The sequence below is a fragment of the Cronobacter sp. HA18003 genome (assembly GCF_011605905.1).
In the GTDB taxonomy this organism is placed as follows: Bacteria; Pseudomonadota; Gammaproteobacteria; order Enterobacterales; family Enterobacteriaceae; genus Cronobacter; species Cronobacter sakazakii.
In genome coordinates this window covers 346,029-529,020 of sequence record NZ_JAANQO010000023.1, presented here as the reverse complement: position 1 = coordinate 529,020, position 182,992 = coordinate 346,029, and the positions used below count along the sequence as shown (strand labels likewise).

Genomic DNA, 182,992 nt, shown 5'->3' with positions numbered 1-182,992 from the left:
GAATTTGCCTGGCGGCTGTAGCGCGGTGGTCCCACCTGACCCCATGCCGAACTCAGAAGTGAAACGCCGTAGCGCCGATGGTAGTGTGGGGCCTCCCCATGCGAGAGTAGGGAACTGCCAGGCATCAAATTTAGTGTGCTGATATGGCTCAGTTGGTAGAGCGCACCCTTGGTAAGGGTGAGGTCCCCAGTTCGACTCTGGGTATCAGCACCAGTTTTTCGGTTAATGTTCGGCATTTAAAAAGAATTTGTCTGGCGGCTGTAGCGCGGTGGTCCCACCTGACCCCATGCCGAACTCAGAAGTGAAACGCCGTAGCGCCGATGGTAGTGTGGGGCCTCCCCATGCGAGAGTAGGGAACTGCCAGACATCAAATAAAGCAAAAGGCCCAGTCGACAGACTGGGCCTTTTGCTTTTGCGTTGCTTGTCGGTGAATCGCCAGCTTAAGAAGAATAAATCCACTACACCTGGATTTTAACGTTTCGAGCAACGCTCCCGAAGATAGCGAACAGAGCACAGGCTCCAGCATCTCGACATTCACAGAAAATCTCTCAGCCCAATTATGCAGGGTTTTACTTTTGAGCGCTTCACTGCTTCATTGTAAAAGCCGATCAACTTCCCGCCTTATCCCTGTTCTTACACCTGAATACCAGGACACGTTCTCCTGGCACTAATGCGAAACGGCAAAAAAACGGCGCGCTCCAGCCACATCGTCACGATAAAAGAAAAAAGAGAGTGCGCCCCACCAGAACGGCAGGGCGAAAGACCGATTAATGAATAACCTGAGAGAGAAAAGCGCGGGTACGTTCTGATTGCGGATTTGAGAAAAATGCCTGTGGCGGTGCCTGTTCGACAATTTCTCCGCGATCCATAAAGATCACCCGGTCTGCCACCGTGCGCGCAAAACCCATTTCATGCGTGACGCATAACATCGTCATACCTGACTCTGCGAGACCAATCATCGTGTCGAGTACCTCTTTGACCATTTCGGGATCGAGCGCTGATGTCGGCTCATCAAACAACATAATTTTCGGCTTCATACACAGCGAGCGAGCTATCGCCACGCGTTGCTGCTGTCCACCGGAGATCTGCCCCGGAAATTTATGCGCATGTTCTGCGATGCGTACTCTTTCCAGATAATGCATCGCCAGCGCTTCCGCCTCTTTTTTAGGGAGTTTACGCACCCAAATCGGTGCCAGCGTACAGTTCTGCAATACGGTCAGGTGCGGGAACAGATTAAAATGCTGAAACACCATCCCCACTTCGGTGCGCACCTTTTCGATGTTGCGCAGATCGTCGTTCAGCTCAATGCCGTCCACGACAATGCGCCCCTGCTGATGTTCTTCCAGATGATTGATACAGCGGATCGTGGTCGATTTACCGGAGCCGGATGGCCCGCACAGTACGATGCGCTCCCCCTGTTTCACCTTCAGGTTAATATCTTTCAGCACGTGAAACTGACCGTACCATTTATTCACGTTTTCCAGCGTAATCATCGCGTCGGCAGGCTGCAGTGTAATTTGACTCATGGTTATCCTCAGTGCGGCGTACGCCCGGTGTGAAAGCGCTTTTCCAGATGCTGGCTGTAGCGCGACATGCTAAAGCAGAAGATCCAGTAGATCAGCGCGGCAAAAACATAGCCCTCCGTCGACATCCCGAGCCAGGCGGGATCGACGGTTGCTTGCTGGACGCTGCTGAACAGATCGAAAAGCCCGATAATAATGACCAGACTGGTGTCTTTAAAAAGGGCGATGATGGTATTGACCAGGCCCGGTATCACGAGTTTCAGCGCCTGTGGCAGGATCACCAGCCCCTGCGTTTTCCAGTACCCCAGCGCCAGTGATTCCGCGGCCTCGTACTGGCCTTTGGGAAGCGCCTGCAGGCCGCCGCGAACTACTTCGGCCACATAGGCGGACTGGAACAGAATCACCCCGACCAGCGCGCGGATAAGCTTATCGATGCTTGTCCCTTCCGCCATAAAGAGCGGCAGCATGACAGATGACATAAACAGCACCGTAATCAGCGGTACGCCACGCCAGAACTCAATAAAAATCACTGAGAGCACTCGCACGACTGGCATTCGGGAGCGACGCCCCAGCGCCAGCAGGATCCCCAGCGGCAGCGCGCCGGCTATCCCCACCGAGGCGATAATCAGCGTCAGCGTAAGCCCGCCCCACTGACGGGTTTCAACCCGCTCAAGGCCCAGAAAACCGCCATACATCAGCCACCACACCACAAGGGGATACGCGATGGCCCAGCACGTGATGTAACGACCACGCTGCGGCAGGCCTTTCCAGAACATCGGCACAATCGACACCAGACCGACAATCAGCGCCAGATTAATGCGCCAGCGTTCGTCATGCGGATAAAGCCCATACATAAACTGGCCGAAGCGAGCGTGAATAAATACCCAGCAGGCACCTTCTTTGGTGCAGTCGGCGCGGGTGCTGCCCACCCAGTTGGCCTGCAAAAACGCCCAGTTCAGCAGCGGCGGGATCAGCTCCCACATCATCCAGAGACAGAACAGGGTCAGCAGGCTATTAATCCAGCTAGAGAACAGATTTTTGCGCATCCAGACCAACGCGCCACGGTTAACCGGACGCGCAGGAGCAGGCGATATCGCATTCGTCGTCATGATTAACGCTCCACCAGGGCTATACGCTGGTTATAAAGGTTCATCAGCAGCGAAATCGACAGACTGATAATGAGATACACCGACATCGTGATAGCGATCGTTTCAATCGCCTGTCCGGTCTGGTTCAGCACCGTACCGGCAAACAGCGACACCATATCGGGGTAACCGATAGCGGCCGCCAGCGACGAGTTTTTCACAATGTTCAGATACTGGCTGGTTAACGGTGGAATAATGACGCGCATCGCCTGCGGGATAATAACCTGGCGCAGCGTGACCGGGTTTGGGAGACCTAACGAGCGGGCCGCCTCATGCTGGCCGTGCGGTACAGATAAAATCCCGGCGCGGATAATCTCAGCAATAAAGGCAGAGGTATAAACCGAAAGCGCCAGCGTCAGCGCCGCCAGTTCCGGTATAAGCGCCAGCCCGCCGCGGAAGTTAAACCCACGCAGCACAGGCACATCCCAGCGTAACGCCGGTCCGAATATCAGATGCGCCAGCAGCGGTAGCACGACAATCAGCAGTAAAAGCGAAGGCCAGGTACGCCGCAACTGGCCGGTTTTCATCTGATGTTTCTTATTGAAGCGATACAGCCCGGCGGACAACGCGAGCGCGATGACCAGCGCCGCCACAAAAGCCAGCGCGCCTTCCCCCGCCTCGGGCGAGGGCAGGTAAAGCCCGCGGTTGCTTAAAAACGCCAGATCGAACGCGCTGACTGCCTGCCGCGGGCCTGGCAAGTTGCGCAGCACTGCGAAGTACCAGAAGAAGATCTGTAACAGCGGCGGAATATTGCGGAACGTCTCAATATAAATCGTAGAGAGTTTACGCAGCAGCCAGTTATCAGAGAGCCGCGCAAGGCCGATAAAAAAGCCGAGAAACGAGGCGAAAACGATACAGAGCGTGGAAACCAGCAGCGTATTCATCAGACCGACCAGGAAAACACGGCCATACGTATCGCCTTCCTGGTAATCAATCAGATGCTGAACAATGCCAAACCCGGCGCTGCGATCGAGAAACGCGAATCCTGAGGTAATGCCCCGATTATTCAGGTTAGTAATGGTGTTATGAATTAAATACGCGGCGATGCCAAGCACGACAGCAATCGCCACAATCTGGTACAGCCATGCGCGAACCGCAGGGCTGGAAAGGGAAAGAGGGCCTTTCACGCCAGGGCGTCGATGGAACATAGGTAAACCTCAGGCAACCATAACTCTGGGCTGGGCGCCGCAACCGCGACGCCCGTAACGGCATACTGCTTAACGTACCGGCGGCGCGTACTGAATCCCGCCTTTATTCCAGAGGTTGTTCTGGCCACGTTTGATCTTCAGCGGGCTTTCCTGGCCCACGTTACGCTCGAAGATCTCGCCATAGTTACCGACCTGCTTGATGATGTTATACGCCCACTTATTGTCGAGCTTCAGATCCTTGCCGTAGTCGCCTTCTTTGCCTAACAGGTGCGCCATATCCGGTGTGGAAGGGTTAGCCGCTTTAGCATCGACATTTTTAGAGTCGATGCCCATCTCTTCGGCGTTCAGCATGGCAAACAGCGTCCAGCGCACAATGGAGAACCACTCGTCATCGCCGCGGCGAACGACCGGGCCCAGCGGCTCTTTGGAGATAACTTCCGGCAGAACAATCCATTCGGCCGGGTTGCTGAGCTTAATGCGCAGCGCGTAAAGCTGAGACTGGTCAGACGCCAGCGTATCGCAGCGCCCGGATTCCAGCGCCTTGGCTGACTCATCGGAGCGATCGAAAGTCACCGGCGTATATTTCATATTGTTGGCTTTGAAATAATCCGCCACGTTCAGCTCGGTGTCGGTACCGGCCTGAATACAGACGGTCGCGCCATCCAGCTCTTTTGCGCTTTTAAGGCCGGCTTTGTTGTGGGTCAGAAAGCCGATGCCGTCGTAATAGGTCACGCCCGTGAACGACATGCCCATGCCTGCATCACGGGATGATGTCCAGGTCGTGTTACGGGACAGCACATCCACTTCGCCGGATTGCAGCGCGGTGAAACGCTCTTTCGCGGTCAGCGGGGTATATTTCACTTTTGACGCGTCGCCAAAGACAGCAGCAGCCACGCCGCGGCAGACATCAACGTCAATACCGGTAAACTTGCCGCCGGCATCCGCATAGGAAAAGCCCGGCAAACCGTCACTGATGCCGCACTGTACAAAACCTTTCTTTTTCACACTGTCCAGCGTGGCGCCCGCATGGGCCTGGTTAGCAACGGCGAACAGCGCGCCCGCGGCGGCCAGAGTGGCGATCATCATCTTCTTCATAATGCATCCTGTGTGGCGAGAATTATCGTTATAGATATAAGGCGACCGGGAGGCGCCAGTTTGCTGTCTGTGGCATAAGCCGCAGGGGATAAAGCAAAGGGAATGCCAGGTTTACATCAGGCATAAAAAGCCGCGCGCTGATGTAATAAGCGAAGTGTAGACAGAAAAGAAAAAAATAAGCGCACTGAAAAAGTGCAAAAAGACAATGCGCGCCACATTTTGGAGCAAAATAAGCGGCGTTTTATCGGTGCGGGAATAAAGATGATTTCCTGCGTTAATATTGCGGGGTCAATTACAGAAGAAACCTGTGAGATAACTCACGCAGGGAATTAAATTAACAATACATTCAGTCTTAAAAACGCGTCTGATAATGATGGCATTTTTATTATGCGCCAAAGCAATGCCAAAATTTTACTTTATAAAAATCCTCTGCACCGTTTTAAAGCAGAGAGGCGGGCGCTCTGGCCCGCCGATATCCGTTTATTTACTCAGCGCGATGATACCCATCGTCAACCCGGCGAGCGCGGCAGCACCGCCCGCGACGGCACCTGCGGTTTCCCAGTTATCCTGAGTCGTGCCTTTCATACAGGTATTGGTATGCACCAGACGGCCCTGATCGTCATAAACCGGCACGCAAGGGGAATCATGGGCGCAGCCAGCCAGTAACGTACACAGCAATGCGGCGGGAATTACTTTTTTCATCATGCACCTCTACAGAATAAATCGCCGTCCCGAAACGATTCGAATTAATAAATCGTGCAGCAGCATCGGCCAATAAAAGAAGGTTATCACGCGTTCTGCTGTGCGTTGAGCAGACAATAATTGCAATTCATGTGAAATGTAAAAATGATGGATGAACAGGGCGTGAAACGGGGTTAATGTGAAGAAAATATGAAGAATGGCGCTTTACGTTATCACGCACCGTTACGATGCCGGGAATAATAAGCTAATGGCAATAAGGAGTTATGGTGTTGGCAATGATAAAACAAAATACAAAATCAGATAAGCGGAATAAAAAAAGGCGCCATGCTGGCGCCCTGTAATTCGCATTCAGGCATTGCCGTTCGGTTTTATAAAACGTCGGCGGATCACCACAAAAAAGACCGGCACGAAGAAAATCGCCAGCAGCGTGGCGCTCAGCATGCCGCCCATGACGCCAGTGCCGACCGCGTTTTGCGCGCCGCTGCCCGCGCCGCTATTCAGCACCAGCGGCAGTACGCCGAGAATAAACGCCAGCGATGTCATCAGAATCGGACGCAGACGTAAGCGCACCGCCTCAAGCGTCGCTTCCATCAGGCTGTGGCCCTCTTTTTCCATCAGATCTTTGGCGAACTCCACAATCAGAATGGCGTTTTTCGCGGAGAGTCCAATGGTCGTCAACAGGCCGACCTGGAAATAGACGTCGTTATTAAGACCGCGCAGCGATGCCGCGAGCAGCGCGCCGATAATCCCCAGCGGCACGACCAGCATCACCGAGAACGGAATCGACCAGCTTTCATAAAGCGCTGCCAGACACAGGAATACCACAATCAGTGAAATGGCATACAGCGCCGGCGCCTGATTGCCGGAGAGCCGCTCCTGATAAGAGAGCCCGGTCCAGTCATAGCCGATGCCTGTAGGCAGCTTAGCGGCGAGGCTTTCCATCAACGCCATCGCTTCGCCGGTACTTCTGCCAGGCGCCGCCTCGCCGAGGATTTCCATCGACGGCATCCCGTTATAACGCTCCAGGCGTGGCGAACCGTAGATCCAGTGCGCGGTGGTAAACGCCGAGAGCGGCACCATGTCGCCGTTACTGCCGCGCACGTACAGTGTGTTGATATCTGATGGCAGCATGCGGAATGGCGCATCGGCCTGTACGTAGACTTTTTTCACGCGGCCACGGTCGATAAAGTCGTTCACGTAGGTGCCGCCCAGCGCTGTCATGATGGTCTGGTTGATATCCGGAATCGACACGCCCAGCGCCTGCGCTTTCTCCTGATCGACATCCAGTTTGAACTGCGGCGTATCCTCAAGCCCGTTCGGGCGCACGCGCGTCAGCAGATCCGGATGTTCGCGTACCATACCGAGTAGCTGGTTACGCGCCTGAGTGAGCGCGTTATGCCCAAGGTTAGCCTGATCCTTCAGCTCGAAGTCAAAGCCGGTCGCGGTGCCCAGCTCAAGAATAGCCGGAAGGTTAAACGGGAAAACCAGCCCGTCCTGAATCTTGCCGAATGCCCGCCCCGCGCGGGCGACAATGGCTTCGACGCTGTTTTCATGGCCGGGGCGTTCTTCCCACGGTTTCAGGCTGATAAACGCAATCCCGGCGTTCTGGCCCTGGCCGCTGAAGCTAAAGCCGCTGACGGTAAACACCGATTCCACATTCGCTTTCTCATCGTTGAGATAGTAATGGGTTACCTGGTCGAGAACCTGCTGGGTACGCGCCTGCGTCGCGCCTGACGGCAACTGCACCATCGTCATGAAGACGCCCTGATCTTCCTCCGGCAGAAAGGAAGTCGGCAGGCGCACAAACAGCACCGTCATACCGGCGACAATGAGCAGATAAAGCACGAGATAGCGCCCGGTTTTATGCAGAATGCCGCCCACACTCTGCGTGTAGTGATTAACGCTTAAATCAAAACGCGCATTGAACCAGACGAAAAATTTCGCTTTCTTCGCGTGATGATCGTCACTTACCGGTTTGAGCAGCGTGGCGCACAGCGCGGGGGTGAGGATCAGCGCTACCAGCACGGAAAGCGCCATGGATGAGACGATGGTGACAGAAAACTGCCGGTAGATAGCGCCGGTAGAACCGCCAAAGAACGCCATCGGCACGAAAACGGCGGAGAGCACCATCGCGATACCCACCAGCGCGCCCTGAATCTGGGACATCGACAGCTGTGTCGCCTCTTTGGGCGGCAGCTTTTCTTCCACCATCACGCGCTCGACGTTCTCGACCACCACAATGGCATCATCAACCAGCAGCCCTATCGCCAGCACCATGCCGAACATGGTCAGGGTATTAATGGAATAGCCGAACGCCGACAGCACGGCGAACGTACCGAGCAGTACGACGGGCACGGCAATGGTAGGGATGAGCGTCGCCCGCAGGTTTTGCAGGAACAGATACATCACCAGGAAAACCAGGATAATGGCTTCAAACAGGGTTTTCACCACTTCGTGAATAGAGATTTTCACAAACGGTGTGGTGTCGTAGGGGTAAACCACTTTCATGCCCTGCGGGAAATAGCGCTGCAGGTCGGCAAGCGTGGTTTTAATCGCTTTGCGGTATCCAGCGCGTTGGCGCCGGTAGCGAGTTTGATCCCAAGCCCGGTGGCGGGCTGACCATTAATTTTGGTCAGCATATTGTAGTTTTCACCGCCAAGCTCAATGCGTGCCACGTCCCGCAACCGCACCTGCGAGCCATCCGGGTTAACCTTCAGCATTACCCGGCCAAACTCCTGCGGATCTTTAAGACGCGTCTGGGCGATGATCGAGGCGTTAAGCTGTTGTCCCGGTACGGCAGGCGTGCCGCCAAGCTGGCCTGCGGCTATCTGGTTATTCTGCGCTTTCAACTGGTTGATAATATCCAGCGGCGTCAGCTGATAATTATTCATCGCATGCGTATCGAGCCAGATGCGCATGGCGTACTGCGCGCCGAACAGCTGTACGTCGCCGACGCCGTTGGTGCGGCTGATGGTGTCTTTCACATCGGAAGAGACGTAGTCGGCGATATCTTCCTGCGTCAGCAACGGGTTGTCGCTGATAAAACCGGCGACCAGCAGAAAGCTGCTACTGGATTTCTCGACGCTCACGCCCTGTTGCTGAACCTCCTGCGGCAGCAGCGGCATGGCGAGCTGCAGCTTGTTCTGTACCTGCACCTGGGCGATATCCGGGTCGGTCCCGGAGGTAAAGGTGAGCGTAACCGTCACGCCGCCCGCGGAGTCGCTGGTGGAAGACATATACATCAGGTTATCGATGCCGTTCATATTCTGTTCGATAACCTGCGTCACGGTGTCCTGTACCGTCTGCGCGTCTGCGCCCGGATAGGTGGCTGAGACGGCGATGGCGGGCGGGGCGATGGTCGGGTACTGGGCGATGGGCAGTTGCAGAATCGCCAGCGCGCCCGCCATCATCATGATGATCGCCAGAACCCAGGCGAAAATGGGGCGTTGAATAAAAAAGTTAGCCATGACGTCACCTTACTTCGCAGGCGCAGAAACAGGCGTGACAACAGCGCCTGGATGCGCTTTTTGCAGCCCGCTGACAATCACTTTTTCGCCCGTTTTAAGGCCACTTGTGACAAGCCAGGTATCGTTAATCGCCTGGCTTGTGGTCACGCTGCGGTTTTCCACCTGGTTTTTTTCATTAACCACCATCACCATCGCCTCGCCGCGTGGCGTACGCGTCACGCCCTGCTGCGGTACCAGAATGGCGTCAGGCTGAACGCCTTCGTGAATGCGGGCGCGTACAAACATGCCGGGCAGCAGAAGATGCTGCGGATTCGGGAAAATGGCGCGCAGCGTAATCGAGCCGGTGCTCTCATCCACCGTCACATCAGAGAACTGCAACTGGCCTTTCAGCGGGTAGGTGTCGCCGTTTTCCATCACCAGTTCGACGTTGCCGTCATTGGCTTCTTTTTCAACGTTCCCCTGCGCCATCGCGTTTTTCAGGCGCAGGAAATCGGTGCTGGACTGAGTGACGTCCACATAAATCGGATCGAGCTGCTGAACGGTCGCCAGTTCGCTCGCCTGGCTACTGGTGACAAGCGCTCCTTCGGTGACGTTCGATTTGCCGATGCGACCACTGATTGGGGAGGTCACTTTCGTCCAGGCAAGATTGATTCTGGCGCTCTCCAGCGCCGCTTTGGCCGCCGTCACGCTCGCCTCGGCCTGATGCGCGTTCGCCACCGCCTCGTCATATTCCTGTTTGCTGATGTACTGCGTGCCCGTCAGCGCCGCGTAGCGTTTTACGGTCAGACGGGCCATCTCGGCGGCTGCCTGCGCTTTCGCGAGACTGCCTTTGGCGTTTTGCCACGCGGCCTGGTACACCGCTGGATCTATCTGGTACAGCGAGTCACCAGCGTTCACATCCGCGCCTTCAGTAAAGTTACGGCTGAGGATAATGCCGCTCACCTGTGGGCGAACCTGGGCTATGCGAAAAGCGCGGGTGCGTCCCGGCAATTCGGTCACGACCGCGACGGGAGAGGGTTTTACGATATGCACGGTCACTTGCGGTGCAGCAGCGGCAGGTGCTTCATTCGTTTGGTTATCACAACCTGTCATCCCTGACACACAGAGGTACAGGCCAAGGGGCATAAGCAGAAGCCTGGCATAATTGGTCATTGCTGTTCCTTGATTAGCATAAATACAAAATCCACCGTCGGGCCGGTAGCAGGAATACGGGTGAGATAAAATTAACAGGGCGCTATCGTACAAATAATTTTGCGTCTGTGTCAGTATTCCTTATTTATTCGGACGGGGAAAAGCACCAGAAAGCAAAGGAAGCGCTTCATTTATTTTTGTTTTTATGATTTCCGAAAAGCTTTTGTTACCAGCTGCGAATAAGTCTTTCTGGGTTGAAATGTATTTATTGTTTTTATTTTATTATCTCAAATATCATCAAAATCTATATATAAAAATCACACGCTTCAACATTAAAGCTGTGATAAAAAACGACGGCAATTATTTGATTCGTCCCCCGCCAGGAAAAGGCAAGGTGATTTATGGCCCGGAGAACCAAACAAGAGGCGCTTAAGACGCGTCAGCAGCTCATCGATGCCGCCATCTTTACGTTCGCTGAGCGCGGTGTCGCGCATACCACGCTTACGGACATCGCGCAGGCCGCGCAGGTGACGCGCGGCGCGGTGTACTGGCATTTCGCCAGCAAAGCGGAGCTGTTTAATGAAATCTGGCAGCAGCAATTACCCGTCAGGGAGATTATTCGCCCAAACATTCCGGAAGAGGCATGGCGGGATCCATTACGATTATTACGCGAAACGTTTATTGCCGTGCTGCAATATATCGCCAGCAGTCCTCGACAGCGCGCGTTGTTGCAAATTCTTTATCGTAAATGTGAATTTGATGAAGAGATGATGCCGGAGAGTGAAATCCGCGAGCGAATTGGTTTCAGTCGGCATTATATTGGGGGATTATTACGGCGGGGCATTGCGGATAAACAGATAGCCGGTTCTCTGGATGTCGATATTATGTTAACGATTTTACACGGCTGCCTGAGTGGTATTCTTAAAAACTGGTTATTTCAGCCCGACGCGTGCGATCTTTTCAGACAAGCTCCCGCGCTGGTGGACAACATTTTGCGCATGCTGCCGCGACCGGAAAATAACGGCTCTCAATCGGGTAAATGAAAAATAACCGTCACGCCAGCTTTGACGTCGCCGCTGACGTGACGGTTAGCGTTATCCGTTTTCTTCGGTGGCCGTGGCTGACTGCGGATGCTCAAGATTGTCGCCTTCGCGGGTGATTACTTCCGGTGCCAGCGGTTTACCGAGCAGATAGCCCTGTAAGGTATTGCAGCCAAGTTCAGTAAGGAACTGCTGCTGCTCAACGGTTTCCACGCCTTCCGCGACCACCCGCAAATTCAGGGTTTTCGCCAGCGCCACGATGGCGGAAACAATAGTCGCGTCTTCGCCCTCGGCACGCAGCTCATTAACAAACGCGCGGTCGATTTTCAGCTCGCTGGCGGGCAGCCGCTTCAGATAGAGCAGGCTCGAATAGCCCGTGCCGAAATCATCAATCGACGCTTTAACGCCAAGCTCGGTAAGCCGGGTCAGCAGGCGCACGCTTTCATCTGGATTGCTCATCGCCGTGGTTTCGGTCACTTCCAGAATCAGTTTCTCCGGCGCTATCTGATGACGCTCAAGACAGCTCATCACCATCTCCACCAGACCGGGCTGTTCAAACTGCATGGTCGAGAGATTAACCGCGACCGACCAGGCGTGGTGGCCCGCCTGATGCCATTCATTCAACTGACGGCAGGCTTCGTCCAGCACCCATTCGCCAATGCTGATAATCATCCCGGTTTTTTCGGCGAGCGGGAGAAATGCGTCAGGTGACAGTAATCCGTATTGCGGATGCTGCCAGCGCAGCAGCGCCTCAAAGCCCACGACCGGTCCGGACGGTGCCTGGAATTTTGGCTGATAAACAAGGCGCAGCTCTTTACGCTCGCGCGCAAGCCAAAGATCGTTCATCAGCTGCAGCTGGGTCTGCGCCTGGGTATTCATCGACGGCTGGAAAAAGCTATAACCGTTACGGCCGGTATGTTTGGTGTGATACATCGCGGCGTCAGCATTAAACAGCAGTTCGCGGCCATTTTTGCCATCGTGCGGGTAGAAGGCGATGCCGATGCTGATAGTTACTACCAGTTCATAGGGCTCAACGGCAAAAGGACCGTCAATCGCGTGCACCAGCGCGTTGGCGAGCGCCGCCGCGTCGTTGGGCTGATCGGTTTCCGCAAGCAGGACAAACTCATCGCCGCCGATGCGCGCAAGCGTAAACTGCCCTTTGAGTTGCTCCTTGAGACGTTCGGTCACGGCAATCAGCAACTGGTCGCCTGTGTTATGGCCGTAGGCGTCATTGACGGCCTTAAAACCGTCGAGATCCATAAACATCAATGCAAAGCGGCTTCCTTCACGATCGGCTTTGCGAATCGCCTGATCGAGACGATCTTCCAGCAGAATACGGTTCGGCAGTCGCGTGAGCGTATCGTGCAGCGCGAGCTGGGCGAGCTCTTTATTGGCTTCTGCAAGTGAAGAAGCGAGCAGCGAGGTGCGCGCTTGTAAACGCGCATCGAACATTGAGACGAGCAGTGAAATCGCGAGGATGGCGAGCGTCACCAGCGTCACGACCAGCGCCAGCCAGCGGGTGTTGACGCCCATATGTGTGGCGTGCGTATGGCCGGGGAAATTGGCCGCCATCATGCCGGTATAGTGCATACCCGCGATGGCAATTCCCATAATAATGGCGGCGCCTGCGCGCATCAGCGCGACGTTGCCGACATCCTGACGCAGCCGAAATGTCAGCCACAGCGCGGCGACGGAGGCGAGCAGAGCAATGACTATCGACAATGCCACCCATCCCCAGGCCCAGACAATGCCAGGCTCCACCAGCAACGCTGCCATACCGGTATAGTGCATCGCCGCAATCCCGCATCCCAGCACCAGCGAGCCCGGTATCAGTCGCGACACTTTCAGTTCAGCACCGCACACGAGCCACAGCGCAAACAGCGCAGAGCCGATGGCGATAAGCAACGATGCCGCGGTAATCAGAGGGTCATAGCTCAGCGTGACGGGCAGGCTCATCGCCAGCATGCCGATAAAATGCATCGCCCAGATGCCTATGCCCATTGCGACGCTGCCGCCGACCAGCCAGATGCGTGCGGCGCTGCCGCTGCTGGTGGTGACGCGACCGGCCATATTCAGCGCGGTGCTTGACGCCAGAATGGCGACAACAAACGAGGTGACAACAAGAATATGGTCGTAATGACTAACCAGCATGGCGTCTCATCCAAAATAGGGTCGTGCATCCTCAGGCCTTGCCTGGCGGGCCTGCGGGGTAGAGAGGAGCGCTGAACATTATCACTGCCGAAAATCCGGCGAAAGCGATTTAAGACCCCTTAATGACAATGGATTTGACAGGTATAACCGTGTTCAGCAATGTCGCTACGGCGCCGATATTTCTGGCACGATACTGTCATTAGTGTAGCGCGGAGCGGGTATTTGTCAGGCCAGGCGGGAGAGCGGCGGCGGGAGAGTGGAAAACAAAAAAGGCGCTTCCCCATGCCGGTTCGCGCCTTTTTAATCAGCTTAACTAAGCGAACTTAGTTCATGCCGTATTTTTTCAGTTTCTTACGCAGCGTACCGCGGTTGATACCCATCATCAGCGCAGCGCGGGTCTGGTTGCCGCGGGTGTATTGCATCACCATGTCCAACAGGGGCTGTTCTACTTCAGCCAGTACCAGCTCATACAGGTCATTCACATCCTGACCATTCAGTTGAGCAAAATAGTTCTTCAGTGCCTGTTTTACCGAGTCACGCAGGGGCTTTTGAGTCACCTGATCCTGAGAGTTAACGGTAGAAACGGTCAGTACGTCAGAATTTACGCGTTGTTCGAACATAGTTCTGTCAGCTCTTTATTTCTGTTTACGCAAAATTTTCGAAGTATGCCTCCAACGCCTCCAGCTGTTCGCTGGCATCCTCTATGGCGTTGAATGTGCGCCGAAACTGGTCATCTGGAGCATGTTCCTGGAGATACCAGGCCACATGTTTACGCGCGATTCGGTACCCCTTTGCCTGGCCGTAAAAGTCATGCAATTCCCGAACGTGCGCGCAAAGCAAACGCTTAACCTCTGCCAGAGGCAGAGGGGGCAGCAACTCCCCAGTGTCCAGATAGTGCTGGATTTCCCGGAAGATCCAGGGTCTTCCCTGAGCCGCGCGACCTATCATCAGAGCATCAGCCCCTGTATAGTCGAGCACAGCCCTGGCTTTATGCGGGGAAGTAATGTCGCCATTCGCAATAACCGGAATGGAAACCTTCTGCTTAACTGTCCGAATGCTGTCGTATTCTGCGTTGCCCTGAAACAAGCAGGCGCGCGTGCGGCCATGAATCGTCAGCGCCTGAATACCACATTCTTCAGCCAATTGGGCAATTTCTACACAGTTACGGTTAGCCGGATCCCAGCCGGTGCGAATTTTCAGCGTAACGGGAACGTCCACTGCGTTGACTACCGCGGTCAGGATAGACTTCACCAGATCGGGGTATTGCAGAAGGGCTGAACCAGCCAGCTTGCGATTCACTTTCTTAGCCGGGCAACCCATATTGATATCAATAATCTGGGCGCCGTTATCCACATTAATACGTGCGGCTTCCGCCATCTCTTCGGGTACGCTGCCAGCGATTTGCACGGTGCGAATACCCGGTTCATCCACATGTACCATCCGCAACCGGGATTTATCGCTCGCCCAGACTTCCGGGTTAGAGGACATCATCTCAGAAACGGTTAATCCTGCTCCCATCTCGTAGCACAGCGTCCGAAACGGTCTGTCTGTAATGCCAGCCATCGGGGCTGCGATCAGGCGATTTCTGAGCTGGTAGTGTCCGATACGCATGAGTGAAGAAATGACCATACTGTGCCTGCAAGGCGGCGTATATTACGCATTTTTTGCACGAGATGAAAGGCCAAACTTTGAACAATCCGATGCGACAGATCAATGAATCGGCATCTGTACCGATTCCCCTAATAAATTAAACTTAACAATCATAAAGTTAACAATAATCGCCGAAAAAACGTGCGCAAAAAAAATCCCTGAAATCGTGCTTTTTTTAACGAAACGGCAGGCGCGCAAGCGGGATAAACGGCGATAAATTGCGCAAATCAGGCGATAAAATGCGATCCGCGTCTCGTTGTTGGCATGGTGAATCGTTCTGTGAAGGGCATCGGCGCTGGGGAAAAGGGATGTGAAGGTTTTCACCCGTAGTGAATTATTCTGCTTCCTGTGTGGGTTGAAGTAATGCTCTCCATTGCATATTGATGTGGTGAATCATTACCCGTTTGACGGCGCGCGGCTCCCTGTGAACAACACTGCGTGCCGATAAACTATCAGCATGTCAGACCGTGAGAGAAATAAAAAAGCGCGGACAGGCCGCGCTTTTCAGCTCATCACGCTTTCAGAAGGCGTGGCAACCTTAGCGCTTCACGCCGGTAATACGGCACCACTCTTCTTTTTCTACGACCGGATCGAGCGTAAACAGCGGCTCATACGCCTCGCATACGCTCTGTGCCTGGCTTGCCAGGATACCGGAAAGCCCGAGTAAGCCGCCCTGTACCGGCAGCACGCTAATCAGCGGCGCCAGTTCGCGCAGCGGGCCTGCGAGAATATTGGCGACCACGACGTCGGCCCGCATATCGGCAGGCTGGTTTTCCGGCAGATACAGTTCCAGACGCTCCGAGACGCCGTTGCGCTCGGCGTTATCGCGGCTCGCCTGAATCGCCTGTGGATCGATATCCACACCGATCGCTTTCGCCGCGCCAAGCTTCAGCGCGGCGATAGCCAGAATGCCGGAGCCGCAGCCGAAATCGATAACGGTTTTACCAGCCAGATCCAGCCCGTCGAGCCATTGCAGGCAGAGGGAAGTGGTGGGGTGTGTGCCGGTGCCAAACGCCAGGCCCGGATCGAGCATCACGTTAACGGCGTTTTCATCCGGTACGTCGCGCCAGCTCGGGCAGATCCACAGACGCTCGCCGAAGCGCATCGGGTGGAAATTGTCCATCCACTCGCGCTCCCAGTCTTTATCTTCCAGCTGCTCGATTTTATGGGCGAAGCCCGCACCGAGAAGCGGGGCGTTTTCCAGCATAGCGACCACGTCCTGCATGTCCGTTTCCGCGTCAAAAAGGCCGATCACGTCCGTATCGCCCCACAGGCGCGTTTCACCCGGCAGCGGCTCGAACACCGGCGTGTCGTGGGTGTCCTGGAAGGTCACGGAGACCGCGCCGCTTTCCATCAGCGCATCGCTAATCTCTTCGGCATTAGCGCCAGTGGTGTTTATTTTCAGTTGGATCCAGGGCATGGCATTACTCATTCATTAACAGAGGAAACAGGCGCGGCCTGCGGAACCGGGCGACCAAAAAGGTTGCCCACCACAAAAGCCAGCAGACTTAGCAGCAGGGACGGCACAATCGGATGAAAGCCGAACAGCTGTATTTTAAACGTGGCGAGCAGTGCGTAAAGCACGCCGCCGACAATCATGGCCGAAAGCGCGCCTGCCGCATTGGCACGCTCCCAGTAGAGGCCCAGCACCAGCGGCCAGAGGAACACGGCTTCCAGACCGCCAAAGGCCAGCAGATTGAGCCAGATAATCATTTCAGGCGGACGCCAGGCGGCCAGCAACAGCAGGACGCTCAGGATTATCGTAATCAGCGACGACATCCGCTTGAGGCGTTTCTCGTTGTGGATCTCCGACGGACGCAGGTTCAGCCACAGATCTTTGACGATCGTCGCGGAAGACTGCAACAGCTGCGCGTTGATCGTCGACATGATCGCGGCCATCGGCGCGGCGAGGAAGATCCCGGCGGCGAAGGGCGGCAGCACGGTCACCATGAGTGTTGGGATAACCAGATCCGGAACGTGCAGGTCAGGCAGTACCGCGCGGCCCAGCGCGCCGGCGAGATGCATCCCCAGCATCAGTATCGCCACGACAATCGTGCCGAGAATAATGCCGCGATGCACTGCTTTGCTGTCTTTATACGAGATACAGCGCACCGCCGTGTGCGGCAGGCCAATCACCCCAAAGCAAACCAGCACCCAGAATGAAGTCATAAACGTTGGCGACAGAATATCGTCCGCGCCCTGCGGCGATACCAGCTTCGGATCGATATGCTGAAGTTTATCGACCGCGTCGTGCAGGCCGCCCGCCGCATGGACTACGCCCACCAGCAGGACGATAGTGCCGATAAGCATCACCAGCCCCTGAAGCGTGTCATTAAGGACACTGGCGCGAAAGCCGCCGAACGCGGTGTAGAGCGCAATACTGATGCCGAAAATCAGCAGGCCGGTTTCGTAAGGGATCCCCGCCGCCGTTTCCAGCAGACGTGCGCCGCCGATGAACTGCACCGTCATAGCACCAATGAAAGCGACCAGCAGACTCAGGCTCGCCAGCCACACCAGCAGGCGGCTCTGAAACCGCGCGTAGAGCATATCGTTGAGCGTCACGGCGTTATAGCGCCGCGCGAGGATAGCGAATTTTTTACCGAGAATGCCGAGCGACAGCCAGACGGCGGGCAACTGGATCATGGCCAGCAGCACCCAGCCGAGCCCATATTTATAAGCCGCACCCGGCCCGCCGATAAACGAGCTGGCGCTGATATAGGTCGCGGTCAGCGTCATCGCCAGCACCACACCGCCCATCGAACGGCTACCGAGGAAATATTCGTTCAGGAAATTGCCGCTGCTGCGGCGCTTCATCGCATACAGCGACAGGCCAAATACCACCAGCAAATAGGCGACAAGCGGCACTATGACGTCATGCTGCATCGTTATCCTCCAGAGGAATGTCGCGGAAAATCACGCGCACCATCAGCCAGCAAAGCAGAATAAACAATAGCGGCACCAGCAGGCAGGCCATCTCAAACCAGTGCGGCAGGCCGGTGAAGCCCTGTTGCGAATCAGGTAAGTAAGCGGCCACCAACCAGGCGGCGAGATAGAGGAGGGTCAGCCACAGCGCCCAGCGCGCTTCTTTGTGGGCCTGAACAAAACGTTTGTCCATTGTCATACCCTGTCAGTGAAGAAAGCGGCGATTGTACCCTGGCACTTTCGGGGAGGCACAAAAAATAAAGGCCAGCAGAGCTGGCCTTGTGCAGGGAAACGGGGCTTATTTCTCTTGCAGGCCCAGTTTCTTCTCCAGATAGTGGATGTTCGTGCCACCGTGCTGGAAGTTTTCATCGTTCATGATGCGGGTTTGCAGATCAACGTTGGTCTTGATGCCATCGATGATCAGCTCCTGCAGGGCGTTACGCATACGGGCCAGCGCCACGTCGCGGTTTTCGCCATAGCAGATGAGCTTGCCGATCATGGAATCGTAATACGGCGGTACGGTATAACCGGCGTAGATATGCGATTCCCAACGAACGCCAAAGCCGCCCGGCGCATGGAAGCGCGTGATTTTACCCGGGCTTGGCAGGAACGTGTTCGGGTCTTCGGCGTTGATACGGCACTCGACCGCATGGCCTTTGACCACCACTTCTTCCTGTTTGATAGAGAGCGGCTGACCGGCAGCGATACGCAGCTGCTCTTTGATCAGGTCAACGCCTGTGATCATCTCGGTTACCGGATGCTCTACCTGAATACGGGTGTTCATCTCAATGAAGTAGAACTCGCCGTTTTCAAACAGGAACTCGAACGTACCCGCGCCGCGGTAGCCGATATCCACACACGCTTTCGCGCAGCGCTCGCCGATGTAGCGGCGCAGTTCCGGGGTAATGCCCGGTGCCGGCGCTTCTTCGACGACTTTCTGGTGACGACGCTGCATGGAGCAGTCGCGTTCCGCCAGATAGATAGCGTTGCCCTGACCGTCCGCCAGCACCTGAATTTCGATGTGACGTGGGTTTTCCAGGTACTTCTCCATGTAGACCATATCGTTGTTGAAAGCGGCTTTCGCTTCCGCTTTGGTCATGGAGATAGACTGCGCCAGTTCAGCATCGCTGCGCACAACGCGCATACCGCGACCGCCGCCGCCGCCAGACGCTTTGATAATGACCGGGTAGCCGATGCGTTTCGCATGGGCGCGGTTCTTATCCATATCATCGCCCAGCGGGCCGTCGGAGCCCGGTACGGTCGGTACGCCCGCTTTCTTCATGGCGGTGATCGCAGACACTTTGTCGCCCATCAGGCGAATCGTGTCGGCTTTCGGGCCAATGAAGATAAAGCCGGACTGCTCAACCTGCTCGGCGAAGTTGGCGTTCTCAGAGAGGAAGCCATAGCCCGGGTGAATCGCCACGGCGCCGGTAATTTCAGCGGCAGCGATGATGGCCGGGATGTTCAGGTAACTTTTGACTGACGGCGCCGGACCGATACACACGGTCTCGTCAGCCAGCAGTACGTGTTTCAGGTCGCGATCCGCGGTGGAATGCACAGCGACGGTCTTGATGCCCAGTTCTTTACAGGCACGAAGAATACGCAGTGCGATTTCGCCGCGGTTAGCGATGACAATTTTATCCAGCATGTTCGCCTCGTTATTCGATGACAACCAGCGGCTCGTCAAATTCTACTGGCTGACCGCTTTCCACCAGGATCGCTTTCACGACGCCCGCTTTGTCGGATTCGATCTGGTTCATCATTTTCATCGCTTCAACGATGCACAGGGTGTCGCCTACGTTGACTTTCTGGCCTACTTCCACAAACGCTTTCGCATCCGGGCTCGGGGTACGATAGAAGGTACCAACCATCGGGGAACGTACGATGTGACCACTGACTTCTGCGGCAGCCGGCGCTTCTGCTGCCGGAGCGGCGGCAGGAGCAACAGCGTTGGACAGGGCTTGCGGCTGCTGCTGCATCATCGGCGCGGCATACGCCTGCTGCATCACCGGGAAGCCTGTATTGGCCGGGGAGCGGCTGATACGTACAGACTCTTCGCCTTCAGAAATTTCCAGTTCAGCGATGCCTGATTCTTCAACCAGCTCGATCAGTTTTTTAATCTTACGAATATCCATGAGTGGGTTCCGTACTCTTGTTTAGTGTGATTGTGACAGGCGTTTGACCGCCGTCTGTAACGCATAGGTATAGCCATCGGCACCTAATCCGCAGATGACGCCGGCGGCAATATCCGAAAGGTATGAATGATGCCGGAAAGGCTCTCGGGCGTGCACATTGCTCAGGTGGATCTCGATAAACGGGATATTCACCGACAGCAGCGCGTCGCGCAGCGCCACGCTGGTATGCGTAAACGCGGCCGGATTGATCAGGATATAGTCAATCTTGTCTTTAGCCTGATGAATTCGGTCAATAAGCGCATATTCAGCGTTGGATTGCAGGTGATCGAACGAGACATTCAACTGCTTTGCAACAGCGGCGAGCTCGTTAACAATTTGTTCAAGCGTCTGCGTGCCGTACTTCTCCGGCTCACGCGTGCCCAGCATGTTAAGGTTCGGGCCGTTTAAAAGCAAAATGTGAAATTTCTCGGTCATCCTGGCGCTATCTCCTGCCATCTTCCGGTAAATGTCAAAATATACCTTCATCGTCTGGTTGTCACCCGTCGGCGTGTAAAAAGCCGTGGGTGAAAAACCAAAGTCGCACATTATAACGATTTCGTAGCATTTGGCAGCTAAATACTGGTCTTATCAGGGAAGATTATCAACCACCCTCAGGAAAACGTTATCGGGTAATAACAGAAGTGCGGGAAAACGCACATAAACGCGTCACGTTCGCCACCATTGGCGCAGCTTTTTATAGCGCCATGCCAGCAGAACGATCGCGCCCAGTGCGTAAAGGACAGGTTGCGGCGACAGAATCTTCACTGACCACAGGTAGTGAATCGGGGCGAGGATCGCAACCAGATAGATGAAGTTATGCAATGTTTGCCACCGGCGACCCAGTTTTCGCTGCGCCGCCTGGAAAGAAGTGAGCGCCAGCGCCAGCAGAATAAGCCAGCTGACAATACCCAGCGTCAGGTAAGGGCGCGAAACCAGTTCGCTGCCAAGCAGGGAGAGATTGCTAAGCCCCAGCTCCAGCAGCGAATAGCTCACCAGATGCAGCGTCGCCCACGCAAAACACCATAAGCCCAGCAGACGCCGGGTGCGGATAAGCAGCGGCTGCTTAAGAAGGCGCGTAAGCGGCGTCACGAGAAGCGTGGCGAGCAGCAGTTTTAGCGCCATTCTGCCGGTAAAATGCTGAATATCTTTCGCCGGATCGGCCCTGAACAAGCCCTGGCTTGCGGCATAAAAAAGCCACACCAGCGGTAAAAATGCGGCGAGATGCAGCGCCACTTTCAGCCAGGTAATCTGTTTTGCCGTTAAACGCACTCAGAAGTTCTCCCGGAGATCGAGGCCTTTATAAAGCGACGCCACCTCATCGGCGTAGCCGTTAAAAAGTAGCGTCGGCTGGCGCTTCACATCGAGCACGCCGCCTGAGCCTATCACGCGTTCGCTGGCTTGCGACCAGCGCGGATGATCGACATGCGGATTCACGTTGGCGTAAAAACCATATTCATCCGGCGCGGCCATATTCCACGTGGTTGGCGGGCGCTCGCGGGTCAGCGTAATGCTGACGATCGATTTAATGCCTTTAAAGCCATATTTCCACGGTACGGTGAGACGTACCGGCGCGCCGTTTTGCGGCGGCAGGGCTTTACCGTAGACACCGGTCGTCAGCATCGTCAGCGGGTGCATCGCTTCATCAAGGCGCAGCGCCTCGACGTACGGATACTCCAGCCCGCCGCCGATGAAGCGGTCTTTCTGGCCCGGCATAATATCGGGCGCGTAGAGCGTTTTAAACGCGACATATTTCGCATTGCTGGTGGGCTCCACCAGCGCGAGGAGTTTATGCAGCGGGAAACCTATCCACGGCACCACCATCGACCAGGCTTCGACGCAGCGCATCCGGTAGATGCGCTCTTCAAGCGGAAACTTTTTAGTGAGGTCGTCGTGATCCAGCGTCAGCGGTTTCGCCACTTCTCCGCCTATTTTCAGCGTCCACGGGTTGGTTTTCAGACTGCCAGCGTTCGCGGCCGGGTCGGCTTTATCCAGCCCAAATTCGTAGAAGTTGTTATAGCCGGTGACTTTATCTTCCGGTGTCAGGTCAAGCTTCGCCTGGTATTGCGCAGGGCGCGTGAAATCAAGCGGCGCGCCGGCGGGCGCTTTAGGCCGGTCGTTTCCTTTAAACCAGGAGAGCACATCCGCGTGTGCGGCGGTGGGCAGCGAGAGCGCTGCGGTAGTGATACCCAGGGCTTTCAGCACCTGACGGCGCTGCATAAAGAAAGCCGACTCGGCGGTGACATCGGCTTCGGTTAAACGGCTGACTTTTTTCATGACCGGCTCCGCAAAAACGATACGTAACGCTACCGCTTAATCATGACAGGGCTCAAGTCAGCCTGCGAGTGAAGAGGTTAATTATCTGTAAATAAATTTTAGCTTAGCGAATTTTTACCAGCGTCCGGCCCTGCGCGCGGTTGCTGATAATGGCTTCAGCGAAGTCAGCCGCCTGATCGAGCGTGATTTCGGTCGCGCTCTGCTGATAAAACGAGGCCGGTAGATCGCGCACCAGGCGCTGCCATGCTTCAAGACGGCGCGGCGCAGGCGTCATTACGGAATCCACGCCCTGGAGGCGCACATTGCGCAGGATAAAAGGCATCACCGTGGTGGGCAGCGCAAAACCGCCCGCCAGACCACAGGCTGCCACACAGCCGCCGTAATTCGTCTGCGCCAGCACTTTCGCCAGAACTTTATCGCCGACGGTGTCTACCGCGCCTGCCCATAGCTGTTTCTCCAGCGGGCGGCTTTCTGTGAATTCGTCACGGCCCACAATCCGGCTGGCGCCGAGGCTTTTCAGGTAATCATGTGTGCTTTCACGCCCGGAAACCGCCACAACCTGATACCCGAGGTTATGCAACAGCGCCACCGCCGTACTGCCTACGCCGCCGCTTGCGCCGGTGACAAGCACCTCGCCGCTTTCCGGTTGCACACCCGCGTCTTCCAGCGCCATCACGCACAGCATCGCGGTAAAGCCCGCTGTGCCGATAATCATCGCCTGACGGCCATCCAGCCCCTGCGGCAGCGGCACCAGCCAGTCGGCTTTTACTCGCGCCGTTTCGGCAAGGCCGCCCCAGTGGTTTTCGCCCACGCCCCAGCCGGTCAGCAGCACCTGCTGGCCTGGCGTAAAGCGCGCGTCCGCGCTGTCGCGCACGACGCCCGCGAAATCGATACCCGGCACCATCGGAAATTCACGAATGATTTTGCCTTTGCCGGTAATCGCCAGGGCGTCTTTATAGTTAAGGCTTGACCAGTCGATATCGACCGTCACTTCTGCCTGCGGCAGCATCGCTTCTTCTACTGGTTTCACGCAGGCCAGCGTTTTGCCATCCTGCTGTTCGAGAAGTAACGCCTTCATGTTAACGCTCCTTAAAAACGACTTAAGTGGGAAAATCATTCCTGAGGACTATACTCGCATATTGAAACGTTATGCCGATTTGCCGCAAGAAAACTGCATAGCCGCGCCACCATTTCTGGTAGTATGCGCGGTTCGATATTCAAAGTTAGCACTCACTTTCAACCTGTCCATTAGCGTGAAGAACCGAAAGGCGGTTCCCCCGCGTGACACCCAACCACGGAGTTAACACAAGGATGCGCTTAACGACGAAATTCTCCGCTTTTGTCACGCTGCTGGTCGGTATGGCGATGCTGGTGACGCTGCTTGGCTGCTCACTCAGCTTTTTTAACGCCATTCAGCATAAAGTGACGCAGCGCGTCGCGTCGGTGGCTTCCATTGTGGATAACGAGCTGGTTTCCCAGTCTCCGCAGATGATGCAGTCACGGCTTGATGAAATTATGGTGCCGCTGGATATCGTGCGAATCGAGTTCGCGCTGGGCGATAAAATTGTGTTCAGCCATACGAGACCCGAAAGCTATCGGGAATCGCCCTTTCAGACCCGTGCCCGCCAGCTTTCTGTTCCTTTGATTAAACACCCCGGCATGACGCTGCGTTTAACCTGGCAGGATCCGCTGGCCAACTATTATCGTTCTCTGTTGACTACCGCGCCGCTGACGCTGGCTTTTGCCCTGATGGTCATCATCATTTATATCTCCGTACGCTGGATCAAACGCCAGCTTGCAGGCCAGGAACTGCTGGAAGGCCGCGCGGTGCGCATCCTCAATGGCGAACGTGGCGCGAATGCGCGCGGCAATATTCATGAATGGCCCACCCACGCCAGCAGCGCGCTGGATGTCTTGCTGACCGAATTACAGCGTGCCGGAGAACAGCGCAGCCGCATGGATACGCTGATCCGTGCCTTCGCAGCCCAGGATGCCAAAACCGGGCTGAGCAACCGCATCTTCTTTGATAATCAACTGGCGACCCTGCTAGAAGAGCAGGATAACGCCGTGACGCACGGCGTGGTGATGATGATCCGCCTGCCAGATTTCGACATGCTGCGTGATAGCTGGGGAAAAACCGCCGTTGAAGAGTATCTCTTCACGCTTATCAACATGCTTTCTACTTTTATTATGCGCTACCCCGGCGCGCTGCTGGCGCGGTATTTCCGCAGCGATTTTGCCGTACTGTTGCCGCACCGCACGCTCAAAGAAGCCGACAGCATCGCCAGTCAGTTACTGAAAGCGGTGGGGGCGCTGCCGCCGACCCGGATGCTGGACAGCAGCGATATGCTGCATATCGGCATCTGCGCCTGGCGCAGCGGACAGACGACAGAACAGGTCATGGAACACGCGGAAGTGGCGACCCGCAACGCGGTATTGCAGGGCGGCAACGGCTGGGCGGTCTATGACAGTACGCTGCCGGACAAAGGGCGCGGTAACGTGCGCTGGCGCACTTTAATTGAAAACGCACTGCAGCGCGGCGGCCCGCGTTTTTATCAAAAACCGGCCGTATTGCGCGACGGCTATGTGCATCATCGCGAATTAATGTGCCGTATTTTTGACGGTGAAGAAGAGGTGCTGGCGGCAGAGTATATGCCGATGGTGCAGCAGTTTGGTCTGGCAGAACAGTATGATCGCCAGCTGATTACCCGCGTTCTGCCTTTCCTGCGCTTCTGGCCGGACGAAACGCTGGCGCTGCCGGTCACGGTCGAGTCGCTTATCCGTCCGCCGTTCCAGCGCTGGCTGCGCGATACGCTGATGCAGTGCGAAAAATCGCATCGAAAACGCATTCTTTTTGAACTTGCCGAGGCAGATGTTTGTCAACATCTCAGCCGTTTACAACCGGTTGTGCGTTTAATCAGGGCGCTTGGGCTTCGCATCGCGGTGGTCCAGGCGGGATTAACGGTGGTCGGCACGGCCTGGATAAAAGCGCTGGATGTGGAAATCATCAAGCTGCATCCGGGGCTGGTGCGGGATATCAACAAGCGCACCGAAAACCAGCTTTTTGTACAGAGTCTGGTGGAGGCGTGCAACGGAACGCAGACGCGGGTTTTTGCCGCCGGCGTCAGAACCAAAAGTGAATGGCAGACGCTGGTCGAGCGTGGCGTGACGGGAGGTCAGGGCGATTTTTTTGCCGCCTCGCAACCTCTCGATACTAATGTGAAAAAATATTCGCAAAGATACTCGGTTTGACCTGCCGTTTAACTTGTTTTCACGTAGAATAACGCGCGCTGCATCTTAAGGGGGCGTACGCCTGCCGGCCAGAGTGTCGCAGCATATTAACGCAGGCTTTCATTCTTCACGTATAAGACGTCGTCGGGCCAGCAACGCTCACGAAATCGTCAGCCGGAAAGGCCGGGGCGACGACGGTTTAACAGAAGAAAAGCCGCACTATTTTTCACCGATGCAGAACATTTTTTGCGCCTTGTCGCTGCTTCGTGTGGTTGGTAAAGTAAGCGGATTTTGTTTTCCGCCCCAGCTTTCAGGATTATCCCTTAGTATGTTTAAAAAATTTCGTGGCATGTTTTCCAATGACCTGTCCATTGACCTGGGTACCGCGAATACCCTTATCTATGTAAAAGGGCAAGGCATCGTACTGAATGAGCCTTCCGTGGTCGCCATTCGCCAGGATCGTGCCGGCTCGCCGAAGAGCGTCGCGGCCGTTGGTCATGAAGCGAAGCAGATGCTTGGCCGTACGCCGGGCAATATCGCCGCTATCCGCCCGATGAAAGATGGCGTGATCGCCGATTTCTTTGTCACGGAAAAAATGCTTCAGCACTTCATTAAGCAAGTGCACAGCAACAGCTTTATGCGCCCGAGCCCGCGCGTGCTGGTATGTGTGCCGGTCGGCGCGACTCAGGTTGAACGCCGTGCTATCCGCGAATCCGCACAGGGCGCAGGCGCGCGTGAAGTGTTCCTGATTGAAGAGCCGATGGCGGCCGCGATTGGCGCGGGCCTGCCGGTGTCTGAAGCGACCGGTTCTATGGTGGTGGATATCGGTGGTGGTACGACCGAAGTGGCGGTTATCTCCCTGAACGGCGTGGTGTACTCCTCCTCCGTGCGTATCGGCGGCGACCGCTTTGACGAAGCCATCATTAATTATGTGCGCCGTAACTACGGCTCGCTTATCGGTGAAGCCACCGCTGAGCGTATCAAACATGAAATCGGCTCCGCCTACCCGGGCGACGAAGTCCGCGAAATCGAAGTTCGCGGCCGTAACCTGGCAGAAGGCGTTCCGCGCGGTTTCACCCTGAACTCTAACGAAATTCTCGAAGCGCTGCAGGAACCGCTGACTGGTATCGTCAGCGCCGTTATGGTCGCGCTGGAACAGTGCCCGCCAGAACTGGCTTCCGACATCTCCGAGCGCGGCATGGTACTGACCGGCGGCGGCGCGCTGCTGCGTAACCTTGACCGTTTGCTGATGGAAGAGACCGGCATTCCGGTCGTGGTGGCGGAAGATCCGCTCACTTGCGTGGCCCGAGGCGGCGGCAAGGCGCTGGAAATGATCGACATGCATGGCGGCGACCTGTTCAGCGAAGAGTAACAGCCGCAGGAAAGGGCAACTCAGGTTGCCCTTCTTGTTGGTTTGGGAATACGCATAGCCTATGAAGCCAATTTTTAGCCGTGGCCCGTCGCTACAGATTCGCCTTATTCTGGCGGTGCTGGTGGCGCTTGGTGTCATCATCGCCGACAGCCGCCTCGGTACGTTCAGTCAGATTCGGACGTACATGGATACCGCCGTCAGTCCTTTCTACTTTATCTCCAACGGTCCACGTGAATTACTCGACAGCGTCTCGCAAACGCTGGCGTCCCGCGATCAGCTTGAGCTGGAAAACCGGGCGCTGCGTCAGGAGTTGCTGCTGAAGAACAGCGAAATTCTGATGCTTGGCCAGTACAAGCAGGAAAACGCGCGCCTGCGCGAACTGCTCGGCTCGCCGCTGCGTCAGGATGAACAGAAAATGGTGACGCAGGTGATCTCGACCGTCAACGATCCTTACAGCGATCAGGTCGTGATCGATAAAGGCAGCGTCAATGGCGTTTATGAAGGCCAGCCGGTCATCAGCGATAAAGGCGTGGTGGGTCAGGTGGTCGCCGTGGCGAAACTTACCAGCCGTGTGCTGCTTATCTGCGACGCCACCCACGCGCTGCCTGTTCAGGTGCTGCGTAATGACATCCGCGTGATCGCGGCCGGTAGCGGCTGCACCGACGATTTACAGCTGGAGCATCTGCCTGCCAATACCGATATTCGCGTCGGCGATGTGCTGGTGACGTCCGGTCTCGGCGGCCGTTTCCCGGAAGGGTATCCGGTTGGCGTGGTCTCATCCGTGAAGCTCGACACCCAGCGCGCGTATACCGTCATTCAGGCGCGTCCGACCGCCGGTCTGCAACGTTTGCGCTATCTGCTGCTGCTGTGGGGAGCCGATCGCGAAGGTAAAAATCCGATGACGCCGGAGGAAGTACATCGCGTGGCGAACGAACGCCTGATGCAGATGATGCCGCAGGTACTGCCATCGCCGGATGCGATGGGGCCGCCTGCGCCTGCTGCGCCAAACGCGGGATCACCCACCGCGACGCCGTCTGGCGGCGCGTCTCCCGCACAGGGAGGACAGTAGTGGCGAGCTACCGTAGTCAGGGGCGCTGGGTTATCTGGCTCTCCTTTTTAATCGCGCTGCTGTTGCAGATTATGCCCTGGCCGGATGCGATTATCGTTTTCCGGCCTAACTGGGTGCTGCTGATTCTGCTCTACTGGATCCTCGCGCTGCCGCATCGCGTAAATGTTGGCACGGGTTTTGTGATGGGTGCCATACTGGATCTTATCAGCGGCTCTACGCTGGGGGTTCGCGCCCTTTCACTAAGTATCATCGCCTATCTGGTCGCGCTGAAATTTCAGCTTTTCCGCAACCTGGCGCTCTGGCAACAGGCGCTGGTCGTGATGCTGTTGTCGCTGGCGGCGGATATTATCGTCTTCTGGGCGGAATTCCTGGTTATCGATGTGGCTTTCCGGCCTGAAGTCTTCTGGAGCAGCGTTGTGAATGGCGTGCTCTGGCCGTGGATATTCCTGCTGATGCGCAAAGTACGCCAACAGTTTGCTGTACAATAAAGGACAGATATGACAGATCTTTATCTCGCCTCGGGCTCACCGCGTCGTCAGGAGCTGCTGGGAATGCTGGGCGTTACGTTTGAACGTCTGGTGCCGGGAGTTGAGGAACAGCGCGGCGCGCAGGAAGCGCCGCAGGATTATGTCACCCGTCTGGCCCGCGACAAAGCCCGCGCTGGCGTCGCGCTGGCCGCGCGCGATCTCCCTGTGCTTGGCGCCGATACGATCGTCGTGCTGGATGGCGACGTGCTGGAAAAACCGCGCGACGCCGCCCATGCGGCAGAGATGCTGCGCAGGCTCTCCGGGCAAACGCATGAAGTGATGACCGCCGTCGCGCTTGCTGATAAACAGCGCGCGTGTGAGCGTCTGGTCATTACCCGCGTGACGTTCCGGGCGCTGACGGTGCAGGATATCGCGGCGTATGTCGAAAGCGGCGAGCCGATGGACAAAGCGGGCGCATACGGGATTCAGGGGCTGGGCGGCTGTTTTGTCAGACGTATAGAAGGAAGCTACCACGCGGTGGTAGGGCTTCCGCTGGTAGAAACCTGGGAATTGCTGAGCGAATTCAACTCACTGCGTGAGGGATAAACAAGATGACGGCTGAATTGTTGGTTAACGTTACCCCGTCGGAAACCCGGGTGGCGTACATTGATGGCGGTATTTTGCAGGAAATTCACATTGAGCGTGAAGCGCGCCGCGGGATAGTAGGCAATATCTACAAAGGTCGGGTCAGTCGCGTTCTTCCGGGAATGCAGGCGGCATTTGTAGATATTGGCCTCGATAAAGCCGCGTTTCTTCACGCCTCCGACATCATGCCGCACACCGAATGCGTGGCGGGCGACGAGCAGAAAAACTTCACCGTTCGCGATATCTCAGAGCTGGTGCGCCAGGGGCAGGATCTCATGGTGCAGGTGGTGAAAGATCCGCTCGGCACCAAAGGCGCGCGTCTCACCACCGACATCACGCTGCCGTCGCGCTATCTGGTTTTTATGCCGGGCGCATCGCACGTCGGCGTCTCTCAGCGTATTGAAAGCGAAACCGAGCGCGAGCGCCTGAAACGCATCGTGGCGGATTACTGCGACGAGCAGGGCGGCTTTATTATTCGTACCGCCGCCGAAGGTGTGTGCGAAGAAGATTTGGCGTCTGATGCCGCCTATCTGAAACGCGTCTGGACCAAAGTGATGGAGCGTAAAAAGCGCCATCAGACGCGCTATCAGCTTTACGGCGAACTGGCGCTGGCCCAGCGCGTGCTGCGCGATTTCGCGGTCGCCCAGCTTGACCGCATCCGCGTCGATTCCCGTCTGACCTATGAAATGCTGCTGGAATTTACGGCGGAGTATATGCCGGAGATGACCAGCAAGCTTGAGCACTACAGCGGCCGTCAGCCGATTTTCGATCTCTATGACGTCGAGAATGAAATCCAGCGCGCGCTGGAGCGTAAAGTGGAGCTCAAATCCGGCGGCTATTTGATCATCGATCAGACCGAAGCGATGACGACGATTGATATCAACACCGGCGCTTTTGTCGGCCATCGCAATCTCGACGACACCATTTTCAACACCAATATCGAAGCGACGCAGGCGATTGCCCGCCAGCTGCGTCTGCGCAATCTCGGCGGCATTATCATCATCGATTTCATCGATATGAGTAATGAAGATCACCGCCGCCGCGTGCTCCACTCGCTTGAGCAGGCGCTGAGCAAGGATCGCGTGAAAACCAGCATCAACGGCTTCTCGCAGCTCGGCCTGGTGGAGATGACCCGCAAACGCACCCGCGAAAGTATTGAACATGTGCTGTGTAATGACTGTCCAACCTGTCATGGTCGTGGCACCGTGAAAACGGTAGAAACCGTCTGCTACGAAATCATGCGCGAAATCGTGCGCGTGCATCACGCTTACGACTCTGACCGCTTCCTGGTCTACGCGTCGCCTGCCGTGGCGGAGGCGCTGAAAAGCGATGAATCCCATGCGCTGGCCGAAGTGGAGATTTTTGTCGGTAAACAGGTTAAGGTGCAAATCGAACCGCTCTATAACCAGGAGCAGTTCGACGTGGTCATGATGTAGCGCACAGCGGTCGACTGTGTGAGTGAAGGTACCGCCGCGGCGGCTGACAAGGAGAGAAGGGTGAGGCGACTGCCGGGCATTTTGCTACTCACAGGCGCAACGCTGATTGTTATCGTCGCACTGATGGTGAGTGGACTGCGCCTCGCGCTGCCACATCTCAACACCTGGCGGCCCGTGCTGCTGGAGAAAATCTCCAGCGCGACCGGCGTTCCCGTACAGGCGAGCCATGTTGACGCCGCCTGGCAGACATTCGGCCCGACGCTCGACGTGCGTGATATCCGCGCGCAGCTCAGCGACGGCGGCAGCGTGTCCGTCAGGCGCGTCACGGTCGCGCTGGATGTCTGGCAAAGCCTGCTGCATCTGCGCTGGCAGTTTCGCGATCTCACCTTTTACCAGCTCCAGGTGCGTACCAACACGCCAATCAAACAGCGCGAAGGCGGCAACCCGCTGGAAGGCAACAAACTCAGCGATCTCTTCTTCCGTCAGTTCGATCACTTCGATCTGCGCGACAGCACGCTCAGCTTCATTACGATTTCCGGCCAGCGCGCCGAACTCGCCGTTCCCCAGCTAACCTGGCTTAACGGGAAAAACCGCCACCGCGCCGAAGGCCAGGTGAGTCTCTCCAGCCTTACCGGCCAGCATGGCGTGATGCAGGTGCGTATGGATCTGCGCGATGACAACGGCCTGCTGAATCGCGGTACGGTCTGGATGCAGGCGGATGATGTGGATGTTAAGCCCTGGCTTGGCCAGTGGATGAAAGATAACGTCGATCTGACCAGCGCGCAGTTCAGCCTCGAAGCGTGGATGACGCTGCGTGACGGCGAAGTGGCGGGCGGCGATATCTGGCTTAAGCAGGGCGGCACGACATGGCGTGGCGAGGATCGCAATCATCGTCTTTCGGTGGATAATCTGACCGCGCACATCAGCCGTGCCGATGACGCCTGGCAGGTCGCCATCCCGCAGACGCGCGTGACCGTGGACGATAAGCCCTGGCCCGCAGGTTCGCTGAATCTGGCCTGGCTTGCCGATCAACCGGTCGACGGCGACAAAGTCCGGCGCAGCGACGAACTGCGCGTACGCGCCAGCCATCTTGAACTGAGCGGGCTTGAAGGGTTTTTACCGCTTGCAACAAGGCTTGCGCCCTCGCTTGGCGAAGTGTGGGGCAGCACGCGCCCGAAAGGGAAAATCGACGCGCTGGCGCTCGATATCCCACTTCAGGCGACCGACAAAACGCGTTTTCTGGCCCGCTGGAGCGATCTCTCCTGGCAGCAGTGGAAACTTCTGCCTGGCGCGGAGCATTTTTCCGGCTCGGTTTCCGGCACGCTGGAGCATGGTCAGGCGATGGTCAATATGACTGACGCCCGGATGCCGTACCAGACGGTGTTCCGCGCGCCGCTGGAGATTGCGCGCGGCGAGGCGACGCTGGACTGGCGCAACGATGCGCAAGGCTTCACGCTTGCCGGTAAACATCTTGATGTGCAGGCGCATTCCCTGTGGGCGCGTGGTGATTTCCGCTATCAGCAGCCGAAGGACGGCCAGCCCTGGCTGGAAATACTGGCAGGCATTAAGACCTCCGATGCCGCGCAGGCCTGGCGCTACTTCCCGGAAAACCTGATGGGTAAAGATCTCGTCGATTACCTGAGCGGCGCGATTCAGGGCGGACAGGTGGAGAACGCCACGCTGGTCTATGTCGGTAACCCGCAGCACTTCCCGTATAAACAAAACGACGGTCAGTTTGAAGTCTATGTGCCGCTGCACAACGCCACCTACGCGTTCCAGCCGGACTGGCCTGCGCTGAAAGATTTCGCTATTAATCTCGATTTTCGCAATGACGGGCTGTGGATGGCGGCGCCGCAGGTCATGCTTGGCGGCGTCACGGGTAAAAACCTGACGGCCGTTATCCCGGACTACTCGCAGGAAAAACTATTTATCGATGCCGATATCGCCGGGCCGGGTAAAGCGGTCGGGCCTTACTTTAAAGAGACGCCGCTTGCAGATTCTCTGGGCACGACGCTGGACGAGCTCCAGCTCGACGGCGATGTGAATGCTCGCTTACATCTCGACATTCCGCTGGATGGCACTATGACGACCGCGAAGGGCGACGTCTGGCTGCGCAATAACGCGCTGTTTGTGAAGCCGCTGAACAGTACGCTACATAACCTGAACGGTAAATTCAGCTTCGTGAACGGCAATCTGCAGAGCGAACCGTTAACGGCCACCTGGTTTAATCAGCCGTTGAATATCGACTTCTCGACCCGTGAAGAGCCGAAAGCTTATCAGGTGGAAGTGAACATGAACGGCGACTGGCAGCCCACGCGCACCGGCCTTCTGCCGAAGCCGATGAACGACGCGCTTAGCGGCAGCATTCCCTGGAACGGCAAAGTGGCGATTTCGCTGCCTTATCATGCGGGTGTGAATTATCAGGTCGACATTAGCGGCGATCTGAAGAATGTAAGCAGTCACTTACCTGAGCCGGTCGAGAAACCCGCAGGTAAAGCGCTGCCGTTTAAAGTGCGCGCGAAAGGCGACCTGAAAAGCTTTGATGTGACCGGCAACGCCGGGGCGGAAAACCATTTCAACAGCCGCTGGCTGCTCGGCCGCAAGCTGACGCTGGACAGGGCTATCTGGGCCTCTGACAGCCGCACCACGCCGCCGCTGCCGGAAAACCGCGGCGTTGAGCTGAATCTGCCTGCGATGGATGGCGCGCAGTGGCTGGCGCTCTTTAACCAGGGCGCGGCCGAGAAGGTCAGCAGCACGACGCTGTTCCCGGAAGCGATAACGCTGCGCACCCCGGCGCTGACCTTTGGCGGACAGCGCTGGAATAACCTCAGCATCATGACGAAGCCGCAGACAGGCGGTACGGAAGTTTCCGCTCAGGGCCGTGAAATTAACGGTCGCCTGCTGATGCGCGACGGCGCGTCGTGGCTTGCGAATATCGACTATCTCTATTACAACCCGAGCCACGCGGATGAAGCGACCACGGTGTTGACCACGTCCTCCGGGCAAAAAACGCAGGCCGTGGATTTCAGCCACTGGCCAAATCTGGCGCTGCGCTGCGCCGAGTGCTGGCTGTGGGGACAGAAATATGGCCGCATCGACGGCGATTTCACCATTAACGGCGATACGCTGTCGCTCGCGAACGGTCTGCTGGATACCGGCTTCGCGCGCCTGACGATGGAAGGCGAATGGGTTAACCGCCAGGATGCCATGCGCACTTCAGTCAAAGGCGTGCTGAAGGGGAAACAACTGGATGCGGCGACCAGTTTCTTCGGCGTGAAAACGCCGCTTCAGGGATCGTCGTTTAATGTCGATTACGATCTCCACTGGCGCGACGCGCCGTGGAAACCGGATGAAGCTTCACTGAATGGCGTGCTGCATACTCGCCTCGGCAAAGGACAGATCGCCGATCTGGGCACCGGCCACGCGGGGCAACTGCTGCGCCTGCTGAGCTTCGATGCGCTGCTGCGCAAGCTGCGCTTTGACTTCAGCGATACCTTCGGCGAAGGTTTTTATTACGACTCGATTCGCAGCACGGTCTGGATCAAAGACGGCATCATGCACACTGAAGATACGCTGGTGGATGGCCTGGAAGCGGATATCGCCATGAAAGGCTCCGTTAACCTGCCCGCCCGGACGCTGGATATGGAAGCGGTTGTGGCACCGGAGATTTCCGCAACGGTCGGCGTGGCGGCGGCGTTCGCCGTGAACCCGATTGTCGGCGCGGCGGTGTTTGCCGCCAGCAAAGTGCTTGGCCCGCTGTGGAATAAAATCTCCGTACTGCGCTATCACATCACCGGGCCAATCGATAAGCCGCAAATCAATGAAGTGATGCGCCAGCCGCGTGCGCAAGCGGCGCAATGATTTGACGCCGCGGCGGAATTACCGCAAGCTCGCCTGATAACCTTTTTCATTGCCCGTGCGGGCAGGACCAAGAGAGTAGCAAATAATGAGTCTGAACCTGGTAAGTGAGCAGCTACTGTCTGCCAATGGCCTGAGCCATCAGGATCTCTTCTCCATCCTGGGCCAGCTTTATGAGCGCCGCCTGGATTACGGCGATCTTTACTTTCAGTCCAGTTATCACGAATCCTGGGTTTTAGAAGACCGTATCATCAAAGACGGCTCTTACAATATCGACCAGGGCGTTGGCGTACGCGCCATCAGCGGCGAGAAAACCGGCTTCGCTTACGCCGATCAGATTAGCCTGCTGGCGCTGGAGCAGAGCGCGCAGGCCGCGCGCAGCATCGTGCGCGAGCAAGGCGAAGGGCGCATTAAGACCCTGAGCGCTGTAGATTATTCGCCGCTCTATACCACGCTCGATCCGCTGCAAAGCATGAGCCGTGAAGAGAAGCTCGATATTTTACGCCGCGTCGATAACGCTGCGCGCGCCGCCGACAAGCGCGTCCAGGAAGTAAGCGCGAGCCTGACCGGCGTCTATGAACTGATTCTGGTGGCGGCGACGGACGGTACGCTGGCGGCTGACGTGCGCCCGCTGGTGCGCCTTTCCGTGAGCGTACAGGTGGAAGAAGACGGCAAGCGTGAGCGCGGCTCCAGCGGCGGCGGCGGCCGTTTCGGCTACCAGTGGTTTATGGAGAATACCGATGGCGAAATACGTGCTGAAGCCTGGGCGAGAGAAGCGGTGCGTATGGCGCTGGTGAACCTCAGCGCAGTGGCGGCACCTGCCGGCACGCTGCCGGTTGTGCTGGGCGCGGGCTGGCCGGGCGTGCTGCTCCATGAAGCCGTCGGTCACGGTCTGGAAGGCGACTTCAACCGTCGCGGCACATCGGTTTTCAGCGGTCAAATGGGCCAACTGGTGGCGTCTGAGCTCTGTACGGTGGTGGATGATGGCACGCTTGCCAATCGCCGAGGTTCTCTCGCGATTGATGACGAAGGCGTGCCGGGCCAGTACAACGTGCTCATCGAAAACGGCATCCTGAAAGGTTATATGCAGGATAAGCTCAACGCGCGCCTGATGGGCGTCGCGCCGACCGGTAACGGCCGTCGCGAATCTTACGCGCACCTGCCGATGCCGCGCATGACCAATACTTACATGCTGGCCGGGAAATCCACGCCGCAGGAGATTATTGAATCCGTGGATTACGGGATCTTCGCGCCGAACTTCGGCGGCGGCCAGGTGGATATCACCTCCGGTAAGTTCGTCTTCTCGACGTCGGAAGCGTATCTCATCGAAAACGGTAAAGTGACGAAGCCGGTGAAAGGCGCGACGCTTATCGGCTCCGGCATCGAGGCGATGCAGCAGATTTCGATGGTCGGTAACGACGTGAAGCTTGATAACGGCGTGGGCGTCTGCGGTAAAGAAGGCCAGAGCCTGCCGGTGGGCGTCGGTCAGCCGACGCTGAAGGTCGATAACCTCACGGTCGGCGGCACGGCGTAAACGTGTAATATCGCCCCTCCGCTCGCGAGGGGCGATACCGTCAGGCACGGCTCTCTTTTCCCTTCACGTTTCTTCCCCGCATCTCCTGATAGACCTGCGCCACTTTCACGAAATAGTCATTAAGCGCGTTGATGCACACCTGCACCTTAAGCGGCAGTTTGTCCTTTTCGGTATAGAGCGCGTAGACCGGACGCGGGTCGGACTGGTAGCGCGGAAACAGGATCTCCAGTTCTCCGCTGTTGATCTCATCGATCACCCACATCAGCGGCACATACGCAATGCCTGCGCCAGCCTTCAGCCAGCGGGAGAGGGTCATCGGATCGTTAGTGACAAAACGCCCCTGCGGCAGCAGACGGGTGGAAATGCCTTCCGGCGCGATAAGCTCGAATTCATTGTCCGGGCGTACGCTATATTCAAGCCATGAATGATTGGCGAGATCGGCGGGTTTTTCCGGCGTGCCCGCCTGGGCGAGATAGCTTTTGGCCGCGCAGACAACCATCGGCATCGAGCCGAGGCGCTTCGAAAACAGGCTGGAATCCTGCAGCGCGCCGACGCGGATCACCACGTCCAGCCCGTCGGCGATGAGATCGGGTGCCGGAATACCGGTCACCAGGTTGACTGACAGCCCCGGATAGTCGCGCAGCATTTCGGCGGTCAGAGACGCCAGCACATTTTGCGCCATGGTTGAAGAACAGCCGATCCGCAGCGTGCCGATAGGGCTATTATTAAAAGCGTATAACTGTTCATGCACTTCCTGTACTTCATGCAGCATACGACGGCAGCCCTGATAGTAGATCCGGCCTGCCTCGGTTAAGCCAATGCTGCGGGTGCTGCGGTTTAACAGCTTGACCTGCAACTCATCTTCCAGTTTCGATACCGTCTGACTGATAGAGGAGACGCTCATCTCAAGCTGCCTGGCGGCGCTGGTAAACGAGCCCAGCTCCACCACTTTGGCGAACACCGACATTCTTTTTAGTCGTTCCATTATTCACTCTGGCTTAAAAGTGATTTAGATCACATATCATAGATAACTTACTATCAGTTACGCTAATATATTATTTCCAACATAACTACACCGCACTCTCGCCCGGCCATTCCTGGTCACTCGTTGCGGAATATAGTTTAAAAATCAATCGCCTGCACGCAAATCAAGGTCAACATGAGTCTTTTTCCGGTCATTGTGATATTCGGTCTTTCCTTTCCGCCGATCTTTTTTGAGCTTCTGCTGTCGCTGGCGATTTTCTGGCTGGTGCGCCGCGCGCTGATCCCGACCGGGATTTACGATTTCGTCTGGCATCCGGCGTTATTTAATACGGCGCTCTACTGCTGTCTGTTTTATCTGCTGTCGCGCTTGTTTGTCTGAGGTTGATGTGAAACTACTAACAACAAAAATCACCCGCACAGCCATCACCGTGGTGCTGGTCGTGCTCGCCTTCATCGCCATTTTTCGCGCCTGGAGTTTTTATACCGAATCGCCCTGGACGCGTGATGCGCGCTTTAGCGCCGATGTGGTCGCCATCGCGCCCGACGTCGCCGGGCTTATCACATCGGTGGACGTGCATGACAACCAACTGGTGAAAAAAGATCAGGTGCTCTTCACTATAGACCAGCCGCGCTACCAGAAGGCGCTGGAAGAAGCCGAAGCCGATGTCGCGTATTACCAGGCGCTGGCCAATGAAAAACGCCGCGAGGCGGGCCGCCGTAACCAGCTCGGCGTGCAGGCGATGTCGCGTGAAGAGATAGACCAGGCAAACAACGTGCTGCAAACCGTGCTGCATCAGCTGGCGAAAGCCGAAGCGACGCGCGATCTGGCGAAGCTTGACCTGCAACGCACCGTGATCCGTGCACCGGCGGATGGCTGGGTCACCAACCTTAACGTTTACACCGGCGAATTTATTACGCGCGGCTCCACGGCGGTGGCGCTGGTTAAGCAGAACAGCTTCTACGTTCAGGCTTATATGGAAGAGACCAAGCTTGAAGGCGTGCGTCCTGGCTTTCGCGTAGAGATTACGCCGCTTGGCAGCAATAACGTGCTGCACGGCACCGTCGACAGCGTCTCGGCAGGCGTGACAAACGCGAGTAGCACCCGTGATGCCAAAGGCATGGCGACCGTCGATTCCAACCTTGAATGGGTGCGTCTGGCGCAGCGCGTACCGGTACGCATTCGCCTCGATAAACAGCCCGGCAACCTCTACCCGGCTGGCACGACGGCGACCGTCGTGGTGACGGGAGAGCGGGATCGTGACCGCAGCCAGGAATCGGCTTTTAACAAGCTGATGCACCGTCTGCGCGAATTCGGCTAATGATGATGGGCTTTTTATCAATCGATCCCCGGCATCTGCGCTTTGCGATAAAGCTTGCGACCGCCATTGTGCTGGCGCTGTTCGTCGGGTTTCACTTTCAGCTTGAGACGCCGCGCTGGGCTGTGCTGACCGCGGCGATTGTAGCAGCGGGTCCGGCGTTTGCCGCAGGCGGCGAGCCGTGGTCCGGCGCTATCCGCTATCGCGGGATGCTCCGCATCATCGGGACATTCATCGGCTGTATCGCCGCGCTGGTGATGATCATTGGCACCATTCGCGCGCCGGTCGTGATGCTGACGCTTTGCTGCATCTGGGCCGGTTTCTGCACCTGGGTCTCGTCGCTGGTGAAAGTCGAGAACTCGTACGCCTGGGGGCTTGCGGGTTATACGGCGCTGATTATCGTCATCACGATCCAGACTGAACCGCTGCTCGCGCCGCAGTTCGCGCTGGAGCGCTGCAGTGAAATCGTGCTCGGGATCTTCTGCGCGATTATCGCCGATCTGCTGTTCTCACCACGCTCCATTAAAAAAGAGATCGACCGTGAACTGGACGCGCTGCTGGTGGAGCAGTTTCGCCTGATGCAGCTCTGCATGGCCCACGGCGACAGCGAAGCCGTGGACAAAGCCTGGGGCGCACTGGTGCGCCGCACCGCCGCGCTCGACGGCATGCGGGTGAACCTGAATATGGAGTCGTCGCGCTGGGTGCGTGCGAACCGCCGCCTTAAGGCGCTCAATACGCTCTCGCTGACGCTCATTACCCAGGCCTGCGAGACGTATCTCATCCAGAACACGCGCCCGGAGTCGATAGCGCCGGAATACCGCGAGCTGTTTGTCGAGCCGGTGGAGACCGCCGCGGACGTCCATCGCCGCCTGAAATTCATCCGCCGCGTGCTCTCCTGGACCGGCGAGCACGACACGCCGGTGACGATTTACACCTGGGTGGGCGCGGCCACGCGTTATCTGCTGCTCAAGCGCGGCGTGATCACCAATGCGAAAATCAGCGCGGTGGAAGAGGACGTATTGACCGACGAAGTGGTGGTTAAAGCGCCGTCGGCGGAGCGCCACCACGCCATGATCAACTTCTGGCGCACGACGGTGTCGTGCCTGCTGGGCACGCTCTTCTGGCTGTGGACCGGCTGGACCTCCGGCAGCGGCGCGATGATCATGATTGCGGTTGTGACGGCGCTGGCGATGCGCCTGCCGAACCCGCGTATGGTATCGCTCGATTTTCTCTACGGGATGCTCGTCGCGCTGCCGCTCGGGGCGTTCTATTTTCTGGTCGTGCTCCCTTCGACTCAGCAGAGCATGTTGCTGCTGTGTATCAGCCTGGCGCTGCTCGGCTTTTTTATCGGCATCGAAGTGCAAAAGCGGCGGCTCGGTTCCATGGGCGCGCTGGCGGGCACCATTAATATTCTGGTGCTGGATAACCCGATGACTTTCCATTTCAGCCAGTTCCTCGACAGCGCGCTCGGGCAACTGGTGGGCTGTGTGCTGGCGATGATGGTAATTCTGGTGATCCGCGATAATTCGCAGGCGCAGACGGGCCGCATGTTGCTGAACCAGTTTGTCTCGGCGGCGGTTTCTTCGCTCACCACTAACAAAGCGCGGCGCAAAGAAAACCATCTGCCTGCGCTGTATCAGCAGCTCTTTTTACTGCTGAGCAAATTCCCGGATGACGTGGCGAAGTTTCGCCTTGCATTGAATCTCATCATCGCGCACCAGCGCCTGCGCGAAGCGCCGGTGCCGGTAAACGACGATCTCTCAGCGTTTCACCGTCAGTTGAGACGCACGGCGGACCGGGTCATTTCCGCCTCCAGCGATGAAAAACGACGCGCGACGTTCCGCCAGTTGCTGGATGAGCTGGCCGTCTACCAGGAGAAGCTGCATGTCTGGGCGGCGCCGCAGTCGGTGATTGATTCTGTGAAGCGGCTGACCGATATGCTTCATAAATATCAGCAGGCGTTTACCAACACGTAATGCCAAAACCGACGCCCAAAGCGTCGGTTTTTTTCTGTCTATACTTACCTCCATCCACGGAATTTCACGTGCAGGAGGGGACAATGACCGCACAAGCATTTGCAGAATATGCGTTTTTCAAAACCGGCTATTTTGTCGACGGGAAATGGCACAGCGCGCAGGAGACCTTCGATGTGCTGAACCCGGCGACGGGCGACGTCATCGCGCAGGTTGCGAAAGCGGGAAAAAAAGAGACCGAGGCCGCTATCGCCGCCGCCAGCCGCGCGTTCCCTGCCTGGCGCGCCAAAACCGCGAAAGAACGTTCTGAAATTCTCTATCGCTGGTATCAACTCATCATTGAAAACAAGCGCGCGCTTGGCGAGCTGATGACGAGTGAGCAGGGCAAGCCGCTGAAAGAAGCCGAAGGCGAAGTGGAATACGCCGCGAGCTTTATTCAGTGGTTCGCCGAGCAGGCCAAACGCGCCAACGGCGAAATCATTCCACCCGTGAAGCCTGGCTCGCGTATCCTGGCGACCCGCGAGCCGGTCGGCGTGGTGGCGGCGATCACGCCCTGGAACTTCCCGATGGCGATGCTGACCCGCAAGCTTGGCCCGGCGCTCGCCGCGGGCTGTACCGGCGTGATTAAACCCGCTAACAATACGCCGCTCAGCGCCTTCGCGCTGGTGGCGCTGGCGCAACAGGCAGGTGTGCCGGACGGCGTGCTGAACGCGGTGGCGGGCAGTACATCGGAAATCAGCGACGCCATTATGGCAAGCCCGGACGTCCGCAAAATCTCCTTCACTGGCTCGACCGCTGTTGGCAAAACGCTGATGCGCAACGCTGCCGAAACGATGAAAAAAGTCTCGATGGAGCTTGGCGGCAACGCGCCGTACATCGTGTTTGACGATGCCGACATCGACGCGGCGGTCAAAGGCGCGGTCGCCAATAAATTCCGTAACGCAGGCCAGGTGTGCGTCAGCGTTAACCGTTTTTACATCCAGGAAGGCGTTTATGACCGTTTCGTTAATCAACTGGCGGAGGCGGTAAAAGCGCTGAAAGTGGGCAACGGCATGGAAGACGGCGTGATCGTCGGGCCGCTTATCGAGCAATCGGCGGTCGATAAAGTGCGTGAGCATGTGGAAGACGCGGTCGCGAAGGGCGCGAAAGTGCTGACCGGCGGCAAACCGCATGCGCTCGGCGGTAATTTCTGGCAGCCGACGGTGCTGATTGATGCGAACGACGATATGAAACTGGCGCAGGAAGAGACGTTCGGCCCGCTGGCGGCTTGCTTTAGCTTTAAAACCGAAGAGGAAGTTATCGCGCGGGCCAACAATACGCCTTATGGCCTCGCCGCTTACTTTTACACTCAGAATCTGCAGCGCGTGTTCCGCGTCTCACAGCAGCTGGAAAGCGGCATGATTGGCGTTAACGAATGTGCCGTTTCGACCGAAGTGGCACCGTTCGGCGGCGTGAAGGAGTCAGGGCTTGGGCGCGAAGGCTCTGTGCTGGGCCTCGATGAGTTTATGGAAGTGAAAACGCTGCATCTTGGCGGGTTATAAGCGTGGGGGCGGCATCACAGCCGCCCGCTAAACGTGGTGGCGACAATGAAAAGCTACAGTTTTGATTTCAGTACGATTGCCAGTCAGCAGGATTTCTATCGGGCATTTGCCGACACGTTTGGCATCGGGGCCGCGCGCGTAACGGATCTGGATAGTCTGTGGAAGGTGGTGATGGAAGAGGGGCTGCCGTTACCGCTGGAGATTGTCTTCCTGCATGTGACGGCGGAAGTGAAACGCCGCTTTGGCGCGCTGATTCTGCTGTTTGATGAAGCAGAAGAGGAGCTGGAAGGTCAGCTCCTCTTCAATATCCGGCAATAGCCATACTCCAAACCCTCAAAAAGGCCCCCGCGAAGCAGGGGCAAAAGTCGTCGGAGAAGACGACGAGGGTTTATTTGTACAGTTCTGCCGTGGCGTGCCAGTGATCGCCCTGAGTCAGCTCAGTGATGCGATAGCTGCTTGCGCCTTCTTTTTCTGCTTTAGCGGCCAGTTGCTGGCGAACATCCATCGGCGAGCCGCTCAGCTGCGTCACGGAGACGGAGCCCATCGGCTGGAGATTTTGCGCCTGTTGCGCGTTGACCTGTTGAACTGCGGCGCTCGCACCAAATGAAAGTACGGATGCAAGGCCCAGAGCAGCGATGGTAAATGTCGTTTTCATCATTCATTCCTCATGCAGGTGTATTCAGCGGCCTTAATGGTTAGCGTACGGTTTTTATCGGGCCGCTGAGAGGTATTACTTTCGTCGTGCGTAAACGCCTGACGGTTATAACGCTTATTTATAAAGCTCGGCAGTGGCGTGCCAGTGGTCGCCAGTACGGGCTTCAATCACGCGATACGCGGTTGCGCCTTTCGCTTCTGCTTTTTCATTCAGCATCGCACGCAGATCCATCGGAGCCGCGTTTACGGCGTCAACAGAAACGGTACCGATAGACTGACGGTTCTGCGCCTGTTCAGCGTTGATGGAGTCCGCCGCGAAAGCGCCGAAGGACAGCATGGAGAGAAGTGTCAGGGCTGTTACAGTAGATTTAGTTTTCATGTTCTTTTCCTCGTCGTAATTGTTATCGGTGGGGTCTTATTGTGTGACCCTCATCACAAAAACAAGTATACACTAGTTACCCGAAAAATTAATACGATCCTAATTATTTACTATGAAACTTTGTTCGGTCCGGACATGGTTTTTATTACCGATCATTATAAAAATGAGGGTAAAAAGTCCGTTTTTAGAGCAATTTTTCGATAAATCAATAGATTGAGTGAATTTGACGATTTGTGCGGTCTTCAGACGTTCTCGCAGCCGTAGCGGCAAAAAACAGGTGGATGACGCGGTTCGGGTATTAAAAGAAAGTGGAAGTACGAAGGGAAGAGGATAACCGCCGGAAGATCCGGCGGCGGCACAGCGCTTAGAGTTCCTGCTCGAACAATACCAGAATGGCTTCGTAGAGATCTTTCACCGTAAAGCCACGCGCAGGCGTGGTAAAGATAGTGTCGTCACCCGCAATGGTGCCCAGAATCCCTTCGGCTTTACCGAGGGAATCCAGCAGGCGCGCGATAAGCTGCGCGGCACCGGGGCTGGTGTGAATCACCACCACTGCGTCGTTGTAGTCAATATCCAGCACCAGGTTTTTCAGCGGGCTGGAGGTCGTCGGCACGCCAAGCTCCACCGGCAGGCAGTACACCATCTCCATTTTGGCGTTGCGGGTACGCACGGCGCCAAATTTCGTTAACATGCGGGAGACTTTGGATTGGTTTATGTTTTCGAAACCCTGATCCTGAAGCGCCTGGACGATTTCGCCCTGAGAACTGAACTTCTCTTCTTTTAGTAACGCCTTGAAGGCTTTGACTAATTCTTCTTGTTTTGCGGAGCTACGCATATATCACCCGTATACAGGCCAATAAACAACATTATTATGCATTGTGATGAATTTTTATGCAAATGGTCTGCCTTGCGGCGGGCTGAAATAATGTTATGAAAGAGACGAATTTTATCAAATTACGTTATCGAGGAACATGCCTGCGTCACGACTCGCAAATAAGGCTTTAAGTAAACTAAATGTTATCAAAATGATGTTGTTTTGATGCTTAAAGAGGGTGTAATGTAACCGCCTGTTGAGATGTTGCTTCGGTAGTGACCCGGCGGTATTCGCGTCATCTGCACCCGGGCGAGAAGGCCGCATCGCTTTCAGTTAAACCGCGCTACGATCGCAAACTGCGGGCGAAAAGAGTGCTATAACTTCCTCCCAGGATGATTATGGTCGCCACCTCATGGAGTAACGGCACACAATTGCTAACCATAATAAGGAGTTTAGGATGAAAGTTGCAGTCCTCGGCGCGGCAGGCGGTATCGGCCAGGCGCTTGCCCTTCTACTCAAGACCCAACTGCCTTCAGGTTCAGAACTCTCTCTGTATGACATTGCGCCGGTAACCCCAGGGGTTGCGGTGGATTTGAGTCATATCCCGACCGACGTGAAAATCAAAGGTTTCTCCGGTGAAGACGCCAAACCGGCGCTGGAAGGCGCTGATGTGGTGCTGATCTCCGCAGGCGTTGCCCGTAAACCGGGTATGGATCGCTCTGACCTGTTCAACGTGAACGCAGGCATTGTGAAAAACCTGATTCAGCAGGTGGCGACCACCTGCCCGAAAGCGTGCATCGGCATCATCACCAACCCGGTGAACACCACGGTCGCCATCGCGGCAGAAGTGCTGAAAAAAGCAGGCGTATACGACAAGAACAAACTGTTTGGCGTGACCACGCTGGACATCATCCGCTCCAACACCTTTGTGGCGGAACTGAAAGGTAAAAAACCGGCTGAGCTGGACGTGCCAGTGATCGGCGGTCACTCTGGCGTGACCATTCTGCCGCTGCTCTCGCAGATCCCGGGCGTCAACTTCACCGATCAGGAAGTGGCCGATCTGACTAAACGCATCCAGAATGCGGGCACCGAAGTGGTGGAAGCGAAAGCGGGCGGGGGCTCTGCGACCCTCTCTATGGGTCAGGCGGCCGCGCGTTTCGGTCTCTCCCTGGTGCGTGCGCTGCAGGGCGAGCAGGGCGTGGTGGAATGCGCTTATGTGGAAGGCGACGGCGAATATGCCCGCTTCTTCTCACAGCCGCTGTTGCTGGGTAAAAACGGCATTGAAGAGCGTAAACCGATCGGCACGCTGAGCGCTTATGAACAGCAAGCGCTGGAAGGCATGCTGGATACGCTGAAAAAAGATATCGCCCTGGGCGAAGAGTTCGTTAACAAGTAAGCGTTAACGAGCAAAAAAAACCGGAACGCAGGTTCCGGTTTTTTTATGCCTGCGATACCGCTATTCCGGCGTCGCCGGGTATTCCTGAATCGTCACCTGAATGGTGAGCTTGCGATCGTTTCGCATTACTTCCACCGGGATCACTGAGCCAGGACGGATTTCCGCCACCTGATCCATGGTTTCCAGCGCGGAGATGGCGGGCTTGTTGTTAACCGACACAATCACATCATTCACCTGAATGCCTGCGCGCGCGGCAGGGCCATCCTGCGCCACATCGTTCACCACAATCCCCTGAATCTGATCGATACCCGCCGCTGGGGTGTGCATCGGCGTAATTTCACGTCCGCTGATACCGATATAGCCGCGGATCACGCGCCCGTCGCGGATAAGTTTTTCCATAATGCGCGTGGCGAGCTGTGTTGGGATCGCAAAACCGATGCCTTCCGGCGTTTCGCCGTCGTTGCTCTTATCAAAGGAGAGCGTGTTGATGCCCATCAGCTCGCCAAGCGAGTTCACCAGCGCGCCGCCGGAGTTGCCGTGGTTGATGGAGGCGTCGGTTTGCAGGAAATTCTGGCGTCCGGACGGGTTCAGGCCGATTCGCCCGGTGGCGCTGATAATCCCCTGCGTAATGGTCTGCCCGAGGTTGTACGGGTTACCTATTGCCATGACGACATCGCCAATATGCGGCATTCGCTGTGGGTTGATGGGAATTACCGGCAGGGCGGTCGCGTTAATTTTCAGCACGGCCAGATCGGTCAGGCTGTCTGAACCTACCAGCAGCGCTTCAAACACGCGGCCATCCTGAAGCGCCACGATAATCTGATCGGCGTCGTTGATAACGTGTTTGTTAGTCAGAATATAGCCGCGTTGATCCATGATAACGCCGGAGCCGAGCGTGCGAATTTCCAGCTGGCTGCGATTGCTGCCGCCGAGGCTGCGGTTATAAACGTTCACGACCGCAGGCGCAGCACGGCGCACCGCCCGGTTATAACTCACGGGCGTTTCATCGACGCTGTCGAGCTTTTGCTGCAACAGCGGATTATAGGGGCGCAGGGAAGGTACGAGCGTCAGCAGCAACGCGGCGACAATCAACCCCGCAATAACCGAGCGTAAAAGCTTCAGAAACATGTGTATGGAATAAGTAGTCAGGGGACGGGCGCAGCATATCATGAGTTAAACGGACATCACACGCGGCGTGATGTCCGTTGTCTCAGTTTATTAACGCAGCAGTAAATAGAGGCTGTCGTTACCGCGCACGATATGCAGCGCGATAATGGCAGGCTTGCTTTCCAGCAGCTTGCGCATTTCAGCGATGGAGCTGACGCGCGCCCGGTTTACGCCAACGATCACGTCATCTTTCTGCAGGCCCGCCTGGGCCGCGGCGCTGCCTTTTTCGACGCTATTAATGGTAATGCCTTTGGTGCCGTCTTTAAGCTGGCCATCGCTTAACGTCGCGCCCTGTAAGGCTGGCGCGATGATATCGGCGCTGGCGGAAGAAGACGTGCTTTTATCGAGCGTCACTTCCACTTCCTGGGCTTTACCGTCGCGCAGCAGGCCCAGCTTCACTTTCGTGCCAGGCTCGGTGGTGGCGATGCGCGAGCGCAGTTCGGCGAAGCTGTTCAGCGGGCGGCCATTGAGGCTTACGATCACGTCGCCCGCTTTAATGCCTGCTTTAGCGGAGCCCGAGTTTGGCAGCACTTCGCTGACAAACGCGCCGCGCTGGGTATTCAGGTTGAACGCTTTGGCGATATCAGCGCTCATCTCGGTGCCTTTAATACCGAGCAGGCCGCGTTTCACCTCGCCTGACTGCATCAGCTGTTTAGCGAGCGTCTGGGCCATATTCGCCGGAATAGCGAAACCGATGCCGACGCTACCGCCGCCCGGCGCGAGAATCGCGGTGTTGATACCGATAAGCTCGCCGTTGAGGTTCAGCAGTGCGCCGCCGGAGTTACCGCGGTTAATGGACGCATCGGTCTGAATAAAGTTTTCGAAGCCTTCGAGATTAAGTCCGCTGCGGCCTAACGCCGAAACGATGCCGGACGTCGCCGTCTGGCCGAGCCCGAACGGGTTGCCGACGGCCACCACGAAATCGCCGACGCGCAGTTTATCGGAATCCGCTATCTGAATTTGCGTCAGGTTGCTGGCGTTTTGCAGCTGGATCAGCGCGATATCGCTCTGGTCGTCGCCGCCGATCAGTTTGGCGTCGAACTCGCGGCCGTCATTGAGCTGAACGCTGATTTTCTGGGCATGATTAATCACGTGATTATTGGTGAGCACATAGCCTTTCGCGGCGTCGATGATGACGCCCGAGCCGAGACCTTCAAACGGCTGTGCCTGCTGGTCTGGCATCGATTCGCCGAAAAACTTTTTGAGCTCTTCCGGCACGCGCTGTTCCTGCACGGCGGTGCCTTCCACCCGCACGCTGACAACCGCAGGCAGCACTTTTTCCAGCATCGGCGCGAGGCTTGGGATCGCAGGCTGGCCCGGCACCTGCGAGGGCAGCGCAGCGAGCACCGGCGCGGGCGCCGACAGAGATAAACCGAGACTTAACGCTAACGCACTTAACAGCAGGGTTTGTTTTTTCATGAACGCAGCTCTCGCAACCTGGTTATAAAAGTCACCTGAAAACACGGATATTATTGAATTCTCAATGTCGTAACAATGCTGTCATCGGGACGGCAGCGCTCAGAATAAGCATAGTCAGCGCCCAAAGAAAAGCGGGCGCAAATGCGCCCGACGGTAAGGATAGTTAGCTGAATCAGTTGCGCTTCGCGCCGGTACGCAGCAGACCAGACGCGCTGTCCGAATAGTCGCGCGGCATCTGGACCGGCGCCTGATCGTTGCTCGCTTCCGATTCCGCAAGGCGATTGCGGAACGGGTTGGTCTCTGCGGACATTTCCGGCAGCAGGCTGCTGGAGCTTTTCGCCATGTGCTGATAAAGCTGACGATAGTCGTGCGCCATGTTATCCAGCAGTTCGGCGCTGCGGGCGAAGTGGCTGACCAGTTCTTCGCGGTAGTCGTCAAGCTCCGCTTTGTTTTTCTCAAGCTCGTACTGCAGAGCCTGCTGTTGACGTAATTTGCGGTTACCGAAACGCATAGCGACGGCGCCGATAATGATGCCGACGACTAACCCAATAAGCGCATATTCCCAGGTCATGAACATCTCCCGTTGTCTTGTGATTCCGTAGGGTGGTAACGGCGAGGCTTGGTTTCTCGTCTGCGTGCCGTCGACCGGTAAACCCACTATAACCGCTAATTCAGGAGAAGTGGAATCCTGGAGCGGCATGGCGTAGTGTAGAGCGGCCTTTTTTTGGCCAAAATAACGCTGCGGCGAACGTTTTCAGGAAGTAAGAATAATATATGCAGAGCATCTCTCCGACATCGCGCTACCAACAGGCCCTGAAAGAGGGCACCCATCAGCCGGACGACGTACAACATGAAGCGGTAAATCGTCTGAATCTTATCTGGCAGGCCCTTTCGCAGAAAACCGACGCGCCAGCGCCTGCTCGTGGCGGCCTGCTGACCAAAGTCGGCAAGCTGTTTGGAAAACGTGAAGAAGCGCTCAGTGAAGCGCCGGTACGCGGCTTATATATGTGGGGCGGCGTCGGGCGCGGCAAAACCTGGCTGATGGATCTGTTCTTTCATAGCCTGCCGGGCGAGCGCAAACTCAGGCTGCATTTTCACCGCTTTATGCTGCGCGTGCATGAAGAGCTCGCCGCGCTGCAAGGGCAGACCGATCCGCTGGAAGTGGTCGCCGATGGCTTTAAAGCGCAGGCGGACGTTATCTGCTTCGATGAATTTTTTGTCTCCGATATTACCGATGCCATGCTGCTTGGTGGCCTGATGCAGGCGCTGTTTGCGCGCGGCATTACGCTTGTCGCGACGTCAAATATTCCGCCCGATGAGCTGTACCGCAACGGCCTGCAGCGCACGCGTTTTCTGCCGGCTATCGAGGCGATTAAAGCGCATTGCGATGTGATGAACGTCGATGCGGGTATCGATTACCGCCTGCGCACGCTGACTCAGGCGCATTTGTGGCTCTCGCCGCGCAGTGAAGAGACGGCGCGCCAGATGGACAAACTCTGGCAGGCGCTGGCGGGCGCACCGCGTAACGCCGCGGCGGCACCGTCGCTTGAGATTAACCATCGCCCGCTGCCGACGCTTGGTGTGGAAAACCAGACGCTGGCCGCGTCCTTCGCCACCTTATGCGTGGACGCGCGCAGCCAGCATGACTACATCGCGCTGTCGCGCCAGTTCCATACCGTGCTGTTGTTTGACGTGCCGGTGATGACCACTTCCACCGAGAACGCGGCGCGGCGCTTTATCGCGCTGGTGGATGAATTTTATGAACGCCAGGTGAAGCTGGTGGTCTCGGCGGATGCGCCGCTGGATGACATCTATCAGGGCGAGCAGTTGCAGTTTGAATTTAAGCGTTGCCTCTCGCGTTTGCAGGAGATGCAGAGCGAGGAATACCTCAAACGCCCGCACCTGGCCTGACGCCTGGCCGCTCCTCTGCCCGCAGGGGAGCGAATTCGGGCACTTTCCTGATAAAAGGGGTCGATCTTTATACTCGACTTCTCTATAATCTTGCGACCCCACGTTACAAGAAAGTTTTTTTCCCGAAACTTTTATGTGCCGAAAACATATCCGAGGGGGTAGGTTTGCGGACTTTGTCGTGTGAACCTCAACTCAATTTAAGCGTTTGGGTGTTCGCCAACGTGTAACTCTATATTTGGGTAAGCTTTTAATGAAAACTTTTACAGCTAAACCAGAAACCGTAAAACGCGACTGGTACGTTGTTGACGCGACCGGTAAAACTCTGGGCCGTCTGGCTACCGAACTGGCTCGTCGCCTGCGCGGTAAGCACAAAGCGGAATACACTCCGCACGTTGATACCGGTGATTACATCATCGTTCTGAACGCAGAAAAAGTTGCTGTAACCGGCAACAAGCGTTCTGACAAAATGTACTACCACCACACTGGCCACATCGGTGGTATCAAAGAAGCGACCTTTGAAGAGATGATTGCCCGCCGTCCTGAGCGCGTAATTGAAATCGCGGTTAAAGGCATGCTGCCGAAGGGCCCTCTGGGCCGTGCTATGTACCGTAAACTGAAAGTTTACGCGGGCAACGAGCACAACCACGCGGCGCAGCAACCGCAAGTTCTGGACATCTAATCGGGATTATGGCAATGGCTGAAAATCAATACTACGGCACTGGTCGCCGCAAAAGCTCCGCCGCTCGTGTGTTTATCAAACCGGGCAACGGTAAAATCGTTATCAACCAGCGTTCTCTGGAACAGTACTTCGGTCGCGAAACTGCCCGCATGGTAGTTCGTCAGCCGCTGGAACTGGTCGACATGGTTGAGAAACTGGATCTGTACATCACCGTTAAAGGTGGTGGTATCTCCGGTCAGGCTGGTGCGATCCGTCACGGTATCACCCGCGCTCTGATGGAGTACGATGAGTCTCTGCGCTCTGAACTGCGTAAAGCTGGCTTCGTTACTCGTGACGCTCGTCAGGTTGAACGTAAGAAAGTCGGTCTGCGTAAAGCACGTCGTCGTCCGCAGTTCTCCAAACGTTAATCCTTTTCTGCTTTGGCAGAATCGAATTGGCGAAAAACCCGGCACAACGCCGGGTTTTTTTATGCCCGGAATTTTTATCTGGCCGCTAATCTACTGAAATCCCGCCCATTTACGGCAATCGGATAAAACCTCTCACCACAAGCTGCGCAAAATCTGGTAAACTATCATCCAATTTTGTGCCCAAATGCTGGTAACTGTTCACGTTTTGTTCGTTTTAGAGACGGAAGAAAGTTCGGCACGGAAGGGTGATTAATAAGGCCAGTCGTGTTTGCGGCTGGTAGCAGTAACTTTCTGAATATACCTGGAGGTTTTCATGGCTGTCGCTGCCAACAAACGTTCGGTAATGACGCTGTTTTCTGGTCCTACTGATATCTACAGCCATCAGGTCCGCATTGTGCTGGCTGAGAAAGGTGTCAGCTTTGAAATTGAGCATGTGGAAACGGATAACCTGCCGCAGGATCTGATTGACCTCAACCCAAATCAAAGCGTGCCGACGCTGGTAGACCGTGAACTGACTCTGTGGGAGTCGCGCATCATTATGGAATATCTCGATGAGCGTTTCCCGCACCCGCCGTTAATGCCGGTGTACCCGGTGGCCCGCGGTGAAAGCCGCCTGTATATGCACCGTATCGAGAAAGACTGGTACTCGCTGATGAACGTGATTGTCAGTGGTTCCGCCCAGGAAGCCGATAACGCGCGTAAACAGCTGCGTGAAGAGCTGCTGGCTATCGCGCCGGTATTCGGTCAGAAGCCCTATTTCCTGAGCGATGAGTTCAGCCTGGTGGATTGCTATCTGGCACCGCTGCTGTGGCGTCTGCCGCAGTTAGGTGTTGAGTTCAGCGGTGCGGGCGCTAAAGAGCTCAAAGGTTATATGACTCGCGTGTTTGAGCGTGATTCGTTCCTGGCTTCGCTGACCGAAGCCGAGCGCGAAATCCGTCTGCAAACCCGGGGCTAAACCTTATGGATATCTCTCAGCTCTCTCCACGTCGTCCTTATCTGTTGCGTGCCTTCTATGAATGGCTGCTGGATAACCAGCTGACGCCGCACCTGGTCGTGGATGTGACGCTGCCGGGCGTGCTGGTGCCGCTGGAGTACGCGCGCGACGGGCAAATTGTTCTCAATATCGCGCCGCGCGCGGTCGGTAATCTGGAACTGGCGAATGACGAAGTGCGTTTCAACGCCCGTTTCGGCGGCGTACCGCGTCAGGTCACCGTGCCGCTGGCAGCCGTGCTGGCTATCTACGCCCGTGAAAACGGCGCCGGTACGATGTTCGAGCCCGAAGCCGCTTATGATGAAGAGATGGCGAGCCTGAACGACGAAAACAGCGCGGAAGAGCCGGAAACGGTCATGTCTGTCATTGATGGCGATAAGCCTGACGATGCGGATGATAACGATCCGGGTGACGAGCCGCCGCCGCGTGGCGGACGCCCTGCGCTGCGCGTGGTTAAGTAATTCCTGACAGGCCCGATGGGCCTGTTTTGTTATCCGCCCGGTGTTTCGCCAGCCTGAAAATCCTGTGATAGGATGAGTAAAGTGTCACCTTTCAATAACATGCCGTCTATGAACCCATTCGACTCACAATCTGAAGATGCTTCCGACGCTATCGGGCGCAGCCTGGGCCGCCGTCCGCTGGCGCGCAAAAAGCTTTCTGAAATGGTAGAGGAAGAACTGGAGCAGATGATCCGCCGCCGTGAATTTGCGGAAGGGGAGCCGCTGCCTTCCGAGCGTGAGTTAATGGCCTTTTTCAACGTGGGGCGTCCTTCTGTCAGGGAGGCGCTGGCGGCGCTGAAGCGTAAAGGGCTGGTGCAAATCAGTAACGGCGAGCGCGCCCGTGTATCGCGCCCTTCCGCAGACACGATCATTAGCGAGCTCTCCGGTATGGCGAAGGATTTCCTTTCTCATCCGGGCGGCATCGCCCATTTCGAACAGCTACGACTGTTTTTTGAATCCAGCCTGGTGCGCTACGCGGCTGAGAAAGCCACCGACGAACAGCTCGAACGGCTGACCAAAGCGCTGGACATTAATCGCCAGTCGCTCGCGGATAACGCGCAGTTTATCCGCTCGGATGTAGAGTTCCATCGCGTTCTGGCTGAAATCCCCGGTAATCCCATTTTTATGGCCATTCATGTGGCCCTGCTGGACTGGCTTATCGCTGCGCGTCCTGCCGTGCCTGACGCAGAGTTGATTGAGCACAACAATATCAGTTACCAGCAGCACATTGCGATTGTTGACGCTATCCGCAAACGCGATCCTGATGAAGCTGACCGCGCGCTACAAACGCATCTGAACAGCGTTTTTGCGACCTGGCAGGCGCTCAGCCAGAAGAAAAAATCCCGCAAATAATTTCGATCCTCCCTGATCAAAGAGTGAAGCCGATCGCATAACCGCGCTTATGTGGCAGGCTGGTGAATATTTGATCTGGTATAACAGGTATAAAGGTATATAGTCATTCTCACTTAACAGATGAGGATGTTCTTATGACCGCACCATTACGCGGGGTGATGCCCGCACTTCTGACCCCTTTTGACCAGCAGCAGCGCCTGGACAAAGAGAGCCTGCGCCGTCTGGTGCGCTTTAACATCAGTCAGGGCATTGACGGCCTGTATGTCGGTGGTTCGACAGGGGAAGCGTTTGTTCAAAGCTGCGCGGAACGCGAAGAGGTACTGGAAATTGTCGCCGAAGAGGCTAAGGGAAAAGTCACGTTGATAGCGCATGTTGGCTGCGTGAGCACGGCGGAAAGCCAGCAACTGGCCGCTGCCGCCAGTCGCTACGGGTTTGACGCGGTGTCTGCCGTCACGCCGTTCTACTACCCGTTTAGTTTTGAAGAACACTGCGACCACTACCGCGCCATTATTGCCTCAGCGGACGGCCTGCCGATGGTGGTTTATAACATTCCGGCACTGAGCGGCGTCAGGTTGTCGCTTGATCAAATCAGCACGCTGGTGACGCTGCCTGGCGTAGGTGCGCTGAAGCAGACCTCAGGCGATCTGTATCAGATGGAGCAGATCCGCCGCGCGCATCCGGATCTGGTGCTCTACAACGGCTATGACGAGATCTTCGCATCCGGGCTGCTGGCAGGTGCCGACGGCGGCATTGGCAGCACTTACAACATCATGGGCTGGCGCTACATGCACATCGTGAAAGCATTAAACGAAGGCGATATCGCCACCGCGCAACGGCTGCAGCGTGACTGCAATCAGGTTATCGATCTGCTTATCAAAACAGGCGTCTTTCGTGGCCTGAAAACCGTTCTTCACTACATGGATGTGGTTTCCGTGCCGCTATGCCGCAAGCCTTTTGCGCCAGTAGCGGAACAGTATCTGCCGGCACTCAAGGCGCTGGCGGCTCAGCTGCAACAAGAAAAAGCACAGCTGAGCTAATGACCTCTGTCAGGCCTGTTTGTGTCAGGCCTGACTCCGCTTCACCCGGTACCTTACCTTACAGCGTATGGGCACAGCCCATCGCGGGAGCGTCATATGACTAAAACGACACAACTTATCCCGTGGTATCGCCACCTTAACCGGGCGCAATGGCGGGCATTTTCCGCCGCCTGGCTGGGTTATCTGCTTGATGGTTTCGATTTTGTCTTAATCGCACTGGTATTAACCGAAATTCAGGATGAATTTGGCCTCACTACGATTCAGGCAGCGAGCCTGATTTCCGCCGCGTTTATCTCTCGCTGGTTCGGCGGTTTAATGCTGGGCGCGATGGGCGACCGCTATGGACGACGCCTTGCGATGATCTCAAGCATCGTACTTTTCTCCGTCGGCACACTCGCCTGCGGTTTAGCGCCGGGTTATACCACGCTGTTTATCGCGCGCCTGGTGATAGGCATTGGCATGGCCGGTGAATATGGTGCCAGCGCAACCTATGTCATTGAAAGTTGGCCGAAGGCGTTGCGTAACAAAGCCAGCGGTTTTCTTATCTCAGGATTCTCTGTCGGCGCGGTTGTCGCCGCCTTTGTCTACAGTCTGGTGGTGCCGGTCTGGGGCTGGCGCGCGCTCTTTTTCATCGGCATTCTGCCGATCGTTTTTGCGCTCTGGCTGCGTAAAAATATTCCTGAAGCGCACGACTGGGAGGCGCGCCGTAGCGAAAAGACCCCGGTGCGCACGATGGTCGATATCCTGTATCGTGGCGAACACCGCGTTATCAACATCGTATTAACCCTGCTCGCCTCGGTTTCACTCTGGCTCTGCTTTACCGGCGAGCTGAACAGCGCGGTTATTGTCGCGGCACTCGGGCTGGTCTGCGCCGCAATTTTTATCAGCTTCATGGTGCAAAGTAGCGGCCCGCGGTGGCCGACCGGCGTTACGCTGATGGTTATCGTCCTGTTCGCTTTTCTTTATTCATGGCCTATTCAGGCGCTACTGCCAACCTATCTTAAAACCGAACTGGCGTACGAACCGGCAACCGTGGCACGCGTTTTATTCTTCAGCGGCTTTGGCGCGGCGGTGGGCTGCTGCGTGGGCGGTTTTCTCGGTGACTGGCTCGGTACGCGCCGTGCCTATGTGTACAGCCTGCTGGCTTCGCAGGTACTCATCATTCCGGTTTTCGCCATTGGCGGCGCAAATGTCTGGGTGCTGGGCCTGCTGCTTTTCTTTCAGCAGATGCTTGGGCAAGGGATCTCCGGCATTTTACCGAAGCTTATTGGCGGCTATTTCGATACAGACCAGCGTGCCGCGGGGCTCGGGTTTACCTATAACGTCGGTGCGTTAGGCGGCGCGCTGGCTCCCGTACTTGGCGCGCTGATTGCCGAGCGGCTACATCTCGGCGCTGCGCTCTGTTCACTTTCGTTCGGCCTGACGTTTGTCGTGGTCCTGCTGATTGGGCTTGATATGCCTTCGCGGGTGCAACGCTGGCTTCGGCCAGAGGCGTTACGCACGCACGACGCGACGGACGGAAAGCCGCTTAGCGGCGCGCAGGCTGTTAGCGGGCGTAAGCGTGGTCTGGTCAAAAGTAAAAGTTAACCGGCGCCCGGCGGTGCGCCGGGGCGTCTCACCCACAAGGAGTGTCTATGCCTTTACTCTGTCTAATAAATAACGCCAGCGGTGTGTCACGGGCGTTTATCCGCGGGCCTGCGCATCGCCTGTGGTGTTGCAATGTGATGCAAAAGGAGAGGCCATGAACGTACTGGCGATAGACATAGGTGGCACCAAACTGGCTGCCGCAACGGTTGATGCGTCACTGCGTATCAGCGGGCGGCGGGAAATACCCACGCCTGCCAGCAAAACGCCGCAAGCGCTCAGCGCGGCGCTTGAGGCGTTACTCTCCCCACTGAAAGTGTACGCAGATCGGGTGGCGATTGCGGCTACCGGTGTCATTCACCACGGCGTGCTGACAGCGATGAATCCCGACAATCTCGGCGGTCTTACGCATTTCCCTTTGACTGAAACCGTATCGCAGATGACCGGCTTACCGTGTCTTGCCGTCAATGATGCGCAGGCGGCTGCCTGGGCGGAATACCATGCGCGCAAAGACATGGTGAGCGAGATGGTGTTTATCACGGTATCTACCGGCGTTGGCGGCGGCGTCATTATTCATGGGCAACTGCAGACAGGGCAGAGCGGCCTGGCGGGGCACTTTGGTCATACGCTTGCCGATCCTGGCGGACCGCGCTGCGGCTGTGGGCGAACAGGGTGTGTGGAGGCTATCGCCTCCGGGCGTGCGCTTGCGGCGGCAGCGACAGACACGCTTGCCGGGCTCGACGCGAAAGCGATTTTTGCGAAAGCCAGCGAGGGCGAGCCTGCGGCGATAGCTCTCGTGGGGCGCTCTGCCCGGACGCTGGCGCGGCTGATTGCCGATCTCAAAGCGGTTACCGACTGTCAGCTCGCGGTGATAGGCGGCAGTATCGGCCTGGCGGACGGTTATTTGCCGCGGGTGCGCGACGCTCTTGCTCGTGAGCCCGCAGCGTTTCAGACGCCTCTTGCGGCGGCACATTATCGTCACGATGCTGGCTTAATCGGGGCCGCGCTACTCGCTCAGGGAGAAAACGTATGATTGCAGGACATATTAAGAAGGTTGATGCCGCAGGGCTGCCGCCGGTAATGATTGACGCTATCGTGCAGGCGCTGGAGAGCCATCCGGCGCACAAAGCGCCCGGCAGTTATGTGTTGGGCGAGCGGTTATTAATGAACGTGATGTGTTTTACAACACAGGCTGCGCAGGAAAAGCGTGCTGAACTTCATCAGGACTACATAGACATTCAGATTCTGCTGGAAGGTCAGGAACAGGTGCGTTATGGCCTCGCGGGCAGCGCACGGGAGTGCGGCGAGCGGCATGAGGCCGAGGACTATCAGCTTTGCGCGCGCATTGAGGCAGAGCAGACCATTATCATGGAGCCTGGCATGTTTATCGTTTTTATGCCGGGTGAGCCGCATAAACCCGGGTGCAGTATCAGGCAGCCAGCAGAAATCAAAAAGGTCGTCTTAAAGCTTCATCGCAGCGCGCTCCAGGCATAAAAAAAGCCCGGTCGTTTCTACCGGGCTGATTACTAGTCTCTGTGCCTGCAATTACCAGCGATAGTTCACCAGCATGTGGCCAGAATACGCGTTGTAGGAGTTATCGCCCCATTCGCTGCTGACCCGGAAGGAAACGGTGGTTGCGTCATTTACTTTACCGCTGACGCCCGTTTCCAGCTGGAAGCGGTTAGACGGCACGTTTGAGTCCAGCGTCTCGTCGTTAAAGTTCAGATCGCTCATACCGTTGCCGATGAGCCAGTTCACCGCGCCGTAAGGCTGCCAGGTTTCTACGGCTTTCTGATCCACGTAACTTGCCTTGACGCCAATACGGCCCAGCACAGCGTCATTATCCGGCGTATTGATGCGCGTGCCGTTATATTCAACGTGGTCATCCTGATCCAGATTGCTGTAAACCACCTGGCCCTGCGGTTCAAACTTCATGGTGCGCGCTTTCTCTGACGGCACCAGCCAGGCATGGCCGACTTCCAGAGACGCGGCATAGCCCTGGCTGTCATACTTCTCGCCCGGCATATCGTCGCCATTCACCTGGCTGTTATACCAGCTGTAAGACGCCCAGCTGTCGATATAACTGCCAAGACGCAGTTTCTGATCTTCCTGCCAGGTAGCATACACGCCGACGTTATAACCGTTAACGCGGCCATCTGCCGAGCGCGAATTATGGCGCGCATCTGCAGTGGTGTCGCTGTAGCCTGCGCCCAGCATAAAACCGCTGTGCAGCGTGCCGGTGGAGAGATCTTTGCTCAGGAAGTCGCTGCCTAACTGCACCACGGCGGAGCGGATTTTATATTTCAGATTGCTGTCCGCGAAGTTGCCGTCGTTATACTCGCCTTTAACGTACATCCAGGTATTCAGATCGTCAGCGTCGCGCAGCATCAGCTGATCGCGGTCGTCACGCTTGTGAATAAACATCTGCTGTGCGGCCAGGTAGTTCGCCATATAGACGCCAGCCTCCGGACGATAAACCTCCGGAGCCGGTGGCGTATCGCCGCCGCCATTATCGTTACCGCCGTTATCACCACCGTCATCGTTACCGCCATTATCGCCGCCATTATCATCCGGGTCTGGCGTTGGATCCGGCGTCGGGTCTGGCGTATCGCTGGCTTTGGACTCCAGATACCAGTTACCGTCGTTGTGCTTATACAGATCGTATTCCCACATGCCCGCCACGACGGGTTTACCGAGCGTGAAGGATGCATCAGAAGCGCCGTCAACGCTGATAAGCTCAATACCGTTGATGGTTTGTGCGCCCTGACCGCCGATATTGGCCACTTCAAGTGAGGAGCTGCCAGCGCTATTACCGGTAATGGCGAGATGATCGGTTGGAGAGTTGTCTGCACCCGCCTCGGTATTCATGACGATGCGGCTATTCTCATCGCCGGTGTAGTTGCCGTTAATCGTAAAGGTATTACCAACGCTGTTATTGCCCGCGATTTGCAGCGTGCCCTGGTTGGTCACGTCGCCATTGATGGTGTTACCCGCAGCCGGGGTAGAGGCGTTTTCATTGCCACTGACAGCATTCCAGGACGCCAGTACGCCGCCTGCGGCAATCGCCACGCTGCTGTTGACGGTGCCCGCCGACGCGAGCGTGGCACCGCTGTCGATATTAATGATGCCGGTGCCGCCGTCTGGCCCCATCGTGGCGTTTTCGGCCACAAGGGTCGTGCCGCCTTTAAGCGTGGTGTCGCCGCTAAAGCTGTTGTTACCCGTGAGCGTCAGCGTGTTGGCATCTTCTTTGACGAGGTTACCGGTGCCGGAAATATCGCCCGCGAAGATGTAATCTGCCGCCTGGTTGAAAATCAGCGTACCGTTGTTGGTGACGTTACCTTCCAGCGACGCGTTGTCGCCCGTGCCAGTACCGATTTGCAGCGAGGCCGCATCGTTAATTAACGTTGCGCCGCTGTTTTTTACATCACCGCCGAGCGTCAGGTTGCCGGTTTTGACGATAAGGCTGTCGCCTTCACCCGTCAGATCGACATTACCGGTCAGCGTCCAGTCGCTGCCGTCCATCGTCAGCGATTTAAACCCGTCGCCTTCGTTCGCGCCGGTAAAATTGCTGTCCTCGTTACCGCTGTCGTTCAGGGTAATCGTCGTGTTGGCAGAGCCTGTGGTAATAACATCGCCACCGAGGCTGGAGCCTGCTTTAAGCACCAGCGCATTATTACCGTCGTTTTCGAAAGAAATCGCGTAATCGTTGCCGGAGATAGTGCCGGTATTAACGAGGGTGACATTTTGAGCGTCAGTGACGCTAATGCCGGTATTTACGCTGCTAATCGTTCCTTTATTTTGCAGGGTAAACATGTCTGAGCTTTGCCCGTCAATTTCAACCTGCATGGCATTGCCATAATCATTCTTAATGGTGCCATTATTCGTAAAGGTAACGATGTCTTCACCTTGAACAGAGACGGCAGGTTTGGTTTTTGACGAGGACATCGTCACGTCAGGGTTAACGATATAATCAGTGTCACCGCTGACGATATAACTACTACTGGTATCTTTGGAAATAATAGTTTCTGCATTTGCCATCACTGGCGAGGACAAAACGATAAGCGGGAAAATATTGCGTATCAGCTTTGTGACAACGTTCATCCTGAATGTTTTAGAAGTATCCATAATTACGTCCAATATAATAATGCGTTGAATTAAGTGTCGGCGTCGCGGCAGCTTATTTCATTGTCCTCATAAATAACATGCTTTCCGAAAGATACAGAATTTATAAATATAATAAAATTATGGTTCTGCCTATCTTATTTCATACTGAACCCATATTAATAGATGCTGTAAATAATCGGTGAATAATGAGGCGCTCGGAGGAATATAGTCGGTGACAAAGTCAGGAAAAGGAATTAACCGGGAGGCGTTATCCGATGATTGATTACTTTCAGAAGTCTTTTTCTGGAATGAAAAAAAGGTTGCTTTATTGATAAATGAAATAAAAAAGGGAAGCGCGAGGCTTCCCTTTATAACGTCAGACGAAACGGTCAGACTTCGAGGTAGTTCATGATGCCGTCTGCTGCTTTACGGCCTTCAGCAATTGCGGTCACCACCAGATCGGAGCCACGCACGATATCGCCACCCGCGAAGATTTTCGGGTTGCTGGTCTGAAAGGCGTTTTCACTGCCTTCCGGCGCAATCACACGGCCCTGCGAATCCAGCTCCACGCTGTGCTGCGCCAGCCATTCCATGCTGTGCGGACGGAAGCCGAACGCCATCACCACGGCATCAGCCGGCAGCACATGCTCGGAGCCCGGCACGATTTCGGCGCGACGACGGCCTTTTTCATCCGGCTCGCCCATCTGCGTGCGCGCCATTTTCACGCCGCACACTTTGCCGTTGGCGTTAATTTCAACGCCAAGCGGCTGCACGTTGAACTGGAACTCAACGCCTTCTTCGCGTGCGTTTTTCACTTCGCGGCGGGAGCCCGGCATGTTCTCTTCATCACGACGGTAAGCGCAGATGACGTGAGTCGCCCCCTGGCGCACCGAGGTACGCACACAGTCCATCGCGGTATCACCACCGCCCAGCACCACCACGCGTTTGCCTTCCATGCTGATGTACGGCTGCTGCGCGTCTTCCTCAAAGCCCATAATCTGACGGGTATTGGCGATAAGGAACGGCAGCGCTTCATACACGCCCGGCGCGTCTTCGTTTTCCAGCCCGCCGCGCATCGACTGATAGGTGCCGACGCCGAGGAAGACCGCGTCATAATCGCCCAGCAGATCGCTCATCTGGACATCGCGGCCCACTTCGGTATTAAGCCGGAATTCAATCCCCATGCCGGTGAAGATTTCACGACGGCGCGTCATCACTTCTTTTTCGAGCTTAAAGGCCGGAATGCCGAAAGTCAGCAGGCCGCCGATTTCCGGGTTACGGTCAAACACGACCGCTTTTACGCCGTTGCGCGTCAGCACGTCGGCGCACGCAAGGCCTGCCGGGCCTGCGCCCACGATAGCGACGCGTTTGCCGGTCGGCTTCACGCCGGAGAGATCCGGCCGCCAGCCCATTTCGAACGCTTTATCGTTGATATAGCGCTCGATGTTGCCGATGGTCACCGCGCCGAATTCGTCATTCAGCGTGCAGGAACCTTCGCACAGGCGATCCTGTGGACAGACGCGGCCGCACACTTCCGGCAGCGTGTTAGTCTGGTGAGACAGCTCAGCGGCTTCGAAAATGCGCCCTTCGTTGGCAAGCTTCAGCCAGTTAGGGATGTAGTTATGGACCGGACATTTCCATTCACAGTAAGGGTTGCCGCACGACAGGCAGCGGTCTGCCTGCGCTTTGGCCTGGCCTTCTGAGAAGGGCTCATAGATTTCCACAAACTCAATTTTACGGATCTTAAGCGGCTTTTTCGGCGGATCAACGCGCTGTAAGTCGATAAATTGGTAAACGTTCTGACTCATCAATCGTGACCTCTTACTGCGCCTGCACCCGCAGCTCGGCTGCGGAACGACTACGGTGACCCAACAATGCTTTTACATCACTGGACTTCGGTTTAACCAGCGCGAATTTGGCTGAGAACGCCGGCCAGTTCGCCAGGATCTCTTCGCCGCGGTGTGAACCGGTCTGTTGAACATGCTCGGTGATAAGCCCGCGCAGGTGTTCTTCATGAATCGCTAACTCGTCGACATTCAGCACTTCCACCAGCTCCGGGTTCACGCGTTTACGGAACTCGCCGTCTTCATCGAGCACGTAAGCGAAACCGCCCGTCATGCCCGCGCCGAAGTTCACGCCGGTTTTGCCGAGAATACAGACGATGCCGCCGGTCATATATTCACAGCCGTTATCACCGATGCCTTCCACGACGGTAATCGCGCCGGAGTTACGCACTGCGAAACGCTCGCCCGCGCGGCCTGCGGCGTAGAGACGGCCGCCCGTCGCGCCATACAGGCAGGTGTTGCCGATAATGCTCGCTTCATAGCTCTTGAATGACGACCCTACCGGCGGACGAATCGCCAGCAAGCCGCCCGCCATGCCTTTGCCGACATAGTCGTTGGCATCGCCCGTCAGATGCAGCTCCACGCCGCCTGCGTTCCAGACGCCGAAGCTCTGTCCGGCCGTCCCGGTGAAGTACGCTTTGATGGGATCAGAAGCCAGCCCCTGATCGCCGTGCGACTGCGCAATGTAGCCCGACAGCAGCGCCCCAACGGAGCGGTCGGTGTTGCGGATATCAAACCAGAACGTTTTGCTCTGGCGGCTATCGACATACGGTTTCGCCTGGGCCAGCAGCTGCGCGTTCAGGTCGCCTTTATCGAACGGCGGGTTGCTTTCGGTGCAGTAGACCGCTTTGCCCGGATGCGGCTCGGCGGTTTCCAGCAGTTTCGCCAGATCCAGTTTCTGCTGCTTCGCCGTAAAGCCTTCCAGCTCTTTCAGAAGATCCGTGCGGCCAATCAGATCCACCAGACGCGTCACGCCAAGCTGAGCCATGATTTCACGCGTTTCACGGGCGATGAATTCAAAGTAGTTGGTCACTTTGAACGGCAGGCCGTGGTAGTGGTTTTTACGCAGCTTGTCATCCTGGGTCGCCACGCCGGTGGCGCAGTTGTTCAGATGGCAAATACGCAGATATTTACAGCCCAGCGCCACCATCGGGCCGGTGCCGAAGCCGAAGCTTTCCGCGCCAAGGATGGCCGCTTTGATAATATCGAGACCGGTTTTCAGGCCGCCATCCACCTGCAGGCGAATCTTATGGCGCAGACCGTTGGCGACCAGCGCCTGCTGCGTTTCCACAAGACCCAGCTCCCACGGGCAGCCCGCGTATTTCACGGAGGAGAGCGGGCTTGCGCCCGTGCCGCCGTCGTAGCCTGCGATGGTGATGAGATCCGCATAGGCTTTCGCCACGCCGGTGGCGATGGTGCCCACGCCCGGCTCAGACACCAGCTTCACGGAGATCATCGCCTTCGGGTTGACCTGTTTTAAGTCGAAAATCAGCTGCGCCAGATCTTCAATCGAGTAGATGTCGTGGTGCGGCGGCGGGGAGATCAGCGTCACGCCCGGCACCGAATAACGCAGACGCGCGATGTACGGGGTGACTTTATCGCCAGGCAGCTGACCGCCTTCACCCGGTTTCGCGCCCTGCGCCACTTTAATCTGAATCACATCGGCGTTGACCAGATACGCGGGCGTCACGCCGAAGCGGCCGGAGGCCACCTGCTTAATGCGCGACACTTTATTGGTGCCGTAACGCGCCGGATCTTCGCCGCCTTCGCCGGAGTTTGAGAATCCGCCGAGGCTGTTCATCGCCTCCGCCAGCGACTCATGCGCTTCCGGGCTCAGCGCGCCGATAGACATCGCCGCGGTATCAAAACGTTTGAACAGCTCGCTCGCCGGTTCGACATCTTCCACGCGCACCGCGTCCGCCTGCGGGTTCAGCGCCAGCAGATCGCGCAGCGTCGCCGCCGGACGTTCGTTAACCAGCTTCGCGTATTGCTGATAGTCGCTGTAGTCGCCGCTCTGTACCGCCTGCTGGAGGGTGCGCACCACATCCGGGTTGTAGGCGTGGTATTCGCCACCGTGAACATATTTCAGCAATCCGCCCTGCACGAGCGGTTTGCGCACAAGCCAGGCGCGCTTCGACAGGTTCAGCAGATCCTGTTCGAAGTCGGCGAAGCCCGCGCCGCCGATGCGGCTGACCACGCCCTGGAAGCAAAGCTCGGAGACGTCGCGGTGCAGGCCGACGGCTTCAAACAGTTTGGAGCAGCGGTAAGAAGCGATGGTCGAGATGCCCATTTTGGACATGATCTTGTAAAGCCCTTTGTTGATGCCGTTGCGGTAGTTCAGCATCACGCTGCGGTAATCTTTTTCGATAGCGCCGGTATCCACCAGTTTCGCCAGCGTTTCGTAGGCGAGATACGGATAGATAGCGGTGGCGCCGAAGCCCAGCAGTACGGCGAAGTGGTGCGGATCGCGGGCGCTGGCGGTTTCGACAATAATGTTGGCGTCGCAGCGCAGGCTCTGTTCCACCAGCCGCGTCTGAATAGCACCGACGGCCATCGGTGCCGGTACCGGCAGACGATCTTTGGCGATGTTGCGATCCGAGAGCACCAGCAGCACGGTGCCGTTGCGCACCATCTGTTCGGCTTTATCGCACAGCGCTTTAACGGTCTCTTCCAGCGTTGCCTGCGCAGGCGAGAAGGTGATATCGAGCGTATCGGCGCGATAGTGCTCTTCTTCAAGCGTGGTGAGCTGTTTAAAGTCGGAGTAGAGCAGAATCGGCGATTTAAAGCTCAGGCGGTGCGCCTGGCCTTCAGCTTCGCAGAAAACGTTCATCTCGCGGCCGATGCTTGTCGCAAGCGACATCACGTGCGCTTCACGCAGCGGATCGATAGGCGGGTTAGTCACCTGGGCGAACTGCTGGCGGAAGTAGTCGTAAATAATGCGCGGCTGGCTGGAGAGCACGGCGAACGGCGTATCGTCGCCCATCGAACCCACCGCTTCCTGGCCGTTTTCACCCAGCACGCGGATAACGGAATCCAGCTCTTCGTTGCTGTAGAAGAACTGCTTCTGATAGCTTTCGAGCAGGGCGTCGTCCATTTCACGAGTACCGACCTGATCGTCAGGCAGATCTTCAAACGGCACCAGACGGCGAACGTTTTTCTCCATCCACTCTTTGTACGGGTGGCGGCTCTTCAGATCGTTGTCGGTTTCCGCCGAGTGCAGGATGCGCCCGCCGCGGGTGTCGATAACCATCAGCTCGCCAGGCCCTACGCGGCCTTTTTCCACGACTTCATCCGGCTGGTAATCCCAGATACCCACTTCGGAGGCGCAGGTGATGAGCTTGTCTTTCGTGATGACGTAGCGCGCCGGGCGCAGGCCGTTACGGTCAAGGTTACAGGCGGCGAAACGGCCGTCTGACATCACGATGCCCGCCGGGCCGTCCCACGGCTCCATATGCATGGAGTTGAAGTCAAAGAATGCGCGCAGCTCCGGGTCCATATCCGGGTTGTTCTGCCAGGCCGGCGGCACCAGCAGACGCATGGCCCGCACGATATCCATCCCGCCCGCCAGCAGCAGCTCAAGCATGTTATCCATGGAGCTGGAGTCAGAGCCGGTTTCGTTTACAAACGGTGCGGCGTCGTGCAGATCGGGGATAAGCGGCGTCTGGAATTTATAAGTACGCGCGCGCGCCCACTGGCGGTTGCCGGTAATGGTGTTGATTTCACCGTTGTGCGCCAGATAGCGGAACGGCTGCGCCAGCGGCCAGCGCGGTACGGTGTTGGTGGAGAAACGCTGGTGGAACAGGCAGATGGCCGACTCCAGCCGCAGATCCGCCAGGTCCAGGTAGAAGCGCGGCAGATCCGCCGGCATACACAGGCCTTTATAAATGTTCACCAGGTTTGAGAGGCTACAGACGTAGAACTCTTTATCGTCAACCAGACGTTTTTCAATGCGGCGACGCGCGATAAACAGGCGGCGCTCCATATCACGCGGACGCCAGCCTGCCGGGGCGTTCACAAAAATCTGTTCGATGCGCGGCATCGAGGAGAGCGCGATTTCACCCAATACACCTTCGTTGGTCGGCACCACGCGCCAGCCCACGATAGACAGGGTTTCCCGCTGCAGCTCTTCTTCAACGATGCGACGCGCGGCGCTGGCTTTTTCAGGATCCTGATTCAGGAACAGCATGCCAACGGCGTAATTTTTGGCTAAGCGCCAGCCATGCTCTTCGGCGACCATGCGGAAAAAGCGATCCGGCTTTTGCAGCAGCAGGCCGCAGCCGTCACCGGTTTTACCATCCGCGAGGATAGCGCCGCGGTGCTGCATACGGGCCAGCGCGTGGATCGCGGTACGCACAACCTTGTGGCTAGGTTCGCCTTCTATGTGGGCGATCAGGCCGAAACCACAGTTATCTCTCTCAAGAGATTTATCGTACAACATATCAGTGAACCTCCCCAGGCTCTGCGGGATTCCCTCCTGAACCGATGGCGCGCGGGCGCAAAAAGGGTGTGGCGACAGGGTATGGCGTTAAACGCACACCTTGCGTGTCGCCCTCCTGATATCCTTTTTCATCGGTACATCGTCGTTGAGGACTTACTTAAGAGGGAATCTCATTTACTGCATAAATATGATGGGCAGAACGCCCATCGAGAAAGCTTCCAGCGAATTTCCAACTTATCGGGAATCCGCACACAGGTCAAATGTCATTCTTATTTATTCAAAAGTGTGCTAAAGAGCAAGCATTCCATTGATAAATAATAATTTTTAACCTTTTTTACATTAGGTTTTCCGGGTAATAAGCCCCGGCGATGTGTGATCTGACTCACTATAAGAAAGCGGCTGGAAGTGGATACCGCACTGTTATTGGGTTTTAAAGCAGCATGATCTGTTGTGAAGCGCCTGCAAGCCGCATAAACGCTCTGTTTTTTACGCTCCGTCATATTCCTTAAATAATCGGCACGATCATAAGGAAAAGTAATTAGTGTATTGGTGACTAAAACACCGTTTATGGTGAATGATTATTCATCAGATAAAGGCGGGGCGGGGCGCTTGATCCAGATCATCGCCGTAAAGAAGTAAAAATGGCAGGCTGTCGCCCTTTCGCCGGGCGGCTTTTCAGATTATGCAGTTACAAAAATTAGTCAATATGTTTGGCGGCGACCTGACGCGTCGCTACGGTCAGAAAGTTCATAAGCTGTCATTGCATGGCGGCTTCAGTTGCCCGAACCGCGACGGCACGCTGGGGCGCGGCGGCTGCACTTTCTGCAATGTCGCGTCGTTCGCCGATGAAACCCAGCAGCATCTCTCCATTCAACAACAGCTGACGCAGCAGGCCGCCCGCGTCGACCGCGCCCGCCGTTATCTTGCCTATTTTCAGGCTTACACCAGCACTTTTGCGGAAGTGAACGTTTTACGCGCCATGTACCAGCAGGCGATAAGCCAGGCGGATATTGTCGGGCTGTGCGTCGGCACGCGCCCGGACTGCGTGCCGGAGAGCGTGCTGGATCTGCTCGCAGGCTACCATGAGCAAGGCTATGAAGTCTGGCTGGAGCTGGGGTTGCAAAGCGCGAAGGATAAAACCCTGCACCGGATTAACCGCGGGCACGATTTCGCCTGTTACCAGGGGACGACGCGTCGGGCGCGGGCGCGCGGGCTTCAGGTGTGCACGCATCTTATTGTCGGGCTGCCGGGTGAAACCCGTAGCGACGCGCTGACGTCGCTTGAGCGCGTGGTAGAGACCGGCGTGGATGGCATCAAGCTGCATCCGTTGCATATTGTCGAGGGCAGCATTATGGCGAAAGCCTGGCGGGCCGGGCGGCTTAGCGGCATCGCACTGGATGACTATACCGTCACGGCGGGTGAGATGATCCGCCATACGCCGCCGGACATCATCTACCATCGCATTTCCGCCAGCGCCCGCCGTCCGACCTTACTTGCGCCGCTGTGGTGCGAGAACCGCTGGACCGGCATGGTCGAGATTGACCGCTATCTCAACCAGCACGGCGCGCAGGGTTCAGCGCTTGGTCGCCCCTGGCGCGGCGCGCCTGACCCCCTCTAAACGCTGTTTTTTCGATCGCTCGCCTGCTCACCCCGCACTTTTTTGCCTGAGTTTCCGCCAGAGGGGCGGATTTAGGTATTATTGAACGGAATATCAGTACAGGAATCCTTTATGAAACAGATCCGCATGCTGGCGCAGTACTACGTCGATTTACTGGTAAAGCTTGGCCTGGTGCGTTTTTCGCTGCTGCTGGCCCTTGCGCTGGTCGTGCTGGCGATGGCGGTGCAAATGGCCGTGACAATGGTGCTGCACGGTCAGGTCGAAAGCATTGACGTCATTCGCTCGATTTTCTTTGGTCTGTTGATCACGCCCTGGGCAGTCTACTTTCTGTCGGTGGTGGTCGAGCAGCTTGAGGAGTCGCGCCAGCGGCTTTCAAAGCTGGTGGATAAGCTCGAAGAGATGCGCGAGCGCGATCTCAAGCTTAATGTGCAACTTAAAGACAACATCGCCCAGCTTAATCAGGAAATCGCCGACCGTGAAAAAGCGGAAGCCGAGCGCCAGAATATGCTGGAGCAGCTAAAAGTGGAGATGAAAGAGCGCGAGGTCACGCAAATTCAGCTGGAACAGCAGTCCTCTTTTCTGCGCTCGTTTCTTGACGCCTCGCCAGATCTGGTGTTCTACCGTAATGAAGATAAAGAGTTTTCCGGCTGCAACCGGGCAATGGAGTTGCTTACCGGTAAAAGCGAAAAACAGCTGATTGGGCTGAAGCCGCATGAGGTTTATGCGCCCGAGGCGGCGGAAAAAGTGCTGGAGACCGATGAAAAAGTCTTCCGCCATAATGTGTCGCTGACATACGAGCAGTGGCTCGACTACCCGGATGGCCGCAAAGCCTGCTTTGAAATTCGCAAAGTGCCGTATTACGACCGCGTAGGCAAACGCCACGGGCTAATGGGTTTTGGGCGCGATATTACCGAGCGTAAGCGCTATCAGGACGCGCTGGAGCGCGCCAGCCGCGATAAGACCACCTTTATCTCCACCATCAGCCATGAGCTGCGCACGCCGCTGAATGGCATTGTGGGCTTAAGCCGCATCTTGCTGGATACCGAACTCAGCGCCGAGCAGGAAAAATACCTCAAGACCATTCACGTTTCCGCCGTGACGCTTGGCAATATCTTCAACGATATTATCGACATGGATAAAATTGAGCGCCGTAAAGTGCAGCTTGATAACCAGCCCGTCGATTTCACCAGCTTCCTGGCAGACCTGGAAAACCTCTCCGGCCTGCAGGCGCAGCAGAAAGGGCTGCGCTTCGTGATGGAGCCGGTGCGTCCGGTGCCGCATAAAGTGCTGACCGACGGCACGCGCCTGCGGCAGATCCTCTGGAACCTTATCAGCAACGCGGTGAAATTTACCCAACAGGGCCAGGTGACGGTGCGCGTCAGCTATAACGAAAACGAGCAGCTACGCTTTGAAGTGGAAGATTCCGGCATCGGTATTCCGCAGGAGGAGCAGGACAAGATTTTCGCCATGTATTACCAGGTGAAAGACAGCCAGGGCGGCAAACCGGCGACGGGCACAGGGATTGGGCTTGCGGTGTCGCGCCGTCTCGCGAAAAGCATGGGCGGCGATATTACGGTATCCAGCAAACCGGGGCAGGGCTCGACGTTTGTTCTGACGGTGCAGGCACCGCGCGTGGCGGAAGAAGTGGAAGATACGCTCAACGACGACGAAATGCCGCTGCCAGCGCTGCATGTGTTGCTGGTGGAAGATATTGAGCTCAACGTTATCGTGGCAACGTCGGTGCTGGAAAAACTCGGTTGCAGCGTCGAGGTGGCCATGACCGGCAAAGCGGCGCTGGAGATGTTCAGCCCCGGCGAGTTTGATCTGGTGCTGCTGGATATCCAGTTGCCGGACATGACCGGGCTTGATATCTCTCGCGAACTGAACCGCCGTTATACCCGCGACGCGCTGCCGCCGCTGGTGGCGCTGACCGCCAACGTACTCAAAGATAAAAAAGAGTATCTGGAAGCGGGGATGGACGACGTGCTGAGCAAACCGCTGGCGGTGCCGGCGCTGACCGCGACCATCAAAAAATTCTGGGATACGCAAGCTGACGATGAGGAGCAAGACGTGACGACACGCGATGACGGCAAGCAGCAGGCGCTGCTCGATCTCCCGATGCTGGAACAGTATCTGGAGCTGGTTGGCCCTAAACTCATCACCGACGGTCTGGCAATGTTTGAAAAAATGATGCCGGGCTACCTGAGCGTGCTGGAATCTAACCTCACCGCGCGCGATCAAAAAGGCATTGTCGAAGAGGGCCATAAAATCAAAGGCGCTGCCGGTGCGGTCGGGCTGCGTCATTTGCAGCAGCTGGCGCAAAAAATCCAGTCGCCCGATCTGCCAGCGTGGTGGGATAACGTTGGGGAATGGATTGAAGAGCTGAAGCAGGAGTGGCAACACGACGTCGGTGCGCTGAAAGCGTGGGTTGCCGGCGCCGGAAAAAAATGACCCCGGCTAAACCGGGGTGCGCGAATACTGCGCCAACACCAGGGAAATCGTGGCCTCGCCATTGATTAATGATGTTGATCTTTTTAACTACGTGGCGCGGCCTGAGTGATCAAGGCGCTCGTACATAAGATAGCAAATCTTAAATGATTTGTTATGTGAATCAGTAAAATGTGTGAAGCATAACGTTTAAATAACATTTTACTCCAGGTTTCAACGGCTTAACGTAAGGATAAATCATGAAAAAAATCGGAGTGGTTTTAAGCGGTTGTGGCGTTTATGACGGTTCAGAAATTCATGAGGCGGTGATAACCCTGCTGGCACTGGCCCGTAATGGCGCGCAGGCGGTCTGCTTTGCGCCCGATAAACCACAAGCGGACGTGATTAATCACGTCACGGGCGAATCGACCGGCGAGACGCGCAATGTGCTTGTTGAAGCGGCCCGCATCGCCCGCGGCAAGATAACGCCGCTGGAACAGGCGCGCGCGGAAGAACTCGATGCGCTGGTGGTGCCAGGTGGCTTCGGTGCCGCCAAAAACCTGTGCGATTTCGCCACGCGTGGCAGCGAATGTTCGGTTGATCCGGCGCTTCTGGCGCTGGCACGTGCGATGCACGACGCCGGCAAACCGCTCGGGTTTATCTGTATCGCGCCCGCGATGCTGCCGAAAATTATCGCCGCGCCTTTGCGACTGACCATCGGCACCGATATCGATACCGCCGAACTGGTGGAAGAGATGGGTGGCGAACATGTGCCGTGCCCGGTAGACGATATTGTGGTCGATGAAGACAACAAAGTGCTGACCACGCCCGCTTATATGCTGGCGGAAAGCATCGACGAAGCGGCGGCAGGCATTGAGAAGCTGGTGGCGCGCCTGGTGGCGATGTGCGAATGAGTAAAACGCGCGGCTCGCTGTTCGTGCGTCTGCGTCGGCTGGCACTACGCGCCATTCTGGCGGTGCTCGGCGTCTGGATTGCGGGCATTCTGCTGTTCAGCGTGATGCCGGTGCCGTTTTCAGCGGTTATGGTCGAGCGGCAGTTCTCCGCGTGGTTTAGCGGCGATTTTCGCTACGTGGCGCACTCCGACTGGGTGAGCATGGATGAGATTTCGCCCTGGATGGGGCTTGCGGTGATCGCGGCGGAAGATCAGACCTTCCCGGAGCACTGGGGCTTTGACGTGGCGGCGATTCAGAAAGCCGTCGCGCATAATGAAAACAGCCGCCGCATCCGCGGGGCGTCCACGCTGTCGCAGCAAACGGCTAAAAACCTGTTTTTATGGGACGGACGCAGCTGGGTGCGAAAAGGGCTGGAGGCGGGCTTAACGCTCGGCATTGAAACCGTCTGGAGTAAGCGCCGCATTCTGACGGTCTATCTGAATATCGCAGAATTCGGCGACGGCGTGTTTGGCGTGGAAGAGGCGTCACAGCGCTATTTCAACAAGCCCGCCAGCCGCCTGTCGGCATCCGAAGCGGCGCTACTGGCGGCGGTGCTGCCTAACCCGCTGCGCTATAAGGCGAGTGCGCCGTCAGGCTACGTGCGTGCGCGTCAGCAGTGGATTTTGCGCCAGATGCGCCAGCTCGGTGGAGAAGGGTTTATGGCGCAGCATAAGCTGCGCTGAGGGCTGGGCGGTCAGTCTTCGTCAAAGCCTGCGTTAAACAGCGCGATGACGGCCGCCAGCGCTTCTTTTTCCTGCGGGCCGGTGGCTTCAATTTCAATATGCCCGCCCTGGGCGGAATCCAGCATCAGTAGCGCGATAACGCTGCTGGCTTCCGCTTCCGTGCCCGCTTCATTACGCAATAACACTTCCGCGTCAAAGCTCTGCACCAGTTCAAACAACTTCATGGCCGGGCGGGCGTGCATCCCGAGCCTGTTGGTGATTTCAACGGTCTGTTTTACGGTCATGATTTGCGTTTTTCCAGCGTGCGATGGCGGGACTGAACGTTCTTGCCGCGCGAGCGGAAGTAATCCGCCAGCTGTTCGGCGATATAAACAGAGCGGTGTTTACCGCCGGTGCAGCCAATCGCGACGGTGAGATAGCTGCGGTTGTTGGTTTCCAGCATCGGCAGCCAGAGTTCCAGGTAGCTGCGGGTCTGGTAGATGAAATTATGCACTTCGGTATGGCGGTCGAGAAACGCCGCGACGGGCTTATCGAGGCCGGTCATTGGACGCAGTTTCGGGTCCCAGTGCGGGTTCGGCAGGAAACGGACGTCGAAAACGTAATCGGCGTCGATAGGTATGCCGTGTTTAAAGCCGAACGATTCAAACACCATCGTGAGTTCGCGCTCGCGCTTGCCAAGAAGGCGCGTACGCAACATCTCCGCCAGCTCATGCACCGACATTTCCGAGGTATCGACGATCAGATCCGCACGCGAGCGCAGCGGCTCCAGCAGATCGTTCTCTTCATCGATGGCGCTCTCCAGCGAGAGATTTTTGCTGGAGAGCGGATGCAGACGACGCGTATCGCTGTAGCGGCGGATAAGCGTGTTGCGATCGGCGTCGAGGAACAGCAGTTGCGGAGAGAACGCGTCCGGCAGGTTGTTCATCGCCTGCTCAAACACCTCCGGGGATTCCGGCATATTGCGAACATCAATGCTCACCGCGGCGGATATCTGCCTTTCTGAAAGCGTGCGCGCCAGTTCAGGCAGCAGCACGACAGGCAGGTTATCGACGCAGTAGAACCCCATATCTTCCAGTGCACGCAGGGCGACCGATTTCCCTGACCCTGAACGTCCACTGACGATCATCAGAACCATCTGCTGTTTCTCCACACTTCAGACCGGGTAACCGGTGCCTCCTGGATTGTGCCTGTCGGCACGGTCATTCATTCTCTTCACTGGTTTCAGTGATTATCTGGTAGAGCTCTTCATCGCTTTGCGCGGCGCGCAGACGGCGACAAATCGTTTTGTCCGCCAGCCGCTTCGCCACCAGAGAGAGCGTATGCAGATGCGTTTTGGTTTGATCCGCCGGCACCAGCAGCGCAAAAAGTAAATCGACGGGCTGGTTATCAATGGCGTCGAAAGGGATAGGCGTTTCGAGCTGGACGAAAACGCCAACGGCACGCAGCGTATCTTCTTCGAGCTTGCCGTGCGGGATGGCAATGCCATTACCGATGCCGGTACTGCCCATACGCTCACGCGTGAGGATCGCTTCAAAAACGACCTGCGGCGGCAGGCTGAGCTGCTTTGCCGCCAGCTCGCTGATAATTTCCAGGGCGCGCTTTTTGCTCTGGCAGTGTACGCCGCTGCGAGTGCATTCCTGGTTTAATACATTGCTCAATGGCAGAGCCGAATCATTATTCATCATAATTTCACCTAAGCGTTTTCTGGTGCGACGGCTCGCCGCACGGGCCACGAGCCGCCGATGTCCCAGCGAAACGCCCGGACAATTAATGTTGTTTCAGTTTATCTTTGTGTTTAGTGAGCTGCCGCGCCAGTTTATCAATCAAACCGTCAATGGCGGCGTACATATCCTGCCCTTCCGAACTGGCATGCAGCTCCCCGCCGTTCACATGCAGGGTGGCGTCGGCGACCTGCGTCACCTTTTCCACCTTCAGCACAATATAGACCTGATTAATCCTTTCGAAATACTGCTCCAGCTTGGCGAACTTGGTGTTAACGAATTCGCGCAACGCTTCAGTGATTTCGACGTTTTGTCCTGTGATGTTGAGCTGCATAGTGTCTTCCTTATCGGTTGGGTCAGACCAGCTGTTTGCGCTGGTTTGACGGCGGTATGGATAAAGATTCTCGATACTTCGCAACGGTACGGCGGGCCACCATGATCCCCTGTTCTGACAGCATAGACGTTAACTTGCTGTCGCTTAAGGGTTTCGCGGGGTTCTCCGCTGCAATCAACTTTTTCACCAGCGCGCGGATAGCCGTGGACGAGGCTTCGCCGCCGCCCTCGGTGTTCACGTGGCTTGAGAAAAAATACTTTAATTCAAAGATGCCGCGCGGGCTGTGCAGATATTTTTGCGTGGTGACGCGGGAGATGGTGGATTCATGCATCTCGACCGCCTGCGCGATATCCGCCAGCACCATCGGCTTCATATACTCTTCGCCCTGCTCAAAGAACGCCTGTTGCTGTTCGACGATACAGCGGCTGACGCGCAACAGCGTGTCGTTACGACTCTCCAGGCTTTTGATAAGCCATTTGGCTTCCTGGAGGTTGCTGCGGATGAACTGGCTGTCGGATTCATTGCGCGCGCTGCCGGACATGGCGGCGTACTGCTGATTGATTTTAAGCCGGGGAATGCTGTCGGCGTTAAGCTCGACCGTCCAGCGGCCGTTATGCTTGCGCACCAGCACATCGGGAATAACATATTCCGGCTCGCCGGTCTGGATCGACTGGCCGGGGCGCGGATCGAGCGACTGGATAAGATTAACGGCTTCTTTCAGCACATCTTCTTTAAGGCGCGTGACGCGCATCAGGCTGCGGAAATCATGGTTGGCCAGCAGGTCGAGGTGATCGCTGACTATCTGGCGCGCCTGGGCAAGAAAAGGCGTTTCGGCGCTAAACTGCGAAAGCTGGATCAACAGGCAATCGCGCAGATCCCGGGCGGCGACGCCGACCGGATCGAAACGCTGAACGCGCTTAAGCACAGCTTCGATCTCTTCGAGGCCGATATCACCATCGCTGTCGCCCATGCCGTCGAGAATATCCTGCACCGTCACGGTGAGATAGCCGGTGTCATCCACCGCGTCGACGATCGCCGTGGCGATGGCGCGATCGGTATCGGAAAACGGCGTCAGCTCCACCTGCCACATCAGGTAATCCTGCAGGCTCTGGGTGGTTTCGCCCTGATAAACGGGCAGTTCGTCGTCGATATAGTCGGTGCCGGTGCCTGAAGGCGTACCCGCGGTGTAGATTTCGTCCCAGCTGGCGTCAAGCGGCAGCTCGTCCGGCATCTCTTTTTGCTCCAGCGCTTCGGCGGTGTCCAGCCCTTCGCTGTCCTGCGTTTCCTGAGTGGCAATTTCGTCGTGAATGTCGGTTTGTTCAAGCAGGGGGTTACTCTCCAGCGCCTGTTGCAGCTCCTGCTGAAGCTCCAGCGTGGACAATTGCAACAAGCGGATGGCCTGCTGCAACTGCGGCGTCATGGCGAGCTGTTGGCTAAGCCTTAGTTGCAAACCTTGCTTCATATTCAGAGCAAAAATCCTCAGGTGTAAACGTCAAAAAGACCTGTGCAGCAGGGCGCGCCGGGTCGCGCGCCGTTTCTGCCTGTTGCCCTACCCTATCAGAGTCTGAACTCTTCCCCAAGGTATACGCGTTTAACCTGTTCGTCCTGCAGGATTTCATCAGGCGTGCCGTGGGCGATAAGGTGGCCCTGGCTTACGATGTAGGCGCGTTCGCAGACGGCCAGCGTTTCACGCACGTTGTGGTCGGTAATCAGCACGCCGAGGCCGCTGTCGCGCAGATGCTCGATAATGCGTTTGATATCGATAACCGAAATCGGGTCGACACCGGCGAACGGCTCATCCAGCAGGATAAACTTCGGGTTCGCCGCGAGCGCGCGGGCGATCTCCACACGGCGACGTTCACCGCCGGAGAGCGACTGGCCGAGGCTGTCGCGCAGATGGTCGATGTGGAACTCTTCCATCAGCTCTTTGGCGCGGTCTTCACGCTGCTCGGTGCTGAGATCGTCGCGAATCTGCAGGACCGCCATCAGGTTGTCATAGACGCTCAGGCGGCGGAAGATTGACGCCTCCTGCGGCAGATAGCCGATACCGCGACGCGCGCGGGCGTGCAGCGGCAACAGACTGATATTTTCATCATCAATGATGATGTCGCCCGCGTCGCGCGGCACGATGCCCACCACCATATAGAATGTCGTGGTTTTACCCGCGCCGTTCGGGCCAAGCAGGCCGACAATCTCGCCTGAATTCACCGTCAGGCTGACATCTTCCACTACGCGGCGGCCTTTGTAGGCTTTCGCCAGGTGTTTCGCAATGAGTGTTGCCATAAGGGTTTAGTTACTCTTGTTCTGGGCGGGCGCCTGAGAGGTGCCGTCTTTATTTTGCAACTGCGACGGCACCAGTACGGTGGTCACGCGTTTGCCTTTCTCGCTGAACGCCTGCATTTTCTGCTCTTTCACGAGATAAGTGATTTTGTCGCCTTTGATATTGCTGTCGAGCTGCTCAAGATAGGCGTTGCCGGTCAGCACCACAAAGTCGTTTTGCAGCTCATAGTGCATTTTGGCGGCGTGGCCTTTCACCGGCTTGCCGTTGTCCTGCATCTGATAGAACGTGGCCGGATTGCCATAGCCGTCAATCACTTCTTTACCTTTCTCGCCGCCAGGACGCGTCACGACAACTTTATCGGCGTTGATTTTGATCGAACCCTGCGTCACCACGACGTTGCCGGTAAACGTGACCACGTTACCCTGCATGTCCAGCGACTGCTGGTCAGATTCAATGTGAATAGGCTGTTCGGTATCGCCCGTTAACGCGAACGCCGGGAAGCCTGCCGCCAGCAGCGTACTGGTGAGTACGAGATTAAGGCTGAGTTTGTTTATTCTGGATTTCATAGGAGGTTCTAACCTTTTCAATCAGCTCGGCATTTTTGCTGCGAAGGTTCCCGCGCATTTTCAGGCCGCTGGAATTAAAGCTGGTGCCGTAAAGAGTAACAAGCGTATCAGAGGTAACGTCCTGGGTGACCAGGTTGATCTCCGCCTTGTCGGTCGTAATTTTGCGTAACTGTGAATCGGGCGTCAGCGCGTTCACTTCCACATGACCGGTCAGATAGAGCATCCTGTCATTGGTCAGTTTGGCACGATCCGCCTTGACCGACCAGGTCGGCACTTTATTGGTATCGAAGGTCGTCATCACCGGCTGCGTAAACCAGGAGACGCCGTCGTCAGAAAAATATTCGACATGCTGTGCGACCAGGCGGTAGTTGAGCGCCCCTTCCGGGCTATAGACCAGCGTATTCGACTGTTCGCTCTGGTATGTTGGTTCGTTGCTGTTTACCGTCGTCGGGCCGCTTTCATCCTGATCGGCCAGATTAATGCCAATCAGCACCAGCGCGGCCAGCGCCAGCAGGATAATGACCCAGCGTCTGGTCTTACTCATATGGATTGCCCTATGGCCTCATCTAGTTTGCCCTGCGCCAGCAGCAGAAGATCACACACTTCGCGCACCGCGCCGCGCCCGCCAGCAATACGCGTGACGTAATCGGCTTTCGGCGTGAGCAACGGATGCGCATCCGCTACCGCGACGCTCAGCCCGACCTGCGCCATGACGGGCCAGTCAATTAAATCATCGCCCACATAGGCGACATTTTCTGGAGAAAGCGCCAGTTTTTCGAGCAGTTGACGGTAAGCGACGAGCTTATCGGACTGCCCCTGGTAAAGATGCGTAATGCCGAGCGTCTCGCAGCGGTCTTCCAGCAGCTTCGCTTTACGACCGGTGATAATCGCGACCTCAATGCCGGACGTCAGCGCGCAGCGAATGCCGTAGCCGTCGCGCACGTTGAAGGCTTTCAGCTCTTCGCCGCTGTTGCCCATGTAAATCAGGCCGTCAGACATTACGCCGTCGACATCCAGAATCAGCAGGCGGATTTGCGCCGCCCGCTCAATGACCTGCGCGCTCACCGGCCCGTAGCAGGTAGAGAGGGCGCCATCAGGGTTACTCATTAAACCTTTCCTTTGTTACACCACGCCTGCGCGCAGCAAATCATGCATATGTATCACACCGCGCAACTGGTCGCCATCAGCCACCATGACGGAAGTAATATGACGCGACTGCATCAGGTTCAGCGCATCGACCGCGAGCGTGCCCGGACGCACCCGAATACCGCCGGGCGTCATCACATCAACAATTTTCATCTGGTGCAGATCGCCGCCCATATCAAAGACGCGGCGCAAGTCGCCATCAGTAAAGACGCCTTCGATTTTCATCAGGTCATCACAAATGACCGTCATGCCAAGGTTTTTGCGGGTGATTTCCAGAAGCGCGTCGCGCAGAGAGGCCTCTTTGCTGACGTGCGGAATTTCATCGCCCGTGTGCATGATATCGTTAACCCGCAGCAGCAGCTTGCGCCCGAGCGCGCCGCCTGGGTGCGAGAGCGCGAAATCTTCAGCGGTAAAGCCGCGCGCTTTCAACAGCGCAACGGCGAGCGCGTCGCCCATCACCAGCGTCGCGGTGGTGCTGGACGTCGGCGCGAGACCGAGCGGGCAGGCTTCGTGCGGGACTTTCACGCACAGGTGGATGTCCGCGGCTTTCGCCATGGCGCTCTCCGGACGGCCTGTCATACAGATAAGCTGTACCTGCAGACGTTTGAGCACCGGGATCAGCGCCAGAATTTCGTTGGACTCACCGGAATTGGAAATCGCTATCACGATATCCTGCGCGCTCACCATGCCTAAATCACCGTGGCTCGCCTCGGCCGGATGCACAAAGAATGACGGTGTGCCGGTGCTGGCGAGCGTGGCCGCCATTTTTTTACCGATGTGTCCTGACTTGCCCATGCCCATCACGACCACTTTGCCGCGGCAGTAGAACATGCTTTCGCAGGCGCGGGCAAAGTCGGCGTTAATGTATTGATCCAGCTGTTCCAGGCCTGCGCGCTCAATAGTCAGGACCTCTTTCCCGGCCTGTTCAAAGTCAAACCCTGGCGGTAAATCTAGTTGCGACATAATGCGATTCCGATTCATCCAACGAGACGCGGCGACGCCCAGAACAGCATCACCATCCAAACGATAAACCCACATAATAATCCGGCGCCGGTTTTTTTACCGAGATACCGCTCAGGACGCCAGCACAGCATCACGAAAATCACGCTGACCAGCAGCATGACGCCGTAATCGCGCGTAAACGCCAGCGGATCGAAATGACCGGGCGCGAGCAGCGCAGGCAGGCCAGGGACGATAGCCAGATTGTAAACATTCGATCCGATAATATTGCCGATGGCGATATCGTCTTCGCCTTTACGCGCGCCCGCGATGGCGGTCGCCAGTTCCGGCAGGCTGGTGCCGATAGCGATGGCGGTCAGGCCGACGGTCAGCTCGCTGATGGCGAAACCCTGAGCCAGTACGGTCGCGTTATCCACCACCATACGTGTAGCCATCGGCATAATGATAAGCGCCACGGCAAGCCAGAGAAACGCGACCGAGCGTCCACCTTCGCGCGGCAATTCGGCAAGCTGCTCGCGCGTCAGGCTGTCGTTACCCTGACGCTCCGCACGGCGAGCCAGGCGGATGATAAACCATAAATAGGCGGCGGCGATAAGTAACAGCCAGATACCTTCAGCACGGGTGAGCATGCCATCCCACAGCACCAGACCCGCCAGGGCGCTCACCAGCAACATGGCGGAGAGCTCACGACGCAGCATGGACGAGTGCACCGCCAGCGGACGCAGCAGCGCCGTTAAACCGGCTATCAGCAGAATATTGGTGATATTCGACCCTATCGCCGTACCGACGGCGAGGCTGGTTTCGCCATGCAGCGCGGCGGCGACAGAAACCATGATTTCAGGCAGAGAGGTACCGATACCGACGACGGTAATGCCAATCAGGAGCGGCGGCACGCCCAGACTGCGGCAGAGTAGCGAGGCGGCGAAAACCAGACGATCGGCGCTATAGACCACCAATAGCAAACCAATAATCAACAGCGCCGTAGCTAAAAGCATGCAAAGTCCTTTCTTCAGGTATAATCGCCGGTCCACTGTGCCTGAGTTGCTGGCCGCGCATACAGATCGTTTATGAACGAAGTAAATTCTTAATTTTGACCAGATGCGGGCCAAAAGTAAAACAAATGCCAGCTTTCGCTAACCTCATATGGGGATATTCTGTAAAAATAGCCCTTTTGCGGTGTCGGCTGGCGCCATTATGAACAACTCTGCGAACCATAAAGGATGCGTTGATGAGCCAGATCGGTGAGACATTGATTGACGTGCGTGGCGTGAGCTTTACGCGCGGCAACCGATCTATTTTTGACAATATCTCGCTTACCGTCCCGCGCGGTAAGGTAACGGCCATTATGGGGCCGTCAGGGATCGGTAAAACCACGCTGCTGCGCCTGATTGGCGGGCAGATTGCGCCTGATCGCGGGGAAATTCTGTTCGACGGCGAAAATATTCCCGCCATGTCCCGCTCGCGGCTTTATGAAGTGCGCAAGCGCATGAGCATGCTGTTTCAGTCCGGTGCGCTGTTTACCGATCTGAATGTGTTTGAAAACGTCGCCTATCCGCTGCGCGAACATACTCGTCTGCCGGAACCGCTGTTGCGCAGCACCGTCATGATGAAGCTTGAAGCCGTGGGGTTAAAAGGGGCCGCGAAACTGATGCCTTCTGAACTCTCTGGCGGTATGGCACGCCGGGCGGCACTGGCGCGCGCGATTGCGCTGGAGCCGGATCTTATTATGTTCGACGAGCCGTTCGTCGGTCAGGATCCTATCACCATGGGCGTGCTGGTAAAGCTGATTTCCGAGCTGAACAGTGCGCTCGGCGTCACCTGTGTGGTGGTATCGCATGACGTGCCGGAAGTATTAAGCATCGCGGATTACGCGTATATCGTCGCTGACAAACGGATTGTCGCGCAGGGCAGCGCCCAGGCGCTGCAAGAGAATACCGATCCGCGTGTGCGCCAGTTCCTTGATGGTATCGCCGACGGGCCGGTGCCTTTCCGCTATCCCGCCGGGGATTATCACCACGATCTGATTTCGCCAACAGGGAGTTAGTCTGCTCATGCTGTTAAATTTACTGGCGTCGATGGGGCAACGCGGGCTTAAATTCAGCGCCTCCTTCGGCCGCGCCGGGTTGATGCTATTCAATGCCATCGTCGGCAAGCCGGAGTTTCGCAAACACGGCCCGCTGCTGGTGCGCCAGCTCTATAACGTGGGCGTCCTGTCGATGATTATCATCATCGTCTCGGGGCTGTTTATCGGTATGGTGCTGGGCCTGCAGGGGTATCTGGTGCTGACCACCTACAGTGCGGAAACGAGTCTCGGCATGCTGGTGGCGCTGTCACTGCTGCGCGAGCTGGGACCGGTTGTCGCCGCGCTACTGTTCGCAGGCCGCGCCGGTTCGGCGTTGACCGCGGAAATTGGGCTGATGAAAGCGACCGAGCAGCTTTCCAGCATGGAGATGATGGCGGTCGACCCGCTGCGCCGCGTGATTTCGCCGCGCTTCTGGGCGGGCGTTATCTCGCTGCCGCTGCTGACGGTAATTTTCGTGGCGGTGGGCGTCTGGGGCGGTTCTCTCGTCGGCGTAAACTGGAAAGGCATTGATGCCGGGTTTTTCTGGTCCGCCATGCAGGACGCCGTCGACTGGCGTATGGATCTGATTAACTGTTTGATTAAAAGCGTGGTGTTTGCCATCACGGTGACCTGGATTGCGCTCTTTAACGGTTACGACGCGATCCCGACGTCGGCCGGGATCAGCCGGGCAACTACACGTACCGTTGTGCACGCTTCACTGGCCGTGCTTGGCCTTGATTTTGTGCTTACCGCATTGATGTTTGGGAACTAACGCATGCAAACGAAGAAATTTGAGATTTGGGTTGGCGCTTTCATGCTGGTGGCGCTGCTGGCCGCGCTGTTCATTTGTCTGAAAGTCGCGGATGTCACTTCGCTGCGGGCTGAACCGACATACCGGCTTTACGCCACCTTTGATAATATCGGCGGCCTGAAACCGCACTCGCCGGTGCGCATTGGCGGCGTGGTGATTGGCCGCGTTTCTGACATTACGCTGGATCCGAAAACCTACCTGCCGCGCGTCGCGATGGATATCGAACAGCGCTACGATCATATTCCCGATACCAGCTCGCTGGCGATTCGGACTTCCGGCCTGCTGGGTGAGCAATATCTGGCGCTGAACGTTGGTTTTGAAGATCCTGAGCTGGGAACCACTATCCTTAAAGATGGCGGCACCATTCAGGACACGAAATCTGCCATGGTGCTTGAAGATCTGATTGGCCAGTTCCTCTATAAGAGCAACAGCGGCGACAACCAGAAAGAGGGCGGCGAGCAGGGCTCTGCTGCCCAACCGGATAACGTGACGCCGCCTGCCGGCGCGACGAACTAATCAGGAGAAACGGATATGTTTAAACGTCTTTTAATGGTCGCCATGCTGGTGATTGCGCCGCTTGCTACGGCTACCGCGGCGGATCAATCCAACCCGTATAAACTGATGAACGAGGCGGCAAAGAAAACGTTTGATCGCCTGAAAAACGAACAGCCACAAATCCGTCAGAACCCGAACCACCTGCGCGATATCGTCGATCAGGAACTGCTGCCGTATGTTCAGGTGAAATACGCGGGCGCGCTGGTGCTGGGCCGCTATTACAAAGAAGCGACGCCTGCGCAGCGTGAAGCCTATTTCGCCGCGTTTCGCGAATACCTGAAACAGGCATACGGTCAGGCGCTGGCGATGTATCACGGCCAGACTTATCAGATTGCGCCGGAGCAGCCGCTGGGCGACGCCAATATCATTCCGATTCGCGTTACCATCGTCGACCCGAACGGCCGTCCGCCGGTACGTCTGGATTTCCAGTGGCGTAAAAACAGCCAGACCGGTAACTGGCAGGCGTATGACATGATCGCGGAAGGCGTGAGCATGATTACGACCAAACAGAACGAGTGGAGCGATCTGCTGCGCCAGAAAGGCATCGACGGCCTGACCGAACAGCTGAAATCTATCGCTCGTCAGCCGATTACGCTGGATCAGAAACAGTAATGTCCGCGGAACTGCACTGGGAGCGCCAGGAAGCGCAGTTGCGCTTAAACGGCACGCTGGATCGCGAAACGCTGACGCCGCTGTGGGAACAACGGCAGTCCATCACGGACGGATTGCAGCGAATCGATCTCAGCGGTCTTGAGCGTGTCGACACCGCCGGGCTGGCGCTGCTGGTGCATCTGGTCGCGCTGACGCAGGCGGGTGGACGCGGCGTGACGCTTGAAGGAATGAGCGAGAATCTGACCACGCTTGCAAAACTTTATAACCTGCCTGAAAACCTTCTGCCGATCACGACAGACTAATATTTTCAGCACGTTACTGATGAAGCCCCGTCCATGTCTCTGACGGGGCTTTTTTGCTTGTTTAAGACAGCGCCACTTTGCTCTAAGATGTTGGGCTGTTTTCACTGAATAATGAATAAAGCCCATGGAAAATCATGAAATTCAGACGGTGCTGATGAACGCACTGCCTCTCCAGGAAGTCCACGTCTCCTCCGGCGATGGCAGCCACTTTCAGGTCATTGCTGTGGGTGAGCTGTTTGGCGAGATGAGCCGCGTGAAGAAACAGCAGGCGGTCTATGGCCCGCTGATGGAGTTCATCGCCGATAACCGCATTCATGCGGTCTCCATCAAGACGTTTACGCCCCAGGAATGGGAGCGCGAGCGCAAACTCAACGGTTTTTGAGCTGTGGGCGTCGCGCCGACAGCAATTGATTGAATAACAGAGAACAGTTCTGATGGATAAATTCCGTGTGCAGGGGCCAGGCCGCCTTTCTGGCGAAGTGACGATCTCAGGCGCGAAAAACGCGGCCCTGCCGATCCTTTTCGCCGCCCTGCTGGCTGAAGAGCCTGTAGAAATTCAAAACGTACCGAAGCTTAAAGATATCGACACCACCATGAAGCTGCTGAGCCAGCTCGGGACCAAAGTGGAGCGTAACGGCTCCGTCTGGATCGATGCAAGCCAGGTCAATATCTTCTGCGCGCCGTATGAACTGGTGAAAACCATGCGCGCCTCCATCTGGGCGCTGGGCCCGCTGGTCGCGCGTTTCGGTCAGGGCCAAGTGTCGCTGCCGGGTGGTTGCGCTATCGGCGCGCGTCCGGTCGATTTACACATTACCGGTCTTGAGCAACTGGGTGCCGAAATTAAACTGGAAGAGGGCTACGTTAAAGCCTCTGTGCAGGGCCGCCTGAAAGGCGCGCATATCGTGATGGATAAAGTGAGCGTTGGTGCGACCGTGACTATCATGTCTGCCGCGACGCTTGCTGAAGGCACCACGGTTATTGAGAACGCCGCGCGTGAGCCGGAAATTGTCGATACCGCGAATTTCCTCAACACCCTCGGTGCGAAAATCACCGGTCAGGGCACCGATAAAATCACCATTGAAGGCGTCGAGCGTCTCGGTGGCGGCGTTTACCGCGTTCTGCCGGACCGTATCGAGACCGGGACATTCCTGGTCGCCGCTGCGATCTCCGGCGGTAAAGTGATGTGCCGCAACACGCGTCCTGACACGCTGGATGCCGTACTGGCGAAACTGCGCGAAGCGGGCGCGGATATCGAAACCGGCGAAGACTGGATTAGCCTTGATATGCACGGCAAACGCCCGAAAGCGGTGAACGTGCGTACCGCGCCGCATCCGGCTTTCCCGACCGATATGCAGGCGCAGTTCACACTGCTGAACCTGGTGGCCGAAGGCACCGGCGTTATCACTGAAACCATTTTTGAAAACCGCTTTATGCACGTGCCGGAGCTTATCCGTATGGGCGCGCATGCGGAAATCGAAAGCAATACCGTTATCTGCCACGGCGTTGAGAAACTTTCCGGCGCGCAGGTAATGGCGACTGACCTGCGCGCATCCGCAAGCCTGGTACTGGCGGGCTGCATTGCGGAAGGCACAACGGTTGTGGATCGCATTTATCACATCGATCGCGGCTATGAAGGCATTGAAGATAAGCTGCGTGCGCTGGGCGCTAACATTGAGCGTATAAAAGGCGAATAAGCCCTTTTCGCGATTACAGGGCTTGTAGTAAGCCTGTCGGGATACGCTGATACTCAGCCGCTCCCGGCAGGCTTTTTTTATGGGCTGGAAGTGAAGTTCCGCAGCAGGTGCTGTCAGCGATGACGAATCAGTTGCGAACGATCGATGAATTCGTGCGTGATCGGATCGTGGTAGCGTGATGGCCAGATGATCCACGGCTCTGTACCCAACGCCTCGGCAATAATCTTTTCGCCTCTCGGCCACGGGCGCGTCAGCGCGTTGGCAAGTGTTGAAGAACTCAGGCCCGCTTTACGGGACTCCGCCGCCAGCGATGACCCTTTTTTGCGTAACGCGGCGACAATATCGGCGGGATGCCAGTCAATAAACTTACGTTCCATGATTTCTCCCTGTTATGGCAGTAAAACCCCCCTGTACAGCTCCGTTTGGAACTGATTGATCATTTATAACACAAAATTTTCTAAAAGGTTCCAGTTACTTTTGATTGTATTCAGAAGTGTGCTTCTGACCACAAAGGCAATGTAAGAGCTGTAATCAAGGCGTTGCAAAACGATCCGTGTTCGATCCGTAAAGAACGCCACAGGTGAAAGGGATGAGAAAAACGTTATCCGGAACTTTACTGACAACGTTTTTGGAAATGTGCTGAACGGGAAATTTTCCGCGCCAATGGGCGCGGAAAAAGGATTAATGGTCGCGCTGTACCGACATATGTGCCAGCGCAATCAGGGCATCGCGCCATGGGGAAGGGGAGAGAATCTCAAGTGCAGCGATAGCTTTATCCGCTTCTTCTTCGGCGCGCGCACGCGTCCACTCCAGCGATCCGCAGGCTGCCATCGTTTCCAGCACCGGATCCAGCAGGTGACGCCCGTTGCCTTGTTCGATCGCCTCGCGGATCATCTGCGCCTGGGCAGGCGTGCCGTTATGCATCGCATGCAACAGCGGAAGCGTCGGTTTGCCTTCGTTGAGATCGTCTCCGACATTTTTACCAAGGCGCTCGCCATCAGCGCTGTAATCGAGAAGATCGTCGATGAGCTGGAACGCGGTGCCGAGGTAGCGACCGTAATCCTGCAACGCGCGCTCCTGCGCTTCGCTGGCACCCGCCAGGATGCCGGAACATTGCGCCGCCGCCTCAAAGAGCCGCGCGGTTTTGCTGTAAATCACGCGCATGTAGCTTTCTTCGGTAATGTCGGGATCGTTCACGTTCATCAGCTGAAGCACTTCGCCTTCCGCAATCACGTTGACCGCCTCGGACATTACCTCAAGCACTTTGAGCGACCCGAGGCTTGTCATCATCTGAAACGCGCGGGTGTAAATAAAATCTCCCACCAGAACGCTGGCGGCGTTGCCGAAGGCGGCATTCGCCGTCGCTTTGCCGCGACGCATATCAGATTCATCCACGACATCGTCATGCAAAAGCGTAGCGGTGTGGATAAATTCAATGAGCGCAGCGATGGTGACATGCGCTTTCCCCTCATAACCCAGCGCACGCGCAGCGAGCACCGCGATCATCGGGCGAATGCGTTTACCACCGCCACTGACAATGTAATAGCCCAGCTGATTGATAAGCTGTACGTCGGAATTGAGCTGTTCAAGGATGGTCGCGTTGACACCGGCCATATCTTGCGCGGTTAACTCATTAATTTTTTCTAAATTCATCGCAAAAGTCTGGCTATCGTCCTGTTTACCACAGTCTGTAAGGGAGAAGGTAAGGATAGTGGATTCTAAATGTAGTACAGATTGTACCGGAAAAACGCGGCAGATAAACGCCGCCGTCACGGTTGTGTTTTTTTTCCGCACCGAACAACAAACGGGCTTGTCAAAGCGTCCCGATTTGCGTAATATTCGCGCCCTATTGTGAATATTTATAGCGCACTCTGATCAAGCAGAAGGCGTGCGCGGAAGCGGAGTTCTATATGTACGCGGTTTTCCAAAGTGGTGGTAAACAACACCGAGTAAGCGAAGGTCAGACCGTTCGCCTGGAAAAGCTGGACATCGCAACTGGCGAAACTGTTGAGTTCGCTGAAGTTCTGATGATCGCAAACGGTGAAGATGTCAAAATCGGCGTTCCTTTCGTTGATGGCGGCGTAATCAAAGCTGAAGTTGTTGCTCACGGTCGTGGCGAGAAAGTTAAAATCGTTAAGTTTCGTCGTCGTAAACACTACCGTAAGCAGCAGGGCCACCGTCAGTGGTTCACTGATGTGAAAATCACTGGCATCAGCGCCTAAGACCTGAGGAGAGATTTAAATGGCACATAAAAAGGCTGGCGGCTCCACACGTAACGGTCGCGATTCAGAAGCTAAACGCCTGGGCGTTAAGCGTTTCGGTGGCGAATCCGTTCTGGCGGGTAGCATCATCGTTCGTCAGCGTGGCACCAAATTCCACGCTGGTAACAACGTAGGTTGCGGTCGTGACCACACTCTGTTTGCTAAAGCAGACGGTAAAGTGAAATTTGAAGTTAAAGGCCCGAACAACCGTAAATACATCAGCATCGTTGCTGAGTAAGGTTTTCTCGGTCCGGTAACGGATTAAAGCCCCGCACCTGTTGCGGGGCTTTTTACATTGGAAACCCGGTAATTTTTTCTGTAGGGAAAACGGGCATGAAGCAGCAGGCCGGCATTGGTATTCTTTTGGCGCTCACGACCGCAATGTGCTGGGGTGCGCTGCCAATTGCAATGAAGCAGGTACTGGAAGTGATGGAGCCGCCCACCGTGGTGTTCTACCGCTTTCTGATGGCGGGCATCGGACTTGGGCTGATCCTGGCTATAAAAGGCAAACTGCCGCCGATGGGCTTGTTTCGCAAACCGCGCTGGCTGGTGTTGCTGGCGATAGCGACAGGCGGCCTTTTCGGTAACTTCATTCTTTTCAGCTCCTCCCTGCAATATTTAAGCCCCACGGCCTCGCAAGTGATAGGCCAGCTTTCGCCGGTTGGCATGATGGTAGCAAGCGTTCTCATCCTTAAGGAAAAGATGCGCGGCACGCAGATCATCGGGGCAATAATGCTGCTTTGCGGGCTGGTGATGTTTTTCAATACCAGCTTGATAGAGATCTTTACGCGACTGACGGATTACACCTGGGGTGTGATCTTCGGCGTTGGCGCGGCGACGGTGTGGGTTAGCTATGGCGTGGCGCAAAAGGTTCTGCTGCGCCGTCTGGCCTCGCAACAGATCCTCTTTTTGCTGTACACTTTATGTACTATTGCGCTGTTGCCGCTCGCGAAGCCTGGCGTGCTGTTTCAGCTCAGTTCGTGGCAACTGGCCTGCCTTATCTTTTGTGGCCTGAATACTCTCGTGGGGTATGGCGCGCTGGCAGAGGCGATGGCGAGATGGCAGGCGGCGCAGGTGAGCGCCATCATTACGCTTACCCCACTGTTTACCTTGTTATTTTCAGATGTGTTATCTGTTGCCTGGCCCGATTTCTTCGCCAGACCGATGTTAAACCTGTTGGGTTATCTCGGTGCGTTTGTCGTGGTTGCGGGTGCGATGTATTCCGCCATTGGTCACCGTCTTTGGGGACGGTGGCGCAAAAACGAAGCGGTTGGCGTTATACCCCGCTCGGGCGAATGAATTACGGAGAAGTAAAATGAAGTTTGTTGATGAAGCTACGATCCTGGTCGTGGCGGGTGACGGCGGTAACGGCTGCGTAAGCTTCCGTCGTGAAAAATATATCCCGAAAGGCGGCCCTGACGGCGGCGACGGCGGTGACGGCGGCGATGTCTGGCTTGAGGCCGACGAAAACCTCAATACCCTTATCGATTACCGCTTTGAGAAATCCTTCCGCGCTGAACGCGGTCAGAACGGCCAGAGCCGCGACTGCACCGGTAAACGCGGTAAAGATGTGACCATCAAAGTGCCGGTCGGTACGCGTGTTATCGATCAGGGTACAGGCGAAACGATGGGCGATATGACCAAACATGGTCAGCGTCTGATGGTTGCGAAGGGCGGCTGGCACGGCCTTGGCAACACCCGCTTCAAATCTTCCGTGAACCGTACTCCGCGCCAGAAAACCATGGGTACGCCGGGCGAGAAGCGCGATCTGCAATTAGAGCTGATGCTGCTGGCAGACGTTGGTATGCTTGGGATGCCGAACGCCGGTAAATCCACGTTTATTCGCGCGGTCTCCGCAGCGAAGCCGAAAGTGGCGGATTATCCGTTTACCACGCTGGTGCCAAGCCTTGGCGTGGTGCGTATGGATAATGAGAAAAGCTTCGTGGTTGCCGATATTCCAGGCCTTATTGAAGGCGCGGCGGAAGGCGCGGGCCTCGGCATCCGCTTCCTGAAGCACCTGGAGCGTTGCCGCGTACTGCTGCACCTGATCGATCTTGATCCGATCGACGGTTCCGATCCGGCGGAAAATGCCCGTATCATCGTGGGTGAGCTTGAGAAATACAGCGAAAAGCTGGCCTCTAAGCCGCGCTGGCTGGTCTTTAATAAAATCGATCTGCTGAGCCGCGAAGAGGCGGAAGCCAAAGCGAAAGCGATCGCCGACGCGCTGGGCTGGGAAGAAAAATATTATCTGATCTCCGCCGCGAGCCAGATGAACGTGAAAGATCTCTGCTGGGACGTGATGCATTTCATCATCGAAAATCCTGTGGTTCACGAAGAAGAAGCGAAGCAGCCTGAAAAAGTCGAGTTTATGTGGGATGACTATCATCGCCAGCAGCTCGAAGAGATGGAAGCGGAAGCCGAAGAAGAGTGGGACGACGACTGGGACGAAGATGACGACGAAGGTGTCGAGATCGTCTATCAGCGTTAACAAAAAGGCCGGGAAACCGGCCTTTTTTAATGGTGCCAACGTTCAATGCGTTTTCAACGAATTATGACTGGTTAATCTCTTCCGGTAGCCAGCACGATGCCATCAATCCACCGTTTGGACCATCCTCCAGAATCAGCCTGCCACGGTGTAAATGCACGATGCGCTGCACAATGCTCAGCCCCAGACCACTACCGCCATAGCGCTGATCGAGCCGCCGGAAAGGCTCGGTAATCGCTTCGCGCTGCGCCTGCGGGATGCCTGGCCCTTCATCAATTACACTGAGACGGCTACCGCCCTGTGCATAAGACAGTTGCACCACAATACTGCTTTGCTCCGGGCTGTAACGCGAGGCGTTTTCCAGCAAATTACGCAGCATCAGCCGCAGCAACACGGCGTCGCCCTGCACACGCGATGTGGCTTCGTCGTGAGGCCAGAGGATGTGCTGTGCGCGTTGCTGTGCCAGCTCGTCGAGTTCGCTACGCAGCGGCACGATAATATCCGCGTTCCAGCACAGCGTTTCGTAATGCCCGCTCGCCAGCGCCTGGCCTGCGCGTGACAGCATCAGTAATTGCTCAACGGTATGCATCAGGCGATCGATACGGGCGAGCAGCGGTGTGGCCTGAGAAACGCCCGACTGCTCCATCAATTCCAGATGCAGACGAATCCCGGCGAGCGGTGTTCGTAGTTCATGTGCCGCATCTGCCGTGAACAGACGCTCTTGCTGGATGGTGTGATCGAGGCGTAAAAAGAGTTGGTTGAGCGAGAGCGTTACCGCACGTATCTCTTCCATTGCAGAGTCCACCGGTACCGGGGAAAGATTATCCGCCGAGCGCCGGGTGAGCGTCTGGCTAAGCTGACTGAGCGGACGGGTTATCCACGTGACCGCCCAGAATGAAAAAACGAGGGTAAACCCCACCATCACCAGTGATGGCACCAGCAACGAGGCAATCGCCTCGCGGATCTCTTTTTCGACGTGATGGGTGCGGGATTTGGCCGACAGCGTTTCATTAACCAGAAAACTTATCTGCTCGCGGCTTTCATGCCACAGCCAGATAACGCTAATCAGCTGAAAAAAAAGAAGGATCAGCGCAAGCATCAGCATCAGCCGACGGCGCATGCTGTTCATGATGGCCGCTCCAGCCGGTAGCCCACGCCGCGTATGGTACGAATGCGGGTTTTACCGAGCTTACGGCGCAGATTGTGGATGTGCACTTCAAGCGTATTCGAGCTGGGATCGTCCTGCCAGCTGTAGATGTCCTGTTGCAGGGTTTCGCGGTGCACCGTCTGGCCGATGCGCATCATCAGGCGGGTGAGTAACGCAAACTCTTTGGGCGTCACTTCTACAGGCATTCCCTGGAGCAGTACCTGCTGGGTTTGCAGATTGAGCGTGATATCGTCGTGCTGCAACAGATTATCGCTGTGCCCCTGATAACGGCGGATAAGCGCCCGCGCGCGGGCGTGAAGCTCCGCCAGCGCAAAGGGTTTAACCAGATAATCATCCGCACCCGCATCAAGCCCGCTCACGCGATCTTCCAGCGCGTCACGCGCCGTGAGAATAAGCACTGGCGTTGTCACACCGCTCCGGCGCCACTGGCTGAGCAGCGTGGCGCCGTCTTTATCCGGCAGCCCTAAGTCGAGAATAATCAAACTGTATTCGCCGCTCTGGAGCAGGGCGTCGCCCTCGGCGGCATTCGCGGCGCAATCCAGCGCATAGCCCTCGTTGCCGAGCGCCAGCGCCAGTCCTTCCTGTAACAGCAGATCATCTTCGACTATCAGCAGTTTCATCGTTAATTATTCTGGTAAAGGTCGCGGTAGAGTCGGCTTTCAAAGCGCACCAGCGGAATACGGCGGTTGCGCTGATCGGCAGGCTCTACGGCGTAGCCGGAAAGATACTGAACGAACGCCATGCGTTGTCCGCTGGCCGTCGTAATAAAGCCCGCAAGGTTATAGACCCCTTGCAGCGAGCCGGTTTTGGCGGAAACTTTGCCGTCAACGCCCGCCTCGTGGAGACCCGCGCGGTACAGCAACGACCCGTCGTGCCCTGCCAGCGGTAGCATAGAGATAAAGTTCAGCTGGCTGTCGTTGCGGGCAATGTATTGCAGCACCTGCATCATCGTCGCGGGGGCTATCAGATTATGGCGCGACAGGCCGGAACCATCCACTACGATCGTATTGCCTAAATCCACGCCTGCTTTCTGACGCAGGATCTGGCGGACGGCATCCGCGCCCGCGCGCCAGGTGCCAGGCACGCCGTAAAAGTTACGCCCGATGGTGCGAAACACCGTGTCGGCGATCATGTTGTCGGATTTCTTCAGCATCACGCGCAGGAGATCGTGCAGCGGCGGAGACTGGCGGCTCGCGATAACCGTCCCCGGCTCGTTGGGTTGCGTCTGGCGTAGCAGCGTACCGTTATAAGTGATGCCCGCCTGTTTCAGCTCCGCTTTCAGTATCGCGCCGGCATAGCCTGCGCCATCCTGAATGGCGAAGGCCAGCGGCAGCGGATCGGCGCGCTGCGTCATGCAGCCAGTGAGCGTATAGCGGTTAAGATCGCCCGTGACCACATCCAGCTCGCAATACTGCGCCTCTGACGAGCCGCGCGGCAGGGTTTTTACCTGACTGTAAACGTTAACCGGATAATACGAGGCGATGCGTACAAATGCCGGTTCACCCGCTTGCGGGGCGCTGTAGAGCGATACCGAAAAGCAGTTACGATCGACAATGGCGGCTGACGGCGGGGCGCTGAAGCATTGCGTCATGTCGTTCCACGGCCAGCCGGGCGCTTTGTCATGACTTGCGAAAGCGGAGGTGTCGATCAGCACGTTTCCTTTTATTTGCTGAACGCCCGCTTTTTTCAGCGCCGTCACCATATTGCGCATATCCTGGCGCTTAAAGGTCGGATCGCCAGTGAAACGCGCGATTAAATCGCCATCAAGCACGCCGTCGCGCACATCGCCACGGCTTTCAAGCGTTGTGGTGAAGCGGTAGTCAGGGCCGAGCTGTAACAGTGCGGCCAGCGCCGTGATCACTTTTTGCGTACTGGCAGGGAGCGCCATCTGCTGGCTGTGAAAATCAATCTCAGGGGAGCTGGCTCCGACTTTTTGCACCATCAGGGCGAGATTCGCGCCGGCGGGTAACTGATTGATATACTCTTCGACATTGGCGGCACTGGCATTCAGGGCTACACTGGTGGTCAATCCGACAGCAAATCTGGAAAATCGCATAATCTCGCGGTAACAGCTGGAAACGTGCCGTCATACTAAGGCGCATCGCCCTGCAAAGTAAACGATGACCCTTCGGGAACTTCAGGGTAAAATACGTATCAAATTGCAAAATCGTTCCTGACCTGGGGCTTTGTCTCCGGGTCAGTTTTCTTTTGTTTGCCGTCCGGGACTGGAAGGTTTTCCGGGCTGGCGTGCAGCCGGAGCGGGCTGTGAACCGTTCTTAACAGGACAGTGAGAGGTATAACAAATGCAACCTATTCCGATGACCTTACGTGGTGCTGAGAAACTGCGCGAAGAGCTGGAGTTTCTGAAATCCGTGCGTCGCCCGGAAATCATCGCCGCTATCGCCGAAGCCCGCGAGCATGGCGATCTGAAAGAGAATGCCGAATACCATGCCGCTCGCGAGCAGCAGGGGTTCTGCGAAGGGCGTATTAAAGATATCGAAGCGAAGCTTTCGAACGCCCAGGTGATTGATATCACCAAGATGCCAAACAATGGCCGCGTGATTTTCGGCTCCACCGTGACGGTACTGAACCTGGATACCGACGAAGAGCTGACCTACCGCATCGTTGGCGACGACGAAGCGGACTTCAAACAGAACCTTATTTCTGTGAACTCGCCTATCGCGCGCGGTCTGGTGGGTAAAGAGCTGGACGACGTGGTGACTATTAATACCCCGGGCGGCCAGGTCGAATTTGAAATCATCAAAGTCGATTATCTTTAATACCCGCCTCTGAACGGCCGTTTTTTCGGTAAGCGGCGCGCCTGATAGTCAGATTTACTGACTTGTGCGATTAACCTTAACCGGCATAACAACGATGCCGTTCAGATTGTAAAGAAAGGAAAAAGGCCGCTATGCGGCCTTTTATCAACAAACGGAGCGTGGCATTTTGCACCCTCGCCTGTAGTTTGCGGCTTCTGCGATCGCTCGCAAAACCCACAGCTTAGCGGGGCAGCGAAATTTTACGTTCCTTTGACGGGCGGTAGAGCACCAGCGTTTTCCCGATGACCTGTACATTGCAGGCGCCGGTTTCACGTACGATGGCATCCACAATCAGGGTCTTAGTTTCGCGGTCTTCAGTGGCGATCTTCACCTTGATTAACTCATGGTGCTCAAGCGCTTGCTCAATCTCGGCCAGTACCCCTTCGGTCAAACCATTATTGCCAAGCATAACCACCGGCTTGAGCGGATGGGCGAGACCTTTCAGGTGCTGTTTTTGTTTAGTACTCAGATTCATCGTATTTTTTGCTTACGTTGGGATTGAAAACGGGTCATTCTACCGCCATCTCCCAATTATCGCCAAATGGCAAAACGTGGGTTTTTGAGCCTGCGGCTCACGATGAACCCGGATGGAATGTGAAATGACAGGTAAAAAGCGTTCTGCCAGCTCCAGTCGCTGGCTTCAGGAACACTTTAGCGATAAATATGTTCAACAGGCGCAGAAAAAAGGGTTACGTTCCCGTGCCTGGTTTAAACTTGATGAAATACAGCAAAGTGACAAGATTTTTAAGCCAGGCATGACGGTTGTCGATCTTGGCGCCGCGCCTGGCGGATGGTCACAGTATGTGGTCACGCAAATCGGAGGAGCAGGCCGTATTATCGCTTGCGATCTTTTACCAATGGATCCTATCGTTGGTGTGGACTTCCTTCAGGGCGACTTTCGTGATGAATTAGTCATGAAAGCGTTACTGGAACGCGTGGGTGACAGTAAAGTACAGGTTGTCATGTCAGATATGGCACCGAACATGAGCGGGACTCCGGCTGTGGATATCCCCCGCGCCATGTATCTGGTGGAACTGGCGCTCGAGATGTGTCGGGATGTGCTGGCACCGGGCGGCAGTTTTGTAGTGAAGGTGTTTCAGGGCGAAGGTTTCGATGAGTACCTGCGGGAAATTCGCTCCCTGTTTACGAAGGTTAAAGTTCGTAAGCCGGACTCTTCTCGTGCCCGTTCACGTGAAGTGTACATTGTAGCGACCGGGCGCAAACTATAGTACCCTGACGCTGTTTGTTAACACAGTTGTAATATGAGGTTAATCCCTTGAGTGACATGGCGAAAAACCTAATACTCTGGCTGGTCATCGCAGTTGTGCTGATGTCAGTATTCCAGAGCTTTGGGCCCAGCGAGTCGAGTGGCCGTAGGGTGGATTACTCTACCTTCCTGCAAGAAGTTAACCAGGACCAGGTTCGCGAAGCGCGTATCAACGGACGTGAAATCAACGTTACCAAGAAAGATAGTAACCGATACACGACTTATATTCCCGTAAACGATCCCAAACTCCTTGATAACCTGCTGACCAAAAACGTAAAAGTTGTTGGTGAACCGCCTGAAGAGCAGAGCCTGCTGGCCACTATCTTCATCTCCTGGTTCCCGATGCTGCTGCTGATTGGGGTCTGGATATTCTTCATGCGTCAGATGCAGGGCGGCGGTGGCAAAGGCGCCATGTCGTTCGGTAAAAGCAAAGCGCGCATGCTGACGGAAGATCAGATTAAAACCACTTTCGCTGACGTGGCCGGTTGTGACGAAGCGAAAGAGGAAGTCGGTGAGCTGGTGGAATACCTGCGCGAGCCGAGCCGTTTCCAGAAGCTGGGCGGTAAAATTCCGAAGGGCGTCCTGATGGTCGGCCCGCCGGGTACCGGTAAAACCCTGCTGGCGAAAGCCATCGCGGGCGAGGCGAAAGTGCCGTTCTTTACTATTTCCGGTTCTGACTTCGTAGAAATGTTCGTGGGTGTGGGCGCGTCCCGTGTTCGCGATATGTTCGAGCAAGCTAAAAAAGCGGCACCGTGCATTATCTTTATCGATGAAATCGATGCGGTGGGTCGTCAGCGCGGCGCGGGTCTTGGCGGTGGTCACGATGAACGTGAACAGACTCTGAACCAGATGCTGGTTGAGATGGATGGTTTTGAAGGCAACGAAGGCATTATTGTCATCGCGGCGACTAACCGTCCTGACGTGCTTGACCCTGCGCTGCTGCGTCCAGGCCGTTTCGACCGCCAGGTCGTGGTTGGTCTGCCGGACGTGCGTGGTCGTGAGCAGATCCTGAAAGTACATATGCGTCGCGTACCGCTGGCACCGGATATCGACGCGGCAATCATCGCGCGCGGTACGCCTGGCTTCTCCGGCGCCGATCTCGCAAACCTGGTCAACGAAGCGGCGCTGTTTGCCGCACGCGGCAACAAGCGCGTCGTTTCAATGGTTGAGTTCGAGAAAGCGAAAGACAAAATCATGATGGGCGCGGAACGCCGCTCCATGGTGATGACGGAAGCGCAGAAAGAATCCACCGCCTATCACGAAGCGGGCCATGCGATTATCGGCCGCCTGGTGCCGGAGCACGATCCGGTGCATAAAGTGACGATTATCCCGCGCGGTCGCGCGCTTGGCGTCACGTTCTTCCTGCCTGAGGGCGACGCTATCAGCGCCAGCCGTCAGAAACTGGAAAGCCAGATCTCCACGCTGTACGGCGGTCGTCTGGCGGAAGAGATTATCTACGGGCCGGAGCATGTCTCCACCGGTGCGTCTAACGACATTAAAGTCGCGACGAACCTGGCGCGTAATATGGTGACCCAGTGGGGCTTCTCCGACAAACTTGGTCCGCTGCTGTATGCGGAAGAAGAGGGCGAAGTATTCCTGGGCCGTAGCGTGGCGAAAGCCAAGCATATGTCAGATGAAACGGCGCGTATCATCGATCAGGAAGTTAAAGCCCTGATTGAACGTAACTACAACCGCGCTCGTCAGATCCTGAACGATAACATGGACATCCTGCATGCCATGAAAGACGCGCTGATGAAGTATGAAACCATCGACGCGCCGCAAATCGACGATCTGATGGCTCGCCGTGATGTTCGCCCGCCGGCAGGCTGGGAAGATCCGGGTGCCAACAATAACTCTGACAGCAACGGTACGCCGCGTGCTCCGCGTCCGGTCGATGAACCGCGTACGCCGAACCCGGGCAACACCATGTCTGAGCAGTTTGGCGATAAATAATTGCCTGCTGTAGCACCGCTGTATTAATTAAAACCCCGGCCTGTCCGGGGTTTTCTGTTTTAGTTCATTCAAGTTTATAAGGGAATGGCAATGAAACTCTTCGCCCAGGGCTCAACGCTCGAACTTTCTCACCCGCATGTCATGGGGATCCTGAATGTTACGCCGGATTCTTTCTCCGATGGCGGTCAGCACAACACGCTCACAGAGGCGGTGAAACACGCGAACGCGATGATTAACGCCGGTGCGACCATCATTGATGTTGGCGGCGAGTCGACACGCCCCGGAGCGGCGGAAGTGAGCGTGGAAGAAGAGCTTTCCCGCGTGATACCGGTGGTGGAGGCGCTGGCGCAGCGCTTTGAGGTCTGGGTGTCTGTCGATACCTCTAAACCGGAAGTGATCCGTGAATCGGCGCGTGCCGGGGCGCATATCATTAACGATATTCGATCGCTGACAGAGCCGGGCGCGCTTGAGGCGGCGGCAGAGAGCGGATTGCCGGTTTGCCTGATGCATATGCAGGGCCAGCCGAAAACGATGCAGCAGGCACCGCATTACGACGATGTCTTTGCCGACGTCACACGTTTTTTTGAGCAGCACATCGCCCGTTGCGAGGCGGCGGGCATTACAAAAGAAAAAATCATACTCGACCCGGGATTCGGTTTCGGTAAAAATCTCACCCACAATTACCAGCTTCTCGCCCGGCTTTCAGAATTCCGACGTTTCGGAATGCCTTTGCTGGTGGGAATGTCGCGTAAATCGATGATTGGCCAGTTACTTAACGTCGGACCCGATCAGCGCCTGCCCGGAAGCCTTGCCTGCGCGGTGATGGCGGCTATGCAGGGGGCGCAAATTATTCGTGTCCATGACGTCAAAGAAACGGTCGAAGCGATGCGCGTGGTGGAAGCAACTCTTTCAGCGAAGGATAAAAAATACTATGAGTAACCGTAAATATTTTGGGACCGATGGCATTCGCGGTCGCGTGGGCGATGCGCCAATTACCCCTGATTTTGTCCTGAAGCTTGGCTGGGCGGCAGGTAAAGTGCTGGCGCGTCACGGCTCACGGAAAGTCATTATCGGCAAGGACACCCGTATTTCCGGTTACATGCTGGAATCCGCACTGGAAGCGGGCCTGGCCGCGGCAGGGCTGTCTGCGCTGTTTACCGGGCCGATGCCTACGCCAGCCGTAGCCTATTTGACGCGTACTTTTCGTGCCGAGGCCGGCATTGTCATTTCTGCCTCTCATAACCCGTTCTACGATAATGGCATCAAATTTTTCTCCATTGAGGGCACGAAACTGCCTGATGAAGTGGAAGAGGCTATCGAAGCTGAGCTTGAGAAAGAGATCAGCTGCGTGGATTCCGCCGAGCTCGGTAAAGCGAGCCGCATTGTGGATGCCGCAGGCCGTTATATCGAATTTTGCAAAGGCACATTCCCGAATGAGCTCAGCCTGAACGGGCTGAAGATTGTAGTGGATTGCGCGAACGGCGCGACGTATCACATTGCGCCAAATGTACTGCGCGAGCTGGGCGCGCGCGTCGTAACCATCGGCTCTGAGCCGGATGGCCTGAACATCAACGAAAAATGCGGCGCAACGGACGTTCGCCTGCTGCAGGAGCGCGTCGTAGCCGAGAAAGCCGATCTGGGTATCGCGTTTGACGGCGATGGCGACCGCGTCATTATGGTCGACCATGAAGGCAACAAAGTGGATGGCGACCAGATCCTCTATATCATTGCCCGTGAAGGATTGCGTCAGGGCCAGTTGCGCGGCGGCGCGGTCGGCACGCTCATGAGCAACATGGGGCTGGAAGTCGCTCTCAAACAGCTTGGTATTCCGTTTGCGCGCGCGAAAGTGGGCGACCGTTACGTGCTGGAAAAAATGCAGGAAAAAGGCTGGCGCATCGGGGCGGAGAACTCAGGCCACGTTATCCTGCTGGATAAAACCACCACAGGCGACGGCATTGTGGCAGCCTTGCAGGTGTTAACGGCGATTGCGCGTAACCATATGAGCCTGCACGATCTCTGCAGCGGGATGAAACTCTTCCCGCAGATTCTGGTGAACGTGCGCTTCACGCCAGGCAGCGGCGACCCGCTGGAACATGACACGGTGAAAGCGGTAACTGAAGAAGTGGAGCAAGCGCTTGGTAAACGCGGGCGCGTGCTGCTGCGTAAATCCGGTACCGAGCCGCTTATCCGCGTGATGGTGGAAGGCGAAAACGAAGCGCAGGTGACGGAGTTTGCGCATCGTATCGCGGATGCCGTGAAAGCCGTTTAAGCCCCGAGCGTTTAAAAAGGCGACGAAAGTCGCCTTTAAAATCGTCATTTTAGCGCGTTTTGCCGTTTTTTTCCGCAGTCAGCATTTGTCGATGAAATTGCACTTGCGCGCCCATGACTCTTTCGTTAGTATTCACACCCGCTTCAGTAGGGAATGACAAATACCCCTGCTTTATTGGTTTGAAGCAATTGGCTGCGGTAACCCCGCAAGGAACAGGTTGATTATGTACGAAGCTCTTTTGGTAGTTTTCCTTATTGTAGCGCTGGGCCTTGTTGGTCTTATCATGCTGCAGCAAGGTAAAGGCGCTGATATGGGAGCCTCTTTTGGCGCAGGCGCTTCTGCTACGCTGTTCGGTTCAAGTGGTTCTGGTAACTTCATGACCCGTATGACCGCTGTGCTGGCAACCCTGTTCTTCATTATCAGCCTGGTGCTGGGTAACATTAACAGCAACAAAACCAATAAAGGAAGCGAGTGGGAAAACCTGACTGCGCCAGCAAAAACTGAGCAGACTCAGCCCGCAGCGCCGGCTAAGCCGACCAGCGATATCCCGCGTTAATTTGTCAGCTTCGCGCAGTAAACAGAAACTGCGCACTATAGTGCCGAGGTGGTGGAATTGGTAGACACGCTACCTTGAGGTGGTAGTGCCCGATTGGGCTTACGGGTTCAAGTCCCGTCCTCGGTACCAAATCCCAGCAAAACTTGCAATTTAGACGTTAAAGGCGTAGTATTTGCCACGTTTTCGGACGCGGGGTGGAGCAGCCTGGTAGCTCGTCGGGCTCATAACCCGAAGGTCGTCGGTTCAAATCCGGCCCCCGCAACCACTTTCCCTGAGAGTTGTTTTTCAAATATACTGTGAAGTGCAGCGAATGCCTTCCTCACCGTTTTTGAAAGAAAATTCCCTGGAAGGTGTTCCGGGCCGCGCATCGCGGTTTACAGGGTTCAGTTATTAAAAGCCCCGATTTATCGGGGTTTTTTGTTATCTGGCTAAAGAATAACTGGGCTATATGCCCTTTTTTTATGTCCCGGGGGTGGGCTTGTCCACATTAGAGCAAAAATTAACAGAGATGATTACGGCACCGGTGGAAGCGCTGGGCTACGAACTCGTCGGCATCGAATTCATTCGCGGTCGCACATCGACGCTGCGCATCTATATTGATAGTGAAGATGGCATCACTGTTGACGATTGTGCTGATGTCAGCCACCAGGTTAGCTCCGTTCTGGATGTCGAAGACCCTATTACGGTCGCTTATAACCTGGAAGTCTCCTCGCCTGGCCTCGACCGTCCTCTCTTCACTGCCGAACATTATGCCCGTTACACTGGCGAAGAGGTGACGCTGGTACTGCGTATGGCGGTACAGAATCGTCGTAAGTGGCAGGGGATCATTAAAGCCGTTGATGGCGAGATGATTACCGTTGCAGTTGACGGCAAAGATGAAGTGTTCGCGCTCAGCAACATCCAGAGAGCGAACCTGGTACCCCAATTTTAACAGTCTGGATTGAGGCGAAGGCCCCTGATGAATAAAGAAATTTTGGCTGTTGTCGAAGCAGTTTCCAACGAAAAAGCGGTTCCGCGCGAGAAAATTTTTGAAGCGCTGGAAAGCGCCCTGGCTACGGCAACCAAGAAAAAATATGAACAAGAGATCGATGTTCGCGTGAGCATCGACCGTAAAAGCGGTGATTTCGATACGTTCCGCCGCTGGGTTATTGTCGAAGAAGTTACCCAGCCGACCCGCGAAATCACGCTGGAAGCGGCACGTTACGAAGATCCGAGCCTGAATGTTGGCGACTACGTTGAAGATCAGATCGAATCCGTAACGTTTGACCGTATCACCACGCAGACCGCGAAACAGGTCATCGTACAGAAAGTGCGTGAAGCTGAGCGCGCGATGGTCGTTGACCAGTTCCGCGAGCATGAAGGTGAAATCATCACCGGCGTGGTGAAAAAAGTGAACCGCGAAAACATCACGCTGGACCTCGGCAGCAATGCTGAAGCGGTCATTCTGCGTGAAGACATGCTGCCGCGTGAAAATTTCCGCCCGGGCGATCGCATCCGCGGCGTACTGTACGCTGTCCGTCCTGAAGCACGCGGCGCTCAGCTGTTTGTCACTCGCGCCAAGCCGGAGATGCTGATCGAGCTGTTCCGCATCGAAGTACCGGAAATCGGCGAAGAAGTGATTGAAATTAAAGCGGCAGCTCGCGATCCGGGCTCACGCGCTAAAATCGCGGTGAAAACCAACGACAAGCGTATCGACCCGGTCGGTGCCTGCGTAGGCATGCGTGGCGCGCGTGTTCAGGCTGTGTCGACCGAGCTTGGCGGCGAGCGTATTGATATCGTGCTGTGGGATGATAATCCTGCGCAGTTCGTTATCAACGCCATGGCACCGGCAGATGTAGCCTCTATCGTGGTGGATGAAGACAAACACACCATGGATATCGCCGTCGAAGCGGGCAATCTGGCGCAGGCTATTGGCCGTAACGGCCAGAACGTGCGTCTTGCTTCACAGCTGAGCGGCTGGGAACTCAACGTCATGACCGTTGAAGACCTTCAGGCCAAGCATCAGGCTGAAGCGCACGCCGCTATCGATACTTTCACTAAGTATCTCGATATTGATGAAGAGTTCGCCACGGTTCTGGTGGAAGAAGGCTTCTCCACGCTCGAAGAACTGGCTTATGTGCCGATGAAAGAGCTGCTGGAAATTGACGGCCTGGATGAGCCGACCGTGGAAGCATTACGCGAACGTGCTAAGAACGCGCTCACCACCCTTGCGCTGGCTCAGGAAGAGAGCCTCGGCGATAACAAACCGGCTGACGATCTGCTGAACCTTGAAGGCATGGATCGCACGCTGGCTTACAAACTCGCTGCGCGCGGTGTGTGTACGCTTGATGACCTCGCCGATCAGGGCGTGGACGACCTCGCGGATATCGAAGGGTTGACCGATGAGAAAGCCGGTGAGCTTATCATGGCCGCTCGTAACATCCGCTGGTTTAGCGACGAAGCGTAATAAACTGTAGCAGGAAGGAACAGCATGACTGATGTAACCGTAAAAGCGCTGGCCGCAGAGATTCAGACCTCCGTGGACCGCCTGGTACAGCAATTCGCTGATGCAGGGATCCCGAAGTCCGCTGAAGACTCTGTGACGGCACAAGAGAAACAAGCCTTACTGGCGCACCTGAACCGCGAACATGGCTCAGGGCCGGATAAGTTGACTTTACAGCGCAAAACGCGCAGTACTTTAAATATTCAGGGTACCGGCGGGAAAAGTAAGTCGGTACAGATCGAAGTCCGCAAAAAACGCACCTTTGTAAAACGTGATCCGCAAGAGGCAGAGCGTCTCGCCGCGGAAGAACAGGCGAAGCGTGAGGCGGAAGAGCAGGCCCGTCGTGAAGCAGAGGAAGCTGCCAAGCGAGAGGCAGAGGAAAAAGCCAAGCGTGAAGCCGGCGATAAGGCTAAACGTGAAGCTGAAGAACAAGCTAAACGCGATGCCGCTGATAAAGCGAAACGTGAAGCTGCGGAAACGAGCAAAGTGAGCAATCAACAAACTGACGAAGTGAGCAAAGCTGCTCAGGCGGAAAAAGCCCGCCGCGAAGCTGAAGCCCTTGAACTTAAGCGCAAGGCCGAAGAAGAAGCGCGTCGCAAGCTGGAAGAAAATGCCCGTCGCGTAGCGGAAGAAGCCCGTCGTATGGCTGAAGAGAACGCGACCAAGTGGGAAAGCGGCAGCGAAGAAGAATCTGAAGATACCAGCGACTACCATGTCACCACTTCACAGCATGCGCGTCAGGCAGAAGATGACAGCGACCGTGAAGTAGAAGGCGGCCGTGGTCGCGCGCGTCCGGCGAAAGTCGCACGCCAGAAGAAAAGCAACAAACATTCCGAATCCAAAGCGGATCGTGAAGAAGCCCGTGCAGCCGTTCGCGGCGGTAAAGGCGGCAAACGTAAAGGCAGCTCCCTGCAGCAGGGCTTCAACAAGCCGGCTCAGGCAGTTAACCGTGACGTTGTTATCGGTGAAACCATCACCGTGGCTGAACTCGCTAACAAGATGGCTGTAAAAGGCTCTCAGGTTATCAAAGCGATGATGAAGCTCGGCGCGATGGCGACCATCAACCAGGTCATCGATCAGGAAACCGCGCAGCTGGTTGCTGAAGAGATGGGCCACAAGGTTATCCTGCGTCGTGAAAACGAGCTGGAAGAAGCGGTAATGAGCGACCGTGACATGGGCGCACAGGCTGAGCCGCGCGCGCCGGTTGTGACCATCATGGGTCACGTTGACCACGGTAAAACCTCTCTGCTCGACTATATCCGTTCCACGAAAGTGGCATCTGGCGAAGCGGGCGGCATTACCCAGCACATCGGTGCATACCATGTGCAGACCGATAACGGCATGATCACCTTCCTGGATACCCCGGGTCACGCCGCGTTTACCGCGATGCGTGCACGTGGTGCGCAGGCAACGGATATCGTGGTTCTGGTGGTTGCGGCGGACGACGGCGTGATGCCTCAGACCATCGAAGCTATCCAGCATGCGAAAGCGGCGAAAGTGCCGGTTGTCGTTGCGGTGAACAAAATCGATAAGCCTGATGCCGATCCGGATCGTGTTAAAAACGAACTGTCTCAGCACGGCATCATCCCGGAAGAGTGGGGCGGCGATTGCCAGTTCGTCCACGTTTCTGCGAAAGCGGGCACCGGTATCGATGAGCTGCTGGACGCCATCCTGCTGCAGTCCGAAGTTCTGGAACTGAAAGCGGTACGTAAAGGTATGGCGAGCGGCGTGGTTATCGAATCCTTCCTGGATAAAGGTCGTGGTCCGGTCGCTACCGTTCTGGTTCGCGAAGGTACCCTGAACAAAGGCGATATCGTGCTGTGTGGCTTCGAATATGGCCGCGTGCGTGCGATGCGTAACGAACTGAACCAGGAAGTCCAGGAAGCCGGTCCGTCCATTCCTGTTGAGATTCTGGGTCTCTCCGGCGTTCCTGCCGCGGGTGACGAAGTGACCGTGGTGCGTGATGAGAAGAAAGCGCGTGAAGTGGCGCTCTATCGTCAGGGTAAATTCCGCGAAGTCAAACTGGCGCGTCAGCAGAAATCGAAACTCGAGAACATGTTCGCGAACATGACCGAGGGCGAAGTTCACGAAGTCAACATCGTGCTGAAAGCCGACGTACAGGGCTCCGTAGAAGCAATTTCCGACTCCCTGCTGAAACTCTCCACCGACGAAGTGAAGGTGAAGATTGTTGGCTCCGGCGTGGGTGGTATCACCGAAACCGACGCCACGCTGGCTGCGGCTTCCAACGCCATCCTGGTGGGCTTCAACGTTCGTGCCGACGCCTCTGCGCGCCGTGTTATCGAAGCGGAAAGCCTGGATCTGCGCTACTACTCCGTCATCTATAATCTGATCGACGAAGTGAAAGCGGCGATGAGCGGCATGCTGTCGCCTGAGCTGAAACAGCAGATCATTGGTCTGGCCGAAGTACGTGACGTGTTCAAATCGCCGAAATTCGGCGCGATCGCGGGCTGTATGGTTACCGAAGGCACGATTAAGCGCCATAACCCAATCCGCGTACTGCGCGACAACGTGGTTATCTATGAAGGCGAGCTGGAATCCCTGCGCCGCTTCAAAGATGACGTTAACGAAGTCCGTAACGGCATGGAATGTGGTATCGGCGTTAAGAACTATAACGACGTCCGTGTTGGCGACATGATCGAAGTCTTCGAGATCATCGAAATCCAGCGCAGCATCGACTAATCCCTGTTATGCCCGGCGTACTGCGTCTGCCGGGCCTGGATTAGGACACATTTCGTAGGCCGGGTTAGCGAAGCGCCACCCGGTATGACTATTCAAAAGGGGCTAATAGCCCCTTTTTTGTCTGGAGATTTTATTATGGCGAAAGAATTTGGTCGCCCGCAGCGCGTGGCGCAGGAGATGCAAAAAGAGATTGCCATCATTCTGCAGCGCGAAATCAAAGATCCGCGCGTTGGGCTGATGACCACCGTATCGGGCGTTGAAGTATCCCGCGACCTGGCGTATGCCAAAGTGTTCGTGACGTTCCTGAACGATAAAGACGAAGCGGCGGTAAAAGCCGGTATCAAAGCGCTGCAGGATGCGTCTGGCTTTATTCGCTCCCTGCTGGGCAAAGCGATGCGTCTTCGTATCGTGCCGGAACTGACCTTCTTCTACGACAACTCCCTGGTCGAAGGGATGCGTATGTCCAACCTGGTCACCAGCGTAGTGAAACACGACGAAGAGCGTCGCGTTAATCCGGACGACGACAAGGAGGAATAATGAGTCGTCCTCGTCGTCGCGGTCGCGACGTGCATGGCGTGTTGTTGCTGGATAAGCCGCAGGGGCTCTCCTCCAACGACGCGCTGCAAAAAGTAAAACGTATTTATAACGCCAATCGCGCCGGGCATACCGGCGCGCTGGATCCGCTGGCGACCGGCATGCTGCCCATCTGCCTCGGTGAAGCGACCAAGTTTTCTCAGTATCTGCTTGATTCCGACAAACGCTATCGCGTGATTGCGCGTCTTGGCCAGCGTACTGACACTTCCGATGCTGACGGCACAGTGGTGGAAGAGCGCCCGGTCACGTTCAGCGAGCAGCAACTACAGGATGCGCTGGAAAGCTTCCGTGGCGACACCCTGCAGGTGCCGACCATGTTCTCGGCGCTGAAGTATCAGGGTAAACCGCTGTACGAGTATGCGCGTCAGGGGATTGAAGTACCGCGTGAAGCGCGCCCGATTACCGTTTATGAGCTGCTGTTTATTCGTCATGAAGGCGATGAGCTTGAGCTGGAGGTGCACTGTTCTAAAGGCACTTACATTCGCACCATCATTGACGATTTGGGCGAGAAGCTCGGCTGCGGCGCGCATGTGATTTATCTGCGTCGTCTTACGGTCAGCAAATATCCTGTCGAGCGTATGGTAACGCTTGAGCAGCTTAACGCGCTGCTTGAAGAAGCACAGACGCGTGATATCGCGCCGTCTGAATTGCTCGATCCACTGTTAATGCCGATGGACAGCCCGGCTGCGGATTACCCTGTGGTTAATCTGCCGCTTACGTCATCCGTTTACTTTAAGAACGGCAATCCGGTACGCACTACGGGCGCGCCGTCAGAAGGCCTTGTTCGCGTAACGGAAGGCGAAGCGCAGAAGTTTCTCGGGATGGGGGAAATTGACAGCGAAGGGCGCGTGGCACCTCGCCGTCTGGTCGTAGAGTATCCGGTTTAACCTTCGTCGTTACCTTGCGATAACAGGCCGCGGCAGGTAGAATATTGCGGCTAAACACTACGTCATCATTTTAAATGCAGATGTAGCCTCGGGTGGCTGAATTAGAGATCGGCACCCTTATTTTTTATAAACTGGAGTTAAAAATGTCTCTAAGCGTTGAAGCTAAAGCTAAAATCGTTTCTGAGTTTGGTCGTGGTGAGAACGACAGCGGTTCTACCGAAGTTCAGGTTGCCCTGCTGACTGCGCAGATCAACCACCTGCAGGGTCACTTTGCAGAGCACAAAAAAGATCACCACAGCCGTCGTGGTCTGCTGCGCATGGTTTCTCAGCGTCGTAAACTGCTCGACTACCTGAAACGTAAAGATGTAGCACGCTACACTGCGCTGATCGAGCGCCTGGGTCTGCGTCGCTAATCACTGCGAGTTTCAGAAAAGGGGGCCTTTATGGCCCCTTTTTTCGACCAGACGGCAGCAATTGCGAGTAAACTCATGTATTGTTGCTAAGTATGATCTTCGTTGCAGAGGTTCGCGCGGCTAATGAGAGGCTTTATCCGCACAGGTGGGTTAAGGTTGTCATTAGTCGCGAGGATGCAAAGAAGATCGGGTACTGTCAGCACGGCTTTGGGCGTGCTGTTCTTCATTTAGAAAGGGTATAATTTTGCTTAATCCGATCGTCCGCAAATTTCAGTATGGTCAACATACTGTCACTCTTGAAACCGGAATGATGGCTCGTCAGGCCACTGCTGCCGTTATGGTAAGCATGGATGACACTGCGGTATTCGTGACCGTAGTTGGTGCTAAAAAAGCGAAGCCGGGCCAGGACTTTTTCCCGCTGACCATTAACTATCAGGAGCGTACCTACGCTGCTGGCCGCATCCCGGGCGGTTTCTTCCGTCGTGAAGGCCGTCCGAGCGAAGGCGAAACGCTGATCGCGCGTCTGATTGACCGCCCGCTACGTCCGCTGTTCCCGGAAGGCTTCGTTAACGAAGTTCAGGTTATCGCGACCGTTGTTTCCGTTAACCCACAGGTTAACCCGGATATCGTTGCGATGATTGGCGCGTCCGCTGCGCTGTCTCTGTCCGGTATTCCATTCAACGGCCCGATTGGTGCCGCGCGCGTGGGTTACATCAACGATCAGTACGTATTGAACCCGACCCAGGACGAGCTGAAATCCAGCAAACTGGATCTGGTTGTCGCTGGTACTGAAAGCGCTGTGCTGATGGTGGAATCCGAAGCTGAACTGCTGAGCGAAGATCAGATGCTGGGCGCAGTAGTGTTCGGCCACGAGCAGCAGCAGGTTGTGATTCAGAACATCAACGATCTGGTGAAAGAAGCGGGCAAACCGCGCTGGGACTGGCAGCCTGAAGCCGCTAACGAAGCGCTTAACGCGCGCGTGAAAGCGCTGGCTGAATCTCGTCTGAGCGACGCGTACCGCATCACCGACAAACAAGAACGTTACAGCCAGATCGACGCTATCAAAGCGGACGTTATCGCGGCACTGCAGGCTGAACAGGCCGAAGGCGACGCGCTTGACGAAAACGAGCTGGGCGACATCCTGCACGCTATCGAGAAGAACGTTGTTCGTTCCCGCGTACTGGCTGGCGAACCGCGTATCGATGGTCGCGAAAAAGACATGATCCGTGGCCTGGACGTGCGCACTGGCGTACTGCCGCGTACTCACGGTTCCGCGCTCTTCACCCGTGGTGAAACGCAGGCGCTGGTTACCGCGACGCTCGGTACCGAGCGCGACGCGCAGAACATCGACGAACTGATGGGCGAGCGTACTGACCGCTTCCTGTTCCACTACAACTTCCCTCCGTACTCTGTCGGCGAAACCGGCATGGTCGGCTCTCCGAAGCGTCGTGAAATCGGTCACGGTCGTCTGGCGAAACGCGGCGTACTGGCAGTCATGCCGGCAGCCGACCGCTTCCCGTACACCGTCCGCGTGGTGTCTGAAATCACCGAATCCAATGGTTCTTCTTCCATGGCTTCCGTGTGTGGCGCTTCTCTGGCGCTGATGGATGCAGGCGTGCCGATCAAAGCCGCTGTCGCGGGTATTGCGATGGGTCTGGTGAAAGAAGGCGAAAACTTTGTCGTACTGTCCGATATTCTGGGTGATGAAGACCACCTGGGCGACATGGACTTCAAAGTAGCCGGTTCCCGTGAAGGTATCACTGCGCTGCAGATGGATATCAAAATCGAAGGCATCACCAAAGAGATCATGCAGGTGGCGCTGAATCAGGCTAAAGGTGCGCGTCTGCACATTCTTGGCGTGATGGAACAGGCTATCAACGCACCGCGTGGCGATATCTCTCAGTTCGCACCGCGTATTCACACCATCAAGATCAGCCCGGACAAGATCAAAGACGTGATCGGTAAAGGCGGCTCTGTGATTCGTGCGCTGACCGAAGAAACCGGCACCACCATCGAAATCGAAGATGACGGTACGGTGAAAATTGCAGCGACCGACGGCGAGAAAGCGAAGCACGCGATTCGTCGTATCGAAGAGATTACCGCTGAAATCGAAGTGGGCCGTATCTACAATGGTAAAGTGACCCGCATCGTTGACTTCGGTGCCTTCGTCGCTATCGGCGGCGGTAAAGAAGGTCTGGTACACATCTCTCAGATCGCCGACAAGCGCGTTGAGAAAGTGACCGACTATCTGCAGATGGGTCAGGAAGTACCGGTTAAGGTACTGGAAGTTGACCGTCAGGGCCGCGTACGTCTGAGCATCAAAGAAGCAACCGAGCAGACTCAGGAAGCAGCAGCCCCTGCTGCGCCGGAAGCCGAGTAAGGTTTGCCGTTTAGCTCTCCGTGGCGACACGGAGAGCCATTTGTTACGAGGCAGGATGCCCCGTTTGCAGCCGGGGGACAGGACGTTCATCCAATAGTTGTCTTCGGGAGTAGGAAATGAAGCCTTTATTGCGCTGGTGTTTCGTTGCGACAGCACTCACGCTGGCAGGATGCAGCAACTCTGCCTGGCGTAAGAGCGAGGTCCTGGCGGTGCCATTGCAACCGGCCTTGCAGCAAGAAGTGATCCTCGCACGCATGGAGCAGATCCTCGCAAGTCGGGCTTTAACCGATGATGAACGCGCACAGCTTTTATATGAGCGCGGAGTGTTGTATGATAGTCTTGGTTTGCGGGCACTGGCGCGGAATGATTTTTCACAAGCGCTGGCTATCCGCCCCGATATGCCTGAAGTATTCAACTACTTAGGCATTTATTTAACGCAGGCAGGCAATTTTGATGCTGCCTATGAAGCGTTTGATTCTGTACTTGAGCTTGATCCAACTTACAACTACGCGCATTTGAATCGCGGTATCGCCCTCTATTACGGCGGACGTTACCGATTAGCGCAAGATGATCTGCTGGCGTTTTATCACGACGATCCCAATGATCCTTTCCGTAGTCTGTGGCTCTTCCTTGCTGAAAGCAAAATGGATGAGAAACAGGCCAAAGCGGCCTTGCAAGAACGCTTTGAGAAATCGGACAAAGAACAGTGGGGATGGAACATTGTCGAATTCTGGCTCGGCGACATTAGCGAAAAAACGTTAATGGAACGCCTGAAGGCAGACGCAACGGATAACACCTCGCTCGCTGAGCATCTCAGTGAAACCAACTTCTATTTAGGTAAGTACTACCTAAGTCTGGGGGATAAGGACAGCGCCACGGCACTGTTCAAATTAGCGGTTGCTAACAACGTCCACAACTTCGTTGAGCACCGTTATGCATTGTTGGAATTAGCGCTCTTGGGCCAGGAGCAAGATGACCTGGCAGAATCGGACCAGCAATAGCTGACGAACATTTCAGCCCACGGATTTTTTTACTAAAGTCATCACCTTAACCGGTGAGGGCTTGTTTGTTCGTTAATACACCTACTTTGAGCCGGTTCACACTTTTAATGAAAATTGCAGAAAATTTTCACGATGAGTTATGTAGACTGGCCGCCATTAATTCTGAGGCACTCGTACTACATGGCTGAATTCGAAACCACTTTTACTGATCTGGGCCTGAAGGCTCCAATCCTTGAAGCCCTTAACGATCTGGGTTACGAAAAACCATCTCCAATCCAGGCAGAATGTATTCCGCATCTGCTGGGTGGTCGCGACGTTCTGGGTATGGCCCAGACCGGTAGCGGCAAAACCGCAGCGTTCTCACTGCCGCTGCTCCACAATATTGATGAAACTCTGCGCGCGCCGCAGATCCTGGTTCTGGCTCCGACCCGCGAACTGGCGGTTCAGGTTGCTGAAGCCATGACCGATTTCTCTAAACATATGCATGGCGTAAACGTCGTGGCCCTGTATGGCGGCCAGCGTTATGACGTGCAGCTGCGCGCACTGCGCCAGGGTCCGCAGATTGTGGTCGGTACGCCGGGCCGTCTGCTGGATCACCTCAAGCGCGGCACGCTGGATCTTTCTAACCTGAAAGGCCTGGTACTGGACGAAGCAGACGAAATGCTGCGTATGGGCTTCATCGAAGACGTTGAAACCATCATGGCGCAGATCCCGGCTGAACATCAGACCGCGCTCTTCTCCGCGACCATGCCGGAAGCGATTCGTCGCATCACCCGTCGCTTTATGAAAGAGCCGCAGGAAGTGCGCATCCAGTCCAGCGTCACCACTCGCCCGGACATCAGCCAGAGCTACTGGTCTGTGTACGGCATGCGTAAAAACGAAGCGCTGGTGCGTTTCCTGGAAGCGGAAGATTTTGACGCGGCGATTATCTTCGTGCGCACCAAAAACGCGACCCTGGAAGTGGCTGAAGCGCTGGAGCGCAGCGGTTACAACAGCGCCGCGCTGAACGGTGACATGAACCAGGCCCTGCGCGAGCAGACGCTGGAGCGTCTGAAAGACGGTCGTCTGGATATCCTGATCGCAACCGACGTTGCGGCGCGTGGTCTGGACGTTGAGCGTATCAGCCTTGTGGTGAACTACGACATCCCGATGGACTCCGAGTCTTACGTTCACCGTATCGGTCGTACCGGTCGTGCGGGCCGTGCAGGCCGTGCGCTGCTGTTCGTTGAGAACCGCGAGCGTCGTCTGCTGCGTAACATTGAACGCACCATGAAGCTGACCATTCCGGAAGTAGAGCTGCCGAACGCAGAACTGCTGGGCAAACGCCGTCTGGAAAAATTCGCCGCGAAAGTACAGCAGCAGCTGGAAAGCAGCGATCTGGATCAGTACCGTGCGCTGCTGACCAAGCTTCAGCCGGAAGGCGAGCTGGATGTGGAAACGCTGGCTGCTGCGCTGCTGAAAATGGCGCAGGGCGAACGTCCGCTGATCCTGCCGCCGGATGCGCCGATGCGTCCGAAGCGTGAGTTCCGCGATCGCGATGACCGTTTCGAGCGTCGTGGCGACCGTAACGATCGTGGCCCGCGTGGCGACCGCAACGGTGAAGACCGTCCGCGTCGCGAGCGTCGTGACGCTGGCGATATGGAACTGTACCGCATCGAAGTGGGCCGTGATGATGGCGTTGAAGTGCGTCACATCGTGGGCGCTATCGCCAACGAAGGTGATATCAGCAGCCGTTACATCGGTAACATCAAGCTGTTCGCGTCTCACTCCACCATTGAGCTGCCGAAAGGCATGCCGACCGAAGTGCTGCAGCACTTCACCCGTACGCGTATTCTGAACAAGCCGATGAATATGCAGCTGATGGGTGATGCACAGCCGCGCGGCGATCGTCGTCCTGGCGGCGGTGGTCGTGGTTTCGGTGGCGAACGCCGTGAAGGCGGTCGCGGTGAAGGCCGTGGCGAAGGTCGTCGTTTCAGCGGCGAACGTCGCGAAGGCGGTCGTAGCTTCGGCGGCGATCGTCGTGAAGGCGGCCGCAGCCCGCGTCGTGATGACGCAGCGACCCCGCGCCGTCGTTTCGGTGACGCATAAGCGCAGAAAGTCTGACAACAAGCCCCGGCCATGCCGGGGCTTTTTTTATGGGCGCCATTCAGCGCGCTCGCCTTGCAGAGCCCCATTCTTCCTGGCTGCACGCCTTTCTGACGATAAAAACTAACGTGCTGTACCGCAAACGACAGCCTGCTAAATTCGCTGCTGTACTGCGCTGCGCCAGCCTAATACGTCATGCTTTATTAGAGACGTAATTTTTTCTCCTTTTTGTACTCGCGTACTGGTACAATGAATCATCAGCATCACTTTCACGGGAAAGCTTTATGACCACACTCGTTGCCCGCAGCGCTTCACCTTCGCTTTTAAGCGGCGTTGTGATTATCGCCGGTACTATCATTGGCGCAGGCATGTTCTCTCTGCCGGTCGTGATGTCCGGCGCGTGGTTTTTCTGGTCGCTGCTCGCTCTGGTGTTCACCTGGTTTTGTATGCTCCATTCCGGGTTAATGCTGCTGGAAGCCAACCTCAACTACCATATCGGCGCCAGCTTCGACACCATCACGCGCGACTTGCTCGGTAAGGGCTGGAACGTGGTGAATGGCGCGTCCGTCGCGTTTGTGCTCTATATCCTGACGTACGCCTATATCTCAGCCAGCGGCTCAGTGCTCCACCACACGCTAGCGGGCATGAATATCGACGTGCCCGCGCGGCTGGCAGGGTTTGGCTTCGCGCTGGTGGTGGCGTTTATCGTCTGGCTCTCCACGCATGCCGTAAGCCGGATGACGGCGATTGTACTGGGTGCCAAGGTCATTACGTTCTTTCTGACATTCGGCGGCCTGCTGGGCCATGTGGAGCCCGCCACGCTGTTTAACACCGTTGAGGCAAGCCCGAGTTACACGCCGTATCTCTTAATGACGCTGCCGTTTTGCCTGGCGTCTTTCGGCTACCACGGCAACGTGCCGAGCCTGATGAAATATTACGGTAAAGCGCCAGGCGTGATTATTCGCTGCCTGGTTCTGGGAACGCTGATTGCGCTGGCGCTTTACATCGTCTGGCTGCTGGCGACGATGGGCAACATTCCGCGTCCGGAATTTATCGGCATCGCGAAGGCGGGCGGTAATATCGATGTGCTGGTAGGCGCGCTGAGCGACGTGCTGAACAGTCGCACGCTGGATGTGCTGCTGATTGTGTTTTCCAACTTCGCCGTGGCGAGCTCTTTCCTGGGCGTGACGCTGGGGCTGTTTGACTATCTGGCGGATCTTTTTGGCTTTGACGATTCGCCGCGCGGGCGTCTCAAAACGGCGTTGCTGACGTTTTTACCGCCGATGGCGGGCGGGCTGCTGTGGCCGAACGGTTTTCTGTATGCGATTGGCTATGCGGGGCTGGCGGCGACCATCTGGGCGGCGATTGTGCCGGCACTGCTGGTGCGTGCGTCACGCAAGCGCTTCGGCAGCCCGCACTTTCGCGTCTGGGGCGGGAAGGGGATGATTGCGTTGATTCTGCTGTTTGGGCTCGGTAACGCGGTGGTGCACTTGCTTTCCAGCTTCAACCTGCTGCCGGTCTATCAGTAATCATTGCTTTGCCCTCTCCCGGCGGGAGAGGGCGAAAACCGCATTAGCTTAACAGTTCTTCCCGCACCTGCATGGCGAGATCAAACGAGTGCAGCCGCGCGTCGTGATCGAAAATCTGCCCGTTAACCATAATCTCATCGGCGTCGGTTTCACGCAGTATGGACAATAATCCGTGGCGGACTTTCGCTTTATCGCCGACCAGCGACATGCTGAGCGCCTGCTGAACGCCGTACTGCTCCGCCGGGCTCCAGAAATTCTCCATAGACGCAATTGGCGGCGGCAACTGGCCGGTTTCGCCGCGGCGCAGCTTCACAAAGGCCTGCTGCATCGAGGTAAACAGAAACTCCGCATCGCGATTGCTGTCAGCGGCGACGATATTAATGCATACCATCGCATACGGTTTTTCCAGGCGCTCTGAAGGCTGAAAGTGCGTGCGGTAAAGATGCAGCGCCTGCAACAGCATATCTGGCGCGAAATGCGACGCGAACGCGAACGGCAGACCCATCTGCGCGGCCAGCTGCGCGCTGTAAAGGCTTGAGCCCAGCAGCCAGACCGGGAGTTTTGCGCCGTAACCCGGCACCGGGCGTACCGCCGGGTTCGGATCGCGGGCGTCGAACCAGTCCGTCAGCTCTTTTACATCACGCGGGAAGTTATCGATGTCATGATTCATATGGCGGCGCAGCGCCATCATCGTGCGCTGATCGCTGCCTGGCGCGCGGCCCAGGCCCAGCTCAATACGGCCGGGATAGAGCGCGTCGAGCGTGCCGAACTGCTCGGCAATCACCAGCGGCGCGTGGTTTGGCAGCATCACGCCGCCGGAGCCCAGGCGCAGCGTGGTAGTATTGGCGGCGAGATAGCCAATCAGAACCGACGTCGCGGCGCTGGCGATGCCGGTCATATTGTGATGTTCCGCCAGCCAGTAGCGGTCGTAGCCGCGCTTCTCGGCGAGACGGGCTAAATCGAGCGAGTGGTGGAACGCCTCACGGGCGGAGGAGCCTTGCGGGATCGGCGCGAGATCGAGCACCGAAAAAGGCACAACAGATTTATCAGACATAACGGCTCACTTAATTACAGCATAGTCATCAGATTGAAGGTCTTCTTCCAGCCTGGCGCATTTCGGGGATTTTGCCCGCGGCCCGGCCGGAAAGCTGTCCTTTCATACTGCATGAACTCCCGCAAAATGCTGTTAACAAAGTGAGCCTTTTCTTACGACTGCAGCGCCATCCCGGCGAGCCTTCGCCAGTAGCCGTTGCAGTCGCTGTGTGCGGCGAGCGGCAGCGGCGCGGCGCCGTTTTCATTGGCCCGGAACGCGTCGAGCATCTCCAGTGTTTCAGGGCCCATCGGCGAGAGACGCACCATATCCACCAGCCCTGCCATCGACGACAGCTCATTGCCGAGGTTATAGACATAACCGCTCATGGTCTGAATGCCGTTCAGCACAAATACCTGGCTGTTCTCCTGCGACCGCATGCTGCGCCCGTTGGGGTATTTGATGCAGCAGGTTTCGCACTCATCTTTCGGCCGGTCTTCTGAACGCGCGGTAAAGCAGCGGGCGGAATAGGCGAGCGGCAGATGGCCATAGCTCAGCACTTCCACTTCAAACTGATGGCGGATACCGAGCGCGTCGCACTGATCGAGCAGATTCACCAGCCAGTCGCGGGACAGCTCCACCGGCATACACCAGCGCGTCATGCCGTCTTTCAGCAGCAGACGCAGCGTAACGGCGTTGTAGCAGTTCAGCGCATGGCCTGCGACGAACGGCAGCTTGCGCTCGGCCGCCAGCCCCACCGCGCCAAAATCGTTGGCCTCGATCAGAAACTCGCCGTTATCAATATAGCGCTTCAACTCGGTCAGCTCGGAAGGTGCCTGTACCAGCGCCAGCGTTGAGATAACCACCTGTTTGCCGCTGGCCGCGAGCGTTCTGGCAAGCGCCAGCCAGTCGGCGGCTTTAGTCTCGCGCCGTTTGCTGCACACCGCTTCGCCGAGATAAATCACATCGGCTGAGCTCTGCGCTGCGGCCTCGTAAAAGCTCTCAAGCGTCGCTTTCGGCCAGTAGTACAGCACCGGCCCTAATGCGTATTTCATCCTGCTCTCCTTACTGCCATTTGCGATGGTACGCGCCGAGCGTTGTCTGGGTGCCTTCAGCCATCGCGCCGAGCGCGTCCATCCAGGCCGGTTGCGGCGCGAAGCGCTGCGGGTCGGCTTTGCAGCGGTCGATAGCCTGACGCCAGACTTTCGCCACCTGGCTGACGTAAGCCGGGCTGCGCTGGCGGCCTTCGATTTTCACCGAGGCGATGTTGGCCGCCAGCAGCTCCGGCAGCAGCTCCAGCGTATTCAGGCTGGTGGGCTCTTCGAGCGCGTGATAACGCTGGCCGTCCACCAGATACCGGCCTTTGCAGAGCGTCGGATAACCGGCGTTTTCGCCTTCCTGGTAGCGGTCAATCAGCACATCGTTCAGGCGTGATTCCAGCCCCTGTTCCGTCTGCTGCCAGCGCACGAAGCGCGCAGGCGAACAGGCGCCTACGGTATTGGGCGATTCACCGGTAAGGTAAGAGGAGAGATAGCAGCGGCCTTCCGCCATGATGCACAGGCTGCCGAAGGCGAACACTTCCAGCGGCACCGGCGTCACGCGCGCCAGTTGTTTCACCTGATGAATGGATAACACGCGCGGCAGCACCACGCGGGCCACGTCGAAATGACGCTGGTAAAAGCGAATGGCGGCTTCATTAGTGGCGGAAGCCTGTACCGACACATGACGCTCCACGTACGGATAGCGGGTCGCGGCGTACTCCAGCATCGCGAGGTCGGCTAAGATTAGCGCATCAGCGCCGAGCTGGGCGGCCATATCCACCGCACGCTCCCAGCGTTCATAGCCATCCGGGTGCGCGAAAGTATTAATGGCGATATGCAGTTTGCGGCCATGCTGGTGCACATAGCTCACCGCTTCCTGCAATTTCTTCTCGGTAAAGTTGAGGCCAGCGAAGTGGCGGGCGTTGGTATCGTCTTTCAGACCGATATAGACCGCATCCGCGCCATTATCGATGGCCGCCTTCAGAGCCGGAAGGTTACCGGCCGGGCAAAGCAACTCCATAGCGTGTCCTGAAAATAAAAGCAGGCCGTATGCAGCCTGGCGCGCTGCATAAAGGCAGCGAAATTGTTAACGAACGGCGATTTTAGTTAACCCGTCCGCGACAATTTTTGATTTAAGGCAGCTAATGTCGTATTGATGGCATCTATAAAGGGGTACCTGCGAAGGCGCAAAGCTTGATTTGAGCCGCTATCTCGCCTGGCCGATATGGCACAATAACGGCCATTGTGATCTGGCAAGGAGAAAAGCCCGTGTTGAATAATCTGCGTTCCTGTCTGGTACATCTTGGCCCTTCGCTTCTGAAAACGCCGGTGGCGCTCGCGCCGTTTGCGCTCAAGCGCCAGGTGCTGGAGCAACTGCTCGGCTGGCAATTCCGTCAGGCGCTGGCGGATGACGAACTGGCGTTTCTTGAAGGCCGCTGGCTTGGCATTGAGGTGCGCGATATTGGCCTGCGCTGGTTTACGTCGGTTGAGAATGACAAGCTCATTGTGCGCGAACAGGCCGAGGCTGATGTCACCTTCCGCGCGGACGCCGCCGATCTGCTGATGATCGCCGCGCGCAAGCAGGATCCCGATACGCTTTTCTTCCAGCGTCGTCTGGTGATTGAAGGCGATACTGAATTAGGGTTATATGTGAAGAATCTGATGGACGCCATTGAGCTCGACGCGATGCCAAAACCGCTGCGCGTGATGTTGCTGCAACTGGCGGACTTCGTAGAAGCGGGGCTTGCCGTCTCGCCGCTAACCAAAGCAACCTCCATAGGTGAACCATGCTGATTCGTGTAGAAATCCCCATTGATGCGCCGGGCATCGACGCGTTACTTCGCCGGGCGTTCGGTCGCGCCGACGAGGCGGAGCTGGTGCACGCGCTCCGTGAAGACGGACTGCTGACGCTGGGGCTGGTCGCAACGGATGATGAAGGGCAGGTGGTCGGTTATGTCGCATTCAGCCCTGTCACCGTGGCGGGCGAAGAGCGTCAGTGGCTGGGACTTGCGCCGCTCGCGGTCGACGAAGAGTGGCGCGGGCAGGGGATTGGCCGTCAGCTCGTGTACGAAGGGCTCGATTCGCTCAATGAGTTCGGTTACGCGGCAGTCGTCACGCTGGGCGCGCCGGAATTTTACAACCGCCTGGGCTTTGAGCCCGCCGCCCGTTACGATCTCCACTGCCGCTGGCCTGGCGCTGAAGCGGCGTTCCAGGTTCACCGTCTCGCCGATGACGCTCTGGACGGCGTGCACGGTCCCGTGGACTACCACGAACATTTTAACCGTTTCTGATCTCAGGGCGTTTGCGGTGCGCTTTTCATCGCCTCAAACGCCAGCTCTCCGGCGACCAGTTGCTCTTTCTGCCGTTTCGTCAGTTGCTTGATGCGGTATTCGGCGCGCAACGCTTCGGAGCGACTGCCTGCGGGCGCGCTGAAAACCAGCGTCAGCTCTCCTTTGCCGCGCAGCGCTTTGGCACCCTTGCCGCGCTGATGCTGGGCGAAGCGGCGCGCGACATCGGTGGTGATGCCGGTATAAAGCCGGTTATCGGGGCAGCGGATCAGATAAAGAAACCATTCTTCCATAATGACTATCAGCGGCAGTCACAACTGGCCGCACCTTAGCATGATTATCCCCGACAGGAGAAACAATGGACGCTCTCGACGCCATCAGCAAATGGCTCGCTAAACAGCATGTCGTCACGTATTGCGTCGGCAATGGAGAAGCGCTCTGGTGCGCGAACGCGTTTTACCTTTACGATCGTGAACGGGTGGCGTTTTATCTGTTAAGCGATACCGAAAGCCGACACGGCAAAATGGCAGGCAAACTGGCGCCTGTCGCGGGCACGGTTAACGGGCAGACCAAAACTGTAGCGCTTATCCGCGGCGTACAGTTCTCGGGAGAATTACGGCTGGTGGAAGAGCCGGAAAGCGAGGCCTTGCGCGAGCGCTATAACCGCCGCTTTCCGGTGGCCAGGGTGATGTCCTCCCCGCTGTGGGAGATCCGTCTTGATGAGATCAAATTTACTGACAACACCCTGGGATTTGGTAAAAAACTCGTCTGGTTACGCGCCGAGCAGGCGTAACGCCTCGCGGTTAAACGCAGGCAAGTCTTCCGGCGTGCGGCTGGTCACCAGCTGGTCTTTATCGACGACCACTTCCTGATCGTGGAATTCCGCTCCGGCGTTTTTCACATCAATCACGATAGGCTTAACGGCGGTCAGCTTACGCCCGCGGATCACATCGGCGCTGATTAACAGCTGCGGTCCGTGGCAGATGGCGAACACCGGTTTGCCGGTATTGACAAAATCGCGGGTAAAGGTGACAAAACGGTCGTCGCCGCGCAGGCTGTCCGGGGAATGGCCGCCAGGCAGCAGCAGGGCGTCAAAGTCTGCCGGGCTCACCTCGTCGATGGCCTTATCAATGGTCACTTTCGCTTCGCCCTGTTTACCGGTGACGGTTTTCCCGGCTTCTTTCTCGATGGTAATCACTTCATGTCCGGCTTTGCGGTACTCAGCCGCCGGGGATGTGAATTCGGAATCTTCAAACTCATCAGTGATTAAGACTGCAATCTTCTTGCTCATTACGCCTCCCTTGGTGTCTTTACAGAACGGTGATGTGCAGTAATGGCTTTTGCCAGAAATGGTAAATACTTAAACCACACAGACTATTAAGCCTGGTTCAGGGCGCTGACATTGCAAGGCAGAAGATTCTGCAAAGGAGCGATCATGAGTCGAGTACTGATAACGGGTGCCAGCGGCCTCGTGGGCAGTCATCTGCTGCGGATGCTGGTTGATGAGCCGCGCGTGACGTCGATTATCGCGCCAACGCGTCGCCCGCTGCGCGTGCCGATGCATAAAGTGGAAAACCCGTGCGACCCGCAGCTCTCCGATGTGCTGACGGAGCTCAGCGCGCCGCTGGATATCGTTTTTTGCTGTCTTGGCACCACGCGGCGCGAGGCGGGCAGCAAAGAGGCGTTTATTCTGGCTGATTACACGCTGGTAGTGGACACCTCGCTCGCCGGGCTGCGCCTTGGCGCAAAGCATATGCTGGTGGTCAGCGCGCTCGGCGCGAACCCCAATTCGCCGTTTTTCTATAACCGGGTGAAGGGCGAGATGGAAACGGCGCTGAAGGCGCAGGGCTGGCCGCGGCTGACAATAGCGCGCCCGTCGCTGCTCATCGGCGATCGCGAAAAGCGCCGCGCCGGGGAATCTTTTATGGCGCCGCTGTTTCGCCTGCTGCCAGGTAAGTGGAAAGCCATTGAGGCGCAGACCGTGGCACAGGCCATGGTGAATGCGGCGCTGTCGCCTGCACAAGAAGATGTCGCGGTGCTTGATTCAGCGCAATTGCGCGAAATAGCCGCACAAACGGCGCGCTGAACCGCGTTTCAAAACGCGCCCGGCGGGCGTACTATTGACCGGCAAAAATTTACCCCCTGTTTTCCAGAGGAATGTTATGGCTGGTCAGTCTTCATCTCTGGCGCCGAAATCCCCCGCATGGTGGAAACCCGCGCTGTTTTTTCTCGTCCTGTTTATTGGCCTGTGGTACGTCAAATGGCAGCCTTATTACGGCAAAGCCTTTACCGCGGCGCAAACGCACAGCATCGGCAATTCTATTCTCGCGAATGCGCAGGATAACCCGCTGCGCGCGGCGCTCGATTACGCCGGTATCTATTTTCTCGCCGTCTGGAAAGCCGCCGTGCTCGGCGTGCTGCTGGGCTCGCTGATTCAGGTGCTGATCCCGCGCGACTGGCTGGTGCGCACGCTGGGCCAGCCGCGTTTTCGCGGTACGCTGCTTGGCACGCTGTTTTCACTGCCGGGCATGATGTGTACCTGCTGCGCCGCGCCGGTTGCCGCCGGGATGCGCCGTCAGTCGGTGTCGATGGGCGGCGCGCTGGCGTTCTGGCTCGGCAACCCGCTGCTGAACCCGGCGACGCTGGTGTTTATGGGCTTCGTGCTGGGCTGGGAATTTACGCTTATTCGCGTGGCGGTGGGGCTGGTAATGGTGATTGGCATCGCGTCGCTGGTGCAGCGGTTTGTGGCCGATACGCCAGCGCCTGCGCTGCCAGAGGCGGTGCAGCCCGCAGAAGCGCCGCAGGGCAGCTTTATGGCGCGCTGGTTCCGGGCGCTCTGGACGCTCTTCTGGAATACGATCCCGGTCTATTTGCTGGCGGTGCTGGTGCTGGGTGCCGCGCGCGTCTGGCTGTTCCCGCACGCCGATGGCGCCGTGGGCAATACGCTGTTCTGGGTGCTGGCGATGGCGATTGCCGGTTGTCTGTTCGTGATCCCGACCGCCGCGGAAATCCCGATTGTGCAGACGATGATGATGGCGGGCATGGGCGTCGCGCCGGGGCTGGCGCTGCTGGTGACGCTGCCGGCGGTAAGTCTGCCTTCGCTTATCATGCTGCGTAAGGCCTTCCCGGCGAAAGCGCTGTGGCTGACCGGCGGGATGGTGATGCTGGCGGGCGCGGTGACAGGCGCGCTGGCGCTGGTTTTTTAATACTGGAAAGTTGGGTGCGCTTCGCTTACCCACCCTACAAAAGCAAAAAGCATCCCCTTACTGTAGGGCGGGTAAGCGAAGCGCACCCGCCGAAGAACCGGCGTTACGGTCTTGTAGGGCGGGTAAGCGAAGCGCACCCGCCGAAGAACCGGCGTTGCGGTCTTGTAGGGCGGGTAAGCGAAGCGCACCCGCCTGAGAGCCAGCGTTACGATCCTGTAGGGCGGGTAAGCGCAGCGCACCCGCCATCGTCATAAGTGTAAGGATGTTGCAAAAGCCCTCTCCCCGGCGGAGAGAGGGCGGATGAGGGAATTACTTAATGTAGGTAAACGCGGTCGTCACGTGTTTCACGCCGCTTACGCGGCTTGCGGTATCCGCTGCCGCGCGGCCTTCACGTTCGGTCACCAGACCCAGCAGGAACACTTCGCCGTTCTCGGTCGTCACTTTCACGTTAGACGATTTCACCTGATCGCTGCCAAGCAGCTGGGAGCGCACTTTGGTGGTTATCCAGGTATCCGACGACGCGGTGCCCAACCCAATCGGCTGACCGTTGCGGATCTCGTTAAACACTTCCGTCGCACCTTCCACGCCCATCGCTATCTGTTTCGCGCGGGATGCCAGTTCCGGGTTCGGCGACTGACCGGTCAGCAACACTTTACCCTGATAGGCGGTCACGTTAATCCGCGCTTCTTTCTTCAGCTGTTGATCTTTGCCAAGCGCGGTATTCACGCGCAGCTCCAGCGTCCCGTCATCAACCTGAGTACCCACACTGCGCGGATCGGTGGCGGCCTTGGTGCCGACGGCCGCGGTTCCGACGACGGCTGCCGCAACGCAGCCCTGTAGCACTAGCGCGGTCATCACCACCGCAAGGGGTTTAATGGCCTTCATGAGCACTCCTTAATCATCCTGGTGTGGAAACAATGTGTTATCGATAAGATCACACAGGCAGTTGACCGTCAGCATATGCATCTCGTGAATGCGCGCGCTGCGATGGGAAGGAATACGGATCTCCACATCCTGCGGCCCCAGCAGGCCCGCCAGCTCGCCGCCGTCGTAGCCCGTCAGCGCCACGATAGTCATATCGCGGGTGACGGCCGCTTCTACGGCTTTCACGATGTCGCGGCTGTTGCCACGGGTGGAGATCGCCAGCAGCACATCTCCGGCGTGGCCCAGCGCGCGCACCTGTTTGGCATACACTTCGTCATGCAGCCTGTCGTTGGTTATCGCCGTTAAGACCACATTATCGGTATTTAGTGCAATGGCAGGTAAACCGGGCCGTTCGGTTTCATAACGATTGATCATGCTGGCCGCGAAATGCTGCGCGTTAGCACCGGACGTGCCGTTGCCGCAGCAGAGGATTTTGTTGCCGTTAAGGAGAGACTGAACCAGGGTCATGGCCGCACGTGAAATCGCATCCGGGAGTGCTTCCGCCGCCGCAATCTGGGTTTGAATGCTTTCCGTAAAGCAGACTTTGATTCTTTCTAGCACGATTATCCTTTGAGCGTTACGTCAGTTCAGGCGTGGAGCGAAAAGGCGTTCGCTATCCACTCGGTTTCATTGCCGGTGAAGGCTAACACATCGAACCGGCAATCCACAGTATCAAAGCTCCCATTGTGGCGCGCGAGCCACAACCGGGCGGTGTGTAACAATTTTTGTTGTTTGCTGCGGGTGACGCTGGCGGCCGCGCCGCCATACAGACTGGCGCGGCGGTAGCGCACTTCGACGAACACCGTCACGCCCCGGTCATCCATGATGAGATCGATTTCGCCGCCGCGCTCATGCACATTGGCGGCGATAAAGCGCAGCCCCTTACGCTCAAGAAAGGCGCGCGCCTGGGCTTCCCAGGCGGCACCGGTCTCTTTGCGGCTTAGTTGGCCGGAACCAACTGTCCTTGCTGGTATTTGAGCCACGTTAACTTCCTGTTAATGACGCAGTCCTGTGTTGCGCTAAGCGCGCCGGTGTTACCGCTGAGCTGGAAGCCCGGCACCTGACGCATCTGGGAGAAATGGTTCGCCAGCGACCAGGCATCCACGCCCATCGCATACAGACGCGCCAGCGAATAGTCGTTATTCACCGCCGCGAGCGCCTGCTGCATCAGCGCCGGGTTGCCGCCGGTAAGCATCGGGATATCGCTGAACTCCAGGCCTTCCATTTCGAGACGGAAATCCGGGCCGGAGCCGCCCTGAGCGCTGCGCGAGCTGGCATACAGCGTCGCCCCGCTGTGGCTGCCCGCGCGCATCGCGATCATTGGCTTGATCAGCGCAATTTCAGACGGCGTGGCGAGGATGTAAACAGCGTCGACATTGCCGCTGGTGCCTGCGGTGATCTGCGCGTCGGTCGGCGGTGCCGGAATGGAGAGGCCGCCAATGGTCACAGGCTGCTGCTGCGGCAGGCTGGCCGCGACAGGGGAGCCCGTCAGCGCGATGCCGGTGCCGCCGTTAATGTTCATTTTAAGCTCGTTGACGGAGCCGAATTTCTGCTGCAACACCGTACCGCCGCCAAGCTGCGTCCAGCGGTCAGCGAAGGCTTTCGTCACGCGATCGCCGAGCGCGCTGTAAGGCACCAGCAGCAGCGGCGCGCGTTTGCCTTCCTGCCAGATATGGGCAGCGGCGTCAGCGGCTTCATCTTCCGGCGACAGCGCGAAATAACAGACGTTCGGGCGATTCTGCACCGTCTCCGGCTGGTTAAGCGCCAGTACGTTCAGCGGCGTGCCGCTTTTCAGTACGCCGTCCACGCTCTCTTTCAGGAGCGGGCCGACGACCAGGCTTGCGCCATCCTGCTGCGCCTGCGCCAGGATCTGCGTAATTGACTGCGAGCTGGTGTCATAGATTTTAATTTCCGCCGCAGGGTTAGCAGGTGCCGCGGCGACAGGCTGGGCATCAACCGGTTGCTGTGCGGGCTGGGTGTTTTGCGGCGCGTCCGGCTGCGCGGCCAGATCGTCGACCGGCGCGGCAGCGGGGCTTGCCACGCCATCGGTCGGCTGAGGCTGGGTGCTGTCCGTAGGCAGCGCGGCGTTATCCGCCTGTGCGGGCGCTGGCGTTGACGACTGCGCCGCGACCGGGCTGGTGCCCGCATTTTTCGCCGCTTCAAAACCCTGCTGAATGGCGCGGCCAAACACGGCCGCCTGGCCATTTAACGGCAGCAGCAGCGCGATTTTATCGGCAGAAGCGGGCTTGTAGTTTTGCAGGTTCGCGAGCTGCGACGGCAGCATTTTCGCGCCCGGATTCTGCGGGTAGCGCGTCTGCCAGTCTTTCACGCCCGCCTGAAGCATTTTCGGATCGTTGCGGTTGTCGAGCCAGACGCGCTGGAGGTCAAGCCAGCCCTGGAGCGTGTTTTCATCGGCGTTGATAACCAGCGCTTTTGCCTGATCCGCAGACATCTGCGACAGCGCCTGCCAGGTGGCATCGATATTTTTCTGCTTCGCCGCGCCCTGTAACAGCGGCTCCTGAGCAATGAGCGCGCGCAGCAGCTCCAGCGACGGACGGCCCTGGCTTGCATCGATTTTCGCCTGCCAGTAGCGGGCTTTCTGTTCATCGCTCAGATCCGCCGCGTTGATGTTATTGAGCAGCGCGGCGGCGCCCTGATAATCCTGCTGCGCCAGTTTGATTTGCGCCTCCAGCAGCGACGCTTCGCGGCGCTGGGCGTCCGTCAGGTTTTGCGGCAGCTCGCCGTAGAGCGTCATGGCGCGCTCGCGTTTGCCTTCACTGAGCAGTGCACGTATGGCGAGTAATTGCCAGTTGGTCTTGCTATCATCACGGCTTTGTTCCATCTGGTGCAGATAAAAGCCGGAATCTGCTTTGGCCTCGCCCTGCATATGCGCCGTGCTCTGATCGGCCGTCTGCGTACCGCAGCCTGCGAAAAAGAGGGCTGCCAGCAGGACAGGCAGACAACGCGCGGCTTTAGAGCCGGAAAATTTTGAAGGTACCATACTGTATCCAGTGGTTTTTTCTGGTGAATGTTCAATTTTAAATCGGCAATACGGACGAAACAATGAAACAAAACGATTCGGCGCAGAATTCTCAGGGCCAGCTCTACATCGTCCCGACGCCTATCGGCAATCTCGGCGACATCACGCAACGCGCCCTGACAGTATTGCAGTCCGTCGATCTTATCGCCGCTGAGGATACCCGTCATACCGGTCTGCTGCTGCAACATTTTGCTATCAGCGCCCGGCTTTTTGCGCTGCACGACCATAACGAACAGCAAAAAGCGGAAACCCTGATAGCCAAACTGCGCGAAGGGCAGAACATCGCGCTGGTCTCCGACGCCGGTACGCCGCTGATTAACGACCCTGGCTATCATCTGGTGCGCGCCTGTCGCGAAGCCGGGCTGCGCGTGGTGCCGCTGCCGGGGCCGTGCGCCGCTATCGCTGCGCTTTCCGCCGCGGGCTTGCCCTCTGACCGCTTCTGCTATGAAGGTTTTTTACCGGCCAAATCCAAAGGCCGCCGCGACGCGCTGAAGGCGCTGGAGCAGGAGCCGCGCACGCTGATTTTTTATGAGTCTACTCATCGCCTGCTGGAAAGCCTGGAAGATATGGTGGCCGTCTGGGGCGAATCCCGTTACGTGGTGCTGGCGCGCGAGCTGACCAAAACCTGGGAAACCATTTACGGCGCGCCGGTGAGCGAGCTGCTCGCCTGGGTGAAAGACGATGAAAACCGCCGTAAGGGCGAGATGGTGCTGATCGTCGAAGGGCATAAAGCGCAGGAAGACGCACTGCCGCCTGATGCGCTGCGCACGCTCGCGCTGCTGAAGGCCGAGCTGCCGCTCAAAAAAGCGGCGGCGCTGGCGGCGGAAATCCACGGCGTGAAGAAGAACGCGCTTTATAAATACGCGCTGGAGCAGCAGGGCTGACGGCGCAATAAACCGTGATCGGGCGTGACAGCGGCGGGCAAACCCTCTATACTCCGCGCCGAAGCTGACCAGACAGTCGCCGCTTCGTCGTCGTCCTTTCGGGGAGACGGACGGAGGGGAGGAAAGTCCGGGCTCCATAGGGCAGGGTGCCAGGTAACGCCTGGGGGGCGCAAGCCTACGACCAGTGCAACAGAGAGCAAACCGCCGATGGCCCACGCAAGTGGGATCAGGTAAGGGTGAAAGGGTGCGGTAAGAGCGCACCGCGCGTCTGGCAACAGTTCGCGGCACGGTAAACTCCACCCGGAGCAAGGCCAAATAGGGGTTCACAAGGTACGGCCCGTACTGAACCCGGGTAGGCTGCTTGAGCCAGTGAGCGATTGCTGGCCTAGATGAATGACTGTCCACGACAGAACCCGGCTTACCGGTCAGCTTCACACTTTAGAAAACCCCGCTCCGGCGGGGTTTTTGCTTTTTGGGGCGGGATGAAGATGAATGACTGTCCACGACGCTTTCTATGAAAAGAACGCGGCTTACCGGCAAGCTTCACACATTAGAAAACCCCGCTTCGGCGGGGTTTTTGCTTTATGGGCGGGATGAAGATGAATGACTGTCCACGACGCTCTCTATGAAAAGAACGCGGCTTAATGTTCGGTATCAGCGGGGATTTGAAAAACAAACGCAGACAGGGAAATACAGATGCAGAGAAAGGCGAGCCAGCAGGCCCGCCCGGTGAGCGTACGTCAGGCGGCGTCTTCCTCGGCCAGGCGCACTTCGGCTTCAGCGATAATGGCTTCCAGCTCGCTGAGCATGCAATCGTAGGTAAATTCTTGTTGCGCTCCGGCGCGTGTATGCGCTTCCTGCAGGGCGGGTGAAGCAGTCAACTTCGTGACTTTATTTTGCTGTGTGATGGTACTCATTTTATGACTCCTGATGCAGCGTTCTGCATCTTCTGTTACACCGGCAAATCTACCAGCAAAGCGCGCAGCGGCGAATCCGCAATAAGGGTTATGTTAGCCTCGTCACGAATAAACGCGCCGTCTCCGCAGGTTAATGCCTCTTTGTCTTCCGTTTCGGTTTTCACGTGGACCGTGCCGTGGATCGACTGTAAATAGGCGCGTGGCCCGTTCAGGGGCATACTGGCCGATTCCCCTTCATTCAGCGCGATGTGCCACAACCACACCTGCTGGCGCAGTTGCAGGCTGCCATCCGCGCCATCCGGCGAGGCGAGAAGCTGGCGCGCCTGCGGGCCGACCGCGATTTTCTGCACCGTCGGGTTTTCCCGCTCCGGGCAGGCGTCGAGCCAGAGCTGCATCCGCGTCAGCGAATGGTCTTTGCTCAGGTTATGCTCGCTGTAGCTCACACCCGGCTGGGTCGCGAGCAGTAGCGCGTCGCCCGCTTTCGCGCGCAGATGATTGCCGTCGCTGTCGCGATATTCCGCTTCGCCGTCGAGAATCAGGTTCAGGATATCGACTTTCGGATAGGTACGCGGCTGGAACGCGGCGCCGGGCGCCAGCACTTCCTGGTTCAGTACGCGCAGTGAGGCGTAGCCCAGCAGTTTCGGATCGAAGTAGTGGCCAAAGGAAAAGGTATAGCGAGCCTGCAGCCATCCATAGTCAGCTTGCCCACACTGTTTGGCTGTTCTCGTAATAATCATAATTTTACCTCTCTTGACAGGCTTTTATGTTAAGGGTGTGGACGCTGCATTGTTAGCCAGTTAATCTGCTGGGTATATTCAAATTTCCTGAACGAGAACCTGATGGCTAAAGAAAGAGCATTGACGCTTGAGGCGCTGCGCGTGATGGACGCTATCGACCGGCGCGGCAGTTTCGCCGCCGCGGCTGACGAACTGGGCCGCGTGCCGTCTGCGCTGAGCTACACCATGCAGAAGCTGGAAGAGGAGCTGGATGTGGTGCTGTTTGACCGCTCCGGGCACCGCACTAAATTCACCAATGTCGGGCGCATGCTGCTGGAGCGCGGACGCGTGTTGCTGGAGGCGGCGGATAAGCTCACCACGGACGCCGAAGCGCTGGCGCGCGGCTGGGAGACACACCTGACTATCGTCGCCGAGGCGCTGGTGCCTACGCCGTGCCTGTTCCCGCTGGTGGATAAACTTGCCGCCAAAGCCAACACGCAGCTCTCGTTCATTACCGAAGTGCTGGCGGGTGCCTGGGAGCGGCTGGAGCAGGGGCGCGCCGATATTGTCATCGCGCCGGATATGCACTTTCGCTCGTCGTCGGAGATCAACTTCCGCAAGCTGTATACGCTGATGAATGTCTATGTAGCCGCGCCGGATCACCCGATTCACGACGAGCCGGAGCCGCTGTCAGAGGTGACGCGCGTGAAGTATCGGGGCGTGGCGGTGGCGGACACCGCGCGCGAACGCCCGGTGCTGACGGTGCAGTTGCTGGATAAACAGCCGAGGCTGACGGTGACATCCATCGAAGATAAGCGCCAGGCGCTCCTTGCCGGGCTTGGCGTGGCGACGATGCCGTATCCGCTGGTGGAAAAAGATATCGCCGAAGGGCGGCTGCGCGTCGTCAGCCCGGAGTCCACCAGCGAAGTGGACATTATTATGGCCTGGCGGCGCGACAGCATGGGCGAGGCGAAAGCCTGGTGCCTGCGCGAAATCCCCAAACTCTTTAACGTGAAGCGTTAATCCGCCGGATGACGCCATTGCAGCGTAGCCGGAAGGTAACGCTGCAGCGGCGTCGGTTCTTTGTCATCCACCAGTTGGGTGATCATCTCAAAGCAGTCCAGCGCCAGCTGGCGGCAATCCTGCTGCACGGTGTCGATGCGCACCGACAGCGAATCATAGAGATAGTGATCGTCAAAGCTCGCCAGATGGATATCGCTTTCGAGCAGGCGATGCTGGCTCATGTAGCGCAGCACCCCTTCCAGCAGGCCGCAGGCGGCGGTAAACAGCGCTTTCGGCGGGCGTCCCAGCCGGGCGCAGAGCGCGGCGAACATCTCATAGCCGCTGCTCGGATGATAATTGCCGTGAATGATCCACTCCGGGCGTAGCTCAACGCCCGCCCGCGCCAGCCCCTGCTTAAAGCCTTCCAGACGATCGCGGGTCGGCGAAAGACGCGGCTGGCCGCCAAGAAAATAGAACTCGTCCGGGTGCTGGCGCGCGATGCGCTCCACCAGATCGGCGGTCGGGGTAATGGAATCGGTGATCACCAGCGGCAGTTGAGTGTCGTTCATATGGCGGTCGAACAGCACCACCGGGAGCTGCTCGCTGAGCTTCACATAGTCGCTGTCGCTCAGCATGCTGGAGGCGACGATAAGCCCGTCCACCTGGCGTGATACCAGGTTATTCACCACCACCGTCTCCTGACCCGGATTTTCATCGGTACAGGAGATAAGCAGCTGTAGCCCCGCCTCGCGGCACAAGGTTTCCAGCTCGTAAGAAAACACCGCGAAACCGTAGTTGGTTATCTCCGGCACCACCAGGCCCAGCGTATGGCTGCGGTTGTCGCGCAGCAGACGGGCGTGGATGCTCGGCTGATAGTGATGCTGCTGGGCGATAGCCAGAACGCGCTCGCGCGTCTCCTGCGCCACGCGCAGCTCTTTGCCTCGTCCATTGAGCACCAGGCTGGCGGTGGCTTTGGAAACCCCCGCCAGGGCGGCGATATCACTGATGGTAACGCGTTTGGTTTTTCGCACGGCTTCGGTTCGGTGAGTGGTCAAACCTTCATTCTACCATGCAGGCGCGTAACGACCAGTAGCGCAGCCGGAGATGCGCGTCGCCTTCAAAACCAAGCGTCGCGTTGGCCGCCGGGAAATAGCGGCTGCTCATCACGCCTTCGCCGTCGTTAATGAAAATCTCAACGCTGGAACGGTCGCACAGAATATGCAGGCGCCGGGCGTCGCCCTGCCAGTAGCGATACTGCCATTCGCCGGTGGCGAGGCTCCGGCGTGAAAGCCGCAGGCCCTCGCGCGTCCATTCCAGGCGCAGAGTGGCGGCGAAATCGAGCGTGACGTCGCCCTGCGTCTCCAGCATCAGCTCCAGGCTTTCCGCCGCGAGCGGCGAGAGCGTGGCGGCCACGCCCTCCAGACGCCGCTCCTCGCCGCGCAGCGCGGAAAGCTCGCGCACCGGCTGCTGGCAGAGCAAGCCATCGCGAAGCGAGAGTTCGCGCGGGCAGGTCATCTGGTGGATCCAGCCCTGCGCCACCGTTGGCTGCAACATCTCTTCGCCGTCCGGCACGCCCATCCAGCCGATAAGTAACCGGCGGCCATCGTCGGCCAGCGTGGTTTGCGGCGCGTAAAACTCAAAACCGGCGTCCAGCTCCACCAGCGGGCCGTGACGAAATTCCGGCGTGTCGTAATCAAGCTCGCCGCACAGGTACGCGCTCGGGTAGGTGTTGAGATAGCGTTTTTCTTCGCGCGTCACCCCCTGCGGGCAGGTGATCAGAATCGCTTTGCCGTCCAGCATGAAGAGATCCGGGCACTCCCACATGTAACCCGCCTCGCCAAGCCCGCCGAGCGTGCTGCCGGCGATCTCGCCCAGGTTTTCCCAGTTCCACAGATTATCGGAGCGCAGCAGCAGCACTTTGCCCTGCAATTCCAGATCCTGCGCGCCCAGCACCATGTACCAGTGCTCGCCGTGACGCCAGACTTTCGGGTCGCGCACGTGGCCGGTATAGCCGCCGGGCAGCGGCATCACCGGGCCGAGCTTGTCAAAACCGCCGTCCGCGTTCTGCACCGCCAGACACTGCCAGGCGGTGCGGGTGCCATCGTCAAACTTTACGTTGCCGGTATAGCAGAGCGTCAGCCGCCCGTTGTCATCCACCGCGCTGCCGGAATAACAGCCGCTGCGGTCATACTCTTCATCCGGCATCAGTGCCAGCGGCTCGTGTTGCCAGTGCGTCAGATCCGCCGAGCTCCAGTGCCCCCAGCATTTATGCTGATGCGCACAGCCCAGCGGGTTCCACTGATAAAACAGGTGGTAGCGCCCCTGAAAATGGATAAAACCGTTCGGGTCGTTCATCAGGCCCGTCACCGGCGCCAGATGCCAGCGCGGATAGTGGCGATCGCCAAGCGCGACCGGCTGGCCTTTCATCACAGCCTGTAAAATGGCAGGCAGCAGCGTGCGGGTGGTCATTATTCAGCGTCCGTTTTGTATTTCCACAGGTAAGAGACCGCAAAGGCGATACAGAAGGCAATCGCCATGCCGATGACATAATTCAGCAGCGAGCTGGCCTGAACAATCGCCATGCCCGGAATACCGGTCAGGCCGACCGCCGTCATACCGACATGGGTGGAGACAACCCACGCGCCGCCCGCCGCACCGCCGATAAGCCCGGAGATAAACGGCTTCACGAAGCGCAGGTTGACCCCGAAAATGGCCGCCTCGGTAATGCCGAGCAGCGCCGAAAAACCCGACGGCAGCGTAATGGCTTTGACTTTGGCATCTTTGGTTTTAAACCACACCGCCAGACACGCGCCGCCCTGCGCCACGTTCGCCATCGCCCAGATGGGCAGCAGGAAATTAACGCCAATAGACGGGTTGCCAAGCAGCCCGGCTTCAATCGCATGGAAGCTGTGATGCACGCCGGTAATTACAATCACCGAGTAAAGCCCGCCAAACAGCAGCCCCGCGAGCCAGCCCGCGTGAGTAATCAGCGTGCTTAACACCAGCGAGATACCGTCGCCCAGCGCGCGGCCCGCCGGGCCAATCACCAGCAGCGCCACGAAACCGGAAATAATCACGGTAAAGAAGGGGGTCAGGATCAGATCCAGCGCGTCCGGGATAATCCGGCGCAGCTGTTTTTCCAGAATACTCATAAACCACACCGCCAGCAGGACCGGGAAAACCGTGCCCTGGTAGCCAATCATCGCGACTTCTATCCCGAAGAAATTCATGGTGTGGAAGCCTGCGGCCACGCCCCAGGCGTTGGTGAGCGCCGGGTGGGTGAGAATGCCGCCAAGCGTCGCGCCCAGATACGGGTTGCCGCCAAATTCCCGCGCGGCGGTAAAACCAATCAGGATAGGGAGAATGATAAACGCCGCCGAGCTGCACATATCCAGCATGATATAGAGCGCGTTATCCGGGCTGACCCAGCCATAGGTTTTCACCATGCCGAGCAGGCCCATCAGCAGGCCGGACGCCACAATCGCCGGAATGATCGGCACAAAAATGTTGGAGAGCAGGCGGGCGATGCGCTGGAACGGGTTCAGCTTGCGTGCCGCCACGCTTGCGGCTTCCGATTTGCTCGATTCGCTGATCCCGGCGACTGTGATAAACGCGGCATAGACTTTATTGACCACGCCCGTGCCGAAAATAATTTGCAGCTGGCCTGCGTTGCGAAAACAGCCTTTCACGCCCTCGACATTGCCGATGGCGGCGGTGTCGGCTTTGGCGTCATCTACCAGCACCAGCCGCAGGCGCGTGGCGCAGTGGGCGGCGCTGGCGATATTCTCTTTGCCGCCGAGCAGCGGCAGGAGCGAGCGGGCAATCTGTTCAAAATCCATAACAACCTCAGTCTTGTGGTTTTTTATGTTGTCGACAATACGCAGGCCCCCGCGCGGCAGGGGCCGTTTTATCAGAACCAGGTTTCCATCTGTACGCCGAAGTTCCATTCACCGCCGGCGGTAAAGCCGGTGCTGCCAAAGGCATCATTGCTGGCGTAGTTATCCAGGCGATGATCCCAGTCCATCCAGGTGGCGAACAGGCGCAGTTCAGGACGCTTGAGGAATTCGCCCACGTCGCCCGCTTTCAGCGTCGGCGCAAAGGTCAGCTTATAGAAGTTGCCGCTGACCGCGTTGCGGTCGTTGTAACCTTTCGGGCGCAGATCCATGTACTGATAGCTGCCCTCATACTGCAGCTCAAAGTTCTGGTTAATCTCCTGAATGAGGCGCAGGTTGGCGGTCGCCCACTGGTAGCTGTCGCCTTTGACGTAGCGATCTTTACTGCTCTGCGCCAGCACCGCCGGTGCGATATGCCAGCCGCCGCCGAGCGGTGTCATGCCGTAGGTCGCGAGACGCCAGGTATCGGCCTGCGGCAGCAGCGCGCCATCGGAGCCGATGGATTTCACTTCCGCGCCCAGGCCATGTCCATACAGCAGTGCGGTTTTCGAGGAGCCGTCGCTCAGACCGTAGAAGCTGTCGTTATGCAGGCCGAGCAGCGCATGCACGCCATCTTCCGCCGCGTCTTTTTTCACGCGGTTACCCTCGATATCCACGCGGTCTTCGTTATCTTTGGCGCGCATCCCGCTCACCATCAGCTGTACCGGCCCGACGTAGTTATTAAGCGTAAGGATATAGTTCTGGGCGGTGTTTTCGCTGTTTTCGATATCGCCGAAGGTGCGGCCATACAGCGAGAAGTTACTGCGGGCGTTATCGCTCCAGCGCATGTCGTAGATACCCGCACCCGTACCGGCGAGGAACACCACGTCGGAGTCAATCCAGTGGATATCGAAGTTATCACGATCGAAGCGTTTACCGGCCCAGACGGTGGCATCTTTAAACGCGCCGATGAAGGTCGGCAGGTGGCCGAGTTCGGTAAACGCCTGGCGCACGTTGAGATCGCTGGTGGAGGCCGTCCAGTCGTTATAGCTGCGCTGACCGTCAGCGACCATCACTTTAAAGCGCGTGGTGGCGCCGTTCGCGAGCGTCTGTTTGTGCTCTAGGTTCATTTCAAGGTAAGTGTCCGGCTCATTGCCGAGACGCCCGACGTGACCGCCGGTTTCACCCGCTGGCGTGAAGGACGGGCCGCCCTGCGTTTTCGCGGCGGAATCGTTCATCAGCAGGCCCGAGCGGGCGTAGCCGTGGAATTCAAACCCGCTGTTATCCGCCGTTTGCGTGGCGGGCTGCGGCGCAGGTTGCGCGGCGACAGGCTGAACCGGCGGCTGCGCTTTTTGTTGCGCGGCAAGCGCCTGTGCCTGACGCTCTGCGGCTTCAGCGCGGGTTTCCGCCGCGCTGGCGCGCTGTTCAGCCGCCTGAAGACGTTGTTCCAGCGCGGCGAGACGCGCCTCAATGCTGGACATATTGCTGTCGGCAAAGGCGGCGGGAGTACCGGCCATTAAGCCAAGGGTAAGGGCAAGCGTACTTTTTTTAATCATGGTATGGCATCCCTGAGAAGGCGTTATCATCATTATGCAGACTTGCTAAACCGGTTTAGGTGGCAATCATAATCACGGCTTATTTTTACTGGCAATGAAATTAGCTAAACCGGTTTAGTGATTGTGATGAGGTTCGCAAAACGAGCCGCGGCAGCGGCTCAGTGGATCAGGCGAGGTGTGGTTGTAGATCGTTAAGGCGGGGCAGGGCGGTCATCGCGCCTTTGGCAGTGGTCGCAAGCGCGCCGCAGGCCTGGGCTGCGGCAATCACGGGCGCAAGCTGAGCGACGGTCTGTGGCAGGCCATGCGCCGCAAGGCTCCAGAGCAGCCCGGCAACGAAAGCGTCGCCCGCGCCGGTGGTATCGACGCACTCGACCGGCACCGCCGGGTAGTGGTGGTGTTCGCCGTTAAAGCAGGCATCGACGCCTTCTGCGCCGCGGGTGATCAGCAGCAGCGGGATCGCGTGGCGGCGTGCCAGCGCCAGGGCGCTTTCTTCGTCATCCGCTCCGGCAATAAACGCCAGTTCTTCCAGTGAGAGTTTCACCACATCTGCCAGTGCCAGCGCGCGCTCAATGCATTCACGCAGCTGCGCGGTATCCGGCCACAGATCTTCGCGGATATTCGGGTCGAAACTGACAAACCCGCCCGCACGCTTAATGCGCGCCATCGCTTCAAATGCGGTGTCTCGCGAGGGCTGGGCGCAGAGTGCAATTGAGCAGACGTGCAGCCACTCGCCTGCGCCGAACGGCGGTAAGTCGTCGGCGTTAAGAAACAGATCGGCGGACGGGCGCACCATAAAGGTAAACGAGCGTTCGCCACGGTCATCCAGCGCCACCACGACCGTCGAGGTGCGGTGCGCTCGGTCCTGATGCATGGCGCCGGTATCGACATTTTCCTCTTTCAGCGTCTGCGTCATAAATGCCCCGAACGGGTCGTGCCCGACGCGACCGATAAATCCGCTCGCGCCGCCAAGCCGCGCCACGCCGACCGCGACGTTGGCGGGGGCACCGCCAGGGCATTGCAGTAACCGGCCGTGACCGTCGGGCAGCAGATCCACCACGGCATCTCCAAGCGCCCATACTTTTGCTGACATGCGTATCTCCTTCGATTCATCCTGCGCTAAACAATAGTTAAACCGGTTTAGCTAATCAACACTCTTTATGCGCTTAGGGGGCGGCGATGTGGAAGAAGAGCAGAAACGTGCCGCGCCGGAACGCGGCCAGAGGATCAGTGATGATGTTTCGGGTCTGGGCCGAAGCGGTTTTCGCCGTGGGTGCCTTCCTGGGTGTTGAAGGCAAGGATCATCAGCCAGCCGATAACCGGGATCAGCAGGACGAACAGCCACCGCGCGGTGCGGTCTGTATCATGCAGGCGGCGGAACTGTACCGCCAGCGCGGGCAGCAACACGGCCAGCCCATAAATCAGCGTGAGCAGCCCTTGTTCGCCGATAACGCGCAGCCCAAGTATGGTATCGAGCGCCACCATGACGCCCGCCAGAATGAGATTTACCAGGGTGAACATCCAGTACTCTTTACGACGCGCCCGGCCGGTAAACCCGAGGTAATTTCTAAACGCTTTTATGTACCAGTACATCTGTTCTCGCCTCCCTTGCCATCAATCACTTGTTTTTAAAGCGATCGCTTAACTAAATGCTAGCTGTCGGAAAGGGAAACGGCCTGAGGGAAAATGCAAAGTGTGAGCGCCGTCGGAACGGCGCATTTTTCAGAAGAGGCTTAGGGCGAAGCGGATTAGCGGAAGCGCTCATCGCGCCCGTGCGGCTCATTAAGATCCTGCCAGGGGCCGATGGAGATAATACCGGTCGGGTTAATGGTTTTGTGGCTGCAAAAATAGTGGTGGCGGATATGCCCGAAATCCACGGTTTCCGCGATGCCCGGCATCTGGTAAATCTCGCGCAGGAAGCCATGCAGGTTCAGATAATCGCTGATGCGATGCTTGTCGCATTTGAAATGCGTCACGTAGACCGGGTCAAAACGCACGAGCGTCGTCCACAGACGAATATCGGCTTCGGTGAGCTGGTCGCCTGCGAGATAACGCTGCTGGCCGAGGATCTGCTCAAGCCGGGACAGCGAGGCGAACACCTGTTCCACCGCTTCGTCATACGCCTGCTGGCTGGTGGCGAAGCCCGCTTTATAGACGCCGTTATTCACCGTGTCGTAAATCCAGCCGTTCAGCTCGTCGATTTCTGCGCGCAGGGCCTGCGGATAGTAATCGCCCGCACGTGCGCCGAGTGCGTCAAAGGCGCTGTTGAACATACGAATGATATCGGCGGATTCGTTGCTGACGATGGTCTGGCGTTCTTTATCCCACAGTACCGGCACGGTGACGCGCCCGGAGTAGTGCGGATCGGCCTGAAGATAAAGCTGATAGAGAAAATCGTGCTGATACAGCGTGTCGCCGGTCGCTGCCGGGAAATCGTCGCCGAAGGTCCAGCCGTTTTCCAGCATTAGCGGGTGCACGACCGAGACGGAGATAAACGACTCCAGCCCTTTCAGCGCGCGCAGAATTAACGTGCGGTGCGCCCACGGGCAGGCGAGTGAGACATAAAGATGGTAGCGATCTTTCTGCGCTGCAAAGCCGCCTTCGCCTGTCGGGCCTGGTTCGCCGTCCGGAGTGACCCAGTTGCGGTACGCCGCCGAGGAGCGCTTAAAGCGGCCGCCGGTGGATTTGGTGTCATACCAGGTGTCGTGCCAGACGCCGTCAATCAGTTGTCCCATGATGCTCTCCTGTCAGAATGCTTTCCTCAGTATGGCAAAAAGGCAGGCGGTGAGGGCCGCCTGCCGTGAAATCAGTTACCAGTTTTTCTTCAGCAGACGATCCAGGCTGTACGCGCCAGGACCCATCAGCGCCAGCAGCAGATAGCCACCTGCGATGGAGAAGTTCTTCATAAACATGATGGAGTTAACGCCTTCCGCGAAGTTGCTGTGGAACAGGAACGCGGTCAGCAGCGTAAACACAGCGGTAATCAGCGCCGTGGTGCGGGTCAGAAAACCGAAGAGAATCGCCAGACCGCCGCCGAACTCAAGCAGGATAACCAGCGGCAGAATAAAGCCCGGCACGCCCATCGCTTCCATATACTGCTGCGTACCGGCATAGCCGGTAATTTTGCCAAAGCCAGAGACGATAAACAGAATCGGCATCAGAATACGTGCCACCAGTACGCCAACATCTTCGAATTTTTTCATTTTACTCTCCAGAAATCCCGCTTCATCACGCAAGGTTAATTGTCTTTAAAAGGTTGCATTCCGCGGGGTTATCCGCGTTCCGCCGTTGATGGAAAGCATCATAGGGTGGGCGTAGTGGGAATGTAAGCAAGGAAAACTGGCAGATTTGTTCAAAAATTTTGATTTCAGTGTAAAGCGATCACGTTTTGGATAGCCTTATTATTTAACAAGATTAACCACAAATTAATAACGATAAATTAAGATAACTCCTTCAGTATTTCTAAAGGAATAATTTAGATGTAATTACTTTATAAATATAAAGTCGACAATTATTATTTTTATGAATTCATGAAAAGAAATCTTTTTTTAGAAAACTATGACCATCTTGGGGTTTAAAGTATTTTTAATAAGAGATGTCTCAAATAAGACAGACTTTTTTATGACTTCAATAGGTGTGAGTCGGTAAAATGTCATTCATTGATCGTTTAAAGTGATCAATTGAAAGCGATGAATTTACGGACTTTCATCTGTTTTTTTGATGCACATCGTAAACTGCCTGTTTACGATAATTTAACCCTAAGTAGCTTTCTTGTCCGGCACGTCTCTGTACCGGGAACTAAATAATGGATGGAATAATGAAAAAGACTCTTCTGGCAGTCGTGCTGGCGGGTATCGCATCTCATGCGATGGCGGCGGATTCAACGGATTTAACGGTTAAAGGCGTACTGGTTAATGCTGCATGTACACCAACTCTGGATAAAAGCGAAGTGAACTTCGGTCATATTCCTGTAGCCAGTCTTGATGCGACCAATGCAAACCAGCTGGGCTCCAAAGACGTCACGCTGACTATCACTTGCGATAGCGCCATGGTGATGGGCTGGACTACCGTCGATGGCCGTACCGATTCTCTGCAGTCGCTGAGCCTCACCAGCGCTGGCGCGGACGACAGCAGCGTGGCGGATGCCACTACAGAGTATGGTCTGGGTAAAGCGGGCACCGTCAACATGGGCGCGTATGCTATTGCCGCTAAAACAACGGGCGTCACCTATGACGGCACCGCGGGCGATCTGCTGGAAGCCGATAATGTCGGTAACGGCAATGCGACGGCCTGGAAGAAAAGCACTACGGGCGTAACGAAACCGGGTGCGCGTACTTTTACCACCGCAGTGACCGGCGAAGTCGCGCCGAAAGCGTTCAAAGTGGGCGTATTCCCGCTGAAAGTGACCGCTGCGGTACAGGGTACCGATATTCTGAAGATCACCGACGATACTGACCTGGATGGTCTGGCGACGATTTCGCTTAGCTATATCTAATCCAAAAGCTGGCGGATAAATACAGATGTTAAACCGCAATGTATTGTCCTGAGGGTAAATACTTTAAAAACGCCAGAATACCCTGGCGTTTTTTAAGGTTGTATTAATACGTAATAGGCAAGGAAATTAACAGTGTTTAATAAGACATTATTAATTGGGGCTGGCCTGATGGCAATGGTTAGCGCAGCGCACGCAACCGATTCTGTGGATCTTAATGTAAAAGGTACGTTGGTCAATGGCAGCTGCACGCCAACATTATCTGGCAATGGCGTAGTTGACTTTGGGCATACACCATTGGGCAATTTAAGTAAAACCGATACAAACCAGCTGGGAGGCCGTAGTTCGTTAGTTCTGACCATCACGTGTGACTCAGCCATGCCTCTCGGATGGACCATGGTTGATAACAGAAATGATAGCGTACAAGTATTAACCATTAAAAATGGTAAATGGGACGGTTCAGATGTCACTGGCGCTGAGTATGAATTCGGTTTAGGTAAAACCGCAGGCGGTGTAAAAATCGGTGCTTATTCTGTCTATGTGGATAAAGGCAATGTCCTGGCAGACGGTGTTAATGCCAAGATGATGTATACCGACGGTGATCCGACGGATAAGACTAAATGGGTAGTTTCAGGCGCTGGCGAAGTAAAAAGTAATAGCAGCCGTGTTTACAGTGTTGAAGCTGAATCTTCTTCTGATGGCACCGTTTTACCCGCGAAAGTTACTACCTGGCCAATTAAGGTCGCTGCTGCCATTCAGGGTACAGATACCCTCGCTATTTCAGATGATACCAACCTGGATGGCTCTGCCACTATTTCACTGGTGTATATCTAAGCTAAATAATCGGCATTGTATTGATATCCATTTTGATAATGCCATTTACGGCGTTTATGGAGTAAAGAATGTTTAACAAAATGATCCTGGCGGGCGCTGTAGTCATGGCGCTGGCAGGCACTGCTCAGGCAGCGGATTCGGTTGATCTTAATGTGAAAGGTACGCTGGTGAATGGCAGCTGTACGCCATCGCTGGAAAATGGTGGCGTGGTTGATTTTGGGCATATTCCGCTGGGTAATCTTTCTAAAACTGAAACGAATTCTTTGGGGCAAAAGAAGATAGTATTAACTATCACCTGCGATTCAGAAATGCCGGTTGCTTTTGATGTAAAAGATAATCGGAGCGAATCTATGGTTGATTTGACAGTTAATAGCGCGTTTTATAATGGCAGTAATTGTACCGCGGGGTCGAATAAGTTCGGTTTAGGCAAAACAGCAGGAAATGTAAATATTGGTGCTTATTGCGTCGGTATCAATGTTCCTGAAGCGACTATCGATGGCACGTCTGGCGATGTCATTTATAAAAACCTGGGTAATGCCGCAAATGACTGGAGCAAAACGGGAGATGGGTCTGTGCGTAACTTTTCTCCCGATGACCGTTATTTGACGATTGCTGACTCGGGGACTGTTATTCCTAAAGCGGGTAAAAACTTTACTTTCCCGTTAATTGTGTCTGCAGCTATTCAGGGCACGGATGTCCTTGCGATTACAGATAACACCAACCTGGATGGCTCTGCCACTATTTCACTGGTGTATATCTAAATAATGACTGCGCCATTTATGAATGGCGCAATTGTATCAATCTGTTGTTAGTGTTTATGGAAAAAACCATGTTTAACAAAATAGTTCTGGCAGGCGTCGTAATGACAGCGCTGGCAGGTGCTGCGCATGCGGCAGATTCTGTCGAGCTGAAAGTAAAAGGTACGCTGGTTAACGGCGCGTGCGATATTTCGCTCGATAAAAATGAGATTAACGTAGGCACCATTCCGGTAAAAAATTTGACGTATAGCGAAAGCGAAAATGCTTACTGGACGCAGCACTATGATGCAACGCTGTCGCTCACCTGTGGCACGGCGATGCCTGTTGCCTTTATGACAACGGATAATAATCCGGATTCCAGAATTTCGGTGAATAGCGCGGTCGGTGTTTTTGGCCTGGGCAAAACCGAGGCGGGTGACAAGATTGGTGTCTACACGGTTTTTGCTAACAAGAAACCGGCGTCGGTCAACGGTGAAGAGGCCTCAGTGCTTTATTCTACCAATAGCGGCTCTACCTGGAATAGCGGCACTACCGGGCTGACTGCATCGCCTAATGATTATTATACCGTGGCGAAAAAAGGCGCATCCACGCCTGAGCCGCTGACCACGGCGACAATTCCGCTGGATGTTCAGGTAGCGTTCTCAAAAGCGATGGCAGACAAAATTAGCGACTCACAGGCTTTTTCTGGTTCAACAACCTTTACGTTGAGATATATCTAAAAGCGGGATGTGATTCAATTTCGCTGTAGTCATTATTAAATTAACAGACGCGCAGTTAAATTGCGCGTCTGTTAGCCTGCTCGCTATGTCATATTATCGCAGAGGGAAAAACATGTTCAAAATTATTACGCTGCTGGCGGGCTTTTTGTCTGTGCTATCCGGCGTGTCATATGCCAGCGATAGCGTGGATCTTAAAGTTACCGCGACGCTTGAGGCGGCAGCCTGTACACCCACATTATCCGATGGCGGCGAAGCGAAATTTGGCCATATCCCGGTGGGAAATTTAAGTGAAACGCAAACGAATCAGTTAGGCTCCCGGTTTCTGACGTTAACTATTGCCTGTTCTGAATCTACGCCCGTTGGCTGGTTTATTACGGATAATAAAAAAGACAGTGTGCAGGCGCTAACTATCATAAACCCAAAATTTAATGGCGAAGATTTATCCGATGCCAGTTACGAGTTTGGCTTAGGAAAGACGGCTGCGGGCGTGAATATCGGGGCTTACGCCATTTATGTCGATAAAAGTAACGTAACAGCGGATGGCAATAAAGTCAGTATGTTATATAAGCCAGGGTCTGGTAGTTGGTATGCTTCGGGGGCGGGTGAAATCAAAAACGACAGTAGCTATATCTATGCCGCAGAAGCGAGCGGAGCAACGGATGCCACTATCGTCAGCGCTCAGACCTTTGTCTGGCCTCTGAAAATCACTGCTGCCGTTCAGGCCACCAATACGCTGAACATTAGCGATGACACCTCACTCACTGGCTCTGCAACGATCACGGTAATGTATCTGTAATCTGCTGTTTTTGATGGGCTTAATTAATAAATATCATGAATGAATAAATCTTAAAGCGTATTTAAATTTTCTGAAATTGTGGCGGCGACACAATCCGGTAATCATGTCAGCAACTTAAGCGGGACGTGCTGAGCGTCTTTGGGTTTAATATTACATAAAGGTGATTCATGAAACTGCAAAAAGGCTTGTTCTTATTATCCATTGTCGCAATGGCGCTTGGCCACGCCGCTACTTCTCAGGCAGCCGGAATGGTACCTGAAACGTCATTGTTAATTATTAATGAAGCCGATCAGGGCGGCAGTATTAATATTAAAAATACCGATGATAAACCAGAGTTGCTGTATACCAATATTGTTGACCTGCCTGACGATAAAGAAGGCCATCTGGTCGTCACTCAACCGGTAATTCGTGTCGAAGGCGGACAAACACAGCATTTGCGTTTTATTCTCCAGACCGCCTCGCCGATGAAAACGGAACATCTCAAACGTGTTACGTTTGAAGGTATTCCTCAAAAAATGCCAGGAAAAAATAAAGTTGGTTTTAATATTCGTCAGGATATTCCTGTGCTTATTCATCCGGCTAATCTGCCAGTGGTAAAAGATGCCTGGACTCTGCTGGAATGGAGCGCGAGCGGGAATAATGTGACCGTTAAAAACCCAAGCCCGTATGTCGTACGCCTGGCGCCACAGATTGAATTGCTGCCAGGGCATGTGCCAGCGTTGCTGAAGAAAAGCTATATTCTGCCGGGCGAATCTATCACCGTGGCAGCCAAAAGTAGCGCTTCAGGAAATAACCAGGTGCGATTTGTTCCTGCAAGCCGTTACGGTATTCAGGTTGAAAGTTACAACGCGCCATTAAATAACCATTAATTTCTACTCTGAGTTTAGAAGATGCCTATTCGCATTAAGCGGGTTTCCGCTCTTGTCAGCCTTTGTCTGGCTCAGGCGGCGTTTTGCCCTTTGATGGCCCTGGGCCAGGAGGCGCAATTCGATATGGATATATTAAAAAACCGTGGACTGGATACAACGCTTGGTAATTATTTTGCCGACGCAGCGAAATTCCTCCCAGGACGCAGACCGGTTTCCTTAACCATTAACGGTAAAGAAAAAGGTACGGTAACGGCCCGTTTCGGCGATAAAGGGCAACTTTGTGTCGACCGCGCTTTTTTACAGAGCGCGGGGTTACAGGTGCCGTCTGCATTGCGGGGCGATAAAACGGATGAGTCCGGTTGTTATGATTATCAGAAAGATTATCCGTCTACGGTTATCACGCCGTTGCCTGGCGAAGAGAGCCTCTCCATCGTTGTGCCGCAGGAGGCATTATCTAACGATATCGTGATGCCGGAAAATATGACGCATGGCGGTACGGCCGCGATGCTGAACTATTCGCTGATTTCATCACAGTATCGCTACGGAGATGGCTCAAGCCGCTACGATCAATTGTCGCTTGAGAACGGTTTTAACTTTCATGACTGGCTGTTGCGCAGCCGTCAGTCGCTTTCACGCACTGACGGCAACACGCAAAACGATGTGCTCTATACCTACGTTCAGCATACGTTCGAAAGTAAGAAAACTTTAATGCAGGCGGGGCAGATCAACATCAGCAATACGCTGTTTTCCGGCGCGTCGATAAGTGGCGTGCAGTTTATTCCGGAGAGCAGTCTTGCTGGTACATCTGGCAGTGGCGTGACGGTAACCGGCATGGCGCACTCAGCGCAGGCGCGCGTAGAGATTAAGCAGAATGGTCGCGTCATTCACTCCACGCTGGTTCCCGCCGGGCCGTTTACGCTTGATGACGTTCAGGTGATTTCTGGTACGTCGCCGCTTGATGTCACGGTGACTGAAACCGACGGCTCACAAAGCCATTACACCATCGCCGCCGACGCGCTGCGTGGTAATACGCTTTCGCGTCCGCAGGGTTTGGCCATCGCGATGGGACGCACGCGAGACAAAGGCGATAACGATCGCCAGCCCTGGCTTGCGACCGTATCAGACGGATGGCACCTGAAGCCGTGGATGAATCTGAGCGCTGGCGCAATGACGGCGCAGCAGTATAACGCACTGGCGACGCAGCTTGATGTTCAGGCGCTGCCTGGCCTGATGGCTTCCGCAACCCTGCGTGCATCGCAGGATAGCTACGGCGATAACAAAGGGCACAGCACGACGCTTAATATTGGTTATAGCGCGGCGAATAACCTGTCATTCTCCGCGTCCGCCACGCGTTACAGCGAGGGCTATCGTGAATTAACCGATACGCTGGATGACGATTTCAGCCAGTACGCCGGGCAATACAGTGTGAACACGTCGTGGAGCCACCCGTGGCTGGGCTCTTTCTCGCTGGGTTATAGCCTCGATAAAGGGGCGGATGGCGATCGCGATTCCCGTTATGTCAATGCCTCCTGGGGGAAAACCTTCCGCTGGGCGACCGTATCCGTGAACTGGCAAAACTTGCTTAATCCGGCTCACGATGACAGCCATCGCGATAACCAGAACTATGGCGACATGCTGTACGTCAATGTCTCTGTACCGTTGGGCTCTCAGCGTATTTCGGCCTATACCCACCAGCGTGATGACGAAACGCGCAACGGCCTGAACCTCTCCGGGGATCTTTCCCGTAATACCTATTATTCCGTCTCCGTGGAGCGGGATAAGGAAGAAAGCCAAAACAGCTTTAACGGCTCGGTGAACAGCAACCTGCACTACACCCAGCTCGGTCTGAGCGCCGGCAAAGATGGCACGGACAACACCAATACCAGCGTAACGCTCAATGGCGGCATCGTAGCGCACAGCAACGGCGTGACGTTCTCGCCGTATGCCATCCAGGACACGTTTGGTATCGCTTCCGTTAACGATCACGTCAGCGGCGTTGAGATTGAAACGCCGGATGGTCCGGTCTGGACTGACCATTGGGGGCAGGCGGTCGTGCCTTCGCTGCCGGCGTATCAGCCTGCGCGGGTCGAAATGAACACAGAAACGTTGCCGAAAAATATCGATGTGAACAACGGCATCTCGATGGCGGCTGCCGGACATGGCGCGGTGAGCAATATTAGCTTCAGCGTACTGAATGTTCGTCGCGCCATGCTGAATGTCACGATGAGTGATGGTCGCCCCGTACCGAAGAACGGCACGCTGGTTGATGGTGAAGGCAACTATGTGACCACGGTTGTTGATGACGGACTGGTATTCCTTAATGACGTCGACAGCATCAAGTCATTGATTCTTGTGAATGAGGACGGGCAGCGCCAGTGCGAGATCCATTATCACCTGGCGGAAAAAGGGCATCAGAACGAGCTCTATGAACAAACGAAAGGGGTATGTCAGTGAAACGGTTAACCGGCGCGCTTATTTTCGGGCTCTTTTGCGCAGGGCTCGCCCACGCGGAGTGCCAGCTTACGCTTTCCCGCCCGGAGTTGAATTACGGCAAGGTGCATGAAAAAGATTTTTCAGGCCAACATAAACGCTGGAAAACGCTGCATGAGCGGGAAGTGCGGATCACCGCTCTTTGCGACGCGCCGACCAAAATGGCCATTTTCGGGCAGGGCGGGGCGAATGATGACGGGTTCCGCATGGCGTCTGACAGCCTGATGCTAGTGAAAGCCTCGGATGCTTCGCTCGACGGAAAACCGGTGCTGCTGGGTAAAACTCACAGCCATTCGGCGTTTGTTCCCGAAGGCAGCGGCAGCGATAAAAAACTCTGGCGCGATAACGAAGGCCTGCTGCCCATGAGCGGTGCGGGCGTGGCGGAAGGGAAAGAATTTTCGATGACCCTGACGATACTCCCGGCATTAAGCACGCGCGATACGCAAGTCACCGATAAAACGACGCTGGAAAGTAACCTGCATTTTACGGTCGAAACCCAGCAGTAATACACCATCCCCGCCTTGCTGTGAAGATACACAGTAACGGGGAATGACGGGGCTACGGAGACGGTTGCCCGCCAGAGTATCGGGGATATTGACTTTTTATTAAGGAACATACAGATGAAAAAACTTGCATTAGCCAGTGCACTATTAATGGCTGCGGGTATGAATGTTTATGCCAGCGACAGCGTCGATTTAAAAGTGACGGGCACGCTGACATTAACCGCCTGTAATCCAACGTTTGAAAATGGTGGCGTGATTAATCTTGGTCATATTCCTATTGGTAATATGACAACTACCGATAATGACAAGGCCTATGAGGCTGTTTCTGTCCAGCATAAGAAAGTGGATTTAACCATTACCTGTACTGCAGACACTGCGCTTGGTTTTACCATTACGGATAATAAAGAAGGCACCATTCCTGCTTCATTGGTTTCGGACTACGGCGGTGCTTATGGTTTTGGTAATACAGCAGATAACAAAGCCATTGGCTTATACCAACTGTACGAGAACGCAGAAACAATCGACGGAGCGGCTGCTTCTCTGATTTATTCTACAAACGGTGGCGAAGGCTGGAGCAAGGCCCGCGCATTGAACCATATTAATGTTATCTATTCTTTTGCCAATAAGGATGAAGTTGTTCCTAAGAGCGGCAAAGAATTTACATTAAAATTTGATACAGCTTATTACTTTGAAAAGTCTGTTGTAGAAAGCGTAGTAGATGAAATGGATTTCCAGGGCTCGGCAACGTTCTCTCTGGTTTATCTGTAATTTTATTAAGGAGTAAAAATGAAGAAGTTAGTCTTAGCCAGTGCGCTGATGATGGCTTTTGGTATGAATGCCTATGCCAGCGACAGCGTCGATTTAAAAGTAACGGGCACGTTGACTTTAACCGCCTGTAATCCAACGTTTGAAAATGGTGGCGTGATTGATCTTGGTCATATTCCTATTGGTAATATGACAACTACCGATAATGACAAGGCCTATGAGGCTGTTTCTGTCCAGCATAAGAAAATGGATTTAACCATTACCTGTACTGCAGACACGGCGGTTGGTTTTACCATTACCGATAATAACGAAGGTACCATTCCTGCTTCACTGGTGACCGATTATAGCGGTGCATACGGTTTTGGCAAAACCGCTGATGATAAAGCGATTGGCTTGTATCAGTTATATGAAAACGCAGAAACGATCGACGGGGCGGCAGCAAATCTGATTTATTCTGGCAATGATGGGCAGAACTGGAGTAAGGCTCGCGCCTTAAACCATATTAATACGCTTTACTCTTTTGCGAATCAGGATGAGCTGACGCCTAAAAGTGGTAAGACGTTTAATTTAAAAATGGATACCACCTATTACTTTGAAAAGTCTGTTGCGGATAGCGTGACGGATGAGCTGGATTTCCAGGGATCAACAACGTTCTCTCTGGTTTACCTGTAATCAACGGTATTTGCCAGTCGCTCTGTGCATGCTGGCCTGTGATGACTACACAAAATAAAACACCCTGTCGTCTTTAACGCGGCAGGGTGTTTTACGTTTAGCGCGGCCAGAAACTGCGAACCATTCAGGGGAGCGGATGTTTCATGGTGGTTTTAATCAACCGCCAGGTGCTCCACGCGGCGAAACCGCGTTTAGCCCAGCGCAGCAGGAAGTTAGGGTTCCTGATGCTCCAGATAGCCATCGCGCTACTGCCGACCAGCGCCCAGGAGCGCAGGCTCAGCAACGTGTTCCAGCCGCGGTCATAAGAGCCGGTTGCGGCAAGCCAGTCGCGACGACTGGCGGCCATATCCAGCCGCTGCTGCTGGATTTGACTGAGCAGCAGCGCTTTGCGCCTTTCGCGCTCGGCTTTGCTCATGCTCATGACTTATCGTCCTCCAGCAACTGGCGGTCATTAGACAGCTCATGACGCGTGTGACGCAGCAGCGTCGACTGGCGCGATTTCCTGAGCGTCCAGATGCCGCCAATCAGCGCCAGTACAAACAGCGTGACGGTCGTGCCAATCATGACGTTAAGGCGATACTGCGGATCGACTGCCCAGATAAGCAGCACCATCAGACTCATCAGTCCAAAGGCGGCAAACAGCATCGTCAGGCCAGTCATCAGCAGCAGTTGAAAGAGATTCGCTTTCTCCTCTTCCAGCTCCACGACAGCGAGCCGTAAACGGGTTTCCACCATCTCCACAAGCACGGTGACGATACGTTGTCCGATGCCGAGAACGCTTTTACCCGGCCCTTGCGCGTGACGAGGCTCCGTCATAATCAGCGCCGCGTCAGGAGCACGCCCAGCACGACGCCGATGGCCGCACCAATACCCACGCCGGTCCACGGATTTTCACGCACATAATCTTCGGCACGCGCCGCCGCTTCGCGGGTCTGTTTGGCAATCACATCACCGGTTTCGGTTAAGTGATAACGGGTGTCTTTCAGCGCGCGCTCTGCTTTATTGCGCAGTTTGCTCATCTCTTCTTTCGATTTGTCCCCGGAGGCGGTCAGCACCTCTTCCAGCGTATCGGCAAGCGATTTCAACTCAGCGCGCAGGTGGTCGGTATTTTCTTTTGACATAATGCTCTCCTGATAAGTGAGGGTTATCCATAAGCTCAGTAATCTTGAGCTTTCAGCGCCTTAAGCTCTTGCTCGGCTTCTGCGAGCTTGTGGCGACGTTTGGCAATTTTTTCGGCATCGCCTTTCTGCGACGCTTCATGCAATTCGGCGCGGCGCTCGGCCACTTCCGCCTGTTTCTTCGCCACTTTCTGCCGGTGCTCGGCGAGCACATCGCCGTCACGGCAGTTGGCCCGTACCTGACTTAGCGCTTTTTTCAGCCCGTCGATGCGCCCCTGATTATGGTGCTGCTCGGCGTAGCGGATCTCCTTTTCAATCTCCTGCGCTTTTTCTTCGCAAGGGGAGGCGGCAAGCGCTGCGGCATTCCAGGAAAAAAGGGCTAAGGCCAGTACTGTGCGGTAATTCATGATTAAACCTTCCATTGTGTTGCGTAAGGCCACAGGCGATACGCGATTCCGGTTGTGTTGCGCGGACAGAACAATGGGTTGCGCTTACTCAAGCATAGTAAGTAATAACGCAAACCCCAAAGTCCGTGAAAAGATTCAGATTCCTGGAAGGGTTAACCCAGGCGCTGAATGTCATGACGCAGGCGAGTGAGCCAGGCGGGGGTGAGGCTTTTTTCTTCCTGCTGGGCGATAACAAAACCGCGCGGCAGCGAGCGATAGAGCACTTTGCGGGCTGCTTCGCTCTGATCGCTGGTATCGAACTTGATAAGCAGAATGTCATCCTGCGGCGTAATGCTTTTAAAACGGATACCGTTGGCATCGAGATGGTGCCAGACGGAAAAACCATCCGGGATAGTCGCACCCTGCGACACCGCGCGTATCTCAAGCGTGGTTTCATGTTTTTGTAGCGCGGCCCAGCAAAGCAGCATGGCGGCCAGCAGCGCGCCTGCCGAAAGCATTAGCGTAAGACGACGAGAAAGCGCGCGTGTGAAAGCCATCCTTTAGCTCCGGTTTCCATGTTTTTTCTTCCATAACACCACGAGCGATCCTATCAGGCCGATAACCAGCAGCACGACCGGCAGAAGCATCAGACAGGACATCAGGGCGTCTTCATATTTAAGAAACACCGGCGTTTTGCCAAGTAAATAGCCAAGCGTGGTGAGAATGACGACCCAAAGCAGGCCGCTCATCCAGTTAAAGAACTGGAAACGGGCGTTATTCAGGCCAGAGAGCCCGGCGATGGTCGGCAGCAGCGTGCGCACAAAGGCGATAAAGCGGCCCAGCAGCAGCGCGGACAACCCATGTTTATGAAACAGATGATGCGCCCGCTGGTGATAATGCGCGGGCAGATGCGAAAGCCAGTTCTGCACGATACGCGTATTGCCGAGCCAGCGCCCCTGGATATAGCTCACCCAGCAGCCGAGGCTTGCGGCGGCGGTCAGTAGCAGCACCGTTTGCGGATACCCCAGCGCGCCTTTGGCGATAAGCACGCCCACCAGCACCAGAAGGCTGTCGCCCGGCAGAAACGCGGCGGGCAGCAGGCCGTTTTCCAGAAACAGGATCATAAACAGCACAAAATAGAGCATGCCAATCATGCCGGGGTTGGCCAGCGTTTCGAAGTCCTGGCTCCAGAGCGCGGTAAGTAATTGTGTCAAAAGTTCCATTCAGTGATCCTGGCACATCGGTTAAAGCCAATGGGGTAGAACAGATAGCATTGCGACATTTCTGCGGTATGAAGGACGTCAACAGCGCTCTGTGCGTTCCTGGCGCTGGCACGGCTCCGTGTGCAATGAGAGAAGTAAGCAAGCGCTAACTTTTCACCAGGAAATGCGTCTAATTGTAACAAAGCTCTGCCTGATGCGTCACAGAAATCGTGCTTTGTTGAAGGTTGATTTTGCTTTCCGGGAATAAGGCTGGCGAGGGTATTTACACACGCTGACACTATATATGGTTTGCTTACCCTCGCGGTAAGAAGAGTATTACTTTCCGCCGTTTGCCGCCGCGTCGAGATGGACCACCGGATTTTCGGCAAAAAGATAGCGGTCGGCGTTAAATTCAAAGTCGTCGCTGGTTTCGTTAAACAGCATCTGTTTGGTGTTCTCCAGGTGCTGCCACATGGCGAGCTTCGCCCCGTGCGGATCTTTGCGAATCAGCGCCTTAAGGATTTTGTCGTGATCGTCGCACCAGTTATCGACGGTACGTGCGTCGATATGCTCATGCAGTTTTTTCCAGTACGGGTTATGCACGCGCTGGGTCCACATTTTTTCGACTATCGCGGCAAGCGCGCTGTTTTGCGTGGCGAGTGCGACCTGCACGTGAAACTGTAAATCCCATTCGGAGTCGCGGAAGAATTTCTCGTTGCGCGCTTTCTCCTGAATTTCCATCAGTTTAATGATGTCTTGCTTGGTTACCTGGGTGGCGGCGAACTCGGCGATATTACTCTCGATAAGCTGGCGGGCCTGTAGCAGCTCGAAGGGGCCGTAGCTTGCGAATTCATATTCCTGCTCAGGGGCCGGGGCGTGATGTTTTGCCTGGTTGGCGATGACATGGATACCGGAACCTTTGCGCACTTCAACATAGCCTTCGACTTCCAGCATGATGATGGCTTCACGCACGACCGTGCGGCTGACGTTTTTCTCGTCGGCGATAAAGCGCTCGGCAGGGAGCTTTTCACCCACCTGGTAAACGCCTTCTTCAATGCGTTGCTTAAGCTCAGCGGCCAGTTGTTGATACAGACGGCGCGGTTCTGCGATTTCCATGTATGACTCCAGTGAACACGATACTGCTTAGATTTGTTATACCACTTTTCGGGGGAGCCCTCCACTCGACGCCCATGAAAAAGCCGCCCGCAGGCGGCTTTCAGGATAAGCGATCAGTGTTGTGTGACGGGCGCGCCACTTCGCGTCTCTCGTTCCAGTTCGCTGGCCGGTTTGTTTTTCAGCACCGTCCAGATAACCAGCGCGCCCAGCAGGTCGAATACGGCCAGCACAGCGAACAGCGGGCTGAAGCCAATGGTGTCGGCCAGCGCGCCGACCACCAGAGCGAACAGCGTGCTCGCGGTCCAGGCCGCCATACCGGTGAGGCCGTTGGCGGTCGCCACTTCATTACGGCCAAACACATCTGAAGAGAGCGTAATCAGCGCGCCGGAGAGCGACTGGTGCGCGAAACCGCCGATGCACAGCAGGGCAATCGCCACATACGGGCTGGTGAACAGGCCAATCATGCCAGGGCCAATCATCAGTACCGCGCCCAGCGTCACCACCATTTTACGGGAAACGATCAGATTCACGCCAAACCAGCGCTGGAACAGCGGTGGCAGATAACCGCCGACGATACAGCCGAGATCCGCGAACAGCATTGGCATCCAGGCGAACATCGCGATCTCTTTCAGGTTAAAGCCGTACACTTTAAACATAAACAGCGGGATCCAGGCGTTAAACGTACCCCAGGCCGGTTCCGCCAGAAAGCGCGGCAGCGCGATGCCCCAGAACTGACGGGTGCGCAGGATCTGCCACGGCGACATTTTTTTACCGTTATTGGTCTGATGCTGCGCTTCCTGGCCGCCAATAATGTAATCGCGTTCTTCTTCGGTCAGTTTTTTCTGGTCGCGCGGATGTTTGTAGAAAATCAGCCAGGCCATCGCCCAGGCGAAGCTCAGCACGCCGGAGATAATAAACGCCAGTTCCCAGCTATGCATGACAATAGCCCATACCACCAGCGGCGGGGCTATCATGGCACCGATAGACGAGCCGACGTTGAAATAGCCTACGGCGATGGAGCGCTCTTTCGCCGGGAACCACTCGGAGCTGGCTTTAAGGCCCGCCGGGATCATCGCCGCTTCCGCAGCACCCACGGCGCCACGTGCCAGCGCCAGGCCGCCCCAGCTGCCTGCCAGCGCCGTTGCGCCGCAGAACACCGCCCAGGTCACGGCAAAGAAGGCGTAACCGATTTTCGTGCCGAGAATATCCAGCACGTAGCCTGCCACCGGCTGCATGACGGTATAGGCCGCGGAATAGGCGGCGATAATATAAGAATATTGCTGCGTGGAGATGTGCAACTCTTCCATCAGGGTGGGCGCTGCGGCCGCTACGGTGTTACGGGTCAGGTAACCCAGCACGGTGCCCAGCGTCACCAGCGCAATCATGTACCATCGTAACCCTTTAATTTTACGCATTGGAAACCTCATCGTTTAATCGTTCGCCGCGCAGGCAGGCATGTTGCCAGGCTTGCGCGATGCTCATTCAGTAACGGGAGGCGCGCCGGAGGTCTTGTCGGTGCCGTCCACGCCCTGCCATACCGTGTTTATGGGACAGGCCGGTATCCGTTCCGGCTGATGGGGTGAATTACACCCTCTAAAACATTCCGTGGGTTTATATGTTGCGACGGCAGAACGATAACTTGTCATACAGCTTTAAAAGTTGAATGCCATCACAAAAGCATTTTTATTTGTAAGGTTACGTCAGGGGCGACACGAAGCCAGACGTGGCGCGGGCTGGCGCGGCGTTTACTTCGGAACGGGGTGATTATTTGTGTGCTTTTATTGATCTGACTCACGAAAATAGCTTCGGTCGCTGGAAATTGGTGTGATAACTTTGACAGCATCATGCTAACGCATCTGAAATACTGGCTCAGAGGAAGCATAAAATGACCCCGTTCATGACCGAAGATTTCCTGCTCGACACCGAATTCGCCCGCCGTCTGTACCACGACTACGCTAAAGACCAGCCGATTTTCGACTATCACTGCCACCTTCCGCCGCAGCAGATTGCCGAAAATTACCGCTTCAAAAACTTGTATGACATCTGGCTGAAAGGCGACCACTACAAATGGCGCGCGATGCGCACTAACGGTGTGCCGGAGCGGTTGTGTACCGGCGATGCGAGCGACCGCGAGAAGTTTGACGCGTGGGCGGCGACCGTGCCGCACACCATCGGCAACCCGCTCTACCACTGGACACATCTGGAGCTGCGCCGTCCGTTTGGCATTACCGGCAAACTGCTGTCGCCGAAAACCGCGGATGAGATCTGGAACCAGTGCAACGATCTGCTGGCGCAGGATGCGTTCAGCGCCCGCGGCATCATGCAGCAGATGAATGTCAAAATGGTGGGCACCACCGACGATCCGATCGATTCTCTGGAACACCACGCGACCATCGCGAAAGACAGCGCCTTCACCGTCAAAGTGCTGCCGAGCTGGCGCCCGGACAAAGCGTTCAACATTGAACAGGCGACCTTTGCCGATTACATGGCGAAGCTTGCGGAAGTCTCCGATACCGATATCCGCCGCTTCAGCGATCTGCAAACCGCGCTGACGAAACGTCTGGATCACTTTGCGGCCCACGGCTGTAAAGTGTCGGATCACGCGCTGGATGTGGTGCTGTTTGCCGAGGCGAGCGAAAGCGAGCTCAATGCTATTTTGTCGCGCCGTCTGGCGGGCGAGACGCTCAGCGGCCATGAAATCGCGCAGTTTAAAACGGCGGTGCTGGTCTGGCTTGGCGCGGAATACGCGCGTCGTGGCTGGGTGCAGCAGTACCACATCGGCGCGCTGCGTAATAACAACCAGCGCCAGTTCAGACTGCTCGGGCCGGATGTCGGTTTCGACTCCATCAACGACCGCCCACTCGCGGAAGAGCTTTCAAAACTGCTCAGCAAACAGAACGAAGAGAACCTGCTGCCGAAAACCATTCTCTACTGCCTGAACCCGCGCGATAACGAAGTGCTGGGCACCATGATTGGCAACTTCCAGGGCGAAGGGATGCCAGGCAAGATGCAGTTCGGCTCCGGCTGGTGGTTTAACGATCAGAAAGACGGCATGGAACGTCAGATGACCCAGCTCGCGCAGCTCGGCCTGCTGAGCCGTTTTGTGGGGATGCTGACCGACAGCCGCAGCTTCCTCTCTTATACCCGTCATGAATACTTCCGCCGCATTCTGTGCCAGATGATTGGCCGCTGGGTGGAAGCCGGCGAAGCGCCGGCGGATATCGATCTGTTAGGCGAGATGGTGAAAAACATCTGCTTTAACAACGCCCGCGACTATTTCGCCATTGAACTCCACTAAGGCCCTTTGAGGTTGATATGCAATACATCAGGATCCATTCGCAGGATAACGTTGCGGTAGCGCTGGCGGATCTGCCTGAAGGCACGGTGATCGCCATTGACGGGCTGTCCGTCATGCTGTTGCAGCCGGTGGCGCGCGGGCATAAGTTCGCACTGCGCGCCATCGCTCAGGGAGAGAACGTGGTGAAATATGGCCTGCCGATAGGCCATGCGCTGGCGGATATCGCGCCGGGCGAACATATTCACTCCCACAATACCCGCACCAATCTCAGCGATCTGGATGAGTACAGCTATCAACCCGAAGCACCGTTTACCGGCGAGCAGATGGGCGACCGCGAGGTGCAGATCTACCGTCGCGCCAGCGGCGAGGTGGGGATCCGTAATGAACTGTGGATCCTGCCGACCGTCGGCTGCGTCAACGGGATCGCGCGCCAGATCCAGAACCGTTTCCTGAAAGAGACGAACGACGCCGAAGGCACCGACGGCGTGTTTCTCTTCAGCCACACCTACGGCTGCTCGCAGCTCGGCGACGACCACATCAACACCCGCACCATGCTGCAAAACATGGTGCGCCACCCGAACGCCGGGGCGGTGCTGGTGATTGGTCTTGGCTGTGAGAACAACCAGGTGGACGCGTTTCGCGAGACGCTCGGCGCTTTCGACCCGGCGCGCGTACATTTTATGGTTTGCCAGCACCAGGATGATGAAGTGGAAGCGGGGCTTGCGCATCTGCATGCGCTTTATGATGTCATGCGGCACGACAAACGCGAGCCGGGCAAACTCAGCGAACTGAAATTCGGGCTGGAGTGCGGCGGTTCAGACGGGCTTTCCGGCATTACCGCCAACCCGATGCTTGGCCGTTTCTCGGATTACGTCATCGCCAACGGCGGCACTACAGTACTGACCGAAGTGCCGGAGATGTTTGGCGCAGAACGCATTCTGATGAGCCACTGCCGCGACGAAGCGACGTTTGAGAAAACGGTCACCATGGTGAACGACTTCAAACAGTACTTCATCGCGCATAATCAGCCGATTTACGAAAACCCGTCGCCGGGCAACAAAGCGGGCGGCATCACCACGCTTGAAGAGAAATCGCTCGGCTGCACCCAGAAAGCGGGCGCAAGCCAGGTTGTCGACGTGCTGCGCTATGGCGAGCGGCTGCATACGCCGGGCCTCAACCTGCTGAGCGCGCCGGGCAACGACGCTGTCGCCACCAGCGCGCTGGCGGGCGCGGGCTGTCATATGGTGCTGTTCAGTACCGGGCGCGGCACGCCGTACGGCGGTTTCGTACCGACGGTGAAAATCGCCACCAACAGCGAGCTGGCAGCGAAAAAACCGCACTGGATAGACTTCGACGCCGGCCAGCTGCTGCACGGCACCGCGATGCCGCAACTGCTGGAAATGTTTGTCGATAAGATTGTGGAAATCGCCTCCGGCAAACAGACCTGCAACGAGAAAAACGATTTCCGCGAGCTGGCTATCTTTAAGAGCGGCGTGACGCTGTAGGCCCCGGACAACGTAATCATCAGACGGCGTTTCATTTATGAAGCGCCGTTTCTTTTTGAGAGGGACGTTTTATGACCGCGTATTGGCTGGCCCAGGGCGTTGGGGTCATCGCCTTTCTGATTGGCATCACCACCTTTTTCAACCGCGACGAACGGCGCTTTAAGCTGCAACTGGCGCTTTACAGTGCCGTCATCGGCGGGCACTTTTTCCTGATGGGCGCGACGCCTGCGGGCATGAGCGCGGAGCTCAACGCGCTGCGCACGGTGATTTCGCTACGCACCCGCAGCCTGTGGGTTATGACGCTGTTTATCGTGCTCACGCTGACGCTCGGGCTGGTCAAGCTCCATCACGCCATTGAGCTGCTACCGATTATCGGCACCGTCGCCAGCACCTGGGCGCTGTTTCGCTGCACGGGGCTTACCACCCGCTGCGTGATGTGGTGCTCCACCGCCTGCTGGGTCACGCATAATTTCTGGATTGGCTCGATAGGCGGGACGCTGATTGAAGGCAGTTTTCTCATCATCAACGGGCTTAACATTGTTCGTTTCTGGCGGATGCAACAACGCGGCATCGATCCGTTTAAGGTCGAAAAAGAGATAGTACAGAAGCGGTAAAAAACGGCGGCCCGCAGACCGCCGGAGAGGGGTTAATTACGCAGCGCGTGGCTCGCAAGACGCGCATCTTCCGCCTGGCACGCCGCCGCGGTGAAGAGCACGTCGGTGGAGGAGTTCAGCGCGGTTTCGCAGGAGTCCTGCAACACGCCGATGATAAAGCCCACCGCCACCACCTGCATGGCGATATCGTTCGGGATACCGAACATATTGCACGCGAGCGGAATCAGCAGCAGCGAACCGCCCGCCACGCCCGACGCGCCGCAGGCGCACAGCGACGCCACCACGCTCAGCAACAGCGCGGTCGGCACATCCACCGCGATCCCGAGCGTATGCACTGCCGCCAGCGTCAGCACCGTAATGGTGATCGCCGCCCCCGCCATGTTGATGGTCGCGCCGAGTGGGATAGACACCGAATAGGTATCGCGATCCAGATTCAGCTTCTCGCACAGCGCCATATTGACCGGAATATTCGCCGCCGAGCTGCGGGTAAAGAACGCGGTCACGCCGCTCTCGCGCAGGCAGGCAAACACCAGCGGATATGGATTACGGCGGATTTTGGCAAACACAATCAGCGGGTTAATGACGAGCGCCACCAGGAACATGCAGCCAATCAGCACCATCAGCAGCTGCGCGTAGCCCCACAGGGTATCGAAGCCGGTGGTGGCGAGGGTGGACGCGACCAGGCCGAAAATCCCGATGGGCGCGAAGCGGATCACCAGCTTCACCATAAAGGTGACGGCATCCGACATATCATTCACCAGATTTTTGGTGGTGTCGTTGCCGTGACGCAGCGCGAAGCCGAGGCCCACAGCCCAGACCAGAATGCCGATGTAGTTCCCTTTCAGCAGCGCATCAATCGGGTTCGCGACCATGCTGAGCAGCAGGTCGCGCAGCACGCCGACAATGCCGGTCGGCGGCGTAATATCCGTCGCGCCTGCAACCAGGTGCAGCGTGGAAGGAAAGAGAAAGCTGAACAGCACGGCGGTCAGCGCTGCGGAAAACGTGCCCAGCAGATAGAGCCAGAGAATGGGGCGGATATTGGTTTTCTGCCCGTGTTTATGGTTGGCGATAGAGGCCATTACCAGCATCAGCACCAGTACCGGCGCCACGGCTTTCAGCGCGCCGACGAACAGCGTGCCGAGCAGCCCGACCGCGATAGCCGCGGGTTTGGAAAGCCAGGCCAGCAGAATACCGAGCACCAGTCCCACCAGAATCTGTTTTACCAGACTGCCCTGTGCCAGGCGGTGTAGCAGGCCGCCGCCCTGAGATTGCGTAGTCATACTATTTCCTTCAGAAGTGATGTGGTTGCATCCCGCGCCATGTTCTGTGCCACGTTGCGTCAGGATGTAACAAAAGTTTGCACAGATGAGTATAAGGATTTGGCTACGCGGAGAAAGGGGATAGTGCTAGATTTTCTGAATTGCTCCCGTTTTTTAACTATCTCTTAACGTTATTGTGACAATATCGGCAATTCCGTCATCGGGCGCGTTGCAAAAGCGCGGGGAGCGAATAACCCATAAAAAAACGCCGCCCGCAGGAGCACGGGCGGCGTCAAAGCCATGACGGCAAAATCCTTATTCCGCCAGCTTTCTCTTGTCGTTACGATGGTTAACCCAGGCGTTAATAAGAAGCGTTGTCACCAGAATGCCGCCGACCACGCCAAGCGAAATGGCGATCGGAATATGGTAGAAATCGACAATCAGCATCTTGATACCGATAAACACCAGGATCACCGATAGCCCATATTTCAGCATCGAGAAACGCTCCGCCACGCCCGCCAGCAGGAAGTACATGGCGCGCAGACCAAGGATCGCGAACAGGTTAGAGGTCAGCACGATAAACGGGTCGGTGGTGACGGCGAAAATCGCCGGGATGCTGTCCACCGCGAAAATCACGTCGCTCAGCTCCACCATAATCAGTACCAGCAGCAGCGGGGTGGCGTACAGCAGGCCGTTTTTACGCACGAAAAAGTGCTCGCTCTCGATGCTGTCCGTCATGCGCAGATGCCCGCGAAGCCAGCGCACCAGCGGTTTATCGCCGATCCCGCCTTCATCTTCTTTCGCGAGCGCCATCTTCACGCCGGTAAAGAGCAGGAACGCGCCGAACACATACAGCAGCCATTCGAACTGCGTGATAAGCCAGCTACCGGCGAAAATCATAATGGTGCGCAGCACGATAGCGCCCAGCACGCCGTAAATCAGTACCCGGCGCTGGAGCGCCGGCGGTACGGCGAAATAGCTAAAGAGCATCAGCCAGACGAAGACGTTATCGACCGCGAGCGCTTTTTCGATGAGATAACCGGTCAGGAAGGCGAGCGCCTGGGTATCCGCCACTTCACGCCCGGCGGTGCCGGTGAGATACCACCAGAAGGCTGCGTTAAACAGCAGGGAAAGCGAAACCCAGACGATGGACCAGGCGGCCGCCTGCTTCATGGTCATCGCGTGCGCGCCGCGGCGCCCCTGAAGCAGAAGGTCGATAGCCAGCATAATCACCACGACGACGGCGAAGCCGCCCCACAGCAAGGGAGTGCCGACAGTATTCATAAGCGAAATCCTCTAAACAAAAACGGCTAACGTCAGAAGACGTCAGCCGCTTTGCCTAAGAGCACCGCACAGACCTCGCCTTCCGGCAAGGTCTCACTTACAGCCGCCGTGTTATCATGTAGATAACAGACTCGCTGCCCGACGACCGGATGCATGGCATCGTAATGACGACCGTCGGCGTTAGAAGTTACTCCCCTTTGCAAGTAACAAACTATTACAAAGCATTTATGCGGTCAATGACTCACCGTAGCGCTTTTACAAAGCTTTACGCCGGAAGCGGCGTGCTCACGTCATCTGCCGGGAATGTCACGCCCGTCTGGGCGCGGATCTCGGTGAGCAATTTCGCCGTCGTACGGCTGACCGCGATGCCTGGATGATTCACTTCGTTTGCCTCGACCAGGCGCGCAAAGGTGTCCGCTTCATAGAGCATCGTATTAATGTGCTGCGGCAGCGTCAGCTCCTGCGGTTTGCCGCCGCGCGGAATAAACGTGATGCGCTGGCATTCGGAGAGCTTTTCAATCACCAGCGAGCCCGCCTCGCCCTGAATTTCACTTGGAAGCGCAGAGTCGCTCACTTTGGAGTGCAGCAGCGTGACGTCGAAATCGCCATAATTCATCTCAACCACGCCGTGCGCGTCCACGCCGCTTGCCAGCAGGCTGGCGGTGGCTTTCACTTCATGCGGCTCGCCCCACAGCGCAACGGCGCTGGCGAGCGTATAAAAGCCGATGTCCATAATCGAGCCGTTGGAGAACGCCGGGTTAAACGTATTCGGATTCTCGCCGTTCAGGTAACGCGGGTAGCGCGACGAATACTGGCAGTAGTTAAACAGCACTTTACGAAGCGTGCCCACTTTCGGCAGCGCCTGTTGCAGCGCGATGAAATTCGGCAGGCTGGCGGTTTTAAACGCCTCGAACAGCACCACCTGATTTTCGCGCGCGCAGGCGATGGCCGCTTCCACTTCGCGCAGGTTAGAGGCCAGCGGCTTTTCGCAAATCACATGCTTTTTATGGTTCATAAACAGGCAGGACTGGGAAAAGTGCAGGGCGTTGGGGCTTGCGATATAGACGGCGTCGATGGCGTCGCTTTCGGCCAGCGCCTCCAGCGACGTGAAGAGATGCTCCACCGGGTAGTCGCTCGCGAATGTCTGCGCCTGTTCAAGGCTTCGGGAGTAGATCGCGGTCAGGGTAAATTTGCCCGTCTCGTGGGCGGCATCGACAAACTGGCGCGTTATCCAGTTCGTTCCAACAACGGCGAAACGTATCATAAAGGCGTGTCTTCTCCGACAGTGAATATCTTTTCAGAGTAACACGCGAAAATGACAAAACCAGTGCGCGCGGGCGCAGATTGTTAGGGTGTGGGAGCGTAAATATTGCAGCCGCGCGGCGCGTCTTTTGGGCCGATTTTCACCTGAGGCCCAAGAAAGTGCGGTTCGCGGCGAAGCCAACGGGCATCAAGCAGCGCCCGCACACGGGCGAACCGTTCTCGCAACAGCGTATATTGCGTATGGCGCAAGGCCGGATCTTCAGCGTTAAACCCGATGGCGTCGATACCATAATGTTGCGCGAGGTAAATGGCACGCTGATTGTGAAACGCCTGCGAGATGATGGTAATCCGGTTTTCCTGAAACACTTCCCGCGCGCGCACGACGGAATCGAGCGTTGAAAACCCCGCGTAGTCACAGAAAATCGCGGCGGCGGGAACGCCGTGGCGGTTAAGCGCTTCGGCCATTGCCGTCGGCTCATCGTAATCAGCGCGGCTGTTATCGCCGCTCACCAACAGCCAGGAGACTTTCCCGGCGTGATAAAGCCCGGCGGCGGCCTCGATACGGCGGTTGAAGAAGCGGTTGTCAGGACGTGCGCCGAGCACCAGCCCCACTTTGCGGGCAGGAATATTGTCGACCGTGTCATACAACCGGCCAGCCGCGGCGTGTGTGACCGCGCGGTCGGCACCGATAATCGCCATCGCCAACAGCAACGCGCCAGTCAGGATAATCACGGCGGCGAGAGTTAAGCCGCGTTTTGAGCGAGTGGAAAATTTCACGTTGCGTCCTTGCAAAATTTGAGGTTAAGCCGTCTGCCCGCCGTTTTGCGTCAGCGCAAGCTGTGTCAGCCACAGGCGGGTGTCGAATTCGAGCTGATGATACTGCGGTTCCATATGGCAGCACAGTTGATAAAAGGCTTTGTTGTGTTCCTTTTCTTTAATATGCGCCAGCTCATGCACCACGATCATCCGCAGGAAATCTTCCGGCGCCTGGCGAAACACCGTGGCGACGCGAATCTCCGCTTTGGCTTTCAGCTTGCCGCCCTGCACGCGTGAGATTGCGGTATGCAGCCCGAGCGCGTGCTTCATCACATGGATTTTATTGTCATAGGCCACTTTATTGAGCGGCGGGGCGCTGCGCAGATAGCGGTTTTTCAGCCCCTGCGCATAGTCATAAAGCGCTTTATCCGTGGTTATCAGATGTTTGTGCGGATAGCGCTTCTCAAGCACTTCGCCGAGGCGGTTCTGCTCAATCAGCGTGCGCACCTGGACAAGCAGCGATTCCGGGTAGCCCTGGAGATACGTCAGTGTGGTCATCACGGCCTCAGCGGGTGAAAAAAAGGTTTACTCAGGGGTGTAATTAAGGGATAAAACGCGCGGATTTTACCATTCGGGAGGGCCGATGAGCCAGGTGGAGTTACTTAATCAAACACTGACGCTGCAGCGTTTTCCGCCAATGCCGGAAGAGACGCCGCTGCAGGCCTGGGAGGCAGCGGATGAATACCTGCTGCAACAGGTCGAACAGCCCTCCGGTCCGGTACTGATTTTCAATGACAGTTTCGGCGCGCTCGCCTGTGCGCTGGCGGAGGTGCGCCCGGTCAGCGTTAACGATTCGTTCATCGCCCACCAGGCCACGCGCCACAACCTGCGCCTGAACGATATCGACGACTCTCTCGTGACGATGCAGGACAGCCTGAGCCCGCTGCCCGACGCACCCGAGCTGGTGCTGATGAAAATCCCGAAACAGCTCGCGCTGCTGGAGCAGCAGCTGCGCGCGCTGCGAAAAGTAGTAACGCCGCAGACGCGCATTATCGCCGGCGCCAAAGCGCGCGATATTCACACCTCAACGCTTACGTTGTTTGAGAAAATTTTAGGGCCGACCACCACGACGCTCGCCTGGAAAAAAGCGCGCCTGATTCACTGTGCCTTCAGCGCCCCGGCGCTTGCCGACGCGCCTGAAACCTTAAGCTGGAAGCTCGACGGCACGCCGTGGACGATTCACAACCACGCCAGCGTGTTTTCCCGCACGAGTCTCGACATCGGCGCGCGCTTCTTTATGCAGCACCTGCCGGAAGCGGTGGAAGGCGAGATGGTGGATCTCGGCTGCGGCAATGGCGTGATCGGCCTGACGCTGCTGGCGCAAAACCCGCAGGCGAAGGTGCGGTTTGTCGACGAGTCTTATATGGCGGTGGCTTCGAGCCGTCTGAACGTTGAAACCAATCTGCCGGAGGCGATGGAGCGCTGCGAGTTTCAGGTGAATAACGCGCTGACGGGCGTGGAGCCGGAAAGCTTTCACGCGGTGCTTTGCAACCCGCCGTTCCATCAGCAGCACGCGATTACCGATCATATCGCCTGGCAGATGTTCCAGGACGCCCGCCGCTGCCTGAAATGGGGCGGCGAGCTGCGCATCGTCGGCAATCGCCATCTCGATTATTTCCGCAAGCTGAAGAAGATTTTCGGCAACTGTACGACCGTCGCGACCAACAATAAGTTTGTGGTGTTGAAGGCGGTGAAGTTGCGTAAAAGCCGCTGAGAAGGGCGGTTAACGCGAGGTTTGTGGGGTGGTGGGTGCGCTTCGCTTACCCACCCTACACAATTTGAGGGTGCCTCGATCGTAGGGCGGGTAAGCGCAGCGCACCCGCCATCACAGAAAGTAAGAGGACCGGTGAGGCAGGGTAAATATATCAGGGTAGGAAACGCGTTCCGTTCGCCATAATGTCTTTTTTATATGGACGCTTTCCTCACGCGAACGTGCAAAGGGGGCTCGCCGCCGCCCCCTTTGCAATCCCGGCTCCCGGCGGAAATCGGCCCTCATGGGCCGATTTTTTTTAGCCGGAGTAAAACCATCCACCTTGCCGTCCGCGTTGTGGCCGGGGAAAAACGGTGGGTGCGCTTCGCTTACCCACCCTACATAATTTGAGGGTGTCTCAATCGTAGGGCGGGTAAGCGTAGCGCACCCGCCATCACCACCGCACCCGCCCTATGCCTTAAATTGCCAGCGCCAGCAGAGTGCCCTGGGCGATGGCGCGGCGGGCGTCGAGCTCCAGCGCCACGTCGCAGCCGCCAATCAAATGCACCGGCTTGCCCATCGCGCGCAGCGGCGCCGCGAGCGCCTGTTGCGGCTCCTGGCCCGCGCAAATAATCACGTTATCCACTTCAAGCACCTGCGCTTCGCCGTTGATCAACACATGCAAACCACGATCGTCGATACGCTGATAACTCACCGCCGGGATCATCTTCACGCCGCGCGCCAGCAGCGTCGCACGATGGATCCACCCGGTCGTTTTGCCAAGCCCGTCGCCGGGTTTCCCGGCGCGGCGTTGCAGCATCACAATCTGGCGCGGGCTCTTCGGCAACACCGGCCCTTCCGGGCGCAGGCCGCCCGGCGCGTTAAGGCTGGTGTCGATGCCCCATTCCACGCAAAATTCGGCGATATTCTGGCTGGTGGCTTCTCCCGGCTGGCTTAAATACATCGCGGTATCAAAGCCGATGCCGCCGCAGCCGATAATCGCCACGCGCTGCCCGACCGGCGCTTTATCGCGCAGTACGTCGAGATAGGTCAACACGCTCGGATGCTCGATGCCGTCGATATCCGGCACGCGCGGCACAATGCCCGTCGCGAGCGCCACCTCGTCAAACGCCGCCAGCATCGCGGCATCGACGCGCGTGTTAAGCGCGAGCGTCACGCCGGTCACTGCCAGCATCCGGCGGAAATAGCGCAGCGTCTCGTAAAACTCCTCCTTGCCGGGGATCTGTTTGGCGATAGTAAACTGCCCGCCAATCTCCGCGCTGGCGTCAAACAGCGTCACCACGTGCCCGCGCTGTGCGGCATTCACCGCAAACGAAAGCCCCGCCGGGCCCGCGCCCACCACCGCCAGCTTTTTCGGCGTGCGGGCAGGCACAGAGACCATTTCTGTTTCATGACAGGCGCGCGGGTTCACCAGACACGACGTAATTTTGCCCGCGAAAATCTGATCGAGACACGCCTGGTTGCAGCCGATGCAGGTATTAATTTCCGCCTCGCGCCCGCTCGCGGCTTTGGAGAGCAGCTCGGCATCGGCCAGAAACGGCCGCGCCATCGAAACCATATCGGCATCGCCCGCGGCGAGAATCGCCTCCGCCACGTGCGGATCGTTAATGCGGTTGGTCGTCACCAGCGGCAGACGAGTCAGCCCGCGAAGTTTACGCGTCACCCAGGTAAACGCGCCGCGCGGCACCGGTGTGGCAATCGTCGGAATGCGCGCCTCGTGCCAGCCGATGCCGGTATTCAGCAGCGTCGCGCCCGCGGCCTCGACGGCGCGGGCAAGCTGCACGGTTTCATCGAAGGTCGAGCCGCCTTCGACGAGATCCAGCATCGAGAGACGATAAATAATGATAAAGTCCTGGCCCACGCGCTCACGCACCGCGCGCACGACGTCAACGGCGAAGCGCATCCGGCGGGCGTAATCGCCGCCCCATTCGTCCTCGCGATGGTTGGTGCGCGCCGCCAGAAACTGGTTTATCAGATAACCTTCCGAGCCCATGATCTCCACGCCATCATAGCCAGCCTCGCGCGCCAGCGACGCGCACCGTGCGAAATCCTCAATCAGCGCGAGTATTTCGTCATGGGTCAGTTCATGGGGCGCAAAGCGGTTGATCGGCGCCTGTAAGGGCGACGGCGCGACCGGGTGCGGCTGATAGCTGTAGCGCCCGGTATGCAAAATCTGCAGCGCGATTTTGCCGCCTTCGCGATGCACGGCGTCGGTAATGACACGATGATGGGGCAGGTGATGCGCGTCATTGAGCACCGCGCCGCCCTGAATCGCCACGCCGGAGGGCGACGGCGCCACGCCGCCGGTGACAATCAGCGCCACGCCGTGACGGGCGCGCTCGGCGTAAAAGGCCGCCAGTCGCCGCGCGCCGTCCGGGTGCTCCTCAAGCCCGGTATGCATCGAGCCCATCAGGACGCGGTTTTTCAGCGTGGTAAAGCCAAGATCGAGCGGGGCGAACAGCGACGGGTAACTCATGATTGCACTCATCCAGTGTAAAATAATTGTTATGTGGTCGGATGAGTTAATGATTAAGCGATCGACGGCCAAAAGGGAAAGAGACAATCCGCTGATTGTGATGGCAATCAAATTTCAGACGCGGGGGAAAAGGCGACGCGCCTTCGTCGGATGAGAACGAAGACGCGCTGCCTGAGGGTTAGCTTTCGGTGGCGACCGCCGTTGTGCTCTGGGCGGTGCTGAGCGTCTCAAGCGCCCTACGCGCGGCAGTGAGTACCTGCTCGCACTGCTCAATGGTCAGCGTCAGCGGCGGCTCAATGCGGATCGTTTTGGCGTTGTTGAGCGTGCCCGCCACCAGCACACGCTGGCGGAACATCTCGCTTGCGAAGCGGTAGCCAGTTTCGTTATCGACAAACTCAATAGCCATTAACATCCCGCGTCCGCGCGCCTCCTGCACCAGATGCGGGTATTCACGCGCCAGTTGACGGAAGCCGTCCAGCAACATGTCGCCTTTCTGCTCCGCCTGGGCGGGCAGGTTTTCTTCCAGCAGGACATGAATAGTGGCGAGCGCCGCCGCGCAGGCGAGCGGGTTGCCGCCAAACGTGGTGGTATGCAGGAACGGGTTGTCGAACAGCACCGAGAACACCTCTTCCGTCGCCACCGTCGCGCCAATCGGCATGACGCCGCCGCCAAGCGCTTTGGCAAGACAGAGAATATCCGGCTGCACGTTTTCATGCTCACAGGCAAACATCTTGCCGGTGCGGCCCATGCCGGTCTGCACTTCGTCGAAGATAAGCAGCGCGCCGTACTCATCGCACAGCTTGCGCACCGCCGGCAGATACCCCGACGGCGGCAGAATAACGCCGCCCTCGCCCTGAATCGGCTCCAGGATCACCGCCGCCACGTCATCGCCGGTTTTCTTGCACTCGCCAAGCAGCTCGCGCAGCGCGTCGATATTGCCGAACGGCACATGACGAAAGCCCGGCAGCAGCGGCATAAACGGTTTGCGAAACGCCGCTTTGGCAGTGGCGGAGAGTGCGCCGAGCGATTTACCGTGGAAAGCGCCGCTCGCGGCCACAAAGGTGAATTTGCCGCGCGGCGACTGGTACGCTTTGGCGAGCTTAATCGCCGCCTCGACCGATTCCGTTCCGCTGTTACAAAAGAAGCTGTATTTGAGTTTGCCGGGCGTCAGCGCGGCGAGGGTTTTGGCGAGCATCGCTCTTAGCGGGTCGAGCAGCTCCTGGCTGTGCAGAGGCTGTTTCGCGAGCTGATTTTCTACGGCGGATACAACAACTGGATTACGGTGCCCCACGTTAAAAATGCCAAACCCACCCAGGCAATCAAGGAACTCCTGTCCCTGGGTGTCGACAAGCGTATTAAGACCTCCCGCCTGCCACTCTACGGCTCCGTAATCCCCGCCAGCGGTGACTGATTTTCGATACTCTAAGAACCCTGGATTGACATGCTGTTCGAAGTAGTCGTGGACCTCCCGGTTAAGTGCTTTCATCTCCTCATGCGTCAGCGTGCGCTTTTCGATGAGATTCAGTGCGTGCGCGGTACAGGCAAGAGCCGAGGCGCTGTTAGGTAACCTGTTCAAAATGTGCCCCTTTGGATCGCGTATCACATGATACCGATGTTAAGTATTGCAGCCTTTACGCCACATCGGTGAAGGGCATGAAAATCGGGATAAACCGCTGTGAAGCCGCGGGGGTGGCGGCACGAAATCATTCTTAAAAAGGCATAGCGGCGCTAAATGCTACCGCCGCGCAAAGCGTCGGGGCGGGCCTGACGACGTGTTGCACCATAACAGGGCGGGGGTGCGCGGCGGCGGCGCATCTGCGAGCAGTTATTTCATCGAATGTGTTTCTGTATATAATTCACAAAAAATATATTTTACCGGCGTTATTACGCGATTTACTGATTTGCCGCCAGGTTATTTTTCACGCGCCTCTTTATTCTTGCGCGTATTCCTGATAGCCAGGGCGGTTATTGTTTTATGAGGTTAGCATGGATTTGCAACAGATAGATTTATCGTTAAAAGAATTAAACCACGCCGTTAAATTACACTATGAGTGGAGCGGCAAATTTTTAGAACTCGTATTATTAGGCAGTGAACCTGATAACACCTTTATACATCCGCAGTCTCATCTTTATTGCCGTTTTCACCATTGGGTTGTCTCGTGCGATAATATTCCTTCCCGCTACGCTCGCTTTATTGGGAATATTAGCGAAACGCATAAAACGATGCATGACTATGCGCGCACGTTAATTCAGTCGATTGCCAGTAAACGGGTGGATTCTGATGAACTCTATGCTTACCACGACGCACAGCAGCAGTTCGTGGCAAGCGTTGATGACTATCGCCAGCAGCTGATCTCACTACGCAACCGTCATGACACGCTTACCGGGTTGCCGCTGCGCCAGTTAATGTATGAAGATTTCGCTTTCCTGCACGCCCATGCGCGCGAACAGACGCTATGGCTGCTGATAATTGATATTGACCGCTTTAAAAAGGTCAATGATACGTATGGGCATAACGCGGGCGATGACGTGCTGCGCGAGGTGGCGCAGCGGTTAAAGACCGAAGCGCGCGGCGGCGAGCGGGTGTATCGCTTTGGCGGGGAAGAGTTCATCGTGCTGCTTGACGCACATACGTCGCAAGCCGCGCGTGAGGCGGGGTTACGGTTCTGCGGCTCTCCTGGTCGGCGTCCGCTGAGGCTCAATGGCGAGACGCTAACGGTGACGGTTACAGGCGGCCTGACATGCGTACGACCGGATGAAACATTGCATGAGGCAATTGGTCGTGCGGACGATGCCATGTATTTCGGGAAAAATAATGGACGTAACCGCTGTATTCTGACGCTCGACGGGCTGATGCGGGAAACGCTGAAATAACCCAGGTGTATTATTCACCATGGTAAATAATCGCGGATATAAATTATCGGCGGCGTGCATAAAAAAATGACCGCGAAATGTTTAATTTGCGAGCTGAATCGTATTTAACAGCTAAAGATAATTTATATATCGCCGACATAACAAGGCAGAAAAAAGATTAACAATTGGATAACCTGCCTAAGGACGCCGTTATGTCTTCTCCGCCGTTCGTGACGCAGCGTGAAGTTACGCTTGCTAACGACACTACGCTTATGTCTACCACCGATCTGCAAAGCTATATCACCCATGCCAACGACGCTTTTATCGAGGTAAGCGGATATACCTCAGAGGAACTGACCGGCAGCCCGCACAATCTGGTGCGTCACCCCGATATGCCCAAAGCGGCTTTCGCCGATATGTGGTACACGCTGAAGCAGGGCGAGCCCTGGACCGGCATCGTTAAAAACCGCTGTAAAAACGGCGATCACTACTGGGTACGCGCCAATGTGGCACCAATGGTGCGCGGCGGAAAAATAACCGGTTTTATGTCGATTCGTACCCGAGCCAGCGCGGAAGAGATTGCGGCGGTAGAGCCGCTTTATAAAGCGCTGCGTGAAGGGCGTAAACCGCGCCGTCTGTTTAAAGGGCTGGTGCTGCGCAACGCCTGGTGGGGCAAACTCCCGGCGGTTCCATTGCGCTGGCGTCTGCGCGGTGTGATGGCGGCGCTGTTTGTGGCCTGGATGGCAGTGATGGCCTGTACGGGCGCACCAATGCTGATTCCGGCGCTCGCGGCGGCGGTGATGTTGCTTCTCGGCGGCGCGGCGCTGGAGTGGCAGATTGTGCGCCCGGTTGAAAATGTGGCGCGCCAGGCGCTGCGCATCGCGACCGGCGAATCGCAAAGTATTACGCATATTAACCGCGTTGATGAGGTCGGCGTGACGCTGCGCGCGGTCGGCCAACTGGGGCTGATGTGCCGCTGGCTGATGAATGATGTCTCAGGGCAGGTCAGCAGCGTGCGCAGCGGCAGCGAGACGCTGGCGCGCGGCAATGACGATCTTAACGAACGTACCCGCCAGACAGTGGTGAATGTGCAGCAAACCGTCACCACCATGAATCAAATGGCGGCGTCGGTGCAGAACAACTCCGCCACCGCGGCGGCGGCCGATAAACTCTCCAGCGAGGCGAGCGACGCGGCGCGTCTCGGCGGTCAGACGATGGAAACCGTGGTCAATACGATGGACGAAATCGCCGACAGCACGCAGCGTATCGGCTCCATCACGGCGCTGATTAACGATATCGCCTTTCAGACTAACATCCTGGCGCTTAACGCCGCCGTGGAAGCCGCGCGGGCGGGCGAGCAGGGCAAAGGTTTTGCCGTCGTGGCGGGCGAAGTGCGTCATCTGGCGAACCGCAGCGCGAACGCGGCCAACGATATCCGCAAGCTGATTGACGCCAGCGCCAGTAAAGTGGCGTCCGGTACGGTGCAGGTGCATGAAGCAGGGCGCACCATGCAGGATATCGTCAACCAGGTGGAAAACGTGACGCGTCTGCTGGGGCAGATAAGCCAGGCCACCACCGAGCAGGCCGACGGGCTTTCCGATCTCACCCGTGCGGTAGCCGAACTGGACGCCATCACTCGCAAGAACGCGGCGCTGGTGGAAGAGAGCGCGCAGGTTTCGTCGATGGTGAAACACCGCGCTGGACGCCTGCAGGATGCCGTCACGGTACTGCATTAATTTTGGTTAAAGGCGGCGCAATGCCGCCTTTTTCTTGCTGGATGACGCTGTAAAATTTGTCAATTTGTGCCCTTTTTACGGTGTGTTATATTGTTGGGTTAATGTTAAAAATAAATTAAATAAATGTATTTAATATAAACCCTTCATTTTAAATTGTTTTTCCCATCTTCCTGAACCCACACATAAAAACGTTTCCGCTTCGTTGTAATTAATTGCGCGATTAAGTGATCTGGCGCACATTTGGCCGATCAATCGCCGCTTATTAATAGCCAATGACTATTGTTTTAATGGTTTCTAAAAGAGAAAAACGATCAAACTCATAAAGTTACAAAACGGCCGGACGATAACGACCTTTGTCGATCCCCGCAGGTTCGGCGGATCACGTTATCCATCGCTGCGATTTCCGTTTCGTCAGCGCAAAATAACCCGTTCAACGGAGTGAATATGTCCATCCGCGATATTAAAATCCGCACAAAGCTTATTTTCGCTTTTGCTTTTTTTATTGTTTTATTACTTATCAGCGCCGGTTTATCACTCGGTAGTCTGAGCCAGGCCAATAATAATATTCAGCAGGTTATCGCTGAGGATTATCCCACGACCGTAAAAGCCAATCAGCTTATTGAAAATTTCCAGAGCTTCGTCAGTACGCAGCAATTAATGCTGATGGACGAAAACCAGCGCTGGACGCAGCAGTCAGAAGCGCAGCTCAGCGCCATTAGCGGGCGTATTGGCGCGCTGCTGGCCGATCTCAATAAAACGCTGACCGATGACGCTTCGCGTCAGGCGCTGGCGCAGATAGCCGAGGTGCGTAAGCAGTACCTGGCGTCGCGGTTTCGCATTCTCGATGCGGTAAAACGCAACGATCGTAATGCGGCGCTGGAGGAGATGATGTCCACCACGGTGGCGCTCCAGAACGAGTACAAATCGCGGGTGCAGGCGCTGATTAAAATTCAGGATAATCATATGCGCGAGGCAGGCGTGACGGTGGCGAAGGATTTCAGTAGCAACCGTGCGCTGACGATTGGCCTGACGCTGTTATGCGTGGTGCTGGGTTCTCTGATGGGCTGGCTTATCGTGCGTGCCATTACGCGCCCGCTCGATCAGGCGGTGCGCTTTGCCGGCGCGATTGCCGAGGGCGATCTCACCCGTTCGGTGGACGTGCAGTCACGCGATGAAACCGGCGTGTTGCTGAATGCGCTGATGGATATGAAGCAGCGTTTGCAGGCCATTGTGCAGGAGGTGCAGTACAGCGCCGAAAGCATCTCCAGCGCGGCGTCGCAGATTGTCGCGGGTAACCAGGATCTGGCCGCGCGCACCGAAGAGCAGGCAAGTTCCGTTGAGCAGACTGCCGCCTCGATGGAGCAGATCACCTCGACCGTGAAAAACACCGCGGATAACACCAGCGAGGCGACGAAACTGTCATCCGAGGCTGCCGATGTGGTGAAACGCAACGGCGAAATGATGCAGCAGGTGACGGACAAAATGCGCGTCATTCGCGGCACGTCGGATCGTATGTCAGACATCATCAACCTGATCGACTCCATCGCGTTCCAGACCAACATCCTGGCGCTGAACGCCGCTGTGGAAGCAGCACGTGCGGGCGAACATGGCCGTGGTTTCGCGGTCGTGGCGGGCGAAGTGCGCCAGCTGGCGCAAAAGAGCGCGTCATCGGCAAGCGAGATCCGCGCGCTTATCGAGGACTCCACAGGCCAGACCCGTGAAGGTATGGAACTGGTGGAAAAAGCGAGCGGCCTGCTGAATGGCATGGTGGCGAACGTCGGAGAGATGGACACGATCCTGCGGGAAATCGCGCAGGCCAGCCGTGAACAGACCGACGGCATTTCGCAGATCAACAGCGCCATTGGCATGATTGACACCACCACGCAGCAGAACTCCGCGCTGGTGGAGGAATCGGTCGCGGCGGCCTCGTCGCTCAATGACCAGGCGCATAACTTAAAAGAGATGATTAAAGTGTTCCGTCTCAGCGCCTGATAAACCGCGGCGGTGGCCTGCCACCGCCGTTATTGCTAGTCGAGCTGGGAAATTTCCAGCGCCGCGCGGTCAATAATCCCGATAATCTGTTTTAACGTCTCCGGGCTGATTTCCGCCTGATTCACTTTCAAATCCAGCACCGCTTTCATGTTATCAAGCGCCCGTTTCATCTGCGGATCTTTACGCAGCTTATGCCCGATGGCGCGCGCCCGCATCCGCGCCTGAATATGATCCAGCGCCTCGCGGTTCTCCCCAAGCCACGCGCGGCCCGCGTCGGTAATCGCGATTTTCTTCCGGCCATTTTCTTCATCGTGCAACACCACAAACCCCTGCGCCTCCAGCGCGTCGAGCGTCGGGTAGACCACGCCGGGGCTCGGCGCGTAGTGGCCTGCGGTCAGCGTTTCGATGGCTTTGATAAGTTCATAACCGTGGCTCTCGCCGGCGCACAGGATATCCAGCATCACCAGGCGCAGTTCGCCGTTGCCGAAAAAGCGCGGGCGGCGATGGCCGTCCGGCCCGTGTCGGCCCTCTCGGCGTGGGGATGAAGGGTGGCGGTCGTCTGAGCGCATGGGTAATCTCCGGTTTAAAACGATATATCTTAACTATATCTTTTTTACTTAAAAATGTCGTTATTAAAACGCCATTAAACTTAAGTGCATGTTTAATAAATAATAAAAATATACCTTTTGCGTGTAGTGCGGTTTTTGCTCAGGCTATCTAAAAAGTGCTTGCCATTTCTGTTGTTGGCAATCATTATCATTTACGACAATTTAGATATATCGAATTTACCGTTTACGTTGGCAGGTTGATGATGAATCAGACAACTCAATTCCCGCAGCGCGTGCGCAACGAACTGCGTTTTCGTGAAATTACCGTGCTTAAAAGCGAGCGCGTCAGCGGCTTTCAGCGCATCGTGTTTGGCGGCGACGCGCTGGCGGGCTTTACCTCGCGCGGCTTCGACGACCATATCAAAGTGTTTTTCCCGCAGGACGGCGCGCCGTTCGTGCCGCCTGAAGTGACCGATGAGGGCATCGTCTGGGCAGGCGACGTGCGCCCGCCGTCGCGTGACTACACGCCGCTGTTTGACGAGGCGAGCCAGCAGTTAACCATCGATTTTTACGTGCATGAGGCTGGCGTGGCGAGCGACTGGGCGGTGGCGGCTAAACCCGGCGACACGCTCTGCATTGGCGGGCCGCGCGGCTCGTTAGTGGTGCCGGAAGATTACGCCTGGCAGCTCTATGTGTGCGATGAATCCGGGATGCCCGCGCTGCGCCGCCGCCTTGAGGCGCTCCGCACGCAGGCGAAACCGGTGCAGGTAGAGGCTATCGTGACGGTGGCGGATGAAGCGCTAAAAGGGTATCTGGCGCACCTCGGCGAATTTAACATCCAGTGGGTCATCGGCCACGACGCGCAGGCGGTGGAAGCGAAACTGGCGGCGCTGACGGTGCCCGAGGACGATTACTACCTCTGGATAACCGGCGAAGGCAAAGTCGTTAAGCGCTTAAGCGAGCCGTTTGAAGGGCGTGTGGATCCCCAGCTGATGCGCGCCGCGGCGTACTGGCACAGCAAGTAATCATGGCGTGTGCGGGAAAGGGCGGTGACGCTTTTTTCCGCAGAATAACCCTTCTTTTTTTGTTGTTTCCGGACGTATAATCGCCGCCCTTTGTCGATTCTTTTGCCTTTTTCCGGAAGCACTATGAGTTCCCTGAGCCTGATCCAGCCGGATCGCGATCTGTTCTCCTGGCCCCAGTACTGGGCCGCCTGTTTTGGGCCTGCGCCCTTTTTACCGATGTCGCGCGAGGAGATGGACCAGCTCGGCTGGGACAGCTGCGACATTATTCTCGTTACCGGCGACGCCTACGTCGATCACCCGAGCTTCGGCATGGCGATTTGTGGCCGCATGCTGGAGGCGCAGGGTTTTCGCGTCGGGATCATCGCGCAACCGGACTGGACGACCAAAGACGACTTTATGCGGCTTGGCAGACCGAACCTGTTTTTCGGCGTCACGGCCGGGAACATGGATTCGATGATCAACCGCTACACGGCGGATCGCAAACTACGCCATGACGACGCCTACACGCCGGATAACGAAGCCGGGAAACGCCCGGATCGCGCAACCCTGGTCTATACCCAGCGCTGCAAAGAAGCCTGGCGCGACGTGCCGGTGGTTCTGGGCGGTATTGAGGCGAGCCTGCGCCGCACTGCGCATTACGATTACTGGTCTGATACCGTGCGCCGCTCGGTACTGGTGGATGCCAAAGCCGACATGCTGATTTTCGGCAACGGCGAGCGTCCGCTGGTGGAAGTGGCGCACCGTCTGGCGATGGGTGAGCCCATTACGTCGATCCGCGATGTGCGTAACACCGCGATTATGGTGAAAGAGGCGCTGCCAGGCTGGGCGGGTGTGGATTCCACGCGTCTCGACACGCCGGGGCGCATCGATCCTATCCCGCATCCGTATGGCGACGATCTGCCGTGTGCTGACGGCAACAAACCGGAAAAACCGGCGGCGAAAGCCGTTACCGTTCAGCCGCCGCGCCCGAAGCCGTGGGAGAAAACCTACGTGCTGCTGCCGTCGTATGAAAAAGTGAAGGGCGACAAAGTGCTGTACGCGCACGCCTCGCGCATTCTGCATCACGAAACCAACCCCGGCTGCGCCCGCGCGCTGATGCAAAAGCATGGCGATCGTTATATCTGGATCAATCCGCCTGCGATCCCGCTTTCTACCGAAGAGATGGACAGCGTCTTTGCGCTGCCGTACCAGCGCGTGCCGCACCCGGCTTACGGCACAAAACGCATTCCCGCTTATGAGATGATCCGCTTTTCGGTGAACATTATGCGCGGCTGCTTTGGCGGCTGTTCGTTCTGCTCTATTACCGAGCATGAAGGGCGCATTATCCAGAGCCGTTCGGAAGAGTCGATCATTAATGAGATAGAAGCGATCCGTGATTCAGTGCCCGGTTTTACCGGCATTATCTCCGATCTCGGCGGGCCGACGGCCAATATGTATATGCTGCGCTGCACGTCGCCGCGCGCCGAGCAGACCTGCCGCCGCCTGTCGTGCGTTTACCCGGAGATCTGCCCGCATATGGATACCGATCATACGCCGACGATCAACCTCTACCGGCGTGCGCGCGATCTCAAAGGCATCAGGAAGATCCTGATCGCCTCCGGGGTGCGCTACGATCTGGCGGTGGAAGATCCGCGCTATATCAAAGAGCTGGCGACGCACCACGTTGGCGGTTATCTGAAAATTGCCCCGGAGCATACCGAAGAGGGGCCGCTGTCAAAAATGATGAAGCCGGGCATGGGCAGCTATGACCGCTTTAAAGCACTGTTCGACACCTATTCAAAGCAGGCGGGCAAAGAGCAGTATTTGATCCCTTATTTTATCTCCGCGCATCCCGGCACGCGTGATGAAGACATGGTGAATCTGGCGCTGTGGCTCAAGCGCCACCGTTTCCGGCTCGATCAGGTGCAGAACTTCTATCCGTCGCCGCTCGCCAGTTCAACCACGATGTATTACACCGGCAAAAACCCGCTCGGGAAAATCGGCTACAAAAGTGAAGATGTGGTGGTGCCGAGAGGCGATCGCCAGCGCCGCCTGCATAAGGCGCTGCTGCGCTATCACGATCCGGCCAACTGGCCAGTTATTCGCGAGGCGCTGGAGGCGATGGGCAAAAAGCATCTGATTGGTTCGCGCCGCGATTGCTTAGTGCCTGCGCCGACGATTGAAGAGATGCGCGCGGCGAAGCGTCACTACCGCAACACGCAGCCCGCGCTGACCAAACACACGCCAGTGAACGTTTCGCGCCAGGGCCCACTGAAAGCGAAGAAAACGGCGCGCTGAGCCCATAAAAAAAGCACCGCTCGCGGTGCTTTTTCTTTTACGTCAGACGCGATTAGCGACGAACGGCGATCGCTTCGATTTCGATTTTCACATCTTTCGGCAGACGCGCCACTTCCACGCAGGAGCGTGCCGGGAAGGTCGCGTTGTGTTCGGTGAAAAACGCTTCGTAAGTGGCGTTAACGGTTGCGAAATCGTTCAGATCTTTGACGAATACCGTGGTTTTCACGATATCACCGACTTTCAGGCCAGCGGCTTCGATAATCGCTTTCACGTTATCCAGCGACTGACGCGCCTGGGCGGCGATGTCGTCCGGCACGCTGCCGGATTTCGGGTCGACCGGGATCTGACCGGAGGTGATAACCATGTTGCCCAGATCGACGGCCTGAACGTAAGGGCCGATAGCGGCAGGGGCATTTTCCGTGGCGATAGTGCGGGACATAATTTCTCCTGAAGTTAACAGCGGTAAGGCTCCCGCTCATTATAGGGAGCCGTAAGGCCATTGCCAGCCACAATTAATCCGCCAGCACGACGTGACGGGCGAACTCTTTCTCGCAATATTTGCACTTGAGCTGCACCGCGTCGCCGCGCGTTTTCACGGCAAAGCTGGAGGAAACCGGCTCGATACGGCTGATGCAGTTACCGTTCGGGCAGACCAGCACGTTTTCGATGCGATCCGGCAGGCTTGGTTTGCTTTTGCCTACCACTTCATAATCGTCGATGCGGTTCACCGTCGCCTGCGGCGCATACAGCGCGAGCTGGTTCACCTGCTCGTCGGTCAGGAAGGTGTTTTCAATTTTGATCAAATCTTTGCGGCCCATTTCGCCGGAAGGCAGATTCAGGCCGATGGTAATACGCTGATCCGTTTCGGTAAGCTTAAACAGGGAAAGCAGTTTGAAGCCGACCTGCGCCGGAATATGGTCAATCACCGTACCGCGACGGATGGCTTCTACCTGAAGTTTATTATCATGGGTCATGGGCTTCTCCTTACAGCGCTAAATCGCGATTCAGTACCAGCGCCAGCAGCGCCTGACGGGCGAAAATGCCGTTGCCCGCCTGCTGGAAATACCAGGCGTGCGGCGTTTTATCCACATCGGTTGTGATCTCATCAATGCGCGGCAGCGGGTGCAGCACTTTCATATTCGCGCGCGCGCCCTGCAAATCGGCGGCGCGCAGCACAAACTGGGCCTTCACGTTGGCGTATTCCGACGGGTCGAGACGCTCTTTCTGCACGCGGGTCATATAGAGAATGTCCACCTCCTGCACCACGTCTTCAATGGCGCTGTGCAGGCTCCACGGAATGCCTTTTTCATCAAGCATATCGAGGATGTACTGCGGCATCGCCAGCGCATCCGGGGCGATAAAGCAGAAGCGGTTGCCGTTGAATTTCGCCAGCGCCTGCGCCAGTGAGTGCACCGTGCGGCCATATTTCAGGTCGCCGACCATTGCGATGGTGAGGTTCTCAAGACGCCCCTGAGTCTCCTGGATGGTAAAGAGATCCAGCAGCGTTTGCGTCGGGTGCTGGTTGGCGCCGTCGCCTGCGTTCAGCACCGGCACGCCGCCGGAAAACTCAGTCGCCAGACGCGCCGCGCCTTCCTGCGGGTGGCGCATCACAATGGCGTCCACATAGGTGCTGATAACCGAAATGGTATCCGCCAGCGTTTCGCCTTTTTTGCCAAGCGAGGTGTTGCTGCTGTCGGAGAAGCCGACCACCGCCGCGCCGAGGCGGTGCATGGAGGTTTCAAACGACAGGCGGGTGCGGGTCGAGGCTTCAAAAAAGCAGCTGGCGATCACTTTGTGCTTCAGCAGCTCCGGCTGCGGGTTCGCTTTCAGCTTCGCCGCCGTCTCCAGCACCAGCTCTAACTCGGCGCGGCTGAGATCGTTGATGGAAATAATATGTTTTTGATAAAGCGGATTAGCCATTTTTGTCTCCTCTTCAGGCCGGCGGACAAACGCTGGACAAAAAAAAGCCCCTCATTGAGGGGCTTTTAACAGCAATTCTGGAACGGAAAGAGCAACGGCCTGGCCGTCAGCTTTCTGACGACGCGGTAAGACAAACTGTCGAACACACTGGACCATGCTTCCTCCGGCAAATTGTCCGGCATTATACGCATGTGCGGTTAGCTGACAAGCAGCAAATGCACACTTTAGCCGCGGGAATCGATTGCTGTGAATATTAATGCATTAAAAGTAAGTAATTAATGCGCTTGTGTACCAGCGCGGTGCGCTTCACATCGCGCGGCGCTATCCAGACGATACTGCTGCCCGCCACCACGCCTAAGATCTCCGGCAGGGCGTGATAATCCAGCACTTTCGCCACCGCGCGGCCATATCCGGCCACCGTATGGACAAGGATAAATTCGCTGTTATGTTCAACGCTCACCACCATTTCCGAGATAGAGCGCGCGGCGTCCGGCGCGGGCTGTAACAGCGGATTTAAGGAATAAATTTTTTGTCCTTTGGCGTTGCGGATTTTAATCACGCCCAGCAGTTTCAGCAGGCGTGAGACGGAGGACTGGCTGATATTGTCAAACCCCTGGCGCTGCATATCGCGCCGGATCTCCTCCTGAGAGCAGTAGGTTTTATTGCTGATAAGCCGCTGGCACACCGCCATTTGCTCCTGCTCTTTCCCGGAATAATCACCGTAATCCTTCATGGACCGTCACTCCTGCGTTGATGAAAGTTGAAGAAAAACGATATTGTTTTCCCGGCCCGCGTCCAGGGAAACCACAATCACCTGGCGAGGCGCGGGCTTTTCCAGAAATGGGAGGCGTTTCATGCGGCGCGATGCCCCTGATTGACAGCGCCGCAACGCCATGTATGGCTAAAACAGCGCGCCGAGGCTGAGCGCGGCCATGTTCAGCACCGTCAGAATCAGTATGAGCGGCGCGACCCATTTCAGATAACGAACGTAAGGCACACGGGCGATAGCGAGCCCGCCCATTACCACCGCCGAGGTGGGCGTAATAAGATTCACGATGCCGGAGGCGGACTGATAGGCGGTGACGACCAGGTCGCGGCCCACGTGGGCGAAATCGGCGAGCGGCGCCATAATCGGCATGGTCAGTACGGCAAGGCCGGAGGACGACGGCACCAGAAACGAGAGCATCACTTCAATCCAGTACGTCACGTTAATAAACACCGTGGTGGAAAGCCCCGAAACCAGGTTTTCCGCGCTGTGCAGAATGGTGTGGGTGATCATGCCGTTATCCATCACCACCACAATGCCGCGCGCGATACCGATGATCAGCGCCACGCCGAGCAGATCCCGCGCGCCGTCGATGAACGTGCTGGTGAACGCCTCTTCGCTCATGCGCGCCACCACGCCGGTGATAATGGCGGCGGCCAGGAACACGCCGGAAATCTCGCCCATCCACCAGCCGCGCACTGCCACGCCGTAAATCATTACCGCAAACGAGGCGGCGAAGATAACCAGAATGATTTTGCGCGTGGCGGTGAAGGGGAGCATCTCGCCGGAGCGGCTGCCGAGAAAGTGCGCGCGGTTAGCTTCCCACTGGTCCGCCACCACAGAACGCGACGGATCCTGACGCACGCGGCGGGCGTAACGCATCACCCACAGCACGCAGATAACCCAGCCAATCACCAGCAGCGCCACGCGCAGCCAGATACCGCTGGTGAACGGAATCCCGGCGGCGTTGGCGGCAATCACCGTCGCGAAGGGGTTAATGGTGGAGCCGAGCGTGCCGATGCCCGCGCCGAGCAGCACCGTGGCGGCGGCGACCAGCGGGTCGAAGCGCGCGGCCATCATCACCGGCACCAGCAGCGTATAAAACGGCAGCGACTCTTCCGCCATACCGTAGATGGTGCCGCCCGCGGCGAACAGCGCCATCAGTATCGGGATCATCCACTCTTCTTTGCCGTGCAGCCGCTCGGTGACGCGTTCGATACCGGCGTCAATCGCGCCGGTTTTGTTCACCACGCCCAGAAAGCCGCCGATGATCAGCACAAACAGCGCCACGTCGATGGCACCTGCGGTATAGGTCACGTGGTTGTAAAGGCCATCCACCGGGGCCAGCAGAATGGCGGTAATGCCCTGCGGATGCGCCTCGACGGGCGCGTACGTGCCCGCGACCGGCACCTCTTTGCCAAGCGTCTCGTTCATCGCCATCTGGTATTTCCCGGCAGGCACGACCCAGGTAAGCGCGGCGACCAGCGCGATCAGCACAAATAAAATGGTGTAAGCGGAAGGAAATTTGAACCTGTGCATGAGGGTATCTCCGAAGCGGCGGGCGCACCGGCGGCGCGCCCGCAAAGGTTATTCGCCAAGCGTCGCCACCATCACGGCTTTGATGGTATGCATACGGTTCTCCGCCTCATCAAACACAATGGAGCAGGGGGACTCGAACACGTCATCGGTCACTTCCAGCCCTTTCAGGCCATAAGCGGCTTCGATCTCGCGCCCGACGGTGGTGTGCTCGTTATGAAACGCGGGCAGGCAGTGCATGAATTTAACGTTCGGGTTGCCGGTCACTTTCACCACCGCCTGGTTGACCTGATAGGGTTTCATCAGCGCGACGCGCTCAGCCCAGGCCTCTTTCGGCTCGCCCATCGACACCCAGACATCGGTGTAGAGGAAATCGACGCCGTCCACGCCTTCATCCACATGCTCGGTGAGGATGATACGCGCGCCGGTTTCCGCCGCGATGGCGCGGCACTGTTCGACTAACGCCTCTTCCGGCCAGAAGGCTTTCGGGGCCACCAGGCGGATCTCCATGCCCATTTTCGCGGCACCCACCATCAGCGAATTGCCCATGTTGTTGCGCGCGTCGCCAAGATACGCAAAGCGGATCTGCGGGAGCGTTTTGCCTGGCGAGTGCTCCAGCATGGTCATCAGGTCAGCCAGGATTTGCGTCGGGTGAAACTCATTAGTGAGGCCATTCCACACCGGCACGCCCGCGAATTCGCCAAGTTCCTCGACAATCGCCTGGCCGTAGCCGCGATATTCGATGCCGTCATACATGCGCCCCAGTACGCGGGCGGTGTCTTTCATCGACTCCTTATGGCCAATCTGCGAGCCGCTCGGCCCGATGTACGTCACCTGCGCGCCCTGATCGAACGCGCCGACTTCAAACGCGCAGCGGGTACGGGTGGAGGTTTTTTCAAAAATCAGCGCGATGTTTTTGCCCACCAGCGTTTTCTTCTCGCGCCCGGCTTTTTTATCGGCTTTCAGTTGCATGGCGAGATCGATGAGATACTGGATCTCTGCCGGGGTGTAGTCGAGCAGTTTCAGGAAGTTGCGCTTTTTCAGGTTGATAGTCATGGTGAAATCCTTGTTGCGTGAAAGCGGTGAGAAAACTTACTGGCGAATCAGCGTGCCTTTATCGCCTGCGAGAATGGCGAGACCGTCGCCCAGCGCGCCGATGCCTGCGATGCCGCCGCACTGCTCAACAAAGGCACAGCAGGCGGCCACTTTCGGCCCCATCGAGCCTGCGTCGAAGCGCAGCTCCGCCAGCTGGGAAGGCGTTACCTGTGTGAGCGGACGCTGGGTTGGCTTGCGCCAGTCGGCGTACACCGCGTCGGCGTCGGTCAGGATCAGCAGCGCGTCGGCGTGTAACTGGCGTGCCAGCAGCGCGGCCGAGAGATCTTTATCGATAACCGCCTCGATACCGTGGTAGCCGTCGGCGTTGTCCACCACCGGCACGCCGCCGCCGCCGTTGCAAATCACCAGATGGTCGCGCTCGATAAGCGCCTGGATGGCATCGCTCTCGATAATCCGTTGCGGCTGGGGCGAGGGCACCACGCGGCGGAAGTAAGGCCCGTCGGCTTTCATCGTCCAGCCTTTGTCGGCGGCGAGCTGGTCGGCCTGGGCTTTGTCATAGACCGGGCCGATGTATTTGGTTGGGTTCTTAAACGCCGGATCGTTGTCATTCACCGCCACCTGCGTCAGCAGCACGCTGACTTCGCGATCCGGCAGCTGATTTTTCAGCGACTGTTGCAGCAGGTAGCCGATCATTCCCTGGCTTTCGGCACCCAGAATGTCGAGCGGGTAAGGCGTCACGTTCTGGTAAGCGCTGTTTTGCAACGCCAGCAGACCGACCTGCGGGCCGTTGCCGTGCACCAGCACCACGCGCCACTGGCGGGTGAGCTGAGCGATGGTGTGAGCCGCCAGTTCGACGTTATGACGCTGAATCTCGGCCTCCAGCGGTTCGCCGCGTTTCAGCAGCGCGTTGCCGCCAAGCGCCACCACCAGCGTGGGTTTCTTCTCCATGGTCTTCTCCTTAAATGCCGTCGCGTTCCAGCGGGCAGCTCATGCAGCGCGCGCCGCCGCGTCCGCGGCCCAGCTCGTCGCCAGGGATCGGCAGCACGGTGATGCCGGCCTTGTCATATTTCTCGTTGGTCCAGGTGTTGCGCTCATAGCCAATCACCACGCCGGGGCGCACGGTCAGCACGTTGTTAGCGTCGTTCCACTGCTCGCGCTCGGCCTCAAACGCATCGCCGCCGGTGGTGATGAGCCGTATCTGATCGATGCCGAGCGCCTGTTCCAGCGCATAAACCAGCGTTTTCTCTTCGGTACGCGCGATGCCGCCGCGCCCGTCCGGCGTTAAGGTCCAGCACTTCACATCGGGGCGCACCACTTCGGGGTAGACGGAGAACGTGTCGATATCGATATGCGTCATCACGGTATCGAGGTGCATGCAGGAGCGGTGTTTCGGTAATTCCACGGCGATAACGCGCGTCGCCTGCTGGTGTTTAAACAGGGCGCTCGCGAGGAATTCCACCCCCTGCGGCGTGGTGCGTTCAGACATGCCGATTAATACCGCGCCGCGGCCAATGACTAATACATCGCCGCCTTCCAGCGTGGCGTGGTCGTAATTAATATTCTGGTCGCCGAAATATTTAATAAATTCGCCATCGGCAAATGCCGGATGCCAGCGATAAATCGCACGCAGATTATTGGTTTCACGCTGGCGCGCCGGTTTTGCCATTGGGTTAATCGACACACCGTTATATATCCAGCAGGAGGTGTCACGGGTAAATAAATGATTAGGCAGCGGCTCCATAATAAAGTCGTTGGCGCCGTGCGTATCGACCACCATATTATGAATCGAAGCCGGGATCTCACTAAACGTCAGCCCGCCGCTTAAGCGCCGCGCCAGCTCCCGATGCGGCAGGTCGGCAAGCCAGCCGCGCACATCGGCGGCAAAAGAGGGGCCAAGGCGGTATTCAGAAACCTGCGTCTCCAGCAGCCAGTCTTTCGCCTCCGGGATATCCAGCGTGCGTGTCAGGAGATCCGTCAGTAATAATACTTCCACACCTTGGTCGCGCAGGGTGCGTGCGAAAATATCGTGCTCTTCCCCCGCGCGCTCGACCGATAATACATCGTCAAACAGTAATTCCTGACAATTAGACGGCGTCAGTCTTTTCAGGCTTAAATTAGGGCGGTGCAGCATAACGCTGCGTAATTGACCTATTTCCGATCCCACGTAATGCTTTTCCATATTTATTCCTTGGCTGATTTTCAGAATAAAAACGGCGGCATTATGCGACGCGTGTTCGCATAACGAGTTACCGTGCAGATTGAATTCG

At 56.6% G+C, this 182,992-nt stretch carries 172 protein-coding genes, 3 tRNA genes, 2 rRNA genes, 1 other RNA gene and 1 pseudogene; 89 read left to right on the top strand and 90 right to left on the bottom strand.

The features are described 5' to 3' along the window. Positions 1–7 precede the first annotated feature (7 nt). The 3 genes from rrf (G6041_RS16495) to rrf (G6041_RS16485) all read left to right on the top strand — a co-directional run bounded on the left by rrf (G6041_RS16495) (position 8) and on the right by rrf (G6041_RS16485) (position 366). Positions 8–123 (top strand): 5S ribosomal RNA (gene rrf / locus G6041_RS16495). Positions 124–137: 14 nt separating this feature from the next. After that, positions 138–213, top strand: a tRNA-Thr gene (locus tag G6041_RS16490). 37 nt (positions 214–250) lie between these two features. Continuing rightward, positions 251–366: ribosomal RNA gene (gene rrf, locus G6041_RS16485) — 5S ribosomal RNA — on the top strand. Between the two features lie 401 nt (positions 367–767). Here rrf (G6041_RS16485) and G6041_RS16480 read toward each other — a convergent pair. The 7 genes and pseudogenes from G6041_RS16480 to G6041_RS16450 form a co-directional block, all read right to left on the bottom strand. After that, positions 768–1,526, bottom strand: coding sequence for an amino acid ABC transporter ATP-binding protein (locus G6041_RS16480; protein ID WP_007872717.1), 759 nt, complete (start codon positions 1,524–1,526; stop codon positions 768–770). Between the two features lie 8 nt (positions 1,527–1,534). After that, on the bottom strand, positions 1,535–2,632 hold the full coding sequence (locus G6041_RS16475; RefSeq protein ID WP_041460621.1) for an amino acid ABC transporter permease: 1,098 nt from the start codon (positions 2,630–2,632) through the stop codon (positions 1,535–1,537). A gap of 2 nt (positions 2,633–2,634) precedes the next feature. Continuing rightward, a complete protein-coding gene (locus G6041_RS16470; protein ID WP_012126001.1) occupies positions 2,635–3,816 on the bottom strand; it encodes an amino acid ABC transporter permease in 1,182 nt (393 codons plus the stop codon). Positions 3,817–3,885: 69 nt separating this feature from the next. Further along, positions 3,886–4,911 (bottom strand): amino acid ABC transporter substrate-binding protein, encoded by a 1,026-nt coding sequence (locus G6041_RS16465; protein ID WP_004385331.1) that lies wholly within the window; start codon positions 4,909–4,911, stop codon positions 3,886–3,888. Positions 4,912–5,391: 480 nt separating this feature from the next. Further along, the gene (locus tag G6041_RS16460; protein WP_007766599.1) at positions 5,392–5,613 is read right to left on the bottom strand and encodes a hypothetical protein; all 222 of its coding nucleotides are present in this window, start codon (positions 5,611–5,613) and stop codon (positions 5,392–5,394) included. A 348-nt stretch (positions 5,614–5,961) separates the two neighbouring features. Then, a pseudogene (locus G6041_RS16455) lies at positions 5,962–9,080 on the bottom strand (efflux RND transporter permease subunit). Positions 9,081–9,089: 9 nt separating this feature from the next. Continuing rightward, on the bottom strand, positions 9,090–10,232 hold the full coding sequence (locus G6041_RS16450; protein WP_007894296.1) for an efflux RND transporter periplasmic adaptor subunit: 1,143 nt from the start codon (positions 10,230–10,232) through the stop codon (positions 9,090–9,092). A gap of 380 nt (positions 10,233–10,612) precedes the next feature. Here G6041_RS16450 and envR point away from each other — a divergent pair, with 380 nt between their 5' ends. Next, the gene (gene envR / locus G6041_RS16445; RefSeq protein ID WP_012125997.1) at positions 10,613–11,254 is read left to right on the top strand and encodes an acrEF/envCD operon transcriptional regulator; all 642 of its coding nucleotides are present in this window, start codon (positions 10,613–10,615) and stop codon (positions 11,252–11,254) included. A 51-nt stretch (positions 11,255–11,305) separates the two neighbouring features. Here the strand turns inward: envR and G6041_RS16440 are convergent, their stop codons facing one another. From G6041_RS16440 to acuI, 13 genes are all read right to left on the bottom strand, one after another. Beyond that, entirely contained in the window at positions 11,306–13,402 is a 2,097-nt protein-coding gene (locus G6041_RS16440) for a putative bifunctional diguanylate cyclase/phosphodiesterase (protein ID WP_007894299.1), read from the bottom strand. Positions 13,403–13,725: 323 nt separating this feature from the next. After that, positions 13,726–14,022 (bottom strand): DNA-binding transcriptional regulator Fis, encoded by a 297-nt coding sequence (fis, locus tag G6041_RS16435; RefSeq protein WP_000462905.1) that lies wholly within the window; start codon positions 14,020–14,022, stop codon positions 13,726–13,728. Positions 14,023–14,047: 25 nt separating this feature from the next. Next, on the bottom strand, positions 14,048–15,013 hold the full coding sequence (gene dusB, locus G6041_RS16430) for a tRNA dihydrouridine synthase DusB (protein ID WP_004387847.1): 966 nt from the start codon (positions 15,011–15,013) through the stop codon (positions 14,048–14,050). A 99-nt stretch (positions 15,014–15,112) separates the two neighbouring features. Next, positions 15,113–15,376, bottom strand: a complete 264-nt coding sequence (locus G6041_RS16425) for a hypothetical protein (RefSeq protein ID WP_012125996.1) — start codon at positions 15,374–15,376, stop codon at positions 15,113–15,115. A gap of 214 nt (positions 15,377–15,590) precedes the next feature. Next, a complete protein-coding gene (prmA, locus tag G6041_RS16420; RefSeq protein ID WP_041460620.1) occupies positions 15,591–16,472 on the bottom strand; it encodes a 50S ribosomal protein L11 methyltransferase in 882 nt (293 codons plus the stop codon). An 8-nt stretch (positions 16,473–16,480) separates the two neighbouring features. Then, entirely contained in the window at positions 16,481–17,935 is a 1,455-nt protein-coding gene (panF, locus tag G6041_RS16415; RefSeq protein ID WP_012125994.1) for a sodium/pantothenate symporter, read from the bottom strand. Then, a complete protein-coding gene (locus G6041_RS16410; RefSeq protein ID WP_004387843.1) occupies positions 17,925–18,167 on the bottom strand; it encodes a YhdT family protein in 243 nt (80 codons plus the stop codon). The genes panF and G6041_RS16410 overlap by 11 nt, the downstream gene beginning before the upstream one ends. 105 nt (positions 18,168–18,272) lie before the next feature. Continuing rightward, complete coding sequence (accC, locus tag G6041_RS16405; RefSeq protein WP_007704799.1) at positions 18,273–19,622, bottom strand: acetyl-CoA carboxylase biotin carboxylase subunit; 1,350 nt, start codon at positions 19,620–19,622, stop codon at positions 18,273–18,275. Positions 19,623–19,632: 10 nt separating this feature from the next. Continuing rightward, positions 19,633–20,109 (bottom strand): acetyl-CoA carboxylase biotin carboxyl carrier protein, encoded by a 477-nt coding sequence (gene accB / locus G6041_RS16400; protein WP_004387841.1) that lies wholly within the window; start codon positions 20,107–20,109, stop codon positions 19,633–19,635. Between the two features lie 21 nt (positions 20,110–20,130). Next, positions 20,131–20,583, bottom strand: coding sequence for a type II 3-dehydroquinate dehydratase (aroQ, locus tag G6041_RS16395; protein WP_004387840.1), 453 nt, complete (start codon positions 20,581–20,583; stop codon positions 20,131–20,133). 231 nt (positions 20,584–20,814) lie between these two features. Further along, positions 20,815–21,417, bottom strand: coding sequence for a protein-methionine-sulfoxide reductase heme-binding subunit MsrQ (msrQ, locus tag G6041_RS16390; protein ID WP_012125992.1), 603 nt, complete (start codon positions 21,415–21,417; stop codon positions 20,815–20,817). Continuing rightward, complete coding sequence (msrP, locus tag G6041_RS16385) at positions 21,418–22,422, bottom strand: protein-methionine-sulfoxide reductase catalytic subunit MsrP (protein WP_012125991.1); 1,005 nt, start codon at positions 22,420–22,422, stop codon at positions 21,418–21,420. A 103-nt stretch (positions 22,423–22,525) separates the two neighbouring features. Beyond that, entirely contained in the window at positions 22,526–23,500 is a 975-nt protein-coding gene (gene acuI / locus G6041_RS16380) for an acrylyl-CoA reductase (NADPH) (RefSeq protein WP_041460619.1), read from the bottom strand. Between the two features lie 233 nt (positions 23,501–23,733). On the opposite strand from acuI, the gene csrD reads away from it, so the two are divergent. From csrD to tldD, 8 genes are all read left to right on the top strand, one after another. Beyond that, the gene (gene csrD / locus G6041_RS16375; protein WP_012125989.1) at positions 23,734–25,674 is read left to right on the top strand and encodes an RNase E specificity factor CsrD; all 1,941 of its coding nucleotides are present in this window, start codon (positions 23,734–23,736) and stop codon (positions 25,672–25,674) included. 307 nt (positions 25,675–25,981) lie between these two features. Next, positions 25,982–27,025 carry a rod shape-determining protein MreB gene (gene mreB, locus G6041_RS16370; RefSeq protein ID WP_004385136.1) on the top strand — a complete coding sequence of 348 codons (1,044 nt, stop codon included), beginning with the start codon at positions 25,982–25,984 and terminating at the stop codon, positions 27,023–27,025. Between the two features lie 61 nt (positions 27,026–27,086). Beyond that, entirely contained in the window at positions 27,087–28,094 is a 1,008-nt protein-coding gene (mreC, locus tag G6041_RS16365; RefSeq protein ID WP_004385135.1) for a rod shape-determining protein MreC, read from the top strand. Then, positions 28,094–28,582, top strand: coding sequence for a rod shape-determining protein MreD (mreD, locus tag G6041_RS16360; RefSeq protein WP_004385134.1), 489 nt, complete (start codon positions 28,094–28,096; stop codon positions 28,580–28,582). Before mreC ends, mreD begins: the two co-directional genes overlap by 1 nt. A gap of 9 nt (positions 28,583–28,591) precedes the next feature. Next, positions 28,592–29,167 (top strand): Maf family protein, encoded by a 576-nt coding sequence (locus G6041_RS16355; RefSeq protein WP_012125988.1) that lies wholly within the window; start codon positions 28,592–28,594, stop codon positions 29,165–29,167. A gap of 5 nt (positions 29,168–29,172) precedes the next feature. After that, entirely contained in the window at positions 29,173–30,642 is a 1,470-nt protein-coding gene (gene rng / locus G6041_RS16350; protein WP_004385132.1) for a ribonuclease G, read from the top strand. Between the two features lie 60 nt (positions 30,643–30,702). After that, positions 30,703–34,503, top strand: a complete 3,801-nt coding sequence (gene yhdP, locus G6041_RS16345; RefSeq protein ID WP_041460618.1) for an AsmA2 domain-containing protein YhdP — start codon at positions 30,703–30,705, stop codon at positions 34,501–34,503. 85 nt (positions 34,504–34,588) lie between these two features. Next, positions 34,589–36,034 (top strand): metalloprotease TldD, encoded by a 1,446-nt coding sequence (gene tldD, locus G6041_RS16340; protein ID WP_004385130.1) that lies wholly within the window; start codon positions 34,589–34,591, stop codon positions 36,032–36,034. Between the two features lie 40 nt (positions 36,035–36,074). On the opposite strand, the gene aaeR is transcribed toward tldD, so the two are convergent. Then, a complete protein-coding gene (aaeR, locus tag G6041_RS16335; RefSeq protein WP_004385129.1) occupies positions 36,075–37,019 on the bottom strand; it encodes an HTH-type transcriptional activator AaeR in 945 nt (314 codons plus the stop codon). Positions 37,020–37,193: 174 nt separating this feature from the next. Here aaeR and aaeX point away from each other — a divergent pair, with 174 nt between their 5' ends. The 5 genes from aaeX (at position 37,194) to G6041_RS16310 (ending at position 42,166) form a co-directional block, all read left to right on the top strand. Beyond that, on the top strand, positions 37,194–37,397 hold the full coding sequence (aaeX, locus tag G6041_RS16330) for a p-hydroxybenzoic acid efflux pump operon protein AaeX (protein WP_004385128.1): 204 nt from the start codon (positions 37,194–37,196) through the stop codon (positions 37,395–37,397). A 7-nt stretch (positions 37,398–37,404) separates the two neighbouring features. Further along, positions 37,405–38,337 carry a p-hydroxybenzoic acid efflux pump subunit AaeA gene (aaeA, locus tag G6041_RS16325; RefSeq protein ID WP_014729772.1) on the top strand — a complete coding sequence of 311 codons (933 nt, stop codon included), beginning with the start codon at positions 37,405–37,407 and terminating at the stop codon, positions 38,335–38,337. 5 nt (positions 38,338–38,342) lie between these two features. Continuing rightward, entirely contained in the window at positions 38,343–40,310 is a 1,968-nt protein-coding gene (aaeB, locus tag G6041_RS16320; RefSeq protein ID WP_004385126.1) for a p-hydroxybenzoic acid efflux pump subunit AaeB, read from the top strand. Positions 40,311–40,393: 83 nt separating this feature from the next. Then, the gene (locus G6041_RS16315; RefSeq protein ID WP_004385125.1) at positions 40,394–41,848 is read left to right on the top strand and encodes an NAD-dependent succinate-semialdehyde dehydrogenase; all 1,455 of its coding nucleotides are present in this window, start codon (positions 40,394–40,396) and stop codon (positions 41,846–41,848) included. Positions 41,849–41,893: 45 nt separating this feature from the next. Continuing rightward, a complete protein-coding gene (locus G6041_RS16310; RefSeq protein ID WP_004385124.1) occupies positions 41,894–42,166 on the top strand; it encodes a barstar family protein in 273 nt (90 codons plus the stop codon). Between the two features lie 70 nt (positions 42,167–42,236). On the opposite strand, the gene yhcN (G6041_RS16305) is transcribed toward G6041_RS16310, so the two are convergent. The 3 genes from yhcN (G6041_RS16305) to argR form a co-directional block, all read right to left on the bottom strand. Next, the gene (gene yhcN / locus G6041_RS16305; protein ID WP_004385123.1) at positions 42,237–42,503 is read right to left on the bottom strand and encodes a peroxide/acid stress response protein YhcN; all 267 of its coding nucleotides are present in this window, start codon (positions 42,501–42,503) and stop codon (positions 42,237–42,239) included. Between the two features lie 114 nt (positions 42,504–42,617). Next, the gene (yhcN, locus tag G6041_RS16300; protein ID WP_004385122.1) at positions 42,618–42,881 is read right to left on the bottom strand and encodes a peroxide/acid stress response protein YhcN; all 264 of its coding nucleotides are present in this window, start codon (positions 42,879–42,881) and stop codon (positions 42,618–42,620) included. A gap of 364 nt (positions 42,882–43,245) precedes the next feature. Beyond that, positions 43,246–43,716, bottom strand: coding sequence for a transcriptional regulator ArgR (gene argR / locus G6041_RS16295; protein ID WP_004385120.1), 471 nt, complete (start codon positions 43,714–43,716; stop codon positions 43,246–43,248). Positions 43,717–44,152: 436 nt separating this feature from the next. On the opposite strand from argR, the gene mdh reads away from it, so the two are divergent. Then, a complete protein-coding gene (gene mdh, locus G6041_RS16290; protein ID WP_004385118.1) occupies positions 44,153–45,091 on the top strand; it encodes a malate dehydrogenase in 939 nt (312 codons plus the stop codon). Positions 45,092–45,151: 60 nt separating this feature from the next. Here mdh and degS read toward each other — a convergent pair whose 3' ends face one another. From degS to zapG, 3 genes are all read right to left on the bottom strand, one after another. After that, on the bottom strand, positions 45,152–46,219 hold the full coding sequence (gene degS, locus G6041_RS16285; protein ID WP_004385116.1) for an outer membrane-stress sensor serine endopeptidase DegS: 1,068 nt from the start codon (positions 46,217–46,219) through the stop codon (positions 45,152–45,154). A gap of 90 nt (positions 46,220–46,309) precedes the next feature. Then, positions 46,310–47,677, bottom strand: coding sequence for a serine endoprotease DegQ (degQ, locus tag G6041_RS16280; protein WP_004385114.1), 1,368 nt, complete (start codon positions 47,675–47,677; stop codon positions 46,310–46,312). 172 nt (positions 47,678–47,849) lie between these two features. Continuing rightward, entirely contained in the window at positions 47,850–48,248 is a 399-nt protein-coding gene (gene zapG, locus G6041_RS16275; RefSeq protein ID WP_004385113.1) for a Z-ring associated protein ZapG, read from the bottom strand. A 203-nt stretch (positions 48,249–48,451) separates the two neighbouring features. On the opposite strand from zapG, the gene zapE reads away from it, so the two are divergent. The 10 genes from zapE to nanQ all read left to right on the top strand — a co-directional run bounded on the left by zapE (position 48,452) and on the right by nanQ (position 57,132). Beyond that, a complete protein-coding gene (gene zapE, locus G6041_RS16270; RefSeq protein WP_012125982.1) occupies positions 48,452–49,588 on the top strand; it encodes a cell division protein ZapE in 1,137 nt (378 codons plus the stop codon). 250 nt (positions 49,589–49,838) lie between these two features. Further along, positions 49,839–50,267 (top strand): 50S ribosomal protein L13, encoded by a 429-nt coding sequence (gene rplM / locus G6041_RS16260; protein WP_002437467.1) that lies wholly within the window; start codon positions 49,839–49,841, stop codon positions 50,265–50,267. 14 nt (positions 50,268–50,281) lie between these two features. Then, the gene (gene rpsI / locus G6041_RS16255; RefSeq protein WP_000829818.1) at positions 50,282–50,674 is read left to right on the top strand and encodes a 30S ribosomal protein S9; all 393 of its coding nucleotides are present in this window, start codon (positions 50,282–50,284) and stop codon (positions 50,672–50,674) included. Between the two features lie 313 nt (positions 50,675–50,987). Next, positions 50,988–51,629, top strand: coding sequence for a stringent starvation protein SspA (sspA, locus tag G6041_RS16250; protein ID WP_004385111.1), 642 nt, complete (start codon positions 50,988–50,990; stop codon positions 51,627–51,629). 5 nt (positions 51,630–51,634) lie between these two features. Beyond that, entirely contained in the window at positions 51,635–52,126 is a 492-nt protein-coding gene (sspB, locus tag G6041_RS16245; RefSeq protein ID WP_004385110.1) for a ClpXP protease specificity-enhancing factor, read from the top strand. A gap of 99 nt (positions 52,127–52,225) precedes the next feature. Then, positions 52,226–53,017 carry a transcriptional regulator NanR gene (gene nanR, locus G6041_RS16240; protein ID WP_041460751.1) on the top strand — a complete coding sequence of 264 codons (792 nt, stop codon included), beginning with the start codon at positions 52,226–52,228 and terminating at the stop codon, positions 53,015–53,017. Between the two features lie 134 nt (positions 53,018–53,151). After that, positions 53,152–54,054: an N-acetylneuraminate lyase gene (gene nanA / locus G6041_RS16235; protein WP_007888187.1), complete on the top strand. Its 903-nt coding sequence runs from the start codon at positions 53,152–53,154 to the stop codon at positions 54,052–54,054. A 96-nt stretch (positions 54,055–54,150) separates the two neighbouring features. Continuing rightward, positions 54,151–55,641 carry an MFS transporter gene (locus G6041_RS16230; protein WP_012125979.1) on the top strand — a complete coding sequence of 497 codons (1,491 nt, stop codon included), beginning with the start codon at positions 54,151–54,153 and terminating at the stop codon, positions 55,639–55,641. A gap of 154 nt (positions 55,642–55,795) precedes the next feature. Then, complete coding sequence (gene nanK, locus G6041_RS16225; protein WP_012125978.1) at positions 55,796–56,671, top strand: N-acetylmannosamine kinase; 876 nt, start codon at positions 55,796–55,798, stop codon at positions 56,669–56,671. After that, the gene (gene nanQ, locus G6041_RS16220) at positions 56,668–57,132 is read left to right on the top strand and encodes an N-acetylneuraminate anomerase (RefSeq protein ID WP_012125977.1); all 465 of its coding nucleotides are present in this window, start codon (positions 56,668–56,670) and stop codon (positions 57,130–57,132) included. The genes nanK and nanQ overlap by 4 nt, the downstream gene beginning before the upstream one ends. A gap of 51 nt (positions 57,133–57,183) precedes the next feature. Here nanQ and G6041_RS16215 read toward each other — a convergent pair whose 3' ends face one another. The 3 genes from G6041_RS16215 to gltB all read right to left on the bottom strand — a co-directional run bounded on the left by G6041_RS16215 (position 57,184) and on the right by gltB (position 66,024). Beyond that, positions 57,184–59,763 carry an autotransporter family protein gene (locus G6041_RS16215; protein ID WP_166491669.1) on the bottom strand — a complete coding sequence of 860 codons (2,580 nt, stop codon included), beginning with the start codon at positions 59,761–59,763 and terminating at the stop codon, positions 57,184–57,186. Between the two features lie 368 nt (positions 59,764–60,131). Then, positions 60,132–61,550, bottom strand: a complete 1,419-nt coding sequence (locus G6041_RS16210) for a glutamate synthase small subunit (RefSeq protein ID WP_004385103.1) — start codon at positions 61,548–61,550, stop codon at positions 60,132–60,134. Between the two features lie 13 nt (positions 61,551–61,563). Beyond that, positions 61,564–66,024: a glutamate synthase large subunit gene (gene gltB, locus G6041_RS16205; protein ID WP_041460617.1), complete on the bottom strand. Its 4,461-nt coding sequence runs from the start codon at positions 66,022–66,024 to the stop codon at positions 61,564–61,566. 682 nt (positions 66,025–66,706) lie between these two features. Here gltB and G6041_RS16200 point away from each other — a divergent pair. From G6041_RS16200 to mtgA, 4 genes are all read left to right on the top strand, one after another. Then, entirely contained in the window at positions 66,707–67,642 is a 936-nt protein-coding gene (locus tag G6041_RS16200) for a TIGR01212 family radical SAM protein (protein ID WP_012125973.1), read from the top strand. A gap of 111 nt (positions 67,643–67,753) precedes the next feature. Continuing rightward, positions 67,754–70,093, top strand: a complete 2,340-nt coding sequence (arcB, locus tag G6041_RS16195) for an aerobic respiration two-component sensor histidine kinase ArcB (protein ID WP_012125972.1) — start codon at positions 67,754–67,756, stop codon at positions 70,091–70,093. Between the two features lie 236 nt (positions 70,094–70,329). Next, positions 70,330–70,983, top strand: coding sequence for an isoprenoid biosynthesis glyoxalase ElbB (gene elbB / locus G6041_RS16190; RefSeq protein WP_012125971.1), 654 nt, complete (start codon positions 70,330–70,332; stop codon positions 70,981–70,983). Continuing rightward, on the top strand, positions 70,980–71,705 hold the full coding sequence (gene mtgA, locus G6041_RS16185) for a monofunctional biosynthetic peptidoglycan transglycosylase (RefSeq protein ID WP_012125970.1): 726 nt from the start codon (positions 70,980–70,982) through the stop codon (positions 71,703–71,705). The genes elbB and mtgA overlap by 4 nt, the downstream gene beginning before the upstream one ends. A gap of 11 nt (positions 71,706–71,716) precedes the next feature. On the opposite strand, the gene npr is transcribed toward mtgA, so the two are convergent. The 11 genes from npr to G6041_RS16130 all read right to left on the bottom strand — a co-directional run bounded on the left by npr (position 71,717) and on the right by G6041_RS16130 (position 79,708). Beyond that, a complete protein-coding gene (npr, locus tag G6041_RS16180) occupies positions 71,717–71,989 on the bottom strand; it encodes a PTS phosphocarrier protein NPr (protein WP_004385097.1) in 273 nt (90 codons plus the stop codon). Continuing rightward, positions 71,986–72,840, bottom strand: a complete 855-nt coding sequence (gene rapZ / locus G6041_RS16175) for an RNase adapter RapZ (RefSeq protein WP_004385096.1) — start codon at positions 72,838–72,840, stop codon at positions 71,986–71,988. Before rapZ ends, npr begins: the two co-directional genes overlap by 4 nt. Before the next feature lie 64 nt (positions 72,841–72,904). Beyond that, positions 72,905–73,390: a PTS IIA-like nitrogen regulatory protein PtsN gene (ptsN, locus tag G6041_RS16170; protein WP_004385095.1), complete on the bottom strand. Its 486-nt coding sequence runs from the start codon at positions 73,388–73,390 to the stop codon at positions 72,905–72,907. An 82-nt stretch (positions 73,391–73,472) separates the two neighbouring features. Next, positions 73,473–73,760, bottom strand: coding sequence for a ribosome hibernation promoting factor (hpf, locus tag G6041_RS16165; protein WP_004385094.1), 288 nt, complete (start codon positions 73,758–73,760; stop codon positions 73,473–73,475). A 22-nt stretch (positions 73,761–73,782) separates the two neighbouring features. Then, positions 73,783–75,222, bottom strand: a complete 1,440-nt coding sequence (rpoN, locus tag G6041_RS16160) for an RNA polymerase factor sigma-54 (protein WP_004385093.1) — start codon at positions 75,220–75,222, stop codon at positions 73,783–73,785. Positions 75,223–75,317: 95 nt separating this feature from the next. Continuing rightward, positions 75,318–76,043, bottom strand: a complete 726-nt coding sequence (gene lptB / locus G6041_RS16155; protein ID WP_004385092.1) for an LPS export ABC transporter ATP-binding protein — start codon at positions 76,041–76,043, stop codon at positions 75,318–75,320. Positions 76,044–76,049: 6 nt separating this feature from the next. Further along, positions 76,050–76,607, bottom strand: a complete 558-nt coding sequence (gene lptA / locus G6041_RS16150) for a lipopolysaccharide ABC transporter substrate-binding protein LptA (protein WP_004385091.1) — start codon at positions 76,605–76,607, stop codon at positions 76,050–76,052. Further along, positions 76,576–77,151 (bottom strand): LPS export ABC transporter periplasmic protein LptC, encoded by a 576-nt coding sequence (lptC, locus tag G6041_RS16145; protein WP_007872827.1) that lies wholly within the window; start codon positions 77,149–77,151, stop codon positions 76,576–76,578. Before lptC ends, lptA begins: the two co-directional genes overlap by 32 nt. Next, positions 77,148–77,714: a 3-deoxy-manno-octulosonate-8-phosphatase KdsC gene (kdsC, locus tag G6041_RS16140; protein ID WP_012125968.1), complete on the bottom strand. Its 567-nt coding sequence runs from the start codon at positions 77,712–77,714 to the stop codon at positions 77,148–77,150. The genes lptC and kdsC overlap by 4 nt, the downstream gene beginning before the upstream one ends. A gap of 15 nt (positions 77,715–77,729) precedes the next feature. Continuing rightward, the gene (kdsD, locus tag G6041_RS16135) at positions 77,730–78,716 is read right to left on the bottom strand and encodes an arabinose-5-phosphate isomerase KdsD (RefSeq protein WP_041460750.1); all 987 of its coding nucleotides are present in this window, start codon (positions 78,714–78,716) and stop codon (positions 77,730–77,732) included. A gap of 14 nt (positions 78,717–78,730) precedes the next feature. After that, positions 78,731–79,708 (bottom strand): calcium/sodium antiporter, encoded by a 978-nt coding sequence (locus tag G6041_RS16130; protein WP_007888668.1) that lies wholly within the window; start codon positions 79,706–79,708, stop codon positions 78,731–78,733. Between the two features lie 233 nt (positions 79,709–79,941). Between G6041_RS16130 and mlaF the strand changes: the two genes are divergently transcribed. The 7 genes from mlaF to murA all read left to right on the top strand — a co-directional run bounded on the left by mlaF (position 79,942) and on the right by murA (position 84,749). Beyond that, entirely contained in the window at positions 79,942–80,757 is an 816-nt protein-coding gene (gene mlaF / locus G6041_RS16125; RefSeq protein ID WP_012125966.1) for a phospholipid ABC transporter ATP-binding protein MlaF, read from the top strand. A gap of 7 nt (positions 80,758–80,764) precedes the next feature. Then, complete coding sequence (gene mlaE / locus G6041_RS16120; RefSeq protein WP_012125965.1) at positions 80,765–81,547, top strand: lipid asymmetry maintenance ABC transporter permease subunit MlaE; 783 nt, start codon at positions 80,765–80,767, stop codon at positions 81,545–81,547. 3 nt (positions 81,548–81,550) lie between these two features. Then, complete coding sequence (gene mlaD, locus G6041_RS16115) at positions 81,551–82,102, top strand: outer membrane lipid asymmetry maintenance protein MlaD (RefSeq protein WP_004385084.1); 552 nt, start codon at positions 81,551–81,553, stop codon at positions 82,100–82,102. 15 nt (positions 82,103–82,117) lie between these two features. Further along, positions 82,118–82,753 carry a phospholipid-binding protein MlaC gene (mlaC, locus tag G6041_RS16110; protein ID WP_004385083.1) on the top strand — a complete coding sequence of 212 codons (636 nt, stop codon included), beginning with the start codon at positions 82,118–82,120 and terminating at the stop codon, positions 82,751–82,753. Next, entirely contained in the window at positions 82,753–83,055 is a 303-nt protein-coding gene (gene mlaB, locus G6041_RS16105) for a lipid asymmetry maintenance protein MlaB (RefSeq protein ID WP_004385082.1), read from the top strand. Before mlaC ends, mlaB begins: the two co-directional genes overlap by 1 nt. Positions 83,056–83,179: 124 nt before the next feature. Continuing rightward, entirely contained in the window at positions 83,180–83,437 is a 258-nt protein-coding gene (gene ibaG / locus G6041_RS16100; RefSeq protein ID WP_004385081.1) for a BolA family iron metabolism protein IbaG, read from the top strand. Positions 83,438–83,489: 52 nt separating this feature from the next. Further along, the gene (murA, locus tag G6041_RS16095; RefSeq protein WP_004385080.1) at positions 83,490–84,749 is read left to right on the top strand and encodes a UDP-N-acetylglucosamine 1-carboxyvinyltransferase; all 1,260 of its coding nucleotides are present in this window, start codon (positions 83,490–83,492) and stop codon (positions 84,747–84,749) included. Between the two features lie 113 nt (positions 84,750–84,862). Here murA and sfsB read toward each other — a convergent pair whose 3' ends face one another. Together sfsB and ispB are read right to left on the bottom strand one after the other, a co-directional pair. Then, positions 84,863–85,126, bottom strand: a complete 264-nt coding sequence (gene sfsB / locus G6041_RS16090; RefSeq protein WP_004385079.1) for a DNA-binding transcriptional regulator SfsB — start codon at positions 85,124–85,126, stop codon at positions 84,863–84,865. Positions 85,127–85,430: 304 nt separating this feature from the next. After that, entirely contained in the window at positions 85,431–86,402 is a 972-nt protein-coding gene (ispB, locus tag G6041_RS16085; protein ID WP_012125964.1) for an octaprenyl diphosphate synthase, read from the bottom strand. 257 nt (positions 86,403–86,659) lie between these two features. Here ispB and rplU point away from each other — a divergent pair, with 257 nt between their 5' ends. The 4 genes from rplU to cgtA all read left to right on the top strand — a co-directional run bounded on the left by rplU (position 86,660) and on the right by cgtA (position 89,498). Further along, positions 86,660–86,971 (top strand): 50S ribosomal protein L21, encoded by a 312-nt coding sequence (gene rplU, locus G6041_RS16080; RefSeq protein WP_004385077.1) that lies wholly within the window; start codon positions 86,660–86,662, stop codon positions 86,969–86,971. 19 nt (positions 86,972–86,990) lie between these two features. Then, positions 86,991–87,248 carry a 50S ribosomal protein L27 gene (gene rpmA / locus G6041_RS16075; protein WP_004385076.1) on the top strand — a complete coding sequence of 86 codons (258 nt, stop codon included), beginning with the start codon at positions 86,991–86,993 and terminating at the stop codon, positions 87,246–87,248. A 95-nt stretch (positions 87,249–87,343) separates the two neighbouring features. Beyond that, complete coding sequence (locus G6041_RS16070; RefSeq protein WP_004385075.1) at positions 87,344–88,309, top strand: DMT family transporter; 966 nt, start codon at positions 87,344–87,346, stop codon at positions 88,307–88,309. 16 nt (positions 88,310–88,325) lie between these two features. Next, complete coding sequence (gene cgtA / locus G6041_RS16065) at positions 88,326–89,498, top strand: Obg family GTPase CgtA (RefSeq protein WP_007888641.1); 1,173 nt, start codon at positions 88,326–88,328, stop codon at positions 89,496–89,498. Between the two features lie 61 nt (positions 89,499–89,559). Here the strand turns inward: cgtA and pmrB are convergent, their stop codons facing one another. Genes pmrB through dacB form a run of 3 tightly spaced genes read right to left on the bottom strand, consistent with a single transcriptional unit; the run spans position 89,560 to position 92,719 of the window. Beyond that, a complete protein-coding gene (gene pmrB, locus G6041_RS16060; protein WP_012125963.1) occupies positions 89,560–90,624 on the bottom strand; it encodes a two-component system sensor histidine kinase PmrB in 1,065 nt (354 codons plus the stop codon). After that, entirely contained in the window at positions 90,621–91,283 is a 663-nt protein-coding gene (gene pmrA / locus G6041_RS16055) for a two-component system response regulator PmrA (RefSeq protein ID WP_012125962.1), read from the bottom strand. Before pmrA ends, pmrB begins: the two co-directional genes overlap by 4 nt. 2 nt (positions 91,284–91,285) lie before the next feature. After that, complete coding sequence (gene dacB / locus G6041_RS16050; RefSeq protein WP_007872860.1) at positions 91,286–92,719, bottom strand: serine-type D-Ala-D-Ala carboxypeptidase; 1,434 nt, start codon at positions 92,717–92,719, stop codon at positions 91,286–91,288. A gap of 247 nt (positions 92,720–92,966) precedes the next feature. On the opposite strand from dacB, the gene greA reads away from it, so the two are divergent. Beyond that, positions 92,967–93,443: a transcription elongation factor GreA gene (gene greA / locus G6041_RS16045; RefSeq protein ID WP_004385068.1), complete on the top strand. Its 477-nt coding sequence runs from the start codon at positions 92,967–92,969 to the stop codon at positions 93,441–93,443. A 220-nt stretch (positions 93,444–93,663) separates the two neighbouring features. On the opposite strand, the gene yhbY is transcribed toward greA, so the two are convergent. Further along, entirely contained in the window at positions 93,664–93,957 is a 294-nt protein-coding gene (yhbY, locus tag G6041_RS16040) for a ribosome assembly RNA-binding protein YhbY (RefSeq protein WP_004385067.1), read from the bottom strand. A 124-nt stretch (positions 93,958–94,081) separates the two neighbouring features. Here yhbY and rlmE point away from each other — a divergent pair, with 124 nt between their 5' ends. The 18 genes from rlmE (at position 94,082) to mtr (ending at position 113,598) form a co-directional block, all read left to right on the top strand. Continuing rightward, on the top strand, positions 94,082–94,711 hold the full coding sequence (gene rlmE / locus G6041_RS16035) for a 23S rRNA (uridine(2552)-2'-O)-methyltransferase RlmE (protein WP_004385066.1): 630 nt from the start codon (positions 94,082–94,084) through the stop codon (positions 94,709–94,711). Positions 94,712–94,767: 56 nt separating this feature from the next. After that, entirely contained in the window at positions 94,768–96,702 is a 1,935-nt protein-coding gene (ftsH, locus tag G6041_RS16030) for an ATP-dependent zinc metalloprotease FtsH (RefSeq protein WP_004385065.1), read from the top strand. A 90-nt stretch (positions 96,703–96,792) separates the two neighbouring features. Further along, complete coding sequence (gene folP, locus G6041_RS16025; RefSeq protein WP_041460616.1) at positions 96,793–97,641, top strand: dihydropteroate synthase; 849 nt, start codon at positions 96,793–96,795, stop codon at positions 97,639–97,641. After that, a complete protein-coding gene (gene glmM / locus G6041_RS16020; protein ID WP_004385063.1) occupies positions 97,634–98,971 on the top strand; it encodes a phosphoglucosamine mutase in 1,338 nt (445 codons plus the stop codon). Before folP ends, glmM begins: the two co-directional genes overlap by 8 nt. Positions 98,972–99,194: 223 nt before the next feature. Beyond that, positions 99,195–99,527: a preprotein translocase subunit SecG gene (gene secG / locus G6041_RS16015; RefSeq protein WP_004385062.1), complete on the top strand. Its 333-nt coding sequence runs from the start codon at positions 99,195–99,197 to the stop codon at positions 99,525–99,527. A 42-nt stretch (positions 99,528–99,569) separates the two neighbouring features. Next, positions 99,570–99,656 (top strand) — tRNA-Leu (locus tag G6041_RS16010). Between the two features lie 59 nt (positions 99,657–99,715). Next, positions 99,716–99,792: transfer RNA gene (locus tag G6041_RS16005), tRNA-Met, on the top strand. Positions 99,793–100,005: 213 nt separating this feature from the next. Then, positions 100,006–100,458, top strand: a complete 453-nt coding sequence (rimP, locus tag G6041_RS16000; RefSeq protein ID WP_004385061.1) for a ribosome maturation factor RimP — start codon at positions 100,006–100,008, stop codon at positions 100,456–100,458. Between the two features lie 27 nt (positions 100,459–100,485). After that, positions 100,486–101,973 (top strand): transcription termination factor NusA, encoded by a 1,488-nt coding sequence (gene nusA, locus G6041_RS15995; RefSeq protein WP_007780472.1) that lies wholly within the window; start codon positions 100,486–100,488, stop codon positions 101,971–101,973. Positions 101,974–101,997: 24 nt separating this feature from the next. Continuing rightward, a complete protein-coding gene (infB, locus tag G6041_RS15990; protein ID WP_004385059.1) occupies positions 101,998–104,709 on the top strand; it encodes a translation initiation factor IF-2 in 2,712 nt (903 codons plus the stop codon). A 135-nt stretch (positions 104,710–104,844) separates the two neighbouring features. After that, on the top strand, positions 104,845–105,246 hold the full coding sequence (gene rbfA / locus G6041_RS15985) for a 30S ribosome-binding factor RbfA (RefSeq protein WP_004385058.1): 402 nt from the start codon (positions 104,845–104,847) through the stop codon (positions 105,244–105,246). Further along, positions 105,246–106,190, top strand: coding sequence for a tRNA pseudouridine(55) synthase TruB (truB, locus tag G6041_RS15980; protein ID WP_012125959.1), 945 nt, complete (start codon positions 105,246–105,248; stop codon positions 106,188–106,190). Before rbfA ends, truB begins: the two co-directional genes overlap by 1 nt. 143 nt (positions 106,191–106,333) lie before the next feature. Beyond that, positions 106,334–106,603 (top strand): 30S ribosomal protein S15, encoded by a 270-nt coding sequence (gene rpsO / locus G6041_RS15975; protein WP_004385056.1) that lies wholly within the window; start codon positions 106,334–106,336, stop codon positions 106,601–106,603. 244 nt (positions 106,604–106,847) lie between these two features. Continuing rightward, positions 106,848–108,983: a polyribonucleotide nucleotidyltransferase gene (pnp, locus tag G6041_RS15970; protein WP_015387065.1), complete on the top strand. Its 2,136-nt coding sequence runs from the start codon at positions 106,848–106,850 to the stop codon at positions 108,981–108,983. Positions 108,984–109,099: 116 nt separating this feature from the next. Then, the gene (nlpI, locus tag G6041_RS15965; protein WP_004385054.1) at positions 109,100–109,984 is read left to right on the top strand and encodes a lipoprotein NlpI; all 885 of its coding nucleotides are present in this window, start codon (positions 109,100–109,102) and stop codon (positions 109,982–109,984) included. 107 nt (positions 109,985–110,091) lie between these two features. Beyond that, entirely contained in the window at positions 110,092–110,172 is an 81-nt protein-coding gene (gene yrbN / locus G6041_RS15960) for a protein YrbN (RefSeq protein WP_097563900.1), read from the top strand. After that, complete coding sequence (locus G6041_RS15955; RefSeq protein ID WP_004385053.1) at positions 110,165–112,072, top strand: DEAD/DEAH family ATP-dependent RNA helicase; 1,908 nt, start codon at positions 110,165–110,167, stop codon at positions 112,070–112,072. Before yrbN ends, G6041_RS15955 begins: the two co-directional genes overlap by 8 nt. Positions 112,073–112,353: 281 nt before the next feature. Next, positions 112,354–113,598 carry a tryptophan permease gene (mtr, locus tag G6041_RS15950; RefSeq protein WP_012125955.1) on the top strand — a complete coding sequence of 415 codons (1,245 nt, stop codon included), beginning with the start codon at positions 112,354–112,356 and terminating at the stop codon, positions 113,596–113,598. A gap of 43 nt (positions 113,599–113,641) precedes the next feature. Here mtr and G6041_RS15945 read toward each other — a convergent pair whose 3' ends face one another. The 3 genes from G6041_RS15945 to ubiU form a co-directional block, all read right to left on the bottom strand. Then, positions 113,642–114,652 carry a luciferase-like monooxygenase gene (locus G6041_RS15945; RefSeq protein WP_004385051.1) on the bottom strand — a complete coding sequence of 337 codons (1,011 nt, stop codon included), beginning with the start codon at positions 114,650–114,652 and terminating at the stop codon, positions 113,642–113,644. A 152-nt stretch (positions 114,653–114,804) separates the two neighbouring features. After that, on the bottom strand, positions 114,805–115,683 hold the full coding sequence (locus G6041_RS15940; RefSeq protein WP_012125954.1) for a U32 family peptidase: 879 nt from the start codon (positions 115,681–115,683) through the stop codon (positions 114,805–114,807). Between the two features lie 10 nt (positions 115,684–115,693). Continuing rightward, entirely contained in the window at positions 115,694–116,689 is a 996-nt protein-coding gene (gene ubiU, locus G6041_RS15935) for a ubiquinone anaerobic biosynthesis protein UbiU (protein WP_012125953.1), read from the bottom strand. A gap of 248 nt (positions 116,690–116,937) precedes the next feature. Between ubiU and ubiT the strand changes: the two genes are divergently transcribed. Together ubiT and G6041_RS15925 are read left to right on the top strand one after the other, a co-directional pair. Continuing rightward, a complete protein-coding gene (gene ubiT / locus G6041_RS15930; RefSeq protein ID WP_007888591.1) occupies positions 116,938–117,462 on the top strand; it encodes a ubiquinone anaerobic biosynthesis accessory factor UbiT in 525 nt (174 codons plus the stop codon). After that, entirely contained in the window at positions 117,456–117,959 is a 504-nt protein-coding gene (locus G6041_RS15925) for a GNAT family N-acetyltransferase (protein WP_012125951.1), read from the top strand. Before ubiT ends, G6041_RS15925 begins: the two co-directional genes overlap by 7 nt. A 2-nt stretch (positions 117,960–117,961) precedes the next feature. On the opposite strand, the gene G6041_RS15920 is transcribed toward G6041_RS15925, so the two are convergent. Further along, complete coding sequence (locus G6041_RS15920) at positions 117,962–118,249, bottom strand: GIY-YIG nuclease family protein (RefSeq protein ID WP_012125950.1); 288 nt, start codon at positions 118,247–118,249, stop codon at positions 117,962–117,964. A gap of 65 nt (positions 118,250–118,314) precedes the next feature. On the opposite strand from G6041_RS15920, the gene G6041_RS15915 reads away from it, so the two are divergent. Beyond that, positions 118,315–118,749 (top strand): YhbP family protein, encoded by a 435-nt coding sequence (locus G6041_RS15915; protein ID WP_004385045.1) that lies wholly within the window; start codon positions 118,315–118,317, stop codon positions 118,747–118,749. Here the strand turns inward: G6041_RS15915 and G6041_RS15910 are convergent. Then, a complete protein-coding gene (locus G6041_RS15910) occupies positions 118,729–119,247 on the bottom strand; it encodes a type 1 glutamine amidotransferase domain-containing protein (RefSeq protein WP_004385044.1) in 519 nt (172 codons plus the stop codon). The genes G6041_RS15915 and G6041_RS15910 overlap by 21 nt on opposite strands. Before the next feature lie 144 nt (positions 119,248–119,391). On the opposite strand from G6041_RS15910, the gene G6041_RS15905 reads away from it, so the two are divergent. Both G6041_RS15905 and G6041_RS15900 read left to right on the top strand, forming a co-directional pair. Further along, positions 119,392–120,042 (top strand): NAD(P)H-binding protein, encoded by a 651-nt coding sequence (locus G6041_RS15905; protein WP_012125949.1) that lies wholly within the window; start codon positions 119,392–119,394, stop codon positions 120,040–120,042. Between the two features lie 76 nt (positions 120,043–120,118). Then, a complete protein-coding gene (locus tag G6041_RS15900) occupies positions 120,119–121,162 on the top strand; it encodes a permease (protein ID WP_012125948.1) in 1,044 nt (347 codons plus the stop codon). A 309-nt stretch (positions 121,163–121,471) separates the two neighbouring features. On the opposite strand, the gene dolP is transcribed toward G6041_RS15900, so the two are convergent. From dolP to G6041_RS15880, 4 genes are read right to left on the bottom strand one after another with little or no spacing between them, the layout of a single operon-like run. Continuing rightward, on the bottom strand, positions 121,472–122,047 hold the full coding sequence (gene dolP / locus G6041_RS15895) for a division/outer membrane stress-associated lipid-binding lipoprotein (RefSeq protein ID WP_004385041.1): 576 nt from the start codon (positions 122,045–122,047) through the stop codon (positions 121,472–121,474). A gap of 9 nt (positions 122,048–122,056) precedes the next feature. Continuing rightward, a complete protein-coding gene (gene diaA / locus G6041_RS15890; RefSeq protein ID WP_004385040.1) occupies positions 122,057–122,647 on the bottom strand; it encodes a DnaA initiator-associating protein DiaA in 591 nt (196 codons plus the stop codon). A 26-nt stretch (positions 122,648–122,673) separates the two neighbouring features. Continuing rightward, entirely contained in the window at positions 122,674–123,069 is a 396-nt protein-coding gene (locus G6041_RS15885) for a YraN family protein (RefSeq protein WP_007896617.1), read from the bottom strand. Continuing rightward, entirely contained in the window at positions 123,027–125,087 is a 2,061-nt protein-coding gene (locus G6041_RS15880; RefSeq protein ID WP_012125945.1) for a penicillin-binding protein activator, read from the bottom strand. Before G6041_RS15880 ends, G6041_RS15885 begins: the two co-directional genes overlap by 43 nt. Positions 125,088–125,149: 62 nt before the next feature. On the opposite strand from G6041_RS15880, the gene rsmI reads away from it, so the two are divergent. Both rsmI and rnpB read left to right on the top strand, forming a co-directional pair. Beyond that, positions 125,150–126,010, top strand: coding sequence for a 16S rRNA (cytidine(1402)-2'-O)-methyltransferase (gene rsmI / locus G6041_RS15875; protein ID WP_012125944.1), 861 nt, complete (start codon positions 125,150–125,152; stop codon positions 126,008–126,010). 60 nt (positions 126,011–126,070) lie between these two features. Next, positions 126,071–126,447: RNase P RNA component class A (gene rnpB, locus G6041_RS15870), an RNA gene on the top strand. Positions 126,448–126,750: 303 nt separating this feature from the next. Here the strand turns inward: rnpB and G6041_RS15865 are convergent. Both G6041_RS15865 and G6041_RS15860 read right to left on the bottom strand, forming a co-directional pair. Further along, positions 126,751–126,927, bottom strand: a complete 177-nt coding sequence (locus G6041_RS15865; RefSeq protein WP_012125942.1) for a hypothetical protein — start codon at positions 126,925–126,927, stop codon at positions 126,751–126,753. Between the two features lie 35 nt (positions 126,928–126,962). Then, positions 126,963–127,664, bottom strand: a complete 702-nt coding sequence (locus tag G6041_RS15860; RefSeq protein ID WP_012125941.1) for a pirin family protein — start codon at positions 127,662–127,664, stop codon at positions 126,963–126,965. A gap of 102 nt (positions 127,665–127,766) precedes the next feature. On the opposite strand from G6041_RS15860, the gene yhaJ reads away from it, so the two are divergent. Continuing rightward, positions 127,767–128,666 (top strand): DNA-binding transcriptional regulator YhaJ, encoded by a 900-nt coding sequence (gene yhaJ, locus G6041_RS15855; protein ID WP_012125940.1) that lies wholly within the window; start codon positions 127,767–127,769, stop codon positions 128,664–128,666. Here the strand turns inward: yhaJ and G6041_RS15850 are convergent. The 8 genes from G6041_RS15850 to G6041_RS15815 all read right to left on the bottom strand — a co-directional run bounded on the left by G6041_RS15850 (position 128,663) and on the right by G6041_RS15815 (position 137,273). Continuing rightward, positions 128,663–129,676, bottom strand: a complete 1,014-nt coding sequence (locus tag G6041_RS15850; protein WP_004385838.1) for a substrate-binding domain-containing protein — start codon at positions 129,674–129,676, stop codon at positions 128,663–128,665. The genes yhaJ and G6041_RS15850 overlap by 4 nt on opposite strands. A gap of 28 nt (positions 129,677–129,704) precedes the next feature. Then, positions 129,705–131,114: a sucrose-6-phosphate hydrolase gene (locus G6041_RS15845; protein WP_012125939.1), complete on the bottom strand. Its 1,410-nt coding sequence runs from the start codon at positions 131,112–131,114 to the stop codon at positions 129,705–129,707. Continuing rightward, positions 131,114–132,484, bottom strand: a complete 1,371-nt coding sequence (locus G6041_RS15840) for a sucrose-specific PTS transporter subunit IIBC (RefSeq protein WP_007780533.1) — start codon at positions 132,482–132,484, stop codon at positions 131,114–131,116. The genes G6041_RS15845 and G6041_RS15840 overlap by 1 nt, the downstream gene beginning before the upstream one ends. Positions 132,485–132,555: 71 nt before the next feature. After that, positions 132,556–134,073, bottom strand: a complete 1,518-nt coding sequence (locus tag G6041_RS15835; protein ID WP_012125937.1) for a carbohydrate porin — start codon at positions 134,071–134,073, stop codon at positions 132,556–132,558. A gap of 166 nt (positions 134,074–134,239) precedes the next feature. Next, positions 134,240–135,163 (bottom strand): aminoimidazole riboside kinase, encoded by a 924-nt coding sequence (locus G6041_RS15830; RefSeq protein WP_012125936.1) that lies wholly within the window; start codon positions 135,161–135,163, stop codon positions 134,240–134,242. 134 nt (positions 135,164–135,297) lie between these two features. Beyond that, complete coding sequence (locus tag G6041_RS15825) at positions 135,298–135,663, bottom strand: DUF805 domain-containing protein (protein ID WP_004385834.1); 366 nt, start codon at positions 135,661–135,663, stop codon at positions 135,298–135,300. A 155-nt stretch (positions 135,664–135,818) separates the two neighbouring features. After that, positions 135,819–136,805 (bottom strand): glutathione S-transferase family protein, encoded by a 987-nt coding sequence (locus G6041_RS15820; protein WP_007872928.1) that lies wholly within the window; start codon positions 136,803–136,805, stop codon positions 135,819–135,821. Positions 136,806–136,880: 75 nt separating this feature from the next. Next, a complete protein-coding gene (locus G6041_RS15815) occupies positions 136,881–137,273 on the bottom strand; it encodes a DoxX family protein (RefSeq protein WP_012125935.1) in 393 nt (130 codons plus the stop codon). 614 nt (positions 137,274–137,887) lie between these two features. Between G6041_RS15815 and G6041_RS15810 the strand changes: the two genes are divergently transcribed. The 10 genes from G6041_RS15810 (at position 137,888) to G6041_RS15765 (ending at position 146,968) form a co-directional block, all read left to right on the top strand. After that, complete coding sequence (locus G6041_RS15810; RefSeq protein WP_227003032.1) at positions 137,888–138,565, top strand: DUF1120 domain-containing protein; 678 nt, start codon at positions 137,888–137,890, stop codon at positions 138,563–138,565. 132 nt (positions 138,566–138,697) lie between these two features. Further along, a complete protein-coding gene (locus tag G6041_RS15805; RefSeq protein WP_004385830.1) occupies positions 138,698–139,396 on the top strand; it encodes a DUF1120 domain-containing protein in 699 nt (232 codons plus the stop codon). Between the two features lie 68 nt (positions 139,397–139,464). Next, a complete protein-coding gene (locus tag G6041_RS15800) occupies positions 139,465–140,157 on the top strand; it encodes a DUF1120 domain-containing protein (protein ID WP_012125932.1) in 693 nt (230 codons plus the stop codon). 68 nt (positions 140,158–140,225) lie between these two features. Continuing rightward, positions 140,226–140,873, top strand: a complete 648-nt coding sequence (locus tag G6041_RS15795) for a hypothetical protein (RefSeq protein WP_004385828.1) — start codon at positions 140,226–140,228, stop codon at positions 140,871–140,873. Between the two features lie 112 nt (positions 140,874–140,985). Continuing rightward, complete coding sequence (locus G6041_RS15790; RefSeq protein WP_084999454.1) at positions 140,986–141,669, top strand: DUF1120 domain-containing protein; 684 nt, start codon at positions 140,986–140,988, stop codon at positions 141,667–141,669. A gap of 167 nt (positions 141,670–141,836) precedes the next feature. Next, positions 141,837–142,538 carry a fimbria/pilus chaperone family protein gene (locus G6041_RS15785; RefSeq protein WP_007854179.1) on the top strand — a complete coding sequence of 234 codons (702 nt, stop codon included), beginning with the start codon at positions 141,837–141,839 and terminating at the stop codon, positions 142,536–142,538. Between the two features lie 21 nt (positions 142,539–142,559). Then, positions 142,560–144,992 (top strand): fimbrial biogenesis outer membrane usher protein, encoded by a 2,433-nt coding sequence (locus G6041_RS15780; protein ID WP_012125929.1) that lies wholly within the window; start codon positions 142,560–142,562, stop codon positions 144,990–144,992. Continuing rightward, positions 144,983–145,534, top strand: a complete 552-nt coding sequence (locus tag G6041_RS15775; RefSeq protein ID WP_012125928.1) for a hypothetical protein — start codon at positions 144,983–144,985, stop codon at positions 145,532–145,534. Before G6041_RS15780 ends, G6041_RS15775 begins: the two co-directional genes overlap by 10 nt. A gap of 114 nt (positions 145,535–145,648) precedes the next feature. Beyond that, positions 145,649–146,299, top strand: a complete 651-nt coding sequence (locus G6041_RS15770) for a DUF1120 domain-containing protein (protein WP_004385823.1) — start codon at positions 145,649–145,651, stop codon at positions 146,297–146,299. 18 nt (positions 146,300–146,317) lie between these two features. After that, positions 146,318–146,968, top strand: a complete 651-nt coding sequence (locus G6041_RS15765) for a DUF1120 domain-containing protein (protein WP_012125927.1) — start codon at positions 146,318–146,320, stop codon at positions 146,966–146,968. Between the two features lie 124 nt (positions 146,969–147,092). On the opposite strand, the gene G6041_RS15760 is transcribed toward G6041_RS15765, so the two are convergent. The 8 genes from G6041_RS15760 to G6041_RS15725 all read right to left on the bottom strand — a co-directional run bounded on the left by G6041_RS15760 (position 147,093) and on the right by G6041_RS15725 (position 152,205). After that, positions 147,093–147,389 (bottom strand): YqjK-like family protein, encoded by a 297-nt coding sequence (locus G6041_RS15760; protein ID WP_004385821.1) that lies wholly within the window; start codon positions 147,387–147,389, stop codon positions 147,093–147,095. Beyond that, the gene (locus G6041_RS15755) at positions 147,386–147,784 is read right to left on the bottom strand and encodes a phage holin family protein (RefSeq protein ID WP_004385820.1); all 399 of its coding nucleotides are present in this window, start codon (positions 147,782–147,784) and stop codon (positions 147,386–147,388) included. The genes G6041_RS15760 and G6041_RS15755 overlap by 4 nt, the downstream gene beginning before the upstream one ends. A gap of 2 nt (positions 147,785–147,786) precedes the next feature. Then, entirely contained in the window at positions 147,787–148,089 is a 303-nt protein-coding gene (locus G6041_RS15750; protein WP_004385819.1) for a DUF883 family protein, read from the bottom strand. Positions 148,090–148,124: 35 nt separating this feature from the next. Then, positions 148,125–148,493: a DUF1090 domain-containing protein gene (locus G6041_RS15745; protein ID WP_007854187.1), complete on the bottom strand. Its 369-nt coding sequence runs from the start codon at positions 148,491–148,493 to the stop codon at positions 148,125–148,127. A gap of 152 nt (positions 148,494–148,645) precedes the next feature. Beyond that, complete coding sequence (gene mzrA, locus G6041_RS15740; protein WP_004385817.1) at positions 148,646–149,029, bottom strand: EnvZ/OmpR regulon moderator MzrA; 384 nt, start codon at positions 149,027–149,029, stop codon at positions 148,646–148,648. Between the two features lie 3 nt (positions 149,030–149,032). After that, positions 149,033–149,695 (bottom strand): DedA family general envelope maintenance protein YqjA, encoded by a 663-nt coding sequence (yqjA, locus tag G6041_RS15735; protein ID WP_004385816.1) that lies wholly within the window; start codon positions 149,693–149,695, stop codon positions 149,033–149,035. A 315-nt stretch (positions 149,696–150,010) separates the two neighbouring features. Further along, positions 150,011–150,790: a transcriptional regulator ExuR gene (gene exuR, locus G6041_RS15730; RefSeq protein ID WP_004385815.1), complete on the bottom strand. Its 780-nt coding sequence runs from the start codon at positions 150,788–150,790 to the stop codon at positions 150,011–150,013. 113 nt (positions 150,791–150,903) lie between these two features. Then, entirely contained in the window at positions 150,904–152,205 is a 1,302-nt protein-coding gene (locus tag G6041_RS15725; protein ID WP_007872954.1) for an MFS transporter, read from the bottom strand. A gap of 470 nt (positions 152,206–152,675) precedes the next feature. Between G6041_RS15725 and uxaC the strand changes: the two genes are divergently transcribed. The 3 genes from uxaC (at position 152,676) to G6041_RS15710 (ending at position 156,207) form a co-directional block, all read left to right on the top strand. Beyond that, positions 152,676–154,088: a glucuronate isomerase gene (gene uxaC, locus G6041_RS15720; protein ID WP_012125925.1), complete on the top strand. Its 1,413-nt coding sequence runs from the start codon at positions 152,676–152,678 to the stop codon at positions 154,086–154,088. Positions 154,089–154,105: 17 nt separating this feature from the next. Then, positions 154,106–155,593: a UxaA family hydrolase gene (locus tag G6041_RS15715; protein WP_084999223.1), complete on the top strand. Its 1,488-nt coding sequence runs from the start codon at positions 154,106–154,108 to the stop codon at positions 155,591–155,593. Between the two features lie 71 nt (positions 155,594–155,664). Beyond that, entirely contained in the window at positions 155,665–156,207 is a 543-nt protein-coding gene (locus G6041_RS15710; RefSeq protein ID WP_012125923.1) for a YgjV family protein, read from the top strand. A gap of 32 nt (positions 156,208–156,239) precedes the next feature. Here G6041_RS15710 and sstT read toward each other — a convergent pair whose 3' ends face one another. The 5 genes from sstT to G6041_RS15685 form a co-directional block, all read right to left on the bottom strand. Next, positions 156,240–157,487 (bottom strand): serine/threonine transporter SstT, encoded by a 1,248-nt coding sequence (gene sstT / locus G6041_RS15705; RefSeq protein ID WP_012125922.1) that lies wholly within the window; start codon positions 157,485–157,487, stop codon positions 156,240–156,242. Positions 157,488–157,781: 294 nt separating this feature from the next. Beyond that, on the bottom strand, positions 157,782–158,750 hold the full coding sequence (locus G6041_RS15700; protein WP_032988956.1) for a TerC family protein: 969 nt from the start codon (positions 158,748–158,750) through the stop codon (positions 157,782–157,784). A 265-nt stretch (positions 158,751–159,015) separates the two neighbouring features. Continuing rightward, positions 159,016–160,014, bottom strand: coding sequence for a Gfo/Idh/MocA family protein (locus G6041_RS15695; RefSeq protein WP_012125920.1), 999 nt, complete (start codon positions 160,012–160,014; stop codon positions 159,016–159,018). 83 nt (positions 160,015–160,097) lie between these two features. Further along, complete coding sequence (locus G6041_RS15690) at positions 160,098–160,790, bottom strand: SanA/YdcF family protein (protein WP_032988955.1); 693 nt, start codon at positions 160,788–160,790, stop codon at positions 160,098–160,100. A 24-nt stretch (positions 160,791–160,814) separates the two neighbouring features. Then, positions 160,815–161,327: a M48 metallopeptidase family protein gene (locus tag G6041_RS15685; protein WP_012125918.1), complete on the bottom strand. Its 513-nt coding sequence runs from the start codon at positions 161,325–161,327 to the stop codon at positions 160,815–160,817. Between the two features lie 85 nt (positions 161,328–161,412). Here G6041_RS15685 and rlmG point away from each other — a divergent pair, with 85 nt between their 5' ends. After that, the gene (gene rlmG / locus G6041_RS15680) at positions 161,413–162,543 is read left to right on the top strand and encodes a 23S rRNA (guanine(1835)-N(2))-methyltransferase RlmG (protein ID WP_012125917.1); all 1,131 of its coding nucleotides are present in this window, start codon (positions 161,413–161,415) and stop codon (positions 162,541–162,543) included. 454 nt (positions 162,544–162,997) lie between these two features. Here rlmG and G6041_RS15675 read toward each other — a convergent pair whose 3' ends face one another. Both G6041_RS15675 and ygjG read right to left on the bottom strand, forming a co-directional pair. After that, a complete protein-coding gene (locus tag G6041_RS15675; RefSeq protein WP_012125916.1) occupies positions 162,998–165,016 on the bottom strand; it encodes an NADPH-dependent 2,4-dienoyl-CoA reductase in 2,019 nt (672 codons plus the stop codon). A gap of 178 nt (positions 165,017–165,194) precedes the next feature. Next, entirely contained in the window at positions 165,195–166,592 is a 1,398-nt protein-coding gene (ygjG, locus tag G6041_RS15670; protein ID WP_032988954.1) for a putrescine aminotransferase, read from the bottom strand. Positions 166,593–167,002: 410 nt separating this feature from the next. Here ygjG and G6041_RS15665 point away from each other — a divergent pair, with 410 nt between their 5' ends. The 3 genes from G6041_RS15665 to G6041_RS15655 all read left to right on the top strand — a co-directional run bounded on the left by G6041_RS15665 (position 167,003) and on the right by G6041_RS15655 (position 171,597). Further along, entirely contained in the window at positions 167,003–167,890 is an 888-nt protein-coding gene (locus G6041_RS15665) for a diguanylate cyclase (protein ID WP_032988953.1), read from the top strand. Between the two features lie 191 nt (positions 167,891–168,081). Further along, positions 168,082–169,605 (top strand): methyl-accepting chemotaxis protein, encoded by a 1,524-nt coding sequence (locus G6041_RS15660; protein WP_004385797.1) that lies wholly within the window; start codon positions 168,082–168,084, stop codon positions 169,603–169,605. A gap of 444 nt (positions 169,606–170,049) precedes the next feature. Then, positions 170,050–171,597: a methyl-accepting chemotaxis protein gene (locus G6041_RS15655; RefSeq protein WP_004385795.1), complete on the top strand. Its 1,548-nt coding sequence runs from the start codon at positions 170,050–170,052 to the stop codon at positions 171,595–171,597. Positions 171,598–171,632: 35 nt separating this feature from the next. On the opposite strand, the gene G6041_RS15650 is transcribed toward G6041_RS15655, so the two are convergent. Beyond that, positions 171,633–172,166 carry a PadR family transcriptional regulator gene (locus tag G6041_RS15650; protein WP_032988952.1) on the bottom strand — a complete coding sequence of 178 codons (534 nt, stop codon included), beginning with the start codon at positions 172,164–172,166 and terminating at the stop codon, positions 171,633–171,635. Positions 172,167–172,405: 239 nt separating this feature from the next. Between G6041_RS15650 and G6041_RS15645 the strand changes: the two genes are divergently transcribed. Beyond that, on the top strand, positions 172,406–173,170 hold the full coding sequence (locus G6041_RS15645) for a siderophore-interacting protein (RefSeq protein WP_012125909.1): 765 nt from the start codon (positions 172,406–172,408) through the stop codon (positions 173,168–173,170). A 123-nt stretch (positions 173,171–173,293) separates the two neighbouring features. Next, complete coding sequence (locus G6041_RS15640) at positions 173,294–175,447, top strand: YgiQ family radical SAM protein (RefSeq protein ID WP_012125908.1); 2,154 nt, start codon at positions 173,294–173,296, stop codon at positions 175,445–175,447. A 52-nt stretch (positions 175,448–175,499) separates the two neighbouring features. On the opposite strand, the gene ridA is transcribed toward G6041_RS15640, so the two are convergent. The 8 genes from ridA to arcA all read right to left on the bottom strand — a co-directional run bounded on the left by ridA (position 175,500) and on the right by arcA (position 182,904). Continuing rightward, positions 175,500–175,886 (bottom strand): 2-iminobutanoate/2-iminopropanoate deaminase, encoded by a 387-nt coding sequence (ridA, locus tag G6041_RS15635; protein ID WP_004388683.1) that lies wholly within the window; start codon positions 175,884–175,886, stop codon positions 175,500–175,502. 73 nt (positions 175,887–175,959) lie between these two features. Continuing rightward, positions 175,960–176,421 carry an aspartate carbamoyltransferase regulatory subunit gene (gene pyrI, locus G6041_RS15630; protein ID WP_007891315.1) on the bottom strand — a complete coding sequence of 154 codons (462 nt, stop codon included), beginning with the start codon at positions 176,419–176,421 and terminating at the stop codon, positions 175,960–175,962. A gap of 10 nt (positions 176,422–176,431) precedes the next feature. Continuing rightward, entirely contained in the window at positions 176,432–177,367 is a 936-nt protein-coding gene (gene pyrB / locus G6041_RS15625) for an aspartate carbamoyltransferase (RefSeq protein ID WP_012125907.1), read from the bottom strand. A gap of 253 nt (positions 177,368–177,620) precedes the next feature. Further along, entirely contained in the window at positions 177,621–178,100 is a 480-nt protein-coding gene (locus tag G6041_RS15620; RefSeq protein WP_007798529.1) for an arginine repressor, read from the bottom strand. Between the two features lie 168 nt (positions 178,101–178,268). Continuing rightward, positions 178,269–179,672, bottom strand: coding sequence for a YfcC family protein (locus tag G6041_RS15615; protein WP_012125905.1), 1,404 nt, complete (start codon positions 179,670–179,672; stop codon positions 178,269–178,271). Between the two features lie 48 nt (positions 179,673–179,720). After that, entirely contained in the window at positions 179,721–180,725 is a 1,005-nt protein-coding gene (argF, locus tag G6041_RS15610; protein ID WP_012125904.1) for an ornithine carbamoyltransferase, read from the bottom strand. Between the two features lie 36 nt (positions 180,726–180,761). After that, positions 180,762–181,673 carry a carbamate kinase gene (gene arcC / locus G6041_RS15605; RefSeq protein WP_012125903.1) on the bottom strand — a complete coding sequence of 304 codons (912 nt, stop codon included), beginning with the start codon at positions 181,671–181,673 and terminating at the stop codon, positions 180,762–180,764. A 10-nt stretch (positions 181,674–181,683) separates the two neighbouring features. Then, positions 181,684–182,904 carry an arginine deiminase gene (gene arcA, locus G6041_RS15600; RefSeq protein ID WP_032988949.1) on the bottom strand — a complete coding sequence of 407 codons (1,221 nt, stop codon included), beginning with the start codon at positions 182,902–182,904 and terminating at the stop codon, positions 181,684–181,686. Between the last annotated feature and the right edge of the window lie 88 nt (positions 182,905–182,992).

Excerpts from the sequence above, each read along its gene's own strand:
- G6041_RS16480 (WP_007872717.1), bottom strand. The coding sequence starts at position 1,526 with ATGAGTCAAATTACACTGCAGCCTGCCGACGCGATGATTACGCTGGAA.
- G6041_RS16475 (WP_041460621.1), bottom strand. The coding sequence starts at position 2,632 with ATGACGACGAATGCGATATCGCCTGCTCCTGCGCGTCCGGTTAACCGT.
- G6041_RS16470 (WP_012126001.1), bottom strand. The coding sequence starts at position 3,816 with ATGTTCCATCGACGCCCTGGCGTGAAAGGCCCTCTTTCCCTTTCCAGC.
- G6041_RS16465 (WP_004385331.1), bottom strand. The coding sequence starts at position 4,911 with ATGAAGAAGATGATGATCGCCACTCTGGCCGCCGCGGGCGCGCTGTTC.
- G6041_RS16460 (WP_007766599.1), bottom strand. The coding sequence starts at position 5,613 with ATGAAAAAAGTAATTCCCGCCGCATTGCTGTGTACGTTACTGGCTGGC.
- G6041_RS16450 (WP_007894296.1), bottom strand. The coding sequence starts at position 10,232 with ATGACCAATTATGCCAGGCTTCTGCTTATGCCCCTTGGCCTGTACCTC.
- envR (WP_012125997.1), top strand. The coding sequence starts at position 10,613 with ATGGCCCGGAGAACCAAACAAGAGGCGCTTAAGACGCGTCAGCAGCTC.
- G6041_RS16440 (WP_007894299.1), bottom strand. The coding sequence starts at position 13,402 with ATGCTGGTTAGTCATTACGACCATATTCTTGTTGTCACCTCGTTTGTT.
- fis (WP_000462905.1), bottom strand. The coding sequence starts at position 14,022 with ATGTTCGAACAACGCGTAAATTCTGACGTACTGACCGTTTCTACCGTT.
- dusB (WP_004387847.1), bottom strand. The coding sequence starts at position 15,013 with ATGCGTATCGGACACTACCAGCTCAGAAATCGCCTGATCGCAGCCCCG.
- prmA (WP_041460620.1), bottom strand. The coding sequence starts at position 16,472 with ATGCCCTGGATCCAACTGAAAATAAACACCACTGGCGCTAATGCCGAA.
- panF (WP_012125994.1), bottom strand. The coding sequence starts at position 17,935 with ATGCAGCATGACGTCATAGTGCCGCTTGTCGCCTATTTGCTGGTGGTA.
- G6041_RS16410 (WP_004387843.1), bottom strand. The coding sequence starts at position 18,167 with ATGGACAAACGTTTTGTTCAGGCCCACAAAGAAGCGCGCTGGGCGCTG.
- accC (WP_007704799.1), bottom strand. The coding sequence starts at position 19,622 with ATGCTGGATAAAATTGTCATCGCTAACCGCGGCGAAATCGCACTGCGT.
- accB (WP_004387841.1), bottom strand. The coding sequence starts at position 20,109 with ATGGATATTCGTAAGATTAAAAAACTGATCGAGCTGGTTGAAGAATCA.
- aroQ (WP_004387840.1), bottom strand. The coding sequence starts at position 20,583 with ATGACCGAGAAATTTCACATTTTGCTTTTAAACGGCCCGAACCTTAAC.
- msrP (WP_012125991.1), bottom strand. The coding sequence starts at position 22,422 with ATGAAAAAAGTCAGCCGTTTAACCGAAGCCGATGTCACCGCCGAGTCG.
- acuI (WP_041460619.1), bottom strand. The coding sequence starts at position 23,500 with ATGAAGGCGTTACTTCTCGAACAGCAGGATGGCAAAACGCTGGCCTGC.
- csrD (WP_012125989.1), top strand. The coding sequence starts at position 23,734 with ATGCGCTTAACGACGAAATTCTCCGCTTTTGTCACGCTGCTGGTCGGT.
- mreB (WP_004385136.1), top strand. The coding sequence starts at position 25,982 with ATGTTTAAAAAATTTCGTGGCATGTTTTCCAATGACCTGTCCATTGAC.
- mreC (WP_004385135.1), top strand. The coding sequence starts at position 27,087 with ATGAAGCCAATTTTTAGCCGTGGCCCGTCGCTACAGATTCGCCTTATT.
- G6041_RS16355 (WP_012125988.1), top strand. The coding sequence starts at position 28,592 with ATGACAGATCTTTATCTCGCCTCGGGCTCACCGCGTCGTCAGGAGCTG.
- rng (WP_004385132.1), top strand. The coding sequence starts at position 29,173 with ATGACGGCTGAATTGTTGGTTAACGTTACCCCGTCGGAAACCCGGGTG.
- tldD (WP_004385130.1), top strand. The coding sequence starts at position 34,589 with ATGAGTCTGAACCTGGTAAGTGAGCAGCTACTGTCTGCCAATGGCCTG.
- aaeR (WP_004385129.1), bottom strand. The coding sequence starts at position 37,019 with ATGGAACGACTAAAAAGAATGTCGGTGTTCGCCAAAGTGGTGGAGCTG.
- aaeX (WP_004385128.1), top strand. The coding sequence starts at position 37,194 with ATGAGTCTTTTTCCGGTCATTGTGATATTCGGTCTTTCCTTTCCGCCG.
- aaeB (WP_004385126.1), top strand. The coding sequence starts at position 38,343 with ATGGGCTTTTTATCAATCGATCCCCGGCATCTGCGCTTTGCGATAAAG.
- G6041_RS16315 (WP_004385125.1), top strand. The coding sequence starts at position 40,394 with ATGACCGCACAAGCATTTGCAGAATATGCGTTTTTCAAAACCGGCTAT.
- G6041_RS16310 (WP_004385124.1), top strand. The coding sequence starts at position 41,894 with ATGAAAAGCTACAGTTTTGATTTCAGTACGATTGCCAGTCAGCAGGAT.
- yhcN (WP_004385123.1), bottom strand. The coding sequence starts at position 42,503 with ATGAAAACGACATTTACCATCGCTGCTCTGGGCCTTGCATCCGTACTT.
- yhcN (WP_004385122.1), bottom strand. The coding sequence starts at position 42,881 with ATGAAAACTAAATCTACTGTAACAGCCCTGACACTTCTCTCCATGCTG.
- argR (WP_004385120.1), bottom strand. The coding sequence starts at position 43,716 with ATGCGTAGCTCCGCAAAACAAGAAGAATTAGTCAAAGCCTTCAAGGCG.
- mdh (WP_004385118.1), top strand. The coding sequence starts at position 44,153 with ATGAAAGTTGCAGTCCTCGGCGCGGCAGGCGGTATCGGCCAGGCGCTT.
- degS (WP_004385116.1), bottom strand. The coding sequence starts at position 46,219 with ATGTTTCTGAAGCTTTTACGCTCGGTTATTGCGGGGTTGATTGTCGCC.
- degQ (WP_004385114.1), bottom strand. The coding sequence starts at position 47,677 with ATGAAAAAACAAACCCTGCTGTTAAGTGCGTTAGCGTTAAGTCTCGGT.
- zapG (WP_004385113.1), bottom strand. The coding sequence starts at position 48,248 with ATGACCTGGGAATATGCGCTTATTGGGTTAGTCGTCGGCATCATTATC.
- zapE (WP_012125982.1), top strand. The coding sequence starts at position 48,452 with ATGCAGAGCATCTCTCCGACATCGCGCTACCAACAGGCCCTGAAAGAG.
- rplM (WP_002437467.1), top strand. The coding sequence starts at position 49,839 with ATGAAAACTTTTACAGCTAAACCAGAAACCGTAAAACGCGACTGGTAC.
- rpsI (WP_000829818.1), top strand. The coding sequence starts at position 50,282 with ATGGCTGAAAATCAATACTACGGCACTGGTCGCCGCAAAAGCTCCGCC.
- sspA (WP_004385111.1), top strand. The coding sequence starts at position 50,988 with ATGGCTGTCGCTGCCAACAAACGTTCGGTAATGACGCTGTTTTCTGGT.
- sspB (WP_004385110.1), top strand. The coding sequence starts at position 51,635 with ATGGATATCTCTCAGCTCTCTCCACGTCGTCCTTATCTGTTGCGTGCC.
- nanR (WP_041460751.1), top strand. The coding sequence starts at position 52,226 with ATGCCGTCTATGAACCCATTCGACTCACAATCTGAAGATGCTTCCGAC.
- nanA (WP_007888187.1), top strand. The coding sequence starts at position 53,152 with ATGACCGCACCATTACGCGGGGTGATGCCCGCACTTCTGACCCCTTTT.
- G6041_RS16230 (WP_012125979.1), top strand. The coding sequence starts at position 54,151 with ATGACTAAAACGACACAACTTATCCCGTGGTATCGCCACCTTAACCGG.
- nanK (WP_012125978.1), top strand. The coding sequence starts at position 55,796 with ATGAACGTACTGGCGATAGACATAGGTGGCACCAAACTGGCTGCCGCA.
- nanQ (WP_012125977.1), top strand. The coding sequence starts at position 56,668 with ATGATTGCAGGACATATTAAGAAGGTTGATGCCGCAGGGCTGCCGCCG.
- G6041_RS16215 (WP_166491669.1), bottom strand. The coding sequence starts at position 59,763 with ATGGATACTTCTAAAACATTCAGGATGAACGTTGTCACAAAGCTGATA.
- G6041_RS16210 (WP_004385103.1), bottom strand. The coding sequence starts at position 61,550 with ATGAGTCAGAACGTTTACCAATTTATCGACTTACAGCGCGTTGATCCG.
- gltB (WP_041460617.1), bottom strand. The coding sequence starts at position 66,024 with ATGTTGTACGATAAATCTCTTGAGAGAGATAACTGTGGTTTCGGCCTG.
- G6041_RS16200 (WP_012125973.1), top strand. The coding sequence starts at position 66,707 with ATGCAGTTACAAAAATTAGTCAATATGTTTGGCGGCGACCTGACGCGT.
- arcB (WP_012125972.1), top strand. The coding sequence starts at position 67,754 with ATGAAACAGATCCGCATGCTGGCGCAGTACTACGTCGATTTACTGGTA.
- elbB (WP_012125971.1), top strand. The coding sequence starts at position 70,330 with ATGAAAAAAATCGGAGTGGTTTTAAGCGGTTGTGGCGTTTATGACGGT.
- mtgA (WP_012125970.1), top strand. The coding sequence starts at position 70,980 with ATGAGTAAAACGCGCGGCTCGCTGTTCGTGCGTCTGCGTCGGCTGGCA.
- npr (WP_004385097.1), bottom strand. The coding sequence starts at position 71,989 with ATGACCGTAAAACAGACCGTTGAAATCACCAACAGGCTCGGGATGCAC.
- rapZ (WP_004385096.1), bottom strand. The coding sequence starts at position 72,840 with ATGGTTCTGATGATCGTCAGTGGACGTTCAGGGTCAGGGAAATCGGTC.
- ptsN (WP_004385095.1), bottom strand. The coding sequence starts at position 73,390 with ATGATGAATAATGATTCGGCTCTGCCATTGAGCAATGTATTAAACCAG.
- hpf (WP_004385094.1), bottom strand. The coding sequence starts at position 73,760 with ATGCAGCTCAACATCACAGGACAAAACGTCGAAATCACTGAAGCGTTG.
- rpoN (WP_004385093.1), bottom strand. The coding sequence starts at position 75,222 with ATGAAGCAAGGTTTGCAACTAAGGCTTAGCCAACAGCTCGCCATGACG.
- lptB (WP_004385092.1), bottom strand. The coding sequence starts at position 76,043 with ATGGCAACACTCATTGCGAAACACCTGGCGAAAGCCTACAAAGGCCGC.
- lptA (WP_004385091.1), bottom strand. The coding sequence starts at position 76,607 with ATGAAATCCAGAATAAACAAACTCAGCCTTAATCTCGTACTCACCAGT.
- lptC (WP_007872827.1), bottom strand. The coding sequence starts at position 77,151 with ATGAGTAAGACCAGACGCTGGGTCATTATCCTGCTGGCGCTGGCCGCG.
- kdsC (WP_012125968.1), bottom strand. The coding sequence starts at position 77,714 with ATGAGTAACCCTGATGGCGCCCTCTCTACCTGCTACGGGCCGGTGAGC.
- kdsD (WP_041460750.1), bottom strand. The coding sequence starts at position 78,716 with ATGTCGCAACTAGATTTACCGCCAGGGTTTGACTTTGAACAGGCCGGG.
- G6041_RS16130 (WP_007888668.1), bottom strand. The coding sequence starts at position 79,708 with ATGCTTTTAGCTACGGCGCTGTTGATTATTGGTTTGCTATTGGTGGTC.
- mlaF (WP_012125966.1), top strand. The coding sequence starts at position 79,942 with ATGAGCCAGATCGGTGAGACATTGATTGACGTGCGTGGCGTGAGCTTT.
- mlaE (WP_012125965.1), top strand. The coding sequence starts at position 80,765 with ATGCTGTTAAATTTACTGGCGTCGATGGGGCAACGCGGGCTTAAATTC.
- mlaD (WP_004385084.1), top strand. The coding sequence starts at position 81,551 with ATGCAAACGAAGAAATTTGAGATTTGGGTTGGCGCTTTCATGCTGGTG.
- mlaC (WP_004385083.1), top strand. The coding sequence starts at position 82,118 with ATGTTTAAACGTCTTTTAATGGTCGCCATGCTGGTGATTGCGCCGCTT.
- mlaB (WP_004385082.1), top strand. The coding sequence starts at position 82,753 with ATGTCCGCGGAACTGCACTGGGAGCGCCAGGAAGCGCAGTTGCGCTTA.
- ibaG (WP_004385081.1), top strand. The coding sequence starts at position 83,180 with ATGGAAAATCATGAAATTCAGACGGTGCTGATGAACGCACTGCCTCTC.
- murA (WP_004385080.1), top strand. The coding sequence starts at position 83,490 with ATGGATAAATTCCGTGTGCAGGGGCCAGGCCGCCTTTCTGGCGAAGTG.
- sfsB (WP_004385079.1), bottom strand. The coding sequence starts at position 85,126 with ATGGAACGTAAGTTTATTGACTGGCATCCCGCCGATATTGTCGCCGCG.
- ispB (WP_012125964.1), bottom strand. The coding sequence starts at position 86,402 with ATGAATTTAGAAAAAATTAATGAGTTAACCGCGCAAGATATGGCCGGT.
- rplU (WP_004385077.1), top strand. The coding sequence starts at position 86,660 with ATGTACGCGGTTTTCCAAAGTGGTGGTAAACAACACCGAGTAAGCGAA.
- rpmA (WP_004385076.1), top strand. The coding sequence starts at position 86,991 with ATGGCACATAAAAAGGCTGGCGGCTCCACACGTAACGGTCGCGATTCA.
- G6041_RS16070 (WP_004385075.1), top strand. The coding sequence starts at position 87,344 with ATGAAGCAGCAGGCCGGCATTGGTATTCTTTTGGCGCTCACGACCGCA.
- cgtA (WP_007888641.1), top strand. The coding sequence starts at position 88,326 with ATGAAGTTTGTTGATGAAGCTACGATCCTGGTCGTGGCGGGTGACGGC.
- pmrB (WP_012125963.1), bottom strand. The coding sequence starts at position 90,624 with ATGAACAGCATGCGCCGTCGGCTGATGCTGATGCTTGCGCTGATCCTT.
- pmrA (WP_012125962.1), bottom strand. The coding sequence starts at position 91,283 with ATGAAACTGCTGATAGTCGAAGATGATCTGCTGTTACAGGAAGGACTG.
- dacB (WP_007872860.1), bottom strand. The coding sequence starts at position 92,719 with ATGCGATTTTCCAGATTTGCTGTCGGATTGACCACCAGTGTAGCCCTG.
- greA (WP_004385068.1), top strand. The coding sequence starts at position 92,967 with ATGCAACCTATTCCGATGACCTTACGTGGTGCTGAGAAACTGCGCGAA.
- yhbY (WP_004385067.1), bottom strand. The coding sequence starts at position 93,957 with ATGAATCTGAGTACTAAACAAAAACAGCACCTGAAAGGTCTCGCCCAT.
- rlmE (WP_004385066.1), top strand. The coding sequence starts at position 94,082 with ATGACAGGTAAAAAGCGTTCTGCCAGCTCCAGTCGCTGGCTTCAGGAA.
- ftsH (WP_004385065.1), top strand. The coding sequence starts at position 94,768 with ATGGCGAAAAACCTAATACTCTGGCTGGTCATCGCAGTTGTGCTGATG.
- folP (WP_041460616.1), top strand. The coding sequence starts at position 96,793 with ATGAAACTCTTCGCCCAGGGCTCAACGCTCGAACTTTCTCACCCGCAT.
- glmM (WP_004385063.1), top strand. The coding sequence starts at position 97,634 with ATGAGTAACCGTAAATATTTTGGGACCGATGGCATTCGCGGTCGCGTG.
- secG (WP_004385062.1), top strand. The coding sequence starts at position 99,195 with ATGTACGAAGCTCTTTTGGTAGTTTTCCTTATTGTAGCGCTGGGCCTT.
- nusA (WP_007780472.1), top strand. The coding sequence starts at position 100,486 with ATGAATAAAGAAATTTTGGCTGTTGTCGAAGCAGTTTCCAACGAAAAA.
- infB (WP_004385059.1), top strand. The coding sequence starts at position 101,998 with ATGACTGATGTAACCGTAAAAGCGCTGGCCGCAGAGATTCAGACCTCC.
- rbfA (WP_004385058.1), top strand. The coding sequence starts at position 104,845 with ATGGCGAAAGAATTTGGTCGCCCGCAGCGCGTGGCGCAGGAGATGCAA.
- truB (WP_012125959.1), top strand. The coding sequence starts at position 105,246 with ATGAGTCGTCCTCGTCGTCGCGGTCGCGACGTGCATGGCGTGTTGTTG.
- rpsO (WP_004385056.1), top strand. The coding sequence starts at position 106,334 with ATGTCTCTAAGCGTTGAAGCTAAAGCTAAAATCGTTTCTGAGTTTGGT.
- nlpI (WP_004385054.1), top strand. The coding sequence starts at position 109,100 with ATGAAGCCTTTATTGCGCTGGTGTTTCGTTGCGACAGCACTCACGCTG.
- yrbN (WP_097563900.1), top strand. The coding sequence starts at position 110,092 with ATGAAAATTGCAGAAAATTTTCACGATGAGTTATGTAGACTGGCCGCC.
- G6041_RS15955 (WP_004385053.1), top strand. The coding sequence starts at position 110,165 with ATGGCTGAATTCGAAACCACTTTTACTGATCTGGGCCTGAAGGCTCCA.
- mtr (WP_012125955.1), top strand. The coding sequence starts at position 112,354 with ATGACCACACTCGTTGCCCGCAGCGCTTCACCTTCGCTTTTAAGCGGC.
- G6041_RS15945 (WP_004385051.1), bottom strand. The coding sequence starts at position 114,652 with ATGTCTGATAAATCTGTTGTGCCTTTTTCGGTGCTCGATCTCGCGCCG.
- G6041_RS15940 (WP_012125954.1), bottom strand. The coding sequence starts at position 115,683 with ATGAAATACGCATTAGGGCCGGTGCTGTACTACTGGCCGAAAGCGACG.
- ubiU (WP_012125953.1), bottom strand. The coding sequence starts at position 116,689 with ATGGAGTTGCTTTGCCCGGCCGGTAACCTTCCGGCTCTGAAGGCGGCC.
- G6041_RS15925 (WP_012125951.1), top strand. The coding sequence starts at position 117,456 with ATGCTGATTCGTGTAGAAATCCCCATTGATGCGCCGGGCATCGACGCG.
- G6041_RS15920 (WP_012125950.1), bottom strand. The coding sequence starts at position 118,249 with ATGGAAGAATGGTTTCTTTATCTGATCCGCTGCCCCGATAACCGGCTT.
- G6041_RS15915 (WP_004385045.1), top strand. The coding sequence starts at position 118,315 with ATGGACGCTCTCGACGCCATCAGCAAATGGCTCGCTAAACAGCATGTC.
- G6041_RS15910 (WP_004385044.1), bottom strand. The coding sequence starts at position 119,247 with ATGAGCAAGAAGATTGCAGTCTTAATCACTGATGAGTTTGAAGATTCC.
- G6041_RS15905 (WP_012125949.1), top strand. The coding sequence starts at position 119,392 with ATGAGTCGAGTACTGATAACGGGTGCCAGCGGCCTCGTGGGCAGTCAT.
- G6041_RS15900 (WP_012125948.1), top strand. The coding sequence starts at position 120,119 with ATGGCTGGTCAGTCTTCATCTCTGGCGCCGAAATCCCCCGCATGGTGG.
- dolP (WP_004385041.1), bottom strand. The coding sequence starts at position 122,047 with ATGAAGGCCATTAAACCCCTTGCGGTGGTGATGACCGCGCTAGTGCTA.
- G6041_RS15880 (WP_012125945.1), bottom strand. The coding sequence starts at position 125,087 with ATGGTACCTTCAAAATTTTCCGGCTCTAAAGCCGCGCGTTGTCTGCCT.
- rsmI (WP_012125944.1), top strand. The coding sequence starts at position 125,150 with ATGAAACAAAACGATTCGGCGCAGAATTCTCAGGGCCAGCTCTACATC.
- G6041_RS15865 (WP_012125942.1), bottom strand. The coding sequence starts at position 126,927 with ATGAGTACCATCACACAGCAAAATAAAGTCACGAAGTTGACTGCTTCA.
- G6041_RS15860 (WP_012125941.1), bottom strand. The coding sequence starts at position 127,664 with ATGATTATTACGAGAACAGCCAAACAGTGTGGGCAAGCTGACTATGGA.
- yhaJ (WP_012125940.1), top strand. The coding sequence starts at position 127,767 with ATGGCTAAAGAAAGAGCATTGACGCTTGAGGCGCTGCGCGTGATGGAC.
- G6041_RS15845 (WP_012125939.1), bottom strand. The coding sequence starts at position 131,114 with ATGACCACCCGCACGCTGCTGCCTGCCATTTTACAGGCTGTGATGAAA.
- G6041_RS15840 (WP_007780533.1), bottom strand. The coding sequence starts at position 132,484 with ATGGATTTTGAACAGATTGCCCGCTCGCTCCTGCCGCTGCTCGGCGGC.
- G6041_RS15835 (WP_012125937.1), bottom strand. The coding sequence starts at position 134,073 with ATGATTAAAAAAAGTACGCTTGCCCTTACCCTTGGCTTAATGGCCGGT.
- G6041_RS15830 (WP_012125936.1), bottom strand. The coding sequence starts at position 135,163 with ATGTCAGCAAAAGTATGGGCGCTTGGAGATGCCGTGGTGGATCTGCTG.
- G6041_RS15825 (WP_004385834.1), bottom strand. The coding sequence starts at position 135,663 with ATGTACTGGTACATAAAAGCGTTTAGAAATTACCTCGGGTTTACCGGC.
- G6041_RS15820 (WP_007872928.1), bottom strand. The coding sequence starts at position 136,805 with ATGGGACAACTGATTGACGGCGTCTGGCACGACACCTGGTATGACACC.
- G6041_RS15815 (WP_012125935.1), bottom strand. The coding sequence starts at position 137,273 with ATGAAAAAATTCGAAGATGTTGGCGTACTGGTGGCACGTATTCTGATG.
- G6041_RS15810 (WP_227003032.1), top strand. The coding sequence starts at position 137,888 with ATGAAAAAGACTCTTCTGGCAGTCGTGCTGGCGGGTATCGCATCTCAT.
- G6041_RS15800 (WP_012125932.1), top strand. The coding sequence starts at position 139,465 with ATGTTTAACAAAATGATCCTGGCGGGCGCTGTAGTCATGGCGCTGGCA.
- G6041_RS15795 (WP_004385828.1), top strand. The coding sequence starts at position 140,226 with ATGTTTAACAAAATAGTTCTGGCAGGCGTCGTAATGACAGCGCTGGCA.
- G6041_RS15790 (WP_084999454.1), top strand. The coding sequence starts at position 140,986 with ATGTTCAAAATTATTACGCTGCTGGCGGGCTTTTTGTCTGTGCTATCC.
- G6041_RS15785 (WP_007854179.1), top strand. The coding sequence starts at position 141,837 with ATGAAACTGCAAAAAGGCTTGTTCTTATTATCCATTGTCGCAATGGCG.
- G6041_RS15780 (WP_012125929.1), top strand. The coding sequence starts at position 142,560 with ATGCCTATTCGCATTAAGCGGGTTTCCGCTCTTGTCAGCCTTTGTCTG.
- G6041_RS15775 (WP_012125928.1), top strand. The coding sequence starts at position 144,983 with ATGTCAGTGAAACGGTTAACCGGCGCGCTTATTTTCGGGCTCTTTTGC.
- G6041_RS15770 (WP_004385823.1), top strand. The coding sequence starts at position 145,649 with ATGAAAAAACTTGCATTAGCCAGTGCACTATTAATGGCTGCGGGTATG.
- G6041_RS15765 (WP_012125927.1), top strand. The coding sequence starts at position 146,318 with ATGAAGAAGTTAGTCTTAGCCAGTGCGCTGATGATGGCTTTTGGTATG.
- G6041_RS15760 (WP_004385821.1), bottom strand. The coding sequence starts at position 147,389 with ATGAGCATGAGCAAAGCCGAGCGCGAAAGGCGCAAAGCGCTGCTGCTC.
- G6041_RS15755 (WP_004385820.1), bottom strand. The coding sequence starts at position 147,784 with ATGACGGAGCCTCGTCACGCGCAAGGGCCGGGTAAAAGCGTTCTCGGC.
- G6041_RS15750 (WP_004385819.1), bottom strand. The coding sequence starts at position 148,089 with ATGTCAAAAGAAAATACCGACCACCTGCGCGCTGAGTTGAAATCGCTT.
- G6041_RS15745 (WP_007854187.1), bottom strand. The coding sequence starts at position 148,493 with ATGAATTACCGCACAGTACTGGCCTTAGCCCTTTTTTCCTGGAATGCC.
- mzrA (WP_004385817.1), bottom strand. The coding sequence starts at position 149,029 with ATGGCTTTCACACGCGCGCTTTCTCGTCGTCTTACGCTAATGCTTTCG.
- yqjA (WP_004385816.1), bottom strand. The coding sequence starts at position 149,695 with ATGGAACTTTTGACACAATTACTTACCGCGCTCTGGAGCCAGGACTTC.
- exuR (WP_004385815.1), bottom strand. The coding sequence starts at position 150,790 with ATGGAAATCGCAGAACCGCGCCGTCTGTATCAACAACTGGCCGCTGAG.
- G6041_RS15725 (WP_007872954.1), bottom strand. The coding sequence starts at position 152,205 with ATGCGTAAAATTAAAGGGTTACGATGGTACATGATTGCGCTGGTGACG.
- uxaC (WP_012125925.1), top strand. The coding sequence starts at position 152,676 with ATGACCCCGTTCATGACCGAAGATTTCCTGCTCGACACCGAATTCGCC.
- G6041_RS15715 (WP_084999223.1), top strand. The coding sequence starts at position 154,106 with ATGCAATACATCAGGATCCATTCGCAGGATAACGTTGCGGTAGCGCTG.
- G6041_RS15710 (WP_012125923.1), top strand. The coding sequence starts at position 155,665 with ATGACCGCGTATTGGCTGGCCCAGGGCGTTGGGGTCATCGCCTTTCTG.
- sstT (WP_012125922.1), bottom strand. The coding sequence starts at position 157,487 with ATGACTACGCAATCTCAGGGCGGCGGCCTGCTACACCGCCTGGCACAG.
- G6041_RS15700 (WP_032988956.1), bottom strand. The coding sequence starts at position 158,750 with ATGAATACTGTCGGCACTCCCTTGCTGTGGGGCGGCTTCGCCGTCGTC.
- G6041_RS15695 (WP_012125920.1), bottom strand. The coding sequence starts at position 160,014 with ATGATACGTTTCGCCGTTGTTGGAACGAACTGGATAACGCGCCAGTTT.
- G6041_RS15685 (WP_012125918.1), bottom strand. The coding sequence starts at position 161,327 with ATGACCACACTGACGTATCTCCAGGGCTACCCGGAATCGCTGCTTGTC.
- rlmG (WP_012125917.1), top strand. The coding sequence starts at position 161,413 with ATGAGCCAGGTGGAGTTACTTAATCAAACACTGACGCTGCAGCGTTTT.
- G6041_RS15675 (WP_012125916.1), bottom strand. The coding sequence starts at position 165,016 with ATGAGTTACCCGTCGCTGTTCGCCCCGCTCGATCTTGGCTTTACCACG.
- G6041_RS15665 (WP_032988953.1), top strand. The coding sequence starts at position 167,003 with ATGGATTTGCAACAGATAGATTTATCGTTAAAAGAATTAAACCACGCC.
- G6041_RS15660 (WP_004385797.1), top strand. The coding sequence starts at position 168,082 with ATGTCTTCTCCGCCGTTCGTGACGCAGCGTGAAGTTACGCTTGCTAAC.
- G6041_RS15655 (WP_004385795.1), top strand. The coding sequence starts at position 170,050 with ATGTCCATCCGCGATATTAAAATCCGCACAAAGCTTATTTTCGCTTTT.
- G6041_RS15650 (WP_032988952.1), bottom strand. The coding sequence starts at position 172,166 with ATGCGCTCAGACGACCGCCACCCTTCATCCCCACGCCGAGAGGGCCGA.
- G6041_RS15645 (WP_012125909.1), top strand. The coding sequence starts at position 172,406 with ATGATGAATCAGACAACTCAATTCCCGCAGCGCGTGCGCAACGAACTG.
- G6041_RS15640 (WP_012125908.1), top strand. The coding sequence starts at position 173,294 with ATGAGTTCCCTGAGCCTGATCCAGCCGGATCGCGATCTGTTCTCCTGG.
- ridA (WP_004388683.1), bottom strand. The coding sequence starts at position 175,886 with ATGTCCCGCACTATCGCCACGGAAAATGCCCCTGCCGCTATCGGCCCT.
- pyrI (WP_007891315.1), bottom strand. The coding sequence starts at position 176,421 with ATGACCCATGATAATAAACTTCAGGTAGAAGCCATCCGTCGCGGTACG.
- pyrB (WP_012125907.1), bottom strand. The coding sequence starts at position 177,367 with ATGGCTAATCCGCTTTATCAAAAACATATTATTTCCATCAACGATCTC.
- G6041_RS15620 (WP_007798529.1), bottom strand. The coding sequence starts at position 178,100 with ATGAAGGATTACGGTGATTATTCCGGGAAAGAGCAGGAGCAAATGGCG.
- G6041_RS15615 (WP_012125905.1), bottom strand. The coding sequence starts at position 179,672 with ATGCACAGGTTCAAATTTCCTTCCGCTTACACCATTTTATTTGTGCTG.
- argF (WP_012125904.1), bottom strand. The coding sequence starts at position 180,725 with ATGACTATCAACCTGAAAAAGCGCAACTTCCTGAAACTGCTCGACTAC.
- arcC (WP_012125903.1), bottom strand. The coding sequence starts at position 181,673 with ATGGAGAAGAAACCCACGCTGGTGGTGGCGCTTGGCGGCAACGCGCTG.
- arcA (WP_032988949.1), bottom strand. The coding sequence starts at position 182,904 with ATGGAAAAGCATTACGTGGGATCGGAAATAGGTCAATTACGCAGCGTT.